This is a genomic window from Pragia fontium (assembly GCF_900638655.1).
Classification (GTDB): domain Bacteria; phylum Pseudomonadota; class Gammaproteobacteria; order Enterobacterales; family Enterobacteriaceae; genus Pragia; species Pragia fontium.
The window spans coordinates 576,714-807,399 of the sequence record NZ_LR134531.1; the positions used below are offsets into that span (position 1 = coordinate 576,714).

Below are 230,686 nucleotides of genomic sequence, written 5' to 3' on the forward strand. Positions count from 1 at the left end.
AGGCGAGATCCCCGCTTTCACGGGGATGACGATATTAATATTGCGATATGCCTTGATCGGTAGCCCTTTCCGTCATTCTGGTGAAAACCAGACCGCGTAACCGTAGGCGAAGCAAACATTCACATAGTGAATGGCCCGTAAGGTGAGCGAAGCGAATCATCTTGCCCTAAAACCTACCTCTCAATCCTCAACCCTCAACTCTCAACCCTCAACCCTCAACCCTCAACCCTCAAAATCACAAACGCAAAATACCTGTGCCAGTAACAAAAGTTCATGCGTTTATCGTTTGTCTATCTTTTATCTATTTTTCATATGTTTTTTAAATGAACTTATGTTCAAAAAATGCGCTGGTTATTTTAACTAAACCTATTTTTTGGTGTTTTTTTCAGCTAAACGATCATTTTATTTGAGTTTTATTTATGATCTCTCTCACATTATAAGCATTTTTAGATAGCCAAATGACGTTTAATCGCCATATTGTTCAATAGTTCAAATAAATATCTTATGTTCATTGTGCGTTCATTGTGATTGAAATATCTAACAAAAATAGCTGTTAAAGGAGTTCTGAATGTGTAACGAATGTTCTAATGACGCTCAAATGGCGGCAGGTATCCCAGAAGTCATGCGTGCCGTTGTTGCTTATGGGCCGGGTGACTATCGGTTTGAGACCGTGCCGGTACCAACCATTAGCTCCAAAGAGATTTTGGTCAAAGTTGAAGGGTGTGGAATTTGTGCCGGGGATACCAAAGCGTTTGGTGGTGCTCCGAGTTTTTGGGGCGATGATAAGCAGCCTTCTTACATCAAAGCACCGATGATTCCTGGGCATGAGTTTATCGGCCACGTCGTGGGCTTGGGTGCCGAGGTTGAAGGATTTAAATTAGGCGATCGTGTGACTTCCGAGCAGATCGTTCCTTGTTGGGAATGCCGTTTTTGTAAGCGTGGTCAGTATTGGATGTGTGAAAAGCACGATCTTTATGGCTTCCAAAGCAACGTTAACGGTGCAATGGCCGAATATCTGAAATTTACCAAAGAAGCCATTAACTATCACGTTCCTGACGATCTTCCGCTAGAAAAAGCCATTCTTATCGAGCCTTATGCCTGCTCTTTCCACGCAGTGCAGCGAGCGAATATCAAGTTAGGTGATGTGGTGGTATTGGCCGGTGCAGGTACGTTAGGGCTGGGAATGATCGGCGCTATTAAGAAATCCGGACCTGGCAAGCTGATTGTTTTAGATCTGTCCGACGAACGTCTGGCTCTAGCCAAGAAGTTTGGTGCCGATCTGGTGATGAACCCGGCGAAGGAAGATGTGATTTCCATTATCAAGGAAATGACCGATGGATATGGCTGCGATATTTACATTGAAGCTACGGGTGCACAGAAAGCGGTAGATCAGGGACTAACCCTGCTGCGTAAATTGGGTACATTTGTTGAGTTCTCGGTGTTTAAGGATCCGGTCACCGTCGACTGGAGCATTATTAGTGACCGTAAAGAGCTTGATGTTCTCGGTTCCCACCTTGGCCCTTATTGCTATCCATTGGTGATTGAAGGTATCGCCAACGGTGATTTACCGACTGAGGGTGTAGTGACCCATATTTTACCGCTGGAAAGATATGCCGAAGGCTTTGAACTGGTAGAAAAAGGTATTGGTTCACTCAAAGTCGTTCTCGATCCAAATATGAAGTAATCAGGAACCTGAATCATAAGGCGGGCGGGTTTTCTGTTGGGAAAATCTGCCTTACTTAGATTAAACAGGGTAGATGCTGATAAATAACCTTGATTAATAATTCCGATAAATTAGAGATAAAAACATATTAATCAATAGGTTATTTTATAACTATAGGTGATGCAACCATGTTAAACAGTTTGGTAAAAAGGATCGGGCTGCCTAAGAAAATTTTATTAGGTTATATCGGAGTATTGATATTTATGGCTGGCGAAGGCCTGGAACAGAGCTGGTTGTCAGACTTCATTATTCGTCGTGGCCTGACGGTAGAAGAGTCCGGCATCATGTTCAGCGTTTATGGTTTTGCCGTCGCCATTGCCGCTTGGCTTTCCGGTGTACTGGCCGAAATGTTTACCGCCAAGCGAGTCATGGCTGCTGGCGTGGTTATCTTCCTGATTGGTTCGGTCCTGTTTTTATCTATCGGGTTACCGAGCAATAATTTGGCGATTATGGTACCAACCTATGCATTACGCGGATTAGGTTATCCACTATTCTCCTACGGATTTTTAGTGTGGATTGCTTATGAGGCGCCGAAAGCCAAGTTAGGTTCAGCGGTCGGTATTTTTTGGTTCGTATTTACCGGTGGGTTGAGCGTTATCGGTGTTTATTACGCCAGTATTGCGTTGCCGCTGCTGGGTGAAATGCTGACTTTATGGAGTGGCATCATCTTTGTTATCGTCGGCGCAGTGATTGGCCTGATGTTAAGTAAAGATACCAAAGTGACCCATGCCCCATCTGATGAACCGCCTAAAACTTTCGCCTATTTGTTTAAAGGGGTTTCTATCGCCTTTGAAAACTACAAGATTGGACTGGGCGGTATTGTTCGTACCATTAACCTATCGTTCGCTTTTGGCCTGATTGTCTTTCTTCCTACCTATTTACAAGATGTTATTGGCTTTACCCGCGACCAATGGTTGTCCATATATGCCTTTATGTGGACGGTGAATATCATTTTTAACTTACTCTCTGGCGTTATTAGCGATCGGTGCGGCTGGACTAATACCGTGATGTGGTTTGGCTGCGTGGGAAGTGCCATATTCGTTCTGCTGATGTATTACATTCCAACCCATTTCGGGGTCGAAGGTTACGTTTATACCATGCTGGCCGCCGGTGGTTTGGGTGCCTGTTTCGCTGGTTTCGTTCCTCTATCGGCCATTATGCCTACTCTGGCACCGAACGATAAAGGCGCGGCGATGTCGGTACTAAATCTTGGTGCGGGGCTCTGTGCTTTTGTTGGGCCATTGATCGTCACCATTTTTATTACGCCAGTCGGCATTGAAGGGGTGATTTGGATCTTCTCCGGACTTTATATTGTGGCCGCTATTTTAATGAAATTTGTTACCTTGCCTGAGGAACACAGTGAGGAACTGGCTATAGAGCGTAATTAGCTGGATGGAATGCAAGCGAGTCAGGCTTATATCCTACCAATAAATGTACATCTGAGGATTTGTGGTTAAGGAGCTTAAAACATGAACAATGAGTTTAACGGATTCAATACCGATTTCTCCTTAAAAGGAAAGGTCGCTGCTATCACCGGTGGCGCGGCCGGTATTGGTCATGCGATTGCAGAGCTGTTTATCGCCAAAGGTGCCAAAGTGGTGTTGCTCGATCGCGCCGACGATGTTGCTGCCGTTGCCGGGAAACTGGATAGCCGTCACGCGGCAGGGTTTTATTGTGATGTCAGCAATGCCGAGTCGGTTAAGCAGGGCGTGGATCAGGCCATTAGGGCCTTTGGTCAATTAGATATTCTGGTTAACAGCGCCGGTATTGTCGCGCTGGATCCGGCGGAAGACACCACGGAACAAGATTGGGATAGAACCATTGCAGTTAATTTAAAAGGCGTATTTCTTACCAGCCAATGTGCCGGTCAGCACTTTATCCAGCAAGGGCACGGTAAGATCGTTAATTTGGCTTCACAGGCTGGCGTGGTGGCGTTACCTAACCATTTAGCCTATTGCACCAGTAAAGCTGGCGTTATCGGTATGACCAAAGTGCTGGCGCTAGAGTGGGGGCCAAAAGGTGTACAAATTAATGCTATTTCGCCGACCGTGGTATTAACCGAATTAGGGCGTAAAGCTTGGTCAGGTCAGGTCGCAGAAGAGATGAAACAGCTTATTCCGGCTCGTCGTTTCGCTTATCCGCCGGAGATTGCCGCCTGTGCATTGTTTTTAGCCAGTGATGCTGCCGATATGATCACCGGGGCTAATCTGGTGATTGATGGCGGATATACCATCCAATAATGATTAAATCGATAATATTTTGTTAATTAAGCAGTTAATTTTTGATTTATGGTTATCTTTCTGGAGTGTGTTATGAACCGAATTATTAACGATCCCGATCGCGTAGTTGAAGATGCGATTCAGGGCTATTTAGCCGCTTATCCTGAGTTTTTTGCCAAGACTGAACATGAGAAGGTGTTAAAGCACCCCGACGCACCCCGTAAAGGAAAAGTGGGCGTGGTCACCGGTGGTGGCTCCGGCCATGAACCGGCGTTTTTAGGTTATATCGGTAAAAATATGCTGGATGCGGTAGCGATTGGTGAAATATTTTCCTCTCCTGCTGCCGGGGCATTTTTAGAAGCCTTCAGAGCCGCTGACGGTGGTGCTGGCGTTGCCTGTCTTTATGGTAACTACGCCGGAGACAATATGAACGTCAAAATGGCGGCTAAAAAAGCGCAAGCGGCGGGAATTAATGTCAGAACGGTCGTGGCTAACGACGACGTTGCTTCTGCGCCTCCATCAGAGAGAGAGAAGCGTCGCGGTGTTGCCGGTGAAATCTTTATGTGGAAAGTGGGTGCCGCAGCGGCAGCGAAAGATTACGACCTTGACGGAGTGATCACCGTTGCTCAGAAAGCCATTGATAACTGCCGTTCCGTTGGGGTGGGGCTAACGTCTTGTACTATTCCGGCGGTGGGTAAACCTAACTTTCATATTGCCGACGGGATGATGGAAGTGGGAATTGGTCATCATGGTGAACCGGGAATTCGCGTTGAGCCACTGCAAAATGCCAGTCAGATCGCCAAAACCATGGTGGATTTGGTGGTGGGCGATGTCCCTTTTGTTAACGGTGATGAAGTGGCTGTGCTGATTTCCGGGCTCGGGGCCACACCAACGGTGGAGCTTTATATCTATTATGCTGAGGTAGTTAAGCTACTGGCAGCGCAGGGCATCAAGATTTATCGCCCCTATATTGGTAACTATTTCACCTCTCTGGATATGATGGGTGTCACCCTGACGTTGATGAAGCTGGATGATGAGCTGAAAACTTTAATTGATGTGCCGACTCACTCATTAGGTTTAACACAGGTGGAGTAAGGATAATGAAAGTATTAAGTGTTCAAGACGGAACGCCGATTGTTGAAGATTTGGTCAATACCATTGTGGCTAACCGAGAGTATCTGAGTGAAATCGACGGTGCGATTGGTGATGGTGACCACGGTATTAACATGGCTAAAGGTTTCAATCTTTGTGCTGAAAGCATCAAGGGTAAAAGTCTGACGGTTGCAGAAGCGCTTGATGTGCTATCCGATTCTCTGATGGAGGGCATCGGTGGCTCAATGGGGCCCCTTTACGGCAGTATTTTTATGGGCATGGCCGATAGCGTACGCGATAGCAGCCAGATCGACGCTAACGCTTTTGGTCAAATGCTCAGAGATGGCTTATCTTGTTTACAGGATGTCAGCACGGCAGGAGTGGGGGATAAGTGTTTGATGGATACCCTGATTCCAGCGGTTGAAGCCTATAGTCAGGCTCAGCAGCAGCGTAAATCTTTTGTTGAATCGCTTAATTTAATGAAAGCCGCTGCGGAGAGCGGTCGTGATTCTACCATTGATTTAGTGGCTAAGATTGGTCGGGCAAGTCGTTTAGGTGAGCGCTCCCGAGGCGTTTTGGATGCTGGTGCTACATCATGCTGCTTAATACTGAATCAATTGGCTGATTCAGTGGAACAACGTTTGGCATAAGTTAAAGTCCAGTCCGGTTTTGATACGCTTTCTTCTGTGTCAAAATCGGACTTTTGTCGTTTATGGCCTGCCTTGATGAGCTGTATTCTATTTCCTCTGTTTATTGTTTACCGCACTAATCTTATTCAGCCTGCTGATATCATAGATAATGATGGATTTCATTTTTTGCATCATGGCCTATCACCATTTCCTTATTAACAAAAATGATTTTTTATGAAATTTAATAAAGAATAAATAAAAAATACTAAGTAATTTTTATTTTTTAAGGGTGATTGAGAATAAATAAGGGTAATTGTAATTTTAAAGATAAGACAAGGAGTTTGTTTTTAATGTGGTAGTTATTTATTCCTTATCATTTTCATAGGCTTTAGAAATATAATTACTATATGAAATTTAATTTATATCACATTGGATAATATGTTAGTGGGTAGATGTTACCTAATGTTTTCTGAAATATTAGGGATGATCATGAATACATGGGTGTAAATTTTTTTCATGAATTCATGGTGTGCGTAAAGAATGGTTATCAATTGAAAATTAATGATAATTTTTTATTTTGCGTGTTGGCTTGCAGTTTTTAATTATTCCGTGGTGATAAGTTGTTGGGGCGGTGGTGTAAAGTATCGCTAATTAAAATAGTGGCGATTTTATATATTATCTGGCAGGCCGATGATTGGCTTTGAAATCGGTTTGAAACAGATTTTTAATATTTAATAATAAAGATTAGTTACCGCACAGTTTTATTCGAACTGGTAATAATACGAGTATCTTGTCCTATCCCTCTCAATCATAATCATTGGTTCGTCATTATATTTATTCGGTTTGTCATGAATGTAAAACAATGAAAACTCCCATCTCTGGATAAATATAAGCTGCTATTAATAATCGTAGTAGATAACGCCAATTTTTCAATTTATCGCCTGTGCGAATATAAGGATTTAGACAATGACAGATAACTCATCAGAAAAAAGTGTAATGGATGCCAACATCATTAAGCACGATAAATTGCAGTTACTAACGCTCGAGAGTTTGAATTCAGCCCCGATGTTGGTTGACGGTAATATTTCTGTCCCGGGAGAGGTGGATCGCTACCAGATTACGGTGGAAGAACCTCGTCGGTTAATCTTCGATAGCCTGACCAATCGCAGCGACATGATCTGGACGCTGACCGGGCCAAACGGTCTGATCGCCAGCAAGAAGTTTAATGCAACCGATGCAGGCTCTGGGTTCTCAGTATTCGATCTGATACCCGGTCAATATACTTTGACCGTTGATGGTGTCAATGATGCGGTGGGTGATTATACGTTACGTCTGATTGATACCATTAGTGCCGAAGACATAACGTTGGGTACTCAAGTGCAGGGAAACCTGAAGCAAATGAACCAATCGGTTGTTTATCGCTTTCAGGCACAGGCGGGAGATAGTTTCTATTTTTCTGGTTGGGTTATACCGTATAGTTTAATTAGGTGGGTCTTGATCGATCCCTATGGTCGTCAGGAAGGTGGGATATATAATACCGATAGCGATCGTGAGCGCTTTAGTGTGCAGTGTTCCGGTGAATATTTATTGGTTTTGGATGGTGAAATTGCTGCGAATAGGCCTACGGACTACCGTTTTACGCTTTTCTCCGTGACCGATTCTGTCCAACCATTGGCATTAAATGAGCAGGCGGTTGCCAGCATTGATCAGCCGGGTAAAACCGCCCATTTCACCTTTACGCTATCGCAACCGCGAGCCATTCTGTTTGACCGACTGTGTGATGATAATTTTTATTGGATGCTAACTGGCCCTGAAGGGACGGTGGTGGCGCGTACTGCTAATTTTGATGCCAAGAGTTATGCTAAGGGGAAGGGGTGCCTTTGGCTGGTTGCCGGTGACTATCGCTTATCTATCGACACCTCTATGTCGACGTTAGGAGAGTATGCTTTTTGCCTGCCCTGCTTGCAGGATGCAACGATGCTGCAAACCGATCGCTCGATCGAGGCAATATTGCAGCCAGCCAACAGCATGCAGATCTATCAGTTTGACGTTAAGGCAAACGATAAGATTTTTGTTCACGGTATCGAAGTATCCGATCAGTCAATTTCTTGGTGGCTATTGGATGAGAAGGGCTGGCAAAAGGACAGCGGTAATTTAATGACGTCAAAGCCGCCATTTACCACAATGACCGCTGGACGCTATTGGTTGGTTGTCGGTGGTGCAGATCATTATGCGATAGACAAGAGCATCAGTTATCAATTCTCTGTTAACCAAGTGGCAGAAAAGCAGGAAACGCTAACGCTGAACACCGAGATCAGCGGCGCGGTAACGCTGGCAGGTCAAGGCGTATCTTACGCCTTCTCTTTGGCTGCCGACGGTAGTCTGGCGTTTGATGCACTAACCAGTAACGATATGCTGTGGTCGTTGGTGGGGTCGCGTGGCGTGGAAGTGAGTAATCGGCGTTTTGACCGCAGTGATGCCGATGGGGCGTTTAGCGTTATCAATTTGGTGGCGGGGAACTATCAACTTATTGTTAAAGGTAACGGTAGCGTAACGGGTGACTACGGTTTCCGACTGTATGATTTGGCATCATCTGCCGTTGAGATGAGCATTGATACGCCGCTAACGGGGACATTGTCCCCCGGCAGCGGCAGCCTGGTTTACCAGTTGGATGCGAACGCCGGCGATAAGCTGAGCTTCCAAAGCGTTGAAGTGGCCGGTGGTAGCGCCATTTGGCGCATGATTGACCGCTTTGGCCAAGATGTATGCGGGGCGAATAATTTAGCGACCAATCGTTCAGAGTGGTCGCTGTCCGTAGTGGGTCACTATTATCTGTTGATAGAAGGAAAGCCGACCAATAAATCAGATATTAGCTTCACTATTCAACTGAACGCCACTGGTCATGAAACGCCAGTAGCATTGCCGGAAGGTGAAACGGTTACCTTTGATAAGGCGCTATCAGGTTCATTTACCAATGCGGCTGATACCAAAGTCTATCGCTTTAGGTTAGAGCGGCAGACGCAGCTGATAATGGATAGTCAAAATCGAGATGACTATTGGAATCGTAGCAGCGCCGTCTGGTCATTATCTGGGCCGCGAGGCGTTGAGGTTGATCAGCGTGATTGCTATATCAGTGATATCTATCGTTATGCAAACGGCAATTCTTATGATGGTGCCCTTATGCAGCTTCCTGCTGGCGACTATGCATTAACAGTAAAAGGCAGTCGTCACTCTTCACTTTATCACGACGGCGCTTATGCTTTTCGCCTGATTGATCTTGCTGCGCTGCCAGATTTAACGTTGGATCAACAGGTGTCTCTAACCCGCTCACCGGGGAATTCGGCGGTAGGTTATCGCTTTTCGGCCACTGCCGGTGACACTATGTTGCTTGATAATTCACAGGGCTCTTCTTACTGGCTGCTAGTCGATCCTTATGGACGTAAGGTGTCAGAAGGTTCCAGTGACGGTATCAGCAGTCGTAATTATCCCCTTACCGTTGATGGCCGCTATACGTTGCTGTCTGATGGTTCTAGCAATGACACTGCCGTTACTGAAGTGATATTCCGTCTGGCGCGTAAGCAGACGGTTGAACAAGCGCTGACGTTTAATGAGTCCTATAGCGGTACGCTGGCGGCCAATCATATCGAGGCGGTGTATACCTTTACCCTTGAACGGGCAGAAACGCTGGTATTTGATGCACTGAATACCGATAAAAATGATGCGGTCAATCTGCGATGGTCGCTGCGTGGGCCTTTGGGTAATCAGACAGGCTGGCGCAGCCTCAATACCCTCGATGCTTATACTTTCGGTGGTCAACTGCCTGCCGGCACCTACACCTTAGTATTGCGTAATACCAAAAATACCCCGGCTTCTTATCAATTCCGCTTGATGAACCGCGATGTTGCTAAGGTTCTCACCTTAGGCTCGCCGATTGTGGATACGCTAACGGCGGATGAAACCAAAATGTATCGGTTTAATGGTGAAGTCGGCGAGAATTATTTTTTTGAGGGAATGAATAATTATTACGACGGCAGTCAATGGATACTGCTTGATCCGGTCGGATTAAGCGTTTCTTCCGGTCAAGATTATAACAGTAAAAGCGATATTATTCTGAAGGCTAGCGGTGAATATCTACTGTTATTATCTCCCACTTCGCGCACTGAGCTATCAAACGTTAAATTTCAGCTTCATCGCAAAACGGAAACCACCGCAGCAGTTGTCCTGAATCAGCCTCTGAGTGGGCGTATTAATCATAGGGTAGAGACCGTTAAATACGGTTTTACGCTAACGGCGGCAACGCGTCTGGCAGTGAATACTTGGGGCAATAGTAATTTTTATTGGAGTTTATCCGGTCCACGCGGTCAGGAGGCCAGCAATAACAATTTCTACTCCGATACGCGTTTCTTCACGTTGCCAATGGGCAACTATGAATTTACCGTTGTTTCGAGCAATAAACAGACAGGGGAATTCCATTTTTGTTTGTTGGAACAGTCTCAGCTATCGACACTCGCCTTGTTGGAAGAAACTACTGTTGTTTTTGCTGCTCAGTCCTTGGCTGCTGTTCATCAATTGGTCAAGCTAACGGAAAAGACGACGTTGGTTTTTGATCTACCGGATAATCACGGGGCGGATATAGAGTGGGCTTTCTATAACGAACTGGGTAATCGCGTTGGCTACTCTTCGCTTAATTCAGGGTATAACCGTACGATCACGCTGGCCGCGGGGATGTATTGGTTAGTATTGAGCCCTAATCGAATGTATGAGGAGCCGCAAACTTTAAGGTTCACTTTAAAGGAGCAAAATGTTCAGCGCACCAGCATTGAATTAGATACGCAGGTGACGGGGGCATTAGCCTCACCGGTTCAAGAAAATATTTATACGTTTAAACTGGATGTTGGTAAGGCGTTAATCTTTGAGAATTTGGTAACCGATCGGAATTTATTCTGGTCGCTACAGGATGCCAATGGCTATAACCGAGGCTCAGGATCGTTTAGCGGATCGGTGCGGTTAAATACACTGGTGGCCGGAAACTATACGATGCGGGTATACACCCAAGTATCGCGAGATTTGGATACGGTGGCCTTTCGTCTGCGGGATGTCTTTAGCGCCCCATTGTCTGCGTTAGGGGAACATCAGCTTACGTTCTCTGCGCAGGTGCCGATACACATCATCGCCTTAGATCTGGTTGGTAAATCAACAGACTTCTTTATTTATCAGCGTATTAGCCTGTCGGAAAACATAGCGCTGTCGGGCTATTTATTGGACGATCAGGGACAGTGGAAGCAGGAGATCGCTAACCAAGAAAGCGCCAGTATGCTGCTGGTAAAGCCGGGGCGTTACTACTTAGTGTTGCAGGCCACGAATCTGCCAGTTGAGCCGGTTGAATTGCATTGCCGTACGCTAATAGCCCAAGATCAACATCATTCACTGCTTCTGGAGCAACCTGCGCAGGGATATTCGAACGCCAGAGTGCTATCTGATTTCTGGAATTTCACGCTGGATAGCGACCAGCATGTGCTCATTGATGGCACTGCAACCCACTACTTTGAGTGGCGGTTGCGCAATAGTTGGGGGGAGTTACTTAAAAACGGTAAATTAGGCTCACAGGTATCGTTAAAACTGACCGCAGGCAGTTATTGTTTGCAAGTTCAGGCAGGGTATAGCAGCAACAATGTTATTCCAGGCGATTACAGTCTGAGTTTGTCTGGTATTGCTGCGCTGTCTCGAGATGTGGCCGTTACCCATGAACTTAGCGCATCTCAGCCAGTTTGGGTTGGGCGTTTACCCATTCAGGCCGGTGAAGTGTGGCTGCTTCAATCTATGTTCTCCGGTGGCGCGGGGAAAATTACCGTGTATGATTCGCGGGAAAATGTTGTTGCCTCCGGCAATATGACGCCGTGGCTGATCCAGCTTGATGCGCCTCAGAAGTCAGGGGATTATCTGGTCAGAATTGAGAACACCGGTGACAGCGATCTGAGCTTTACCTTAACTGCTCTGTTGACGAACACCATTTTGCATTCGCCTATTCAGGACGATGAGCTTTTTAACCTATCCATTACCTCTGCAACCGACTATCACCACTATCCTATTTCGTTGACGACCAATAAAGATTTGGTTATCAGCATGCCCGATTCCAGTAGCGGCGTTTATTGGCGGCTTGTGCGTGTTGGAGATCACACCGCGCAGAGCTGGCAGCAGGGCAATCAGTATCAGCGTTTGGTAGCCGGAAATTGGCTACTGATGGTCAGGAGCGAACGGTCTGATGGCGCACCATTACGCCTTCAGGTGCAGGATGCCGCGCAAGCACGTGCGTTGACTCAGGAAAACCTGTCGGGACAGCTCGCCGACGGGCATGACGTCGCGGTTTATTCACTGGCGCTAACCAAAGGGCAACGGTTAAATATTGGCGTACAAACGGCCATTCCACAAACATTGTACTGGGCGCTCTATAACCCTCAACGGGAAATCGTGTTAGATGGGGATGGAGCAACCATTCATCAGATCAATGATTTTCAGCCCGGACGTTATACGCTGGTTATTTATGGACAGGGACAGCGCGGCTCGGCACTGGATTATGTTGTTTATAGCGAAGAACGTCAGCCGAAATCCCTGACGCTGGGAGTGGGCATGCAAGTTGCCATGCCAAAAGACAATGAGCAGGTAGAATATGTCTTTACCTTAGAGGAAAACGCTGAACTTATCTTTAGCGCGCTTCAAAGCCGGAGGTATATCAACTGGCTGATCGTTAATTCAAACGAGGATGTTGCTGTTGGCGGCACAGTTAGCGGTCATGGCGAGTGGTTTAATCTGGTGGCAGGACAGTATCGATTAGAACTGATATCACGCGGAGGACTCTCCAGAAGCGGAGAAGCAGAACCTGAAATATTAGACTTCCAACTGGCGACCTTCTCTCAATTACAAAAGTCGACCCTTCAGTATGATATTCCATTAACGCAAGAACTGTCGGTAGAGACCAGATCGGCGCTGCATATGTTAGCGGTACAAATCGGTGATGTGCTGACGTTAACCTCACAGGTTGTTAGTGGCGAAACATTTAACTGGTGTTTGTTCAACGAAAGGAAGGAGGCTGTCTGGAATGGTTCGACGGAAGACCAGGAGAGCCAGAGTGAGCTCTCTATTGACGAGAATGGTCAATATTACCTGCTAGTGGAGAAAACCGTTACCTCGCAACCATTAAGTTATCAACTGCAAATGGCTCTGGATGAACAGCGGAATATCCTGCCGGAAGGGGAAATACTGTCGTTAGGTGAGGTGAAAAACATCACCATACCGAACGAAGAAACAAAGGCATATCGCTTTACCCTTACGGAATCCACACACTTAGTGGTTGCGGGAAATACGTTAGATGATAGTTATCTCAACTGGGAATTAATCAACGTCGCAACGATATTTGGCAATAATGCTTTTTGGGCAAACTCAAGAGGCGAACGTTTATATCAGCTAGCCGTGGGGGATTATGCCTTAAATATCATTAACGACAGTGGATATGGTGATGTGCCGCTGACTTTCCGTCTGGAAGATAGGGAATATGCACCGCTAGTGACGGTAGGAAGTGACATTATTGCTTCAGCGGAACATGTCTTGTACCGAATCTATCTCAACGCCGGTGAGCGTTATTACTCTCAGGCTTCGCAAGGGACTTACTGGATCGTTTATAGCCCTGCTGGGGTAGAAATGGCATGGTTGTACGGTGGTGATGTGTCAGAGTTTGTGCCCCTCTCTACCGGTGATCATTGGATTGTTTTATATGACGAGTCTTATTCAGCAGAATCGGTATCACTGAGTATTTTTCCACAACAAGAGATTGAAACGGCCATTAATTTCGGCGATACGCTGACCGGCGGGGTGGAACTGGGAGAGAAACAGCGTTACACCTTTACGCTAATTCAGGAGCAATTACTACTCTTAGACTTTTTACAGTGGAGTTATGGGCAAACGTGGCGGCTATTGTGTAATGGCGTCGAAATAGTATCGAAGACATTGTATAACGGTGACGGTAATGAGCTGCTAAATCTGGAGGCTGGCGACTATCAACTGATTTTTGTACCTAACCGAGCAGGGGAAGCGGCGGAGTATCGCTTCAAACTTGTTGATGTTGCATTGGCTCCGGCATTGCCGCTGAAGACGCCATTCTCGATTAACGCGGCCTCCAGAGAAACCAGCCTGTTTAAGTTGGGTTTACGCGCTGGAGAGCTCTTTATCTATCTGGGGCTGAATACCAATGCATCCGGTAGCCTCAGCCTGATAAATTCAACGGGAAATCATGTGGATAGTATTCCATCCCTGCTTGAATCTTATGTATTTTTGTCATCCCAAACGGAAGATTATTATTTGCTGGTAGATGGGGAGTCTGACGAGGGCAACATCTCTTTAAATGCGCAGTGCCAGACAGTGGCGGTGGATACGCATAGCCAAAGTTTGACGATGGATACCCTCATCAAGAATACGCTGACGCCGGAAGAGACAGTGAGCATTTACCGTCTGGACAGCGTGACTAGCAAGAAATTCAGGTTTATTTCTCATCAGTCTGCTGATGCAGAATGGTATGTGCTGAAGGACAATGGCCAACTGCTAGCCCGTGGAAATATGGGGAGTAATAGCCAGCTTGTGGCGCAGAGCAAACTGGGTGAATCCTATTATCTGGTGGTGTGTAGTTTAGCGCTGGAAGAGACCGTTGAGTATAGCTTTACTGCCGATAGTCTTACCGCCGATAGGGGAATGCTCCAGCTTGATACCGCTTATAGCGGTGAGGTTCCTTCCTCCAGTAACATCACTTACAAACTTCAGCTATCAGAACCTACGCAGATTATTTTTGATGCCTTTGGTACGGTTGGAAGCCAGAACTATTACCTCAGTTGGACATTGCTGAGTGTAGAAGGTGAGATATTTAATCATTCGATGTTTTCTTCCTATAGTGAGGAAGCTGTACATCAATTAGCGGCTGGAAACTATCTGTTACGTATTAACAATGACTACAGAGATCTGGCACCTTATCAGTTTAAATTGGTCACGAATGCAGCAGCACAATCTTTTAATAAGAATGAGAACGTACAGGGAACGTTAAATCCAGGTAGCAGCGTTCATATCTATCAGTTCTCTGCGCAGGCAGGTGAACGCTACACCTTCTTTATGGCTCAAGGAGCAAGGGGCTATTGGAATCTATTTGATCCTCAGGGCAATCGGTTATTTAACCTGGGTTTTGGGCGCTCGCCAGATGAGCTTGTTTTGACCAACGGCGGCGACTATCTATTGATGTTCAGCGGTCAAAATAACTTTCACGAAGCTCAGCCTTATGAGTTTAGCGTATGGCAAACGGCAGACCTCGGAATACTACCGACCGACACACTGATTGAGCAGTCACTGGAGAGAGGCCAGTCAGTAAGCTGGCAGTTTAATCTTGATCAACAACAACTGGTGGTATTCGATAATCTGTCGACAGATGCCGGCGGTCAATGGCGTTTGGAGAATGCCAGCGGCGTGATTTCCGACTGGAGTATGACCGCAAATACAGATAGCAAGCGCCAACTGGCGGCGGGCAAATATCAAGTAACGTTGTTTAACAATACTCAGGCCGAACAACGCTATGCTTTCCGTCTGTTAACCTCGAAAAGCGCGACCCAAGTGACGGCGGGAACGCCGATGAATATTACGGTTTCTCCGACTAATGGGGCTCAACTTTATACTTTCGACGCTTTGGCGGGAGAACGTTACTACTTTGACGCCCTGCCAGCGATATCGGCCTTTATGGAGAAACATCCTGGCAATATGTCCGTTCCATACTGGTCGCTGCTGGATCCACAAGGAAAAACCATTTTCTCCGCGGTCTCAATGGGAGCGTTCCGTGTGTCTGGTGATACTAACCCTGAAACCAACAGTTGGCAGTATCGTGCCTATTTCACTGGTGTTGATCAGGAACCACCGGCGTTTAGTCTGACCGGTACTTATACACTGGTGATTGAAGGTCTCAATAATAACGCACTGCCACAGGTTGAAGTGGCGTTTAATCTGGTCAACGTGCCACTGCCATCAACGGTAGAGTTGGGACCGATCACCCTGCCGGATGGCCCTGATTTGGTGATTAATCGGGTTTCCCTTGAGCCTGAATCAGGTCTGCAAAGCGGTCAGGCGGTGGATATCAGTTGGGTGGTCGAGAATCGTGGCACATTGCCAACGGTCGGTCGCTGGAACGATAGCGTGACGGTGCGCAATCTGAATAATGGTCAACTGATCGCGGTGATTTCCGTCCCTTATGATAATGAACAAGAGGGGGATATTGCCGTTGGTGATAGCCGTACTCGCCATGTTGTGTTGCAACTGCCTGAAGGCATTTCCGCGGTTGGGCATCTGGATATTATCGTCATAGCGGATGCTGATAATTTGTTGCATGAGCATAATCCTCAGCTAACGTCAGAAGACAATAACGGCCGCAGAATTACCACTAAAGTTATATCGTCAGACTATCCCGATCTGGTAATTGAAGACTTTACGCTGGAACCGGACGGTGACTTCCAGCCGGGGCAGGATATTACCGTAAACTGGAACACAGTGAACCGCGGTGTTGTTAAGGTGGTCGCTCCATGGAGTGAACGTCTGGAGATTTATAACCGCTCCACCAATGAGGTGGTGTTAACGCAAACCCTGCGCGATGAGCAGGATTTAGCCGCCGATGAGAAACGAGAGCATCGCCTACAGTTGATCTGGCCAACGGGCGTATCAGCATCCGGGCACTTTATTGTCCGTATTATTATGGACAGTGAGCAGGAGGTTGATGAAGTTAATGCCGATGGTGACGGCGAAAGCAACAATATTCAGGAATTAACCTATGACGTAGGCCCGGATATGGTGGTGCGAGCGCTACAGGTGGCGACTCAAGACATTCATGCCGGGGATTTGATCACCATCAATTGGCAGGACTGGAACCTGGGAACCAGCGCCACCGGTATTGGTTTTACCGATCGGATTGTGGTGACTAATATCACCGAGAATAAGGCCTTACTGGATACGGTATTGGTTTACGATCCGTTGGCGCTGGTCGATGGTCAGATTCTGGGGGCAATACTGCCGGGTGAGTTCCGCCCACGCAGCTTTACCTTCCGTTTGCCGGATGGCATCAAAGGCCGTGGTGACATTAAGATTGCGGTGACGACCGATCAAAACTCAGCCGGTTTCGGCGTGTTGTTTGAAACCAATCTTACTGGCGATGCGGAAGACAACAACCGGGCCGAAATTCAGATTCACGCCAAGAAATCCAGCTATGCGGATTTACGTATTGATGAGGTAACTCTGCCTGATTCCGGTATTTCCGGTGAGAAGGTGACGCTCACGTGGACGGTGAGCAATCAGGGCGAGGCCGGGACGAAACATGACTGGACCGATCGGGTTGTTTTCAGTCGTGATGGAACCATCGGCAACGCGGACGATGTGGTGCTTGGTTCGGTGCGTTGTTCCGGGCCGCTGTTACCGGGTGAAAGCTATCAGCAGCAACTAACGGTACGTCTGCCAGCCATTGCAGCCGGTCATTACTATTTGGCGGTGAAGACCGATGTCGATATGGAAAGCGGCGAGCAGGATACCCACGGGGATAATGTCTCAGCGGCACAGCCTATCGAGCTCATTAAAGGGTACACCGACCTGAATGCCATCGCGGTAAACGGGCCGGAGAACGCGCTCAGTGATGAGGCGATTACCATCACTTGGCAAGTGCGCAACGAAGGTAATGCCACCACCAATATGGCGTTGTGGAACGATTGGGTGGTGCTGTCCCGTAGTGATAAGTTAAGTGATTCTCGCGATATTATTTGGTCCGGTACTGTGGTGCATTCAGGCTATTTGGGGCCGAACGAAACCTACACTGGGCAAACAACCCTAACCCTACCGCGTGACTTAACCGGCGATTTCTACTTCATTGTGAATGTGGATCATGTCCGTTCTGTCGATGAAGAGGGCAATACCGCCAATAATGTGCGCGTTAGCGAGACTAAACTACGGGTTGAGTTATCAAAAACCCCTGACCTCACCGTTAGCGAGGTGAAGGGGCCTTCAATTCTACGTCCGGGAGAGCAAGTAACCGTAACCTATACCGCGCATAATCAGGGGGATGGCGACACCAAGACCGCCTGGCGCGACCGGATTTATATTCAGCCTGGAAATGGCAGTTACCAGTACCAAGTCGCCACCATTCTGAACAGCAATATGCTGGCATCCGGCGCCAGCGCTGAACGCAGTATTAGCTTCCGCTTACCGAGCTGGTTCGATGAAGGAGAATATCGTTGGGTCGTGCTCACCGATAGTCAAGATAACATCTACGAACGCGGTGGCGAGGATAATAACTGGGGCACGTCAGAGGAAGCCGTGAAGGTTGCCTGGACCGATCTTTATATTGAGGCATTGCAGGCCGAATCAGTTATTCAGTCCGGTGAGACGTTGCACGTGGCCTGGACGGTGGGGAATCAGGGCGGCAATGTAGACGTTGGCTGGCACGATGCTCTGTATCTGGTCAAAGATGGCGTACAGCGAAAAGTCGCAGAAGTTGAACATCCGACTGGTATGAAAGCTGGGGAGAGCTATCAGGCAAGCGCCGACATCGATATTCCTCTCGCCTATAACGGTGAATATCAACTGTTATTAATGTGTGATGTGAACCGGCGAGTGACCGAGCGAGTACGGGATAACAACAATAAACGCGTTGAATTAACCATTAATCTGACGCCGCATGCGGATCTGGCGGTGAAGATTGATAGCGCATCCAGACAGCTGATTGCCGATCCGGCCACGCTTAACGTGGTCTGGACGGTGAACAATAAGGGAAATGCCGCTGCCGGTAGCGCCGGATGGGTTGACCGTGTGATCTTGTCGCAGGACGATACGTTAGGCAATTGGGACGACCGCGTGGTGGGGGAATACCGTCACGAAGGTGGTCTGGCCGTCGGTGAGTCATACCAGCGTAATGAAAATATCCTCTTACCGCCGGGCACAACCGCACGTTATAAGCTATTTGTGGTTACCGATGCCAAAAATGAAGTGTTTGAACACGACTTAAAAGCCAACAATGTAGCGCGTTGCGAACATGATATTGACGTGATGCCCATGCCTTATGCTGACTTGCAGGTAAGCTCAATGGCCTTTACCGGCACGCCGATTAGCGGCGGGGAGCTGCAACTGACTTGGCGAGTGGTCAATAAAGGTATTGGTATTACTAATATCGGCGCCTGGAATGACAGTTTGTGGTTAAGCCGTCAGGCGGATGGCAGTGGCGTGGTAGCCAGATTTACCGCCAGAGCGCACCTCGGTCAACTGGCGGTGAACGATGGCTATACGCAAACGGTGAATATCACCTTACCACAGGGGCTGGAAGGGGAATTCTTCCTGAATGTGCGTACCGGTGGTCCGTTTGAGTTTATTTTCACCCATAATAATACCGCGTCTATTGCGGTATCCGTTGTCTTGTCTCCAAGTGCCGATCTTAGCGTCAGTAAAGTGACGGCACCGGAGGAGGCGCAGGAAGGTTCACTGATAGACGTGGGCTGGCAAGTGCTTAATCAGGGACAGATCGCCGCTAAAGGCTTGTGGACCGATAAAGTGTGGTTGGAGCCGCTAAACACCGCTCAGAGTGCCATGCTATTGGGCGAATTTACTTACGATCGCCCTCTGGAGCCAGGTGTCCACTATACGCGCACTGAACCGTTGCGTCTGCCAGCCAAGCTGGAAGGTCTGTACCGTATTAAGGTTATTACTAACGCCAATCGAGCGGTATATGAGCACGGTAGCGCTCGTGATAATAACGAAGGCATTGCTGACGTTATTACCACTATCAGACTGAAAGCGCGCCCAGACTTACGCGTTACCGCCATTGAAGCTCCGCAAAAAGTGACGGCAGGTACCCGCGTCGGCATTAAATATACCATCAGTAATATGGGCTCGATGCCGGCTAATGGTCAGTGGACGGATAAGGTCTTCCTGTCATTGGACGGAACATTAAGCGCTAGCGACCAACTTGTGGGTCAGTTTGGTAATGCTTCGGCGCTGGAGCCAAGTAGGTCTTATTCTAATGAAACGGCGATGATCGATATTCCGATCCGTTTCCGCGGTGATGCCTATCTGATCGTGATGACCGATGGCAACAATAACGTTGATGAATACCCGAATGAAAATAACAATAACAAAGCAATACGCATCTATATCGAACCGATACCTTTCAGCGATCTGGTCACCAGTGATGTTGTAGCGCCGGATCAGGTGGTGCACGGCACGGTTATTGATGTGGGTTATCGAGTGAGTAATTTAGGCAGCGCTCCAACTCGTGGGCTATCAACGACACTGGATTCCTGGACGGATACCGTCTGGCTGGCGCGCGATAAACGGCGGCCGGGAGCGGGTAAAGGCGATGTGTTGTTAGGTAGCTTTAAACACGTTGGGCATTTGGCGGTCGGTGAAGATTATCTGAATCAGGTGCAGGTCACCGTTCCGAAAAATACCTATAGCGGTGAGTACTTTATTACCGTCTGGAGCGATAGTTACGATGTAATTCTGGAAGATACGTTAGCGGTGAATATCAACCCTGACGATCCTACTCAGTTTGACAATAATAACTACAAAGCCCGTCCAATGAAGGTGCTGGGTATCGTGAAAACGCTGTCCGATCTGTCGGTCACTCGCGTTGTTGCGCCGTCCGAACAGTTTTCGGGTGGCGATTATACCTTCAGCTATACCGTGGAAAACGGTGCAAATCCGCTCAGTGGCACGTGGAGTGATGTGGTTTATCTGAGTGATACACCGGATTTAAAAGATGCCAAGAAACGTTGGTTTTTGGGTTACTTTGCTCAATCTCGCGAGCTGGGAACCGGTGAATCCTACACCGTTACCGAAACGCTGCCATTAGCCCCATCGGTTGAGGGACGTTATTTAGTGGTGGTCTGTGACACGTTCAATCAGATTGGCGAAACGGACGAAACCAATAATAGCGGCGCTGCTATTTCAGTGGTCACTGCACAGCCATCGGATCTGCGGGTGACCAAGATTGTGGTTGAGCCAGAGAACTTCTCTGGGGAATTGACGCCAATAACCTGGACGGTAACCAACTTTGGCGCTGACGTCTGGTCCGGCACGCGGAACTGGTTGGATGCGGTTTATATTAGTACCGATCCGACCTATATCCCTAGCCGAGTAACGCTGTTGGGAACGTTAGCTCACGCTAATATTGAGGGGCTGGCAGCACAGGCCAGCTACACTGCGAGTGCCGAGTTTGCCTTGCCTGCCGGCGCGGATGGGCAGTATTATATCTATGTGGTGACCGACAGTGCCGCCTATGGCGATCGACGTGATTCAGCTGAACAGGCCAAAGGCGAGCTGTCGCAGGGGGATAATGCCAGCGCCTTGATCTACTATGCCGGTGATAAGAGTAATCTCGGTACGGTTTATGAAGGTTTAAGTAACAATAATAACCGCGCCAGCGCGACGTTGAACATTCATTACCGTGAACCGGATTTACAGATAGACCAGATTACGGTGTCTAATCCACAGCCTTCTTCCGGTGAGACCATCACCGCAACCTGGACCGTCACCAACCGCGGAACCCGTGCTACGCGAACCAAAGGATGGTTGGATGGTGTCTATTTGTCGCGCGATGCGGCGCTGGATGCCGGTGACTACCCGCTGGTGGATCGCGGTACTGAGTTTGAAGTTAAAACCAAAATCAAACAGGTTGGGCTAGCCGACTATTTACAGCCACAAGCGTCTTATACCCAATCCGCGACGTTTATGCTGCCGGAATCCATTGGCGGTGATTTCACGCTGTTTGTCAAAACCGATACTGCCTTTGGTTATAACCCGTATAACTCGGCACCGAGCACTATTCGTGACGGATTGGTAGGGCTGTCCATTATTACCGCCCAGACCGGCAGTGTGCAGGAGTTTCAGGATGAGGGGAATAACGTTGCCTCCATTCCGTTACCGATTACATTAGCCGTTCCACCGGACTTACAGGTTGAATCCGTTAGCATTCCGCAACGGGTTCTGGCTGGTCAGCTGGTTACTATTGATTACCGCGTGGTTAATCGTGGTGGTAGTACGCCGGTCAAACAGTCCGTTTGGTTCGATGCGGTTTATCTGTCCAAAGACCGTTTCCTTGACGTGAGAAAAGATCGCTATTTGGGATATCACGAACATCGGAACGGCTTGGCTCAGAATGCCAGCTATGACCAGACGGTGACTTTCAAAGTTCCTAACGATCTGGAAGGGCCGTGGTACGTCTTCGTGATTACCGATCCGGCCTATACCTTGGGAAGCGGTGAGTTTGGTCGGGTGCGAGAGTTTGGCAATGAGCAAAACAACGCGCTGGCGGCAACCCAGCCACTACTGATAGAAGTCGCGCCACCGGCAGATCTTCAGGTAACCGAAGTTACCATGCCATCTCGGGCAGAGATTGGCGATACGATCGACATTAACTTCCGGGTTATCAATGATTCGATTAATACCGCCTATGGTCGTTGGACGGATGCCTTCTACCTGTCGCAGGATACTGATTGGGATTTAAGCGATATTCAACTAGGTAAAGTGGCACATATTGGCGATCTCAATGCTAATCAGGCTTACAGCAACAGCCTTAGTGTGCGTTTACCTCCGCTAAAAGATGGGTTCTGGCGCATTATTGCCCGTCCGGATATTTATAATGAGGTTTACGAAGGGCCGATTATTTACACCGAAGAGGGGCTGATTGTCGCGCCGGGTGAGGCCAATAACTTCTTTGCTTCCAGCTCCACCCTACAGGTTATCGTACCGGAGTTGCCGCTGGATTATCCGTTGTCGAGTACCCTGAGCGCCGGTCAGGAACGGCTATACAAAGTGACCGTTCCGGCAGGTGAAACGCTGCGTGTTAGCCTCAGTGCCCAAGGGAAAAACGGCAGTAATGAAATCTATATCCGCTATGACGATACCCCGACCAGCTCGGCGTTTGACGCCGCTTATAGCGAGCCGCTGTCGGCGAATCAGCAAGCGTTAATTACAACCACGAAAGCCGGGGTTTATTACGTACTGGTGCGTTCTCGCCATGGTGAACCGGATATGCCGATCGTGTTATTGGCGGAACTCCTGCCGTTGACGGTCACCAAAGTCACGCCGGATCACGGTGGGATCGGTACTGAGCAGCATCGTTGGGTGACGCTGGATATCCACGGTGCCCGCTTCAGCGCCGGGGCGCTGGTGAAACTGTCTCGTCCTAATGTGTTTGAGGCTGAACCTGAGCGCTGGCAGGTGCTGGATGCTACCCATATTCGAGCGGTGTTTGATCTGCGTAAATTCCCAATGGGGCTTTACGATGTGGTGGTGATCAATCCAAACGGTGAGCGAGTCGTAGAAGCGCAGCGTTATTTAGTGGAGCGCGGTGTTGAAGTGGACGTCACCATCGGACTAGGCGGTGACTATACCTTGACGCCGGGCGCTAATGGCGTTTACAGCATTTCTCTGCAAAGCCTGACCAATCTGGATACCCCTTACGTTCGCTTTGAGTTTGGCATTCCTGAGCTGGGTTACAGCCAATATTTATTGCAGGACTTAGCGTTGCCGTATGCCGTTTTCGGTAGCAATGTGGCCGGTCAACCGGCAGGCATCACCTTGGATCAGGCCGGAAATACGCGGATCTATGGGGAGACGCCGACCGACGGTACGCTGCGTCATGACATTCCATGGGCCAGTTTGGACGGTACGCAGAATCTTGACGGTTATAATTTGGCTCCCGGCTATGCATTTGATGTGCAGGCAGGCGGTTTTGTCGGCATGAGCTTTAATGTGCAGACTTGGCCAGGGCTGAACGAATGGGTCAATTACGACTTTGAAGGGCTGCGCCATGCACTTTACATGCTGCACCCGGAATGGCGTGAACAGGGCGTGTTAGACCGCGGCGTACAGGATCTGGATAAACTGTCTAAAGGGCTGACGCAGAAATTCCTGTCTTCCGATCCGGAAGAACATCTGACTAAACTGGAAATGTTGGCGATACCTTTCCGCTTGAACATTGTTGCTGCGGCAACGCCGTTAACCCGGGAAGAGTTTATTGTCGACCAGATAGCTCATGCGAAGAAACTGCGCACGGCGATTCTCAATGACGAAGAGGCACCGGTTGCGCTATCAACGCTGGCGGCAGATGAAGCACAGTGGAACGCAGGATGGCTTGGTGCATTGGAGGCGGCAGGGTTATTGCGTCCGCTTGATGAAGCACCACCAATTCGTAACAATCCGCTGGTGGTGAGCCTGAATGCTACATTAGCCAGCGGCATTCTGTTAGCGAAAGGCAATGAAATTTATCGCACGCAGGCTGATATTCTTGGCTTCTTTAGTCAGGTTCAGATGTGGTATGGCGATACCGCCCGGTATGAGGGCGATCCTCAAGGGGCTATAGCAGAAATTGAATACTACGAAACGCGTACTGATGATGAAAGTAACAGCGTCTCGATACCTGTTCCTGCCATGGCCGATCGGGATAGCTTCAACCAGAACGCTAGCCAGAAAACCCACTTTATTAACTTCAATATTTTCGCCGGTAATCTGACCGAACTAGAGTATCTACGCCATATTGGCCGCTTGGATAGTCAGTTCCGCCCGGTGGATGCGCAGGCGCTGAACCTGTTGCAGTATCTGCAACTGAAAACGCTGCAGGATGGCGACACCACGATTGCTATCAGTGTGCAGCCACCTCAGGCGGTCATTGCCGAAGATGGTAACCGCTATGTGCCGTCTGACACAGCATTACCTTATACCCTTGCTTTCAGTAACACCGGTGAATCGTCGGTGGGTGAAATCCGTATTGTGACTCAACTGGACGATAACCTTGATTTGCGATCGTTCCGTCTGGGAGATATCAAAGTTGGTGATATTAATGTGCATATCCCAGCTGGTAGAGGCAATTTCCAGGGTGACTTTGACTTTACCGCCAATAAGGGGTTTGTCCTGCGGGTTAGTGCCGGTCTGGATCTGGATGGTCGTATTGCGACCTGGTTGTTGCAGGCGATAAGCCCGGATACCGGGGAAGTCTTACGTGATATGAACCGAGGCCTGTTGGCGCTGGTGGGTAGTGATGCCCAGCTAAGACAAGGATTGGTGAGCTACAGCATTGTTGCGGCAGTTGGCGCGGATACCGGAGCGGATATTACCACGTCTGCCCGCGTGATTTTCGATGAGATGCCACCGATTGAAAGTAGCGCTTCAATGCTGAAGTTAGATGCACAGGCACCGCAAACCGTGCTGGCCGTGACCGAGCTGGGCAATAATCAGCAGGGTCTGCCAACGTTTGATATCGGTTGGAAAGCCGAAGATGACGCCAGCGGTGTGCGTTCGGTAACTATTTATGTTGCCGAAGACGGCGGTGATTTCCAAATCTGGCTTGGACAGCAGGATCCTCAAATCACACAGGCGCAGTTTATTGGTGAAGCCGGTAAACGCTATGAGTTTTTGGCGGTCGCCACCGATATGGCCGGTAACCGCGAGAGGGTTAACGTGGCTCAGGCAGTATTGCCTGATGACGGCGCTCGTCAGCAGGCTATGGAGGAGCTTGGAGTACTGCCATCGTTGGAGCAAAGTGCAGAAATGCCGCTGGCAACGCCGGATCGCAGCTATCCGGCTAACCCGCTGTTTGAACAAGCGAATGATTATCTGCCGGGAACGGTGGTCAGCAGTCAGGTTGGCGATTTGCAAACCGTGCTGGCACCGTTCGCACTACGTAGTTTTGCCCAAGGCTTTAGCTATAGCGACGGCGATCTGGGTGCTCAAGGGCTGATTGAACTCACCGACGGTAGCTTGCTGTTAAGCGCCGGTATACGGCGTAATGAAATTTATCATTTCGGTCAAAAAGGGGGTCGCAATACCAAGCCACTATTTACCCTTGATGTGCCGGTTATTGATATGGCCATCGATCGGTTGGAACAGCTGTGGGTGATGACTGGTGCTGAACTGCTGCTGGTTGATATCAACAGCGGAGCGATTATTCAACGTATCACCGGGCCGGGGGATGAACCACTGACCCATGCGTTGGCGATTCATCCGCAGAGCGGTGAGATTTACCTGTCATCGGGTAACGGAGTTGAAATCTTTAATCCTGAAGATCAACGCTGGCGTCACTTTAGCAATCTACGGGTTGGCGATCTGGCCTTTGCGCCAGACGGTCGGCTGTGGGGCGTAAAATGGAGTGGTTCAGAGATTAGCAGCGCAGCTGCGAATGCAAGTACCGATATTGTGAGTTTCCCAATGAGCGGTCGTCATATGGGGCGTGCTGAGTTGGAATATCGCCTCAATGGGGTAATTGACAGTATCGCCTTTGGTGCTGAAAACAGTGAGCTGGCTGGTGTGATGTTAGCCTCCAGTAATCTGAAGCAACGTTCGACCCATCGTTATGATGATAAGACTCCGCATCAGGCATCGCTTTGGATGGTCGAACTGGCAAGTCGACGGGTATTACCGCTGGCAACCGGTGGAACTCGCGGTGAGTCGGTCATAGTGACCGCCGATGGGCGCATTCTGGTGGCGCAAACCGGTCATGTAGATGAGATAGCCCGGGCACGTCCACCGAAAGTGATTGCGGTTAGCGTTGCTGACGGAGCGCTGGTTCCTCTACCAATGCGCAGCATCAGCGTGGTATTCGATCAGCCGATGTGGCAAGGGCAAGATGATGAAGGTAGCGTGTTCAATGAACAGAACTACGTTCTGACTCAGGACTCTGATGATGAAACCTTGGTGATCAATCCAGATAAAGTGACCTGGGATGCCGAGACGCGTACGGCCTGGTTAACGGTTAGCGGATTACGAGCGGGGCAATGGCAGCTTGAGGTATGCCGCAACCTGTGCAGTGAGATTGGCATGATGATGGAGCATAGCTGGATTAGCAGCTTCACCGCGCTAAATGATATGAGCAGTCAGCTACAGCTGGCGTTCTCTAACACCCGTGGCGATCGGGCTACTGGCGCAGTCAGCTATGACGTTAGCGTCACCAATATTGGTACTGACGATCTGAATGGACCGTTGATGCTATTGCTGGATCCGGGGCGTTATTTTAGCGGTGGCGTACTTGACGCAGTTCTGGGAGATGGCGATCGTCATGGTTTGTGGGTGCTGGATCTTAGCTCAGCCATTGCCTTGTTGGGTGGTAAGTTAAGGGTTGGCGTAACGCTCAGCGATATTACCGTTACGGTGGTACCGGCAGAAAACTTCACCACTCGGGACGGTTTAACGGCGCTGGTGAAGGCGAATCTGGGACACGGCGTTTACGCCATGCCTCAGGATAACCAATTACCGAAGTTGAGCATTCCGGGGATTCAGCCTTATATGCCAGAAGCTTCTATATTGCCAAATGCACAGGTAGGGGTTTTCTGGAGTACTGAGATTGAAGCGATAGATGTTGATGGTTCTCTCTTCTGGTGGCAACTGGTTCATGCCCCGAGCGGCGTTACTCTTACACCATCTGAGAAAGTTGAAACTAAGGATGATGGCTATTACAACCGTGCGACGTTGAGTTGGACGCCTGATGAGAGCGCTGACCATGCGTGTGAAATTTTGGTGCGAGTACAGGACAGCCGTGGTGGCGCTACATATTGTACTTACCAACTTTCGGTAGATGGCGGTAACCATGCTCCTGTTATTGATGTAACACCGGAATATCGGTTAGCTGAAGGGCAATCATTGTCATTACCAATTTCAGTGAGCGATGAAGATGGTGATGTAGTAACTGTGATAGCACGCAATTTGCCTGCTGGAGCCGTATTTGATGCCGAGTCGCGGATATTGAGTTGGACACCTGACTATGAGCAGGCGGGTGTTTATGATGACATTATTTTTACCGTCAGCGATGGTAAATCTACCGTCAGTAAGCGCATTATCATCACCGTTACCCAAGCCTATCCTAATCCTCAGCTAATTATGTTGGGTGAACAACAGCTGCGTGAAGGCGAACGCTTTACCTTGCAACTGAACGGCAGCGTGCCCGGTGGTTTAGTTCAGCCTCGGGGGGCTTCGGTTAAGCTGGAATATATCACTACCTGGTTGCCAGGTGGTGCCTTGCTGAATGCCGATACCGGTTGGTTTGAATGGACACCGGGCTTTAATCAGCACGGCAGTTATAACGTACCGATTATTCTGAAGGCTGTTTGGACTGCTCTTGATGGCAGTGTGGAGTACAAGACGGTTGAGGAAGAATTGCATCTCAATGTGGCTAACGCCAACGGTGCGCCGATCTTTGAACCGATGTCGACCTGGCGCGTGCTGGAAGGGCAACCGTTGCGTATTAGCGTCTTTGCCTTCGACCCGGATAATCCGAATTATGAACCGCCTGCCCGAATTAACCCGGAAGCGGGGCTGGTTGGTGATGAGGTTACTGCACCAACGGTACAATATACGGTAGATGGCTTGCCGGAAGGCGCGGTGTTTGATGAAGACGCTATTGAGATTGTTTGGACACCGAGCTATTCACAGGCGGGCAGTTACCGTATTCAGGTCACTGCTACCGATGATGGTGACGGTACCGGTATACCGGCTACCAGTCATTTAACTGTCGCGATTGAAGTTGAAAACGCTAACCGTCCACCGCAACTTGCCGATATTAGCAACGCGTTTGTGAATAAAGGCGAGGTGTTGGAGGTGCCGATCTCGGCCACGGATGCCGACGGTAATCCGATTGAATTAACCTTCAGTGGCTTGCCATCTTTCGCTCAATATACGGCTAATCCACCGTCGGCTGATGGGGTAGCCGGTGGGGTGCTGCGTTTCATGCCGGGGGATGGCGATCGCGGCGATTATACGATTACCGTTACCGCCAGTGATAACGGTGACGGCAACGTTCATCAGATACTGACAGAGAGCAAGAGTTTTGTTCTGACGGTGGTGAGCTTGACTGAGGCACCAGTGCTGATAGCGCCAAAACAGGTGGTTGCGCTGGAGAATCAACCGCTGTCGATTGCGTTGCTGGCAACCGATGCCGATCAGGATGCACTAAATTGGCGTTGTGAAGGTTTACCAACGGGGGCGACGCTCACGCCAGCGGTGCAGTATGGTCATGCAACGCTACGCTGGACGCCGGGCAGCGGTACCAGCGGTAGCTATGATATGATGCTGGTGGTCACCGATAGTGGACTGCCGCCAGCAGATGCCGGTCATGCTATTCCAGAAAACCCAGTACCGAATGAGGTACGTCATACTCTGCGTATTGTGGTGCGTACCACTAATACGGCGCCAGAACTGTTGGGCATGGAAGTGGACGGCCAACCGTTGAACGATCCGGGTCAGGATGATGTGGTGAATATTGCTGCGGCGGAAGGACAGCCGCTGGATATCACCCTGTTTGGTCACGATCGGGACGGTGACGTGCTGACGTGGAGCATTGGTAACTTGCCGCGCGGTATGAAATTAACGCCGACGGAGAACGGCGATCGGGCCGTGCTGAGTTGGACGCCAGATATGCTGGCTGCGCAGGACAGCAACACCGGTACGCCGGGACATTGGGGGTTAACCGTAACCTGTAGCGATGGGGCTGCCAGCTTCACTCGCACATTGGACATTGCCGTTGCCAATGTTAATCAGCCACCGCGCATTTTGCCGGTACCGCTACAGTTGATTAATGAAGGGGAAACCCTGAGCTTTACCCTACGGGCGATAGATGCGGATCTGGATGCCTTAATGATGAATCTGGTGTATGACGAAAACACGCCTCAGGGAGTGTATTTCGATGGTTCCAGCGGTTATTTCGAATGGACGCCAGATTTTGACGTGGTTGATAACACGAACGGCATCGATCGTGCCTTTATCTTTACCTTCCGGGTTACCGATGGTGAAGCGGAGAGCTTCCAACGGGTTCAGGTTCGGGTGTTTGACGTTAACCGTGCACCAGTGGTGACCGTTAACAACTTTGCTCGCGTAGTCGGGGATACCTTTGAGTTGCCGGTAACGTTAGGCGGCAGTGAACAACGGGGTATTAACGCCATCGATCCGGATGGCGAGGAACAGACTCAGGCATTAAGCGTCAGTTTCCCTCATTTACCCGAGGGTGCACGATACGATCGGGCGCAGCAGCGCTTGGTTTGGACGCCGGGGCCGGGACAGATTGACGACCATGTGGTCACCGTTGAGGTTTCCGACGGTTACGATACGACGCGGCGCAATTTTGTGCTGCGTGTGGTGGCGGATGCGACGGAAAATGCACCGAGCATTTTGATTAATGCCACACCGGATACGCCAGTATTGCCGGGGCAGAAAGTGGTGATTACCGCTCGGGCTGAAGGTTGGAACGCTATTGATAGCCTCACGGTACAAATGCGTTACGGTGACAGTGACGAATGGCAGAATGTGGTGATAGACAGTGCCGGAAGACTCCATTTAACGCCGTCCGAAGCCGGAATTATGACGCTGCGGGTGACGGCAGTCGATTGTGATGGCTTTAGTAGTACCGCGACCCATATGTTGCGGGTACGCGATCCGCAGGACAATCAGGCACCAATTATTGCCTGGCACAACCTGTTAGAGCCGAACGGTGTACCGTTTACCTTGGATCAGCTAACGCCGTTAATGGTGAGAATAAGTGAACAACAGCTGATGGGATGGCGGCTACAAATCGCCATTGCCGGCAGCAATCAGTGGTATACCTTGGCGCAGCAAGAATACGTTGCTCATGATATCGATCAGATTTTGTCACTCGCCGAGTTGGATCCTCGTCAGTGGCGTAACGGGGTGTATCAGTTGCGCTTCACCGCTTGGGATCTGATGGATCGAACCAGCGAAATCGAGACGCTGATCATTATTGACAGTGCCAATAAATCGCTACGTACGATAACGCAAATCGATGCACTGGTAAGCCTTGGTGGGCACAGTGTCGCACTGGGACGTCAATGGGATAATGAAGCCGGTAAAGTTGGTGGCGACTTCGGTAACTGGGCGCTCCCTTGGTTGAATATTGGATTAAGCAGCGACCAGCTGGCGACGTTGCCTTCAGGGGCAACTGCGGCCTGGCGTGATGGTGCTCGGGTCTGGTTGGTTATTCCGGCGGATCTGGCGGATCCTGCCAGCGGTAGCCATCACCTCAGCTTTACTCTGAATGCGGTCAGTGAACGCATTAGCACTAAGCCGGGCGCGCCGATTGTTTGGGCTGCTCATTTTAGTACCGATCGCGGCTGGCAACTGGCGGCACATGGTCAAGCTGCCGATATCAATCAGCCGCTGATGTTAATGGGCGATGCCCTTTACGATCAGGTCTCTGGCCTGCCATGGGTACCGGTTTGCTATACGTTAACCGGGCCAGACGGTAGCCGTTATGAACTGGATCGTTTAGGCCGTATTACGCGCATCACTTTCAGCGATGGGGTTGATTGGCTGGTTTCCGATGCGGGTATTGCATTGGTCGGTGGCGATCTGCGCGATCGCATCGATATTCAACGTGATAGCGCCGGGCGTATTATCCGGATTATTCATCCGAATGCTCAGCGTGACATACAGACCACCATTTATCGTTATGACGACAGCGGACGTTTATTGCTGATACGTAAACTCAGTGACCAACAGCCGGGCATGCCAATGGTGTATCTGGCCGATGGTACACCGTTAACGGCATCATTAACCGCTAATTTAGGCGCGGTGATTAACTGGGTGAATGGCGGTAGTAACGTTTGGCAGGGCAGCCTGAATACCTCTCAGGACACTAACCTGGCATTTGTTATCCGCGATAGTGAAATCGCCAGTATGGTGCATAAGCCTGGCATCTCGGGGGCAGTTATTGTGGCGCTGGCGGCCGAACTGCCTGCGGGAGCAACGCTGAACGTTACCGATGCTGCCATCATTTCAACGTCTACCCATCAAGGGAAAACCACTTATCTGCTGCGTATCACGCAGGGCGGAGCCAAACTGATTAGCCTGCGCGGTAGCGGTGAGGCACAGATCCGCCTATCGATCGTTGGCGACCTGAATCAGGATGGTAAGGTCGATGCCACCGATAGTAGCCAATGGGAGGCGCTGCTGCTGGCGCAGAATCTGGCCGGGGATCTAAACGGTGACGGGGTGATTGATAATCGCGATCGTCAGCTGTTGTATGCCAATACCGGCTTTAGGGCTAATCAACCGCCGCAGAACGTTGCTGTTAAAGAGCCGGTTCTGACTCACGTTGATCTTGGCGTACGTACCCGACTGGATGATATTGCCGTCGATCAAGAAGGTGAAGCGGTATTCTGGCGCATTTTGGACGGTACTCACGGTAGTGCGGTTCTGGCACCGGATGGACAGACGCTGATCTTTACCCCGGAAGCAGGCTATGCCGGTCCGGCAACCATTCGAGTACTGGCGGATGACGGTTTTGCCGCCGGCGAGCCGATTGAGATTGCCTTTACCATCAGTGATGCGAAATTACAGCGCATCTACATTCCTCGCCAGCCGGTGCTAGGCGTAGGGGAAATCATACCGCTGAATATTACCGGTGACTTTACCGATCAGCAGAACGTTGAACTGTTTGGTGATTACATTACGGTCACTGTTGATGACGATACGCTGCTCAGCGTTGATTATCTGGGGATGCTGAAAGGTTTAGCTGAAGGGAATACCCTGTATAGCGTTGCAGCAGGTGGTGTTGTAGCGATGAATGCGTTACGTATTGAAAGCATTCCCGCTTGGCCGTTAGCGGTGACTAATGATGATAATGCGGAAATTGATGTCTATCCAAACGCTATCATTTTGGAACAAGGAGGGGGTGAGAGGCAGTTGAAAGTCAGGTCAATCTTTGATGATACTGAGATTCATCAGGTCAGTATGGGAACACGTTATGCGGTGTCCCATGCCGATATTGCGGAAATCACTGCCGATGGTTTGGTCAGAGCTAAGGTTTCCGGTACGGGTTGTATCTATATCGTCAACGGTGGGCAATTGCAGATGGTTGAATTGCGTGTTGTTGAGGCGCAGAGCGGTTCGGTAGCTGTTAACGCTAAAGACGGTGCGGTAATTAGCGACAGTGATGGCAACAGCGTATCAATTCCACCGGGAGCGTTAGATAAGGATGTTACGGCTTCGATCGCTAAGAGAGAGTTGGCCGATATAGATCTGCCGTTACCGCCAACGGGGGTGTTAAATTCGTTAGCGGCAATACAGATTGATATTGGTGATAGCGATCCGCTATTACCTATGCAGTTGGCGATGCCTGTTTCTGGTGTGAAGGCAGGAACGGAAGTACTGTTCTTACGTGAGGGAATGGGGCTGGATGAAAACGGTGAACTACAGCCTATGTGGGTGGTGGTTGATAATGGTTTTGTCGGTAACGATGGTGTGGCGCGTACTGCAAGCCCGCCATTCCCTGGTGCTAGAGCTAATGGTACCTATCTCTGTACTTCCGGTGGAATCGAGCTAAATGAGGAAACCGGTAGTTTTAAGATAGTCGGTAAGTTGGATATGTTTGAAATGCTAAGCGTGATCGGACTTAGCATTGGCGTAGGTATCTTCCAGGGGGTCAAGTCGGGCGTATTGTCAGCGCTGGCGCTTTCCTCATACTTCTGGCGGGCAAATACGATTAGCTTTGACGGGGCTTATATAAGAAGCGACGTTGAGGTTAAATTAGAAGGAAATCTCATCGAATTTACCCCCAAAATTACTGAAAAGGGTTTAGCTGTAGACGCGCCAATCATTGACTTTTTCTCTATGCCTGTCGATTTTGAGGGGAATACCAGCGTTAATATTTCTGGAAAAGCGGCGAGAAATGGTGCTGATGTTGCGGCGGTAAAATATCGGTTGTGGATTCAGCCTAAGGGTTTTGATAGGGCGAAACAATCTAAAGAGCCGTTGAGTCATGGAATGATTTTGCAGCAGTTAGCCGAAGTGCGAAGCGATGCTTTTGGCATGACAAAGGGTCAATTCCGTTTTACATATATTGAGTTGCCGCGGGGGATCGCTTTATCCCAGCATGAGTTTGTTGTTGAGCGTATTGCGGGAGGAATTGATGACAATGGAGTCTTCCGTTATCACCGAAATGGTATCGATAGCAATAAGGTGCGGCCTAATAGGGAGGGCTTGAATCGCTTGACGCTAGTGGTGACTAGTTCATCGATTAATCTCTATGAAGATCATGGTGGACCTAGTGAATCTGGTGTAAATGCTCTGTCGTTGACCAGAAGTATTCAAGTTGATGAATCAGATAGGCCGTTGAATGGTTTGCTAAATGGGGGCAAAACCACTCAGGTCGCACTGGCTGAAAATGACGAAATAGCTTATGTGGCAGGTCGTAACGGTAAGATCTATGTAGTGGATTTGATCGCGGGTAAAGTCATTGAGACTTTAAGGGTACAGGGTAGCAATGCCAACATCAGTGCCCTGACGATTGCCAACGATTGGTTATATGTAGCAGAAGGCGATCGTTACGGTTCTGATGCTTCAGGGCCAGCCCGCTTGATGCGTATCAACATAAAGTGGTCAGATTTACAGGGCTATGGTCGCCAGCAGCAAATTCAGGGTATACCGGCTTCTACTTTGGGTTATTTTGATCTCGCTGTCAGCTACGATCGCTATTTGGCGATTACTGCCCCATTGACCTTTAGGAGTCTTGGTCATTACTTCAATGCGGCTAAGGGGGATGTTCACGTAATTGACCTGAAATTAGTCAATTCGGAGACAGGTAAACTGTCGAGTAAAGGGATGCATAGCGTTGCATTCTCCCAGCTAGGAGCGGGTAAGGGTGTTCAATATATTGTCGCGGGTAGTGAACCTGGTGAGTTTTTACTGGGTAGTTCACTGGCTTACAACCATGGATTAAGTGCTATTCGCACGATGCTGGATGCCAAAGGCAATATATCTGGTCTGATTAATGTGCGGGAAGCTGAATTGGCGCCTCCTTCAGGATATTTGCAGGAAAAATACCAGCAGAATATTCAGCGTACCAGCGGTGTTGTTTATCTGCTGCGTGGCGGAGAAGAGTATGCACTGATTGCGGACTATAATTTTATTTACTATTCACCAGCCTTTATGGCAGGTAACTATGAGGAAGCTGCGACGAAACAGGCTGGTGGCAAGATTGGTATCGTTCAAGATCCGTTTGGTAAACGTGGTGGGCCAATTTATTTGGGGGCAACTACGGCAATTATGGGCGGTGCAATTGATAAGCTGACGCTATCAACGGACAGTTCCCAACTGATTGGTACCGTATGGCAAGAAGATCCTCCGGGCAGCCCTGTTTCATCTTTTTACCACTACATTCTGGTGTGGAATGTTGATGGTTTGATGCGGGCTGTACTGAACTCGAATAATGGACCGCTAAAACCGTTGGATCGGAGTTTTATTGCTGGAACTAACAATGGAACACCTGTAGACAATTCGCAACCAATGAAGGTTGATAAGCTTTCATCGGACGGCGAAGGTACAGTGTTTGGCGTTAATGCAGCCGTTCAAACCGGTTCGGTGCTGAAGTTGCTGAAGCCGGGGATTAGCCTTAATGGCATAGAAGAAACCTTGGCTAAGCCGAAACCTATATTTGAATGGAAGATTGGCGGTGGGATTAAGCTGGTAGAGTTAACATTCTATCTTAGCGTACAGGCTTCAGGTAAGGGATTATGGCCAGACGATCCGCTGCCTAAACCGCAGAAGTTCGATACGATTACCGGTAAAGTCAATGACTACATCAGTCAAAACTGGCAGGGGGACAGAAATATTCGGCGTATTTACTCGCTAAAGAACATCGATCTAAGATGTCTTCCAGACTACGTTACGTATGATGAAGAGAGTGAAGTCTATGCGTTAGACACGGGTAAATTGGGTGATTTTAAACGCCTTACTGCCGGTCAGCCCTATTACTGGGGGATTGAGGTTAAATCCAAGAATAATACCTACCGTGGATTTAAAGCTTTTAACGTTGATGTGGTTAAATCGCAGAATAATCGGTTCCCCGCTGTTATCGTAGCAACGCACGGGTTCCAACCACCGCTTTCTGTTGATCCAATGTATGCTGCCGATACCGCTTCATTAGATCTAGCGGTACAGATCGTAGCCAGAAACGGCGGCAGTATTATTAAGATGGATAAGCTGACTGGCGGCGTGATGAAGTGGGAACCGAAACACGATCTGCGTACTGGAAAAACCAAAGATAGGAATTTTGTGCCTCTTGCACATGCCTCGAAAATTGATACCACTAAGCCTTTAATTATACTGGCCGACTGGGCTGATGAATCAGGTATTAATGACTCTGGCTTTGCTGAAGCGGCAGCCAGCTCACTGTTTGCCTTTATGGTGAGTCTCAACAGTAGCTTTAAGATCTTTGATTCCCCACTGCACTTTATCGGTCATAGTCGAGGGACATCGGTTAACAGTGAAGTCATTCAGCGACTGGGATTCTATTTCTCAAGGGTGGAAAATATTCATATGACCACTTTGGATCCTCATGAGTTTAAGCAGGCTTCATTGGATCTACCGGTGTCTCAAGCTATTTCTAGCGTGCAGAAAACGCTCACGTATGCATCATATGGTTCTTATGCTTTGGCACTGGCGGTTCCGTGGGCTGCGGGTGTGGCAATAGGAACTAGCCGGTTCTTAGAACGTATGGCGAAGGGCGTAGGGGTACTGAACAATATCGTTAAGTATTTGGGATTTGGCACGATTAAATATGCGGAGTTTTACGATCCTGACGTCATGATATGGAATAACATTGGCTTTGCCGATAACTACTATCAGACGCTGGGTAAAGTAAAAGGAACAACGCTAACGCCAAACGGTCGCGCAATTTCAGGAACCGCTGTCGATCTCCATCTGGACGGCAGAGCTTGGTTCGAAACCGATACGGAACTGAAATTCTTCGGGTTGGGCATTGCATTACCGCACAGCCGGGTGCAGGGCTGGTATTTGGGAACGGCCGATTTCTCCATGACTAAAGGGGATAATTTGACGGCAGGCTATAGCAATATATTTTGGCGTAATGGCTATGACTGGCGCTATGAGTTGGAGTCAGACAGCGGTATGGATTGGCAATCCTATGTTTTCAACGGCGTTACTGACAAAAATAACCAACCGGGTAATCCTTGGTATAACGCTTGGGAATACGAGTCTACGTCAGCTGCTTCTCATCAGCAGGATCCGGCTAAGCTTCCGTCGTGGGAAGGTGTTGGTGTTGGCTGGGCTTGGTCAGTACTGGGCGGAGCGACCTCAGCCGACTGGAAAGAGCAAAAGAGAAAATCTTCTTCCGTATCGTTCGATCCGAAAAATACAAATAATACTGAGTATGGCGGCAACCATGGAGAGTTCGGTGATGTTCATATCGTTGTTCCATCAGTGTTTAACGGTGATTTCCAAGCTAGTTATGCACCGGTTTATGGACGTCTGCCGCTGCACTGGTTGATTGGCGTATGGACTGAAATACCAGGTTGGTCCATGCAGGGAGGAATCAGAAATCCATCTCAGGGATTGAATCTTATCCCTCGCTTTAGTCAGGCTCGATTTGCCCAACTGACTAATAGGCTGCTTGCGTTGAATTATCCGCAGATAGTGATAGATAAGGTGGAGGATTTCTTTGAAACAGTTACCGGTGATGTGATTGAACAACTGATACAGAAAGGGTTTGAGGAGCTGAAGAAAATCAAACCGGGTGAGTTTTTGCAAAAGGTTAAGGAAATATTGCAGGTAGTGGTGCTGTCGACTGCGATTTCTCCAGAGGGAGTGGCTAAGGAAGTTCTCGAAGTGATTGCCGGGATGGTGGGTGAAAAATTCACTGATAAATTCAAGATGCCGGATCCGCCGGAGCTGATTGCGCTGGCTCAGGAGTATATATTTGATTATTCCTATCGCATATCGAGCCGTGAGGATGCTCTACAGCATGACTGGATGTTCTTTGATGAGGATGCATCGACATTAATGTTTAGTGCTGCATTTGGCAGGAGAATGTTTAAACCTGGTGCGGGATATACCCCGACTAAAGGAGGATGGGGAGAGGACGTTAAGCTGTTGGTGACTTTTGAATCAATGGGTGGTGTATGTTTTGCTCCTATCGCTGTTGATATTGATGAAAAGGATAATGGTGATAGAAAAGCGCGTCAGGTAACCATTCCAGTTGGAATGCAGGGCAAAGCGGGACGCTTTAGCTTCTCTATTTCAGCTAAAAAACAGGGTGATTACTATGCCGATATAGACAATGTAGTGGTCGGTAACAGTAGTAAGGGGGGTTCTGAAGCTGACTGGTTGCAGGAGGAGGTGGTAATGACGCGATTACGCCACCTTCCGCTGTTTCAGCCAGATGCGCCGGTAGCTCAAGGGAAAACCGCCGTTATATCATCGCCGTATGGGATGAGCGCTAAGCGGAAACGGGTAGCCAATTTGGCGTTCGAAACAATGAGCATCAACCCAATACTCACCAACGCCGAATTTGCCGACGGCAGCGGCTGGAGCACCACCGGCACGGTTGGTTTTGTCAGCAATACAGCGACCCTAACGGAAGCGGCGACCAGCCAAACCCGTTTGAATCAGGCGTTTGTGCTGGGAGAAAATCAGCGTTATCTCTCTTTCAGACTGACGGATATTGTGTTGGATGATGTGGATAACGGACCGGACGATGCCTTTGAGGTGGCGGTGATCGATGCGGCAAGCGGAATATCGTTATTGCCGTCTATCGGCGTTAGCCATAGCAATGCACTCTTCAATCTACAGGCTGACGATCAACTGCGGTTGGCGGATGGGGTTACTAGTACCCTGAATGCTGACGGTAGCCGTAGCGTGCTCATCGACTTGAGCGACGTAGCGGTGGGAACGGCGATTAATCTGTCGTTTGATCTGATTGGTTTTGGCCGGGGTCATGCGGCAACCCATAGTCAGGTAACTATCAGCAGACTACGTCTGGGTGAGTCTGCTAACGCTCCGTTGTATGCCTATAACGATATAGCGACGTTGAAGCAGGATACTCAGCTAACCCTAAACGTGATGGATAATGACGATCTGGGTGGGCTAACGGGTGTGACAACCAAGCTGGTGAAGGGGCCGGAGCACGGCAGTCTGGTACACAACGCTGACGGCAGCTTTACCTATACGCCAAATAACGGTTGGTACGGTCAGGACAGCTTCACTTATCAGCTGAGTGCCGGTTCCGTACTTTCCAACGTAGCTACGGTTATTCTTACGGTGGACAGCGTTAGCGGTGAAGTGGAAATGCATGCCTATAACGATACCGCAACGTTGGATCAGGATAGCCAGATAACGCTCAACGTGATGGATAACGACGATCTGGGCGGGCTGACTGGTGTGGTGGTGAAGCTGATTAAGGAACCTGAGCACGGTAGTTTGGTGCAGAATACCGACGGCAGCTTTACCTATATGCCAAATGCGGGTTGGTATGGTGAGGATGGCTTCACTTATCAACTTAGCGCTGGCTCTACGCTGTCTAACGTTGCCAGTGTCGCGTTGACGGTCATTCAGAGTGCGATTAATCATCCGCCGGTGGCGCAGGATATTCAGGCCACCTTGGATGAGGATGGCCGCCTGACGCTTGATTTGCTGTCTAACGCCAGTGATATTGATGGCGATACGCTAACCCTGCGTATTCTTAGTCAGCCAGAGCACGGTCAATTGCAGCTTAATGCGGATAATACCGTGACCTATATTCCACTGGCTGACTGGAGTGGTGAAGATAGCTTTAGCTGGACGGTTAACGATGGTGAGTATGATGCGGCTCCGGCTACCGTACGTCTGACGGTGACGCCAGTAGCGGATGTGCCACAGTTGATTCTCAGCGATGGGCAATATACTCGGGAACTGTTCCGCACCGGTTGGGAAAGCGTATCTACCATCGGTAGTTTAGGAACATTGCTGCAGCGCAGTGAGCTGGAGGGATGGAAACTGGTTACCGGGCCGGATAATTATCGCGGTGGAAAAAATGGTTTCAAAATCTGGGGTAGCAATGACCGGATGAAGAATGCCAAAGGACAGCTTAAAGTGGTTAAATCTGCCGCTGGCAATGGCAGAAACTGGTTAGAGTTGACCAATGCAGCGGGAACCATGGCACAAACCCTGGGTATTGAACGCAATATGGTGACGCAGGCTGACGTAAACTATCAGTTAAGTTTAGATGTAGCCGGTTGTCTGGGCTTTAGTGCGGACTATACCCGTATCGGTATCTATGTTGATGGTATACGTATCGGTAGCAGTGAAAGCGTCAGTGATAACAATGGGCTGAATTGGCAACCGTTGAGCCTGTCGTTTGTCGGCAAGGGCGGTAAGCAAACGCTGCGTATTGTTACCGAAGCGACCCAGTTCTCCAGTGAAGGACGTGGCATGATGGTAGATAACATTGGATTAACCGAGGTGTTATCCACCAATCAGGGAATGCAGGACACGCCAATATCCTTGTCAGCCATAAGTGCGGCGCTGACGGATACTGACGGCTCCGAAACGTTGCGTATGACGGTGGAGGATTTACCTGAAGGTAGCGTCTTGAGCGATGGCGTTCATCATTTCACTGCGACTAACGTTCAACGAACCGCGGATATTACCGACTGGCAATTAGCTCACTTAACGTTTACGCCACCGGCATCGTTCAGTGGTCAAGTGGTGTTAAAGGTTGTGGCAACGGCAACGGAGCAGGCTAATCAGGATAGTGCCAGTACTTCTGCGGCGTTGACCATTGATGTTCGCTCCGCCAACGGTGGTTAGTGTGATGTAGAAGTTAGCCTAACCAACGGAATGTTGATTCCGTTGGTTTAGGTGGTTAATCAGAAAACGTCAGATACCGATAGGTACTGACGTTTTTTTATTTGGTTTTTCAGTGTTCCTCTTTGTCATTCTGGTGAAAACCAGAACGCGTAGCCGTAGGTGCTCAATAAAAAGGGCAAAAGATACAACTCACCGATTTTGTTTTATTTATTGACCGACCGTCAGTCAATTGCTAAGGTGTGAACATTCCATCATCAATTTAGGGACGATAAATGGCTGGTATCGCTAGAAAAACTGTAGTTCACCAAGGAGGGAGTTAATCGATGGGACATATCACACAACGAATCCGCTATTATCCTCTACGCTTTTTTGGTCTGGTTTTTTTATTCTCTTGGCTGCCATGGTCAGTGGCCGCTTACTTAAGCTATTTACCCGATATGCGGCAGTTGACGCTGGTTACTGCTCTGTTGGGGCTACTTGGCCCGGCTCTTGCTGCTTGGGTCATGCTGCGTACTTCCGGCAATAGCCTGCTACGACAGGACTATCGCAGCAGGCTATTTGCGCTAAAAGGAATAACCCCAAGCCGTTTGCTGATAATGCTGGGATTAATTCTGATTCCGTTACTGGCGGCAACTTGGCTGTCTGTACTGTCAGGGCATAGCGCAAGTCAGTTTGCTTTTTCTGCTGGATTTCTTCCTATGTTGCCGCTGGCGCTGATTGCCGCACTAATGGAAGAGTTGGGCTGGCGCAGCTACGGCGTTGACAGCTTGAGAAGCGTCTGGGGAATACTCCTACCAACCTCTCTGGCGTTCAGTGGATTATGGGCGCTCTGGCATCTACCGCTGTTTTTTATTCACGACACTTATCAGAATCAACTTTGGCAGGCGGGAGGAATTTATGTCGCTAATTTCTTCATTAGTATGCTTCCGGCCACCATCTTGGCTAATTGGTTTTATTACCGCTGTCAGCGCAGTATCCCAGCCGCTGTTCTGTTTCATTTTGCACTGGTGATGGCGGCGGAACTGATGCAGACCGAACCGTTAACCAAATGTCTCTGGACCATGATCTTATTGCTGGTTGCCGCTCTGTTGATTGCCATCGAACAAGACTTGTTCTTAAAAGCGCAGCCTGAAAATTGATGGACAAGGAGGTTGGTCATGTTGTTTCGGTGTATGACGCAGGATATTGCTTCTCGCCAATTTTTATCAAACGTAAATCAACTACGGCGACATTTGCCTCCTCCTTAGCATGATTGTACTGCGGTGGTTATTGCCGCAGAACCCCCTTTTTTTCCTTAGCTAATCAGTCCTCGATGGGGATTGACGGTAACTTTTTGATTAAATAACTCTGGAGTATTGATTATGACGAACGGTTTTTATGGCTCGACTCGTGGTTTGAGGTCATCCATTGGCGCAATTTCTTTAGCTGCCGTGTTTCTGCCAAGTGTTGTTTATGCTGATGCTTGGTCGCTCGGCGCTGGTGTTATGACCGAAAAATTAGCCTATCGGGAGTATAAAACTCAGGTTATGCCGATACCGATTGTGACTTATCAGGGGAAATATTTTTATATTAATGGGTTAGATACTGGAGTAAAGGTGATTAATACCGATACTCATCGCCTTAATATTAATATCCATTACTCGCCATTGAGCTTTAAGCCTGCTGATAGCGATCATTCGATGATGAAAAAGCTGGATAAACGACGTGCTTCAGCGATGGCCGGCGTTGGTTATCAGCATCATGCTGGCTGGGGAATCATTAGCGGCAGCGTAGCGACCGACATTCTGGGTAATAGCGATGGGGTGCTGGCGGATATTGGCTATCAGTATTCGTTTAAATTCGGCAAGTGGCAGCTGGTACCCGGTGTTGGGGTGCAATGGCAGAGTCGTTTATACAATGATTACTATTTTGGTGTCAGCCAGCGAGAATCGCAGCGCAGTGGCATGTCAAAGTATCGCGCTGAAAGTGCCAGTTCCGCTTATCAATCTTTTGCTGGCTATTATTCGGTCAATGATAACTGGCAGCTATTCTTGATGGGGCGTTATAACCACTTAAGCGATACCGTCAAAGATAGCCCGATGATTGATCGTTCTTATAGCGTGACCGCTGCTACAGGGGTTATCTATAAGTTTTGATAGGTAGACTGATATCCTTCCCAAAATTTGCACTAAGTAGAACATTTCCACTCCCTTGAAATCAGAAAACCTGGCGGATAATTTATTCGCCGGGGATTTCTTCGATACCCACTGTTTATTGCTTCATACCAGAATCGTGAGTGCTGTAACGGCTACTGTCAGAATAATGCTGATTTTTTCCTCCAAAATATATTAATAGATCGAGTAAATATGGTGGCTAAGTCTATTTTGTGATGATGATTAAATATATTAATCATTGGGGCTTTTATCTTGATTTGATTTTACTGGTAATAGTTTAGGTATTTTAATGAGTTGCATTTTGGGGTGATGTTAAATGATTGTGTGTTTTGTGTAAGTATGAATAATAAATATGAATATAATTCATCAAGTAAATAATATTAATAACATATGAGGTTTTAAAATGGGTTAATCTATATTTTATGATTAATTTGAATGAAAGTTTCTTGAATCGATCGTATTAAGATCTAATGTCTGGTTTATGATTTACTGATTGGCGTCTTCAGCTGTTAAGTCATTATTTTCTAGATTTAAATTTTTAATTTATTTTTCTATGGTTCTACTTTTAATTTATTAAAGGTAGATGCTACTATGCTTTAGATAGTGGCTTGCCATTCATTTGATGTTTTTTGTAACGTTGATTAATTATTGTTTTCATAATTATATTTAGCTTGATTAAACTCAGGTTAAATAAGTTTGTTTTGTGTCGAAAATTTAATGCTATTTAGATGTGGTAATTGTTGAGTAATGTGCGGCGTTCTAATTAACCAGTCGGGATTATATTGGTTATTTTTATTATGGAATAAAGTAAAGGGAATAAGTAATGAATAAGATTTATCGAATTATATGGAATAGTGCATTAGGCCAATGGGTTGTGACTTCAGAGCTAAGCCGCGGTAAAACAAAAACTAAAACTAATAAAAAAATAGCCGGTTTAGCTCTGGCATCTCTATTATCCACTGTGGCCCAACCAGTAATAGCTTGGTCAGGGGCAGCCTCTTGTGATGAATTTAACGTTTGTACTCTGAATAATCAGGAATGGGATTATGAGAAGGTCAACAATGGCGCAGGAGCTCTGACGATAGGTGACGGCAAGCAGTATACCGTTAATGGTCCATCAGCAATAAAAACAGAAGGAACTAACAGGCCTTCGATTACGAATACTACCATTAAGGATGCCTACGCTAATGGTTGGGCTTTCGGCGTAGGAGAGGCCAGAGATGTTGACCCAGGAACGTTAAATGGCCAATTGGAATTTGACGCATCAGCAAAAGAAACGGTTACGTTAACCAATGAAGCTGGGGTGGCGACTAACATTTCTATTTCCCCGGGTGCAGCATTGCTTAGCGTCGATAAGTCTGATGATGTGATAAATTCTATGCCAGCACCGGGTCCGATAACTTTTTTTTATGATGCCGGTTTTGTTAAGGTCACCGATGGTGTCGCTAATATTAAGGTTGCTGCCGAGCTGCTTAATCCGATTAGCCGTAATACCACTTTCGCTTTGGCAGATGGTACCGGTGCTAAATCCGCAAAAGTGGTATGGCAGAGTAGTAATAGCTATCGCCCACGAGTCATAGACAATAGTTTTCCTGTCAGCGGTGAGTCTGTTACCGGTGGTAAGGCATTGATGCATACTAACTATCTCGGCGAATTTACCGCCTATGATGGCTCGAAACAAAACGTGACCGATTTTGCTAGCTATAAGGTTTATCTTGATTGGTTGGCTAATGAAGTGAAGGCTGGGCGTATTACGTCTCAATCGGTTTATGATAAAGAACTATCAAAAGTTTATAGCACCAAACAATATTCTTATCGATACGATATTCCAAATTCAGGTGGCGGGATTGCCCCTGAACTGACTACTGAACGGTTAGGTGAGTCCTTATTGAAAGGGCAAGGGGAAAATGCCACTGTTGAGGTTGCCAAGGGAGCTGTGCTTACCCATTTGGCAGGGGGTTCTATGGCCGGCATTATAAAGCACGGTATGAATTCAACAGCACCAGGCTCACAAAGTGAATATGGTATCGTGGTAGTAACGGATTCTGCTTTAGGGATAAATAACGGCACCATCCGTTCACTCTCTGAAAGTAATATGACTTCTATACTGGTCAATAAAAAAGCCACCTTTATCAATAATAATTTGATTGAAGTGGGTACCTCTGATGCTGATGCCAAGAATACGCCACGGCACGCAATTGTGGTTTGGAAAGGCGGGGTATTTAAAAACGCCGGCACCATTAATTCTTATAGCCATAGCTCCGATTACCTCGTTCATGTTCGTGGCGCTGGCCGTTTTGAAAATACCGGCACTGTCAACTTAGCCGCTTATGAAAAAAAGAGCGGTGACAATAGGTATGAGAGCTTTCAAGGATTGGTTTTTGAAGATCTGGATAGTTCTTTCCTCAATGATGTTGATGGGGTGATTAACGTTGGTATTAATCCTGACAATAACGCTTATGTTGGGGTCGGAAAAGGTTCAAACGCCGTATTATTTACTACCCCGGTTAAAAATAACGTTACCTCGGAGAATAGAGGAACGGTTAACGTTGGGCAGAAAGTTCAGGGCAGTAACGTTTTTAGGGGGAATGTTGCCGGTGGTTCAATTAATTTCACCAATAGCGGTACCATTAATTTAAACGGTAACCGGGATAGTACCGGAAAAGAAGCGGTTGATGTATTGGCTAACGTTGCCATGTTTAGAAGCGGTGATTCCATCGACTCTGTCGCTGATATGTTTCATACCGGCACGATTAATGTACGGGGCTATGGCAATATCGCCCTTAAAGCGACTGAGAGTGGCAAACTGACTTCCTCCGGTACCATCAATGTTTATGGTAATAACACCACTCGGGGCTTTTTTAACTACGGCGCTTGGGCAGAAGGTAGAAATTCTCATATTAGCTTTACCGGCGGCAATATTAATCTGCGCGGAGATAATACCGTCGGGGTTTATGCCAGCAACGCTGGTAAAATTACCTTGAGCGGCAATAGTGCCGTGACTTTTGCCAATGGCACTAAGCAGATTGGTTACTATATCTACGGGGCGGGTTCGTCCATCACCAATACCAGTACTGGTCGTTTGGATGTTTCTACCGCTGACTCAACGTTAATGCGTATCGCTGGGGGTGCCAGCCTAATCGGGGTAGGCGGTGCGACGATGGCTGCCAGCGGGGATGGTTCGTCGATTATCGTTGGGACGGATGCGGGAACCACGGTAAACGCCGGCGGTTTGACGCTTGACGTCAGCGGTATGGATGCGACCGGGGTGAAAATTGAAGGCGGTGCGGTTGGTAACATCGATAATACCACCAAGATTAATTTAACCGGACGAGGTGCTGTTGCCGGTATTGCTGATGGTCAGGGGCATAAACTTGACGGTAGCGACAATGGGGCGATAGATAACACAACCAAATTGACGGCAGCGGCCGATCTCATTTCATCTCTTAATGGTGTCACCGGTTATATTGCCCGTAATCAGGCAAGCTTAATCAATTCCGGGAATATCCTCTTCACCGGTGATAATGCGACCGGTATTCGGGTGGCTGAAGGAGCCGTGGGCTCCAACAGTGGCAATATCACACTGAATGGTGCCGGTAGCGTAGGATTGATTGCTTCCGCCAATACGAAGAGAACAAAGCTGAGCTCTACCGGTAATATTACCTTAAACGGCAGCTGGAACGGCAGCGATGACACAACGCGTGCCGTTGGCGTATGGGCCGACGGTGAAAAGGTTGAGTTGACGATGGGGGATGGCCTGAAAGCGGCGTCCGTCAATATGAATGGGGCTGGCTCGGTAGGCGTAAGAGCCTCGGGCGGCAGTACCGTGACGCTAAAAGATAAAGTGGCGGTGAACTTTGATGCTAACCAGTCAGATCAAGTGGCATTTTGGGTATCAGGTTCGGGCTCTAAGATTAACACTGAGGCGGGCAGCGAATTAACGCAGGTTAATGGCGACGGCGCGACGCTGTTTTATGTTACCGATGGTGGTGCGTTTAGCGGCAGTCTGAATTTGTCGCTGTCCGGTAAAGAAGGCAGTGACAAAATAACCTCTGGTATCCGAGTTAATGGATTAGGATCTGAGGCAGTACTTGGGGCAAACAGTCAGATAACGGTAGGCACCAATGCCAATGGTGTATTAGCAGAGAATGCCGGTAAGGCGGTTATTGCTCGTGGAGCCGTATTCAATATTGTCGGTAAAAATGCGGTGGTGGGTAAGTCAACCGGAACCGGCAGTGTGGTTGAAAACAACGCTTCAGTAAGCGCCGGTGCTGGCAGCAGCGGCTCAATTGCCTTTCAGGCTCTGCAGGGTGGTACGGTAAATAATAAAGGTACTATCGATTTATCTAAGGGGAGTAACCATACCGCAATTAGTGTCGATAACGGCAATGTAGCCAATAGCGGAAATATCAGCGCCAACGGCACAGCAATTCATATTAAGGGTGAAAATAGTTCTATTAGTAACTCGGGTACGATTACCGCTGTAGATGGTAAAGCCACTATCCATGTTGATGCGGGGGCGGGGTTAGATCTGAATGATGAGTCCGGTACCGGCAAGATTGCCGCTAGCGGGACTGCCGACGGTATTTTACTGGATAAAGGGGCGGTATCACTTAAGGTTACCAATACCGAAATTGATATGAGTAATGTTATGTCCCGCGGTATTGGTATTAATAATGTGGGCGGGGTAAGTGGCATTACGCTAAATAACGCCCACATTAAAACGTCTGGCACCGGTATTGGTATTAAAACCGGCGCTTCGCTGGCGAAAACCAACTCCGGTACTATTGATGTGAAAGACGGTATCGGTATTTTATACCTTAATAAAGATAACAGCGCCGTCGCTGCTGATTTAGATTTTTCTGATTCAGCTGAGTTAACCATCAATGTATCAGGCAGTAATGGCGTTGGGATAAAAGCGACTCTTGATGGCAACAACCGGACGGTTAAAACCGGTGCCAGCGTTAATATACTGAATACAACGGGTGGCCCGGCGGTTGACGTGTCCGGTGCCAAATCAGTTAGCAACTCTGGCAATCTGATTTCAAAGTCGAAGGCACCTAAGGGTGGCGTACTGAATGTGCATGGTGCTGAAACCATCAATAACAGCGGTACTATTCAGGCCTCTTCCGCCGATATGGAAGCGATTGCCATGTCAAATACCGGTAATAAAACCTTTACTAACACTGGTGATATTACGGGTTCTATGGACTTTATTAGCGGTGATAATCAGATCAATCTGGCCGGTGGTAAGCTGATCGGTAGTATTAAAGCCGATGGCGGAGCCAATACCGTTACTGCGTCTGGTGGTTCGGTACAGTTAGGTCCCATAGTGTTAGCTGGCGATAAAGTTCAGACGGTAAAAGTGACGGATGGATCTACCGTTGGTGATGTGATTTTGGCGGGTAAGGCCAATCATCAGGTGTCGTTATCCGGTAAGTCGAAAGCGTTTGATATTACTCTGGGGGACGGTAGTAATACTCTGTTGATGGACAAGGCAGAAGTATCTAACGTGGTGATGGGCGACGGTGGCAATACCTTAGCCGCCACTGCAGGTAAGTTGGGTAATATTACGCTGGGTGAGGGCTATAACCAGATTAGCCTTACCGGTGCTTCAACTGCTGGAGAGATAACGCTGGGGCGTGGTGATAATCATATCGGTGTCGATGACTCGACCATTGGTAACCTGAGCGCCACCGACGGCAATAATACCCTAAGATTGAACAATGCAAAGTTAAGCGATATTACCCTGGGAAATGGTGCGAATAATATTACCCTGACCGGTAGTACTTACGGCAGCACCATGACGTTAGGGAATGGCAATAACACGCTAAGTTTGAGTAACAAAACCAGGTTGTTCGGTACTCTGTCAGTGGGTAAAGGTAAAAACAGCCTGACGCTGGCTGATAGTGCCAGTATCGTTGATTTTATCGGTGCCAATGGTGGGGAACACCAGGTCACGATTAAGGGTAAAGCGACTTTTGATAGCCTGAACGCCGGTATCGGTGGGGGCGATGATAGCCTGACCTTTGATGGTGTGAATTATACTCTGGCTAATACCTCTGCTATTCAGCATTTTGACCAGATAAATCTGAACAACGGGACCAACTTCACCACCTCTCAACAGATCCAAATGGGTGATACCAACACCTCAGCGGGTAAAATTGCCATTGATGGTACGTCATCTCTGGTATTTAATCCGACTGGAGCGTATACCCTGAATCATGCCTTGAGTGGAACTGGTTTATTGGACGTTCAATCTGGCACTTCCTTTGATTTTACCCGTACCAGCGGTAATCAATTTACCGGTACCGTGCAGATGAACAGTACCGATTTTGCGTTAAGTGGTTTTAATACTTCAGCCCTGACGAATGCCATTTTAGCGGTGATGGCGAATAACACCACCACGGTTGGAGAAGGTAATCAAATTATTGGTGGTCTGGTATTTAAAGGCGGAACCATGGACTTCGGCAGTCGCCTTCCACATAGCACTGTCTCTAAGGCTACGATTACGACAGGAATATTAGATACTCGCCAACGGGGTAAGATTAAAATTGTCCGTAGTCAGGTTGAGAATACTGCCGTTGCTGGTCCAGATCCATTACGTGGTTTACTGGATCAGCAAGGACGGACGTTGCTCAAGTTGGTCAGCGCTAGAGAGGTGGTTGGAGAAGCCGGTAATCTGGCGTTAACCGACGATGAAGGTAATGTGATAACCAATGTGTCCACTACTGCGGTGATGCAGGGTACCGACCATGCGGCCAATGCGCATTACAACTACCGTTTAACCACTAAAAACGATAATGGGCAAGCAGATGGCCTGTATGTTAGCTACGGCTTGTCGCAGCTTGATTTGTTAGCCCGTGGTGCCAGCCAACTGCTGATTGATACCGCATTGAGTAATGAAAAAGTGCTGTCAGCCAAAGTGACCGGTAGCGGAGATTTAGGTATCAAGGCCGGTAACGGTGATGATGCCTTAACCCTAAGCAATTTGGATAATAGCTATACCGGTGTGACCGATCTGCAAACCGGCACCCTGATCGTTGGGACTGATAATGCGCTGGGTAATACGTCACAGCTCAATCTGGCGGCGAACACTACTGCTAATCTTAACGGCAAAACTCAAACTATTGGTGAGCTGAATGGCGGAGCGCGTTCTACGCTGGCGTTGAACGGTGGTCATCTGACTGTGACCAAAGGTGGAACATCGTCTGGTGCGTTAACCGGTAGTGGAAACCTGACCGTGGCTGGTGGGTCATTGACCGTCAATAATGCCAATGCGAATCTAAGTGCCACTACGACAGTAGCAGCAAGCGCAGAAGCACTATTGAAGGATGTGTTAGCACTGGGCACGGGCAAGATTGTCGCGGATGGTGATGTTACGCTGGATAATACCACCGGCACGCTGGCGAATAGTGTATCCGGTAGTGGACAACTGAACAGTAATAACAGCAGTGATATTCAGTTAAGCGGTGATAACAGTGATTTCGGCGGTAAGCTGGCGATTGACGGTACTTCCCGCTTAACGGTGAGCGAGGCGCAACATCTGGGTAATGCCAGCGCGGTACAAAACGAAGGTGAGTTTATTGTGGATAATGCCGGGGCGATGACGCTGGCAGCCGCGGTGAGCGGAGCCGGCGAACTGGTGAAATCCAGCGCTGGAACCCTAACGTTAACGGGCAACAATAGCCATAGCGGTAATACTCGTATTAAAGATGGCATTGTGGCTATCTCCAAAGATAACCATTTGGGAGCGACCTCTAATCAAGTAGTTCTGGATGGCGGTAAATTGCAGGTAACGGAGGATCTGACCTCCGATCGTAATGTGACGTTAGCTCAGGCGGGCAGCGTCATCGTTGACGGTGATAAAACTGCCACTATGAACGGCTGGAATGACCAAGGGAATGCGGCAAATACGTTTACCAAAGAAGGTGTGGGTAAGCTGGTCTGGACCGGCGACAACAGCGCGAATACAGCGCAGCTGAATATTGCCGACGGTACTTTACAGGTTGAAAACCTAACCAATTTGGCCAGCGCTGAAGGCGTGGTGGACTTAGCGGCTAGCGGTACTTTATCTATCCTGAAGTCCGTGGCGGATGACCTTGATTTTACCCGTCAACTGGCCGGTAGCGGGAACATGAGCGTTGATTTAGGCGATAAAGATCGCACCTTGAGCCTGAATGCGACCAGCAATGGTGGCAATTTTACCGGTCAAGTGGTGATGAATAATGGCAAATTTGCGCTGGATAACGCCGCCAGTGCGACGATGGCCAATGCGAATCTGGTACTGGGCGGTAAGCGTAGCAGCGGTAAGGTGGGGAGTACTCAGCTTAACGGCAACAACACTCTGGGCAAATTGACCATGAACGGCGGACAGCTGAAAGTGGGTTACAGTACTGCCGACAATCGACCAACCGGGCATCTGACGGTGAAAGAGCTGGATGTAAGCGGTGGTGGCGATCTGGTGGTCACCACGCCGGGCAATCTGCCGAATCCATTACCAGCAACCGGTAGTTCGCTATTCGATCAAGATGATTATGTCTATGACCAGATTGTGACTGCCGACAAGGTCAACGGTGCTGGCAGCCAATTAGGGCTGACCGACGACGAAGGTAATACGCTGGAAGAAGATATTGTTATCCGCCTTGATCAGGATTCAACGCCGGCTGGTAATGCTCATTACAACTATCTGGCGGTGGTGAAAGATGACGGTATCCATATCGGCTACGGATTACGGCAGCTCGATGCTTTTGCCGGCCAGTCGGTGATGCTGGATAACAGCACCGCGGTGGATAACGCACTGGGGGCTAAATTGACCGGTGAGGGCGGCTTTACCATTAATGCGACCGGTACGGTACGCATCGGTAATGCGGCCAGTGATTACACCGGAGCGACGGACATTAAGCTCGGTAAGGTGGAGTTAATTACTGATAACGGCTTTGGTCAGACGTCCGCGTTAAATCTGCAAAGCGGTACTGAAGTCGACTTGAACGGTAATAAGCAGACCGTTGGTAGTTTGAATACCATGAGCGGTAGCCTGATTGATATCAATGGAGGCCAACTGACCGTCAGCCAAGGCGGACAAATGGATGGCAAATTTACCGGTCTGGGTTTATTAAGCCTGACGGGCGGTATCCTGAATCTGACGGAAAACAGCAGTTTGTTTATGGGCGCTACCACTATCGATAGTGGAGCAACCACGCGCCTGACCAAACCGCAGGGGTTGGGACAGGGCACCATTACGAATGAAGGGTTACTGCATCTGGACGGCGCGGTGGGCACTTTGCTCAATAACTTGAAAGGCAGCGGTAAGGTGCAGTTAAGCGGCAGTGCTAACATGACGCTGGGTGGCGATAACCGTGATTACGCGGGTAACTTCACCACTGAAAGCGGCAGCACGCTGGGTATTTACAGTGATACTCATCTGGGAACGGCTGAAGTAAATAATGAAGGTACGCTGGTGCTGGGCACGTTGAAGGATGATGCCATCTGGACGCTGGACAATATCGTTTCCGGCAGCGGAAAAATCATTAAGCGCGATGGTGGAACGGTACAGATTGACGGCAATCAGGTCAGTGCATCGTTAACTGAAATTGAAAATGGTCTTCTGGTGGTAGGTAGTAAAGCGATCAGTCAGGCGAATCGGACAACGTCGGCCAGCCTGACCAGTGATGTTTCTATCAAGAAAGGCGGTGCGCTGGGTGGTTACGGTAGCGTGATTGGTAACGTGGTGAATCAGGGTACCTTGCTGGTAGGTTCAATGGTGAATCGCGGTACTAAGGAACAAGGTACCTTTACCATTAACGGTAACTATACCGGCGATGATGGCTCGGTGATGTTTAATACCGACCTTGGCGGTGATAAGTCTACCACTGACCGTTTGGTGATTACCGGCGATACCGCAGGTAAGTCAGACGTTGTTGTGGGCAGCGCTCGCGGTGCCGGTGTGCAGACCACTTCTGACGGTATTAGATTGATTGAAGTGGGCGGGCGTTCCAATGGTCAGTTTAACCTGAATGGCCGTGCCGTAGCCGGGGCGTATGAATACTTCCTGTATAAAGGAGGCGTTGCTACACCGGATGATGGTCACTGGTATCTGCGTTCATCGTTGACTAGCACCTCGCCAGAACCGTCAGTTTATCGTCCGGAAGCGGCTGGCTATATGGCTAATATGGCAGCGGCGGGGCGTTTGTTCAGTCTACGCTTATCCGATCGTGATGGTCGGGCGGAAGATTCCAGCATGTGGCTGCGTCAGGCGGGTTCACGCACTAAGCACCGTGATAGCAGCGGTCAGCTAAAAACCGCTACCAGCAGCTATGTCATACAGGGCGGTGGTGAAGTACTAAGTACACAGTTCGGTCGCGATGACCGTCTGGGTCTGGGTATGATGCTGGCCTACGGTAGTGCGGATAGTAAGGTGCGTTCAAACTTAATCAGCACTCGGGCTAAGAGTTCGATTGATGGCTACAGCACCGGTCTTTACGCCACTTGGTATCAGAATGCAGCCACGTTGAACGGCGCTTATGTAGACAGTTGGGCTCAGTACAGCTGGCTGAATGCAGAAGTTAACGGTGATGAAGCCGATAGCGAACATTATGATATGGATGGCTTTAGTGCTTCGTTAGAAGCGGGTTATCGTTTACCGATATACCAGAGTACTAACGGTGAAGTGTTTATCACGCCACAAGCGCAGGTGAGCTGGAACGGTATTAAAGCTGACAAGCATCGTGATGCCAGCGGTTCAATGATTAGCTCTTCGGGAGAAGACAATATTCAAACCCGTCTGGGGGTTAAGATCTCTCGCGATGGCGTCAGTGATAAAGATAAAGGCACCGATAAACTGTTTACCGTTTATGCTGAAGCTAATTGGTTGTACAACAGCCAACAGGCTGGGGCAGTTCTGGACGGTGTTGAGGTTAAGCAGCAGTCAGGCAGCCGCAACGTCGGTGAGCTGAAGCTAGGTACTGAAGGCCAAGTGAATAAGAACTTGAGCCTGTGGACCAACGTGGGTCAGCAGGTCGGAGGTAATGGCTACAGCGATACTTCTGTGACGTTGGGGGTTAAGTTCCACTTCTGATTTTAACCGTTTAATAAAGCGTACAGTGTTTGGCACTGTGCGCTTTTTTTGTTATGAGGGAATGACGGCACAGAGTGATTGAATACCTTATCGTCATACGGATTCAAAACATCTTCGTCATTCCGGTGAAAACCGGAACGCGTAGCCGCAGGCGTAGCAAACATTCGCATAGCGAATGGCCTGAAGGGGAGCGCAGCGAATCATCTAATGTTTTCGCTTAACGACGACGCTTGGCTTAAGAACGAGGTCCCCGCTTTCGCAGGGATGACGGTATAAATGTGGGGATGACAATATAAATAGTAGTCAGAAATGCATGCTTATTTTTCTGGGGAGCCTTCAATACAGAGGGCGTTCGCCCTAATGCCCTTTGTTCGGCCACGTGCTTCAACGTTAATTTATTGATAGTGGACGAAACTTTCGCGCTCATTAAGTTTAACTGACCAATTTAGGCACTGAGGCCAGATTTTTCCGTGCAACTATAGATAATACAGAATAATCAACCTGTTTCATTTGTCGCTGTTGTTTTCTTTGCTTTTAATAAGTCACCTTACGTTTTTATTTGGTGGCAAATAATTCAGTGTAATTAAACAGAGAGTTATTATATTCATCATTTTTTGCTGATTGTTATAACCACTTAACGGATAGCGACAAAAGATCGCCAATGATTATTCGTTGTTATAATGTGAATATTGTTATCGGGATATATATAAATTTAAATATAAAGTTGTTAAAACTGTTATTTTTGCGGGAAGAATCGGCCTGATAGCATATCCATTGCCTTGGATATCAGGAAACCTCATGAATGAGTTTGTCCGTTGGATTTTTGAAGACCCACTGTTTATTGTTTTATATCAGAAGGCGCGGGATTATAAATCTAACGTTATGATGGGTTAACCAGAAAGTAGTATTATTTTGTTTTTTTAGTCGATGATTCTGATTTTTTTCGTAATACATGTAAATAAATTAGCTGGATACGGTTATTTAAACTGTTCATGGTGATTATAGTGTCGTTTTGCTGCTGGCTTATGTTTCTTTATTTTTCTTTATTTTTGGGTTTAAAATCTATATATGGTAAAAATTCAATATAAAAAACTATATAAAAGGAGTGTTGATATATACTTATTTTAGGTTCAATAACGAATTTCAATATTATATATATAGTGAAATGTATTGTTGATGCAGATATTTTAATTTTATTAATTAATCTGTGTCTTTTAATTAATTTTGAATAGTAATTTATAGGGTGTAATATATTTTAGCTAATTTCTTTACGTTTTTTGATTGGTTTCTTATGTGTCACCTCCTATGTGTTACGCATAGCTTATGTGCTTCTTACTACAATACTATTGTAAATAATGTGGAGTATTTAAATTAGTTAACCAGAGCTTTATTTGGTTATTTTTGTTAGGGAATAATGGCGAAGGGAATAGGTAATGAATAAAATTTATCGAATCATATGGAACAGTGCATTAGGCCAATGGGTGGTCACTTCAGAGCTAAGTCGCGGTAAAACGAAAACTAAAACCAATAAAAGAATAGCGGGTTTAGCTCTGGCATCTCTACTCTCTACTGTGGCTCAGCCAGCAATCGCTTGGTCAGGGGCAGCTTCCTGTGATGAATTTAACGTTTGTACCTTGGATAATCAGGTATGGGATTACGAGAAGTTCAACAATGGCGCAGGGGCATTAACCATCGATGACGGTGGTCACTATACGGTTAATGGTCCAACATCAATAAAAACAGCAGGAACTGACAGACCTGAGGTTACGAGTATTAGCATTAAAGATGCTTACGATAATGGCTGGGCTACAGGTGTGGGAGCGGCTTCAGGTATTGATCCTGAAACGTTAAATGGTTCTTTAGACTTTAAAGCATCAGAAAAAGAAATCGTTACCTTAACCAACGAGGCTGGGGTAACGACGAATATCTCTATTTCCCCCGGGGCTTCACTGCTTAACTCCAATGGTATTAACGACGTAATAAGTTCTGTTCCAATGCCTGGTCCGGCGACTTTTTTCTATGATGCGGGATTTGTTAAGGTCACCAATGGTATTGCTAATCTTAAGGTAGAGGCTGAATTACTTAATCCGGTTAGTCGTAATACCACAATGGCTTTGGCGGATGGTACCGGAGCCAGCGAGGCAAAAGTGGTATGGCAGAGCAGTAATAGCTATCGCCCGATGAACGTAACCAATATTTTTCCAGACAGTAGCGATCCCGTTATTGGCAGCAAAGGGTTGAGCCATACCACCTATCTTGGCGAATTTACCGCCTACGATGGTTCGACGAAAACAGTGACCGATTTTGACAGCTATAAAGTTTATCTGGATTGGCTAGCTGATGAAGTGAGAGCGGGGCGTCTTACTTCTCAACCGGTTTATGATAAAGAGCTATCAAGAGCTTATAAGACCACTAAATATGTTTATGATTATACTATTTCCAGTTCCGGTGGCGGGATTGCCCCAGAGCTGAGCACTGGACGATTAGGTGAAGCTTTACTGAAAGGTCAGGGGGCAAATGCTACCGTAGAGATCGCCAAAGATGCGGTTCTGACTCAGTTAAATGGCACATCGATGTCTGGCGTTATGAGTTTTGGCATAAACTCAACGTCACCTGGTTCGCAAAGCGAATATGGCATGGTTGTGGTCACGGACTCTGCGCTGGGCATTAATAACGGCATCATCCGTTCACTTTATAGCGGTGCTATAACTGCCATACTGGTCAATAAAAAAGCCACCTTTATCAATAATAATTTGATTGAATTGGGCAGCGAGGCTGAGGCCGATAATACGCCACGGCAGGCGATTGTTGTTTGGAAAGATGGGTTATTTAAAAACGTCGGCACGATTAATTCTTATAGTAGTAGCAAGAATATGAACTCCTATAGCCCGCTTATTAATGTGCGTGGCGGTGGGCGTTTTGAGAATACCGGCGTTATTAATTTTGCAGCCTATGAGAATAATACCAGCGACAGTAATTATGATAGTTTCCGTGGACTAGGTTTCAATGACGCCGATAGTTCCTTCCTCAATGATGTCGATGGTGTGATTAATGTTGGCATTAATCCTACCGATGGTTCTTTTGTTGGTATCGGCAATGGCTCCGATGCGGTGCTATTTTCTACTGCGGTTAAAAACAATGTCGCCTCAGAGAATAAAGGAACGGTTAACGTTGGTCAGAAGGCTCAAGGTACCAGCGTTTTCAGAGGTAATGCTGGCGGTGGTTACATTAATTTCACCAATAGCGGCACCATTAATCTGGATGGTAATCGGGATAGCGCAGGTAAAGAAGCCGCCAATGTATTAGCTAACGTTGGTATATCCAGAAGTGGTAATCCTGCTGGTTATGTCGCCGATATGTTTCATACCGGTACGATTAATGTGCGTGGGTATGGCAACATCGCCCTTAAAACGACTGGATATGGCAAAATATCTTCCTCCGGTACTATCAATGTTTATGGTAACGATACGTCTCAGGGCTTCGTTAACTATGGTGCTTGGTCAGAAGGTAAATCTACTTTAATTAGCTTCACCGGCGGCAATATTAACCTGTTGGGAGACAATACCGTTGGGGTATATGCCAGTGATTCCGGAACTATTTCCTTAAGCGGCGATAGTGCGGTTAACTTCAGTAATGGCACGCACCAGATTGGTTACTATATCTACGGCGCTGGCTCGTCAATTATTAATACCAGTACCGGCAATCAGGATGTTTCTACCGCTGAGTCAACGCTAATGCGTATCGCTGGTGGCGCCAGCCTAAGTGGCGTTGGCGGTGCGACGATGACCGCCAGCGGAGAAGGTTCAGCGATTATCGTTGGCACGGATGCAGGAACCACGGTAAGTGCCGGCGGCTTGACCCTAAATGTCAGCGGCCTTAACGCTACTGGGGTTAAAATCGAAGGTGGTGCGTTAGGCACTATCGATAATTCCACCGTCATTAACTTAAGCGGTCAAGGTGCCATTGCCGCTATTGCTGATGGTCAGGGGCATAAACTTGACGGTAGTAATAATGGTGCGATAGACAGCACGACCAGACTGGTTGCCGCGGCTAACCTCACTTCATCTCTTAATGGTGTCACCGGCTATATTGCCCGTAATCAGGCAAGTTTAGTCAATTCCGGAAATATCGAATTTACCGGTGATAATGTTACCGGTATTCGGGTGGCTGAAGGTGCCGTTGGTTCCAACAGCGGTAATATCACGCTGAACGGTGCCGGTAGCGTAGGCTTGGTCGCCTCAGCTAATACTGAACAAACCACGCTGAGCTCTACCGGTAATCTTATTCTAAACGGTAGTTGGAACGGCAGCGACGACGCAACACGTACCGTCGGTGTGTTAGCTGAAGGGGCGAAAGTAGCGGTCACCGTCGGTGATGGCATTAACGCAGCGTCAGTCAATATGAACGGATCCGGTTCGGTAGGGGTAAGAGCCTCGGGTGGTAGCACCGTGACGCTAAAAGATAAGGTCGAGGTGAATTTTGATACCAATCAGTCGGATCAGGTGGCGTTTTGGGTATCAGGCTCGGGCTCTAACATTATTACTGAAGCGGGCGGTGAATTAACGCAGGTTAACGGCGACGGAGCGACCCTGTTTTATGTTACCGACGGTGGTTCGTTTGCTGGCGATCTAAATTTGGCACTGTCTGGCAAAGTCGATAGTGACAAAATAACCTCCGGTGTTCGGGTTAGCGGAGTGGGATCGGAGGCAATACTTGGGGCAACCAGTCAGATCACAGTAGGCACTAATGCCACTGGGGTATTGGCAGAGAATGCCGGTAAGGCGGTTATTGCTCTGGGCGCGGTATTCAATGTTACCGGCAGCAATGCGGTAGTGGGTAAATCAACCGGAAGCGGCAGTATTGTTGAAAATAACGCTTCAGTGAGCTCCGGCGATGGCAGCAGCGACTCGATTGCCTTTCTGGCTCAGCATGGCGGTACGGTAAATAATCAGGGCACCATCGATTTATCCAAGGGAAGTCATCATACTGCCATTGACGTCAATAACGGTAATGTGACCAATACCGGCAATATCAGCGCCAACGGCACTGCGATTCATATCAAGGGTGAAAAGAGTTCCATCAGTAACTCTGGCACCATTACTGCGGTAGACGGCAAAGCCGCGATCCACGTTGATGCGGGCGCAGGTTTAGATCTGAGTGCGGTATCCGGGACCGGCACCATTGTCGCCAAAGGAACGGCGGACGGTATCCTGCTGGATACCGGAGCGGTATCACTTAACGTTGCCAATACGGTGATTGATATGAGTGATGCCACCTCCAGCGGTATCGGTATTCATAATATCGCCGGCATCAGTGGGATCAAGCTGGATAATACCCAAATTATGGTTGGTGGTAGTGGTATCGGGATCAAAACCGGTGCCTCACTGGCGAAAACTAACTCCGGCACCATTGATGTGACAGATGGTACCGGCATTTTATACCTCAATGAAGATAACAGCGCTGTAGCTGCTGATTTAGACTTTTCTGATTCAGCTGCGTTAACCGTCAATGTATCAGGCAGTGGTATCGGCGTGAAGGCTACCCTTGACGGTAAGAACCGGACGGTGAATACCGGCGCCAGCGTGAATATTCTCAATACCACTGGCGGATCGGCGATTGATGTGGAAGGGGCTAAATCGGTTACTAACTCGGGCAACCTGATTTCAAATTCGACGGTAGCTGATGGCAATGTACTGAATGTGCATGATGCTGAAACCATTAACAATAGCGGCACCATTAAAGCTTCTTCTGCCGATATTGCGGCGATAGCCATGTCAAATACCGGCAATAAAACCTTCACTAATACCGGCGACATTACCGGTTTCCTGGATTTTGCGACCGGTGATAATCTGATCAATCTGGCCGGCGGTACGCTGACCGGTAATATTAAAGCCAATGGCGGAGCCAATACTGTTACTGCATCCGGTGGTTCAGTGCAGACTGGCAACATTGAACTGTCTGGCGATAAGGTTCAGACGGTAAACGTGACGGATGCCTCCACCGTTGGTGATGTGATTCTGGTGGGTAAAGCTGCTCATCAGGTATCGTTGTCCGGTGAATCGAAAGCGGGTAATGTGACTCTGGGTGACGGAAATAATACCCTGTCGATGGACAATGCCCGAGTATCTGACGTGGTGATGGGCGATGGTGGCAACACCTTAACCGCCACAGCGGGTACGCTGGGGGATATTACGCTGGGTGAAGGCAATAACCAGATTAATCTGAATGGCGCTTCAACCGCGGGAACGCTCTCTCTGGGTCGTGGCGATAATCAGGTCAGTATTGATGGTTCGACCATTGGCACACTGACCGCCACCGACGGTAATAACACTCTCACGCTTAACGATGCGATATTAAGCGCTATTACGCTGGGTGATGGTGCAAATAGCCTCTCCTTAACCGGCAATACTACCGGTACAACCACAACGTTGGGAGATGGCAATAACACGCTAAGTTTGAGTGATAGTGCGACATTGAATGGTGCGCTATCTGTCGGTAAAGGTAAAAACAGCCTGACGTTGGCGGACAGTGCCCATATTGTCAGCTTTATTGGTGCCAATGACGGGGAACACCACGTTACCGTTAAAGGCGCTGCGACCTTCGGTACCCTGAATGCCGGTATCGGCGGGGCCGATGATAGCCTGACTTTTGATGGTGCGAATTATACTCTGGCGAATGCCTCGGTAATTCAGCATTTTGACCAGATTAATTTGGTCAATGGCGCCAGCTTCACCACATCCCAACAAATCCAAATGGGTGATACCAACACCACAACGGGTAAAATTGCTATTGATGATACGTCATCTCTGGTATTCAACCCGACGGCGGCTTATACCCTGAATCATGCCCTACTTGGAACAGGTTTAGTGGACGTACAGTCCGGTACTACTTTTGATTTTGCCAATACCAGTGGCAATCAATTTGCCGGTACCGTGCAGATGAACAGTACCGATTTCGCGTTAAGTGGTTTTAATACTTCAGCCCTGACAAACGCTATTTTAGCGGTGATGGCGAATAACACCACCACGGTTGGAGAAGGTAATCAAATCATCGGTGGTTTGGCGCTTAAGGGCGGCACCATGGACTTCGGTAGCCGTATTCCGCATAACACGGTTTCCAAGGCGACGATTACCGCAGATACGCTGGACGTCAGCCAAACTGGTCAGATAAAAATCGCCCGCAATCAGGTGGAAAATAGCAAGGTAACTGGCCCGGATCCGCAGCGCGGTTTATTGGATCAGCAGAGCAAAACATTAATGCAGCTGGTCAGTGCTACCACCGTGGTAGGTGAGGCCGGTAATATCGCGATCACCGATGAGGCCGGTAATGTGATTACCAATGTCTCCACCACTTCGGTAATGCAGGGTACTGACCATGCGGCTAATGCGCATTACGACTATCGCTTAACCACTAAAGACAATGATGGGCTGGCGAATGGTTTGTATGTCAGTTATGGCCTGTCTCAGCTTGATTTGTTAGCCAGAGGCGCTAACCAACTGCTGATTAATACCGGATTGAGTAACGAAAAAGTGCTGTCAGCTAAAGTCACTGGCAGCGGGGATTTGGGTATCAAGGCTGGTAACGGTGCGGATGCGCTAACCTTAAGTAATCTGGATAACAGCTATACCGGCGTGACCGATCTGCAAACCGGTACCCTGATAGTGGGAACCGATAACGCACTGGGTAACACATCACAGCTGAATCTGGCGGCGAACACTACCGCTAATCTTAACGGTAAATCCCAGACTATTGGTGCACTGAGTGGCACAGCGAATTCCACGCTAAATCTGAACGGTGGCCATTTGACTCTGACCAACGGCGGCAATTCATCTGGTGCATTAACCGGTAGCGGAAACGTGACGGTGGCGGGTGGAACCCTGACCGTTAATAACGCGAATGATAGCCTGAGCGCCACTACGACCATAGAAGCAAGCGCTGAAGCATTATTAAAAGATGTGCTGGCTTTGGGTAGCGGCAATATTATCGTTGAAGGTGATGCTTCGCTGGATAATACCACTGGCACGTTGGCGAATAATCTGTCCGGTCGTGGACAGCTCAATAGCCAGAATGGCAGTGATATTCTTTTAAGCGGCGATAACAGTCAATTTGGCGGTACGTTGGCGATTGACGGTACCTCCCGTTTAACGGTTAACGACAATCAACATTTGGGTAATACCAGTGCGGTACAGAACGCCGGTGAGTTTATTGTGGATAATACCGAAGCGGTCACGCTGGCGGCGATGGTTAGCGGCGTGGGCGAACTGGTTAAATCCGGCAGCGGAACCCTGACGTTAAGCGGTGATAATACTTACCGCGGTAATACCCAGATTAAAGATGGCATTGTCGCTATCTCCAAAGATACCCATTTGGGTGCATCCTCTAATCAAGTGGTTCTGGACGGCGGTAAATTACAGATAACGGCGGATATGACGTCCGATCGTGATGTGACGTTAGCTCAGGCAGGCAGCGTTATTGTGGACGGTGATAAAACCGTCACTATGAACGGCTGGAATGACCAAGGTAATGCGGCAAACTCGTTCACCAAAGAAGGTGCGGGTAAGCTAGTCTGGACCGGCGACAACAGTGCAAATACTGCGCAGCTAAACGTTGCCGACGGTACCCTACAGGTTGAAAATCTGAATAACTTAGCCAGTGCTGAAGGCGTAATCGATCTGGCCGCTAGCGGTACGTTATCGATTCTGAAATCAGTCGCTGCTGATCTTGATTTTACCCGTCAACTAACCGGTAGCGGTAGCATGACCGTTGATTTAGGGGATAAAGATCGCACCCTGAGCCTGAATGCGACCAGTAACGGTGGAAGCTTTACGGGTCAAGTAGTGATGAATAATGGCTACTTTGCGCTGGATAACGCTGCCAGTGCAACGATGGCGGATGCCACATTAGTGCTTGGCGGTCATCGCAGCACCGGTAAGGTGGGTAGTCTCCGGCTTAATGGCAATAATACTCTGGGTAATTTGGTCATGAACGGTGGGCATCTGGAGGTCGGTTACAGTAGTACTGACAAGCGACCAACCGGGCATTTGGCGGTGAACAATCTGGATGTGAGTGGCGGTGGTGAGCTGGTGGTCACTACACCAGAGCTGTTACCGAATCTGTTGCCACCAACCGGCACTTCGCTGTTTGATCAAGATGATTATGTGTATGACCAGATTGTGGCAGCCGACAAGGTCAACGGTGCTGGTAGTCAATTAGGACTAACCGATAGCGCAGGCAATACTCTGACGGATGACATTGTCATTGCTCTTAATCAGGGAGCGACTGCGGTGGGTAACGCCCATTACAACTATCTGGCCGTGGTGAAGGATGACGGTATCCATATTGGTTACGGATTACGTCAGATTGATGCTTTTGCCGGCCAGTCGGTGATGTTGGATAACAGCACTGCGGTGGATAACTCGCTAGGGGCTAAACTGACCGGTGAAGGCGGCTTTACCGTTAACGCGACTGGTACGGTACGTATTGGTAATGCAGCCAGTAATTACACCGGAGCGACCGATGTAAATAGCGGTAAGGTGGTATTAATTACCGATAATGGCTTTGGTCAGACCTCAGCGTTAAATCTACAAAGTGGCACTGGGATCGACTTGAACGGTAACAGCCAGACCGTCGGTAGCCTGAATGCCATGAGCAATAGCCTGATCGATATCAATGGCGGCCAATTGACCGTTAGCCAAGGCGGGCAAATGGATGGCAGCTTTACCGGACAGGGCTTATTGAGCCTGAAGGATGGCGTTCTGAACCTGACGGAAAACAGCGGTCTGTTTACGGGCGCTACTACCATCGACAGTGGAGCAACCGCGCGCCTGACCAAACCGCAGGGGCTGGGTCAGGGCATCATTACTAATGAAGGATTGCTGCACCTGGACGGCGCGAAGGGCACTTTGTTAAACGGTCTGAAAGGCAGTGGTAAGGTGCAGTTAAGCGGCGATGCCAATATGACGCTGGGGGGAGATAACCGTGACTATGCCGGTAATTTCACCACCGAAAGTGGCAGTACGCTGGGTGTCTACAGCGATAGCCACTTGGGAACGGCCGAAGTGAATAATGAAGGTACGCTGGTGCTGGGTACGCTGAAAGATGATGCCATCTGGACGCTGAACAATAGTATCTCCGGCAGCGGAAAAATCATTAAGCGCGATGGCGGAACGGTGCAGATTGATGGTAATCAGGTCAGCGCCTCGTTAACCGAAATTGAAGATGGTCTTCTGGTGGTGGGTAGCAAAGCGACTAGTGAAGTTAGTCGGGAAACGCCAGCCAGCCTGACCAGCGATGTGTCCATTAAGAAAAATGGTGCGTTAGGTGGCTACGGTAGCGTGATTGGTAACGTGGTGAATCAGGGTACCTTACTGGTAGGTTCAATGGTGAACCGCGGCGCTCAGGCGCAGGGTACCTTTACCATTAACGGTAACTATATCGGTGATAATGGCACCGTGGTGTTTAATACCGACCTTGATGGCGATAAGGCGACTACCGATCGTCTGGTGATTACCGGCGATACAGCAGGCAAATCTGACGTTGTGGTACGCAGTGCCCGCGGTGCTGGTGTGCAGACCGCTAACGGCATTAAATTGATTGAGGTAGGTGGTAGTTCCAATGGCCAGTTTACCCTGAATGGCCGAGCTGTGGCCGGGGCGTATGAATACTTCCTGTATAAGGGCGGTATTGCCACGCCGGATGATGGTCACTGGTATCTGCGTTCAGAATTGGATGGCAAGAAGTCAATACGTCGTCCGGAAGCGGCAGGTTACATGGCCAATATGGCGGCGGCAGGTCAGCTGTTTAGCCTACGCTTATCCGACCGTGATGGCCGGGCGGAAGACTCCAGCATGTGGCTGCGTCAAGTCGGTTCTCGCACTAAACATCGCGATAGCAGTGGTCAGCTAAAAACGGCTACCAATAGCTATGTGGTACAGGGTGGTGGTGAAGTGCTGAGTACACAGTTTGCTAATGATGACCGTCTGGGGCTGGGCGTGATGATGGCTTATGGTAAAGCAGATAGTAAGGTGCGTTCCGACTTAATCAGCGCTCAAGCCAAGAGTTCGATTGATGGCTATAGCACCGGTCTTTATGCCACTTGGTATCAGGATGCAGCGACACTGAACGGCGCTTATGTGGACAGCTGGGTGCAGTACAGCTGGCTGAATGCAGAAGTTAATGGCGATGAAGCGGCCAGCGAACGTTATGATATGGATGGCTTTAGTGCTTCATTAGAGGCTGGTTATCGTTTACCGGTGTATCAGAGTGCTAACGGCGAGGTGTTTATTACGCCGCAGGCTCAGGTGAACTGGAACGGTATTAAAGCTGATGATCACCGGGAAGCAGGTGGCTCGCTAATTAGCTCTTCAGGAGAAGACAATGTTCAAACCCGCTTGGGCGTGAAGATCTCTCGTGATGGCGTCAGCGATAAAGATAAAGGCACCGATAAGCTGTTTACCGTTTATGCCGAAGCTAACTGGTTGTACAACAGCCAGCAGGCTGGGGCAGTACTGGACGGGGTCGAAGTTAAGCAGCAGTCAGGTAGCCGTAACGTTGGTGAGCTGAAGCTGGGTACTGAAGGCCAAGTGAACAAGCACCTGAACTTGTGGACTAACGTAGGCCAGCAGGTTGGGGGCAATGGTTACAGTGATACTTCTGTGACGGTGGGGGTTAAGTACCGCTTCTGATATTAGTTGGTTGATAAAGCGTATGGTGTTTTGGCACTGTACGCTTTTTTTGTTTGTTGGGGGGAATAAGGTTTTTTAGGGAGAGAAACTATGGCGTTGATAGATATATAGAATTGATTATTGATGTCGAATATTTGTGCAATGCTTTATCAATTCGTCATCCCAGTGAAAACTGGAACGCGTAGCCACAGGCGCAGCAAAGCCTTCAGAATTCTGTAATGAGCGCGTTATGTTGCAGTGTGGTGTGATGAGGTAGCGGACATCACGTACATACAAAACGCCCGATGAAGTACATCAGGCGTTTTAAAGTCGAAAACGGTCAACCTATATCAGGATTAAGTTTGCCCACTATTTTATTGATAATGAGTAATGTCTGAAGCCATATCAGTAACAATCTTTTTCAGATCTTCCACGGTGAGTTTCTGGGAGTCGTTATTCAATTGCTTACCAAAGCCTTTACGTACAACTTCAAATACAGGTTTTCCAGTTGCTGCATTGATGAACTGACCTTCAAAAAACAATTGGGTATCTTGACTTCGATTTCCGGTTACGGCCATAGTTCCGGCAATAACCAACGCAACAGGAATAACTTCATAGAATTGCAGACCTTCGTTAGCAGTAGTTACGCCAGTAATTGCACCTCGGAATATTAAAGTATTCGCTCCTTTAGGACTGTTAACCAGCGTAAATCTCTGACCTAAAGCAGACTTGATGTTCTGGTTAGTATAACTAAGCACTTTATTTAAGGTATCCTGACTGATTTGTGCTGTTGGTTTAGGTGTCGGATAGAATTTTATGGGCTCATAATAGAGGTTAGTAAATTGTTTGCTATTGACAGAAGGATCGACCCAGCGCAATACGGTTTGGCCTGAAGGACTATTCACTTTCTGCAAGTGAGTATAATCAGACAAGAAACCAGATAATTCTGTATTGTTAGCAACCTTAGAAGTACAGCCACCTAATAAAAGGCTACCAATTACGATACCTGCAGAAATCTGTTTTGTTGTTAACATTCTATGAATCCTCTACATGAAATTTTTTTAAAATAGAAATTGTTATAGTCAGTAACACTAAATGCTATTGGTTTTACTACACACCATGATTAGCTAATTTAAAACATCAGCAGAATATTAAGATTTATCCTATTTGTGGCTCTGTCTTCCAATAACAAATGTCAGTGAGATGCAGAAAAAGTAATGTTGAGATTTTCTCTAGAATATAAAATATAGAAGATAAAAATAAACTAGCAGATAGATTTTTATACTTTCTTTAAAATTTATATTCCGATTCACAGAGCACCAGAAGTGGGTCGTTCGGGTACTGGATAGGATAGTGGTAAACCGAGGGTATCTACTAAAAATGTGGATGAATCGCGGCCGAAACGGATATCACTGGTTCTAGCATCATGCATGGTCTTCAGCCCATTGCATGATGCTAGAATTTATCAATCTGGGAAAGCTGACGTAAAACGCGTTTCTCGAACGGTTTAACCAGACTTACCGGACAGAAATACTGGATTTTCACCTGTTCATCATACTAAATGAAGCGAGGGAGATCACAGATCGCTGGCTGAATACAACAGTGAGTGATTTCATTAATCCCTGAATAACCTGACGCTGGAAATCTCAAAAAGTACTTGGAACTAAAATGTGTGTACTCACAACCCAAGACATCCTAAAATTTCAGAAGCCCATTATCTATTATGAACCAAAGATGTTATGAACTAGAGATTGGTAAGTGGTAGTTAAAATTAATCTATTGCGAAATAAGAAATTTTTTAAGTTGAATTACAATTCTGGTAAATAGTGTCTGTCTCTACTATCGAACTGCTATTTGTTTATTTGAACAATGATGTTCCTTAATTATTTTTCGCTATGTGTACTAACTGAGCCAAATCAAGTTTGGTGTGGTGATGTGACCTATATCTGGACGGGAAAACATTGGACATATTTGGCCGTTATATTGGGTCTGTTTTCACGTAAAGCTGTGGGTTGGGTAATGTCATTCTCTTCAGACTCCGCACTGACAGGAAAAGCCCTGACAATAGCCTGGGAAGCGTGAGGTAAACCTACAGGATTATCATATCACTCGGACCAAGGTAGCCACTATACCAGTAGAGAGTTCAGGCAGTTACTCTAACGATATCAGATAAAATAGAGCAGGAGCCGTCGGGGTAATTGTTAGTTTTGATAGAGTGTGACTGAATTTTGAATAAAAAAATAGACGTCGATTGACGTCTATTTCTCTAAATATGGTGCCCGGACTCGGAATCGAACCAAGGACACGGGGATTTTCAATCCCCTGCTCTACCGACTGAGCTATCCGGGCAGTGGAGCGACATTAAACCGGATTACGCGGTGAAGGTCAAATACTTTAATTCAGTAAGGCTATAAAAGCTGATTAGTTGCTTTTTTTTCAAACAATTCCGCGCAATATATCTAAAAAAATGGCCAAATTTGCCGGCGGATAGAATCTTAATGCGGCGTTAGGCTCAGGTTGCTAATATTAATTCCGTCGCGCTATCTATACTGGCCGCTCGAATGATAACGTCAGGTTAACTTATCCTTTGTATGCCCTGTGTACGGCATCGCGTTGGTTTTAGCCGACAGGTTAATGCTGACGTTTTATTGTTTTATAACTTAATAATAGTGAGCCCATAATAATGGATGCCATTTTGCAAATGTTACACCTGATTGGTCTGGGGCTGGTATTGCTGATTCCTTTGACTAACCCGCTGACATCTGTCGCTCTGTTTCTTAGCCTTAGCGGAGATATGAGCCGGGAAGAGCGGAACAGTCAGGCGATGATGTCCTCGTTTTATGTCTTTTTGATTCTGATTATTTCATTCTTCTGTGGTGAAGTAGTCATGAAGTTATTCGGCATTTCTATTCCCGGTTTGCGTATCGCCGGCGGTCTGATTGTGGCTTATCTTGGTTTTAGAATGCTGTTTCCGCCGCCGAGTGCTCATAAAATTCTGGAACACAAAGAGGGCGAGGGCGCTAAGGTAATCAAACCCGCCACCCAGAATATCGCCTTTGTGCCTATTGCCATGCCGAGTACTGCGGGGCCGGGAACTATCGCTATGGTGATTTCCGCGGCATCAACCTGGCATCAGGTGTTGGACTACAGTGAATGGGTTGTTTATGGCTCGGTGATTGCCACCAGCCTGATATTGGCACTGATATTGTGGATCAGCCTACGTAGCTCCGGAATGATTATGCAGCGCGTTGGCCGAAGCGGTATTGAAGCTATTTCTCGGGTGATGGGCTTTTTACTGGTGTGTATGGGTATCCAATTTATTATTAACGGGGTATTTGAATTGATTAAGACTTACCCCGGTGCTTAATCGTATATCTTCGCTGTTTTGATGCTATTCCTCTAATGATTATCTGTACGCAGAGATAAAAAACTTCAGATATTCAACCACCGTGCTGAGCTTATCAGCACGGTGGTTTTATTGAAAACCCCACCTATGAACGATACTATAAGCCCGATTTTTGCTATCCGGCGATGTGAACGGCAGAGAATAAACTGCGATAAATACGGGAAGATGTCATGGATAAGTGTTCGAAATGTGGAAATATGTCGGTTAATGATAACGGCGAATGCGTGGTATGTGATGAGTCAGCTTCGGTAAATCCTTATGCGGTTTCTGACGTTATTACCGGTACCGCTCAGAGTACGCCAGCCGCGGCAACCAATGAATATTCGAAAATTTTTGTTGGCAGTAAGTATTATTCTTTCTTCCCGCAGGGGCAGGATATTCCTAAAGGCTGGAACTGGGCGGCGTTCTTTCTGGGCGTGTTCTGGTTTATTTATCGCAAAATGTACGGATACGCGGCGATTTACTTGGGACTTGGCTTTTTGCTGACGGTGATTGAATCACTAATGGGAGTATCTGAAGCCATGATGAACGTAACCAGCATCGCTTTGGGGATTGGTGCCGGTATGCTGGCAAATAAGCTCTATAAACAGCATATGGATAAGAAAATTGCCGAAACCCTGGCTGTGGCCAAAGGCGATGATATCGTTCCGGCATTAGCCGCTAAAGGCGGAACCAATCTGGCTGGAGCACTGATTGCGTTTGGTATATTGTTTGTGATTATTATGGTTTCAATGTCGGCGATGGTTGGTTATTGATAGTTGAAATAATCTGCTGATGGTTAGTTAAGTTTAATGACAGCGAAAGTTTCGTCCACTATCAGTACAGAGAATGAATCAACGTGGGTGCACGTGGCCGAGCAGAGGCGCTAAGGCGAGCGCCTCTGCACTCCGCGCCTTCGCCCCTGAATCCAGGCCGCCTTCGGCGACTGCCCTCCTCCTTCGTTCGGGTTAACGCACCGGCGCTGATTCGTTCCAGACGAAGCAGCGCCTCGCCCATCATCCCTGATGGGCGTGCTCCCTCACTCAGTTGTCGGCTGAATTCCAGCGCTCAATAAAAGGGCAACAAATAAAACTAACGTTTGGCACTTTCTTAACCAATTGCCATTGCATGATTTATCTCAGGTTCTTCAACCCCCTCGATAATCAAACCAGAAAGAAAATACCGGTCAAAATTAAGAACAACGGGATTAAAATACCGAATGACCACTTCATATAGCCAAAGAAGCTCGGCATCTTAATGCCGCTTTGGGTGGCGATGCTCTTCACCATAAAGTTTGGTGCATTACCAATATAGGTCAGCGCGCCCATAAACACGGAACCCATAGAGATAGCCAGTAAAGTCTGTTGAAGTGGGCCCATCAGCGTCGCTGCATCACCGGCAGCTAGGTTAAAGAACACCAGATAGGTTGGTGCATTGTCTAAGAAGCCAGATAGCGCGCCAGACAGCCAGAAATACATGGCGTTAATCGGTGCCCCTTGCGAGTCAGACACCATCGCGACTAAGCCCGCCATATGGCCTTCCTGACCGGCACGCAGTATTGCCAATACCGGGCCTATGGTAATAAAGATACCGGCAAATAATTTACCCACTTCCAGAATCGGCTCCCAGTTAAACTGGTTGGCAGAGCGAATCTGCTTCGCGGTAAACAGCATAGAGAGACCGGCGATGACCAACAGTAGAACATCGCGGCTAATATCCTGTAGCCCCATATGAACGCCGAGTAGAGTGATCTCGATACCGGGTTTCCAGAAGCCGGAGAGTAATACGCTGCCAACGATGGCTAATAGCAGAATAAAATTAAATTTACCGTATAGACGTAATTTTGAGTCAGGTGTTGGATCCCGTGGTTCAAGTTCATCTTCACGTTTGTAGTAATAGCTATCGACCAGATAGAACAGCACCAGTAATACCGCCGTACAGATAAATACCGGTAATAGCATATGCTGAGCAGTCCAGAAGAAGTCTACTCCCTTCAAAAAGCCGATAAACAGCGGTGGATCGCCGAGAGGTGTCAGGCCGCCGCCAATATTGGCCACCAGAAAGATAAAGAAAATAATGACGTGAACCCGATGTTTGCGATTATCGTTGGCGCGAATTAGCGGACGGATTAACAGCATCGCAGCGCCGGTGGTTCCCATCAGTGAGGCTAATACCGCGCCAATAGCCAACAGGGCGGTATTCAGCTTGGGTGAACCGTGCAGGTTACCTTTGACCAAAATGCCGCCTGAAACAGTAAATAGCGACAGTAATAGAATAATAAATGGGATGTATTCCGCCAGCATGGCATGGGAAACCAAACCTACGCTGAGATCCATACCAAAGGTCATGGTAAATGGAATCAGAAACAGTACCGACCAGAGTGCGGTAATTTTGCCAAAGTGATGATGCCAAATGGTTGGGATAATTAACGGGCAAAGAGCGATAGAGAGCAAAATGCCGACAAACGGAATTCCCCAAGCCAGACTAAGCGTTGAACCATCAATATCTGCGGCGAACCCAACAACCGGGGTTAAGAGGCCAAAGAAGAGACATAATAATTTTAATAATGACTGATGAGACATCAGGTTACTCCAATAGCGGATGGGGTAAGTAGACACGTTGCGGTATTTGAGCAAAAACTTAGCCTGCCTGTCAAAGAGAGTGCGGGGGTTAATCTGGTTCATTGGAGAATATACTGCGTTTGAAGTGAAGAACCATGACACATATGACTTATTTTGGCGAACGCTCTGTGAGTTTTTTGGTGATTTTAATTGATAGTAGAGACTTAACCTTGTATCTGGCGTGCCATATTCAGGCTATTTCAATGTTTTATCATGGCTCCAGAACAAGCCGGGAGCCATATTTTAGTTGTTCGGTCAGAGCCAAATGATCGTCTTTACAGGGTGCTATGGCTGCCCACTGGACGATATGAACCATCTTCCAGCATCATTAAGGTTAAATCAGCGCGCTGACTGTTGGCCAAAACTCGTTTTACATTCAAACTGTCGGAGTTTTCAAAGAAGTTTTCTGCATCAGCATGGCGCAATCCGCCCTTCATTTTGCGATTAATCAGGCGCTGCTTCAGGTTTTCAATCGGACTACCGATAAAAATGCTGTAATCACAATAATGTATTAGCTCTTGCCATCCCGGTTCTTTGAGTAATAGCCAATTACCTTCTACCACTACAATGGGAGCGGTGACCTGAATAGCATTTTGAATGGGGTCGTGCAGGTTACGATCGTAACTAGGCCAGCAGGGTTCCGGCTGATTTAACTGTTGTAAATAGTCCTTCAGCAGCCCCAGATCGTAAGTGTCCGGAGCGCCTTTTCTGGCGCGTAGATTATGTTCATCCAGATAGCTGTTATAGTGGTGAAAGCCATCCATGGGCAGTCCCTGAAGGTTCTGCAACTCGATATGCTGATGGGATAAGGTTTGCCAGAAGCAGGTCAGGGTTGATTTACCAATACCGGGAGGCGCAGTCAGAAAGACAATCAAGCGCCGTTTTTTTTGCTGTTGTAATGCGGTTAATTTGCGCAGTAGCGGCAGGTGTAGTTCGCGTATATCTTGGTCTGGAAATGAGGCGATATAGCTGAGTCCATTAACATTCAATTCCACATTCATCGACAAGCTCCTTGAATAACGCTATCAACCTGAGCGAATAGCATTATTTTTGTCATTGAATTTTTGTCATTAAAACATGATTAATCCTGACTGTTTTGCTGGTTATCTTGCTGCTTGCGTAGCGCGGCAGCTTTGTCACGCTGGCGCTTTTGCCAGAAGATAACGATGCCAACGGCGACTGCAATGCCGATAATTTGAGGTAAGCTGATGCCACCCATAGCGATATTCCTTAATTGTTGGGTTTCAGGCCACCGTTTGTCAGTGGCCTGAAGATTAGTGTTAGCGTCGGTAATTCTTCTGTGCGGTATTCACTTTATACAGATAGTTACGCGATTCTGCCGACGGATGTTTAGTGGTCAAGGTTTGGTACACATCCCCCGGCGACATACGGTTAATCACATCCGGCGCTTTATTACGATCGCTGGAGAACACCTTTAATACGCTGCCCGCACCGCCGTTATAGGCGGTAATAACCGCATAACGACGTGAGGTTGGATTAGTAATGGCGCCCAAATAGTTGTTCTGCAAAATAGCCAGATAAGCGGTACCGGTGTCGATATTGCTTTCTGGGTCGAACAGATAATTACGGCTTGGGTTGCCTGATTTACCCTGCATTTTAAAGACGTCTTGACCAGCGGTATGCTGTACTACCTGCATCAGACCCAGCGCATCTGAACGGCTGACGGCGTATGGGTTAAAGCTGGATTCGGTTTGCATAATCGCCAAAATCAGTGATTCTTCCACTTTGTATTTTTGCGATGCTTTACGTACATAAGACAGATACTTATGCGCACGCTTATCCAAGTGGTTTGGCACCAGTGGGATATTCACCGACCAGATCACCCGGAGGCCAACGGTGCGTTTTTGCAGTTTGGTCTGTAACAGATAATCGGCAAAGTGGGAGGCACGCCATTGCCAGCGAATGGTATTCCCGTCCTGATCTAACACCTGACCGTACAGAAACGGTTCTTTACTGATTTGGATGTCGTTTACGTCAGAGTAGAGGTCGGTAGTTTGTGGATCTTCACCCATCAACAGGGTGGCAATAATCGTTTGGCGCAGACTCCCAACAGGATCTTCCGGAGACAGCGTTTCCACGGTAATCGTACCGGCATCAAAGTTGATATGGCTGCGAGTGCGGTACTGATCGGTGTATTTCACATAGTCTTTTGGACCGGCGATCAGGACTTCACTCATGCCCCAGATATTCTCTACGTTGTGGGCAAACTGCCCCATCAGAATATCGAAGGCATTGGTATCTTTAATATATTGGTCGGTGTTAACCTTGGGTTTCTTACCACCGCAGGAAAACAGTAAAGGCGTTACCAGCAGTAACGCACAGATTTTTTTAAAGTTAATGATCATTTTTCTGATGGTGCACTATTTAAAAATAAAGATTATTGGCTAGGTGGCGTATATCCATCAATTTGGACGTCTTTGCCTTCGAACAGAAAATTGGTCATCTCTTGTTCAAGGAGCTTGCGATGCTCCGGATCCATCATATTCAATTTTTTCTCATTGATAAGCATAGTCTGTTTTGTCATCCACTGTGACCATGCTTCTTTAGATATTTCATTGAAAATGCGTTTGCCTAGGTCACCGGGATAAAGCTGGAAGTCTTGCCCTTCGGCTTCTTTTTGCAGGTAACGACAGAAAATGGTTCTGCTCATGCTTAATCCTCGTGTTCATTTCTAAGCTGATTGAGTAATCGTTCAACGGGCGTTGCCAAACCAACGGAGGGTGGCTGCGCCAGGTTATACCAGAGGCCGTTGGGTTGATCCAAACAGCGCTTATCCGGGATAGTGTCGAGTAACATCGGGATAATATCCAGATGGAAGTGGCTAAACGTATGACGAAAAGCGATTTGCTGCTTTAAATTTTTAGCCGACATGCCGCGCTGTTCCAGCCATTGCGACATGGTAGCCTCATCACTGAATTGTGGAAAACAGTAAAGGCCGCCCCAGAGTCCGACATCCGGTCGTTGTTCCAGCCAGACTTTATCATTGTTCTTGAGTAACAGGAACCACGCGTTTCTTTCTGGGATTTGCTGTTTCGGTTTTTTACCCGGATAAGCTGACCAGCTTTGGTTGGCATAGGCAATACAGCCGTTGTTTAACGGGCAGAGCTCGCATTTCGGCTTGGAACGAGTACAGACCATTGCGCCTAAGTCCATCATCGCCTGATTAAACTGGGCAACGCCTTGGGCTGGTGTGACTTCGCTACTGAGATCCCACAGGCGTTTTTCAACCTCTTTTTTACCCGGCCAGCCTTCAACGGCATAATAGCGAGCAATGACCCGTTTTACGTTACCGTCAAGAATAGGGTAGTGCTGATTAAGGGATAGCGAGAGGATAGCACCGGCGGTAGAACGCCCAATACCCGGTAGGTCGAAAACCGTGTCGAAATCTGTGGGGAAAATACCGCCATGTTCTTGAGCGATTTTTTTTGCAGCTTTATGCAGGTTACGTGCTCTGGCGTAATAGCCTAGTCCTGTCCAGAGATGTAACACCTCATCGGTTGGCGCAGCGGCCAGCGAATTGATATCGGGAAATTTAGCAATAAAACGCTGAAAATAGGGAATAACGGTAGCAACTTGAGTTTGTTGCAACATCACCTCGGATAACCAGACATGATACGGCGTTTTTTCAATTTGCCAGGGAAGGGTTTTTCGACCGTATTGTTGGTACCAGTTCAAAACTGCCTGTGCAAATGGTTTCGCTTGCATCATATAAGTGTGATGTTTCCCGGATAGAAAATAATATGGGGGTGATTCCAGCACAGACGACCGCCAGAGTAAACCGTAACTTGAGATAATGATTTATCTTTACCTGATTAGAGTAATAAATAGTGAGCTTAGAGTGATTGCTCATCAGGGATTGTTTAAGGATTTGTCCAATATAAGGTATTATGCCGGTTTGAATTTGTATACCCGTCATACTTCACGTTGCAGGGGACTCTTGGCCGTCTGACTGCTACTTGAATTATTTGGGCTATATAGTGCGTAATTAACTGCGATCGACATAAAACAGAATTTCTATGATTAATGATGTGATTTCTCCCGAGTTTGATGAGAATGGGCGTGCATTACGCCGCGTTCGGAGCTTTGTTCGCCGTCAAGGGCGGTTAACCAAAGGGCAGCAGTTTGCTCTGGATAACTACTGGCCGGTAATGGGGGTTGAATTTCAACCAGAACCGTTGGATTTATCGGCATTATTTGGTCGTAGCGCTCCAATTACGTTGGAAATTGGCTTCGGTATGGGGATGTCGTTGGTCAAAATGGCTGAGGATAATCCGACTCAGGATTTTCTGGGGATTGAAGTGCATAGCCCCGGTGTTGGTGCTTGTCTGTCATCGGCTCACGAAGCTGATGTGGCGAATTTACGGGTGATGTGTCACGATGCGGTGGAAGTGTTGGACAAGATGATCCCCGATGCTTCTCTGGATATGGTTCAGCTATTTTTCCCCGATCCATGGCATAAAGCGCGCCATCATAAGCGCCGTATCCTGCAAACTCCGTTCGCGATGGAGATTCTGAAAAAATTGAAAGTGGGTGGCGTTTTCCATATGGCCACCGACTGGGAAAATTATGCCGAGCATATGTTAGAGGTGATGAACGCGATTTCCGCGTATCGTAACCTGTCTGTTGATGGTACTTATGTGCCGCGTCCTGATTCTCGTCCGCTCACCAAGTTTGAGCTGCGCGGTCAACGTTTGGGGCATGGTGTTTGGGATTTGATGTTTGAGAGGATTGAATAATGGCACACCAACGTAGTCGTCGTTTACGTAAAAAAATGCGGATTGATGAGTTTCAGGAAATTGGATTTTTAGTTAATTGGGCGTTTCCTGAAGGAACGCCGGTTGAGAAAATTGATGAAACGATCGATCGCTTTATCGATGAAGTCTTTGAGACTCATGGGCTGTCCTTTGAAGGCGGTGGTTACCTACAGTGGGATGGTTTGGTTTGCCTACAAAAAATAGGTAAATGTACTGAAGAACATCGCGGTATTGTGAGTAACTGGCTGGAAGATAAAGGCATGCTGAATGTAAAAGTCAGCGAGCTGATGGATATTAATTATTACGACGAATAATTTTTGATCTTGACCTTTAAACTTAGCGTACGAATGTTGCCTCAGTTTAGACGAAGATAGCATGAGCAGCATGGATGCTGTGAAAGGCCTAGCGCCGTCTGGAACGGCGCTAGGCCGGTACGTTAAGCCTTCGTCTGGACTGAGGTTGCCGGCGCGTAGCGCCGGTCAACAGTCGTCAGCGCAAGGCGGGGGTTGTAAAGGGTGTTCGCCGTTAACACCCCTTACTCGCCGCTACACAGGTGTTGATTTAGTCTCAATATTGTTAGCGGACGAAATCTACAATTAAGCTAATTTAATCACCAATCAGTTCTTTTCATTGTCTGCAATTCATATTGAACGCCCACCTGACATTACTGTCTATACTCAGGTGCGTTCAGCGAAGGCGAAGGCCGAAGACGGTCAATAGAACCATTTCGCGTCAATTATTGAGGAATAGTTATGTTACGAAAAACCGGCGCAGCGTTGTTGCTGTTGATGGCTTGTCAGGCTCAAGCGGCTTATCAGTGTAATGTTAAACCGCAGGATGACGTTTTTATTAATCAGCAAACGGTTAAAGTTGTCGGCGCCAGCGGAGAATTGGTGATCGCTAAAAATGGTGATGTTACCCGTAATGGCAAAGCGTTAGCGCTTTCTGATGCCGCGCGTAACCAGGCCGTGACTTATCAACAAAGTTTACGCGGTGATTTGCCTTATATTAATGATGGTGTTCGCTCCCGTTTGAAGACGGCTCAGGGCGCGCTTGACGGTATTATTGTTAAACAGCTGGGTACGGAAAGTAATGTCCGTAAGCGTTTGGTTACGCTGTCTTCCGATCTGACCAAAGAAATGGAAAAAGTGCTGGAGCCGCGCGCCGAAGGCATCGCGTTCCATCATCAGGCCGTTGCTCAGGTGGAAACTAATGGCCGTACTATTCTGCAAAATACATTAGGTGGCGTGCTTCAGGACAGTATTAATGAACTGGGCATACAACAGGTGGCTAAAGCAGGAAAATCCAGTAATCCATTACAGGCAGTTTTAGGCAGTTTAGGCGGCTTACAGCAGCAGATTCAGGACGAATGGAAGAAGCAGGAAAAAGATTTTGACCAGTTTGGTAAAGAAGCCTGTGGTCGAGTCGTTAAACTGGAACAGCAGCGTGTTGATTTATTAAGAGTATTACCTCAGTAAGTTTGTCGGGATGACGGTATTAATATGGTGATATGTTTTTATCGGTCGCCTTTCCGTCATTCCGGTGAAAACCGGAATCTAGCTTAATCGCAGCGCTTGGCTTTAGGGTGAGATGATTCGTTTCACTCACCCTTCGAGCTATTTACTATGTGAATGTTTGCTTCGCCTATGGTTACGCGTTCCAGCTTTTGCACGGATGACAGTAACATTAGGCTACAAAAATAACTCCAACAGCGAGTTCAGAAATAATTTCCCTTTCTCGGTAATTTGCCACTCTTCAGCGGTTTCTGTCAGGTAACCTTGTTCCAGCGCGCTATCGATCTTGTCGCGGATAAGGCTTTCATCTAAACCCGTGAAGTTAACAAAATCAGCCCTGGGTGTGGCTTCAAGCAGGCGGAAGCGGTTCATAAAGAACTCAAAAGGGCGCTCATCTGTTTCAACGTTATGTTGCTTATCTAAATAATTACCGGTCATGTAACCGCGCGGATGTCGGGTTTTAACCGTTCTTAGAATGCGTCCGTCAGTAAAGCTTAACTTGCCGTGGGCACCGCAACCGATCCCCAGATAATCGCCGAAACGCCAGTAGTTCAGGTTATGTTGACATTGATAACCCGGCTTAGCGTAGGCCGAAGTTTCATACTGTTGATATCCTGCGGCACTCAGTAACTGGTGACCATGCTGGTAGATATCCCATAAAGCATCATCATCCGGCAGTACCGGCGGGCGAGAGCCAAACAGGGTATTGGGCTCAATGGTGAGTTGATACCATGAAAGATGAGGCGGGTTTAGTTCAATGGCCTGACGCAGATCGTCAAGAGCCTGCTCCAGCGTCTGATCCGGTAAACCATGCATTAGATCGAGATTAAAACTGCGTAATCCCAACTCTTGCGCTAACCGAGCGGCGCGTTTAGCTTCCTGCGGGCCGTGTATACGCCCCAGACGCTCAAGCTTAGCCTGATTGAAGCTCTGTACCCCAATTGAGATGCGGTTAACCCCGGCCTGCTGATAAGCGTTAAAGCGATCGGCTTCAACGGTGCCCGGATTGGCTTCCATGGTGATTTCTGCCTGCGCATCTACCGGTAGTCGCTCGCGTACACCGTCCAGCAGTTTCTGCATTGCTTCAGCGCTGAGCAAACTTGGTGTGCCACCGCCGATAAAAATGGTACTGATGGAGCGACCACTGGTGAGTTGGATATCGTTATCCAAATCGTTCAGCAAATGATTTACATAATCACTATCCGGTACTTCACCCTTCAATGCGTGAGAATTAAAGTCACAGTACGGGCATTTCTGCACGCACCAAGGGATGTGGATATAGAGGCTTAACGGTGGCAGCTTAAGCATTGCGTAGCGTATCCAGTAACATACTCAGAGCCTGACCTCGGTGGGATATTTTGCTTTTATGCTCACGGCTTAATTCTGCGGCAGTGCATTCCAACTCTGGCAGGTAGAATACCGGGTCATAACCGAACCCGCCGTCGCCGCTTGGCTCAAACAGGACCTCTCCAGGCCAACTGGCGTGAAAGACCAGTGGGATTGGGTCGTTAGCGTGGCGCATATAAACCAGTACGCAGTGGAACTGGGCTTGGCGTTGGTCAGCCGGGACATCTTTTAACGTTTCCAGCAGTTTTTCCAGATTAGCTTTATCGCTGGCATCTAAGCCGGCATAGCGGGCAGAGTAAATACCGGGAGCGCCGCCTAAGGCATCTACCGCAATGCCCGAATCATCAGCAATAGCCGGTAAGCCGGTAACCTGAGCGGCGTGGCGGGCTTTGATAATGGCATTTTCTATAAAGGTTAATCCGGTTTCTTCGGCGGAATCAACGCCAAGATCGGTCTGGGCAATCACCTCAAAACCAAAATCGCCTAAAAGATTTGCCAGTTCGCGAACTTTACCGGGATTACCGGTTGCCAGAACGAGTTTCTGCATAGTGGAGTCCACCTTTATTGAGACCTTTATCGAGAGTTGAGCTGAGGATGATACTAAATGCTCAGACTTACTGCTGATGCATTCACTTTTAATGCCGCATAGCATAACTCAAACATAGGCTGGCTGATGAGTGAAAATGGTATAAAGTGACTTTTTTATTGCACAGGTATGGGGGACAATCAATATGATGGCTTAATTGAGTTATTTCATCATATTGATTTATATTAAAAATAATACTATTGGTATATTTTTCCAAACTCTAACGTGTTGTTCCAAATGTGTTATAATCTGACGGTATAATGGTCATATTAGTGATTGAAAATATAAATGAAAAACAACAAGCGACTGTTGAAATTATTTAAATGGTTGACGGCTATTTTCATCGTCGCTGTAGTTATTTTAGCGGCTTGGTGGGGATGGGTTCGCAGTCATTCAGATAGCTTGTGGAAAATCATCAGCCAGCAGTGCATTCCTCAGCAGCAAATGAAGCAATCTCAGGTTTCTTCTTGTATGGATGTGATCCTGACGCCGGATGTCGCCAAAGGATACGTTATTTTCAAGGATCGAAATGGCCCTTTGCATTTTTTGTTAATTCCGGCCACTAAAGTTAGCGGTATTGAAGATAAACGTTTACTGCAACCTGATACGACTGACTATTTCAGTAAGGCTTGGGATTCTCGGGACTACCTTGCTCGACAAGCGGGTCAACCGATACCGCGTAATATGGTGGCTTTGACGATTAATTCGGCCTATGGGCGTAGTCAGGAACAGCTCCATATTCATATCTCTTGCATTAAACCAGAGATTAAAGCGCTGTTGGATAACCAAATGGATAAGTTCAGCGAAAAGTGGACCAAGGTGGAGTATGGCATTAACAATCATGATTATATCGCCCGTACGTTAACGGAACTTCAATTCCGGCAGATGAGCCTGTTTCAACGGTTGGCTGCTGAGGTACCCGATGCGGCAGAGAATATGGCTAAATACGGTATTGCGCTGGTGCCCTTTACCAATAAAGCCAATACGTCGATGTATTTAATGCTGGCAAACCGGCTGGATATATTGGGGCTGAATCTAGGTTATACCGGAGATATTCAGGACTATCATTGTGATTTACTGAAGACATCACAGATATTTTAATTTAATCGGTGAAACGGTCTGGGTAATCACCTTATTTTAGGCTGGATACTCGTTCTGGAGCCGATGCGCTCTGTCGCTGAAGTGAATACCTAACAAAACTCGGTAGTGATATGTCTTCCGTATCGATGAGCATGTACTTAAATGCTGATGTGAAGATCGCTGCTACTCGTGGGAAGACGGCAGTAAATTCTGTATTTCTGGTGGGATTTGTTGGGGATGATTGATTTTCACCTGCTTATGCCTACCGAGCTCACCTTTCTCAATATCCACCATGCCTTTAGCGACCCGGAACTGCTTAGCCAGAAACTTGATAAGATGGGCGTTAGCCTGACCGTCAACCGGTGGAGCGGTGATGGCGACTTTTAACTCTTCACCGTGTAAACCAACAATTTGATCGCGGCTGGCCTTAGGCTGAATATAAAGCCGGAGCACAATGGCATCCGGCTGTTGTTCAACTGCGCTCATTATAAGATCAGCGCCAGAATATCGGACTTCAGATAGTTTAATCCGTACAGGACCATAATCAGGATCATCGGTGACAGATCGATACCACCCATTGACGGCAGTAAGCGGCGAATTGGATATAACAAGGGTTCGGTTAACTGAATGAGTAACTGATCCACCGGATTACGTCCCTGGCTGATCCAGCTCATCAACGCACGAATAATAATCACCCAGAATACCAATTTTCCTGCCATGGTTAGTAATTCCAGCAGTGACAGCGGCAAATAAACCGGGAAGAACAATAACACTTGATTGAGTATCCATAAGCCAAGTACATACTTCAGCAGGATCAGGATATAGGCGATCAGGACTGAAGCGGTATCAATAGGGCCAATGGATGGAATCACTCGGCGTAGTGGACCCACTATCGGTTGGGTGATTTTCACAACAAACTGTGAGAATGGGTTATAAAAATCGGCTTTTGCCCATTGCATCCAGACTCGTAGCAGCAGTACTGACACATAAAGATCGAGCACAGTCACAATAAGATAAGATAAAAAACTCATATTTAACCCTTTGGCTATGTCTGATTGAGTCACTCAACCAGCTCTGAATCTGATAAATGGTACAGCGCTATATTTGGTGGCTAGCATATAGTAATTCAAGGAAAAATGGCAATGAACCCGCGAATTCATTGCCTGAGCGCATATTAAAGGGATTTTTCCATTTCAACGGCGCGTTTGCTGGCAGCCTGCATCGCGGAGGCGACGATTTCAGGCAGGCCATTTTCGTTGAATACCCGTAATGCTTCTGCGGTTGTCCCTCCTTTGGAAGTCACCTGCTGACGTAGCGTAGCAATATCTAACTGGGGATTGTTGACTACCATTTGCGCTGCTCCTAAGGCGGTTTGTTGAACTAACAACCGCGCTTGCTCAGAGGTAAAGCCCAGACGCTCTGCTTCTTGTTGCATGGATTCCATAAACAGGAAGAAGTAGGCTGGCGCACTGCCGGCGGCGGCGATAATGTTGTTTATGCCGCTTTCCTGTTCCACCCAGCAGATTTCCCCCACGGATTGCATCAGTTGTTCTGTGAACTGACGATCCGGCATGGAAACCTGAGCCGGTGCGTACAGGCCACTCATTCCTAAACCGATCAGGGAAGGTGTATTAGGCATGATGCGGATAAGATCGACTTTACCGAGGAGTTGATAGAAGCGTTCTACGCTGATGCCGGCGGCGATGGACAAAATAAGCTTGCCATTTAGATCCACCTGTTGATGAATTTGCTCACAGACTTCCGCCATCATTTGCGGCTTTACCGCTAATACCACTACATCGGCCTGACGAACGCTGGCGATATTGTCGTTACTGCAGTTGATGCCGTATTGGTTATGCAGCGGGCCATCCTGCTTCATGGAAGGGGATGTCGCGGTAATCAACTGAGCAGGATAACCGTTGTTGACTAAACCGGAGATAATCGCTTTGGCCATATTGCCAGCACCAATAAACGCAATGTTACGATGTTGCATGATAAGTCTCTCTTTATTCGTTTTCACACGGATAACCAATGAATCATTCCCGCGAATTAAGCGTAATCACGTGCACCGAAAATAGCGGTGCCAATGCGCACCATGGTGCTACCGGCTCGAATGGCATTAGCCATATCATCGGTCATGCCCATCGATAAGGTATCTATTTGTGGGTGCTCGGACTTCAACTGGTTAAATGCTTGGGTCATTTGCTGAAATACCGCCAATTGATGCGCAGGATCCGGTTCAGGTGCCGGAATAGTCATTAATCCTCTAAATACCAGATTAGGTAACTGGCTAATTTGCTGTGCCAGTTGAGAAAGTTCTGTTAGCGAAATGCCGGACTTGCTTTGTTCATCGCTGATATTAATTTGAATCAGCACGTTTAATGGCGGCATATCAGCCGGTCGCTGTTCGTTTAACCGATGAGCGATTTTTTCCCGATCCAGAGTATGCATCCAATGGAAGTGTTCGGCGACTAAACGGCTTTTATTTGATTGTAAAGGGCCGATAAAGTGCCATTCCAACTGGTTGGCAAAAGGTGTGGTATTGAAATGCGCAATTTTATCGACGCCTTCCTGTACATAGTTTTCGCCAAATTGTCGTTGTCCGGCGTCAATCGCTTCCTGAATCGCCGCTACAGGTTTGGTTTTGCTAACTGCAAGTAGCTGAACTTCTTCTGGAGAACGATCGCATTGTTGTGCTGCGACGGCAATTTTCTGCCTAACCGCGGCAAGATTCTGTTGGATAGTCGTCATAAGTCTATTCAGGGAACCCGTTTATGAATCTATGTGAATTAATTGCCTATAGTGTAAAGCAAAATGCCTCCGATCTGCATCTTTCCGCCGGGCATTTAGCCGTATTGAGAGTAAATGGTGATTTACAACATTGTGGCGCTAGTTTGTTGCCGAATGAATCGTTGTCAGAGCAGCTTTTGGCGATGTTGAATGACGAACAGCGGCAGATATTCCAACAAGATGGTCAACTGGATTGCGCTATGGTGGTGAATGGCACGCGTTTAAGGGCGAATATTTTCAGCCAGCGGTCTGGGATATCCGCCGCCTTGCGTTTTATCCGTTCGGAAATTCCAAGACCTGAAGCGCTACGAATACCCCCGGCGTTAATTGAGCTGTTGAGCCGTCGTCATGGTTTGATTATTGTGGCCGGGGCGACGGGAAGTGGGAAATCGACGTCGCTGGCGGCATTAATTGCTGAGATCAATCACCACCAATCTCGCCATATTATTACGTTGGAGGATCCCATTGAGTTTATTCACCATAGTGTGCAAAGCCTGATTCAACAGCGAGAGATAGGGATTCACGTTAATTCATTCTCTCTGGGGCTGCATGCGGCGTTGCGTCAGGATCCAGATATTATCTTGCTCGGTGAACTGCGTGATGCCGAAGTCATACGGTTGGCGTTAACGGCGACGGAAACCGGGCATCTGGTATTTGCCACGTTGCATACCGGCTCAGCAATACAGTCCGTTGAGCGAATCCTGGATGTATTTCCGGCGGAAGAGAAACAGTTTGTTGCCAGCCAACTGGCCGCCAGCTTGCGCGCGGTTGTTTGCCAGCAGCTTCTTCCTTGCCGTCAGGGAGGGCGAGTTGCCGCATTCGAAGTTCTGATAAATACGCCAGCGGTCAGCAATATGATTCGCGAGGGAAAAGGTCACCAACTACAAACGTTATTGCAGACCGGAATGGCTACAGGTATGCAAACTATGGAACAAAATCGAGCTAAGTTGGTATCTGAAGGCGTTATTGAGGGGTAGCTGACTTTATTCCAGAAACGGTTTTGTTATTATGCTGAAATGTGCTGAACTATTTATTGTTTTATGGGTAGGCGCCATTCATAGCAAGGTAATAAAAAGGAATATTAAGCAGTGAAAGCATTACGTTGGGTTGTAGCATTAATTCTGTTGGCGGGCATTGGCGGTGGTGGGTATTGGTATTATAACAATACATTACCGACCTATGGTTCTGAAGGCACGTTTGAAATTACCGTTGGTTTACTGGAGCCAAAAACAAATCAGCCAATGGCGAATACACCTTTTTATCTAGTGGTCATTAAAGAGGGTGAAGTCGATCCGGCGTTTCAAAAACCGCTGTTTGGCAAGACCGATGCCCAGGGGCGTGCGGCAAAAATTGTTAGCAGAACCCAGTTAAACGCCAACGATTATGTGTTGGTAGAGAAGGTCGGGCAAGGGGAGTACGGTAAGTACTTTGCTTTACTGGGGGCAGGAAACTCAATTCCTTTGCCAAATACCGATTACGTGATTACCGGCTGCGGCGAGATACCTGAATATAAAGGCACCTCTAATCGTCAGGGATATACCGTGTATTATTCTGCGACTCAGGCCTGTAACATTAAGTTGAGCATTGATTGGGGTGGTACGCTGGATAACCTATTGAAGTAATAGGGAGTTAGCCTAACTGCTGTTCAAACCAGCTTTCTAAAATAATGACGGCGGAAGCGGCATCTACGCTTCCTTTGTTTAAGGCTCTGAAGCCTCCGCGATCGAAGAGATCGGCTTTCGCTTCCACGGTACTTAGCCGTTCATCATGTAAGGCTATTTGTACGCCGAAACGCCCGTGAATGCGGTTGGCAAATTTTCTGGCCTGTGCGGTAACGGGTTGCTCGGTGCCATCCATATTTAACGGCAGTCCTACCACAACTAAATCCGGCAGCCACTCTTTCAGCAGTTTTTCAATTTGCTGCCAGTCAGGAACGCCCTCTTTAGCTTTGAATGAGGTAAGCGGTCTGGCGGTGCCAGTGATCTCCTGACCAATTGCTACGCCAATACTTTTAGTGCCAAAATCAAATCCTAAAACCGTGCGATTAGCCATTATGCATGACCTACATGTCGAGCAATGGTGTGGATATTGACGCCCAGCTTGCCTGCTGCGGCCTGCCAGCGTTGCTCGATAGGGGTGTGAAACAGGATATTGCTATCGGCTTCCACCGTCAGCCAGCTATTTTGCAGTAATTCTCGCTCTAGCTGGCCAGCTTCCCAACCTGAATAGCCCAAGGCGACTAATGCCTCCGGTGGTTGAGAGGCGGTTCCCAACGTTTCCAGCACGTCTTTAGAAGAGGTGATCATGACATCATCAGAAATTTGAATGCTGGATGAGAATTTTTGCATCGGGGTATGAAGAATAAACCCTCGGTCATCGGCCAGCGGCCCACCATCCAGTACCGGACTGTTGAGATGAAGATTCGAGGTTCTTGGTATCGGATCGATGTCTAACTTGGCCAGAATTTCCTGTACTATCAGATGCCCCAGAGGTTTGTTAATTACCAGCCCCATGGCACCATTTTTATTGTGTTCACAAATATACACCACAGAATGGCTGAAGTTGGGATCTTCCAGAGTAGGCATAGCAATAAGAAAATGATGCTGTAAGTTCATCGTGTTAAACCACCGACTAAATAAAAAAAAGGGATGAACACAGCCATCCTGTGAGAATTATAACAAATTTAGAGGTTCGATGTTGCTCAGAATGAATGATTTTGGCGCTAAAAATCGACTCTGGATCTCGAAATTCAGAAACCAGAGTGATATTTAGCGAATTTATTGATTCGATATGACTATTTCTTCAGACGTTGCTCAATAGCGTCCATTAACATACCAGTAATAGAAACGTCAGGGAATGCGGCTTCAATCTCTTTGATACAGGTTGGGCTGGTGACGTTAATCTCGGTTAATTTATCGCCGATGATATCCAGACCAACAAACACTAAACCTTTCTCTTTCAGGATTGGCGCGACACTGCGGGCGATTTTCCAGTCGCTTTCACTTAATGGTCTAGCTTCGCCTCGTCCACCTGCGGCTAGATTGCCACGAGTTTCGCCCTGCTTGGGAATACGGGCCAGACAGTAGGGAACAGGTTCTCCATCAACCACCAGAACGCGTTTATCTCCATCGGTGATTTGAGGAACAAAGTTTTGCGCCATGCAGTAACGAGTACCGAGTTCCGTCAGGGTTTCAATAATGACTGACAGGTTAGGATCGTTTGGTTTGACGCGGAAGATCGAGGAACCACCCATACCGTCCAGCGGTTTCAGAATGATATCGCCGTGTTCAGCATAGAATTTACGGATATGCTCCGCACTGCGGGAAACCAGCGTCGATGGCGTAAGTTCTGGGAACCAAGCGGTAAACAGTTTTTCATTACAGTCGCGCAGGCTTTGAGGTTTATTAACGATCAGCGAACCTTTTACTTCGGCTCGCTCCAGAATATAGGTGGCGTAAATATATTCGGTGTCGAACGGCGGGTCTTTACGCATCAGAATGACATCAAGATCGTGTAGGGCAATATCTTGTTCACACTGAAAATCAAACCAATGCTCTTTATCATATTGAACCGACAGCTTACGCGTACGGGCTCGAGCTTCACCGGTATGCAGATAAAGGTCGTTCATTTCCATATAATGAAGCTCCCAGCCACGCTTTTGCGCTTCTTGTAGCATGGCGAAGCTGGAGTCTTTTTTGATGTTGATGGATGAAATAGGGTCCATCACAATGCCGAGCTTGATCATGTATATCTCCTTTATCCCAGATCGCCGAAACGAATCTGTAGTGCGGCAATCGCGGTTAATGCAGCAGTTTCTGTCCGCAGAACCCGAGGGCCGAGTAGAATATCTGTAAAATGGTGGCGTGCAGTCATATCAATCTCTTCTTGTGATAGCCCGCCTTCAGGGCCAATAAGCAGGCGGATATCCTTCACCGGAAGCGATAAGGTATTAATACTTTGGCTGGCGCGAGGATGCAGGTTTAATTTAATACCCTGTTCTGGTTCCGCACACCAGGCTTCAAGATTCATCACCGGGCGAATTTGCGGAATGCGGTTGCGCCCGCATTGCTCACAGGCAGCAATGGCTATTTTTTGCCACTGTTGAACCTTTTTCTCCAGTCTTTCTTTGTCCAGCTTAACGCCACAACGTTCTGAAATGAGAGGAGTGATCGTATTAACCCCCAGTTCAATCGATTTCTGGATAGTAAACTCCATCTTTTCGCCGCGGGAAATAACCTGCCCAAGGTGAAAGTTGAGTGGTGATTCCAGATCTTCTAACCGTTGCTCGGTGACTTTAACGCGTACCTGCTTTTTATCGGTTTGAGTAATTTCAGCATCGAAGACAAAGTTGCTGCCGTCAAATAAACAGATTTGTTGGCCGGTTTGCATGCGGAGTACTCGACCGACGTGATTCGCCGCGTCGTCGCTTAGGGCAAGGTCGCTGGTTATTGTTAGCGGTTCGGGGTGATAGATGCGGGGAATTCGCATAGTTTTAATCTATTTCCGGTATATCCCTATGATAAATAAAACTAATCCAACCAATTTATCAAAGGAATCATAAAATTATTAACTGAATTGAATAAGCTTAATATTGTAACCCAGACAGTTCAACCTTGCTTGGCTTTCAATATTAATAAATGGTTATGGTTAGAGGAAAGAAAACAGGGAACCATCAGAGTGTCTCCCTGTCTTTAGGTGCTTATTAGCCGGGATAACGATCGCCGACGTTGGCTTTGCTATACCATGCGATCAGTTGTTGAGTACCGGGTTGACCTTCTGCGGGAGCCCATGACATAAAGTCTTGTTCAGCAATTGGCTGATAGCCTCCCTGTTTAACTTCAAAAATCACGCCCTGATGATCTAATGAAAGCACTGAATGCCAGGTATTGGCTGGCATTTCCAATACCGCACACTCTTCACCCAAAACCACTCTACGAATAACGGTTCCTTCATCGTCATAGTTCAGCACAATAAATCTTCCGCGTAACGGCAGCAATAGCTCAAAAGTATGGGGATGACGATGCGGGCGAATATAGGTACCGGGTTCCATTGCAATAGCCAGACGTTGAACGGGATCGTTTAACTCCGGGTGAAAATTGACGTTGGCCCGTAAGCGAGCAGCATGGGCGGCGGTATCACTTAACTGCAATAAATTATCAGTGGTTATTTGTTTCATTGTTTCAGCGGCACCAGAAAAATAGATGGTTCAATTTACACCATATTTAGGTTAGAAGGCCAGATCCCGGCTTTATTCTCGTCATTTTGCTCTAAAGCCAAACGTTGTTAGTAGGTTAAATCGAGATGATTCGCTACGCACTTTCTTCGGGCCATTCATCATGTGAATGTTTACTACGGCTACGCGTATCGGTTTTCACCAGAATGACGATAGAGAATAACAGGCAACGCTCCATTAAGGTCTGGCAGCCATACTCACCTCGTCATCCTGACGAAAGTCAGGATCTCGTCCTTAGGCTAAATATTGTTATTAGCCTTGAGTATTTGTCCGCATTTTTTACAACGGTATTCGCTCTCTTTACGCAATATTTTATTGTGCCGGCGAACGGTCAATAAGTGGGTCTGACAGAGACAGGAGTAGGGAAAGGTATTGCCCTGAACCGAGCGTACGTTGAAATTGTGGGTTCGGTTGGCGGGTACGCCAAGCACTTTTTCCATCATCCACTGCCATTCACTACCGTGAGGAGAAACGCGACCAAATTGGCGATAGACCAGTAAGTGTGCCAGTTCATGAGGAATGACTTCATCAATAAATTGCTGGCCGTTTTCCACCAGTAGAATAGTGTTTAGCCTAATTTCCCAAAGTGTCAGATGAGCCGTACCGGCACTGGTTCCGCGTTGGCGGTAAGTGATTTTAGGCTCAGGATATTGGCTATCTAAGTGGGCGTTGGCCTGTGCCAGATAGTGGCGTAGGCAGCGCATAACGGCTTGTTGGCTGGCAATAGGAATGCGAAGTGTGGTCATGGCGATAGCATAGCGATGCGCTACGCATTGGGCAATAAAAAATGGCGTGAGGGTAAGGTTACCTTCACGCCATCATACCGGCTACTATATTACTTTATGCCAGCGGCATCGCGCAGCAGCGCGGCTTTATCTGTTGCTTCCCATGGGAACTGCTCGCGACCAAAGTGACCGTAAGCTGCCGTTTGCTGATAGATTGGTTTAATCAGATCCAGCATTTTAATTAATCCATAAGGACGCAGATCGAAGAACTCACGCACTAACTGGATTAAACGCTCTTGGGAGACTTTCTCGGTACCAAAGGTTTCCAGCATGATAGAGGTGGGTTCTGCTACGCCGATAGCGTAGGAAACCTGAAGTTCACAGCGATCGGCCAGACCCGCGGCAACGATATTTTTCGCCACATAACGTGCCGCATAGGCCGCTGAGCGGTCAACTTTAGAGGGATCTTTACCGGAGAAAGCACCGCCGCCGTGGCGCGCTGCACCACCGTAGGTATCTACGATAATCTTACGGCCAGTTAAACCACAGTCACCCATTGGTCCACCGATAACAAAGCGGCCAGTTGGATTGATAAAATATTTGGTGTTGGATGATAACCATTCTGCCGGTAAAACGGGCTTAATGATGTTTTCCATCACGGCTTCTTGCAGCTCTTTCTGACCAATGTTTTCAGCGTGTTGGGTGGACAGAACTACTGCGTCGATGCCGCTAATTTTGCCATTGTCATACATGAATGTGACCTGGCTTTTGGCATCTGGACGTAGCCAAGGCAAGGTACCATCTTTACGTACCTGAGCCTGACGTTCCATCAGACGGTGCGCATAGGTAATCGGTGCCGGCATTAGCACTTCAGTTTCATTGGTGGCATAGCCAAACATAATGCCTTGGTCGCCTGCGCCTTGTTCCAGTGGATCGGTACGGTCGACGCCCTGATTAATATCCAGAGATTGTTTACCAATCGCGCTTAACACGGCGCAAGAGTTAGCATCAAAACCCATATCTGAATGGGTATAGCCAATATTACATACGGTACGACGAGTTAACTCTTCGATATCAACCCAAGCTGAGGTGGTAATTTCACCGCCAACTAAAACCATGCCGGTTTTGATGTAGGTTTCACAAGCAACGCGCGCTTTAGGATCCTGCTCGAGGATTGCATCAAGCACGGCATCAGATATCTGATCGGCAATTTTATCAGGATGCCCTTCAGATACGGATTCGGAAGTAAACAGGTGTTGAGCCATTTATTCTTTTACCTCTAAGACTGTTTAAATGCGATGCGATGTTTTCTCTTTGTCGGTGGCGCTGAATCAGAGCGTCTAAATTACTCGATAAAAGGAGAACGCGTATGCAGATAAAGGATTTACAAATATGTTGGTTAATCAGTATAGACGGATTAACATCTGGATGGCTATTCTAAGGATTTGCTATCGCGATTACCAGTTGTTTTTTGGCTGTAGTGAATTAACTTTTTGTTATGAAATGAATTTATATTATTTCGCTAAACTTTGTTAAATCTGCCACTGCCTGCTCACACCGTTAAGATAAAAATATCGATGCATTTATCTCACTAAACCGGGTGATCTCTAACGCCTTGATAGCATCAAGTAGCAACGGCTAACCGTTTAATTATCATTAGCTTTGTAATAACGACATTTTTTTCACCGATAACTGGGGTTTTGTCAGGCTGTCTGATAGGGCAGATACTCAGTTGACGCTAAATTCATATTATCTTTTTTATTAATTGATTTTTAATGATTTTTTATCTCGCTTATTGACAGCTATCTGACTGACATATCTGTAAACAAAAATTTTGCCGTCCTGAGGCGGATCGGGCTATTAACAATATGAAATGGCAATATTATCGTCTATCCTTAGGCGGTCGTATCGTCAGGGGAGTTACCCACCAGTGCTGTCCTGAGAAATATGAAATAATCGGGTGATTTTCACCGTTCAGTTACTCAGAGCGTTTTGTCCTGCGCTCCAGGTTCTAAGAGGCTTATGTTGTTATGACAAACGGTTCCGCAAGCAAAATGATGCGTACTTATAACGTCGCTCACTGGGGGGGTGGCTACTATGGTGTGAATCATTCAGGCCATATTACTGTTTGTCCAGATCCTGATATGCCCGAAGCACGGGTGGATCTGGCTAATTTGGTGCAGGAAATGAAGGAAAAGGGACAGCGTTTGCCGTCTTTGTTCTGTTTCCCACAAATACTTCAGCACCGTTTGCGTTCTATTAATGCCGCGTTTAAGCGCGCTCGTGAATCGTTTGGTTATGAAGGCAACTACTTTCTGGTTTACCCGATTAAAGTGAATCAGCAGCGCAGAGTTATCGAGTCGCTGGTGAATTCTGGTGAGCCTCTAGGTCTGGAAGCTGGTTCAAAGGCCGAGTTAATGGCGGTGTTGGGCCATGCCGGTTTTACCCGTTCGGTGATTGTTTGTAACGGTTATAAAGACCGGGAATATATCCGTCTGGCGTTGATGGGTGAAAAGCTAGGCCATAAGGTTTATCTGGTCATTGAAAAAATGTCTGAGATTAATATGGTGCTGGAAGAAGCAAAACGTCTGGATGTGGTTCCACGTCTCGGTGTACGTGCTCGTTTGGCATCTCAAGGCTCTGGTAAATGGCAGGCCAGCGGTGGTGATAAGTCTAAATTTGGTCTGTCAGCATCACAGGTTTTGACGCTGGTGGATATGCTGCGTAAAGAAGATTGCCTAAGCAGCCTGCAACTACTGCATTTCCATTTAGGATCTCAGCTTTCGAATATTCGTGATATCGCAACCGGCGTGCGTGAGTCGGCGCGCTTCTACGTTGAACTGCATAAATTAGGTGTGAATATTCAATGCTTTGACGTGGGTGGTGGACTTGGGGTGGACTATGAAGGTACCCGTTCCCAATCGGACTGTTCAGTTAATTACGGTTTGAATGAGTATGCCAATAATGTGATTTGGGGAATTGGTGAAGCCTGTAATGAACATGGCTTACCGCATCCAACGGTGATTACCGAGTCAGGCCGGGCGGTAACTGCTCATCATACGGTATTAGTGTCTAACGTTATTGGGATTGAGCGTAACGAGTTTGATGCGCCGCAGCCGCCGGATGAAAATGCGCCGCGTGCTTTGTGCAGTTTATGGGATACCTGGTTGGAAATGCATGAGCCGGATAACCGCCGTTCTTTGCGTGAATGGCTGCATGATAGCCAACTGGATCTGAACGATGTTCATACTCAGTATGCTCATGGCATGTTGGATCTCACTTATCGCGCTTATGCTGAACAACTGTATCTGGCGATTTGCCATCAGATTCAGTTACAGCTTGATCCTAGTAATCGGGCTCACCGTCCAATTATTGATGAGCTGGATGAACGTATGGCGGATAAGCTGTACGTTAACTTCTCACTATTTCAGTCAATGCCTGATGCATGGGGTATCGATCAGCTGTTCCCGGTTTTACCATTGAGTGGTTTGGATAAAGATCCTGAGCGTCGTGCGGTACTTCTGGATATCACTTGCGACTCTGATGGGGCTATTGATCATTATATTGATGGTGACGGTATGGCGACCACCATGCCAATGCCACCGTATGATGCCGATAATCCACCGTTATTGGGCTTCTTTATGGTAGGTGCCTATCAGGAAATTTTGGGCAATATGCACAACCTGTTTGGTGATACAGCATCAGTAGACGTATTTGTTTTCGCTGATGGGACCGTTGAAGTTGAACAATCAGAGGAAGGCAACACCGTTGCTGAGATGCTGGAATATGTTCAGCTCGATCCAAAAACCCTGATGACTCGTTATCAAGAGCAGATTAAGAACGCTAATCTGAGTCCGGATCTTGAAGCGCAGTTCCTGCAGGAGTTTGAAGCTGGCCTATATGGCTATACTTATCTGGAAGATGAGTAACTCAGTCGTTAATGGGTGGATGCTAACAGGTATCCACCCAGTTAGTTTTTATCAGCAGAGGGTCTAGCCCTGCAAATAGGTACGTATCCCATCCAGAAACATCTGAGTTGATATCATCACCAGTATTAATCCCATCAACCTCTCCAGTGCATTAACACCTTTTTCACCCAGAATTCGCAAGAATAAATCTGACATCATCAGGATAATGGCCGACAGTGCCCAGGCAATAAGCAAAGCAATGGCCAGGTAACCCAGTCGATTAGGGTATTGATGGGACATCAGCATGAGCGATGCCAGTATTGAAGGGCCAGCAACCAACGGGATTGCCATCGGTACCAGAAAAGGTTCTTCACCTACAGGTAACCCGGATACAGAACTGCTTTCGGCAGAGGGAAAAATCATTTTAATGGCGATCAGGAAAAGTATGATCCCCCCTGAAATGGAGACGGTTTCGGTGCGTAGATTAAGAAAGCCGAGTATCTGTTCGCCGGTAAATAAGAAGATCATCATGATGACCAGCGCAATGATCATTTCTCTGATAACGATAATGCGACGGCGTTTAGCATCAAGATGCTTCAGAATCGACATAAAAATCGGCAGATTCCCTAATGGATCCAGAATTAAGAAAAACAGTACAATTACCGATGTCATTTCTACCATGTGAAAGCCCAATTCAGGTGTGATCTTAGTTATATACTACTAGCAAATAGGTTGTTATATCTTAATATTACGTACCGAATATTATTAGTTAATATAGCCGGGTGAGTCTAATTAACTGATAAATATATTTATTTTAAGTAAAAGGGCGAGGGTCGTTTCTCAAGGATTTTTCTTGAAGATGAATAGAATCCAGACCATAATTCAGCTTGGTATCATTAATCCATTTTCTAAAAAATCCCTTTCTCGTCGGGTGCATGATTCTGACGCGGAGGGATTTTTTTATCGGTAATTCGTTTGCTTTCTGTTGTTATGTTACATCACGGCATGAAGTAAGCACTGACATTCTGAGGAATACGATGAATAGCACGCTGGGTAATAAGGCTGATAATTCACTGGTCTCCAATGCTTTTGGTTTTTTACGTTTTCCGCTGAACTTCCAGCCGTATGAAAGTGATGCTGAGTGGGTTATCACCGGTGTTCCTTTTGATATGGCGACTTCAGGCCGTTCCGGTGCGCGCCATGGGCCGGCAGCGATTCGTCAGGTCTCCACCAATCTGGCTTGGGAATCCAGCCGCTGGCCGTGGTCGTTTAAGCTGAAAAATAAGCTGAAAGTGGTTGACTGCGGCGATGTGGTTTTCAACTTTGGTGACGCTCAGGATATGAGCGAGCAGCTTCAGGCGCATGCCGAACGCCTTCTGTCAGCCGGTAAGCGTATGCTTACTTTTGGTGGCGATCACTTTGTTACTCTGCCTTTGCTACGAGCTCATGCCAAACAGTTCGGCAAAATGGCGCTGGTGCATTTTGATGCCCATACGGATACCTACTCCAATGGCAGTAAGTTTGACCACGGTACCATGTTCTATCATGCGCCAAATGAAGGCTTAATTGATCCAAACCACTCGGTGCAAATAGGTATTCGTACTGAGCATGATGCAGATAATGGATTTACCGTTTTGGATGCGGCTCAGGTTAACGAGCGTGGTGTGGATGAAGTGGTTGCCCAGATTAAACAGATCGTAGGGGATTTACCGGTTTATCTGACGTTTGATATTGACTGCCTTGATCCGGCTTTTGCTCCGGGTACCGGCACGCCAGTATGCGGTGGACTGACTTCCGATCGCGCTTTGAAAATTCTGCGTGGACTACAATCGCTGAATATTGTTGGTATGGATGTGGTGGAAGTTGCGCCATCTTACGATCATGCTGAGATTACCGCGTTGGCGGCTGCAACGGTTGCGTTGGATATGCTGTATATACAGGCAGCAAAAAAGTAGTGCCAAAACTGTAATTGAAAAAGCCGGCTGAGAGCATTCTCAACCGGCTTTTTTATTGAGCTGTTATTTTGGTGTGCGGGTTTGCAGCATAACCCAGTCTGCATAGGCATCGATAAAGCTTTGCAGGAAACCTTTGGTTCTCTCGGTGAGTGCTCCGCTTTCTTCAAAAATTGTTCCAGCATTGCTGATATAAGCTTCTGGCTGCTGCATACAAGGGATATTCAAAAACACCAGTGACTGACGTAGGTGGTGATTGGCACCAAAGCCGCCAATAGCGCCAGGGGAAGCACTAACTACCGCACCAGGCTTACCCGACCAGGCACTTTGACCATACGGGCGGGAGCCGACATCAAGGGCATTTTTTAAGGCCGCCGGTACTGAACGATTATATTCCGGGGTAACAAACAGCACAGCATCCGCCGCTTTGATTTTATTTCTGAATGCCGTGTATTGAGCCGGAGCAGGGGTGACGTCAATATCTTCGCTATAGAGTGGTAAATCGCCGATCTCGACAATTTCAAGTTTGATAGAAGAGGGAGCCAGTTTAGCCAAAGCCAGAGCGATCTTCTTGTTGATAGATTCTTTGCGCAAGCTGCCGACTAAAACAGCTACATGTTTCACTTGACTCATAAGACTACTCCTTTACATATCATTGATGGTTTATTCGATATTATGTCAGCCTGAATAACGTTATAGGCAATACAGTGAGCCTGTATCATGGCAGGATATAGATAAAAGATAGTTGATAATCATGATGTTGGCAAAATATAACGCAACGTCGAATGCTTTTATTGATTAGCAGTTACCGTAATGATGTTACTCAGTTGTGGCAGGCTAGCATATATATGTTGGCGATTTTGTGGCTGATATCGAGGTTATGAGATTTGGTCAGGAAAGCAGAAACAAAAAATCCGGAGGAATATAATTGCTCCGGATTTAAGGCTTGTCAGATAATGCACCGATCGCCTTGGCGTTCAATGCATTAATCTTTCAGGTCTTATTTACCGCCGTCAGCAGAGATACGTGCTCTGATTGCATCAGCACGCTCTTTAGAACCTGGGTGAGAACTCATTAAGCTAGCGTCACCACCGCCTAGTTTATCAAACGCTGTTGCCAGAGCTTTAGTGTTCAGTTTTCTAGCTTTCAGGTAGTCGTAAGAATAACCATCAGCTTCAGATTCTTGTGATTGAGAGAATTGAGCATTAACGATTTGGTGGGCAAAACCAGAGATCTGGTCAGCACTGATAAGTTCAGTTACTTTACCGGCATGCTTGTTCAGTAAATCAGTTGCAAATCCAGCAGCTTTGTTTGATGCGATCGCAACCTGGAATCTTTTCTTGGTATGGCCTAATTCAACGTGACCAATTTCGTGACCGATTACACCAGTTACTTCGTCATCAGTCATTAAATCCATCAGACCGCTATAAACACGGATACAGCCGTTAGCCATTGCCCATGCGTTTACGTCTTCAGTTAGGTATACCTTATAGTTTAATGGTTGACCATTAACATTATTGCCTAATTTCTTGGCAATTTTGTTCAGGCGCTTGGTGTATTTGCTGTTTTTGCCAGCAATTTTGGATTCTGAGTCCATTTGTGCACAAGATTGGTCAGAAAGGGCCTTTACTTCACCATCACTAATTGTAACAGAGGAAACTAAAGCATCGCCAAGACTACCGTTTTGACAACCAGCTAACATGGTTGCTGATGCTAAAGTCAATGCCATTAAAGTAGAACGTAATTTCATAAAACTATCTTCCTATGATTATATGATTTTTAAGCCTTCGAGACTGGTCCTATCCAGCTAGCGGATAATACCAATAAAGAGTGGGCATGTCATGAGTAAATGAGACGAGAATATGTAATAAATCATAAATATCTTTTTATTGTTAATTATGATTTATTTCACACGACTAGATCGGGGTTGCCGTTTTCGTGCTGGCTTGAGAAGATAAGCCAGTTTTTCCCTATTTTGAGCCAGACCCTCGTATTCCAATCCTAAAATGGAGTTAATAATGCCTTCTCATAAAGAACTCGCTAACGCTATCCGCGCCCTGAGTATGGATGCGGTGCAAAAGGCCAATTCCGGCCATCCCGGTGCCCCGATGGGCATGGCGGATATCGCCGAAGTGCTGTGGCGCGGTTTCCTGAACCATAATCCAACTAACCCTAACTGGGTGAATCGCGACCGCTTTGTACTTTCCAACGGCCATGGCTCGATGCTGATTTATAGCCTGCTGCACCTGACCGGTTATGACCTGTCTATTGATGACCTGAAGCAGTTCCGTCAGCTCCATTCGCGCACCCCGGGCCATCCGGAATACGGCTATGCACCGGGCGTAGAAACCACTACCGGCCCGCTGGGTCAGGGTATCTGTAATGCGGTGGGTATGGCGATTGCTGAACGTACCTTAGCGGCGCAGTTTAACCGTCCAAATCATGAGATTGTCGACCATTACACTTATACCTTTATGGGTGATGGCTGCATGATGGAAGGGGTTTCCCATGAAGCTTGCTCACTGGCAGCGACCCTGAAGCTGGGCAAACTGATTGCGTTTTATGATGACAACGGTATCTCTATCGACGGACACGTTGAGGGCTGGTTTACCGATGATACGGCGATGCGTTTTGAAGCCTATGGCTGGCACGTTATTCGCGGTATTGATGGCCATGATGCAGACGCTATCCGTCAGGCGGTTGAGCAAGCACAAAAAGAAACCGGCAAGCCTTCTCTTTTAATGTGTAAAACCGTGATTGGTTTCGGTTCACCGAATAAGGCCGGTACTCACGATAGCCATGGTGCACCGTTAGGAGCCGCTGAAGTAGCCGCTACCCGTGAAGCATTGGGCTGGAAATATGAGCCGTTTGTTATTCCTCAAGATATCTATGCCGACTGGGATGCGAAAGCCGCCGGTCAGGCCAAAGAACAGCAGTGGGATAAGCAGTTTGCCGCCTATCAGGCCGCCCATCCAGCTTTAGCCGCTGAGTTTAAACGTCGTGTGAATCATGAACTACCGGCGAACTGGGCCAGCGAAGCGCAGACGTTTATTGAACAGCTTCAGGCTAACCCAGCCAACATTGCCAGCCGTAAAGCCTCACAGAATGCCCTGGAAGCCTTTGGTAAAGTGTTACCGGAATTCCTTGGTGGCTCTGCCGACCTGGCACCCAGCAACCTGACCATGTGGTCGGGCTCGAAGTCAATTGTTGACGACCTGGCGGGTAACTATATCCATTACGGCGTACGTGAGTTTGGTATGTCGGCCATCATGAACGGGATTGCGCTACACGGCGGATTTATTCCTTACGGCGCCACCTTCCTGATGTTTATGGAATATGCCCGTAACGCGGTACGCATGGCGGCGCTGATGAAAATTCGCAGCGTGTTTGTCTATACCCACGACTCCATTGGTCTGGGTGAAGATGGTCCAACGCACCAGCCGGTAGAGCAAATGGCCAGTTTGCGTCTGACGCCAAATATGAGCACATGGCGTCCGTGTGACCAGGTTGAATCGGCAGTGGCGTGGAAATATGCCATTGAGCATTTAACTGGCCCAAGTGCGCTTATCTTCTCTCGTCAGAATCTGGTTCAACAGCCGCGCACCGCGGAGCAATTGGCGAACGTGGCGCGGGGCGGCTATATCCTGAAGGATTGCGCTGGAGTGCCTGAGCTGATTCTGATTGCCACTGGCTCTGAAGTGAGTCTGGCGGTTGATGCGGCGGCGAAACTGACGGCAGAAGGTCGTCAGGTGCGCGTGGTTTCCATGCCATCAACCGAAGTGTTTGACCGTCAGGATGAGAACTACCGTGAGTCGGTGCTGCCATCAGCGGTAAGCGCTCGCGTGGCCGTGGAAGCGGGTATTGCCGATTTCTGGTTCAAGTATGTGGGCTTAAATGGCCGTATCGTAGGCATGCACAGCTTTGGTGAATCTGCACCGGCAGACCAGCTGTTTGCTGAGTTTGGCTTTACGGTGGATAACGTGCTGACGCATGCGCGTGCGTTGTTGAAGTAAGATTGTTTTAACGTGTAGCTAGCCCCGATAGTTATATCGGGGCTGAAACTGCTGACAAAGTCATTTAATTTGAATTCAACGAGCGTCGGGCCTAGGCTTCTTAGGGGCGCTTCGGCTGGCAAGCCAGCTACGACCCCAACAGAACCCTCTCCCTCCGATTGCGTGTATTCGGACTTTGTTATCAATCAAAAGCCCTGATATCAATATCGGGGCTTTTTGTTTCATTGGTCGTTGCAAGCTTTAAACTCCTCTCTAATATTAATGGCAATTTTTCTTTCCTCTTTCTGTTTTCACCTTGATAGATTTTTTGGGCTACTGAAACATTATTCTGTGGTAATCGCGGCGAGATTTTCGTAATCTGTAGCTACTTGCTGAAGCGTTTCAGTTTGGGCGCGAAACAACAAGGATTTGCGAGTAGAACCTTGCGATAGCCGTTGATACGGACAATTCGCTAGGGATATCACAGACAAGCGGCGATATCACGAATAGAATAGGTCAGTTAATCTTAGTTATACTTTTCGTGTTATCATTCGCAACATCGTTTGTCCGGTATGTTAAATATTTTTAGCCATGATGTTAGTTTAGAGTTTAGCCATCTGCTGATATCATGTGCGGTAAGTAATTTTTATTAAATAACAGCGCTATTTGATCGAGTTTAGCCGGGGCCGGGTGAGTGCTGATGGGGCGACTGGACGCTGGTAACTTTAAGAGAATTAACAAGAGGATTCACAATGACTGTAATTAAGATGACTGATTTGGATTTGGCGGGTAAACGTGTACTGATTCGCGCTGACCTTAACGTGCCGGTGAAAGATGGCAAAGTAACGTCTGATGCCCGTATTCGTGCATCACTGCCGACTATCGAATTAGCGCTGAAGCAGGGTGCTCGCGTTATGGTGACTTCTCACCTGGGTCGTCCGACTGAAGGTGAATATAATGAAGAGTTTTCTTTATTACCAGTGGTTAACTACTTAAAAGCAGCCATCAAAGCGCCAGTGCGTTTAGCGAAAGATTATTTAGACGGTGTTGATGTCGCAGAAGGTGAGTTAGTTGTTTTGGAAAACGTTCGCTTCAATAAAGGCGAGAAAAAAGACGAAGAAACGTTATCCAAAAAATATGCCGCCCTGTGTGATGTTTTCGTGATGGATGCGTTCGGTACTGCTCACCGTGCTCAGGCTTCAACCCATGGCGTTGGTAAATATGCGCCGGTTGCCTGTGCAGGTCCACTGCTTTCTGGTGAACTGGAAGCGTTGGGTAAAGCATTAGGTAACCCGGCTCGTCCGATGGTGGCTATCGTTGGTGGTTCTAAAGTATCAACTAAACTGACGGTTTTAGGTTCTCTATCTAATATTGCTGACCAGTTAGTGGTTGGTGGTGGTATCGCCAATACCTTTATTGCAGCTCAAGGCCACAATGTAGGTAAGTCCCTGTATGAAGCGGATCTGATTCCTGAAGCGAAAAAGCTGATGGAAAACTGCCATATTCCTGTTCCTACCGATGTTCGTGTTGCAACGGAGTTTTCTGAAACTGCAGCGGCTACCATGAAGTCTGTTGCTGATATTAAAGATAATGAGCAGGTTCTTGATCTGGGTGATGCTTCTGCCGAAGAGTTGGCGGCTATTTTGAGAAATGCCAAAACTATTCTATGGAATGGCCCGGTAGGTGTATTTGAATTCCCTAACTTCCGTAAAGGTACTGAAATCATTGCTCAGGCTATCGCTGAGAGTGACGCTTTCTCTATCGCCGGTGGTGGTGATACGCTGGCAGCAATCGACCTGTTCGGTATCGCAGATAAAATTTCTTATATCTCAACGGGCGGAGGTGCTTTCCTTGAGTTTGTTGAAGGCAAAAAACTTCCGGCTGTTGTGATGCTAGAAGAACGTGCAAAAGGTTAATCCAATATGACGGGAGGCAAATGCCTCCCGTTTCTTCTATTATTTATCGGATAAGGTGTTTTTTATCCATCAATAACCAATGAAAAATAGGACGAGTAGCATGTCTAAAATTTTTGATTTCGTAAAACCGGGTGTGATCACTGGTGATGATGTTCAGAAAGTCTTCAAAATTGCTAAAGAGAATAATTTCGCATTACCTGCAGTAAACTGCGTAGGTACTGATTCTATCAACGCGGTTATTGAAGCAGCGGCGAAAGTTCGCGCTCCGGTTATCATTCAGTTTTCCAATGGTGGTGCTCAGTTTATCGCCGGTAAGGGCATGAAACTGGAAGGTCAGGGTAATGCTATTGTGGGTTCCATTTCTGGTGCTAAACATGTGCACCTGGTGGCCGAGCATTATGGTGTGCCGGTTATTCTGCATACTGACCACTGTGCGAAAAAACTTTTACCATGGTTAGATGGCTTGTTAGATGCCGGTGAAAAACACTTTGCTGAAACCGGTAAACCGCTGTTCTCTTCTCATATGATTGATCTGTCAGAAGAGTCGCTGGAAGAAAATATCGAGATCTGTAGCAAATACCTGAAGCGTATGGCTAAAATTGGCATGACGCTAGAAATCGAACTGGGCTGCACCGGTGGTGAAGAAGATGGCGTAGATAACAGCCATCTGGATAACTCTGCGCTATATACTCAGCCAGAAGACGTTGATTACGCTTATGAAAAATTAAGCGCGATTAGTCCACGTTTCACCATTGCCGCTTCTTTCGGTAACGTTCACGGCGTTTATAAGCCGGGTAACGTGCAACTGACGCCAAAAATTCTGCACAACTCACAAGAATACGTTTCCAAGAAACATAACCTGCCGCACAACAGTCTGGATTTCGTCTTCCACGGTGGTTCAGGTTCTAGTGCCGAAGAAATTAAAGAAGCTGTTAGCTATGGCGTAGTTAAAATGAATATCGATACCGACACCCAATGGGCAACATGGGAAGGTGTTCTGGAATACTACAAGAAAAATGAAGGCTATCTGCAAGGCCAATTGGGTAACCCTGAAGGTGCAGATAAACCAAACAAGAAATACTATGATCCACGCGCATGGTTACGTGCTGGTCAGGTCACCATGATTGCTCGTTTAGAGAAAGCATTTAAAGAACTGAACTGCATCAACGTACTGTAATCGTATTCGATTACTAACCGATAGTACTTAAAACCCCGGCAGGAAACTGCCGGGGTTTTGTTTTAGTACTTAAAGGGACTAACAATAATCAGAAACTGTCCTGTTGCAGGTAGCTCCAGGCATATTGTGCATAGAACTCCGCCCCTTTAGCCATCGCATCTTCATCAATGTTAAAGCAACCATGGTGATGTGCCCAGTCAGTGCCTTTATCAGCATTGCCGGAACCGACCAGAGCAAAACAGCCGGGAATATTTTCAATATAGAAGCTGAAGTCTTCACCGCCTGTGGTTGGCTTTTCGGTAAACAACGTGTCATCGCCAAATGCGCTACGTACGACGGATTGCGCCAATAGAGCACTGCGTTCTTCGTTGATCACCGGTAATGTACCGTAAATATATTCTACTTTGGCGGTTGCGCCATATATGGCGGCAGTGTGTTCAGCATAACGTTCCAGTGCCGCTTTAAGGCGTTCACGAGTCGCGAGATTAAAGCAGCGAACGGTACCGTCTAATACGGCATTTTCGGCAATAACGTTGAAACGGGTACCAACTTCCATTTTTCCAATGGTTACTACCGCAGGCTCCAGCGGAGAGGTTTCACGGGAAACGATAGCCTGTAGGTTCATGACGAAAGAGGAAGCGACAACCGCAGCATCAACGCAGGCTTCCGGCATGGAGCCATGCCCGCCGCGGCCTTTAAAGGTCACTTTTAATAGATCGGCAGAAGCAAAGGTAGAGCCAACATTACAGGAAATTTTTCCAGAAGGAGAGGTAGACCAAATATGCATACCAAACACATTATCTACCCCCTCAAGCGCGCCTTGCTTAATCATTTCGATGGCGCCCTGAGCAATTTCTTCTGCGGGTTGAAAAATCAGACGAACATTACCGCGCAACTGTTCTCTGTTTTCATATAGCGCTTTGGCTGCGGTAAGTAACATTGCTGTATGCGCATCGTGACCACAAGCATGCATTTTACCCGGTGTTTGAGATTTATAGCTCAGGCTATCATTGAGTTCTAATACCGGCAGGGCATCGATATCAGCGCGCAAAGCCACGGTTTTACCCGGCTTGCCACCTTTAATATCGGCAATAATGCCGGTTGGCTTAGTCAGGCGGAAGGGAATGCCAATGGCTTCCAGCGCTTCAGCGATTTTTTGGGTTGTACGAACCTCTTCCCACGGTAACTCTGGGTGAGCGTGTAAATCACGGCGGAACGCGATCATTTGATCCAAATGTTGTTTAATGGATGCCGCGATATTTGAATTAGTCATGCTGAGTTGCCTCTGTTATCTCTTTTACCGTATGAAAAATGACGTCTACGCCCTTTTGGATTTGTTCATAATCTGTCCACTCGTCCGGATGATGGCTTAATCCATTGCGGCTGGGAACAAAAACTAAACCGACGTCGGTGATGCCAGCAAAAATCATGGCATCATGTCCGGCTCCACTCACCATTGTACGGCTACTTAGTCCCAATTGATTGCTGTGTTTTTGTAAACGTTGATGCAGTTCAGGATTAAGTGGTGTCGGCGATACATAGAGCGGTTGCTCGACCTGAACAGTAATGCCTTCACCACTATTTTGCTGAATACAGTCTTTGGTCAAGGTAATGACCTGATTCAGTTTTTCTTCGCTTTTTGAACGGATATCCACGGTGAAAACGACCTTGTTAGGGATCACATTTGCACCGTTAGGGAAGACCTGAAGTTTACCGACGGTTGCGACAGTCGCTTCGCCAGCCTGACGAGCAAAATCACCGACTTGGCTGACAACTCGGCTGGCAACGACCAGCGCATCCTGACGGTTATCCATTGGTGTGGTGCCGGCATGTCCAGCTTTACCGCTGATAGTAACTACTAACTGGGTTATGCCGACAATGACATCGACTAATCCGATATCTGTACCATGCTGTTCTAACACTGGCCCCTGTTCAATATGCAGCTCAATAAAGGCTTTTAGAGAGTCGGGTGAGCGAATAACGCTGCTAACGTCATCGGCATTAAATCCAACGTCAGCCATACGAGCTGCGGCAGAAATACCTTGAGCGTCGCGTAACACATGGAGTTCATCCGCACTGACTTTACCTGCAATCGCGCAGGAGGCCAGCAGCCCTCGGTCAAAGCTGGCACCTTCTTCTTCCACTAATGCGACAACTTCTAACGGGTAATGCGGAGTCAGTTTATGCTCATGGAATAAGGTGGCAATTTCCAGACCCATAACCACCCCCGCAGGGCCGTCAAAGGCGCCACCATTGGGAACTGAATCAAAATGGGAGCCAATCATAACCGAAGGAAGCGTTGCGTCTTGGCCAACCAGTTTGCCAAAAATATTACCAATGGCATCTTCTCTGACGGTTAAACCGACGGCCAGCATTTGCGCTTTAATATACTCGCGCGCTTGTTGTCCCTGTTCGCTATAGCTCATTCGGGTTGTCCCCTGACCCGGCGTGGCGGTAAATGTCGCTATTTGCTCTAGGTGGCGCTGAATTCTGTCTGTATTCGCGTATGTCATATCTTATCCTGCGATTGGCGCAATGTATCCGACCATGATGCCTGCCAGTACCACGGAAACCATGGTGACGGAAATAAAACCACCAACCAGCATCGGCCCTAACATATGGTTAGTGAGAAGCTGACGTTCTTTCTCGTCTTTGGTTAATGCATTAATCGCTTCATTGGTAATGATGTAATCAGCAGGGAAACCGTACAAAGCAGTTAACGAAATGGCAAAGGCCATTTCCATGCTAACCCCCAGAATTTTGCCGACCACCCAAGACACCAGGAACATACCAACAATGGCTACGCCAATTAATACCACCATGGGGAACAGCAGTCGTAATAGCATCTCTGGTGTGGCTCTGTTTAAGGTATCGAAAATAAACAGCATCAATACCATAACCGCGAAGCCAAAGCCGTTGGCTTTTTGCAGTGAATGTCTTTCCAGAAAACCGAAGGACGCTGCGATAACCCCAAATAGCAGACACAATACAAATGGACTGATGCTGACGTAAGGTGCGGTTATTGATGAAGCCAGATAAGCCAGATAGGAGATAAAAGCGAGTCGTACAAACTTAAAGTAACTGGTGTTGTAGTGAGACGGAATCTTACTGAACATGCTTGGCATTTTCTCATCCGAGACCACGGTGGTTGGTTCGTGTTTATCACTAGCGGCAGTGTTCTGAGCCGTATCATGCCATTCACCAGAACGGTATTTTGTGAGTACTCGCTTTCCTTCTCGTTGCAGCATTATTGCTGTTAATGGATAGCCAGCAAATCCTTGCATAACGTAGATCAGAATGGCAAATACCGATAGATCGACTAACCCGGCGTCTGCCGCACCCTTTGACATAATAATGGCTGAAACAATACCGCCAACCAGTGGGGGAATGGTGACAATGGCCGTGTTAAGGTCAAACAATATGATACAGGTAGCGAATACTGCGCTGGCAATACCGGCAATACCCGCCAGAGAAATCAGGATGGTTTTCCATTGTCTGGCAAGTTCACGCAAGGAAAGTAGGGTGCCCATATTGGTAATGAGCAAATACATCATCATCACGGCGACGGGGGTAGTGATACCCGCCAGACTGACAATATCTTTAGGGAAGAAGGTCCAATAGCCGACCAGAAATAATACGGCACAAACGAAAACTGATGGAATCCATGCTTTAGTTCTGACCGAGACGGCATCGCCGATATATAAGATTAATACAATTAATAAAAGAGCTAACATCTGTGACATGGGGAACTTCCATTGTTATCTTTTTAAGATTATCGATTATTTTGGTATTTAACTCTGATTTCTGCCATGAATTCGGTGAATGGCTCTATCTTTAAGCTAAAGAGTGATTATTAAATAGAAGGTTAAACTACTTTGAATTGTTTGCCGTTGTCAATGACGATTGTATTAATGGTTAAGCTAACCGTTGGATAAATAAGCAAAACTTGATGAATTATTATCGGCTTAACCACATTTGTTAAATTCAGCGGTGTTCGGTTTGATTGTTTATAATTTATTCAGTTACCAAAGCGTGTTGAGAATATATTTTTAAATCCAACATGATTATCTATAATATCCATCTTTGTTAAGATAATGCGTCATCTATCATTAGTCATTTGGTTTTTTGTTTTATTAACGCGTGTTAAATAGGGGAACATTTTTATGAATGATATCGACATTGGCGGCCAACTTAGTCACTTTGATAACTGGCTATCGGCAAATAGGAATTTATTGATCGATTCTGCCATTAATATCGCTATTGCATTTGTCATTCTTATTATTGGGTTAATCATTGCCCGTGTGATAGCCAAAGTTATTATGAAGTTGATGAACTCGCGCGGTATTGATTCAACCGTTAGTCAGTTTGTTTCAGCTTTGATTCGCTATGGCATCATCACATTTACCATTATTGCTGCCTTGGGGCATGTCGGTGTTCAAACCGCTTCAATCATTGCGGTGTTAGGTGCTGCGGGTTTGGCCGTAGGTCTGGCCTTACAGGGATCGTTGTCCAACTTTGCCGCTGGCGTTATTTTGGTCACCTTCCGCCCGTTTCGGGTTGGTGAGTTTATTACTTTCGGCGCTACCAGCGGTACGATTCAAAGTATCCATATTTTCTCCACCACGCTAAATACAGCTGATGGCAAAATGGTGGTGGTACCAAACAGCAAAGTTATTGCTAATGAGATTATCAATTTTTCTCGCGATCCTAATCGCCGGGTTGAGATTATGGTCGGTGTAGGATACGAAGCTGATATTGATTTAGTGAAGAAGGTGTTGGGGGAAGTTATTGAACGAGATCCTCGTATTCTGAAAGATCTTGGGATAACGATTCGTTTAAATGAAATGGCGGCATCTTCCCTGAATTTTGTGGTTCGCGCATGGGTTAAAAATGCGGATTTTGCTAATGTTTATTTTGATTTAATGGAAGATTTTAAACGTGTGCTGGATGCCAATAAGATTAATATTCCTTATCCACAGATGGACGTTCATTTATATAAAACTGCTGAGGCAGTTAAAGACGTTAATTAAGGGATATCCAATCACTAATATCAGTCAGGGGAGAGCTATAAGTTTCTTCCTGACTGAATTTCACTCCACTATTAGCTACGCCTAATGGGCAATAAGAATTATCCATTTCTCTCCATTAACATCACAAGTTAGTCTATCGCTCTATTGAGTTTATTGATTAACAGACGTGAGGAATAATGTGCTGCTAACCTACTTTCAAGGCGTCATGTTGGGTATGGCGATGATCCTGCCTATTGGGCCACAAAATGCGTTAGTTTTATCTCAGGGAATGCGCCGTCAGTTTCCAGTGATGGTGGCATCACTTTGTGCGATAAGTGATGCCATTTTGATTTCTTTTGGCGTATTTGGTGGTGGTGCATTGCTATCTCAGTCGCCGATTTTATTACAAGTGGTAACGTGGGGCGGTGTACTGTTTCTGGCTTGGTATGGTTGGGGCGCATTTCGTGAGGCATTTAAGACTGGGGAGAATGTCTTTAGCCTGGATGCTCAAACATCCAATACTCGCTATCGAATTATGCTCACGGTTTTAGCGGTGACTTGGCTCAATCCACATGTTTATCTGGATACGGTCGTGGTGTTAGGTAGTCTTGGCGAACAATTTGGCGATTTACGATTGTGGTTTGTTATTGGCTGCGTTACCGCCTCTATTGTCTGGTTTTTTTCACTGGCGTTATTGTCAGCTTGGCTGGCGCCGTGGTTGCAGAAAAGTAACGCCCAGCGGGCGATTAATCTGGTGGTTGGCATTGTGATGTGGGTGATTGCTTTTCAGTTAGCCAGACATGCTTTATCAAGCCTATTCGGATAGTGGTAAAATTCAGGTTTAGTCAGCTAAACGTTAGAATGTTGTAAATGTAGTTGCCATCCTGACCTATAATTCTATGATTGGGGCAATCAAAGCATGAATGATTCATGTGTGCCATGAGGTTATTTTCCGAGGAGATTGTATGAAGTTAAAAACGTTAGCGATGGCGGCCATGGTTGCGATGTTACCGATGACGATGCAGGCGGCAGAATTACCTGATGGCCCGCATATTGTCACTTCAGGTACCGGAACCATAGAAGTTAAACCTGATATGGCTACGCTATTAATTGAAGTGAAAGTGTCTGCGAAAGATGCGGCTACGGCTAAGAAACAGAATGATGAACGCGTCGCTAAATATATGGATTTTTTAGAAAAAAATGGTATTGCTAAAGCGGATATTGATGCGGCTAATCTGCAAACTCGGTTGGAATACAATTATCCTAACAGTAGTGCCAGTAGCAAAGTCGTTAAAGATTATGCTGCAGTGCGTCAGGTCAAAGTGACGGTACGCGATTTGGATAAATTGAATACCCTGTTAGACGGTGCTTTAGCCGCTGAGCTAAATGAAATCCGTGATGTGAGCCTAGGCGTGGCTAAAGACGAAAGCTACCGTGCCGAAGTACGTAAAAAAGCGGTTGATAATGCCATTGCTCAGGCCAACAGCTTGGCTAAAGACTTCGGCGTTAAGCTGGGGCCGGTATTTAGCATCCGCTACCGCGCACCGAATAATGCTCCGGTACCGATGATGATGCGTGCTTATAAAGCTGCTGACTCTGCATCAGCATCCAGCGCAGATCAAACTTATCAACAGCAAACCATCAGCTTTGACGATCAGGTTGATGTGGTGTTCGATATTCAGCGCTAATGCTGATTAAATCTGTCTTAATACCTGACGCCCATAGCTAAGCAGGGCGTCAGTAACCCCTCTCATAATTTTGCTTTCCGGTGAGAAACGATGCCAGTAAAGCATTCTTCGTTGACATAAGCCTGGGGTTAAATCCATTAATTCGCCGTTAGCCAGTTCCCTTTCTATCTGCAAATGAGGAATCATACAGCAGGTGGTGCCCTGTTTTGCCAGTTGTACAAAGGCTTCAGAGGAACTCACAATATGGCAAGGAACGCTGCCCGGCGGTAGGTCGAAGTTTTGTTGTAAAAAAGCCTGATGCATATCATCCAAATGGTCGAATGCCACCGCAGGGGCTTTTAGTAAGGCAGAACGAGTGACACCGTTAGGGAAATAGCGTTCAGCAAAGTCTGGCGAGGCCACAAAGATATAATCCAGTGCACCAAGCTGATCGACGAGACAGCGGGGTAGAGCCTGTGGCTGAATACTCACTGCACCCACCACTTCACCCAGACGCAAGCGCTCCTGGGTTCGAGTTTCATCTTCAACCTGTAGGTTTAAACGAATTGGTGAGTCTGACAGCACCGGTTTCAGTGCCGGCAATAGCCAAGTCGCCAAGCTGTCGGCGTTAACAGCAAGGGAGAGTTGCAATGGTGACTCGGAGCTTCCTTCATCGTTAAGCCACTCGTCTTCCAGCAATTCAACTTGATGCAACAGAGCTAATAGTTTCTGTCCTTGTTCCGTCGGTCGGGGAGGAACGGTACGAATCAGTAATGGCTGCCCGTAAAGATATTCCAACTGTTTAATCCGTTGAGATACGGCTGATTGCGTAATGCAGAGTTTTTGCGCCGCGCGTTCAAAGCCGCGTTCGCGAATCACTGCATCCAGCGCTTGAAGCACGCGATAATCTGGGCGTTTCATTCCTAAGTATTCTCCATTCAATCAGACCGACACTTACACTATGCCATATTTTTCTACTTGTCGTCTGCTTCTGACAGGTTTCACTGTATTGCTACCTGGGTTACTCTATAATCATCACACTTTTTACTGGCTAGGTAGAGATCACCATGACGCAAGATGAACTGAAAAAGGCAGTAGGTTGGGCGGCATTAAAATATGTCCGTCCCGGAACAATTGTTGGTGTAGGTACGGGGTCAACGGCTGCACATTTTATCGATGCTTTAGGCTCGATAAAAGATCAAATCGAAGGAGCGGTGTCCAGCTCTAATGACTCAACCGAGAGGTTAAAAAAACTGGGTATTCCGGTTTTTGACTGTAATGATGTGGATTCTCTCGATATTTACGTTGATGGTGCCGATGAAATCAATGGTCATATGCAGATGATCAAAGGTGGTGGTGCGGCGCTAACCCGCGAGAAGATTATTGCTGCTATCTCTCGCAAGTTTATTTGTATTGCTGATAGCTCAAAACAGGTTGATATTCTGGGCGCTTTTCCGTTACCGGTTGAGGTAATTCCGATGGCGCGTTCCTATGTGGCCAGAGAATTGGTGAAATTAGGCGGACAGCCGGAATATCGTCAGGGTGTGGTCACCGATAACGGTAACGTGATTTTAGACGTGCATAATCTTAAAATTATGGATGCGGTAGCGCTGGAAAATAAAATTAATAATATTGCCGGTGTGGTTACCGTTGGGCTGTTTGCTAATCGTGGTGCTGATATCGCATTGATTGGTACCCCTGAAGGCGTGAAAGTGATCGAATAGCTGTAGCGCTTAATGATGGCTCCCGGATTTTTAATGTCTTATAAAGTCCGGGAGATGACAAAATTAATTACATATAATTAAAAAAGCCTAATTTAGTGATATATATCACATTTGAAGATTATGTGATGTAAAGTCGCTGTTAACTCCGGTCTGAGTCAGAATAAACCACCTAAATTAAATCATTCTTATATGCCTTCTGCTAATAGAGGGAGAGTTGATTGTATTGCTGTAACTTCTATTTTTGATATGTTGGTTAAACAGGGCTTAGAAAATAATCATAAGGCAAGGTTCAACAGATGGTAAAAGTATCGTTAGAAAAAGAGAAGATTAAGTTTCTTCTGGTTGAAGGCGTTCACCAGAGTACGGTTGATAACCTGCGCGCGGCGGGATATACCAATATTGAATACCATAAAGGTGCATTAAGTGATGATGAGCTGAAAGTGGCTATTCGTGATGCGCATTTTGTGGGTATTCGTTCCCGTACTCACCTGTCGGCCGATGTGCTGGCAGCAGCGGAAAAGCTGGTGGCAATTGGTTGTTTTTGTATCGGTACTAATCAGGTTGACCTGCATGCGGCAGCGAAACGCGGTATTCCTGTGTTTAACGCACCGTTCTCCAACACGCGTTCCGTTGCAGAAATGGTTTTAGGTGAGACTTTACTGTTACTGCGTCGTATTCCCGAGTCGAATGCTAAAGCGCATCGCGGTGAGTGGAGTAAGCTGGCGGTTGGCTGTTATGAAGCGCGTGGTAAAATTCTGGGGATTATCGGTTATGGACATATCGGTACTCAATTGGGAATTTTAGCCGAATCTATTGGTATGAGAGTGATGTTCTACGATATTGAGAACAAACTGCCATTAGGTAATGCTCAGCAGGTTCATCATTTATCCGATCTGTTGAATATGAGTGATGTGGTTACGCTACACGTGCCGGAAACGGCCAGCACTAAAAATATGATGGGTCATAAAGAGCTATCATTGATGAAACCGGGTTCAGTGTTGATTAACGCTTCTCGTGGCACGGTGGTTGATATTCCGGCATTGTGTGAAGTACTGGAAAGCAAGCATTTGTCTGGTGCTGCGATTGATGTGTTCCCTACTGAACCAGCCACTAACCAAGATCCGTTTGTATCACCATTATGCGCATTCGATAATGTGCTAATCACCCCGCATATTGGTGGCTCAACTCAGGAAGCTCAGGCAAATATCGGTACTGAAGTGGCCGGTAAGTTGGCGAAGTATTCTGATAATGGTTCTACGCTGTCTGCGGTTAACTTCCCGGAAGTTTCTTTACCAGCGCCGAGTGAGAACGTAAGTCGGTTACTGCATATTCATGAAAACCGTCCGGGCGTACTGAACCAGATCAACCATATCTTTGCGGAAGAGGGCATTAACATCGCCGCTCAATTTCTGCAAACCAACAATGATATTGGCTATGTGGTTATTGATATCGAGACCGATCGTGCTGATGAAGCGTTAGATCATATGAAATCGATTCAGGGTACGATCCGCGCCAGACTTTTATTCTGATGCTGTTTTTTTGTAATTTAGGTGGTCCAAGAGCTTAATGTTTGTCAGTTAAGTTTAATGACAGCGAAAGTTTCGCCCACTATCAGTACAGAGAATAAATCAATGAGGGAACACGCCCATCATCCTTGATGGGCGTGTTCCCTCACTCAGTTGTCGGCTGAATTCCAGCGCTCATTAGAAAGGGCGAGAGATAAAAATTACCCATGGTTGGTACTAAACCTGACCTTCACTACCATGAGCCTTCATATTCATCATTAACTCGTCAAAAAAACGTTCGAAGGCCTGAAAGCCATCGCTGATGGCGTTAGTGGCATCGTTCATTTCTTGATTTGAGTATTCTATTGTATCAATGAGCTCTTCTTCACTTCCAATGGAGTGACCTGTCTCGTGGCTGAAATGAATATTTCCACAGAATTCAAGAGGAAACGCTGAGTCTTTGGTGATTTGAGATAATGTGTCAAAGGTGACGTTTCCCGTTGCTTCCATTATTTCGATCACCACTAACCTTATTTTAGCGGGTTTATCCGTGAGTAACTTGATGAGCTGATAAGTTAATAAGCGGCTGTTTTTAATATTTTCTGACCACAGGAATTCCAGATTATCTGTCAATGAGCCCTGTTTATTCAATCCAGTGCTTTGTAGATCGTTTAAAAACCATGGCCAATGATTAGCATCTTCCCGTGCGTGTTGATTAACAGCATGCTCCAGATCGTTAGATGGATTTTGAAAGGGTAAGATAAACTTGTTTATATCGCTGAAGCTCATAACAAAGTGGGCGATATTAGGAAGAAATGACAGCCTTTGGGATAGCGGTACGGTCTTGTCTGTTAAGAATGTAAGAAATTCATGACGGGCAAATTTCTGTTTGTTTTGTTCTATGAGCGTGGAAAGTTTAGTCATGATTTCACCCTACTCGATTTAATTTTTGCCAAAAACCGTGGTGAGTATAGGTGTGGATGAAAATCTTGCCAGTAAGGGGGGGAGCCGAAATGACGATAAATGTATCTGGTGTCAACGTGATGTTTAAGCTTTTCTTGGGAGAAATAGCAGATTGAATCTTTTTATAGGAGGCGGAAATCACTAGTTTTTTCAATAAAAACAACGCTTGTCTTAGTTAATTCTTAGTGCTAGTCTTGCCAGCTTACAATTAATACCCACCTATATTTTAATTAAGCTACTGATATGTCAATTGATTCACATTTATCTGGAACGATAAATAAGCCTGATGGACTAATAAAAAATAATAAAAGTAAAACAATTATTTCCATCTTGATGGTATTGATTTTTTCAGTTCTGTTTGATTCTGCTTTTGGTTATTCAGTTAAACCAGGCTATGTGCTCGCCCTATTTTTTTGCTTATTGTGGGGTGCTCGTTATCCGATAGTGTTTCAGCTATTGGTAGTGGTTTTCGCTGCTATATCTGCAATGTACTATCCGATTGCGATTATGTACGGCTCGCCAAATATCAATATATTTATATCGGTATTTAATACCAATATAAATGAGAGTGCTGACTTTCTTAACAATATACCGATTCTCTATATTATTCCGAGCATAGTATTAATTGTTATTGCTGCTTTAGCTCTGAAGACCCGAAAGTATCTACCCAATATAAAATCAGTAGCGCTAATCGCACCTTTTTTATTGATTGTGTTATTTAATCCTTTGAAGGTGTATTCAACGACTAATAGTATTACGTCTGAAAGTGTCCGCTTTACTCTGTTCCGCTTTGCTAATGAACTGTATCAGTCCTATAAAATCGTTGTGGCGTCCGAATTAAAAATGAAGCAGTTGATGGCACAACCATCCACTTGGGCACCTTCTTTACCTGCGAATGATTATGACACCTACATTATTGTGATTGGTGAGAGCGTTCGCCGAGATTTCATGCACGCTTATGGTTTTAGTATTGCCAATACGCCTTTTAGCAGTACGGCGAATGGTTTGTTTTTTCAAAATTATATTTCAGCCGCTGGCTCAACTCAGGCGTCGGTATCTGGGTCGTTGGTTAGGCGACATAATGGTGAATTGCAGCATAACAACAATATTATTAATCTGGCGAAAAAACAGGGATTATCTGTTTACTGGATATCAAATCAAGGTAGTTTGGGTAATGATGACTTTGGTGTATCACAAATAGGAAAACAGGCGGACAGCGTGACCTTCCTTAAAAAGGGGGAATACGATGCTCAATCTTTTTCTGATCGGGATTTATTACCTCATTTTCAACAGGCTATAGTAGAGAAACCATCGGCTAAAAAACTGATTATTTTACATTTGATGGGCTCTCATTCAGATTTTTGTAGCAGAGTTGATCATCAGTACGATGAGTTTTTTATCAGCAAGAAGCTTTCTTGCTACGTCCAAAGCATAAAGAATACCGATAATCTCCTGGCAGAATTAGCGCAGACGGCAAGCAGTAATCATAAAAAATGGACCATGATCTATTTCTCCGATCATGGGCTATCGGCGATGCATCAGGAACAGGGAAAGGTGGTGAATTTCCAGCATGGCGACCGTTCAAAACAGAATTTTCAGGTACCGTTCTTTATTACTGCGTATGATGCTAAACAGCGAAAAGAGATCCATGACTATCGAAGTGGGTTAGATTTCTTGTCCCTTTATGCCCAATGGACCGGTTCTGAGGAGCCTCTTTTGTCGGATAAGTGTGATTTGCTGTCTGATATGAACTGCCATAAGAAAATTCAGGTGATCAATTTCGAGGATAAATTAGTCGATTATGATTCGTTGGCAGATCTGCCGTTTACTTTATAGTGGCTACCATTGCCAGCAGTGAGAAGGCGTGACTATTTCCGGTAATGGGATATCCCAGTCTTCAGCGGGTAAACTATCAACCAACTGGCAATCATGGGCAATGCCAATCGGGTAGCTGCGGCTTTGTTGCCAGTTTTTCAACGTTCGGTCATAGTAACCGCCCCCCATTCCCAGACGATTTCCGTTAACATCAAAAGCAACCAGTGGTGTGATAAGCACGTCCAATTCGCTAACCGGTAAAACCGAGCGCACATTCAGACGGGGCTCCTGAATACCAAAGGGATGGGTGATCATCGGTGTATCTGGCGTATAACGCAGAAATAATAAATGTCCACGACTGAACGGATGCAATACCGGTAGATAAACCGATTTTCCTTGCTGCCAGAATGTTTCAATTAATGGGCGCGTGTTAATTTCACCATCAAATGAGAGAAACAGCGAAATGTGTTGTGCAGCCTGAATTTTTGGATGGGCGCATAAACGTTGATGAATCTGCGTTGCAGCAAGGCTTTGTTCCTGAGGTGTCAGGTTATTACGTAACAGGCGAATTCGTTTTCTGAGGATGTGACGCTGAGAGGTCTCAAATGTCATGCCGGATATGCTTATGTCAGTAATGGTAAAACAGAAGGGAGATCTCCGAGATGCCGTCGCGGGCTGTAACCCTTGAACCCTTGGTTCAAGGTGAACGCAGATTTACTATCATCAGGCTTCCCGGACGAACCGGGCATGCACACAGATTGTAAGAATCCACATTCTGTTGGTTTGAAATATCGGCTCAGGGGACTGGCCCGATAACGCGCACCTCAGAGAATTTTTTTAGAAACCGTATTGTTACGTTTTCTGTTATTCTTACTTAGCTGAACTTATCAACTAATGTTGCTACAACTATACATCAATTTTCAAAGATTATATGAAATTTATTCGAACGTTGCACCTTGACGCTGCGAGATTTTACTCTGTTCGACTAAAGCTTGTTCAATCGTGTCTTGCAGCATACGAATGCGCTGTTCCATATTTTTGGCGTATTCGTCGGTTTTATTTTTTTCCTGCGCCAGTTCATAACAAATGTTAAGGGCAGCGATAAACACTAATTGTTCTGTATTAGTGACTCTAGTCCGAACTTTCAAATCCTGCAACCGTTCACTCAGTTCTGCCGCCGCTTTATTCAGGGCTTCCTGTTGTTCTGGCGGACAGTTTACCCGCAGAGATCTGCCGAAAATTTGTATATCTACCGGTTGTGCTGACATGTCACCTTCCTGCCGAGTTTTGACGGCATTTTCAAATCTAACCAATAGCGCCTAGTATACCAAACTATCTGCCGGATTGTGCATCAGTACTGAATTTGTACGTAGTTTACAGGAGACCAGGAGCGTTGAAACCGTTTAAGATTTATGCCTTTTATGGCATCAGATCCGTTCTTGATGGTAGCATAGCATGAACTTATCTTATCAACGATGGTGAATCATTCATGACGACCGAGAATACGCTCCCTTCTTATCAATCACTCAATACCGCTTTGACGCAACAAAATATTGGCATGACAGCATCGGAAATGCACGGCTTGATTAGCGGTTTGGTGTGTGGTGGCAGTAATGATAATAGTTGGACAGTGCTGGTCCATGATTTAACCAATGAAGGTATTGCCTTCGGCTATCCGCTGGGCGATATGGTGAAACAAATTTATCAGGCCGCCAAAGAAGAGCTGGAAGATGATGGATTTGGTTTTGCTTTGCTATTACCGGATGATGAAACTCTGGTGTTTGAGCGTATTGATGCTTTGTCTGGCTGGGTAAACCATTTCCTGTTAGGACTGGGCATGATGCAGCCTAAGTTAGCCCAGGTAACAGGGGAAGTTGGCGAAGCCATTGACGATCTGCGAAATATTGCTCAGCTTGGTTATGAAGAAGATGAAGATCAGGAAGAGTTGGAGCATTCTTTAGAAGAGATCAGTGAATACGTGCGAATGGCGGCAATACTTTGTCATAGCGAATTTGCACGATTGAATACCACTGTACCGGAAAATGTGAAGCCAACACTGCACTAATTTGGGCCGATATTCTTGCAGCGATAGGTACATGCAGATGGAAACGTCATACAACGAGCAAGTACTTCTCACTGAACTAATCTGAATGTGGAAGGATAAAGATTATGATCGCTTTAGCGGAGTTTCAGCGGCGCCGTCGGGCATTACTGGCCAAGATGGTACCGGGGAGTGCAGCCATTATTTTTGCGGCGCCGGAAAGAACGCGCAGTGCTGATTCAGAGTATCCGTTCCGTCAAAACAGTGATTTTTGGTATCTGACCGGTTTTAATGAGCCAGAAGCCGCGCTGATTCTGATTAAAAGCGATAAAACTCATAGTCATAGCGTGCTGTTTAATCGAGTGCGTGATTTAACCGCTGAAGTTTGGTTTGGTCGTCGTTTGGGACAGGAAGCGGCACCGCAGAAGCTGGGTGTTGATCGGGCTTTGCCATATGACGATATTCAGGAACAGCTTCACTTGTTATTTAACGGCCTTGATGTGGTGTATCACGCTCAGGGAGAATACGGTTACGCTGATGATATCGTTTATTCTGCTCTGGACACTTTACGTAAAGGCAGTCGTCAGAATTTACGTGCTCCGGCTACGCTCACCGATTGGCGACCATGGCTGCACGAGATGCGCTTGTTTAAATCGCCGGAAGAGATCGCGGTAATGCGCAAAGCCGGGGAGATTTCGGCTAAAGCCCACACCCGTGCGATGGAGCGTTGTCAGCCAGGCATGTTTGAGTATCATCTCGAGGCTGAAATCCAACATGAATTTACCCGCCACGGCGCACGCTATCCGGCCTATAACACCATTGTAGGCGGCGGCGAGAATGGCTGCATTCTGCACTACACAGAAAATGAATCTCAACTAAAAGATGGCGATCTGGTCTTGATCGATGCGGGATGTGAATATTTCGGCTATGCCGGTGATATTACCCGGACTTTCCCGGTTAACGGGAAGTTCAGTCCGGCTCAACGGGCAGTGTATGACATTGTTTTGGCATCTCAGTATAAAGCGATATCGTTGTTAACCGCTGGCAACAGTATCCGTAGCGCTAACGAGCAAGTGATTCGAGTTATGTTGCAGGGCTTGGTGAATATTGGTGTATTAGACGGCGAAGTGGAAAAATTGATGGTGGATAAGGCTCATCAATCTTTCTATATGCATGGTTTAAGCCACTGGTTGGGGCTGGATGTACATGATGTCGGCAGCTATGGTTCATCAACGCGCGATCGCTTATTGGCGCCGGGAATGGTGCTGACCGTAGAGCCTGGCCTGTATATCGCTCCAGATGCTGATGTACCACCAGAGTTCCGCGGTATTGGTATTCGAATTGAAGACGACATTCTGATTACTGAGCAAGGCAGTGAAATTTTGACCGCTGGCGTAGTGAAAGAGGCGGATGATATTGAGGCGCTGATGGCGGGAGCTGGCAAATGCAATCCGTAATTATCGTCGGTGGCGGAATGACCGGAGCCACGCTGGCCTTAGCCCTTTCCGCCTTAAGCGGCGGCCGAGTTAAAGTTGATTTGGTGGAAGCGGTGGTGCCTGAAGCCACTGAACATCCCGGTTTTGATGCCAGGGCTATTGCTTTGGCTCAAGGAACTTGCCAACAACTGACGCGTATGAGTATTTGGCCTGCATTAGCGGACTGTGCCACGGCGATTAAAACCGTTCTGGTCAGTGAGCGCGGGCATAGCGGCATGGTTACGCTGAAAGCAGCGGATTACGGATTACCTGCGGTAGGGCAGGTGGTTGAACTGCATGATGTAGGTAGCCGACTGTTCTCTTTACTGAGAAAAGCGCCAAATATCACACTGCATTGTCCGGCTAAGGTGGTACAGGTTTCGCGTGATATCGAGAAGGCACAAGTGACGCTGGATAACGGTGAATCCCTGTCGGCCTCGTTGTTGGTGGCTGCCGACGGCTCTTTTTCGTCAGTTGCGACCTCATTAGGCATGTCCTGGCATGAGGATGATTACCAGCAAGTTGCCGTCATCGCGAATGTGACAACCGAACTACCCCATGAAGGTCGAGCCTTTGAACGCTTTACCCCTCAGGGCCCGCTGGCATTGCTGCCGATGTCTAAAGGTCGGATGTCTCTAGTTTGGTGTATGTCACAAGATCGTCAAGCAGAAGCAATGGCGTGGGATGAACAGACATTCATTCAGCAACTGCAGCAGGTTTTCGGTTGGCGTCTGGGGGCTATTCTGACGGCAGGAAAACGTTCCAGTTATCCGCTACGTTTACGCACTGCTCGCCAGTCGATTAGCCACCGTTTAGCCTTGGTGGGAAACGCTGCTCAAACCGTACATCCTATTGCCGGGCAAGGGTTTAATTTGGGATTACGAGATGTTATTTCGCTGGCTGAGACACTATCTCAGGCGGCACAACAGAATGAAGATTTAGGCAGCTATGGTGTATTACACCGCTATAGCCAGCGCCGGGAGCCAGATCGTCAGGCAACCATTGGCCTGACAGATGGGTTAATCCACCTGTTTGCTAACGGTTACGGTCCGCTGATTGTGGCCAGAAATCTTGGATTAATTGCCATGGACAACTGTGAGTTACTCCGGTTACCGCTGGCGCATAGAACCCTGGGCTGGGTTAAACGATAGGACAAGCGCTCATGCATGCTTATGATGTTGTTATCGCCGGTGGCGGTATGGTCGGACTGTCACTGGCCTGCGGTTTGCAGGGGACAGGTTTGCGCATTGCGGTTGTTGAGAATCATCAACCGGATGAAACTCTACCACCAGAACCCGCTTTGCGGGTCTCGGCGATTAATGCGGCCAGTGAACGCTTTCTGGATTATCTCGGCGTTTGGAAAGGGGTTACCTCTCTGCGAACCAGCCCTTATTCTGCGATGGATGTATGGGATCGCGATAGCTTCGGGCAGATTGCTTTTCGTGCCGATGATTATGGTTATGATCGTCTGGGACATATTGTTGAGAATGCTGTGATTCAGAAAGCGTTATGGGATAAGGCAAGCAGTTGTGCGGATATTTCCCTGTTGGCACCGGCCCGATTAAAGCAGGTTGTCAGAGGCGAAAATGACGCTTTTATCACTTTGGAAGATGGCCGGATGTTAAGTGGTCGTTTGGTGGTGGGGGCCGACGGCGCTCATTCATGGTTACGTCATCATGCGGATATTCCTCTGACATTTCGTGATTATGGTCATCATGCACTGGTTGCCACTATCCAAACTGATGAGCCTCATCAGCACTGTGCCCGACAGGTTTTCCACGGTGATGGAATATTAGCCTTTTTACCACTTTGGCAAGACAATCTTTGTTCTATCGTCTGGTCATTACCGCCGGAAAAAGCAGAGCAGATGAAGCTGTTGGATGAGGCGCAGTTTAACCACCAATTGGCGATTGCCTTTGATAATCGACTGGGTCGTTGTCAGGTAGTGAGCGAGCGGGACGTGTTCCCATTAACTGCCCGCTATGCCCGCAGTTTTGCCGCCCATCGCTTGGCGTTGGTTGGTGATGCGGCACACACGATTCATCCTCTGGCCGGTCAGGGCGTGAATTTAGGCTTTATGGATGCTGCTTGCCTGATTGCTGAAATTAAGCGCCTACAGAAACAGGGTAAGGATATCGGTAATTATCTCTATTTACGTCGCTATGAGCGTAGCCGGAAGCAGAGTGCGGCAATAATGCTGGCTGCAATGCAAGGATTCAGGGAGATATTTGCTGGAGAAAACCCAGCAAAGAAATTACTGCGGGATATCGGATTGAAGCTGGCGGATAGTTTACCGGGGGTTAAACCCCACTTGGTTCATGAAGCCATGGGATTACGCGATTTACCTGAGTGGTTGAAAGAGTCTGAGTAGATTAGTCGGTGGTGAGTTTCTGTTTTGATAAAATGGATTTTTTGTCATTCTGGTGAAAAATACCTTCGTCATTCCGGTGAAAACTGGAATCTATGTTTTAGCTTAATGATGGCGCTTGGCTTAAGGACGAGATGATTCGCTTCGCTCACCCTTCGGGCCATTCACTATGTGAATGTTTGCTTCGCCTACGGCTACGCGTTCCAGCTTTCGCAGGGATGACGGCATAAGCCCATTGAAAACATCTCCGTCATGCTGGTGAAAACCAGAACGCGTAGCCGCAGCAAACATTTGCATACCTCAACTTCAAGATACAAGGGTGAACGTAGTGAATAATCCAGGTTTTCTATGAAAAATTCTAATCTATAACCCGGTAACCCATTAGTTATTCTAATCTGAAATACATGATAATATTTTGTAAATCAACAAATTAAATTAAACACCAAACTTTTCTCCATTATTCGTTAACTTAGCCAATACTGATTTCTGTGCAGAAAAACGCAGTTTAACCATCAAAACTACTGCATGATAGAAATTGTTTACATGTCGCGATAATAATTAACAATTTCGTTAACTTATGATTACATGGAGTCAGATGCCTAATCTGGCACCCGATTTAACTATTACGGGATTACCCTGAAGTATTTAAAGAGGACATAATGGCCAAACAAACCCCTCTGTACGATAGACATATTGCCTGCGGTGCTCGCATGGTCGATTTCCACGGTTGGATGATGCCGCTTAATTACGGTTCACAAATTGATGAACATAATGCGGTACGTCACCATGCCGGTATGTTTGATGTTTCCCATATGACAATTGTCGATCTGCATGGCGCACGTACGCGTGAATTTCTACGCTATTTGTTAGCAAACGATGTTGCTCGACTAACCGAACCAGGCAAGGCGTTATATTCGGCTATGCTAAATGCTTCGGCCGGTGTGATTGATGACTTGATCGTCTATTTCCTACTGGAAGACTATTTCCGCTTAATTGTTAACTCCGCTACGCGAGAGAAAGATCTGGCGTGGATCTCTGAACATGCGCGTCCTTTTGCCGTTGAGTTGCACGTTCGTGATGATTTAGGGCTGATTGCCGTTCAGGGGCCGGAGGCCAAACAGAAAGTGGCAACGTTACTATCCGATGCTCAGCGTCAGGCCGTCAGCGGTATGAAACCTTTCTTTGGTGTGCAGGCCGAAAACCTGTTTATTGCCACCACCGGTTATACCGGAGAAGAGGGGTATGAGCTGATGATGCCGGCAGAACAGTTGGATGATTACTGGCAGAAACTGATGGCCGTTGGCGTGAAACCTTGCGGTTTGGGGGCGAGGGATACGCTACGTCTTGAAGCCGGTATGAATCTGTATGGGCAGGAGATGGATGAGGGGGTCTCTCCACTGGCCGCCAATATGGGATGGACGATTGCCTGGGAACCTGTCGACCGTGATTTTATTGGTCGTGACAAGCTGGAAGTACAGCGCAAGCAGGGGACGGATAAACTGGTTGGTCTGGTGATGATGGAAAAAGGTGTATTGCGTCATGAACTACCGGTTATGTTTAGCGATGCAGCAGGAAATGAATATCAAGGTGTGATCACCAGCGGCTCATTTTCACCGACCTTAGGCTACAGTATTGCGTTGGCAAGAGTCCCTGCTGAAGTTGGTGACGTCGCGGTGGTTCCTATTCGTAATCGTGAAATGCCGGTACGGGTAGTGAAGCCAGGCTTTGTGCGCCATGGTAAGTCGGTGCTGTAAACCCGGTAGTCAGAGCATGTAATGAATTAGCGTCAGCGTTAAGTCTGTAACGTTGGAACAATAGATAAGCGATAAGAATGGAGAATAATATGAGTAATGTACCTGCTGATTTGAAATATGCGACTTCGCATGAATGGGTTCGTGAAGAACAAGATGGCATCTATAGCGTAGGGATTACCAACCATGCCCAGCACTTATTGGGCGATATGGTATTCGTTGAGCTGCCTGAGGTTGGGAGTGTGGTGGCCGTCGGGCAAGAGTGTGCCGTGGCGGAATCGGTAAAAGCCGCCTCCGATATTTACTCCCCGATCAGCGGCGAAATTATTGCGGTTAACGATGAACTCAGTGATTCTCCTGAACTGGTTAACGGTTCTCCTTATGATGAAGGATGGTTATTCCGTATTAAGGCCAGCGATGTCAGCGAATTAAAAAGTTTGCTGGATGCTGAGGGATACCAAGCAACACTAGAAGATTAAAACATAAGAACGCCCTGCACCCGATAAGCAGGGCGTTTTGCTTTTTATCCTTTGCATCGGTATTTCACTCACTTTCAGGTGCCGCATGAGGCGAATCAGGCTGAACAACCCTAAAATATTATAAATTCAGGAATGTGATCTGATGAATCAAACAATCAAACAACTCGAATATGGTGAATCTTTTATCGATCGCCATATTGGTCCTTCTATTGAAGAACGCCAGAAGATGTTAGAGGTGGTTGGCGCGAAAAGCCTGGATGAATTGACCCGGCTGATTGTTCCTGCTGATATTCAACTACCCCATCCACCAGCGACGGGGGATGCGCAGACCGAACATCAGGCGTTGGCTGAATTAAAAGCCATAGCTGGGCAGAATCAGCGTTATAAATCCTATATCGGTATGGGCTACAGTGCGGTGCTGATGCCACCGGTTATTCAACGTAATCTGTTGGAAAATCCGGGTTGGTACACGGCTTACACGCCTTATCAACCTGAAGTTTCTCAAGGCCGTCTGGAAGCATTGCTTAATTTCCAGCAAATGACCCAGGATTTGACCGGTCTCGATCTGGCTTCGGCATCTTTGTTGGATGAAGCAACGGCGGCGGCAGAAGCGATGGCGATGGCCAAACGCGCCAGCAAGCTAAAACAGGCGAATAGCTTTTTTGTTGCCGATGATGTGCACCCGCAAACCATTGATGTAGTAAAAACCCGGGCAGAAACATTTGGCTTTAACGTCATTATTGGCCGGACAGATCAGGCAGCTAACCATGCCGATCTGTTTGGTATCTTAGTACAATTAACGGGCACCACAGGGCAATTGCACGACCACAGCCAATTGCTTAATCAGCTTAAACAGCGCGGTGTGATTACCTGTATGGCGGCGGATATTATGTCGCTGGTATTGCTGGAGTCACCGGCCAGCATGGGGGCAGATGTGGTGTTTGGTTCTTCCCAGCGCTTTGGGGTACCAATGGGCTATGGTGGGCCGCATGCGGCTTTCTTCGCCTGTAAAGATGAGTTTAAACGCTCAATGCCCGGACGGATTATTGGCGTATCCAAGGACGCAGCGGGCAATACCGCACTGCGCATGGCAATGCAAACTCGCGAACAGCATATTCGTCGTGAGAAAGCGAACTCCAATATTTGTACCTCACAAGTGCTGCTGGCCAACATCGCTGGTTTCTATGCGGTTTATCACGGTCCGGTTGGTCTAAAGCGCATTGCTCAGCGGATCCATCGTTTAACCGATATTTTGGCCGCTGGCTTACAGCAGGCGGGGCTGAAACTGCGTCATGATAGTTGGTTTGATACTTTATGTATTGAAGTGGCGGATAAAGCTTTGGTACTAACCCGAGCCTTAAGCTTTGGCGTTAACCTGCGCAGTGATTTAGATGGCGCGGTAGGTATAAGTCTTGATGAAACCACCACCGTGGAAGATATACAAACGCTGTTTGATATTCTGATTGGTGATTCAAAGGCCATCGATATTGATAAGCTGGATAGTCAGTGTATCGCGCACAGCAGTAGTATCCCGCCATCGTTATTGCGTAAAACGCCTATTTTGACTCATCCGGTGTTTAACCGTTATCACAGCGAAACTGAAATGATGCGTTATATGCATCGTTTGGAGCGTAAAGACTTAGCGCTAAATCAGGCGATGATTCCGCTGGGTTCTTGCACCATGAAGTTGAATGCGGCAGCGGAAATGATTCCGATTACCTGGCCGGAATTTGCAGAACTTCACCCGTTCTGTCCGCCGGAGCAGGCCGCAGGCTATCAGATTCTGATTGCCCAACTGTCCCAGTGGTTGGCGCAGATTACCGGTTACGATGCGGTCTGTATGCAGCCCAACTCTGGCGCTCAGGGGGAATATGCCGGGTTGCTGACCATCCGTCGCTATCATGAAAGCCGTGGACAGGGGAGTCGGCATATTTGTTTAATTCCGAGTTCCGCCCATGGTACTAACCCTGCTTCAGCCCAGATGGCGGGTATGACAGTGGTGGTGGTTGCCTGCGATAAGCAGGGCAATATTGATTTAAGCGATTTACGCACCAAAGCTGAACAACACAGCGATGAACTGTCGTGCATTATGGTGACTTACCCATCAACCCACGGGGTATATGAGGAAACCATTCGTGAGGTGTGCAAGATTGTGCATCAGTTTGGCGGTCAGGTGTATCTTGATGGTGCCAATATGAATGCTCAGGTGGGCATTACCACTCCGGGCTATATTGGTGCTGATGTATCTCACCTTAACTTACATAAAACTTTCAGTATTCCTCACGGTGGTGGTGGCCCGGGTATGGGGCCGATTGGGGTGAAAAAGCATCTGGCGCCGTTTGTTCCGGGGCACAGCGTCGTTCATCTCGAAGGCGTGACCACATCATTGGGTGCAGTATCCGCTGCTCCGTTTGGCAGCGCATCGATTCTGCCTATCAGTTGGATGTACATTCATATGATGGGGGCGGAAGGTCTGAAAATGGCCAGTCAAGTGGCGATTTTAAACGCCAACTATATTGCCCGTCGCTTAAAAGATGCCTACCCAATACTTTATTCTGGACAAGATGGGCTGGTGGCACATGAATGCATTCTGGATATTCGCCCATTGAAAGAGGAATGCGGTATTACGGAGATGGATATCGCCAAGCGCTTGATTGATTATGGCTTCCATGCGCCAACCATGTCTTTCCCAGTTGCCGGTACGCTCATGGTGGAGCCGACCGAATCGGAAAGTAAGGCTGAACTGGATCGCTTTATTGAGGCGATGTTGGCTATCCGTCATGAGATTCGTCGGGTTCAGGCGGGTGAATGGCCACTGGATGATAACCCGCTGGTTAATGCGCCACATATTCAAGGCGAACTGGTACATCAATGGGAGCACCCTTATAGTCGCGATTTGGCGGTATTCCCGTCACAAGCGGTGTTTCAGAATAAATACTGGCCGACGGTAAAACGTCTGGATGATGTGTATGGGGATAGAAATCTGTTCTGTTCTTGTGTGCCAATGGCTGAGTATGAGTAGCTTATCCCGGTGAGAGCCGGGATATTGAATAGGCGTGAAGAGCGATGGTTCTTCACGTCTATCAACAGGTTCTTTAACTGAGTTGAGAGTGTCTGCTGATTTGTGGCTTTTCTATGGTGTGCATTCCATCATAATCACTATTCCTGTGCGTAAATCCAGCGAAAGACGCTTGTTTTTAATCATTCAGCGGAATAACCATATCCAACCGTTGAGAGTTAATGTTATATTTCCCGCGATATGGGACGTTAACTTCTCTTCTTGTTTATTCTACGGTCTTTGATGTCATATTTTCCTGTTATGCAGAGGTTCGTTCCCCCTGTATTTCATCGATATGAGTTACCGTAAAAACGAAAAGCTGTGGTACGTACCCGTATATAAAAATGACGTGCAATAACGCACGCACCAACAATATTGCAAGCAAACACATAACATAACCAAGAGATCGAAAAAATGGAGATACTGGAAAAATTGGTCGATCAGGTGAACAGCCTGCTCTGGGACCACGTATTAATCTTCCTGCTATGCGGAACTGGAATTTACTTCACTATCCGTTTGGGCTTTATTCAAATCAGACATTTTGGCTCAGGCTTAAAAGCACTGTTTGGCGGTATGTCGCTACGTGGTGATAAAGCTGATAAAAGCGGCATGAGCTCTTTTCAGGCGGTCGCTACCGCAATTGCCGGGCAAGTCGGCACCGGTAATCTGGCAGGACCCGCTACGGCGATTCTTGCTGGTGGCCCGGGCGCTATCTTTTGGATGTGGGTTTCCTCTTTTCTGGGGATGTCGACCATTTATGCTGAAGCCATTTTGGCGCAGAAATTCAAAACTAAAGACCGTAACGGTCAGGTTGTGGGTGGCCCAGCGTACTATATTGAACAGGGTTTAAAGTGTAAGTGGTTAGCCTGCGTTTTTGCGGTGCTGATTATTTTTGCTTTAGGCTTTATTGGCAACATGGTGCAGTCCAATGCGATCGCTTCCGCGTTTAACAGTTCTTTAGGCGTGCCTAATTGGATCGTTGGTGCGGTAATGGCTGTGGTTGCCGGTATTGTGATTATCGGTGGTATTCGCAGTATTGCTTCATTCAGTGAAAAAGTTGTTCCGGTCATGGCCATTTGTTATTTAATTGGCGCATTTACCATTCTGGTCTTTAACTTCGAATATGTGTTACCTGCCTTTAAGGCTATTTTTATTGCCGCATTTAATCCGCAGGCCGTGGTCGGTGGTGGTGTGGGAATAGGTATTCAGCAGGCGATGCGCTTTGGTATTGCCAGAGGGTTGTTTGCTAACGAAGCCGGAATGGGGTCAACGCCTCATGCTCATGCGGTTGCCCGCGTCGCCAGACCTGAGCAGCAGGGCTTTATTGCCATGATGGGTGTGTTTGTGGTGTGTGTGATTGTTACCGTTACTGCACTGGTGATTATCACTTCAGGCATGAAAGAGTGGGATGCAACGGGTCGTGTGACTGAGTCATTTTTAGGGATTTTCCACGGACAGGGAATTACCGTGACTCAACAGGCCTATACCTATGTATTCGGTCATTTTGGTAGCCTGTTTATTTCGGCTTCACTGTTCTTCTTTGCGTTCACCACCATTATTGGCTGGTACTATTATGCCGAGACGAACGTGCGTTATCTGTTTAACTCCACGTCAGCGGTACGTATTTATCAGTTTATTGTTATCTGTTTTATCTTTGCTGCTTCACTATTTAAAGTTGAGCTGGTGTGGAAGATGGCCGATATGTTCAATGGTTTGATGGTGTTACCGAACCTGGCAGCGCTGCTGTTACTTTCTCCGATAGTAATTAAGCTGGGGAAAATGGCCGGTTACGGTAGCGGTATTCCCGATGCGGAGTTAGACGCTAAGCGCTGATTATCTTGGTTGAAATTTCGATACTTAAACCCCGGTTAATCCGGGGTTTATTGTTTTTGTTGGTAAGTTCTTTTAATCAGATGTAGTGAATATTATTTAAGTGTTCAGCTTGAGAACCATGGGTACTTAACTATCGTGGGCGACAGGCCTACTTTTCCTATGCGCCCTCCGGCTGGCAAGCCAGCTACGACCCAAACGGAAAACTCTCCTGTCGTTTGGGTGTAGTGAAGGGATTTCTGATTGAGAATATTAGGATTTTTTATCAATTTGAATCTTGGTTTATTTGGGATTTATTGTTTCTACTGACTCTCTTTTTATTAGCATTCACTTTTCTGAATGGCTAAATGTTTCTACATTTACATAAAAAATTCAGCTTACATGTGTACACTGAAATGATTCTCATATAATCTGAAAGTGGGTTATGGATACCGAAACTATGGGCTATGTTTATAGCGCAAATAAAAGGTCAAGTGCATGTCAGCATCATTAAAACAGGGCTACTCAGTAGCGGAAGAAATTGCTAACAGTATCAGCCACGGCATTGGATTTATTCTGGGGATTGTCGGGCTGGTCTTATTGCTCACTCAGGCTATCGATAAGGATGCCGGTTCGCTGGAAATCACCAGCTACAGCCTGTACGGCGGCAGTATTATTGTGCTGTTCCTGGCTTCTACGCTGTACCATGCGATCCCTAATCCGCATGCCAAACGGCGGCTTAAGGTCTTTGACCACTGCGCTATTTATCTGCTGATTGCTGGTACCTATACGCCTTTCTTATTGGTGGGTTTGGGTTCTCCTCTGGCGCAAGGTTTGATGGTGGTTATCTGGAGCTTGGCGCTAATCGGCGTGGTATTTAAACTGGCATTTACTCATCGTTTTAAAGTCGTTTCGCTGGTGACCTATCTGGGAATGGGCTGGCTATCGCTAGTGGTGATTTACCAGATGGCAGTAAAGCTGTCGGTTGGTGCCGTTGGGCTTTTGGCTGCCGGTGGGGTGATTTACAGCTTAGGGGTGATTTTCTACGTTAATAAACGCATTCCATACAATCATGCGATTTGGCATGGTTTTGTGCTGGGCGGCAGCGTTTGTCATTTTCTGGCGATTTATCTTTATATTGCCTGATTGAGTATCTATTTGCTTCCCGCATAGGCTGCGGGAAGCGGTGACCGATATCGAGAATTAAGCTTTGCCTTCTTCTTCCAGCGAATAAGGTAAAGGTTGAATCGCTAGCTTACTGGTAACATCATCTTTAACCCGCAGTACGGTATCTGCCTCGAGATCGTTATTCAATACTGCTTGAACCCAGATAGAGCTATCCGCTAGTTTAACCGACGCCAATACAGTGCCGGTTCGACGCCAGTTTTCACCCAATTGTAATTCCAACTCACCGCCAGTCTCTGGTAAATCCAGCGCATTACCTGCCAGCCAATACATAGCACGCTTATTCGCTCCGCGATATTTCGCTCTGGCGATCATTTCCTGTCCGGTATAGCAGCCTTTAGCAAAGCTGATGGCATTGAGCGCCTGTAGGTTAGTAGCCTGAGGGATAAACTGATCGCTGTTAACGCTGTCAATGATGGGAATACCCGCTTCAATATCTAAAGCCAGCCACTGACGGCTGTCATTCAGGGCGGCTTTACCCAGCAGATGGGTATAAAGAGTATTGGCCTGTTCTTGGTTGGTGACAATCAGAAACCGCTCTGTAGGAGAGGCAAAATGTAAAATACTGGTTTCCTGATGCTGAACCACGGAGGTTGTTGCATCCGGTAAGGTTGGATAAAACGAAGACAGTGTGGTTCTGGCATCGCTACCCGCAAGGCCTAACAGAACGGCTTCATTTTTTCTTTCAATGGTGACCTTAGAGAATACGGCGTATTTTTTGAGTTCGGTTAACTGTGTATCACATAGGCTGGTGCGTTGTAGGTAGGCTAAATCATCACCATACTGAAATAGGCGGATATCACTCCACATTTTGCCTTTGGCATCGCAGTGCGCGGTTAACTGATGTTGTTCCGGTGTTAAGGCGTACACATCGCAGCTGACCTGCCCCTGTAAATACTTACGATTATCTTCTCCACTCAGGCTAACCAGCGCCCAGTCTTCTAACGAGATTAACGTCAGCGACAAATCTGATGATGGGCTTGCTAACTGAGAGGGTAGTGGTGATTTATAAGCCATAAGTACTCCAATACGAATAGGACAAATACACGGATGAGCGACGGTAAAAGACGATTAATGGATCTACCGAAACCGCTTATATTACACAGTTTACTGAACAATCGCCGGGTACAGTATACGAATTATGTGTTTCATCCAGAAAGTTTTCCTTCCCGCATTGGTTTGATTGCATATTTTCAGCGATATCTCCCAATTTCAGTTCGATTAAAATCTGATTTTAACCAGTAATATCGATCCTGATGGCAAATTTACGCTAAGTTTTATCTGTAGCCTTTCCCAAAGTCGGAGCAAATTGCTACTCTACACAACCATGTAACCTGATATGAGTAAGTTTGTATGGATATCAATAATAAAACCCGAATCCACTGGTCATGTCGTCGTGGAATGCGTGAACTGGATATTGCCATCATGCCGTTTTTTGAAAATGATTATGATGGGCTATCTGATGGCGATAAACAGACGTTTGTTCGTTTGCTAGCGTTTGAAGATCCCCAGCTGTTTCGTTGGCTGATGAATCAGGCTACGCCAGAAGATGCTGAACTGGAACGTATGATCAAAATGATTCAAAAGAAAAATGCAGAACGTCGTTCTCTGGCATAGTGATATCCGGGTTTCCTGGAAAACACAGTGTGTCTCACTCTTGATACACGGGGCTTTAGTGTTGCTGGTGCTGCTATCTCCGTGGAATGACGGATATTGGCCACTTTGGCTCTCTTTAGTGACGTTGGTGATTTTTGATTGTTTACGCAGCCAGCGACATATTCAACGCATGCAGGGAGAGATGCTGTTGTTGAATAATGGTGTGATCCAATGGCAGCGAAATGAATGGAAAATCAAAGGTAAGCCCATCATGTTTAGCTGGGGCATATCGTTAAAGCTGGTTTCCATTACCGGTAAGCATCGCCGTCGTCGAGTTTGGCTGGCGATAGATAGTATGGATACGGAGTCTTGGCGTAGCCTGCGTTTTCAGCTATTGCAGTTTGACAAGTATGAAGATAAATAAACGAGAGTATTGAGTGTCTGATAGGGTGGATATAGGGTAATGTCATGTCATTAATCTGGTTAGTCGAAGATGAAGCGAGTATTGCCGATACGCTGATCTACACTCTGGAGACCGATGGGTTTGAAGTTAGATGGTTCGAACGCGGCGAGCCGGTTTTAGCGGCGCTAAATCAGAGTCGTCCGGCGTTGGCTATTCTGGATGTGGGGTTACCCGATATCAATGGATTTGAACTATGCCGTCGTATGTTAGCGCAGGCGGCTGACTTACCATTAATGTTTCTCACAGCCCGCAGTGAAGAGCTGGATCGCATCGTTGGACTGGAAATAGGGGCGGATGACTACATCGCCAAACCGTTCTCACCGCGAGAAGTGAGCGCTCGGGTACGCACTATTTTACGTCGTCTGGAAAAGCAGCAACGTTTAATGCCAAGCTACGGTGCTTTTGGTCTGGACGAAGAGGGGGCGACGATCACCTTTTATGGTCAGGTTCTGCTATTAACTCGCTATGAGTTTTTATTGTTAAGAACGCTGCTTAAATCCCCGCGTAGGGTGTTTTCTCGTCAACAACTGATGGATTTGGTTTGGCAGGATGCAGAAGAGAGTCTGGATCGTACCGTTGATACCCACATTAAAACTCTGCGAGCCAAATTGCGCACCATATCTGATGAAATCAACCCGATCCAGACACATCGCGGATTAGGATATAGCCTGAGCCCCGGCGAATGAGGATTGGTCTTCGCTTACTGCTAGGCTTCTTTATGATTGTGGCCGTTGCGGGTTACTTCGTGATGAATATTTTTGTTCAGGAAGTTAAACCTGGGGTTCGGCGTGCTACTGAAGGAATGATGGTAGATACTGCCAATCTTCTGGCTCAGATCGCCGAACAGGATATTCGCAATCGTAATCTGAATCAGGGACATATTGCTCAGGCGTTTTCGGATATTAATCGTGCACCTATCGGTGCAAAGATTGATCACATCGTTAAGAACCGTATGGAATACCGAGTCTATATCACTGACAGTAAAGGTAAGGTGATTTTTGACTCCACCGGAGAGGGGCTGGGGCAGGATTATTCTCGCTGGAACGATGTTTATTTGACGCTACGTGGTAAATACGGCGCCCGTAGTACCCGCCTTGATCCCGAGGATGAAAGCAGCTCTGTTATGTATGTGGCAGCGCCGATCAAAACGACCGATGGTCAAATCATTGGCTCACTGACCGTTTCAAAACCCAACCAGACAATGCAGCCGGTTATCCGCCGTAGCGAACGACGTATGGAGATTGCCGGTATTATTCTGCTGGGTATTGCGCTGCTGATTGGTGCGGTGTTTGTCTGGTGGATTAACCGGTCGATTTCTAGATTGGTGCGCTATGCCAGTGAAGTCGCGGAGGGTAATGCCCCAACGCTGCCGAAAATGGATGGCCCGGAGCTGAGTAGTCTGGCACATGCGCTGGAAAGCATGCGTATCAAGCTGGAGGGGAAAGACTATATCGAAAAATATGTTCATACCCTGACGCATGAATTAAAGAGTCCCTTAGCCGCGATCCGCGGAGCAGCAGAAATTTTGCAAGAAATGCCACCGCAGCCGGTAGCACAGCGTTTTATCAATAACATTAAACAGCAAAATGAACGTTTGCAGCTTCTGGTGGATAGAATGCTGCAACAGGCGCAGGTGGAAAGCCGTATTCGTCAGGAAAAGGCATCGGTCGATTTGGCGGAGTTACTCAACGGCGTGATAGACGCCAAAGAGGCACAGTTTGCCCACCGTCGAATTACCGTTAGCCGCAACATTGATGCTCCGGTTACGGTACGTGGCGATAAATTACTGTTGGAACAGGCATTCAGTAATTTACTGGAGAATGCGTTAGATTTTACCCCGGAACAGGGAAAAATAGTCATCACCGGTGAGTTTGTTGAAAATCATTATCGAGTGATTGTCATTGATAATGGCCCGGGAATGCCGGTCTATGCTCTGGATAAGGTGTTTGATCGTTTCTATTCTCTACCGCGACCGGATAAAGAGAAAAGCACCGGCCTGGGGCTGAGCTTTGTTCGGGAAGTGGCGATTATTCATCAGGGAACCATTCATTTGGTGAACGGTGAGGAGGGCGGAGCTAAAGCCATTTTTATCCTGCCAATGAAGGATAAATAGCCATATCACTTTGGTGATGAATCCTCGTTCTCTTCACACTGCCTTCACATAACAACATCATCTGCTCACTCAGCCCATTTATGCTGTTGCCATAATATGGAATAGGAGTGACTGGAGATGTTTAGATCTACGCTATTTTGGAAGGTATTAATATTGTTGGGACTGACCCTGATGATGTTGATTCCTATCGGTATGGTATTGGGCTTAATTGATGGGCGTAATCAATACCAGCAGAGTGTGATTGAACGTATTGAAGATGGTACCAGCGGTGAGCAGATCATTGTTGGCCCCATTATTGTGGTGCCCTTTGTTCGTTCATCAATGGAAACGGACAGCGATGGGAAAAACAGAATCCAGTATCATGAAGGGAAAAGTTATATCCTTCCCGATAACCTGAAAATTAACGGTCAGGTTAATGTGGAGCCGCGCAAGGTCGGTATCTATCAGGCGCAGGTTTATCAAAGCGATTTGCACTTCACTGGCTCTTTTCCTAAGGTCGTTGATAACGATACGGCTTCAGTCACCTACGGTAAACCTTACTTGGTTTTATCACTGGCTGATTCTCGAGGCATTACTAAGGTGCCGGAAATCATGCTGAATCAGCATGCGGAAGTTTTTAAACCGGGAACCAACTATCCAGACTTGCCTCAGGGAATGCACGTTGAGCTGTCGGATGCGATGCTCAATGCAGATAAGTCCCTCTCTTTTGATTTTAAGCTGTCACTTCAGGGAATGGGGCATTTAGCGGTGATGCCGGTCGGTGCTTCTTCTGAACTTAACCTGAGTGGTAATTGGCCTCATCCTAATTTCTTGGGACAATTTTTGCCGAAAAAACGCGTCGTTACTGAGGACGGTTTTACTGCGAGCTGGCAGAGCAGTTGGATTGCCAATAATATTAATAACAACTTTAGTCGTTATGATATGCGTGATCTGAGAACAAAAGGTTATTCAACAGAAGCTTATACTTATGACCGGATTTCATCGATTCCAACCTTTAGTACCAGCTTTATTGAACCGGTCAATCATTACCAACTGAATACTCGCACCGTTAAGTATGCCATTTTGTTTATTAGCCTGACGTTTGTGGCTTTCTTCTTGTTTGAAATGCTTAAGTCATTATCGATTCACCCAATGCAATATTTGTTAGTTGCGGCTGCGTTGATGGTGTTTTATGTCATTTTACTGGCGTTATCTGAGCGTATTGGCTTTGCTTGGGCATACTGTATTGCCGCATTGAGCTGCAGTAGTCTGATTGGTTTCTATTTGAGTGCGGTATTGAAAGGGGCAATACGTGGTATTAGCTTTGCCGTGGGGCTATTGGTGCTGTACGGCGTGCTCTATGTCTTGTTACAGTCCGAGGATAATGCGCTGTTATTAGGAGCAATCTTACTGTTTATCGTGTTAACCGTTGTGATGACATTGACTCGTCGTTTGGACTGGTACAAGGTGGCTGCGCCATCATCGCCATCATCGCCATCATCGCCATCATCGCCATCATCGAATAACGGTAAAAATTCTGATAGTGCGGCATTGAGTGAAGTGGAAGCCATGCCAGAGAATAGTGTGGAGCAAAATATTTCTGAGGCCATCAGGAATAGCGATGAAGATAGTCAGGAGCGACGCAAATACCGATTATGGAAATAATCGATTTAACTTAATGGTTTGTTTCTTCCGATAAAATACCCTGGTATTTTTGCCTGATGCCATTCTGTTAAGAAAATATGAGGCAGTGAGTTTTATTTTATGCTCTTTCTATTGAGCGCTGGAATTCAGCCGACAACTAAGTGAGGGAGCACGCCCATCAAGGATGATGGGCGAGGCGCTGCTTCTCCGGGAGAGAATCAGCGCCGGTGCGTTAACCCGAACGAAGGCGGAGGGAAGTCGCCGTAGGCGATCTGGATTCGGGGGCGAAGGCGCGGGAGTGCAGAGGGCGTTCGCCCTAACGCCTTCTGCTCGGCCACGAGCACCAGCGTTAATTTATTCTCTGTATTGATAGTGGACGAAATTTACGCTGTCATTAAGTTTAATTAACCAACACCACAATATTCTTACCAGGCACTTTGATTTTTCTAACCATATTGTTTCAGGTATTTTTCCAGTTCCTGTGGGTAAGGAGAACAATCACCTCCGCGCTGGCTAACAACGTAGGATGCGATTGCATTACCCAGAGTAACGGCTTGATCTAGCGACCAGCCTGAAGCCAGACCGGCGATAACGCCTCCGGCATGACTATCACCGGCACCGATGCTGTCTACCACCGTTGTTTTAAACGGCGTAATCCAGCCGTGGCTGCCCATATCGTGATAATACGCGCCGTCTTTGTCCACCCGTATGATTAGCGGACATTGATAACGCTTCATCCAGTCTTGAGCCAGTACTTCAACATTCAGTGTTCGAGTGATGCCTGACAAATGGATATCGATCAGCTCTGCTTCTTGCCGATTGAGTGAAATAGTGGGTTTTAGTGCGAGTAGACGAATGAGGTGCTGTTCTGATATATCAGTAAGACGTGGGCCAAAATCGATAAATAATCCAATAGTTTTGGGCAGCGATTCCAGCCACGAAATCAGGATTTCGCCACAGGGTGCGGATAGCTGATAGCCTGAAAGATAAACTAACGTATCAGGCGGCAGATTAAGATTATCCAACGCGTGTCGATCCCACAGGTTTTCTACGCCGCTAACGGACAAAAAAGTACGTTCACCGTCCGGTTCTACCAAAGCCAGACACCAACTGTTATCGCCGCGATCGGTTTCAATGGCGGAGGTAATCCCTTTTTCTTTCAGTCGGCTACGAATGATATCCGCCCACATCCCCTGACCTACAGGTAACGCATTAAGGGTATTAATACCTAATCGGTTAAGGGTAATGGCAATATTGAGCGCACAACCGCCAATATTGATGCTTTGTTGGCGGAGTTCAATATCACTACCGCGATAGGGTAGAGTGTCAGTATCAGCAATCACATCAATCACTGCTGCGCCAATCAGGCAAATAGGGCGCTGGTTGGTCAGAGAGATGAGTCGGTTGTTCAGTTCAGCGGCTTGCATAAGCGGCTTCTCTTTGGCTGCGGAATTGAGTAAATGCCTGACTATAGCGAGTAAAATCAAGCTGGTTGACGTGATCCAACTGTTGTTTTAAAGCTGGGTCAATGCTGTCGATTCCATGTAGTGCGCCACAAATAGCGGTCGCCATAGCACCGATGGTATCGGTGTCTCCTCCCAGATTAGCGCACAGAATAGCGCAGCGGTTAGGGTCAGTTTGAGCCAGTTCAACCATGGCAATAGCGGCAGGAACGGATTCTATGGTGCTGGTACCGGCTCCAATCAGTTGATAAACCAGCTCCATACCTTGCTCAATATCTTGTGCATTTTTGGCCGTCTCCAAAGCCAGCTCAATTCTGGCTGCCATGGATGCGCTAAAGGTGGTGATCCGCTTTTCCTGTGCCGCTTTAGCGATGGCCGGCAGCATATCGCAAATTTGCTGCCAACTGGCACCGTCAATGGCTTTAGAAATCGCCCAGGCGATAGCTACGGCACCCGCGATGGCGACATCGGACTTATGGGTCGGGCTGGAAGCGAGGGCAATCTGGTCGATAAAGTCGTCCAGTGAATCGGTCGGCAATAGGCATCCCAGTGGGGAAACGCGCATTGCGGCACCATTGGTCACGCCATTGTTTTCCAGTTCGGCAATCGACTTACCTTGTTTGATGGCATTAAGGGCAATTTTTGAGGTTGGGCCCAAGACGTTTTTATTAAAGGCATCAAAGTTTTCAGCCCATTGCATAATATTGCGCCCGATGATGATGGGGTCAACATGACCCTGACATTCAATGATGGCATCGGCAAGCGCCAGTGCCATTGAGGTGTCATCAGTAAACTCGGCAGCATTGAAGTAACAGGCTGCGTTGTTTTCTGCCGGCCCCGGCAAAAAACCATCGATCCAGCCAAAGTGCGATTTGACCCGAGAACGCGGCCACAGCTCAGATGGCATTCCCATTGCATCACCTAAAGCCTGACCATAGAAGGCACCTAATATACGATTCTCTTTTTTCATCACCGATCCTTACTTATTGCTCAATGGCTGCTTAGTCTTATCATTCAATTCGCACTCTGGGTGTAGCTACACCATTATGCGGCGGCGGTTTCTTTATCGTTTTGTGGTATGTCTATCGCCTTAATTTCACCTGGGGATTCCTTGAAAAACAGGATAAACAGCACGGTAATGATAGCGATCATGATGGCGCCAAATCCCCACATCCCAGCCCAGTTGAAGGTCTGACCGTTGACGGGTTCAGCGTAGGCAAACATTTTTTCCATCATTTGACCGCCAAGGCTATAGCCCAAGAGGCTACCAAAGCCTTGGCAACACAGGGTAATCAGGCCTTGTGCGGCAGTGCGCATATGTACGGGCGCCTTTTTATCAACATAGATATAGGCGGTGACATAGTAGAAATCATAGCTAACGCCGTGCAGCAGAATACCGAGGAACAGCAAACCGTAAGTGAAGATATGATCGGCACCACCATAGACAAAGAAAGCGTATCGGATTGCAGCAGTAATTAAGCCCAGTATTAATACTTTTTTGATGCCGAAACGCTTAGTAAAGAAAGGCAGAGCCAGCATAAAGAAAATTTCTGAGAACTGGCCTAACGTCATCCAGCCGGTGGCATTTTTCATGCCGACTTCCGTGAGGAAACCGTTGGCAAAGGTATAGTAAAATGCCAATGGCATAGCAAACAAAAATGAACAGAAGAAAAATACCTGAAAATTACGATCTTTCAGCAAGATAATTGCATCCAGACCCAGCATCACTTTAAGGCTCATTTTACCGGTGCTTTTTGGTGGAGTGTTCGGCAATGTCAGCGCAAATATCCCCAGCAGGACTGAACTGCCTGCGGTGATCAGCAGTGGAATATTGCTGGAAGAGATATCACCGACCCCTAGCATACTGGGGAGGAATCCACACACTAAGCCTGAAGCGATCCAACCGATGGTTCCCATGACGCGAATACGTGGAAACAGCCGCTCAACATCCGGCACATTAGAGAAGGCAATACTATTGGTTAGTGCGATGGTTGGCATATAGGTTAACGAATAGGCCAATAATAATGGGAAGAATGTGCTGAACTGGGTTTGCTGTGCGGCTAGCCACATTAACAGAGCGCCGACAAACATCAGCAGCGCTAAGACTTTTTGCGCGGCAAAGAAACGGTCGGTGAGAGAACCGACTAAAATCGGTGAAAGAATAGCAGCGATGGCGGTACAGGCATAAGACCAGCCGATTTCAGAGGGAGTAAACCCACTTGCACTGAGGAAAAGCCATAAAGGAACAAACCAGGCGCCCCAGATAAACCATTCGATAAACATCATGAATGAGAGTTTTGCTATTGTTTTATTCATGTTTAGTCCTTTCATGACAGCTGATACAACCGGGCTAACCATACCGATTATCAATACCTTTTAAATACCTTTGTGTGAATTATTTGAGCTAGTTAACATTGTGCCTTGGCTGAATGGATTCATATAGGGTTTTATATTCAGTATTGGGATTACATCAATATTGGGCGTAATTTAACCAAAAATCGATCCCGAATAGGATCAGTGGAAGATATTCACTGAGTAAAACGTAACACGCTTGTAGCCCTTGATATCGTTAAAAAAAGGTTGTTTGTGGTATCTAATACTGTTTAATTGCGGTTTGATCAACTTTATATCCGTTATAGGCTGATTTATTGAGATAATCGTTTTTTGTTACAACTTGATCCTTTCAATTTTATCGCGCATCATTGAGGATCTACATCGAAATCTGATTATTTTATGAACTAGTCTGGAGTTATATGTCTTCACTTGTTTTAAAAATAATAGGTTCGGCGATTCTCTTTTTGAGTGTGTGTTCTTCTACCAGTTGGGCGTCAACTGGGTCAAAGAACCATCAAGAGTATTCTCTCAATGATAAGCTAAACAGCCTACCTGATTTGCGAAAATACCCTTCTGGCACTCAACGGAAAAAAGCGTTTCTCAATGCCGTTGTACCTATTATTGATCAACAAAACAGCCAAATTCGCCAAGAGCGTGAGTGGCTATTAAAGAAACGTGCTTCGAAGAATTGGAGCGCGCAGGATGTGGTACGAGTACAGCAAATTTGTAACCGCTATCGGGTAAAATGTGCCGCTAATCCACAACAAATAAAGTGGAATGAGCTGCTGAAACGCGTAGATACCCTACCAACCCACTTAGTCGTTGCTCAGGCAGCAACTGAGTCTGGATGGGGAACATCGAAATTAGCGCAGACCAATAACAATCTGTTTGGTATGCGCTGCGGAAGCAAAGCCTGTAATAGTAAAGGCGGTGTAGTTAAAGGCTATTCAGCCTATCGCTCAGTGAATGATTCTGTCAGCGCTTACCTGCTGAATATGAACACTCACTCGGCGTATCGGACGTTACGGGATTCCCGTGCCTCGATAAGAAACCAAGGTGATACGGTTACCGCCGATCATCTGGTTAATAAGCTGGATCGCTATTCTGAGCGCGGTACTTCATATAATAAGTATCTGCAGAAGATGTTGGATCATAATGAAGATCTGATTCATCAAGTACAGACCGCTTCGCTGAATGCACAGGGTGAGTCATCCTAATTGACCTTCTATCCTAACCCGAATAGTGCCGTTGCCTGCAATTTAAGGGTGATGACACGCAATATTGCTGTGGTTTGGAAGCTGGCTCAGAGTACGCAGTTAAGTTAACTCACTGACTAAAAAAACCGTTACCTGATTTTATCGGTAACGGTTTTTTATTATCTCTCTCTTTTTATTGACCATCAGTCAGTCTATTGTTAGCTTAGCTGAAAATAGACGGTCAGGAGGAGCAAGTAGTGGTTAGAATTGTAAAAAAACCGGATGTGCGTCGGGCAGAGATACTCAAAACCGCCGGTATATTATTTCAGTCCCAGGGGTATGAAGTGACTTCGGTAGATGAAATTGTTCGTACCGCTGGCATCGCTAAGGGGACATTCTATTACTATTTTAAATCCAAACAGGACATTTTGGATGCATTAGCCTGTCAGCTTGTGAGTGTGATGGCGGAATCTGCTCAGAAGATTGTTGATAACTCGGCATTAGGGGCAATCGAAAAGTTTTGTGCTGTAATTAGCGATATGAACCGAGTTCAGGCACAAGATCAGATGTTGGTTGATGATTTGCATCATGTTGAAAACAGGGCATTGCACGATCGTAATAACATTGAAATTATACGCGTGCTTGGTCCGTTAATGGCACAGGTGATTGAGCAGGGATGTCAGGAAGGGGTTTTTCAAGTAGATGAGCCTTTGGGAACGGTGCAGTTTATTTTGGCTGGCTCGTTGTTTCTTTTTGGGCATGGCATCTTTAACTGGACATCCGAGGAAGAAGCGACACGTATACAGGCAATGTTGCTGTTAATTGAACGCGCCGTTGGTGCCCGATCTGGAGCGCTGACTGAAGCATTATCTTCTGTTTTACAACATCGAAATTAGTACATTTCTGATGATAACTGCGTTCTTCTATATAAGAACGCAATACTTTTGCATTTAAATTCTATTTGATATCATTTATGCGATTTACAGAATGGATTTTTGGACTGTTCATTCTATAAATTTAACCCTATACATTAGGCAGGAATAATATAAAGTCATGGTGTTATATTATGATTGAGTTTTAGTCATTCTTATAAGGTTATTATTAAATCTCAGCAATGATTTTATTGAGCTAACATTATTGATTTTTGATTTTTGTTAGAGTTGTCAGTTTTCCAACTATTTATATGATTAAATTATCAATAATTTCAATGTATTAACCAACGCATTTGATTTCTAAGTGATTTCATTAACCAATTGATTTTATTTGATAATTTTAAAAGCATGGCACTTTCCCCCTTTTTTTCTTCCCCGCCTTACTTCTGAAGGTGTTAGCGATCTAAATTTATTTTATATTGAATTTTAACGATCTAAAATCTTAAAAATATCACTGATTTATGTTTTTATACTGTTACTTGGGGTTTTATACAGTGCAAATGTGTGGTTTTTGTGTTTTCGGTATGTTAGCCTTTTAAAAAATGGATAAGTTTTTAAAAGGAATTGTATCCCGCCATGAAAACAACGCTATCAGCTCTAGCCATATTTACAGCTTTGGTCTTTAGTCAATCCGTATTTGCTGACAGTTTTTGTGGTGATCGGAACAGAAACTATATCAGCAACAAAACTTTTGAAGGTGATTTAACCGGTAACGAATGTCTGGAGATTGGTGCTGGAAATATAGGTGATCCAAGTGAGTATGTGGGGGCCGGCATCAATATGAATCTGCTAAATGGCAGTTTATTGAGTGTGTTAGGTTACTTTAAAGACTCAACAGTAAATAGTGGCGCAACCGTTTGGATAACCAAAAAACCTAGAGTTTATTCACATGACTATGACCCTGGTTTCCCGAGCATTGGTACCAATATTGATATTAAATCCGGTGGGAAAATTTATGTGTTTGACGGTGGAACATTAAAGGATTCTCTGCTGAATGGTGGCACTGTTTATGTTTCTAATGCTGGTGATGTCAACGACCCGGGTATTGCGATTAATAATACGGTGAATTCTGGCGGTAATCTGTATGCCTATTCAGGTGGTAAATCTGAAGGGACAACCGTTAACAACGGCGGTAAGGAATACATTCAGGATAATGGGACGGCAAAGAATTCCATCGTTAATGATGGCGGATATCAATATGTCAGAAATAGTGGTTCTGCTACGGGGAGCACCATTAATCAGGGTGGATCTCAGCATGTTTATAATCAAGGGATAGCCAATAATACCGTGATTAATCGCGGGGGAGTTCAGCATTTATTATTGGGTGGTATCGCCACGGGTAGCATCATTAATCAGGGTAATCAGTTTGTCTACAATGATGCTGTAGCTAAAGATACCATTATCAATCAAGGTGGAATCCAGTATGTTTTTGATAAGGGGACCGTTAACAATACGGTTATTAATAGCGGTGGAATTCAATATCTGTATCTTAATAGTTCCGTATCAACGGCTGGTGTAGCAAATAATACTAAAGTTTATGGTACCGGAGCCCAGAATATTCAGCAGGGTGGAAAAGCGATAGGGGTTGAGCTGTACGACAATGCGGTACAGAGAATCTATGCTGACTCTTCTGCGACTGACGTTACCATCAATAATAATGCTAAATCTTGGTTAGACGTTGGCGGAGCTATGCTTGGCACCACTCAGCTTAACGATCAAGGTCAGCTACAAATGGTCGTGGCGGGGGGAACCAGTACAACTTATGCTGAGAATATTATTCTGAGTGGTAAAAATACGTCGGTAGCTGTTATTGCTAAGGTTGCCGATACAGATTTTGCGCATATTGAAACGCTAAGCGGTAACGGTATCGTTGGTTTTAAAACGATTAATGATGCTAATGGTGACAAAATATATTCCCATCTAAAACTGGGGAACCTGTCCGGAAGTCTGCATTTTTTGTTTAATACTTCCATTGAAGATGGACGAGGCGATTACTTATTTATTCGTCAGGGAAGCGGCCAGCATTTGGTTAGCGTGGCAGATTCCGGCGCTGAAATTACCGATCCGAATCAGAAAAGATTAGATCTGATCACCGATGAAAGTCGTGGTGCAGGTTTTAGTCTGGCCAGTATGAGCGGAGCCAATATCAAGGCGCTTGATGGTGGTACTTATATGTACACGCTGAACCAGCGTAGCGAAGATACCGGTGAAATATGGTATTTGAGTGCTATTGATAGCAGTACTTCTAAGCCCGATCCAAATCCCAAACCATTACCGGTTCCCGATCCGGAAGATATAACGCCCCCGGTAATCACTCAGCCAACAACAACACCAAGTACTGACGCGGTTCTTTCAATGTCGGTCGCTTCTCAATTGATTTTTAATAATGAGATGCAGAACCTACGTTCAAGAAAAGGTGTTTTGCAACAAGATGAAAGCAATGCTGGTAGTTGGGTGCGTATGACGGGTAGTAAGAATAATATTGCGACTGACCATACTCATTTCAAGCTGGAACAGTCCGGTATAGAAATTGGTGCAGATAAAGCTGTGAACCTTGAAAATGGTAAAGCTTTCATTGGTGGATTTACCAGCTATGGTAACGCGGATATTAAACATGCTCGTGGCGGTACCAGTAAGGTCGATAGCTATAGCGTAGGCGCTTATGCCACCTATTTTGATACCCGCGGTCTTTACGTTGACGGGGTGTTAAAATACAACCACTTTAGTAACGAGCTAAAGGCGATTTCTACCAATGGTTCAAGTATCAAGAGTGACTATGGTCAGAATGCTTTGGGTGCATCAGTGGAAGTTGGCTATAACACTTCCGTTATTTACGATATGTGGGTTGAGCCGTACGCCAAACTGTCTTATGTACAGGTAGAAGGTAAAGATATTTCCTTGAGCAATGGTATGAAAGCCAATATTGGCGATCAGAACTCTCTGATGACTGAACTGGGCTTGAATCTGGGTAAGACTTTCCTTGTAGGAGAAACGAGCGCCGTCACGCCATATATTAAAGCGGCATGGGTTCATGAATATATTGATAACAACAGCACGGTTATCAACGATCGCAATAAGTTCACCACGAATTTGTCTGGAGATATGGGCAAAGTTGGCGTAGGTATTGATGCCAAAGTCTCTAAACAAGTTAATCTGTTTGCCGAAGTGGATTATGCCAAAGGTAATAAGATTGAAGCCCCTATTCAGGGTAATTTAGGGCTGCGTTTTAATTTTTAATTATTGATAGTGGACGAAACTTTCGCTGCCATTAAACTTAATTGACCGACATCATCAACATGAATGTCGGTTTTTTATGGGTGACACTCTCAAAATGGGGAATGATTGATTGTTTATTGAGGTGGATTTTCTGTTTTCCCCAAGATGAAGATTTCTTCTTACCTGAGTTTTTGGGTTAAAGGTGAGATGGTTAAACCGATTTCCGCCAAAATAACGCTGACGGAAATCATAAAAATAGAGACAGGATTTTAAGTTAACCGTGAAGCTTCGAGTATTGACTGGCTCAGTAGAGTAATGAGTGCCGTTTTATTATTAGCGGTTAATCTAAGGTGAGGTGTATCCCAGTTATTGTCTTTAATAATGTAGATAACGAATTCACCTTGCTCATCAAATGCGGGATACCAGCCAACATCAACGATATTGCCGTTGGAAAATTCTATCTGTAACAGGTCTTCATCAAGGGAATCAATCAACGAGGATAGAGGAAGGTCCAGATCCAGAGAAGCAATCTGATTATAGATGCTGACTGATTTTTTAACCAAAACAGTGCTACCACACACAACGATTTCTTTAGTCATGAGTTCATCTCAATATTTTTAATTATTAGTAGGTTATTGTCTTTTTAACGCTTTGGAGACGTCCTATTGTAGCGTGATATTGGCACTTTATTCATGATATCTATATAACAATGTATATCGCATATTATTTTCATAATAACTAGCTGATATATATACCAGTTTTAAAATAACTGACTGAAAAATAGAAGGTTGATAATAGCGTTCTTACCCAATTTTTCTGATTTAGGTAATAAAAGTGCCTTATTTTGACGATAACTGTTACCTGTTTGCCCTGTTGATCAGCGGTTGAGTCGGGGGATTGGAGGGATAAGGTTATCGTCTAACGTACTGACAAAAGTTATAGGTTGATACTCGGGTATTATGAATCATGCTTAAACTTACATTATATGGTTAATTGTTTCATTGGATGCTTTATTATGCAGTGTATTAATCTGTTTTTTGTTGTTAGGGTTACAGTATGTCGAGTTAACTGCTATAACATAGCTAAGTAACCATTGGTCACAGTAGGCTCAGTAGTACTAACCACAATTCAATGGATTGAATGATTCCACCGACAGATTAATTCTGAACGTTGTATGCATTTTAGACCCAATATTGCTGGCTTTTGGGCAGTCTACCTATTAGTTACTTTCATAACCTATGATTTATTTTTTAGGCAAGATTTTTAGAAAACAATAATTTAATAGCGAGTTCAGAGTAAATGACAGTATCCTCCCCAACAAGTACGGGCCAACCTAAAGCGCGCCCGTTAAACAAAAATGACTATAAAACGCTGGGGTTATCGTCTCTTGGCGGTACATTAGAGTTTTATGATTTTGTTATTTTCGTATTCTTCACTGGAACATTAACCCATTTATTTTTCCCTGGTGACAATGAGTTTATTGCCCAGATGAAAACGTTAGGTATTTTTGCCGCAGGCTATTTGGCAAGACCTCTCGGTGGGATAATTATGGCGCACTATGGCGATAAAATTGGCCGTAAACGCATGTTTACCCTGAGCATCTTTCTGATGGCTTTGCCAACGTTGGTGATTGGTTTGTTACCCACCTACGAAACGATTGGTGTGATGGCGCCAGTTTTATTGTTATTGATGCGTATTTTACAGGGTGCCGCGATTGGTGGTGAAATGCCGGGTGCATGGGTGTTTATTGCTGAGCATACGCCTGAGCAGCGCTATGGCCTCGGTGTTGGAACCTTAACCTCTGGTATTACCGGTGGAATTTTGTTGGGATCGATTATCGCTATTGTGGTACAGCGTAGTTATAGCACCGCAGAGATTAACGATTTTGCATGGCGTATTCCATTTGTTTTGGGCGGGGTATTTGGTTTTATCTCTGTTTATCTGCGTAAATTTTTGCAAGAGACGCCTATTTTTAAAGAGATGGCAGCAAAACATACGCTGGCCAAAGAATTGCCGGTTAAAACAGTTATTCGCAGTCATAAACTAGCCTGTGTGATTACCGCTATTTTAACCTGGTCGCTATCGACGGCTATTGTGGTGACTATCCTGATGACGCCTTCTGTGGTTGTGGAGAAAATGTATCAGGTTGATCGTACGATTTCTCTGGAAGCTAACTGCGTTGCGACGTTAATGCTAACGTTAGGGTGTATTTTCTGGGGATGGATCAGCGATAAATTGGGTACCCGTGCCTGTATGACGGCATCATGGGGAGGATTAGCCATCACCGCCTACTATTTCTATAGTGCACTGCACCCAGAAATTAGCGGTGGTGAGCTGATGTTCAACTATGGTCTGATGGGATTCTTTGTTGGGGCGATTGCCACAACCCCGATTGTTGCTACCCGAGCTTTCCCTCCGGCTATTCGTTTCTCTGGTCTATCATTTGCCTATAATCTGGCTTATGCGGTGTTTGGTGGTCTGACGCCAATGATTACCGGTGCCTGGTTACAACAGAGTTCTATGGCTCCGGCTTACTATGTTGCAGGCGTTTCGCTGCTGGCTATTGTTGTGTCATTCTTGCCGTTGGCTTATAAAGGCTGGACGGAGAAAAAGAAGGAAGAAATTCCTGAGACGGCATCGGTTAGCGCTGAATAAAGTAAAGTCGTCGAAATAGTCTCGAAACCACCTTATTTAAGGTGGTTTTTTTATGGCTGCACGAAGAGATGAACTAAAAATATAGCTTTACAGTAACTTAACAATCTTAGCAATAAGAGCCTCTTCATATCTCATTTCTGTCAAGTTTGTTTCCTGTTGAAATATCTTGTCATTTTTATATAGCGCCAAGTTACAAAATAATAGTTTTCAATTTCACTTAGTTGAATAAACTAAGTTCAAACCTGTTTTCCCTGAGCCCATATATTGAAATACTATTTAAAATCCAATGATCATAATGAATAACCTGCAAATTAAGTTTGTTAATCCGTCTCGTTTTCTTTGGGCAATGATGATGTGTATTTTCATGCTGCTCTTATCCTCATATGCCCATGCTGCGCGCCCACATCAAACCAGTAAAAAAGCGCCTGTTGCGGTTCATTCTGTCGCGAAAAGCAGTAGCAAACGCAAACGGGCACCGGTGAAAAAAAACGCTCATCAGTCGGCCTCCAGCCAGACCCATCACCATCAGAGTCGCAGCGTTAAAAAAGTGCCGATTGGTCGTAATCCGTTCCGACAGTCAGATTTGCCAGATTTACAGATTACTGATGGGATGCATCCTCGTATTACTCCGATCCAGAAAACTAAACTAAAGATAGCGAAAACCAAAGTTGTGTCTAACTTGATGAAGCAGTTGGGCAAACCTTATCGCTATGGTGGGACTTCCCCACGTACCGGTTTTGACTGTAGCGGGTTGGTTAATTACGCTTATCGCGATCAGTTAAAGTCAACGTTACCACGCACTGCCGACAATATGTTCCATATGTCATCGTCTCAGAGTAGAGAGATCGATAAAGAAGAACTGAATACGGGAGATTTAGTTTTTTTTAGCACCCATAGCCGCGGGCATAGCCATGCTGACCACGTTGGTGTTTATCTTGGTGACGGTGAGTTTATTCAGGCTCCGCGTACCGGAAAAGATATTCAAATCAGTCGGCTGGATGATGATTATTGGCAGAATCATTATATCGGTGCCCGTCGGGTATTGTTGCCTCATGCGGTAAGATAAGAAGATCTGAAATATATTCAATCAAGGTACTCATTAAATAGATAATGCAGGGTATTACTTCTGTGGTTATTATATCTATGATCAGTAAATTTCAATGAGTTGGTGTCTTCAACCATCATAATGATAACTGATTAATAAGAATTTTTTCCAGTGCTTTATTCTTGGTTATGTATTGATTTCCATATCAATTTATCAGTGAATGTTGAGTTAATTATGCAGAGATAAAATTTTTTAATACGTGATTAATCTAGATTAATTAAAACGTTAAGTATTAAGCTATTTTTTTAGAATTGATTAATTGTTTATAACATTATGTTTTTAATCTATTTATTTATTTTCAACACTGTTTGAAATATTTTGTTTTATTATTTTTCTTGATTTTTGCCTTATGATTTTGAGATGATTACATTTAATGTAAAACTGTGTTTATATATTTCATCTTGATTAATTTGGATTGGCTTGCATTTAAAGTCAACTAACGATTATTGACTGTATTTATTGATGTTTTTATTCTTTTTTAAATTTTTTTTGGTCTAATGAAGATGTTTTTAATGGGATGTAATGTTTTAATGTTAAAGGATTAATTTATGTTTTCGCGTTCTTCTGTTTTTCGTTTTAATTCATTCCACAGAGTGTTCTTTCTCTCTTTGCTTTTTTCTCCCACCCTAGGCGCTCAAGATTATATCTTTGATTCTATAGGTTTTTTGTCAGGTGAGAATGATCCTGGTAGTTATGCAACTCATGTTAGCCTCGATGGGAATGTGGTTCTTGGTGCGACCAATAGTAATCGATTTATTTGGTCTCCAGGCAAACAGAAAATTATTGTGCAGGGTGCCGGATTTTCAAATATTGGTCTGACAGGGTTAAGTGCTGATGGTGCTGTCGTTGTTGGTGCGGGTACGAATACTCATGGTCGACGTGAGGCATTTCGTTGGACTGCGGAACAAGGGTTACACTCTTTGGGCTTTTTGGCTGCACCGACAGCTGATAGCTATAGTAGTGTAACCACTGTGAGTAAGGATGGTCTGGTTATTATTGGTGACAGCTCCAATGCTAATACTAATGCCAATAATTACGAACGGGAGGCCTTCCGTTGGACGGAAAGCGGAGGCATGCAAGGGCTGGGTATTCTTGGCGCTAGTCAACATGGATTCAGCAATTCTAATGCGTTGGGTGTTAGCTATAACGGTGATGTTGTGGTTGGCTATTCAACCAGCGCCAGTAGTCCTGATATTCTTCAGGAAGCGTTTATCTGGACGGCCTCGGAGGGTATGCAAGGCCTTGGTTTTATTGATGGCGGTGGTAAAGAACCTCAAAGTATGGCTGTTTATCTAAGTGATAATGGGTCAGTGATAGCGGGTAACAGTACCAATGCCAGCAGTAATATGGAGGTTTTTTACTGGACTAAAGAGAAAGGAATGCAGGGCCTGGGCTTTATTGATGGTGGGGGCTTAGTGCCGAAAAGTCTGGTTAGTGGTATGAGTGCTGATGGTTCAGTGATTACTGGTATCAGTACCACGGCTAACAGTATTAATGATAGTTCTTACCAACAGGCTTTCCGCTGGACGGCAGAGACAGGCCTGGTGGGTCTTGGCTATCTGGGGATTGGCACCATCGAACCAGCAAGTATAACTCGGGGTATCAGCGCTGATGGTTCCACAATCATTGGTGCCAGTACTACCGCTGATGATGGTATGGCGTTATTTGTATGGCGCAATGAAACAGGTATGTTTAATTTGCTCGATGCTCTGGCAGATGATGGTATTGATCTTAGTGACTGGCAGATGGCTGATATATCAGGCGTCTCCGGTAATGGGGAAGTGATTTCTGGTACCGGATCTAATCCAGAAGGTATGATGGAGGGGTGGTTAATTCGTCTACCTAAACCGGAAGTGACGCCAGAACCGCCAGGCCCTGAAGATCCCGAGCCCGAAGATAAGCCACAACCACCGATTCCACCGATTACGCCTCCGGTTGGTTTCCTATCTCTCAATGAACTTAATCGCTCAATGTCAGATATGGCCTATGTACCGATGTCCGGTTTATCCGTTGCGCAGGGCGCTTTGCAGGATCAGCGATTTATCTCGACAGAGCAGTGTGCATCAGAAGGTATAAGTGACAAACGCTATTGTACGTTTATTACCGGTGCCGGGGAGTTCTGGCGTGGTGATGGCACTCAGGGGCGTGGTTCTGTGGGTGTAGCGGTTGCATTATCGCCCTCGCTAAGCTTGGGCGTGAGCGCTTATCTGGGTAATCAACATTATGATCTGCGTTTAGACGGCAAGAATAAGATGGACAGCTACGGTGGGGCGATGTTCCTGAATTATTCTGAGGGGAAACAAGGCCTGCGTGCTTTTGGTGCGGTGACCGCCAGTCATCTGGATTACGATTTACGTCGTCACTATCGCAATGGCTCTTACAATATTAGCCGTTCTTCTGGTGAAAGTTCGGGACACGCTATTGGCGGCATGGTAAGGCTTGGCTGGGCGTTTAGCCCACAAGACAGAATATCGGCCATCCCTTTTGCGGAATTGAGCTGGGCTAAGGCGACGATGAAGGGCTATCGTGAACATAGCGGCACCTTCCCCATTGATTTTGATGACCGCAAAGCCAATGAAACGGATATGCGTTTGGGCAGTGAGCTGCGCTATGACCTGACGGATGCAATAAACGTTAACGGTGGTGTCGCATGGGTTCATCGGCTGTCGGGAAAGGTTGATCGAGTATCCGGCACGGTAATTGGCTGGTCAGAAACCAGTGTTTCTGCGGCGAAGCTGCCTACAGACTGGAGCGAAGTCTCACTGGGCGCTAGCTATAAGTTAACGCCGGATATGAATTTGTCAGCCTCGACGACCTCAACTATAGGACGTAGCTACCAACCGGATACCAGCGTCAGAGCAGGTTTTTCCGTGAATTTTTAATCCGAGATAAGAAGTCTAAAACCGGAATGTTTACGTGAGTAGCCATTCCGGTTTTTTTAACCATTTTTTATGGTTTCGCTGGGTATATAAGACGCCCGTCTTTCTGCTTGAACCTGCTAATTTAATTATTCTATTTATAAATTAAAGGTATAAATAATTTTTATATTCAGAATAACTGGTTAATATAATCAATATTATTAAGTTATTTTTTTTTGTTATTTTGATAACGCTTTCGGTTTTTTTATCTTTGTGTTTTTCAAGGTTTTTTTATATGATTTTGTTTTCGTTAATTGATATGATGAATGGGTATTTTTTATTTTAAATAAATTTTTTATTTAAGGGATTAAATTATGCCTTCATCCTTGGCTATTTTCCGCATTACTCCATTAAACAGCTTAATTTACCTGTCTTTATTTTTATCCCCAACGCTAAGTGCGCTGGATTATTCTTTTGACCGTATTGGTTTTTTACCCGGTGAAGAAAATACCTCGAGTATGATATCGCATCTCAGTCGTGATGGCAGTACGGTTATTGGTGCTGCGGTAAACGGTGGATTTGTCTGGTCTACCGGTAATTCAATGATTGATGTACCAGGGTCGGTATTTACAAATGTCTACTTATCCGGGGTTAGTGCCAATGGCGCAGTGGTTGTCGGTAGTGGGAGCCACAACGCCAGCTATGAAGCATTTCGTTGGACCGCTGAAAAAGGGGCACAGTCTCTCGGGTTTCTGACGCCAGTTGGTGATAACAACTATAGCGGTGCAGCCGCCGTTAGTCAGGATGGTCAGGTGGTTGTTGGTTCCAGCAGGAATGTTAGTAATGAAATGGAAGCCTTTCGCTGGACGGAAGACGGTGGTATGCAGGGGTTGGGCTTTCTGGGGGCTAATCACTCGGGAAGTCGTTTATCTGCTGGGCTGGTGACTAACTACAGTGGGAATACGGTGGCCGGGCATTCAACCAATGCAACCAGACCTAATATTTTTAGAGAAGCTTTTATTTGGACTGAGTCTGAGGGCATGCAAGGCCTTGGTTTTATTGGTGATGGTGGTACTGCTCCACAAAGTGCAGCCAGATATTTGAGTGATGATGGTCTTGTGGTAGCGGGAGAGAGCTCTAATGCCAACGATCACACAGAAGCGTTCCGTTGGACCAAAGAGCATGGTATGCAGGGGTTGGGTTTTATTGGTGATGGCGGCACCACACCTAGCAGCTCTGTCGCCGGTATGAGTAGTGATGGCTCAGTGATAGTGGGGGCGAGTACGACGCCGATAATCAGTACGGATGGCATATATTATCAACAGGCTTTTCGCTGGACAGAAGAAACCGGCATGGTTGGACTTGGCTATCTGGGCATCGGCAACATTGGGCCGATCAGTATGGCGCGAGGTATTAGTGCCGATGGTTCTACTATTATTGGAGCCAGTACCACCGCACAGGATAAAATTGACCTATTTGTATGGCGTAGTGATACCGGAATGTTCAGCCTGGTGGATTTTATGTTTGCCCAAGGTATAGACCTGAGAGATTGGGTGATGGCCGATGCCTCTGGTGTATCGGGTAATGGCGAGATCATTTCTGGTGCTGGATATAATCCAGATATGGCAATCGAAGGTTGGCTAATCCGGCTTCCTAAACCTTCCGTTACACCTGATCCTCCGACAGATCCTGAGAAAACCGATCCGGAGGATAAGCCAAAACCACCTGTGACACCACCGGTAGGTTTTATCTCGGTTAGCGAACTTAATCGCTCGATGTCAGATATGGCCTATGTGCCGATGTCGGGTTTATCCGTTGCCCAAGGCGCTTTGCAGGATCAGCGCTTTATTTCGACAGAGCAGTGTGCATCCGAAGGCGTAAGGGACAAACGCTATTGTACCTTTATTACCGGTGCCGGGGAGTTCTGGCGTGGAGATGGTACCCAAGGTCGTGGTTCCGTTGGCGTGGCGGTTGCATTATCACCTTCTCTAAGTCTGGGCGTGAGCGCTTATTTGGGTAATCAACATTATGATCTGCGTTTGGACGGCAAGAATAAGATGGACAGCTACGGTGGGGCGCTGTTCCTGAATTATTCTGAAGGTAAACAAGGCCTACGTGCTTTTGGTGCAGTGACCGCCAGCCACCTGGATTACGATTTGCGTCGTCACTATCGCAATGGTTCTTACAATATTAGCCGTTCTTCCGGTGAGAGTTCGGGGCACGCTGTTGGTGGTATGGTACGTCTTGGCTGGGCATTCAACCCGCAGGAAAGCGTCTCGGTGATCCCTTTTGCCGAACTGAGCTGGGCTAAGGCCACGATGAAAGGTTATCGCGAACAGGGCGGCACCTTCCCCATTGATTTTGATGGTCGTAAAGCCAATGAAACGGATATGCGTTTGGGTAGTGAGCTGCGCTATAACCTGACGGATGCAGTAAACGTTAACGGTGGCGTCGCATGGGTACATCGCTTATCGGGGGAGCTAGATAGAGTATCCGGCACGGTGGTAGGTTGGTCAGAAACCAGCGTTTCTGCAGCCAAACTGCCAACCGACTGGAGTGAAGTCTCGCTGGGGGCCAGTTATAAGTTAACGCCAGATATGAATGTATCCGCTTCGACCACCTCAACCATAGGGCGCAGTTACCAACCGGATACCAGCGTCAGAGCGGGGCTCTCCGTAAGTTTTTAATTGATAGTTTCAGATTAAACCCGGTATCTTTCTCTTTGTTAAAGATATCGGGTTTTTGCCTTCTTGAGTGGGAATCATGTCGCTGTCGGTTTGGTACAATTATTTTAATCAGATAAACGATAGGATTTGTCGGTTCTTACTAACCGGAGATAAATCAATGTCTGATGTTTTAAAAGCTGCTTTTATTTTTGTTTCCCCGACTGCTAATTGCCAAATTGATTGGGCTTGGGTAAAAACTGATGATGTCCATGTGAAAACCATTGCGGTAAAAAATTATCAGCAAGCGTGTGAGCTGATTGATGATCTATGTCAGGAGGGCATTAAAGCGATAGAGCTCTGTGCTGGATTTGGTCATTTAGGTGTTGCACATATGGTCGAGGCTGCGAAAGGCCGAGTGGAGATGGGTGTTGTACGTTTCGATCCTCATCCAGGATTAGGATTTGTCAGCGGCGATCGCCTGTTCAATCAATCTACGATAACTGAGAAAAATCGGTTATAAACTGAAGACATGTTACAACAGATAAGATTACCATGCCGTGTGCTATCGCCTTGGATAGCACACTATTGGCACTGGCATTTACCTTCCAATACTTTATTACCTGAACTCTTTCCCGGTACGGGTGGGGAATTGTTGTTTAATTTAGGCGTATCATTACGTCTGGATATTCTTCCTCTGGATAGCGATATCATTAGCAATACTTATCTGATAGGGACTGGGCATCTATTTTTACTTAGTCCGCGTCGGGCAAGACTGCGCATATCACCACAACTAACCCAATCAACAGTAAAATTTATTTCTGCTCGCTTACGCTGTGGGACGAGTTTCCCCTTGCTGGGCATATCTCTGGCTGAATTAAGAGAAATGCCGCTATCTTTGAATGACCTGATATTAAAACATCCTATTCCTGATTTGTGGCACTTACCTTTTATTGCCCAAGTAAACCATCTGGAACAGTGGCTGATTAAGATGTTGGACAAACATATTACGGATGTTCCAGATATGGCATTGGCTGCTAACCGGCTTTATTACGGAGATAGTTTATCAACGGTTCGTCAGGAGCTTGCCCTGAGTGAGCGAACCATGGAACGGCATATTAAACACTTTATTGGCGTCGATGCTCGCTATTTTTGTCGTACGGCAAAATTTCAGCACACGCTACGGCAGATATTAGCCGGACAAACTATGCTGGATGGCGCACTCAATCATGGTTATACCGATCAGTCCCATTTTATTAAAACGTGTCGGTTTTTCACTGGGTTAGCGCCTGGGGAATTATTGACTAAGCAATACCGACGATTGAACTATTATCAACTGACGGATTGTTATTCTGAGAGTAAATAGGACTGAATAGGCTGTCTACATCATTATTAATAAGTGTGTAAATACTTTGATTTATAGGTTGAATTTTTGATTTAAGTATTTAAGTTTTAATCGAAATTGAGTGAGTTAAGTAGATGAAATCATGGTTTGTATCACTTATGATAAAGTTAACCAACCTATTTTTACTATATAAAAATGATGATATAAATGATTTTATTTTGTTAAATTTAGATTGCAGTCAAGTTGATTGCAATGAGATAAAGCCCATGCTAAAGATGTGGAATATTAATTTTTAATAATTAATGACAGAGAATTACGCATAAGCCGTATGGGGCTTTTCATTAAAATCATCAAAAATAAAATTAATAATTTAAGGTATTCATTGATATTATTTTCTGATATTTGTCTGTTTTGAAGTTTAAAATTCTATTTTATTGCCTGTGTGAATAATTTTAAAAAATAACCCAATCTTATGAATATATTTTAAATAAGGCTTTATTGCTTGTTTTTTAATGAGTTAAGATTTCGTCAGGCGTTTACAGCTTATTTTGGCTATGATAAATTTACAATATAAGTGCTGAACTGTGTTTTTCGTGATTATCTAATTTAAATGAAAATTTATAAACGTTATGAATTTGTCATATTACGTCTGGTTTTCTGTTGTTTCGAATTAAATAAAGAGGGTTTTCGCTCTTGATTATTATCGAAGCAAATGGAAGTAAGAAAATGTAAGTTAAATTAAATTCATATAACAAATAAGCATAGTTAGCAAAAATGTTTTTTTATCAAACTGAGCAGTATATCTGGTGAGCACCAACGTTGTTCAACGAGAAAGGCGGGAAGCGTAGCCACTTATCAATGACTCAGATTGAATTCAGTATGTCAGTAGAGGATTTGTGATGAGATTTTTAAAGCCGGAATGTCCATTTTGTAATAAAAATGGTGAAGTAATTAAGCACGGAGCAGGTAATGCAGGCTTACAGCGTTATCTGTGTAAAGGCTGCAGTAAAACGTTTCAGACCCGTTATTACTATCGTGCCAGCTATCAAAGTATTGATGGTCAAATTCACCAGTTAGTGCAATCTGGCAAGAGTTTGAAAGAAATCAGTGAACACTTGAGAATTAGTGCTGCGACCGTGAATCGACGAGCTAAAAAATTGTGCTGCTGATATGGACGGGTTAATGGGTAAAGCTTGGCGCGATGTTTCAATTATGATGAATAACAAGATAATGCGATAGTCACAAGCTGAGAGCTTGGTTTTACCTTATTTTCCTCCCTTATCAAGATAGGAAAGTCATTTATATTTATAGTTCACATTTACAGCTCATATCTGTTTATTACCCAATCATTATTGTTCTTTGTTAAAACATCACCTGAATTATTTAACTGCAAATAATTTCAATGTTTTTTATTCTTTATAATTATAGTTAATTTTTATTATTAGCAAGCTACTTATAAGTGATGTTTATTTATTATTACTCGGATAACGATAAACAGGTGTTGAGGTTATGGATGCGCATTAAAAATGAAAGTAATTCATTTTATAGGTATCGATCGTAAAATCTAACCTTACGCTTTTATATTGACTATAAATATCTATTTGTATTTCTATTCATATATAAAATATGGGGAAATATTGATACTGCAATGTTGAAAGATGGAATTTTGATGTGAAAAAAATAGGACAGATAGTTAAAAAATCTATATTAATTATAGTTTTTGATTTTTTAGATCGTTTACATAAGTGGCTCAGATATGATAAATTAAAGTCATAATTAGTGACTTAGCGCACATTAAATTTAATTGTTAAGTAATAAAAACGTATGTGATTATTATCATTTTTCACATATTAGACGTGTTATTTTAAAAATGTTTTTTTAAATAATTATAGTTAGCAACGTTTTCGTTGAAATATTTTTTTGAAACTAGAATAAGGGGTTTTTCTTCCCCCCCTTATTTTATGGGGTAAAAATAGGAAGAGAAAATGCAATGTATCTATCAAAAAATGGAGTTTTTATGAAACTGAAGAGCGTGTTTTTATCTGCCGCTATTGTTGCCGCATTAGGTGCTACATCGGTGCAAGCCGCTTCTAACGGCACCATTAATTTCACCGGTCACATTATTGATAAAACCTGTGATGTCAAAATCGATGGTAAGGCGAGTCCGGGCGCCGTAAATATTGACGCTGTAGATAAAACTGAGCTGTCAACTGCAGGAGCAAAGGCTAAACGTACGGGTTTTAACATTGAACTGTCTAACTGTTCTGGCTCTGCTTCTGTGACTAAAGCTGCTGCCTTCTTTGAAAACGGTCCAACGGTTGATCCAGTTACTTACCGTTTGTTAAATACTTCAGCGGATCCAAAGCCAGCCACTAATGTCCAACTGCAGCTGGTTGATGCCGTGTCGGGTGACCCAATTCAAATAGGTAGTCCAAACCAAAAGGACAGTTCAACCACTTATGATCTGACTTCTGGCTCTGCCACATTGTCTTATGCGGTTGAATATTATGCTACAGGAGCTGCAACACCAGGCCCGGTTACCAGTTCAGTTAACTTCACCATTAACTATATCTAATTGGTGAATTGTTAACATCATACGGTGAATGTTATCAGAGGGTGGCATTAGCTACCCTCTGCATCAGGAAAACAGACCTAATGAAAAGTAATAGAATATATCGTCAACTTGTGGCGTTGGCTTTAGCCTTGACGCTAACTGCGCCGGCCATGGCAGGTATCGTTATCACCGGTACGCGGGTCATTTATCCGGCAAGTGAGCGCGAAGTGATGGTGAAAATTGAGAATAAAGGAAATACCCCGGTATTGGTGCAAAGCTGGGTTGATGATGGTGATGAGAATACAACACCGGAAAATACCAAGGCGCCGTTTACTGTTACCCCGCCAGTTAACCGAGTGAATGCTGGAAAAGGCCAGACTTTGCGCCTGATGTTTACCGGAGCCGATCTACCCAAAGATAAAGAGTCGGTATTTTGGCTTAGCGTGTTGGAAGTACCACCACGCAGTAAAGACGGACAAAATCAATTACAGATGGCGTTTCGTTCGCGCATTAAGATTTTTTATCGCCCACAGACTCTGCCGGGAGATGCCAATGTGGCTGGCAAATTTGTCACTTGGCGCAAGACAAAAGGCGGGCTAGAAGCCAAAAACCCAACGCCTTATCATGTATCTTTAGTTAATATCGCTTCTGATAAAGAAGGCAAAAACATTGTGGCTGAAGGCGGCATGATCTCACCGGGCGAGACGCAGTTTTTCCCAATGAAAAAAAGTCTGAGCACTATTTACCCCTCTTATATCAATGATTATGGCGGTATTTCACCCACACTACAGCAGGTAGCGCCATAACTGGAAATAAGACGAAATATCAGGGAAGGCTCTCTTCCCGATAAAAATGCCCTATTGGTATATTATCTTGAGTGAAAGGAATTCACATGTCAGTTTTTAACCGCTCACTTTCTCCATTGACCGCAGCTCTTCTGTTTTCATTGCCCGCTTGGGCAATGGCAGATGATGATGATATTGAATTTAACCCCCATTTTATGAGTCTTGGCAGCCAGCAGCGCATCGATTTAAAGCGCTATAACCAAGACTTGGTACCAACCGGTAGTTACCGTGCGGAACTGATTGTTAACGGTCGGCGTATTGGGCGTGATGAAGTTATCATTAAAGACCGGATGGTTGACGGTAAAACGGTTTCAAAAATCGATATCTGTATTAAGCGCAGTACGTTGACGGCGTTAGATATCAATATTGAAAAGTTGAGTGATGCGGCACGGAAGCAGATTGCTGATAGTAAGCAGGATGACTGTTTGGCGTTAAATCATTTGTTGCCAGAAAATAGCGTGGCGTTTGACTCTAATGATTTAACGCTAAATCTGGATTTACCACAAATTTATCTGATTACTCGCCCGCGAGGTTACGTTAATCCGGAACAGTGGGATCAGGGGATCACTGCGGCAACGCTGGGCTATAACCTGAATGCCAGCCGTACTAGTCATAATAATCAAAACTACGATAATTTATACAGTAATTTGAATGCTGGCTTTAACCTGAAGGGCTGGTATTTGCGCCATAACGGCGTATATACCAAGGCCGGTAATAGTAACAGCCAGTACAATAATCTTAACACCTATGTGCAGCGCGATATTCCGACAATACAAGGGCGTCTGCTGGTGGGGGATGCCAATACCAAAGGGGAATTGTTCGACACGCTGTCGTTTCGCGGGGCGCAAATTGCCAATGAAGATCAGATGTTGCCCAATGCGTTACGCGGTTATGCACCTGTGGTGCGCGGTAGCGCCAGAACAGCAGCGAAGGTCGTGATTCGCCAGAGCGGCAATGTGATTTATGAGAAAAGCGTAGCTCCGGGACCATTTGAGATAAACGACCTGTATCCAACCGGTTACGGCGGCAATCTGGATGTCACCATTGAAGAAGCCGATGGAACATCACAAAATTTTCAGATGCCCTACGCTTCAACCAGTAATTTGCTGCGTCCAGGGAGTCAACATTACAGCCTGACCTATGGCAAGTTACGTAATAATACTCTAAGAAGTGAACCGCTGCTGGTTGAGGGGACTTACAGCCGTGGTATTAGAAATGGACTGACGTTGTACAGCGGTGTTCAGGGTAATAAAGACTATCAAGCGCTTCAGGGGGGCGCATCCATTGGTACGCCTATTGGTGCATTTTCTTTGGATGTGACTCATGCCAAAACCGAGCTGGGTGAGGTTCAGGGTGTCGATCAGGGCTCGTCATCGGGCGAGAGCTATCAGGTTAAATACAGCCAGAATATTGAGACTACCGGTAGTAATCTCTCGGTGGCGGCTTACCGTTTCTCGACCGACGGTTATATGGATTTTATCACCGGCATGTCTACTCGCGAGATAGTTCAGGATGGTTACGATCGACGCGCTATTCGTCGGGCAAAAAATCGTTTTACCCTTACTGCTGCCCAGAGCTTACCGGAAGGTTATGGCCAGTTTTATGCCAGCGCCTGGCAACAGGCTTACTGGAATGATGATAAGAGCGATCGTCAATATCAGTTTGGTTATAATCATCGCTATAAAAGCCTGAGCTATGGCCTGAGCTTGACTCGCAATCAGGATGCTTTTGGTCACTTCCAGAATACCTACATGCTAAACATTATGGTGCCGTTGAATAATCTGTTTGGGTTTAACCAAATGGGGATCACCGTTAACCGTGGTCCGGGTAATTCCATGAATGAGCAGATCTTTGCCGGGGGGACGGCTGGTAAAGATCGTCAATACAGCTATAACTTCACTGCCGCTCATAACCGTCAAGGTGGGCAAGGAAAAGCGAGCAGCAACAGTCTGGTGGTTAACGGTTCGGCTCGCACGCCCTATACCACCGTTAGTGGATTGGCGGGAACCAGTAAAGAATATGACACCTATTCAGCCGGTTTAAGCGGCGGGATGGTTGCCCACAGTGGCGGACTGACTTTAACTTCCTACAGCGGGGATACTTATGCGTTGGTAGAGGCCAAAGGGGCGAAAGGTGCCAGTATGGTGAGCTATCCGGGTATCAAGGTAGACAGCTTTGGTTACGCTGTGGTGCCTTATTTAACTGCTTACCAGATGAATGAGGTAGAAATCAGTCCTAAGGGATTGTCTAACAATGTTGAATTGAATCTGACCAGTCAGAAAGTTGCTCCTTACAGCGGTGCGGTGGTGAAAGTCATTTATGACACAACGGTGGGTTATCCGGCATTAATCAACGCGCCTCAGGCTAACGGCAAACCGTTGCCGTTTGGTGCCGATGTGTATGACAGCAATGAGCAACGTATTGGTGTGGTCGGTCAGGGCGGACGCCTGTTTGCCCGAGTGCCAACCATTGAAGGTAAGCTGAAAGTGGTATGGGGCGCTGCGGTGGATCAACAGTGCACTCTAAGCTATCTGCTGCCGAAGAATGCCGATCTGGAAAAGGATAATGTAATCAAGTTTAACTCGGTGTGTCATGAGTAAGCCGCAGTTTGTCTTGTAGCCAACGAATGGGCCAATGACGTTTACTTGCCCCTATTTCTAAGTTGTTATTTCAGTTAACGAATGGATTAGCTATTTCAATGGAACAGAGATTAAATTTTTTACAGCAATATCAACGCGGCGCCAGCTTATTCTGTCAACTGATAGTGAGTTTACTGGTGGTTCTTTCTTTTCAGGCACAGGCAACTTTGTGCGGGCCGTGGGCTCCTGACGATAGTGATAGTGTCATTGTACCACTTATTGGTTCTGGCACCATCACGGCGGGCAATGACTTACCCATCGGTGCGACACTGTATAGGCTATACTATAAGCCAAAACTTATCCGACGCGGTTGGCTTTGTAAGCCCGAAGATGGCGTGCCTAATGCTATGCAGTATACGGGATATATTAAAGCTGAAGCCATTACGATGCCATTTGGGCCACCAATCAATGTGCAAATCAGTGGTGATGGGACTCATTCAGTTTTTCCAACTAATGTTCCTGGTATTGGTTATATCTTGAGCCCTGGTAGTAACACAATAGGAAATGGGATATATCCGTATCTAGACGAAATTAATAATAATCTATAGTCGGGTTCTGGAGGGTATAGTGTTGATGTATCAAATATAGTGATACGATTGGTTAAGACTGGTCCTATTCCTTCATCTGCACAGGTTTTAGCGTCTTCTTTCCCCACCATTCAGTTTTCAGAAGGTGGTATCTTACCCACTAAGTATGAGCATATTTTTCTGACGATAGGTTTTTCGGGCACGCTAAATGTGGTTAACGGTACCTGTCTGGTTGAACAACCTGATGTTAGCGTTAGTTTAGGTACGCATGATTTTAGCAACTTTACCAAAGTTGGCTCTGCAACTAAATGGCAAGACTTTAAGATAACCTTGAAAGACTGCTCGCCTTTTTATGGCTCTTATCCTAATCCTTCGGATTTAGGGTATTCAGCGGTTGATGGCATTATCAGTAATAAAGCACCTATTCCGAATCAGATAAAGCTTGCTTTGACGGCAGTGTATGGCTCTGACGAGCGGAGAAAAGTTGCTTATCTGGACGGTGAAGAGGGTTCCGCGGTTGGGATTGGTGTTCAAATAACGCGGCAAGATATTTCAGCCGCTTACCCTCTTACGGGAACAAGTTGGCCGGTTCCAATACAGCTTAGTCAGGTTGATGGTGCCAGTTATGATGTGCTGTTAAAAGCGCGCTATTACCAGTATCAGGAAACTATTCAGGCAGGCAAAGCCAATACTTCGGTCATGTATACCATTAGTTATCATTAGCCCTATATAAGAGCGTTACTCTTTATCTCCAATGGTATTGCTTAATCCCCTGAGGTTATAGCTTCAGGGGGTACCCCGTTAGATCATTGAACCGTTTATTCCACAGTAGTCATAGCTACTGTATCTGGAACATTAAGACGAATTGGCTACCTGACGTTGACTTTCTACTTTGTATAATGAGCTAGCATGACATCAAGGTGAGTGGCTAGCAAAAGTGCGGGATGGCAATAGAATCAGTTCAACGTTGATATAGACAGGCTTAATGCCAACCAGAATGCGTTAATCGGCCGCATCGTGCTTAACTTAATCTGTTATATCAACGTTTGATATATAGAGCAGAATTCAATCTGACTCTCCTCAGCATCAATGTTCAGATGGTAGCTACAGTTAAAAGTGTGAGTATTTCCATCTGATATGATTAAAGCACTATTAAAACCGACCAGTATTAAATTGGAAAACGGTAATCGCAGATTTCTGCTGAAACATCCGTATATTGAGTTTGTCAGATAAATATAGGGTCAGTTTTATCATGGAGCTTGATAAAATCTATATTATAGACAAGCTCAGTCGCTGGAATATTTCCAGTAATCCTCGTTCGATTTTAATTTAATGCAATACAGAGTACTTATTTATTACATGGCAACCCGATTACTTTCGTTGTAAGGGAAAGTGGTATAGATATACTTGGTTTGGAATGTTTTATTACAGTGCATGCAGCGATAGCGTCTGGCACCTGTTTTTCCTGTTCCATGGTTACGGATGTGTGTGTTTTTTTCACAATACTTACATTTTGGTAATTCGGTTGGTTTTAATTGTTTCCACATACTATTTACCTTCTTGAATTTATTTTTGGCTTAAAGAATAACGATCAACATGATTTTATATTGAGTTAATTTATGGCTTCTTCTTATGTAGTTTCTTATATCCTTATAATCGGGGTTTGCTAATTAATATGACTATCGTTATCACGTATTTCTTATTGCATAAGAATGTTTGATTATGTGGTCATCATATAGCGGGAGATAATTACCTTTTATCTCTTACCGTATGCAACAAATCATACCGAATAATTTTATCGTTGTTTATGTTCAATTATTAAAAACGCAACAATAGTTTTTTGTTTTCAAAATTAAATCAATATAGATAATTGGCATATTTTTTCATTATAAATAGATTTAAACTCTGAATAATTAGGTGGTAAACGCCAAATATGATGCTTTTATGCTGTTTGTTAAAGTTTAAAAGAATGTGTTTGGCACTTCCTGTCTATCAGCATACATAAGTGGTGGTGATATAAGGATTTTTTTGTATTATAGTCGTTGTTATTAATTGGTTGGTTGGTTTAAAAGTTTGTTAAATTTTACTTTTTGGATTTAAATTCTATTGTATTGTTTTTTAACCCAGATATTTCATAATGTTACACATCCAACAAACAATAAAAATAATGGCTGTGTTTACAACATATTATGGTAGCTGATAACGATAACAATTTAGGAGACATCCCATAAGCAGGCATAATGATGAGGGTATGATTATCATTTGTTAATAGTAAGCAAATCATGGCATTTATAAAGCAGATTTCTCAGTTATGCTAAAATGGATTAGTATGAGTCAATAAACGTGTGGTAAAGGTATTTTTAGATGTATTATCAAATAGATGACATAGTGGGATTTAATCCGGAAGATGGAACCTTGTGGTCACTCTTGGAGCCTGGGGAGTTAGTGACGATACCAAGACTGGCATCTATGCTGCTAGAACTATTAATCATCAATAATCAAAAATCTTTATCACGTGATTTTTTTATGAACGAGCTTTGGGAGAGTAAAGGCTTAGTAGCATCAGGAAATAATCTTAATAACTACATTTCTATCATAAGGCGAACGCTTAGCACATTGGGCATTGATGATATTATTAAGACGATACCAAAACACGGCTTTAGCTTTGAAGCTAAGCATATTCAGCGCTTTGATGAGGAACATCGTAGCGTTGACGAAGAAATTAAGGTTGAAGAGGCACCCATCCCGCTTAATCCTAAAGTGCCTGCCAACAAAAAGAAAATTGCCATCGTTCTTCTGATTGTTATTGCCGTGATTTCTCTTGCTGTCTACTGGAAGCAGAAGAAAGAGCATGAATTTAGCAAAACCGTTCGTTTAGGAAAAATTGAAAACTGTAATATTATGGTGGTATGGAACGGTCAGTCTAATGACTATGGTTTAGACACGGTGCAGAACAGCTTAAATAAATTAGCGGCTAGTCATTTTATCGATTGTAAAAGAAAATCGACCCTTTATTACTATAAAGCGAATCCGGCCAAAACGCCCAGAGTGATCGAAAAAAGAATGATGATAGCTCAGTGCCCTGAGGTTTTAGATAATAATGTAGTATGCAAAAGCTATCTTTTTAATGAGACAAATTATGGGTAAGATTAAATTATTTTTTATTTCTATTATTGCGATTTTATTTGTATGTATCGCTATGTTCTATTTTTTTAGACCAACCTCTCTTGATTTAAACGAATTTGAGTGTAAAGCAGAAATAAATATTGATGAGGTAAGCGACGAGATTATTTATAAAAATTTAAAAATATCTTTATTATTTAAAGATAGCCAGCATGGAATATTTAATATTTATGGCTATGTTGATAGCCCATCGAAAAAGCCCACAAAAGTTGCCAGAATAGTTAATTTTAACTATGTGAGTACCGGTAACCGCATTCAAATAGAGCAGGGGCGTATTGATAAATATAACAACGATACGGCTTCAGACGATCTTCTTCCGGAGTTTTTAAGTAATCGAACGGCTGTTTTTCGTATCGAACAACTGAATGTCGTTGATTATATTATCTATGATGACGTATCGCCGGTTTTTGTATGTAGCAGAACTTATTAGTTATTATCTTAATCATAACCTCTGATAACAGAGGCTATGATGATATTGAGTGCAGAATTAGAAGCTAAAACGATAGCCGCCATTCACCTGATGCTGGTTAAACTTATTGCCGGTAGCGCTATCAACGTCCAGATAGAAAGTGTGTGCTTTACTTAGCTGTGCACTGACGCCAACGCCGTTATTCCACCAGTTACCTTTGAAGGTATGCTGTTCCTGAGAACCGTTTAATCGATAATCCACATTGCCATCAAACTCGCGAACCAAGCCGGTCTTCAGATAAACGTTAACTTGATTATCTCCAGCGTTGAGCTCATAGCCAAATAAGGTACTGACTCGGCCCAGCATTGACTCATAGCTGCCTAGGTCAACGCGCAATCCGTTAGACGCAGTAATGTTTGTTGCGGCCTGATGGCCATAGGTAAACTGAACTTGAGGTTCAATATAAAGACCGTTATTTGTCTCACTCAGATTAAACTTATGGCCGCCCTCTAATGAAAGGCTTAAACCGTCTGAACTGCCGTTACCGCTGACTCGCTCATTCTGACTGTCTTTAACGTTAAAACTGTTTTTCAAGCGAGCATATTTGGCGGTAGCATTCAGATAGGCGCCATTATGACGAATATAACTCGCGTAAAGACCGGCGTTGCTGGATTTGGTACTGCCGTCACCAGAACGATAATTCGGGCTACCTTGAGTTTGCCCCATAAATAGGCCAACAAAGATCGGTGATTCAATAGCGAGTCGTTTATCAACGCCGATCTGCATGCCCTGATAAGTCATGTCAAACTGACTGAGCTTGCCGCCAGCAAATGAATCGAACTTACCGGCAAAACCGCGTAGCCACATATTCCCGTGCTCGCTATTCTGACGCAGATCTCCCATGCGTTGCAGTAAGGTTTGGTTCTCCGCATAACTCATCAGATAGCCAACGTTGAGAAAATTAGCGCTAGCGTCTGCGGTGGTCGTGATTTCTGGTTCTGGATGAGTAGTGCCAGTGCCCGGATCTGTTTCTGGACCTGTCTCTGGACCTATTTCCGGATCGGTGCCCGGATCGGTTTCAATGACTGCACCGAAGAGCTCCCAGTTATTACCGGTTTTTCTCAGATCGTATTGGTATCCACCTAATTCAACCTTACTATTCATGGCAAATTGGCCATTACCATCAGAGGTTTCAACCAGCGTTAACGTTTCGGTACCGTTGGTTGCAGCAGAGCCATTATTTAACACGGTTAACGTATGACTGCCTGAGGTTGTACCGATAATTTTGAGTAAATCCCCTTGATTGCTACCGGTGCCATCACCAACAAGGTTGGTACGCATCACAAACGATCCTGAGCCACTTAAATCTTCAACCATCAGTAGGCCATAGGGGGTGTTACTGGTTTGATAAGCGACGGTACCGCTGCCGCTTAAGGTATCAATATAGGAGTTCCCTGTCATATTCCAACTAGCACCAGATGCCATATTAACCTTGATTTTAGCCACAGGATGATCTGACGGTCTAGGGATGATGCTGTGGTTATCTATGGTACTGGTCACGGTCGAACCGGATAATAAATTTAAGTTAATGACGCCTGTATTATACCCTGAGATATTGCCAACGATGGTGCTTTTGCCATTAATATTAATGGTGCCGGCGGTAGCGTGAATTGCATTATATGTACCACCATCGGTATTTTTTGAGACAATACGGCTGTCGCCATTAATGGTAAGATTTAAGCCATGCATTGATGCGCGAATGGTTGGTCCATTCTCCGTCACAACGTCCAGTCCTTGATTAAATAAAATAGAAGCGCCTGAATTCGGGGTGGCATTTTCCATTTGCTCTGCAAGTATACCTACGCCGCCAGTTTCCTTTATATGAATCGCGACCTTACCGTTAAAGGTTAACTCTCCCCCTTTTCCAGTCGTATCATTGTCATTTAGAACGACTATCCCAAAGTTACGGGATCCCAATGCATTAATGGTGACATCATCTTCAAACTTGGCAGAAGAACTACCAGCATTACTGCTGTATGCCATAATGCCAACAAAGGTGTCCAGTGAACTGCTGGTATTATTAATCGTAACCTTATTGTTAAATATGGCATGTCCTTGGTTATCAAGGTGAATAGCTGCGCCATATTTATCGTTAAATATGACACGTCCTTGGTTATCAAGGCCATCTTTAATATTAATGTCCAGATCGCTATTCGATGTTAAATGGCTATTAACAACTCTAATTCCGTATGAGGAATCGTGATTTTTAGCCGCATATGAAGTAATGATGAGTTTATTTGGGCTATTAATCGATAAATTATTTTTGGAGGCCAGAAGGGCGGTTGCTGAAGAGGTAGTTATTGTTGGAACAGTAATTGTAGTCAATATATTGATTTCATCTAGCTCTGAGCTGACGCCCGATGAAGGAAAATCTTTGTCGCCCAGTATTGTTATGGCCATGCTATGTAAAGGGGTTAAAATACCCATGCCAAGAATAAGGCTAAGATGAGTTTTATTATACTTCATGATACGTCCCTGTTTCAGTAACTTTAAGTTTTCTGATTAATTCAATTTGTTGCTTGGTAGTGATTTAAATCAAATCCAATTGACTCATTGGTCTGCATATTATTACAACGCATCGAATACATGCAAGTCTTATCACTGATTCGGTAAGAAATTTGCTGGCAATTTGACCTTAATAAAGGTGTGTCTTTTTTGAATTGATATTAATTATATTTTATAACTTAATATGTTGTAAGTAGTGGGTAACGCTTATTGGTTTCAGACTGATGCTGAACTGAATGTAGATAATATTATTTAATTACACCTTGCTACTCTCGATGAAAAAATATATTAATGCGTTAGTTTTTGGTCGAAATGACCAGTTACTATTACAGGCCGTAAAGATAGGTTAAGAAATTCTGGGTACGGTAAACCAGCTAAAATGGGATGGGATTGCTGATGAGCATAAAACGACTGGGAATAGCGCTATTATTGTGTTTGTTTACCTTATCCGGTTGCGTTTGCGTTTGGGTTTCTGATGGCAATCAGTGATTGATAAATGGCTAATAAGTATTGTTGGGTTCAGCATGATACTGAACCCAATTAAATGATGTAGCCTCTTGTTTGATTAACGATTATTGTTCCTTGCTTGACATGTATGCAGGCGTTAATTTTTGGCCGATTTGCAATGCTTCAGCTACGTTCCTGGCGCAGTTATAGAGATTGTCACCTGCACTATAGAGGGCATCATCCAGCTTGCTTAACCGTGGCAGGATGCTGAATATGGCATCCAGGCCGTGTTGGTGAACAACTTCTGCCCCTTCAGATAATATACCGGCAAAACCAATCACTGGTATGTTATAACGCTGGGCTAACTTAGCGATGCCAATTGGCGCTTTACCGCCAGTGGTTTGCCCATCGATACAGCCTTCACCGGTAATCACCAACTGACAATTGTTCAGTTCTTTTTCCAGACCGATAGCTTCAATCACAATATCAATACCGGAACGTAAACGACCTTTAAGGAACACCTTGGCGGCTACGCCCATTCCTCCGGCTGCCCCACCGCCGTGAATATAGTGGGATTCGATATTGAGCTCGTGCTTAATCACATCAGCATAGTTGGTTAAAGCGCGATCTAACCGTTCGACCATTTCCGGCGTTGCGCCTTTTTGTGGACCGAATACCTGAGCAGCGCCAAATTCACCAATAAGCGGATTATTGACATCACAGGCAATATCAATTTTGCACTCGTGGATTCGGGGATCTAATTCACTGATATCAATATGTGCTAAACGCTCTAGTCCATGGCCGCCAAAAGGAACATCTTTCAAATGGCTATCCATAAATCTGACGCCCAGCGCCTGTAGCATACCGATGCCGCCATCAACGGTAGCACTTCCGCCAATCCCCAAAATCAGATGTCTGATGCCTTTATCCAATGCTGAGGTAATTAACTCTCCGGTGCCATAGCTGGTGGCTTCCATTGGGTTACGTTGAGCAGTGGGAACCAGCATTAATCCACTGGCGGCAGCCATCTCAATAATGGCACATTGACCGTCTCCGGTGATGCCATAAAAACTGTCTATTTGTTCACCAATAGGTCCGGTAACGATTAAATGTTCAATATGTCCCTGCGTTGCAGCAACTAATGAATCAACCGTTCCTTCGCCGCCATCGGCAATGGGCAGTTTAATAAATTCAGCATGAGGAAATACCGTTTTAAATCCTGACTCAATAGCCGTGGCGACCTCTTGAGATGTCAGGCTTTCTTTAAATGAATCAGGGGCAATAACTATTTTCATATTTTCTGGATTCCTTATCAGGAATAAATAAACGCAATAGTTCGGACATCTGAATTAATACGAATATTAATTCAGATGTTGCCTATCAATTCTTAAATTTGTATAAAATTTCCAGCAGTAGCCGATAGATACATTCATTATCTATGATTAAAAATATATAACTATTCGACTTTCTTTACTGAGTTTTCTATTTGTTAACTAATTTAGCTGGAACGGTGTAAGTTAATATTGCGCCACAAATCATCATTAAAGCTAAGATACACATAGCTAATAGATTGTCGCCGCTGATACTTTTAAAGTAGCCAATAATATAGGGAGAGATAAACCCGCCAATATTAGCAAAAGAGTTAATCAGGGCAATACAGGTTGCTGCACATCCACCGGTAAATATCGCGTTAGGTAAACTCCAAAATAGCGGTGAAGGTACCAGACTCGCTGCAACGGCGACACATAAAGCGATCATGACGGCGGTTTTATCGTCCTGGAACAGACCAATACAGATAAGCGCAACGGCAGCAATCAGGAAGGGAACTATCATATGCCATCGTCTTTCTCGGTATTTATCTGAACTACGAGCCGCCCATAGCATGGCGACCACCGCCAGCATATAAGGGAACATGGTCATCACCCCAACATCGAATACTGACTCAACGCCGGTGTCTTTAATGATGGTTGGTACCCAGAATGCCAGCCCGCCTTGCCCCATAACGGTACAAAAACAAATTAGAGACATTTTGCTAAAGTTCCAGGACTTCAGCATCTCTTTGGTTGTCCACTCTTTACCGCTGTTACATGAGGTACTTTGTTGACGCTTGGCTTCTTTCATATCCTCGTCAATTAAGTCTTTTTCTCTTTTGGTCAACCATTTGGCTTTGCTATAGGTATTATCAAGGAACAGGAAGATCACCAGAGCGGTAATCAATGCCCGAGGCCCACTGATAAAGAATAACCATTTCCAGCCGGACAGATTCATTAACCCGTCCATACTTTCAATAATCCATCCGCACAGTGGACCGCCGATAATATTACTGATAGGAATGCCACAAACGAACAGTGCCGTCATTTTGGCTCTGCGGCTGGATGGGAACCAATAGGTTAGATAGAGAATAACACCAGGATAGAATCCGGCTTCCGCAATCCCCAGTAGAAATCTGGCGATATAGAATTGCGTCGGCGTGGTAATAAACATGGTTAACATTGAAATAGTGCCCCAAACAATCATCAGAAAGGCGATGATCCGTCTGGCGCCATAGCGGCTGAGTAAAATATTACTGGGCACTCCGGCGATGATATAGCCGATAAAAAACACACCGGCACCTAAGCCATATACCGTTTCAGCCATGCCGACATTGCTACCTAATAAATCAGGCATCATCTGGAACTTGGCAAATGAGATTCCTACGCGGTCGAGATATCCGACAATATAGCTAATCAGTAGGATTGGCATGATCCGCCAGGCTATTTTTGAATAAATTGCATCTTTTTCAACATGAAGGGTTGATGGGATTGATTCAGCCTCCAGGGGCTTATTTATTTCCATTTGACAACTCCTTACTACAAGTAATTAGCTGTAGCTAATTTTAATGAGATTAAATATTAAAGTCGTAATGTGATACGACTTTAATATTAATTATAAAAATCATGCGGGATGATTGATTTTATAATTGGCCATGAGTTCTAATGAATTAACCATTGCTGAATGGTCCAGATGTCCGCGACCATTAGCCACGCACGAATTAAATAATTCCTGACATGTGGCAGTATTCGGCAGGCTGATGCCTAATATACTGGCACCCTGTAAGGCTAGTTTTAGATCTTTCTGATGCAGTGCTATTTTGAATCCTGGTTCAAAGTTGCGTTTAATGATCCTTTCACCATGCACTTCTAATATTCTGGAAGAGGCGAAACCACCCATAAGGGCATTTTTCACTTTTTCCGGGTTAGCGCCGGCTTTGGCGGCGAATAACAGGGCTTCGGATACCGCTTCAATGGTGAGTGCCACAATGATCTGATTAGCTACTTTACAGGTTTGTCCGTCACCATTATCACCAACCAGGGTGATATTTTTACCCATTAGTTCAAGCAGCGGTTTAACTTGATTAAATACTTCTGGTTTACCGCCGACCATGATGGTCAGGGATGCCTGTTGAGCACCGATTTCACCGCCGGATACCGGAGCATCCAGATATTCACCACCAAGCTGACGAACCTTTTCTGCAAATTTTTTGGTTTCGATAGGTGAGATGGAACTCATATCGACAATGATTTTATTGTGTAGGTCAGTTTCGCTACAGCCATTCTCGGCGAACAAAACTTCTTCAACGTGCGGCGTATCCGGCACCATAATAAAAATGATATCACTGGCTGCGGCAACCTCGCGGGCAGTAGCACAGACCTTGGCACCCGCGCTTAACAGCGTAGATGGAACATCACCGATGGTATTGACGTGTAGCTGATGGCCACCCGCAAGAATATGACCAGCCATTGGCGTACCCATAATCCCTAGCCCGATAAATCCGATTTTCATGTTATTACCTCGTGCGAACGTTAATTTTTAAGTTAAATAATTTTTCTAGCCACATAAAAATGAATTAATAAGTATCCTTATCCCAGAGAGATAATTAATGATTAATATGTGGCTAGTTTTTAATGCTATTTAGAGCTGATATTTTTTAAGCCATTTCAGCCCAGTTTCCGTTGACTGCTTGGGTTTATATTCGCAGCCTATCCATCCTTTATAACCGAGCTCAGCAATGCGTGAGAATAAATACTCATAGTTAATCTCACCGCTGCCAGGTTCATTTCTTCCTGGGTTATCGGCAATTTGGATATGGCCTATTTTATTTAAATGTTTTGCGACGGTTTCAGCTAATTCACCTTCAGTTCTTTGCATATGATAAATATCGTATTGAACATAAAGGTTATTAGAGTTAACTGATTTGATTAAATCCAGCGCTTGCTCGGTTCCCTGCAAATAAAAGCCGGGAATGTCATAGTTATTAATCGGTTCAATTAATAGCTGGATATTCTCTTTTTTTAACTCATTAGCGGCAAAACTCAGGTTATCAATCACCGTTTGATCGACCAATTGCTTATTGGCGTCCTGCGGCGTTTTACCAATAAGGCAGTTGATTTTATCGTTACCAAGTAGTTTGGCGTACTCAATAGCGGCGCCAACACCATCCTGAAATTCTGAGACTCGGTTAGGTAAGCAGGCAATTCCTCGTTCTCCCTGTTCCCAATTTCCCGCAGGTAAATTATGCAAAATATGGGTCAGGTTATGATCATCTAACTGATCCCGCAGCTGCTGTTTGGAATAGGCGTATGGAAACATATATTCCACCGCTTTAAATCCATTTTTGGCAGCGTGGGCAAAGCGATCCATAAATTCATATTCGGTAAACAGCATTGATAAGTTAGCTGAAAATTTAAGCATGATAAGATCCCTTTTATTGATATTTCATAAAACAGGTTTCGGTTGGTGCATCTTCCATCCGGTCAGTAACTGGCTCAAACTCATTAACATTGTCGATCTCGCCACCCATCGAAATATTGGTGACTCGCTCAAGAATAATTTCAACCACTACCGGAACACTGAACTGCTTCATTAACGCCTGAGCTTTGACTAATGCAGGCTGGATATCGTCCGGGTTAAATACTCTGATGGCCTTACAGCCCAATCCTTCGACGACTTTAACGTGATCGACGCCATACCCGTTTACTTCACTGCTGTTAATATTGTCGAATGACAGCTGTACGCAGTAATCCATATCGAACGCGCGCTGAGCCTGACGGATCAGTCCTAAATAGGCGTTGTTCACTAAAATATGGATATAAGGCAGTTTGAATTGCGCACCGACGGCCAGCTCTTCAATCATAAACTGGAAGTCATAGTCACCCGAGATAGCAACGACTTTACGTGCTGGGTCAGCGACACACACACCCAAGGCCGATGGGATTGTCCAACCTAAAGGACCGGCCTGACCACAGTTAATCCAATGGCGAGGTTTAAAGACGTGTAGCATTTGCGCCGCGGCAATTTGTGATAAACCAATGGTGGTGACGTAGCAGACATCGCGACCAAAAGCTTTATTCATCTCTTCATAAACCCGCTGCGGTTTCACCGGCACATCATCAAAGTGAGTTTTGCGTAACATCGTGCGTTTACGCTGATTACACTCTTCAACCCATGCGGAGCGGTCAGGGATGCGGTTTTCTGCTTTCATTTTTTTGGCTACGCTAACCAGTAGCTCAAGTGCGGCTTTAGCATCGGAAACGATGCCCAGATCGGGGCAGAGTACTCGACCAATTTGGGTTGGTTCGATATCGATATGGATAATTTTGCGGTTAGCAACATACTTATCAACCGAGCCGGTATGTCTGTTTGCCCAGCGGTTACCAATACCAAAGACTAAATCTGATGCCAGTAAGGTCGCATTACCATAACGATGTGATGTTTGTAGCCCAACCATACCTGCCATTAACGGATGATCGTCAGGGATTGTGCCCCAACCCATCAGGGTAGGAATAACCGGAACCTGACAGATTTCAGCAAATTCTTGTAATAATGCTGAAGCATCCGCATTGATAACCCCACCGCCCGAGACGATAAGCGGCTTTTCTGCTGACATCAGCATATCAATGGCTTTAACGATTTGCTGTTGGCTTGCCGTTGGTTTATAAACGGAAATCGGCTCATAGCTGTCCGGATCAAACTCAATTTCAGCGACCTGAACATCATAAGGTAAATCGATCAGTACCGGGCCCGGGCGTCCTGAACGCATGGTGTGAAATGCTTGCTGTAGTACGCGGGGAACCAGTGCCGGTTCCAATACGGTAACGGCCATTTTGGTTACCGGTTTAGCAATGGACTCGATATCAACCGCCTGGAAGTCTTCTTTATGTAAGCGGGCACGAGGAGCCTGTCCGGTGATGCACAGAATTGGAATCGAGTCGGCAATGGCCGAGTAGAGTCCGGTAATCATATCGGTGCCAGCCGGGCCAGATGTACCCAAACACATGCCGATATTACCTGGATTAGCGCGAGTATAGCCTTCGGCCATATGGGACGCACCTTCTACGTGCCGGGCCAAATAATGCTGAATTTTCCCGTGTTTATTCATTGCCGAGTAAAACGGGTTAATCGCGGCTCCTGGAACGCCAAAAGCGACGGTAATTCCTTCTTTTTCCAGTACGTGCATTGCTGCTTCTACTGCGCTCATCTTTGCCATTTTTAACCACCTTATTCACTGAGTGTTTTAAACTTTACTAATTACTTTGTTGGAATTATTTTCCAACTTGTAAAAATCTTAAAAAAAACCGCTATGACTGGCGGACAGTATAAAATTACATTTAATTCAGTGACATACTACTAAGCTACCTACGGCGGTGACTGCGTCAAACCGGTTGATAACCTAATGCGGTACTAATATTTTGTGCCGTGGTATGTACTAACTTACCTAACTCTTCAAACCTTTCCTGTACTACTCTGGTACTCGGTCCTGATATGGATACTGATGCGACAACATCATGATTCTGATTAAAAATTGCGGAAGCAATGCAGTTTAACCCTATTGCATGTTCTTCGTTATCAATGCTAAATCCACGTTGTTTGGACTGTGCTAAATCCTGTATCAGTTGGTTAAAACTATTTAACGTATTGTCAGTAAAGACTTTTAATCCATTACTCACAATGACTTCCAGAATTTCTTCTTCAGGAAGCGAATAAATTAGCGCTTTCCCTGCGCCGGAAGCATGTAGCGGTAAGCGGCTGCCTATTGGTGCACACATTCTAATCATCGACTGACATTCACATTGGCTAATAAGAACCGCCTCATTAGAATTACAGATAGCCAGATTAGCCGTTTCACCAGATAGCGCCATCAGCCTCCTCATAAAGGGTCTGGCCACTGAAACTACATCACTATTGCGCGAATAGGATGAGCCGACAGTAAATAATCCTAACCCAATATGCCACCATCCAAGCTGAGCATCCTGATAAATAAATCCCGCATTCTCAAGGGTCTTGAGCAGTCGGAAAGAGGTCGATAGAGGAAGATCTAACTTTTCTGATAATACGGTCACAGATGCACTCCCTCCCGATTCAGCCAAGTATTGCAGTATGGCAATGCCTCGTTCTAATGCTTGAGTCCCTTTTTGTGGGGCTGCGTTAGCCTGAGCGGGGCGTCCTCTTCGTCCTGTTGCGTTCATGACTTAACTCTCCGGTAACCGACTATTCATGGAATAGCCTTTTCATGCTGGATGATTCATTGATACGACAATAGTATTCAATTTTCACCTGACTGTCGTTAGTTCCCGGAATAAACTGATATTAAAGTTCGAGTTCGTACACATTTGGCAACTTTTTGACTACGCAGTTATTTTCCCCTGCGCGGTCAACGGTAAAAAACTCGGTCTCTTTTTGATAGGCAAAAAGAGGGTGGTGCCACACGCCACAATGGTAGTTAACTCCCTGAGTACCATCGGTAATAAAGGCGCGTAGTGTATTGGTGTCAATATCTTCTCCTGGCTGTGCCACGATAATGACAAACTTCTCTCCCCTAAGCGGCATAAATGCCTGAGTCCCCAATGGGTGTTTTTCCAGTAATGAAACTTTAATGGGCATTGGGCTAGGTTTAGCCTTATTAATGCTCATTAACACCCGGTCTTGCTCGAAGAACTCAACTTTGGCTAAGTCATGAAACCGTTCAGTCATACCTTCATTAATAAAAAATGAACTGGCTCCCTCTATTTGTATCACGTCACCATAAGGTTTAAACGCTTCACGCGTAAGAACCTCTACTTCTAACTTCATGATATACCTCATTAATTATATGAAAATGTGCTGTTATCCGGTTTAACTGGATGGTCGAAGCCTTATATTTCATTTCTGTTGCTTAATTACTGTACCAAGCTTTTTTTTTTAAACCAGATATAAATTGGAAATATTTTCCAAAATAAGATGTGCAGCACACAATTCAATCATGTGATGTATTTAATTCTTTATTTATCAATGTATTGTGTTTTTGAATCGCAGGGGGATTGGGTGCTGAAGGAGCATTTATTCAATTTATCATGTTGTTATTTGTCGCGTAGCGGTGCCATTAATTGATGTTTTTAGCACCTTAATTCACCATGCATTGTCACTCTGCTTCTTTATCGTTAGGCATATCATCGGGGGAGATCACGATTTTTGCCCAGCGATACATACAGGTTGCGTAACAGCCACTAGAATTAAAATCACAATATACTCGATGATTGCAATATCACAGGAGTTCAGATGATGACACTTCAGGTAGGAAAACTCGCTTTAAAGCAGTCTGGACCACTCCCGCTGTATGCCAAAGTCAAAGAGATGGTGGCGGATAAAATTCTCTGCGGTGAGTGGCGTCCCAACGATCGTGTACCTTCTGAAACAGAGCTAGTTCAATTATTGGGTTTTAGTCGCATGACGATTAATCGGGCTCTGCGTGAGCTGACTGCCGAAGGATTACTCATCAGAATGCAGGGAGTCGGCACCTTTGTGGCCGAACCTAAAAGGCAATCTTCTCTGTTTGAAATCCAGAATATTGCGGATGAAATTCTTGCCAGACATCATCAACATCGTAGTGATGTGATGTTGCATCAGGCTACGGTAGCCGACAGAGAGCAGGCTATGGCATTAAATATCTTGCCCGGTAGTGAAATTTTCCACTCGACGATTATCCATTATGAAAATGAGGTGCCCATTCAGATCGAGGATCGCTATGTGAATCCAGCAATCGCACCGGATTATCTAAAACAGGATTTCACTCAGTTGACGCCGAATATTTATCTCAATTTGGTGGCGCCATTGACCGAAGGGGAGCATATCGTTGAGGCGGTATCCGCAACTGCTCAACAAAGTAAATGGTTACAGTTGGCTCCCCATGAGCCCTGTCTGCTGATTTGTCGTCGTACTTGGTCAAAGCAGCATCATGTTAGTTATGCCAGGCTCTTATATCCCGGTTCACGTCATCGCCTAAAAGGGCACTTTATGTCATAAGTGATGCCGTTGGTGATGCCATGAATGGCTGACAGGTGCTAGGGTGATTTTCAAGGACGATGGCTAGTCTGTCTCAGGCTCAATCTATTGGGATTACCCACGAGGCTTTTTGGTATTAAGCAGTAAATTAAGAATGTCCAAGCCAATACTTTATTTATTTCTCCTGAAAAATTAGCCGATGAGCATCTGCTCATTGGTTCTATTGCCGAGCTCATACTGCCTTATGGTTGTGTTCTGATACACAACATGAGCGATTCTTTCCTCTGTTCTTCTCGCTAGTCAGGCTAATGGCTAAGTGATCAATGAATGACAAAACCACCATGTCTAGCGCTTACTTTTTCCTTTGACTTGAAATGTTAAATTTATGTTTATTTTATTTGTGATTTGTGCCGCAAATTCAATTAATTTTTTAGGCTGTTTTTAATAGAAATCGTGGTAATAAGTCACCGCGCTTGCTGTGTGATTTCACTTAATATCATGTAAATCAATAGCTATTTAATTTTTTTCATCAGGGTGCGTCATGCTTTGCCGGTAAATGGCCAGATAAGCGTTTATTGAATATGCATGTATATACAACTATATGTTAATCAATGGTTGCATTGCTTGACACCTTGCTTGTTATATCGGGTTTTACTGCTGGTTTTTATCCGTAACTAAGGGACATCGTTACGACTGTCAATGGCGTAATAGAACCGTACTCATTTATGGAATAGCGGCCTTTTAGCAAACTCATTGAAAAGCCGTCTGAGTTCAAACGAGTACATAGTCTTACTTGTATCAGCGGAGCATTGAGAACGATATGGCGAAAGAAACACAGCAAACAGAACGTTACCAGCCACTGAGTGGCGTGCGGGTACTGGACTTGAGTCGGGTCTTGGCCGGGCCTTATTGTACAGCGATGTTGGCCGACCTTGGTGCGGAAGTGATTAAAGTTGAGGCGCCAAAGCACGGTGATGACAGCCGACATTTAGGGCCTTTTCTCTCCGGTGAAAGCGTTTACTACGGACTGATTAATCGTGGTAAGCGCAGCATTGAACTGGATTTCAAATCTCCGCAACACCAACAGCATTTTTATCAGCTGGTCGCCGATGTCGACGTGGTGGTAGAAAATTTCCGTCCCAGCGTGACACAGCGGTTGGGGATCGATTTCGATACCTTGAAGCAATATAACCCTCGATTGATTTATGCCAGCATTTCCGGCTTTGGTCAGCATAGCCCTCTGGCGAAGCATCCAGCCTACGACATTATTGCTCAGGCGATGTCTGGATTAATGAGCGTTACCGGTTTTCCGGCAACTGGCCCCACCCGTAGCGGTGAGTCATTAGGCGATGTTTGTGCCGGGATCTATGCTGCCTGGGCCATTAGTAGCGCATTATTTGCCCGGGAACGTCATCATCCTGATGCCCAATATATTGATGTGGCAATGTTAGATGTGCTGGTCAGTATGCAGGTCACGGGGTTATCTAATCTGTTTGCCCACGGTAGTGCACCGGGCCAGATTGGTAATCGCCATCCTGTTTCAACCCCCTTTGATACTTACCGTGCTGCCGATGGTTTGGTGGTGATTGCCGTAGCCAGTCAGCGCCTGTTCCTGCGTTTGTGTGAATGTATGGGGCAGCCTGAATTGGCGAATGACGTCCGCTTTATTGATGACGCCAGCCGAACTCAACATGAGCAGTTGTTAAAGCAGAAAATAGAACACTGGACGGCAGCATTCAACGTCGCCGAGTTATGCGATCTGTTATTAGAAGCCGGGGTTCCTGCCTCGCCAATCAATAATCTGGCGCAGGTAACGGAGAGTGAGCATGCTCAAGCTCGTCAGTTACTGGTGCAGCCGGCGGATCAAGGTAAACCTCTGGTTGTACAGCCGGTATTCTTTAACGGCCATAAACCCCACGTTACGACCCGAGCACCGCAATTAGGGGAAGCAAATAGCCTATACGGTGTTCCGGCTCACTCTTTACTAACAGGAGCAACTCATGAGCTTTGAAATTAATGAAACAGAACGCGCCATTGTTGATGCGGTTGAGAGCGTATCGCAGGATATTTTGAAGGCTCAGGCGCAACATTATGATGAGAATGAAATCTTCTGTCAGGAGAGTTTAACGGCGCTGGGTGAAATGGGCTGTATGGGCATTAATTTACCGGAAGCCTATGGCGGGTTTGGCGTCAGTAGCGTGGCGATGAGTCAGGCGGTTGAAGCGATTGCCGCGTCTTGTGCCTCCACCGCATCTGCGTTGACCGCCCATTTTTTAGCTACTGATTCCATCTTGATTGGTGGAACCGAAGAGCAAAAAAACAGTTGGTTGCCTCGCGCCGCCAGCGGTGAGCTATTAGGGGCTTTTGCCTTAACTGAACCGGCGGCGGGCTCTAACCCCGCGGATATGCGCACGGTGGCGAAACGTGAAACCGACGGTTGGCATATTCAGGGCAACAAACACTACATTACCAACGCCCGCGAAGCCGATTTTATTGTGCTGTATGCCAAAACAGCGCCTTCAGAAGGCCATAACGGCATCAGCGCTTTTATTATCCCTAAGGGGACGTCCGGTATTACGTTTTCCAGTCCGGAAAAAACCATGGGGCTACGGGGAAGTACCATCTATGAACTGGCATTAGATTGCTGGTTACCAGACTCAGCGTTATTGGGTAAAGAGGGGCATGGATTTGCAACGGCCATGGAAGTTTTGGATCGAGGTCGCGTTGAGGTCGCCGCCATGTCTCTTGGCATTGCTCGTGCCGCCATGGAAAGCAGTTTGCAATGGGTACAAGATCGGCAAATTGGTTCAAAGCTGTTAATGGCCTATCAAGGAACCCAGTGGTGCCTGGCGGATATGCATACTCGTTTACAGGCCGCGCGCATGTTGACCTGGCAAGCCGCTGAAAAACGCGATAGTGGCCAACGCTTTAGCCTTGATTCAGCGACGGCAAAACTGTTTGCCGCAGAGTGTGCCGGGTTTGTTACCGATGCAGCATTACAGCTACACGGTGGTTATGGCTACATTCGTGATCTACCTTTAGAGCGTTATGTACGCGATGCACGCATTCTACGTATCTTCGAGGGAACGTCTGAAGTACAAAAAATCATTATTTCCCGTAGCTTATTGAACAGCCGATGAGCGGCGTCATTCACTACGTCATCATTAGATGACGGACGGTGAGTGTGCTCAACGCTTTCCTGAGCTGGGTAATACAATAAGAAAAGGCAACATCACCCGAGTCTGTTAGATAACGAGAGGAAGCATATATCATGGCCATTGTTGAGAATTCACAACAAGAGACAATACTCCCATCTCAGGGAGCCCCATTGATTGAGTCACGTTCCATTGACTATATTCCTGAAGCTGAGCGACACGGCAGTCTATTCAGTCAGTTTACCCTATGGTTTGGCGCTAACTTGCAGATTACCGCGATTGTTACCGGTGCATTGGCGGTGGTACTCGGCGGTGATGTGTTCTGGTCTTTGATTGGGTTATTGATCGGCCAGATTTTAGGCGGATGTGTGATGGCCTTGCATGCGGTACAGGGACCGAAGCTCGGCTTACCGCAAATGATCTCAAGTCGCGTGCAGTTTGGTGTTTACGGCGCAGTACTGCCGATTATTTTAGTCTGTATTATGTATGTTGGTTTCTCCGCCGGTGGTACCGTGCTGGCGGGACAGGCCATTGCTCAACTGGTCAACGTCAGTAATTGGTTTGGCGTGCTGATTTTTGGTGCGGTAATTATTGGCATCACCATTTGCGGTTATCGGGTGATTCATATTTTAGGTAAAGTCGCCAGCGTAGTCGGGATAGTGGTTTTCTTTTATCTGTTTTTTAAAATCCTGTATGGATATGACATACAAGCGCTACTCAGCAATCGTCACTTTACACTGGCTAACTTCTTATTAGCGATGTCTTTATCGGCCTCTTGGCAAATTGCTTTTGGCCCTTATGTTGCGGACTACTCACGTTACCTGCCGAGTAAGACTTCCACCGTTAAAGCTTTTCTGGCGGTAGGGTTAGGTACGGTGATAGGCACCCAGGCTTCAATGGTGCTGGGCGTATTTGCTGCGGCATTGGCCGGCGATCGGTTTTCTGGTCATGAGGTGACGTACATCGTGAGTCTTGGTAGTACCGGATTAATTGCGGGATTGCTCTATTTTGGCATTTTCTTTGGCAAAGTAACGATTACTGCACTGAATGCTTACGGTAGCTTTATGTCTCTGGCCACGATTGTTAGCGGATTTCGCGGTAAACCAAGCGTATCACCTAAGCTACGCCTGTTTTTTATTATCATGATGGTGGGATTTTCTACCCTGTTAGCGTTGCTAGGACAGCATTCATTTCTCAAGATTTTTACCGCTTTCCTCCTGTTCCTGCTGGCATTTTTCACGCCATGGAGCGCCATTAACCTGGTGGATTACTATCTGGTGACCAAAGGTCGCTATGACTTACCGGCTCTGTCAGATCCAAACGGTCGTTATGGTCGCTGGAATATGCCCGGCATTATTACCTACCTGTTGGGGCTGCTCATTCAATTACCGTTTATTGCCACCAGTTTTTATACCGGTGCGCTGGTGGATGACCTTGGTGGTACGGATATTTCCTGGATTGTCGGTTTAGTGGTCACCGGTGTGATTTATTACTTCGTCACCAAGATCTGGCCTCCATCGGTAGCACCGGCACTGATATTGCCTGACAACCGTTAGCCGTATTGATGTTATCGAGCTCTATTTTTCATCGTTCTTTGACGACAGTAAAAATGAAGGGGTATTAAATGAAAATATTAGTCGGCGTAAAACGGGTTATTGACCATAACGTTAAAATACGTATTAAAGCGGATGGTTCAGGCGTTGAACTCGCCAATGTCAAAATGTCCATTAATCCATTTGATGAAATCGCACTGGAAGAGGCGGTACGTCTGAAAGAAGCCGGGGTAGCGACTGAAGTTATCGCCGTATCGATCGGCGATAAACTCACTCAGGAAACATTGCGTAGTGCACTCGCGCTTGGGGCGGATCGCGCTATCTTGATCGACAATGTGAATGGGATACCCCTTGAGCCGTTAGATATCGCTAAACTGCTGAAAATCGTCAGTGAGCAAGTTCAACCTCAACTGATTTTATTAGGTAAACAAGCGATTGATAATGACGCTAATCAGACCGGTCAAATGCTGGCGGCACTATTAAAATGTGGTCAGGCAACCTTTGCCTCGAAACTCAATATAACGGATAGCCAACATATTGAAGTAACTCGAGAAATTGACGGTGGGCTGGAGACGCTGGCTCTGACATTACCTGCCGTAGTCACCGCTGACTTACGCTTAAATCAGCCTCGTTATCCCAGCCTGCCGAATATTATGAAAGCCAAGAATAAGCCATTGGATGTCCTCCCTCTGGATTCGCTGAATTTTGCGCCAATTAATCAGCTAACAACTTTGAAAGTATCAGAACCAGTGAAACGTCATGCGCAATGTGAGTGGTTAGAAAATGCGGGACAGCTGGTTTCTGTTTTAAAAGAACATAAAGCGATTTAACTCAAGAGGGCACTGAAAATGAGCAATTCCATGATTTTAGTGATCGCTGAACATGACCATAAAACATTAAAAAGCAGTACATTGAATGCAGTTACCGCTGCGCAACAAATAGCAGCAGCGGAAAGCGCTAATATACAGCTGTTAGTGGTGGGTTATCAGTGTCAGGCTGCGGCAGAAATGGGCCGTAGCATTGCCGGTGTGAGTCAGGTATTGGTTTGTGATGCAGCACACTACGCCAGTCAATTGGCGGAAGAGGTCACCGAAGCCATTGTGCCATTGGCTACTGGCTTTAGTCATATTATTTTCCCGGCCACCAGCTATGGCAAAAATATTGCGCCACGGCTGGCGGCGACGCTGGATGTGGCGCAGATATCTGATATTACCCAAGTTTGCGATGCACAAACCTTTGTCCGCCCAATTTATGCCGGCAATGCATTGGAAACGGTACAGAACAATGGGCATCAGTTAGTGATTAGCGTTCGTTGCTCCGCTTTCTCTCCGGCGAAATATAGTGAACAGAATGCGCCAATAAAAAGCGTCAATGGCGCTGCCGTTTTTGGGGTATCACAGCACATTAGTCAATCATTAACGCCGTTTTCCCGTCCTGAGCTGACCACCTCAAAAATCGTTATTTCCGGTGGACGCGGCTTGAGCTCCAAAGAGAATTTCCAATTGATTGAGAAAATTGCCGATCAATTAGGGGCGGCGATTGGTGCCTCAAGAGCCGCCGTCGATGCGGGTTATGTACCGAATGATTATCAGGTGGGACAAACTGGAAAAATCATTGCGCCTGATTTGTATATTGCCGTGGGGATTTCAGGGGCGATTCAGCACATCGCCGGAATGAAAGAAAGCAAACTGATTGTGGCGATAAATAAAGACAAAGATGCACCGATTTTCCAAATTGCGGATTACGGTATTGTCGGCGATCTATTCCAGATTTTACCCGAATTAGAAAAAGCACTGGTTTAGCACCGGTGTGGCTTTAACGGCAGCAGATCATTCTTTGTCAGGAGGAAATATGAACTTGAGTCAACAGCCCCTTGCTAATGAGCCTGAACGAGAATCAATGGAGTTTGATGTGTTAATCGTTGGCGGAGGGCCGTCTGGATTAGCTGCGGCCATTCATTTAAAACAACTGGCCGCACAACATCAACATTCTCTTTCAGTCTGTCTGATTGATAAAGGTGCCAGTATTGGCGCACATATTTTATCGGGTGCCGTTATCGATCCTATTGCTCTGAATGAACTATTACCCGACTGGCAGCAGACGCTGGCCGTTCCTCTAACGCCAGTGACGGAAGATCGTTTTCTCTTTTTAAACGACCGACGAGCAACCCGCATTCCGCAAAAACTATTGCCTGACTGCTTTACCAATCACGGCAATCTTATTGGCAGTTTAGGGCTGATTTGTGCTGGTTTGGCTGAACAGGCCGAACAGTTGGGAGTGGAGATTTACCCCGGTTTTACCGGCAGTGATGTTTTATATAATGATGAAGGGGCAGTGATTGGCGTAGTCACCGGTGATCAAGGGGTCGATAAATCCGGTCAGCCAACCGCCCAGTATCAGCCGGGAATCAATTTACTGGCTAAAACCACCTTGTTTGCTGAAGGGTGCCGTGGCCAATTAGGCAAAATGCTGATTGAGAAGTTTGCCTTAGATAGCCAAAGTGCCCCTCAGACCTATGGTCTGGGGCTAAAAGAAGTTTGGCAAATTCCCGCTGAACAACATCAGCCAGGATTAGTGATCCACTGTGCCGGCTGGCCTTTGGGCCATGATACCTACGGTGGCGGTTTCCTTTATCACTATGGCGATAATCTGGTTTCTGTTGGCTTAGTCGTCGGACTGAATTATGCCAATCCTTATCTGTCGCCGTTTGAAGAGTTTCAACGCTTGAAAACTCACCCAGCGATTAGCGCCTTTTTACAGAATGGACAAAGGTTGAGTTACGGTGCCAGAACAATGGTTGCCGGTGGACTCTCCTCATTGCCATTGCTGAGTTTTAAAGGCGGTGCTTTGTTAGGGGACAATGCCGGGTTTCTTAATGCGGCACGAATTAAAGGCAGCCATTGCGCTATAAAAAGTGGCATGTTAGCCGCGCAAGCGACCTTTCAGGCGTTATTGGAAGCTCATCAGCAAAACCAAGATTCAGTCGATGAAACGACGCTATCGACGCTTTACCAGCAGGGCTTTCAGGAAAGCTGGTTGTATAAAGAACTGTACCAAACGCGAAATTTCAAACCTTATATGAAAAAAGGGCTCTATTGGGGTTCTATGTTGTTTGGCACCGAACAATTGCTGTTTAAAGGCCGTGTTCCCTGGACGCTGAAACTGACTGAACGCGATCACCAAGCCTTACAGTTGGCGGTGAATGCTAAACGGATACATTATCCTAAACCCGATGGTGTGCTGACTTTTGATCGTTTGTCATCGGTCTTTTTGTCGAATACCCATCATCAGGAAGACCAGCCTTGTCACCTAAAGCTAACGGATAACAGAATTCCCATCGCCGTCAATTTAGCCGATTATGCCGCACCGGAAACCCGCTATTGTCCTGCGGGGGTATATGAGATTGTTGAAGATCAACAACAGCCCTATTTACAGATTAATGCGCAAAACTGCCTGCACTGTAAAGCCTGTGATATTAAAGATCCGACCCAGAATATTACCTGGGCCGCGCCACAGGGCGGGGAAGGGCCTATTTATCAGGGGATGTGAGTATTGTTGTACCCTTGTGTGTGGGTGGAGAACTGAGATTTTAGGTATAAAAAAGACGTCAATTGACGTCTTTTTTACATTCTATGGTACCGAGAACGGTTGGCCGATTTTCCTGCGGCAGGCATAGCCAAATAAACATGCGGCAGTATTCGGAATAGACATTAAAAAAACAATTCAGTATTTAAATGATGTTTAGTGTGCATTATTTTGAGGCGTGATAATTCATTTTTTAATATTTAACCTATCAACACGCCTTTGAATTTAAAAAATATCAGGAAATAAATATTATTTAATAATTAATATTTAATGGCGTTAACTAATAATGGAACTAACTAATTGGTGAATTGATGGTTATTAATGGTCCATCAGTAAATACATATATTTCTTTATTTTAGATCTTTAATTTTGATTTTTATCTTTTTGTCGATCGATTAATTTGATTTATTGCTGTTTTAAGATTAATGATTCTGTTATTTGTGTTATCTCGATCTATTATATTGGGTGTTTTGTTTTTGGTGATATTATATTCCGAATCCTCGTGAATGTGAGCCGCCTGTTTTATTAGGTGAATAGTACCGCGCTGAATCATTACTTATCTTGAAAATATTAATCCAACAGATTAGTTGGCTAACAAATATAAATAACCAATATGAAAAGGAATTAAATTGGCATGAATAAAATTTATCGTATTATTTGGAATAGCACGTTGGGAGCGTGGGTGGTGACCTCTGAATTAGGGCGCGGAAAAATAAAAAGTGCGACCTCGAAAACATTAACGGCATTAGCACTCACCACCCTGTTAGCTACATCGGCTACCGCCAGCCAGTGTAATTCCGCCTCATTGCTCTGTGATTTAGATTCAGCGTGGTCATTTGCTACCAATAATCGTGGCGCTGGTTCGGTGACGATTTCGGATGGTCAGACTTATCGCGTTAATGGGCCTAAGTCTTATCGTTCTGCGCCTGGGAGCTATATCACTTTTAGGACTGTCAACGAATTGATTAATGCAGGCTACATTAATGCTGCCTTGTTGCCTGACGATGACACCTATGTTGAACTGGGAGTAAAGAGCCAAAGCGTCACCGTGATTGACCCCATCACTAACGCCAGTAACGTGGTTTCCGTCTATAACTCCGGTAACCTTCAGGAGTTTGAGAGTGGTCATTCTATTGGTGGTTATGGCGTCGCTCGCACCGGGCCGTTAAGTATCTATTATCAGACCCGACTGGTGACTGTGAACTCTGGCACGGCGGATATTTATGCTGATGGGCTGACTATCAGTAGCGCCCATCGGGATAGTCAGTTGGTGTATGCAGACAGTACAGTGACTAATCAGGCGGCGACCGCCAATTGGCACTCAAAAAATACGATAAATTTACCTTCCGAGCCTGACTATGCCAGTGCGTCAACTCAAACCGCGACAGCGAAAAAAACCACTTATGCCGGTAGCTTTACTGCTTTTAACGGAGGGGCTACCACCGTTACGTCGTTAAGCGAACTACAGCGTTATAACCAATGGTTGATTGGTAAAATGCAGTCCGGTGAGTTGGCCCCGTCCCGCTATGATAGCGAGTTGGCGAAAGCTTATACCACCGCATCCAGCTACTACCAGATTAATCGAGTCCCCGTCGGGGTTGACCCTATTTTAACTCAGCCGGCCGGGGTGACCACGGTATTTATGGCTAATGGTGATAAGGCCACGGTACGTTTGGCGGCAACCGGGCGGATCAGCGGCGATATTCGTGGTGCGGGTTCTGAAAATGCGGGGGTCTTTCGACTCACCAACGGCGCGACGGGAATTAACGACGGTGAAATAGATACCTCTACATACACAGCAACGGTGCTTTCAGGTTCTCATTTTATTAATAATGGTTCGTTAACGACAGGTTTAGCTAACGGCGTACCAGGATATGGTGTACGAATATTAGGTCTGAATAGTGTCTTTACTAATAACGGAACATTAAATATACGACCTCAATTCTGGTCAAGTACTTCCTCTGGGAATAGTACAGCCTGGGGGGTAACAGTCATTCACTATGCCAGCGCTATTAATCATGGCACCATGAATATCGGGATAACTGAAGGTAATAAGGGGCGAGAGACCGTTGGCAGCGTGTATGGGGTAAGGATTGAGCCTAAGGGTAATTTTACCAACAGTGCCAGCGGTGTCATCAATATCGGTCGGGCGGTGGACGGCAGTGAGGTGTATGTCAAACCTGGATCTTCTGCCATTCGGATTAATACCGGTATCAGCGGCAAGGTGGAGAATCAGGGGCACATTGTCTTAGGCACCAAGGTTGAAGGCTCTGCGGGCATCCATGCCTTGGTAGCCGGTACGCATGACGTGACCAACAGTGGGACCATTACCCTGTTGAGCAACGGTGATAACGGCGCTTTTACCCCGCGAGAGAACATCGGTATCTATGCTCAGAATAATGCCCGGGGCATCAACAACACCGGCCTGATTGATATTCAGGGCATCAATGGCATTGGGATTAAAACCCTCTCTGGGGGGCAGGTATCGTCCAGCGGTCAGATTAACGTGACCGGCGGTGCCGACCCCTCAACCGGCTTGCGCAACTATGGCGTCTGGTCGCAGGGATTAAATTCCCTGATTGATATTTCCGGCAGCGTTAATCTCAAAGGGAATGGCGCCATTGGTGTGCATGCCAGAGATAAGGGCGCCATCAGTTTATCGGGTCAGGGTAAAGTCAACTTCTCTGACGGTGAGAATCAGATTGGTTTCTACATTTACGGTACCGGCTCGAAAATCAATAACACCAGTACCGGTACTCAGGACGTCACCACCAACAACTCCACCCTGATGCGCCTTGAGGGTGGTGCGGCCTTTACCGGTGCCTCGGGGGCCACCTCGACCATGTCAGCTTCTGGCGATAATGCCCAAGTTATTGTGGCGACCGGCAGCGGGACTACCGTCGATTCCGGGGGCATGACTGTCAAGGTTAACGGTAAAAATGCCACCGGATTTTTAATCGAAGGGGGGGCGACCGGCACTATCAGCAACACGGCCAACATTAACCTGTCCGGCGAAGGGGCGATAGCCGGTATTGCGGATGGACAAGGGTATGACCTGACCGGTGCCAAGAAGAGCATAACGGAGGCGGAGAAAAAGGCCACTTCGCTGACGGCTGGTGCCAATCTCCATTCTGCGTTAGACGGCGTTGTCGGCTACATTGCGCGTAATTTAGCCACCTTAACTAACTCGGGCAATATTACCTTTAGCGGCGACAACACCACGGGTATTCAGGTTGAAGAAGGGGCCGTGGGCGCCAATAGCGGGAATATCACGTTAGCGGGTCAAGGCGGGGTCGGTCTGAAGGCCTCGGCGCGTACTCTGGAGACCAAACTGAGTTCAACCGGTAACCTGACCTTAAACGGCAGTTGGGATGGAGTAAATGATGCTACTCGAACCACTGGCGTATTGGCCGATGGTCATCAGGTGTCTGTCACTATCGGTGATGGCATCAATACGGCGGCGATGAATCTAAAGGGAGCCGGTAGCGTAGGGGTTCAGGCGACCGGGGGCAGCACCGTGACGCTGGATGATAAGGTGGCGGTGAATTTTGACAGCAATAACACCGATCAGGTGGCTTTCTGGGTCGACGGCAGCGGCTCTCAAATTATCACTCAGGCTGGCGGCACGGAGACGCAGGTCAATGGCGATGGCGCGACCATGTTCTATGTGACGAACGGGGCGACCATGGATGGGGTGCTGAATCTAAACCTGTCGGGCAAAGCAGGCAGTCATAAAATCACTTCAGGTATTCGGGTTAAGGGCGCAGGGTCAGAGGCCAAACTGGCGTCGGGCAGTCAGTTGACTATCGGCACCAACGCCACCGGTGTGCTGGCTGAAAATGCCGGTAAAGCGGTCATTGCTGCCGGGGCGGCTTTTCATCTCAGCGGTGATCAGGCGATTGTGGGTAAAGCGACTGGCCAGGGTAGCCGGGTGGAAAATAACGCCACCGTGACGTCGGTGACGGACAGCCGCGGTTCAACTGCGTTCTTAGCGGAAAACGGCGGGGTAATAGACAATAACGGAAATATTAATTTATCCGTCGGCAGCGAGCATACGGCAATAGACTTAAATAACGGTCACGTGGTGAATCGCGGCAATATTCAGGCCAACGGGACGGCCATTCATATTCAAGGTCGTGACAGTACGATAGTCAATGCCGGCACCATTGAAGCGGTTGACGGTAAAGCAGCAATTCATATCGATGCGGGGGCGGGGTTGAACCTCAGTGCGGTTTCCGGCGGCACGGGCACCATTAAGGCTGACCGTACGGCAGACGGTATTTTGCTGAGCGAAGGCGCGTTAAGCCTGAACGTAGCCAATAGCCTGATTGATATGAGCGGGATTAACGCCAGCGGTATTGGTATTCATAACGTGGCGGGCATTCAGGGCATTACACTGGATAACACCCGGATTAAGTTGGGTGGAACCGGTATTGGTATCAAAACCGGCGCGTCGTTGGCGAAAACCAATTCAGGCGCGATTGATGTGACCGACGGCATCGGTATTCTGTATTTAAATGAAAACGGCAGCGCGGTGGCCTCGGATATCGACTTATCTGATTCGGCTAACTTAGTGATGAATGTCGCGGGCCAGGGCGTGGGGATGAAGGCGACGTTGGATGGTCAGCAACGTTCCGTGAACACGGCTATCGGCGTGAATGTGACCAGTGCGACTGGCGGTTCTGCGATAGACGTCAGCGGAGCGAAAAGCGTGGAGAACTCAGGGCAGTTAATCTCTGATTCCACGGTAGCCAACGGCAATGTCCTGAATGTGCATAATGCGGACACCATTAGCAATAGCGGCACCATTCTGGCTTCCTCGGCCGAGATGACCGCCATTGCCATGTCTCATAGCGGCAATAAAACCTTAACTAACACCGGCAAGATACGGGGTCTGTTGGATTTTGCCCTCGGTGATAACCAGATAAATCTGACCGGCGGTCAACTGACCGGCAATATCAAGGCGCACGGTGGGGCGAATACCCTGACGGCATCGGCGGGCACAGTACAGCACGGTGAGATTAGTCTGACCGGGGATAAGGCTCAGACGGTGACGGTGAAAGGGGCGTCCACGGTGGGCCACGTGACCTTAGGTGACGGCAATAATATGCTGACGGTTGACGACTCAACCACTGGTCATATCACCACCGGCGACGGTCACAGCGAGCTGACCTTCCGTGGTGAAGCGGTGGCAGGGAACATTGCGTTGGGTACCGGCAATAATCATCTCATACTGTCCGACAAGGCTCACATTGACAATATGACGGCGAGTGCGGGTGGTAATAATTTTGTGGTGATTAAAGACGTCGCCACGTTTGACAAACTGGATGCGGGGAAGGGGGGCGAGGATGACCAGCTGACTTTTGACGGTGCTAAGTATGCGCTGGACAATACCGCGGATATCCAACATTTTGACCAGCTGAACTTGATACGTGGTGCGAGATTTATTACAGGACACGCGATCCAGATGGGGGAGACCGCAACCAGCGTGGGGCATATTGCCATTGATGGCCGTTCGTCACTGGTCTTGACGCCGGCAGGTGCCTATACCCTGAATCATGCGCTGAGCGGCAGTGGTCTGGTGGAGGTGACCTCGGGGACGAGGTTTGATTTTGGCAACGATGTGGGCCATCAGTTCACCGGCCGCGTTCATATGAACAGTACGGACTTTGCGTTGTCCAGGTTGAACACCACCGCACTGACTCAGGCCATGCTGTCGGTGATGGACAAGAACACCACGATCGTGGGAACCGGCAATCAGGTGATTGGCGGCCTGTCCTTTAATGGCGGTACGGTTGATTTTGGCGTCAGTATTCCCAGCGATACGGTGTCGGCTAACCGTATTCAGGTCGAGACGTTAAATGCCCGCGGCAAGGGTAAGGTGCAGGTGAAGCACCCGCTTATCGACAATGGCATACCGCCAGTGGTACCGCCTGCCGAGGGGCAGACGCGGGGACTATTAGACCAGCAAACCGAGACTTTGGTGCAGTTAGTGACCGCAGCCAGCGTAGTGGGTGGGGCCGGCAATTTGGTGCTCATCGATGAAAATGGTGAGGTGATTAGTCATGCCACCGGCACCACGATATATCAGGACGGCATTCAGGCGGCGAAGGGGCATTACAACTACCGCTTAACCACCACGGATAATGAGGGGCAGGCCAATGGTCTGTACGTTGGTTACGGTCTGACCCAGTTGGATTTATTGAGTAGCGGTGCTGATAAACTGGTGATTAATACCGATCACAGTACCGAGAAACAGCTGTCCGCTAAAGTGACCGGTAGCGGCGACTTGGGTATTCAGGCCGGTAACGGCGCAGATGCGTTGACGTTGAGTAACTTAGACAATAGTTACACCGGTGTGACTGACCTGAAAAGCGGTACGGTCAAACTGGGGACGGATAACGGCTTCGGGGCGACCTCTAAACTGTCTTTAGCGAATACAACGACTGCGGATATCAACGGCAAGACGCAGACCATCGGGGCACTGGACGGGCAAGCGGGCTCAACCCTGAACCTGAACGGCGGTGATTTAACACTGACCGACGGCGGCATGGCGTCCGGTACCTTAACCGGCGAGGGTGACTTAACCGTATCCGGGGGGACGCTGACAGTCACGGTGGCCAACGCCAACCTGAGTGCGACTACCACGGTGAAGGCCGGAGCGCAGGCGCTACTCGATGATGTGCTGGCACTGGGTACTGGTCAGGTGCTGGCCGACGGAAAGGTCACGCTGAACGCGGTGAACGGCACCTTTGCCAATGAGCTTTCCGGTAGCGGACAACTGAACAGCCATAACGGCAGTGAAGTGACGCTGAGCGGGAATAACCGTGACTTTGCCGGTGTGATGGACATTGATGCCACCTCGACCTTAACCGTGAATGAGACTCAAAATCTGGGGGCGACCACGGAGGTGAAGAACGCCAATCAGGTTATCGTTAATAATAGTGCCGCCATGACACTGGCGGCTATCGTCAGTGGAACGGGGGAGCTGATTAAACAAAACAGTGGCACCTTAACGCTCAGTGGCAGCAATCGTTATACCGGCCAGACGGATATTCAGGGCGGGACAGTGGCGATATCGTCCGATGCCAATCTGGGTAGCACCGACAACCTGACCCGATTGAACGGCGGCGATTTACAGATCACCGCCGACTTAACCTCCACGCGTGATGTGACGCTGGTTCAAGATGGCCGCGTGATCGTGGACAGCGGCGTGACGGCGAGTATGGGCGGCTGGGATGACCAAAGTAGTGGTCTTTCTACCCTCAGCAAAGCCGGTGACGGCACCCTGATCTGGACCGGTGACAACAGCGCCAATACGGCCAACGTTAGCGTGACTGGTGGGACGTTACAGGTGGCGAGTATAGATAACCTGGCCAGCGCTAACGGTGAGGTGCATCTGGGGGCGAACGGGAGGCTGTCTATCCTGCAATCCGTGGATACGGCGGCGGATGTGGACTTCAGCCGTCAGCTGAGCGGTAGCGGTGAACTGTGGGTGAGTCTGGCTGACAAGGCGCAGGCATTGACCTTGAATGCCTCTTCTGCCGGTGGTGATTTTACCGGTCAACTGACTCTGGATAACGGGCACTTTACGCTGAATACCGAGGCGAGTCAGACTCTGGCGCAGTCCACCTTACAGCTGAACGGCGGGGCGGGTAAGCTGGGCAGTGCCCGACTGGTGGGTGAGCAAATCCTTGGCGGACTGACCATGAACGGCGGTCAGTTAGAAGTGGCGTTCAGCAGCCTGAATCACCGCCCGGAAGGGGTGCTGACGGTGAAGACACTGGATGTGACCGGCGGCGGTAACCTTGCCATCCTCACCCCCGCTAACTTACCGAACCCTATTCCGGTTACCGGGGATTCGTTGTTTGATCAGGATGATGAGGTGATTGATGTGGTGGTGAATGCCACTGACCGCGTTAACGGCGTTGGCACGCAGATTGAACTGACCGACATTAATGGGGCTCTGGTGGCGCCGGATACCACTATTGGTCTGGTGAATAATGGGACAACGGTTGGCAATGCCCACTATAACTACTTTGGCTCGGTGAAAGAGGACGGCCTGTATCTGGGCTACGGTTTAACACAGATAGACGCGTTTGCGGATCAGTCGGTGATATTGACCAATGCCTATGCGCTGGATAATAGCTTAGGGGCCAAGTTGACCGGCGATGGCGGCTTTACCATCAATGCCAACGGCACCGCCAGAATCGGTAATGCCAGCAGTGATTATACCGGGACGACTCATCTGAACAGCGGTAACGTTGAACTGATCACGAACAACGGTCTGGGTCAAACTCGTTTACTGAATATGCAAAGCGGAACTGGACTGGACTTGAATGGTAATCGCCAAACTCTGGGCTCACTGGCGGCGATGGTCGACAGTGTGATAAACCTGGACGGTGGTGAATTAACGATCACCGATGGCGGACAGAGTGACGGCACCTTCACCGGACAGGGAGACCTTATCCTGACGGGCAGTACCTTAAGCTTGAACCAGAACAGTAGCCAGTTTACCGGAATGACCACCATTGACAGTGGGGCGACGGCGCGATTGACTCAACCGCAGGGCTTAGGTCAGGGCACCATTCATCTTCAAGGCACGCTGAACTTAGATAGCGCTAAAGGTACGTTGTTGAATAGCCTGAACGGTGATGGTGAAACGTTACTCACTAATGCCGCAGATATGTATTTGGGTGGCAATAACACCAACTACAGCGGTACCTTTATGACCCAAGCTGGCACCACCTTAACCGCGACAGAGAAAAACCAGTTAGGCACCGCCACCATTCATAACAGCGGCACCTTTGCTATCGATACCGCTGGTTTGTGGACGCTGGACAGTACCGTGAACGGCAGCGGTACCGTGGTGAAAAAAGGCAGCGGTACGCTGCAACTGGAGGCGAATAACGTTACCGCCGGTTTGACCCGTATTGAGAACGGCCTGCTGTTAATTGGCGGTGAACAAAGCGCGGCCACAACTGCAAATCTAAACAGTCATGTCACGATTGAAAAAGAGGGTGCGTTGGGTGGCTACGGTAGCGTGACCGGGAATGTGACTAACCGCGGTAATCTGATTATGGGTCACGCCTTAACGGGCGGGGGGCATGGTGAGTTTACGATTAACGGTGACTATATCGGTACCGATAACAGCACAATTATCTTTAATACCACACTGGATGATGATGCATCCGCCACCGATATGTTGCGCATTACCGGCAACACGGCAGGAACGAGTCATATCATGGTGAGAAGTGCCCGCGGTGAAGGGGCTCAAACGTCCGATGGAATTAAGCTGATTGATGTCGCGGGGACTTCTAACGCGCAGTTTACCTTAAGTGGGCGTGCGGTGGCCGGAGCCTATGACTACTTCTTGTATCAGGGTGCGATTAGCACACCGGACGATGGAAACTGGTATCTGCGCTCATCATTAAGTTCGCTTAATCCAGACCCTTCTATCTATCGCCCGGAAGCCGGGGGTTATATGGCGAATATGGCCGCGGCGAGTCATCTGTTTAGCCTGCGGTTAGCGGATCGTGAAGGTCGGGCAGAAAACTCCAGCCTGTGGTTACGTCAGGTGGGTTCACGCAATAAACATCGCGACAGCACCGGCCAGTTACAGACTGCGACAAACAGCTATGTGGTGCAGGGCGGGGGTGAAGTGTGGAGTACGCAGTTTACTGACGCAGACCAATTCGGTTTAGGTGTGATGATGGCGTACGGTAAAGCGGACGGCAAGACGCACAGCAAGAAAACCGGTTACAAAGCTAACAGTACTCTTGACGGTTACAGCACCGGCCTCTACGGCACTTGGTATCAGGATGCGAAGACCCTGAACGGGGCTTATGTTGACAGTTGGCTGCAGTACAGCTGGTTGGATGCAGAAGTGAACGGTCAGAGTATGGCAAAAGAGTCCTACAAGATGGATGGCTTCAGTGCTTCGTTGGAAGCGGGTTATCGTTTATCGGTATATCAGGGTCTGAACAGCGAGGTGTTTATTACGCCACAAGGTCAGATTAGCTGGAACGGGATTAAAGCCGATGACCATATTGAAGCGGGCGGCACCAAAGTGGCGTCGTCGGGTCATGATAATGTGCAAACTCGCCTGGGCCTGAAAGTCTCCCGTGACGGTGTGAGTGACGGGGACAAAGGCACTGACAAACTGTTTACGGTCTATGCGGAAGCGAACTGGCTGCACAATAGCCAACAAGCAGGGGCGGTATTAGACGGTGTTGAAGTGAAACAGTCCGGCAGCCGCCATGTGGGTGAGTTGAAACTGGGTGCTGAAGGTCAAGTGAACCAGAATCTTAGCCTGTGGAGTAACGTCGCGCAGCAGTTGGGTGATAACGGTTATAGCGATACCTCCGTGACGCTGGGGGTAAAAGTTCATTTTTAATTAGGGTTATAATAAGAATAAGGGGTGTGGCCTGAATGGCTACGCCCCTTTTTTTTAGGTTTTAATGGGGTGGGGGAAGAGGGGGAAGATTAATGTGAGTGAGTTAAGGGGGATTAGGGGGATGGAATTGGGAGTTTAGACATAAAAAAGACGTTTAATGGTACTGAGGCCGGACTCGATATTGTTATTAATTCATTGATATTTATATTTATTAAATTTATAAAAATATTAAAGACCCCTTTTTTGACCCCTGTGAAGCTAATTGTATATGAGCATTAACATATTGAATTAAATATATTTTAATGAATTTACATCAAAACACAATTTAGCATACGAATGTATGTTTTTCGTGATTTTTAAAACTTATCCACCGAGTTTTTGCAACTTGCCGCTCTGAACTTTCCAAGCTGACTTTACTAAGTCGGTCTTAGGTTTAAATCGAGACATATGTCTAATCCCGACAACTGGTACATGTAAATCTCCAATTTTTGCGAGAAAGCTATAAGTTGTATAGTAAGGGGATGATTGCTCTTCATGAAAAGTGTCTTTTAGCCCAAAGGCATCAAGAAGTATTTTAGCGGCAGAAAGTGAGCTAAGGCCATTGCTGTAAGCAACTATGAGCTCTGGCTGGGATAGTGGAATTGTTACTTCAGAGAAAAATTTCATTGAGTTGTCAATGAGGCCCTTTAAGTCACCTAAAATTTTTCCTTCGGCAGCTCTTTTTATTTCATAAGCATTTTGGGAACAGAGTAACAGAGCATTTGTGTAGATAGTGCTTTCGACATCAAAGCCTAAACATTCTGTTAAGGATTTTAATCTATTAGCAAGAGTTTTAGGACCACAAGCACCATTTAACTCATTTTGAATATTTTATAATTGAGGTTCATGGCAGGAGTCTTGTATTGCCTTAGTATTTTTTGCTGGCGGGGGAACGAACGTATAATACATTAATTTTCATTTCTATAATTTATTTATTATAGGTGAATGCACCGTTAAGAGCCTTAAAATACAATACGTTGTTAGAGTCAGCCTTGTAAAGTTAATTCTATATAAGAACTATTTATAATATAGCCATTGGCTTAAATGCACACAATGTTTTAATGCTATTTATAAGTATAGCTAATATCGTTAATATGGTTTTTAGAAAACTATAGTTATTAAGATAATAATAAATGTATATGTTAATGATGTTTATATTAAAAATGATTTTATTATAATCTTAATCCATAATTTTTAGTAGCATATGGCGTTGATGGGAGGTATATCTTTAGCGTCAGTATCGTTAGGCTTATCCACAATTTTCTTGTTATACTACACCATAATTTTATATTTCATTTGATTTGGTAGGTATTTATAGTATGAAATACAATGTGTTAGATACTTTTGCAGGCGCTGGTGGTTTTAGCCTAGGATTTGAGCTGGCTGGAGCTCAAGTTATCGGTGCCATTGAAATAGATAGCTGGGCGTGTGATACATTTAGAGCTAACCATCCTAATAGTTTAGTTTTACAAAAAGATATAACTACTTTAGATGATGAATATATATTAAATTTATTTGGTGAAAGAAAACCTGATATTATATTGGGTGGACCGCCATGTCAGGGGTTTTCTATTTGTAATAAAAATAGTGGGGATCCTAAAGATCCACGCAATTCGCTTTTTGAGCAATTTATTCGGATAGGGAAAATATTTAAACCAAAAATAATGATAATGGAAAATGTGCCTAATTTAATAAAGGCTAAAACAAGTAATAATGAATTAGTTATTGATATTATTGAAGCTGAACTTAGAAGTTTGGGGTATTTTGTATATTCTAAAATACTAAATGCAACAGATTATGGAGTTCCTCAAATACGTAAAAGATTATTTGTTATAGCTTCTGACGTTGAGCTCGCAGAGCCATTTCCGAAAGCAACACATACTAATAATAATGAATGTTTATTATTAGATAGGTGCCCAACTTTATGGGATGCAATTTCTGACTTACCAGCTATAGAAGCAAGGGAAGGTTCTGAGGAGATGGAGTATTCAATTTCCCCTCAAAATGAATATCAAAAAATGCTTCGCAATGGTGCAAATAAAGTTTTTAATCATAAATCAATGATGCATTCGAAACGTCTTGTTGAGCGCTTTGCTTCAATGAAATGGGGAGACTCAACTTCTGATGTTCCTGATCATTTGAAACCATTGAAAAGAAATAGTAATGAAATCTCAGATAAAATTTACGATCAAAATAATCGTAGAATGCATCCAGATCTCCAGTGCCATACAATACCCGCTTCATTTTATGCCAATTTTGTACATCCCTATAAAAATAGAAATTTCACTGCGCGTGAGGGAGCAAGAATCCAATCTTTTCCTGACTCATATATTTTTAAGGGAAAACCTACAGTTGTAAGCCATAAATTATTACAAAGAGAAGGTCGTTTTGATGATAAGTATTTATGTCAATACAATCAGATTGGTAATGCTGTTCCTCCTCTAATGGCAAAGGCAGTTGCTGAAAATATATTCTTACAGATAAGGAAATAATATGTACGTTCACGGCGATAATTTATATCAAAAAGAAAACCATCCTTCAAAATATAATGATAGTACTTCTCGTGCTTATCTAAGTGAGATACGTGTAGCTTATGACAAATGGCGTAAAGATAATGAAGACCTTAAAGGCCCTTTACTTGATACAAATGTAGAAGATACATCTGCCATAATTGACAGTAGGGTCAAACTTCTTAATGAATATAAAGATTTTTTAGATCAACAACATTATGCTGAAAAGTTTGATTCTCGTTCTAATCTACATTCATCAGTGTTAGAAGAGTTTATGTATTATTTATTTAGAGATTTAGTTTTTGGCATATCTGAGAATGCGTTAATTGGTAAATCTCATTCTTTTAAAGATATTTTTTTTCGAGCCCCTTCTTTTAAAGATATGGTTGATACTCCCCATGTATTAGTTGAGAGAAAAGATCATGATTTTGCTATAGGTGCATCTGTATATACTACTATGTGCTGTAAAGGAAATAAGGTTTGTGAAACATTTGACTGGGACATACCTGCAATAGCCATCGAGTGTAAAACATATTTAGATAAAACGATGCTTCAAGATGTTTCGACAGCAGCAGAACAAATAAAATATAAAAATCCAAATGCAGTATATATTGTTGTTTCAGAATGGTTAAAGTTAACTGATGCTGTTAATTTAAAAAAATATAAAATTGATCAAATTTATATTTTAAGAAAGCAGAAAAATACAGATAGAGAATTCAGATATAGAGAGGATTATGTGAAAAATCCGATATATAGTGATGTAGTATTACATTGTTTTAATTATGTTAAAGAGTTTTTAACTGAAGACTGGGAAGGCGGAATTACTCATGGTCTTAATAATGGATTTCTAATTTAAGGTACTTAAATTAGTACGGTTATAATTAAAGGCACATATAAAGGCACATAAAAAATTTGTTGTATATGTGCCTTTTAAGTTTATTTATTTAATATCTCTATTTATTTTTTCTTTAATAAAATCAGCGACCTTGTCAATTTCAGGGAATAATTTTGCTTCTGTTATTGATAACTGTTCTAATTCTCTTAATATTTTTTCCTTTCCATTTATTTTAACTTTAATTGTAATTTTATTTCCTCTGTCTTTATAATAATATTCTTCAGGTATACTGGCTGGGTTCAATTTTGTTTCATTTATGCCGAACAAGAAAAATGCACCACTTTGCCTTATCAACCTATTATTATCCAATTTTGGTTTTACACAGATAACTGATTCCATATGAGATAAATTTATTTCTTTTTTAAAATATGGTTTCTCTTCATATATTTCATGCATCAATTTATTATAGGATTTATCATTCAATAATGCACTTTCGTCAATGGTGTTTTTGACTTTTTTTATAAGATTTTTAAGTGTGCTAATTTTTATGTCTGGAGGTCTTTTAGCTATATTTGCTATAACGGAAACTGTATCACTATTATAGAATTTTATTGACGAATTTGGAATCTGATATATTATTACTTCTCCTGTTTCACCGCCTTTCCCTTTATTTTCTCTACACGCCATATAAAGAGCAATTAATGGGTTTTCGGTTATATCGAGTAATCTTGTTGGTATATTATAGTGTTGCATCTTTACCAAATACTCAAAAGCAGAATTGCATTGATAAAAATCTGAAGGGCATGACATTATTATTTCTCTAAAAATATCATGTTCTTTTCCTATGTATGGGAATATATCTTTATTTATATGGTGAGCTCGATATATTGATGGGATTTCTAAGTAGTTATAACTTGAATGACCTCTAAAAAAAAGAGTATGGTCATCTTTTATTTTTAAGTTATCGAGTATCCTTAATGCCCCACTGAGAGAAGCAATATAATTACTTGAGCTGTGATTATTCATATGTTCCTAATTAATAAAGATACAATTGCTATAACATGCTATAGAACATTAAGATATACAAGGTTTTATACCATGGTTTTTGACACCATTCACATGACACCAATATTTTAGGGTTCAAAAACGAGGGTTTTAATGTTTTGAATCCAATGTTATTATGAACCCACGTTTTTTGACCTATAAAGGATTCATTATGAGAATTTTTGGATATGGTCGTGTCAGTACTTTAGAACAAGATGTAAAAAACCAAAGATTGGCCTTAGTTAATATGGGGCAGACAATTGAAGATAAGCGTTGGTTTGCTGAAACTGTCAGTGGTGGTACTCCTGCATTACAGCGTAAAGAATTTTCACGTCTAATTGAGCGTATGGAAGATGGTGACCGCTTAGTCGTTTTAAAGCTTGATAGATTAGGTCGAGATGTATTAGACGTTCTGAAGACGATACAGACGCTTTCTGATAAGGGTATTCAAGTTGTTTGTATGGATCTCGGTGGTGTAGACCTGACATCTTCAGCAGGTAAATTACAATTAACTGTATTGGCCGCTGTAGCTGAATTTGAGCGACAACGATTACGTGAGCGTACTATGGAAGGTTTAGTGAGAGCTGCCAGCGAAGGACGTAAAGGTGGTAGACCTATGGTTGCTGATAAGGCATCTATTCAAAAACTGAAAGATGAGGGATTAAGCCAGAGCAAAATTGCTGGTAAATTGTGCATATCTTTGAGTACAGTTAAGCGAAACTGGAATTAGTATCTGAGGGAATAATCGTGCTTAGTGATTTTAATTTTGTGAAGTTAGTCATTAAAGAGTTTTTAGAACAGAAGCATATCTTGCAAAGATTAGAATTTATTAAACGCGAAAGAATCAATGATTGGGAGAAGTGGTTGCAAATAGAGCTTTTTCATTTTATGAAAAATCATCACGAGATTGGCAAGGTTGAGAGAGAAAAATTATATAAATGTGATAGACGTAAAAATTACGTTAAAAAAAGTATGTATGTAGATCTAATTTTTAGAAAGAAGAGAGCAAGGTTAGATTCTTATATCCAAGTTGAACTTAAATGTGATGTCTCATTCTCTAAGTTATTCTATGGTATTGAGTCTGATATCAAAAAAGTAATGAGTATGCGTCTTTCTAATGATGATGGACGTTCATTCTGGTGTATCGGTTTTTATACTAAAGTCGCTGAAGAAGAGAACAATTTTATTGTAAATAAAATTTCTGATTATGGTTATAACTTTCATGGCTTCACAAAAAACAATGCTGTTGGGTATATCATTGTTTAAAAAGACAACAATTAGATGGTAAGGATAATGATATGTCACCACTTGAGCTGTTTACTAATATAATTCATCTATATTTTCAGTCGAGAAAAGTTCATTTTTCATCACCTAATAATATTGAACGTGGCCGCAGTAAGTCTATATCCAGTGACTTAGAAGAGCTAATAGCAAAATTTTTATCCTTAAATAGTAGTAATAATCAAAATCGTTATTTCATAGATCAACCAGTAAGTATCGAAGAATGTAAAGGAAATATTTATCCCGATATATTGATTCAAGCTCCGGATGGCAAAGTGGAACACATAATTGATGTGAAAGCAGATCTTGGTTGGCTGAGAGGAGAGGGATTTCTTGAATATTGCTTGAAGTGGCAACGTAAAATAGATGAAATTAAATCGAGAAAATTTTGTTTTAAATCAGGCATAGATAAATCTGAAAAGGAAGGTTTTTTTTCTGATAAATTAAAAATGTATATTGTTATTATTTCAGGAGAAAATGGGGGATCTCGTACTGTTGAAGAGTGTTTAAAGTTTCAGAATGAATTTAATAATATAAATGTATATATCTTTTCAGACAAATTTCACGCAAATGCTTATAATTTAAGCATTGATGAAATTATTAAAAAAATAAATATTCGTGAAGATGATATTAAGTTTCTTTTAGGTGAATTACATTAGGAGTCGTGTTATACATAGAGGGGTTTTTGTGTGAACATCAATAAACTCCTATTGCGACTAATACATTTAAGTCTATTGATTTCTATTTCTCTTCTTTTTTTCTTTATCGGGAAAAGCATATGTAGCAAATATCCCAAATGATATATACCCAATTACGGCTGAACCAAATGGGAAAAAACCCGAGTTATCATATCGACCTGATATGACAGGAATGCGCTCACCTCCACCTAAAATAGATGCTATTATCGGATGATTGGCTTCTAAATAAATAGCAAACTTATAACTAAGATATGCACCTAAAATGGAAAAACTAAAAATTAAAATTTTTTTCATTATCTTAAATCCTTATGAGAGATATGAATATTTTATTATTGCTAAATTTTTATATTCTCTTTAATATGCAAAACAGTCTCCTTCATTTTTTCTTTGGAATTTATACATCCCTCTTGATAGTTAAAGAATCTCGTTACGACAACTTTAGTAGTTGAGTTCTTAATATTAGAGATATAAATATCATTATTAATTGAAATTATTTTATCAAAATCACAATCAAAAAATTTAAAAAAATTATCCTTATTTGAAATTCCTGTACAAACAATCATTTTTGTATTTGATTCTTTAGCTATTTTTCTAAAAAACTCACCTCGATTTTTTACACACCAATCAACATATTCTTCGAATGAGTTTAAGTTTGTTACTGACTTAAATTTTTCATCCCAAGTAACAGAGGATCTGTTTTTAAAACCGATAGGAAAAGCATTCATTTTAAAACCAACGCCATCTTTAGAAAGAAGCTTTCTTCGAGAGACGAATTCATCATTGAATATATCTTCATCCCAGTTGTAGTAGGCGTTATAGAACCACGCCAGCTTTTGATTGTATTGGGCTTTGATACTACCCATAAACACTTTATCTTCCCATGAAGAACATTCATGAAATCTCAGATCTTCAGCGTTGATTCCATCAAATTGATAACCCCACTCTAAACCACATATCCAGACATCAGAAAGAACGTTACCGCCATCACAACCGAAGTAAGAACATGCTAACGCTTTGAATCCATCCGTAACCATAGTGTGTATCATCCATTTCAAAAAATATATTTGCATACTACCTAATATTTAAAATCATTCCACAAAATATTTATATCATTGCAATACACATCAAAATCCAGTTGAATTAAATGATGATAGATATTGTTAACTAAAGTCTCGTCATCGCCTTGATAGTTATTGACTGTTTCTATTTCAATAATAGAGTAACCATCATATTTACTGATAGTATATCTTGATAATTTATTATTCAGCTTATCTGTTGATATTTTAATTTGCACATTAACTTTATTCATAATCTCTCCTGTTGTTGAATGAGAGTGATTTAAAAAATCACTCTGCAATGTTATTCAAGTTTATTTAGGATGACTTTTTCTTGCGATAACTTAATCAACTCAACAGTTCTTTCAAAGAAATATTTAACAACTACTAAAAATAAAGTAATTCCATTAAATAAAAAACATATGGCGTTCAAATTATTAGTCGCATCTGGATTTACGGTGGATACCTTTAACGTAAATATGAATGAGTAACTAAGGTTTATAGCCATTGTCAATATGACTATTTTATGATTTTGATTTATAGATGATACTAAGTTTATAAACAGAGAAAGTAAAAGTATCAAGCATGATACATCATAAACTCTATCACTTGAATTTAACAACATAGCTATAGCAAATATTGATATTACTAAACCTGCTATCGCTAACCACCTAAATAAAGAGTTACTGTTAATCATAATATTTTCCAATCATTTTATTATAAAGTGACTATTTTATGCATGGTCACCTAATACATTTATTCTTTATCTATTTCTTTTCACAAGAAAAATGATGTCTTTCACTGCCTAAAGTTTCCATCATTTTATTCATTGCGGCCTCACAACTTTCTTGAGTTTGGAACTCAATATGATCTACAGCGATTTCTTTGCTACCAAATAAAACCATAATTAAAATAAAAGTGTTCATTAACTTTTCCTTAATAATTTAAATTGATTATTTATGATCTACAATTCGTTCATTAGTATATATTTTGTCTTTGCCAAAAATGCCTCCCTTCTTAACTGATTTCCATGTGTAGTAAAGAATATATTCATGGTCTGCATTTTCTCGTGGTAACGCTTTTATTTGGCATTGTACTGCATCAGAAGGTACCCCATTAAGCTCCTTACGATTAAATTGATTGATATTATTAAATCCAAATGGGATACCGATACCAACTTCATATGACTTTCTATGTGTACCTTGTTGCTCATGGTGCTCTATAATATTTTCAGCACCTTCTTTACATAATAAAAAATCAGATTTCTTTTTATCATCGACGAGAACAATAGTACCAATATCCTGATAGCTGTTGCTTTGCTTACGTTTTAAATAAAATAAATGATAAGCAACTTTGTGATAGTCAATTTCAAACATTTCAAGACAAGCAATATTATCTGCTATTTCATTTCGTCCATACATCCTATCCTGACTAACCTTATCTGATATTTGCTGAGGAAAAGGAAACATCAACATATCGTTCATATATTTAAAACCGGTGACTAATTTAGGTCTATCTGTTAGCTGCATAGTTCTTTCATCAGTGATCCTTCCTGATGATGAAATTTTAGATTTTGTGTTTTCATATTGCTGGTTATTACTACAATACGAATTAACCTGCGTCTTCTCATATATTGGAAGTCTTGCATAGCCATAAGGTGATGCAATTATTACAGTCAATAAAATGATCTGCTTTAGCTGAGAACTGACCATAATTATTCCTTGTATTCACTGAAGTTTTTCATGACAAATTCATTAGAATGAAAGTAGAAGAAGATGATTTTAAATTCGTTGTGAACATCTAAGCTTTGTGGTTTAGGAAGTTTTGCAGTGGTAATGGCTTTAAATGCAGCACTACAGAGTTTGCCATCCCCTTGGAACATTCTGAGACTTTTACCTTCATAATGGCGTTGACCATTTTTATCAAAGTGAAGCCGAATTTCACACTGCTTACCTTTAAACTCCTCAGACTTAACAAAATGACTCATAACCGAATCATGTATTGCAGTACGGTATGCTGCCATTTCTTCAGGGGATGCTTTTGGTTGCCTTTCTTTTTCTTGCTGTGGTGCGTTTGGTTGAGTTTGATTGAAGCCTTCGATGCTTTCCGTTGAAAAGCCTGAAGTATCGCTGTAAGCCATTGGAGCGCTGATAATGAGTGCTATGAGTAACAAGGGGATTTTCATTTTAATGTCCTTATCAGAAAGTTTTATGTGGATTAGCCAGTGATTAAAACTTCTGTCTTAAGAACATGTAACAACTACCAATGTTTAATGTTTCACGTCTAATTTTGTTCTCTTCTTTCTCTGAAGGTGAAGCATCCATAGCTCGATTGATATTTTCTTCGGTATCTTCCATTTGTTCATCGACCAGCGCCTTAGCAACACCGGCACCAACTTTGGCCGCACTGTTTACGTCACTATAAAAATCTTTATCGAAGATACAGGCACTATTTTTCTCAATGACCTTTGAGCCGTATGGTGCATTTAGGTTTTTCTGAGTTTTGATACTGAATGCCGCAGCACTCACTGAAAATGATGTAATGGTTAATATGGCAAGTAACAGGGGGGAGAGTTTTTTCATGATGGCACCTTTTGTGTGTTGATTTCTTCCGAGGATGATGGATAACGACTGGGCCAGATTTCCTCAGGCTTTAGTTCAAGGAAATCAGCAATTATTTTTTCTGCTTTAGGCCACTTTTTATAAAGGACATTGTGTAACGTTCTTGAATGTAACCCGTTGGTTCGGCTTAGTTCTGCGAAGGTCGAGCCTTTCTTTCTTACTTTGGCGATGATGTCTGCTGGATGTAGGTCTTCCATCATTTCAAGGTATTCAGTTTTAATTTCATCCAAAATCTGAGATCCTCTCTTTCTTATGATTAGTCATAATGATTCATCATAATGACCACTTGATGTCATTATTGATCATAATAATGATCAATTTCAATGGTGGTTGGTTTTAATTTTGAATTTTTCGTAGTGGGTTAGTAATTTGTTTTTATAATCAGGTGGATAAGCAAGAATGAAGACTAAAGATAATGAATTTGATATGGATGGCTTTTCAAACCGATTGAAAGTAGCAATAGGGGATACAAGTCTCAGAGCTTTTGCTAAAAAGTCAGGTTTGGGTTATTCAACGCTCAATTCTTATATCTCTGGTGTATCACAACCCTCTATTTCACAGCTTTTAAAGCTGGTACAGGCTACAGGTAAAGAAATTGAATGGCTTGTCGGAATTGATAACGAAAAACGTCCAGAATTGCTTATAGAGGGTTTAATTGCTATTAACCGCTACGATGGTTCTAACGCTCTCTACTTCAGTCATGAATGGCTAAAAAATAAAGGGATTAATGAGACTGATAATTTAGCTGTAATCGCTATGCCTGATGATGGTATGTTCCCAACTATCAAAAAAGACGAGCTTATTCTTATTGAGAAAATTGATTCGGTTGGTTCTGATGGTGTATATGCGTTTAAACGCAATGAGAAGCTCTATGTGAAGCGAATTCAGGATAGGGTAGGTAAGTTCTCTTTAATTAATGATAACGTCTCATATCCTCCTGTAGAGCTCAAAAACATTAATGATGTTGAGGTTATTGGAAAAGTGGTTCTTGTTTAATGAAAGGCCAAAAAAAATAATATACATTAAAAAAAAGCCCTGACTTGATATCAGGACTTTCACATAATTAACTACTTTGTTTCAACTATACAATTTAATGTGCTGCCAACAATGCATTCATATGCTTCTTTCATGATATAATGCATTTCTTGTTCAAATTCTTTAGCAACAATGAAACTATCATGAATAGGAATTACAGGTATACCTTTTTCAGTGAAGTAACTTATTACTAATTCTGCAATATTACTATCATAATTTTGGAGTAATAATCCGGCTCCTGAATGGAATTTCGCCGCTATTTCTGGATTTATTTCTTTCAATGCACTAATAACATTACGTAGGCTTAGGTTATCGGGTAATAAATCAAAATCATAGGCAATCTTAGCTTCTTTGAACTCAGTTTCTAAAGCACCAAGGGCTTGGTATGGGTTCGAAGCATTAAGAAGAATGAGTAATCCAATCTTTGATAGATTTCTTAATTGTTGCCTTATCTCAGGTGTATCGGGCAATTCAAAGTTATCAGGAGAAATTGCATAAGGGTCGAAACCATCAGGCAATTCAATTCCTAAGACAGCATAAATTATCCTTGGGTGTAGAGATTTAAAATCAACTTCAATAGTTTCTTGTCCATTAAGGAGCAAATTACAACGGGATAAAGAAGACATACATTGTACATTTCCTTGGACCTCATAGAATCTACCACCATGAAAGAAATCACCATTATAGATTCGATGAAATTGAAGAATATATTCATATCCATTAATTGGTTCTACAACTGAAGTGGAAAGCAATAGTTTATTATAGGCATTTATCTTACTAATGCTTTCGCTAATATCTTTGTTTTTTTATAGGGTAGAACATTCTTATATTTATCTCGGAGTAAAATACAATTACTTAGAGGTAAGATCCGAAGATTTACCAAGTATGGAGTTAAATAAGAAATCATAGGTTCAAGAAGAGTTACATAACTTTTTCCAACTTCAGTATAAGATCGCTTACAACGTGCAATTCTTATAAAATTTAAATCTTCTAACATTTCCCAGAATAAATTAGAATAACGATAACTTCCTCTAAATTTAGATTTATGTCCGTTTACAAAGAGGTCAGTATACTTATTACGATTCATAGATAAGATACCAACGGTAGACTTACAATGAATTAGGTAAAGCGAATTAGCCAGAAATGAATTTATGGAGTAGGATAATAGCTTATCATCAAATTTACGTTTCTGGATAAAAGAGTAATGAGATTTAAATAGGTCTGAGAACTCGTTTGTTAAAGACTTTAGATAAGGAACTTTATTATTTACTAATACATATCTCTGCATGGTTGTTACCACCTGAATAGGAGGTGGTAATAGCGGTTAATATATAGATATAACTGTCCATTATAATACAAGATAACCTGTTTTTAATGTCTTGAATATAGATATAATGCATGTTAGCACCTCATTTTTTTGTTTTTTTATTTCTCTTATAACACTCCAGTTTATTAGAGCGAGTTTTTTGTTTTTTTAGCATTCATTATTTTTCTTTATTATGCTGTAACCAACCTTATGTCACAGGTTGAATGATTAACAATGATTTTATGATTACTTAAATTCTATTATCTTTTATTTATGATATTTTCCATCCACGCGATAATCTCGCGGTGAAGCCAACGCGAACTGCTTGTACCGGGCTTATACTGCTTAGGAAATGTCCCTACTTGGATCCTTGCGTAGATAGTGCTTTTTGCCATGCCTGTCATTTCCATTACTTCTTTTAATTTCAAAAATTTCATTCTTTTTACTCTATATATAATCCTTTGATTTAGTTATATGCACTTCATAGATGGAAGCTTGATATCAATACATGGCTAATAAAATAGCCTTGTTGCTTTTCTCTATATGTGAAGTTTCACAGAACAATACCTATGCTTAGATTTCTAAGCTATAAGTATAGATATTCTGTGCATTGATGGGTTTAATCGGATGGACGGTGGAAGAAAAGTAGAAATACTACGTTTTATCTTTAGTTCATGACTCCTTATTTTAAACACTAAGCATCAAATTGATAAATTTTTTTATCAAACATATAAAAACACTATAGCACAAATTATTATAATTGTCAACTCAGGGTAATAAGCAAACTTAATTGAATCATATAATATATATTAGGCTTGTTTCTAAAAAAATTTATTTTATAGATGGATATTTCCCATCATTGATTCGAACATACTCATCCGGAGTCGCTGGGGTTGTAACTATATAGTCAAGGTAATCTGCCCACCATTGAAGAATATTTCTTCTCTGTTTCAAAAACTGAGCTTTATGAGAATAAGCTGCTTTTACGGTGTTTCTTTCTTTATGACTCATTTGTAATTCTAATGCTTCAGGAGACCATAGTTCCGATTCTAAAAGAGCTGAATAGGCCATTGTTCGAAACCCATGTCCGCAAACTTCAGTTTTAGTATCATAGCCCATAGATCTTAGTGCTTTATTTATTGTATTTTCACTCATCGGTTTTTGCGGTGAATGGGCTCCGATAAAGATAAATTCATATTCTTCACTTATTTTTCTAATTTCTCTTAGTATAGAAATTGCTTGATTACTGAGGGGCACTAAATGTGAATCATCTCTCATTTTTGTTCCTCTGTGTGAGAACTTGACTCCTTCAATAGGCTTTCTTTTTGCTGGTATAGTCCAAAGTTTTTTTTCAAAATTAATTTCACTCCAACGAGCAAAACGAAGTTCGCTTGAACGAATATAGATTAGCAAGGTTAATTTCACGGCTAATTTTGTAAGTTTTCGTCCCCCAAATTCATCTATTCGGTGGAGTAGTTCCGGTACCTTTTCTAATGGAAGGGCGGGTCTATGTACTGTGTTACTTGTGGGAATTGCTCCAGCCATATCTTGAGCTGGATTGTAATCAATGATGCCGCTTTGAACGGCATACCGCATAATGCAGTTAATATACTGACCTAATCGAGAGGCCACATCAAAGGTTCCCCTATCAATAACTTTTTTGATTGGGTTTAGTAAGTCTTTTGTTTTTAGGTCTGTAATATTGCGTTTACCTATTTTTGGAAATAACTCAGTTTCCATCCTTTTTAAAACTCTTGCCGCATGGTTTGCAGACCATTTTTTTTGAGTTGAGTGCCATCTTCTTGCGATAACTTCGAAAGAATTATCTATATTTTGTGCTTCTTTTTTATCTTGACGAACGGCATTAGGATTAATATCTCTTGCCAAGAGGGCTATATCAGCATCACGCATTTTTCTTGCATCAGCTAAAGAGATTTGGGGATATCGACTATAGGAGGCTCGAGTTTCTTTTCCTTGAAAAGAATACTTTCGATACCAATGTTTTGAACCGTTAGGATTTACTTGGATATAGAGGCCATGACCATCAGCCCTCTTATATAATTTTTCTTTAGGCTTGAAATTGCGAAGTTGAGTATCGTTTAGCGGCATGTAGAACACTCCATGATCATATTATCCTGACCCCTAATATGACCCCCAAAAAGAATGGTTGTCAATAGACGTAGTCGGACGCTAATGGAATGTACCTATGATTTTTACTCTACTTTTCATTATGTTATAGACTTATTGAGACATCTATAGACATTAAATGGTGCCTGAGGCCGGACTCGAACCGGCACACCCGAAGGCGGTTGATTTTGAATCAACTGCGTCTACCGATTTCGCCACTCAGGCACAGAGTAGAATGCGGAAAACGTTGGCATTATACCTGCCCAAGAACACCGCGCAAGCGTTATCCCTTAAAAATCACCTGATTGGTGGGAAAATAATCACTAAAAGGGTGGCCTTGCGGCCACCGCTGACTACGGTACGACTTTGGTAACATCGGCACATGCATTGCTGGTAACAAACAAAGTAGCTTCAGTTACTACGGTACAGCTTACGACAACATCAACAAACACGGTGTATTGCTGGTACGCCGGTCTGTTTACTACTCTGGCTCAGCATCGGTACTGGGCCAGTACAACATCGATATAAGAAGGCGTTATTGGTATTTAAAAAATTATAGTGCTGCACTTAGGCGTTTTTTCATTTCATCGACAAAGTTTTTCGCCAATGGGCGAACCACTCCCGGGCGTAGCGGTTGACACCAAACCGGTTCTGGAAAGTGGCTGTCGTCTTCATTTCGAGGAATGATATGCCAGTGTAGATGAGGGAGGCCGGTACCCAGACTGGCGAGATTGATCTTTTTCGGTGCCATCAGTTTACGGATATTGTGTTCTACTTCAGCAACGACTTGCATGATACGGTGACGTTGCTGCTCATCTAGATCGCTTAATTCAGCCAGATGCTGATTCCACACTACGCGGCACCAGCCGGTAAAGTCGGTTTGCTCTACCAACAGTACCCGACACTGTTCGTCGCGCCACAGTACAAACTCATTTTCAGGATGACAATAACTGCAAGAAGAGGTTGTCATAATTAGCTCCACGCTAAATTTAGGTCATACAAACCCCGGCTGATAAGAGGAAAATATCGGCCTGGATATCCGGTTTACTGCTGTTTAATCGCCGTGAAAAGTTCACATTGCCCGTATTGGTGGGCGTTGAGCGATAGTTTATTCGTTTCGTTTAATCACTGAATCTCTAATGACTAACGTTGGGGTAAATAAAAACTCTTCAGCATTTGTCTGCGGCGCATTTAAACGGGTAATTAGCCGTTCCACCATGGTATTGGCCATATCGGCCAGCGGTGGGGCAACGGATGTTAGCGCCGGATGAATGAGCCCCGACAGTGAAATATTATCGATACCTACGACCGAGATATCTTCAGGAACCCGCACGCCTAAGCTACGCAAACCAGCAATCAAACCAATCGCCAACACATCATTGATGGCAACGATGCCGTTAGGTCGTTTCTCCAACCGACTGATGGTTTGCGCCAGATGGTGGCCTAGCTCGGCCATCTCCGTATCGCCATAGGCGGTCAGCGCTTTGCCCTCAATAACCTGACTATGATCTTTCAGGCCATTTTCGGCGGCTGTTGCCAGAAAGCCTTCAATCTTATGGGAGCGACTGACGGTGCGACTGGCCTCAGTGACGAAGGCAATTTCCCGGCAGCCCTGATCGATCAGATACTGGGCTGCAATACGCCCCGCCTGTCGGTTATCCATGGATACGCTGTCATACAGCATGTCGTTGGTTGCCGATCCGCTAACCGAGCTACCATCATAATTGACCATGGTCAGACCGCGTTGAGCCGCTTCGGCAAAGTGGGATTTTTCAATCGAGCTGGATACCACAATCACCCCGCGTACGCCGTGGGACATCAAATCGTTCAGAAAAGCCTGTTCTTCATCTTCCTGACGATAAGTATTTCCCAGTAGAACACGGTAGCCATGATTGTTTTTGGCGGCCAGATCGACTTCTCGCGCCAGCGCAGCAAAACTAGGGTTAACAATGGAGGGAACCAGCAGACCAATCATTTTAGCCTGCCCGGTTTTCAATTGCTGGGCAGCACGATTGGGGTGATAGTTCAGTTCAACCATGGCGGCTTCGATACGCAGCAGGGTCTCTTTACGCATCTGATCGGTTCGCCCATTAAGAACGTTGGAGACTGAACTGACCGATACGCCTGCGCTACGTGCTACATCCCGAATATTTGCCATGATATTTCCCACTACCGATCCATTTTGATCAATGATTCTAAAGGTTTTTTATTTGTAAGTATCTTATATTTCCGACCGTTCCGTTTTATAACTCAACGGTCGGGACAATGTGATGGCTATGGTGCCATCTGGCCGCCGTTTACGTCGACAATTTGGCCGGTGATATAGCCGCTGAAGGCGTGCGTTGCTAAAAACAGATAGGTTGGTGCCACTTCTTCACTGGTTCCAAAACGCCCCATCGGGATTGAATTACGCATAGTAGCAAGTACTTCTTCACTCTTACCGTGATGGAAGGCGGTATCAATGCTGCCGGGAGAAACGATATTGAAACGAATATTGTCTTTAGTAAACTCTTTAACCCAGTTACGGTGAATGTTATGAACCCAGGCTTTAGCGCTGCCGTAGATGCCTGCGCCAATTCCGGCACCGTCGCGCCCGGCAATAGAACCGGTACTGAGTACCGTGCTAGTGATACCGCTGGTTTTAGCGGCTTCCCGCAGGTGTGGAATGGCGAATTTGGTGGTCATCAGTAGCGAGCGCACATTGAGATCCATCACTTTGTCATAAAACTCATCGTCGATATTTTCCAGATTGCTGCGACCACCGAGGCCACCAGCGTTGTTAATCAATACATCCATACCACCAAAGCGATGAACGAAATCATTGACCAGTTTTTCACAGTTGGCGGATTGAGTGAGATCGGCAGGGAAAATGGCATACTCACCCGGTAGTTTATCCAGCTCGGTTAATGTTGTTTGGCTTAGAACGGTGGACAGCCCGTTGATACCAACTTGAGCGCCATATTGTAAAAACAGTTTTGCGGTGGCCAATCCGATACCGGCGGTAGAGCCAGTGATCAGAACGCGTTTGCCGTTTAATTCATTTAACATGGGTAAACCTCTATTTTTTATTAACGTATTGAAAACATTTCTATTTGTTGATAACGCGGTATATTCCAGAACTAGTAGCCCATTATTCTTGGTAACCAAACGGTTATGATTGGCAGTAGCGCCACCACGATAATGCCGACCAATACCACCGCCAGATATTTTGCCATTGGCTTAATCACGTTCTTCATCTCTACACCGCAGATGGCGCAGGTGGTATAAAGCCCGAGGCCAATTGGTGGTGAGAACAAGCCAAAGCCCATGGCCAGAATCATCACGATGCCGAAGTGCAGCGGATCAAAGCCCAATTGGATAGCGATGGGCACTAAAATCGGGGCGAAAATAATCAACGCTGGCGCACCTTCCAGCACGGCACCAAAGATAATCAGAATCACGATAGTCAGTATCAGGAACAGCCATGCGCCGTAGCTGAAACCAATCGAGACCAGCAGTTCAGCGATCATTTGTGGGATCATCTGAATCGTTAGCACATAGGAGAGGCTGGTGGCACAGGCCACGATAAACAGCAGCACGCCAGACATGGCGGCAATATCCACAAACAGCTTAACCGTAGCCTTTAGCGTCAACTCACCAAAGGCTAATCGACCAACGACCAGCGCATAGACCACGGCAAAGGCGGAGATTTCGGTTGAAGTGGCAATACCTGCTACCACACCGCGACCGATCATCAGGATCATAATCAGGCCAACGGCTGCGCCTAACAGCAGCTGTTTACGTGGTCGCAGGATGGGGTAGGCTGCTGAGATATCAATCCGATGGCCAAAGATATTGGCAGCGATCAGTAACAGCACCAGTAGACAGGCGGCAGGAACCAGACCGGCGATAAACAGGGCACCGATAGAAATATTGGCGACAAAGCCCAGCACAATCAGGTTGACGCAGGGAGGAATGGTTTCAGCCATGACGGCGGAAGCGGCAAATACGCCAGCGGCTTCCTCTCCATCCTGCTTAGCGCGTCGCACTGCCGGCATGAGTACACCGCCGACGGCGGCAACATCGGCCAGTTTCGACCCAGAGATCCCGGAGAAGAAGGCCATGGCCAGCACGGTCGTCATATTCAGACCACCGCGGAATTTGCCCATGCCGCGTACAATCAACTCTACCAGACGGGTCGACATCCCATTGACTTCCATCGCTGCTCCAGCCAACAAGAAAAAGGGGATAGCCAGTAAAACAAAGTGGTCAACGCCAGCGGCAACCTGCTGGGAAAAGAACACAAATGGTAAAGAGGGATCGCAAATAAAGAACACCATGGCTGACATACCCAGAGTGAAGGCAATAGGCACCCCGGCCAAAATACCGACCACAAAGCAGAACAGCATTAGAATAGCGGCAGCGGAAGACGGATCGTTCATTAGCGATAACTTGATGTAGCCTGCCACGGCCAAACCGGCGATAACCAGTGCGCTGATCAGTACCACTCGTGCTCTTTCACGGAAAGCGTGTTCCAATGCCGCAACCAGCATCACTGCGGAACCTATAAATACTGGTGCAACATAGATCACCTGTGGCAGACCGGTTTCAGTGGTTTGTAGCAGTGATGCTTCCACCAGACTAAAGCTCGATACGACTAAGCCAACGGAGACCAGAACCAGTATCCAGCGACTGGCATGCACCACGTAAGGGCGCGCATAGTCGGGCAGGAAGCGTAAAAACAGATCGACGCCAATATGGCCACCGCGTCCGGTGGAGGTGGCCACGCCAAAGAACACCAGAGCAATCATCAGGGCGCGAGCCACTTCTTCCGCCCAATGCAGCGGTGAGTGCAGCGCATAGCGCCAGATAACCGAAGTAAATACCACGACGACGTTGATAAACAGCACCAGAGCACCAGCGCCGGCGGTGATTTTTGTCAGACATCGACTGAGTTTGCTTAACACGATAATATCTTTGGATGGCATTTGAGGTTTGCTCTCCATCGCATCATGTGTCCCGTGCTGACCGATGTCTTTTTCGATAATCGAGGATTCGGACATAATGTACCTCTTGTTGGCGAAATAACGGCGCAGGCATGCCCGAAGCGATAGATATACGGTACATCTATGCCTGACCGTTGTTTCTTACATGACGGTGTTTGGTTAATTACTTATTTTCGGCAGCGGTAATATCATCAACGATGGCCTTAGTATCCGGATATTTAGCCATATAGTCCTTCCAGACCGATTGAACCTGTTGGCGGAAGTAATCTCGGTCGGTAGCCTTAAACACCACGCCCTTGGACTCGAGTTCCTTAATGGCTTTCTGCTCCATAGACTGTGACTGCTTTCTCTCGTAATCCGTGGCTTCTGCCGCGGCAGCCAGAACATCGGCGCGTAGCTCGGTCGGGATCCTTTCAAAAGAGGATTTATTCATGGCAATCATCACCGGGTTGTAGATGTGCTGGGTCAGAGTGGCATTTTTGGCAATTTCATAATATTTGCTGGCAAATACCGTGGCGGCATCGTGTTCTACACCATCAATGACGCCCATTTGCAGGCCGGAGTAAACCTCACCACCGGGCATAGGAATCGCTACGGCTCCCATATGATTTAGGGTCGCGATGAAATTTGGTACCGGTAACACTCTAATTTTTAGATTTTTCAGGTCGTTCGGAGTATTGACTTCTTTTTTGGTATAAACGTTGCGAGCACCCAAGCTGTAGCCATAACCGAGAACCATAACGTTGGCTTTATCCATCATCATATCGGACAGGGTTTTCCCTGGTTTTCCGTCCAACGCTCGGCCAACATGGTCATAGTCTTTAAACAGATAGCCTAAATCCAACACACCGACTTCCGGTACCAGTGTGGCCCAAATTGAGGTGCCAGAAATCATCATATTAATGGCACCAATGCGTACTTGTTGAGTGGCATCCGCCTCTTTACCGAGCATTCCATTAGGAAAATAGTTGAGTTTGATTTTGCCCTTGAGTTTGTCGTTAGCATCAATATTGTTTTGAAAACGCTGGTACCAGACATAGTGGGCTGAGTTTTCATCCGCCGGTAATGAGGAATAGACGCGTAAAGAAAGGGTCGGCGCAGCATGGGCAATATGGGTAACAGCGACGCCAGCAGACAGGGTTAACCCCAAGCAGGTACAGGTTATGATTTGGGGTAAAGAGCGATGAATTTTATGGTTCATGATAATTTACCTTTAGTCTTTATTTTATTGATTTATAAGTTTTATTTCTCTCTAAAGGTTTGTAGGGTCAGAGAGAGTGGTGCTGATTCTTTAATATTTTTGTGGTGATAAAAATTCTTCTGTAACGTTTTAGTGAACCGTTACAGAAACATATAAGGAGACAGTCAATAATTCAACTGTTATTCGGAAAATTGATTGTTTTTTGACTGAACTGTGAGGTGAATCGAGAAAACGGCCGGAGGAAGATTTCAATAACAGCTGAAAGAAAACCCCCGAGGATTATCCTTCGGGGGCTCTTTAATTTAACCAAACTGATGTCGGTTAAATCACATTTAACTGTCCCATCATGCCTAGCGTTTCATGTTCCAGAATATGGCAATGGTACATGCGTAGTCCTTTATGGTGTTGAGCTATTTTGATACGCACCCGCTCATAAGGTTTGAGGTTAATGGTATCTTTATGGCCGATGTATTCCGGTTGGTGAACTTGTCCATTGAGCTGATGGTTGATGATGGTAAATTGCGTTCCATGGATGTGGAAGTTGTGATCCATATGGGAGTTATTAAAGATTTCCCATTCTTCTACTTCACCTAATTTACTGGTGAGATCGATCCGATTCATATCATGCTTTTTACCATTAATCAGGAAATTCATACCTTTACCCATTTCCATGGTCTCGGTATATTCCAACTTCTTCACTGCGGTTGGTTGACCGAGGAGCGGTAATGCTCTCAACTGTTCTGGCAGGGTAGGCAGGCTATCCTGAGTCATCACAATAGAGGCCAGATCACGGGTTACCTCTTCCGGTACGTTGCCCATTTTGCCTCGATTGTAGGCCAGAGCCTTCAGGTTTTGTTGGGTCGATTTACGTGGAACGATAAGAATTTCTGCACGCTCTCCCGGGCTCAGTAGCAGTGACTTCACCTGATGTGGCTTCAGCAGCAGGCCGCCGTCGGTACCGATGACGTAGATATCGGCATCATTCAGGGCTAAATCCAGATAACGGCCGGAGCAGGCATTCCAGATACGTGCCCGAGTGGCTTGGTTCAGGGTAATTTGTGGTTTGGATGCACCGTTAATCAGCACAAATTGGCCTTCGCGGCCGTTCATCCAGTCCATCATTGAGTTATCTGCAATTTGACCATCGCTTGATAGTTTTAGATCGGACATCAACCAGTTTTGCACCGGAATGTGCGCCAGCGGATCCTGTTTAGGTTTGACGATAAATACGCCGGCCAGCCCACGAAATGCCTGTTCTGCCACGGTGTTATGACCGTGAGGATGGTACCAATATGTCCCAGCACAGCCTTCAGGTAAGGTGAACTTATAAGTGTGGGATGCGCCAGGGGCGATTTCATCCTGTGGATTACCGTCCTGATCGGGAGGAACCGGCAAACCGTGCCAGTGTATGGTTGTTGCCTGAGGGAGCTCATTCTTGAGGGTAATTTCAACGGTGTCCCCTTCAAATACTTCAATCGCCGGGCCGGGAATTTGATCGTTATAGGCCCAGAATTCAGTATTGAGTTCCGGCGTAAGCTGTAATTTGACCGGTTTTGCCGTCAGGGTCGCGCTAAAATAATTAGACTGACTGCTGGTGTTAATCAGTTTCTTTAGATCGGGCAGTGGCAGGTTCTGAGGCAGAGCCGACTCAGGAAGCAGGCCACCACCGTGCATTTCGCCCATCTTCATATTACCCATATTATGGCCTGACATATTCATATTACCCATGTCGTGACCAGCCATATTGCCCCCCATATTGTGGGTTTGGGCGATGACTCGGGTAGCGGCAAGGGTACCAACGGCGGCGGCCAGTTTTGTTAAGAAAATTCTACGGTTCATTATTTAATCCTCTCATCATATCCGCGTTATAAAGCGGATATGCATAACGCTCTCTGCTGAGCATTACGGTGCTGAAATCATCGAGCTATTATTGGCACAGCCAAATTTTGGTTGTGCTCCAGCTCAGTCATTTTTCACTGCTGCTAAATTGATTTTAGACTAGATGATTTCTGGGAGGATGGGGTTCGGGCTGAGGTGACAGTGACAGCCAACGGTTAAACAGGGTGTTATAGGATTCATGACCAACGGACTTGGCCACCGATAGGGTGATTGAGGGAATAACGGAAAAACACAGCATACATACGCAGTGAGAAGTACTCATACAGTGCTCAGCGGCGGTGTCTGGCTGTTGGGTTACTGAATGATGTTCTTCTGATGCTGCGGAAACTGAAACCGGCGCTGAACATGCATCATGATTTGCTGACATCGCGAAACCGGGCGCGCTAATCAGCACCGCCAGTATCAGAAGTAGTCTTTGCAGCAAACGTAAATTCATGATGATTGTGTGAAACTGTCCTTACTTCGTGAGTCGGTTATTCAGGCATGTTAACTGTGGAATAACTAAGTTTCAATCGAGTTTAACATTCTTTAATAATCTGCAGATTATTAAAATTATGGCAGCCCTGAAGGCTGCCATATACCGAATGCCAATGTTTAACGCTTCTGCTTAAGCAGGAATAGACTAATCATCAGGAACAGCAGGCTTGGCAAGAGTGCACCAATCATTGGCGGTACGTTATAAACCAAGCTGAGTGGCCCAAATATTTGGTCGAGCACATAAAAGATAAAGCCAAAACTGATGCCAGTAACCACTCGGATTCCCATCGGAACGCTGCGTAACGGGCCAAAAATAAACGACAGGGCCATTAGCATCATCACGGCAACAGAGATAGGGGAGAAAATCTTATTCCAGAAAATCAGCCAATAGCGGTTGGCTTCCTGACCACTCTGTTTCAGGTAACGACTATATTCATACAGACCCGAGGCCGAAAGGGATTCCGGGTTCATGGCAACAACGCCGAGTTTGTCCGGGCTTAAGCTGGTTTTCCACTCTTCATTCAGAGTTTGGCTACCAACAATTTTGTTGGGCTGGGTCAGGTCGGACTGATCGACCTGAGAGAGTATCCAGGTCTTATTGTCTTTATCGTAGATAGCGGAACCCGCATAGCGCACGGTCAGTAACCTACGTTGTTTATCAAATTGATAAATGCTGACGCCGGACAGCTCGTCTTCTTTAACCACGCTCTGAATATAAATGAATTCGTTATTGTCTTTCGCCCATATGCCATCGCGAGTGGATAACAGAGAACTGCCATACATCATTTGCGCCCGCATATTACGAGCGGCCTGTTCACCGGCTGGTGCGACCCATTCACCAATGGCCATAGTCAGCAGCACCAGTGGAATGGCGGTTTTCATCACCGCGGAAGCCACCTGCATACGAGTAAAGCCGGAAGCTTCCATGACCACTAACTCGCTGCGAGTCGCCAGTGCACCTAAACCAAGCAGGGCACCCAGCAAGGCGGCCATGGGAAAGAAGGTTTCAATGTCTTTGGGCACGCTGAGTAAGGTATATAAACCGGCTCCCAAAGCGTCGTAATCCCCGCGACCGGTTTTTCTCAGCTGTTCGACAAATTTAATAATCCCGGACAGGCTAACCAGTAAGAACAGGGTGCTCATAATGGTATTGAAAATAGTACGGCCAATATAACGGTCTAATACGCTAAACATAATTAAGCCGCTCCTCTCAGCCGCGCGCGTATACGGCGTGACGGAATGCTATCCCACAGGTTTAATAGAATGCCAATCGCCAGATAGGAGAGATTCACTACCCATACCCACATCATAGGATCAATTTTTCCTCTGCTGGCGTTTGATCTAATCGAACTTTGCAGTAAGAAATAGATCAGGTATAGCAGCATCGCTGGCAGCATACTGACTACGCGTCCTTGACGCGGATTCACTTCGCTTAGCGGCACCACCAAAAAAGCCATTAACGGAACAGAAATAATCAGCGTCAGGCGCCAGTTCAGCTCGGCTTTAGCCTGATGGCTGTCGGTTGTCATTAAGGAAGTAAAGCTGGCCTGATCGACATCGGTATCGTCGAGAGCCGCTTCCTGATGGCCGATAACCGCCTGATACTGGTTAAAATCAGTAACGCGGAAATCCCGTAGCATGGCGGTACCTTCGTAGCGGGTACCGGTATCCAAAAAGATACGCTGGGCACCGTTAGGATCTTCAACGATATGCCCTTTATCTGCGACGACCACAGAAGGGCGTTGATTGCCGGAGGTACGCAACTGAGCCAAAAATACGTTGGTAAACTTATTGCCTTCGACGTTACCTACAAATAGCACGGCATTACCGTCTTTAGACGGCTGGAACTGGCCTTCGACCAGTGCACCAAGGCTTGGATTAGCTTTAGCTTCAGCCAGAATTTTCTCTTGGTTAGCGGCAGATATTGGCCCCAACCAGATTGAGTTCACGCCAGCCACAATACCGGTAAACAGGGAGAGCATTAGCGCTGAAATCAGCAGCACATTTTTACTCAACCCACAGGCATACATGACGGTGATTTCGCTTTCTGCATACAGCTTGCTAAAGGTCATCAAAATGGCTAAAAACAGGCTAAGGGGTAGTATTAACTGGGCCATCTCGGGAATACCGAGACCAAGCAAAGAGAACACTAAATTTGTCGGGATGTCTCCCTCAACGGCCATCGACAAAATGCGAACCAGCTTCTGACAGAAAAAGATCAGTAGCAGGATAAACAGGATTGCGATTTGACTTTTGAAGGTCTCGCGGATCAGATATCTAATGATTATCAAGTTAATTACGCCTGTGAAAACTTGTTTTTTTACAGGAAAGCCGATACTTTCATCGTTAATTCGCCATTTTTACTAACATCTACCATAATGGCAGCCAATATTTGCTAATAATAGTATTAATGAGTAGAAATATTAACACTATTTGTGTTGCGCTAATAAAAATCGCAAGGGGCGTTATGGAATGCTCTATTTTATCCATAATTTGCCTACCTTGTCTCTTTAAGATTCAGGAGAGTGCATGGAGTTCAGTGTAAAAAGTGGTAGCCCGGAAAAACAACGTAGCGCCTGTATCGTCGTCGGTGTTTTTGAACCTCGTCGTCTGTCACCCATTGCTGAACAGCTGGATAAGATCAGCGATGGCTATATTAGTGCGCTTCTGCGTCGCGGCGAACTAGAGGGTAAAGTTGGTCAAACTTTGTTGTTACACCATGTACCAAACATACTGTCAGAAAGAATTTTACTTATTGGCTGTGGTAAAGAGCGTGAGCTTGATGAGCGCCAATATAAGCAAGTGGTGCAGAAAACCATCAATACGTTGAACGATACCGGTTCCATGGAAGCGGTCTGTTTTCTGACGGAGCTGCACGTTAAAGGGCGTAATACCTATTGGAATGTGCGTCAGGCAGTTGAAACCACTAAAGAAGCGCTTTATACGTTTGATCAGTTAAAGAGCAATAAAGTTGAGCCCCGTCGCCCATTGCGCAAAATGGTGCTGAGCGTGCCAACCCGCCGTGAGTTAACCTGCGGTGAGCGTGCCATTCAGCACGGTTTGGCCATTTCTGCCGGTATTAAAGCGGCGAAAGACTTGGGTAACATGCCGCCAAATATCTGTAATGCCGCGTATTTGTCTTCTCAGGCACGTCAACTGGCGGATGCTTTCAGTGAAAATATTGTTACCCGAGTGATCGGTGAACAGCAGATGAAAGAGCTGGGAATGAATGCTTATCTTGCCGTAGGGCAAGGTTCTCAGAATGAATCGCTGATGTCGGTGATCGAGTATAAAGGTAATCCGGTTGCGGATGCCAAACCGATTGTCTTAGTGGGCAAAGGGTTAACCTTTGATTCTGGTGGTATCTCTATCAAGCCAGCTGAAGGCATGGATGAGATGAAATACGATATGTGTGGCGCCGCTTCGGTTTATGGTGTGATGCGCGCCGCAGCGGAACTGAAACTGCCGTTAAACATTATTGGTGTGATGGCCGGCTGTGAAAATATGCCGGGTGGTCGGGCTTATCGCCCGGGAGATGTATTAACCACCATGTCAGGCCAAACGGTAGAAGTGCTGAATACCGATGCGGAAGGGCGTCTGGTGCTGTGTGACGTATTAACCTATGTCGAACGTTTTGAGCCCGACGTGGTTATCGATGTCGCCACCCTGACCGGAGCCTGTATTATTGCCTTGGGTCATCAAATCACCGGCTTGATGTCGAATCATAATCCGCTGGCGACTGAGCTGGTGGGGGCATCTGAGCAGGCTGGCGATCGGGCATGGCGTTTACCGCTGGGTGACGAGTACCAAGAACAGCTAGAATCGAATTTTGCCGATATGGCTAACATTGGTGGTCGTCCAGCTGGTGCCATTACTGCTGGCTGCTTCCTGTCACGGTTTACCCGTAAATACAGCTGGGCGCATCTGGATATCGCCGGTACCGCATGGCGTTCAGGTAAAGCTAAAGGCGCGACCGGTCGTCCAGTGGCGCTACTGACTCAGTTCCTGCTTAATCGTGCGGGTCAAAGCTACGAAGAGTAATCGCCTGAGCGTGATAAGGTATCATCCTTATTTCTGCCGCTCGGGCAACATGCTATGATAACGTCACTTTATGTGATGAGTCAGGGGCACGCATTGCGTGCCCCTAGCCATTAAATCGAAACGCTATCCGACGGTTATGATGAAGAACGCGACATTTTATCTGCTTGACCACAATAACACGTCCGACGGGCTGTCTTTCTGTGAGGCTCTGGCCTGTACCGTTGCCGCTGAACGTTGGCGTGCGGGTAAACGGGTGTTGATTGCCTGCGATACTCAGCAGCAGGCGGAGCAGTTGGATGAAGCTTTATGGCAACGGGATACCGAACAGTTTGTTCCCCATAATTTGGCCGGAGAAGGGCCGAAGTATGGCGCTCCGGTTGAACTCTGCTGGCCCGGTAAGCGCAGTAATGCACCGAGGGATCTGTTGATTAATCTACAGGTTCAGTTTCCGGATTTTGCCACTGCTTTCTATGAAGTGATAGACTTTGTGCCACACGAAGATACGCTGAAGCAGCTGGCGCGTGAACGCTATAAAATTTACCGCAGCGTCGGTTTTAATCTGTCTACGGCAACGCCGCCAACCATTTGAATGATATAAAAAGACCATGGAAAAAACATACAACCCGCAAGAGATTGAACAGTCCCTTTATCAGCATTGGGAAGAGAGCGGCTACTTTAAGCCGCATGGCGATACCAGCAAAGAGAGCTATTGTATCGTTATTCCTCCTCCTAATGTGACCGGTAGCCTGCATATGGGCCACGCATTCCAACAAACCATTATGGATGCGATGATTCGTTATCAGCGTATGCAGGGTAAAAATACCCTGTGGCAAGCAGGTACCGACCATGCGGGAATCGCCACTCAAATGGTGGTTGAGCGAAAAATTGCGGCGGAAGAGAATAAAACTCGCCATGACTATGGTCGCGAAGCCTTTATTGACAAAATTTGGCAGTGGAAAGCGGAGTCCGGCGGCACCATTACCCGTCAGATGCGTCGCCTTGGCGCTTCTGTAGATTGGGATCGCGAACGTTTTACCATGGATGAAAGTTTATCCAATGCGGTAAAAGAGGTTTTCGTTCGTCTGCATAAAGAAAACCTGATTTACCGTGGTAAGCGTTTGGTTAACTGGGATCCAAAATTACGTACCGCTATTTCCGATCTGGAAGTGGAAAACCGTGAAACCAAAGGGTCGATGTGGCATCTGTGTTATCCGTTAGCGGACGGCGTTAAGACTGCCGAAGGTAAAGACTATCTGGTAGTCGCCACCACGCGTCCGGAAACGGTGCTGGGCGATACCGGTGTTGCGGTTAACCCGGAAGATCCACGCTATAAAGATCTGATTGGCAAATATGTGGTGTTACCGCTGGTGAATCGCCGTATTCCGATTGTTGGCGATGAACATGCCGATATGGAAAAAGGCACTGGTTGCGTAAAAATCACTCCAGCTCATGACTTTAATGACTATGAAGTTGGTCGCCGCCATAGCTTACCAATGATCAATATTTTGACCTTTGACGGTGATATCCGCCAGAGCGCAGAAATTTTTGATACCAACGGTAAGCCAAGTGAAGACTACGCGGATGAATTACCCGCTGATCTGCGCGGTCTCGAGCGTTTTGCTGCTCGTAAGGCAGTGGTTGCTGCTTTCGATGCTCAGGGTTTGCTGGAAGAAATTAAACCTCACGATTTAACGGTGCCTTACGGCGATCGCGGTGGTGTGGTGATTGAACCGATGTTGACCGATCAGTGGTATGTGCGTACTGCACCGCTGGCTAAAGTGGCTATTGAAGCGGTTGAGAACGGCGATATTCAGTTCGTTCCTAAACAGTATGAGAATATGTACTTCTCCTGGATGCGTGATATTCAGGATTGGTGTATTTCCCGTCAGCTATGGTGGGGACACCGTATTCCAGCTTGGTATGACGCTGAAGGTAATGTTTACGTTGCCCGTAATGAAGAAGAAGTGCGTAAAGAGAACAATATCCCGGCAGATGTGGTGCTGACTCAGGATGAAGACGTATTGGATACTTGGTTCTCCTCTGGCCTGTGGACGTTCTCCACTTTAGGCTGGCCGGAAAATACCGAAGAACTGCGTACTTTCCATCCGACCAACGTATTGGTGAGTGGCTTCGATATTATCTTCTTCTGGATTGCCCGCATGATCATGTTGACCATGCACTTTATTAAAGATGAAGATGGCAAACCGCAAGTGCCGTTTAAGAATGTGTATGTGACCGGTCTGATTCGCGATGACGAAGGCCAGAAGATGTCTAAATCTAAGGGTAATGTTATCGATCCGCTGGATATGATCGATGGTATTTCTTTGGATGGCCTGCTGGAAAAACGTACCGGTAATATGATGCAGCCGCAGCTGGCTGAGAAGATTCGTAAGCGTACCGAGAAGCAATTCCCGGGGGGTATTGAAGCTCACGGTACCGATGCATTGCGTTTCACCCTGACGGCGCTGGCTTCCACCGGTCGCGATATCAACTGGGATATGAAGCGTCTTGAAGGTTATCGTAACTTCTGTAACAAGCTGTGGAACGCCAGCCGCTTTGTACTGATGAATACCGAAGATCAGGATTGTGGTCAGAACGGCGGTGAAATGGTTCTTTCACTGGCGGATCGTTGGATTCTGGCGGAGTTTAACCAGACAGTAAAAGCCTATCGCGAAGCGCTGGACGGTTATCGTTTCGATATGGCGGCGAACATTCTGTATGAATTCACCTGGAACCAGTTCTGTGACTGGTATCTGGAGCTGGCTAAGCCTGTGATGAATTCAGGTTCAGAAACGGAACTGCGTGGTACCCGTCATACGCTGGTGCACGTTCTGGAATCACTGTTGCGTTTGGCTCATCCGATTATTCCATTTATTACCGAAACCATTTGGCAGCGGATTAAACTGCTGAAGAACATTACTGCCGATACCATTATGCTGCAACCGATGCCGGAATATGAGGCTGCGTTGGCGGATGAAGCTGCACTAGCAGATCTGGAATGGATTAAGCAGGCGATTGTTGCGGTACGTAATATTCGTGCTGAAATGAATATCGCACCGAGCAAGCAGTTGGAAGTCTTGCTGCGTGATGCTACTCCGGCAGCACTGCGCCGTGTAGAGGAAAACGAAACCTTCATTAAAACGTTGGCGCGTTTATCTTCAATCACTATTTTACCTGCTGGTGATAAAGGCCCGGTTTCAGTAACCAAACTGGTTGAAGGTTCTGAGCTATTAATCCCGATGGCCGGTCTGGTGGATAAAGCCGCCGAGCTGGAACGCTTATCGAAAGAAGTGGCGCGTATTGAAGATGAAATTGCGCGTATCGAGAGCAAACTGGCGAACGAAGGCTTTGTTTCTCGAGCACCGGAAGCGGTAGTGGCAAAAGAGCGTGAAAGACTAACTAGCTATGCCGAAGATAAAGCGAAGCTGTTAGAGCAGAAAGCGACGATTGCTGCATTGTAGTTTTGGTTTTACTTAAGTTGAGAAGGCCGCCGTTAGGCGGCCTTCTTATTTCTAATCGATTAAGTGCTTGGGTTAATAAAACTAAATAACCCAATAAGCCAATTGAACTACGCCCAGTGCGGCTAGTCCCGCAGCCACATCATCCATCATCACGCCAAAACCGCCGGAGCAGTGTTTATCCAGCCAACCGATAGGGCCGGGCTTAAGGATATCGAAGAAGCGGAAGGCAACAAAAGCGGCGACCATCCACCATAAACCTTGAGGCAGGGCGATACAGGCGATCCACATACCGACAAACTCGTCCCAGACCAGAGCGCCATGATCTTCAACGCCGATAGCATTACCGGCGACCTGACAGGCCCAAACGCCAATCACGAAAGCGAAAACCAGAAACGCCAGATAGGCTGGCATCGAGAGTAGCTGTAGCAGGTAAAACAACGGGATTGCCGCCAGTGAACCGACAGTACCCGGAGCCTTGGGTGAAAGGCCTGAGCCGAAGCCCGTGGCAATCCAATGCAGCGGGTTAGTGAGTGACAGACGATGTAGTTCGGGTTTAATCATTATAGGCAATTCAGCAGTTTTATTGATTGGTGGCGGCCCGTTTGATTTGGGCCGCATCTGTTTTAGTTAACCGGGGAATAACTCAGAGCATTTCCAGCGGTTTTTTTCGGCTTGGTGGTGGAAAAGCGGTATCGAGCGTCACATAGTCTTCATGTTGCAGCTCAATGCTTAAGCTACCAATGTTCTCAACCATATGTTCAATGGTTGAGGCTTTGGGAATGGTAATGATGTTATGGTCGCGCAGTACCCAAGCCAGTGCAATTTGGGCAGCGGTAGCTTGATGACGCTTTGCCACTTCCGTTAATGCCGGATGTTCCAGCAAACGGGCCTGTTCTATGGGGGAGTAGGCCATGATTGGCATACTGTTGCTGCGGCACCACGGTAGCAGGTCATATTCAATGCCGCGGCGCGACAGGTTGTACAGAACCTGATTAACGGCAACCTGCTCATTTTCTGCCACGGTCATTAACTCATTCAGGTCATCAACATCAAAGTTGCTAACGCCCCATTGACCAATTTTCCCCTGCTCCACTAAGTCTTCCATGGCATTGGCGGTTTCTTCCAAAGGAATATGACCGCGCCAGTGCAGCAAATAGAGGTCGATATAGTCAGTGCCCAGACGTTTTAAACTGGCTTCACAGGCGGCGATAGTGCCGGTGGCACTGGCATTACCGGGAAGCACTTTACTGACCAGAAACACGTCATCGCGGCGACCTTTAATGGCCGCACCAACCACTTTTTCCGCTCCTCCGTCAGCATACATTTCGGCGGTATCAATTAGCGTCAGGCCGCGATCGATACCGTGCTGTAGAGTTTGTATTTCGCGTTGAATATCGGAGCTGCGCTCCCCCATAAACCAGGTGCCTTGCCCGAAAACTGGGGTGTCATCCCCGCTGGGTAAAGCGATATAACGCATATGTTGTCTGGCCATGCAATCAACCTCCCGTTAATAAAAACTAATGGCGAGTTCCGTTATCTTCTTCATCAATCGGATGTTCATCATCGTCTTCATCATCATCGCTGCCGTTAGGGTCTTCATAGTAGGTACCCCAACCGTCGTAGTTAATGTCGAAGCGGTCTGCCAGCTTAATCAGCTGCTCGACCTGCTTATCGATGATCTCCGCATTCAGTGAAACCTCACTGATTACATCACAACACAGAACGATTAAACTGTCTTCGACTTCCAGCTCTTCCGGGTCGGTGACTTCATAACCCATTCTGAACGCTTCTATTGCTGCTTTTTCCAGCGCTGAGAAATCTTCTGCTGAAAAGTGATGCTCAATTGCATACAACGCATCAGGATCGCTCCCGTCTTCCAGCAGCTCTTCAATAATCAGTCGAGTTTCTTCGCGTTGCTCTTCCAACAAGGCATTCAGTTCGTCATTAGACATAATATTTTCTCACCTATGATAGTTAGTTAGCGTTATTCTCACACAGTGCAACCGGTAGCTCCACAGGAAAGGCAAAGTTTTCTTCACTGTTGGGTTGATTGTGAATATTAATTCATATAAATTGATTTTTAATTCAAATTTGTTTATCAAACACCACTCGAGTTTAGGGAGACTGCGTTATGTCCCAATTTTATCAGCGTCATTTGCTGCGGTTACTTGATTTTAGTCCAAATGAGATCTGTGCATTACTTTCACTATCATCCAAATTAAAAAAAGATAAGAAAAATGGAGCTGAGAAGCAAAAGCTAGTTGGTAAGAATATTGCACTGATTTTTGAAAAGGATTCGACCCGTACGCGCTGTGCGTTTGAGGTAGCGGCTTTCGATCAGGGAGCGAGAGTAACTTATCTTGGCCCGAGCGGCAGTCAGATCGGGCATAAAGAATCGATTAAAGATAGCGCCAGAGTGTTGGGGCGCATGTACGATGCCATTCAATACCGTGGTTTTGGTCAGCAAATTGTCGAGACATTGGCACAATATTCCGGGGTGCCGGTATGGAATGGGCTGACCAATGAGTTTCACCCAACCCAGATTTTGGCTGATTTATTAACCATGCAGGAACATTTACCGAATAAGGCACTGTCGGATATGAAGCTGGCCTATTTGGGGGATGCCCGTAACAATATGGGCAACTCGTTATTGGAAGGTGCCGCCCTGATGGGTATAGATTTACGTTTAGTGGCCCCTAAAGCCTGCTGGCCGGAAGCTTCTTTGGTGGCTGAGTGCCAAAAGATTGCTGATACCACCGGTGCGAAACTGACCTTGACGGAAGATATCGCCCAAGGCGTTGAGCAAGTTGACTATTTATATACCGATGTTTGGGTGTCGATGGGGGAGCCTAAAGAGGTGTGGCAAGAGCGTATTGCGTTGCTGAAAGCCTATCAGGTGAATCAACAGATGATTGAACTGACCCATAATCCGCAAGTGAAGTTTTTACACTGTTTACCGGCGTTTCATGACGATAAAACCACCATGGGTAAACAAATGGCTGAGCAGTATGGATTGCACGGTGGCATGGAAGTGACTGATGAGGTGTTTGAATCAGAGCACAGCATCGTATTCGATCAGGCAGAAAATCGCATGCATACCATTAAGGCTGTGATGGTTGCTTCGCTGGCTAAGTCTTAACAAGTAGGCCCCATTGCTTTATCCGTTACGATGGACAAAGAGCGTGGGGCGACGTTAAGGTGGGTGTTTTACAGCGCACTCACCAGCATTTTGATGACGGCTTTGCGTACCAGCGCTGGTTTGCCCACGGCACATAATGGCTTATGAACTTCATTGGGATAGAACACCACAAAGTCACCCTCTTTTAAAATGATCTGTTTTTCTTGTTCACTTTCTCCAGCGGGTAAGAAAGCAATGTCTTTATCCGCCAGCCAGTTATCGGTGGGTTTGCCAGCCGGTAGGTTGCTAAATCCCATGCTTTCTTCGCCTTGCAGAACGATTTGAATATCCAGATAGCGTTGATGATATTCCGCTCGGCGGTTTTCAGCCGCTTCAGTGCTGTCATTGAAAATCAGAACGAAAACGTTATTGCCATCAATATCATGTTTGCCTAACGGCGTGTCAGGATGAATATTTTTCTTAATATATTCGATGGCGTCTTTTAGTTTGGCGGGCAGGTAAGGAACCAACTCCAGGTGGTGAATGTTTCCGGTAATCATAGGGACTCCTTTATGAAAATGAAAAGCTGTTTCATATTCTATAATGGCGGTTCAATAAATACATCGAGTTTTATCATGTACATCGCGACATTGGTCACGTTAGCTTGATATACAGCTGCATGGATCTCATTGGATTGACGTTGTTTGTCATTTTATGGTGCATCTTAGCGTAAGCGCCTTATAATAAGCGGCGTGATTGATTCGAAATACTTAAAAACAACATTGAAAAATAACAGGTAAAAATCAGGAGAATCCATGTCCCATATTATTCATACAGATAACGCACCAGCAGCCATTGGCCCATACGTACAGGGCGTTGATCTGGGCAGTATGGTTATTACTTCCGGTCAGATTCCGGTTGATCCTAAAACAGGTGATGTTGCTGATGATGTTGCCGCTCAGGCGCGTCAATCTTTAGAAAACGTAAAAGCCATTGTTGAAGCTGCTGGCCTGAAAGTGTCAGATATTGTGAAAACCACGGTATTCGTTAAAGATTTGAATGACTTTGGTACGGTTAATGCAACTTACGAAGCTTTCTTTACTGAACATAAAGCGCCATTCCCGGCTCGTTCATGTGTTGAAGTTGCTCGCTTACCGAAAGATGTCAAAATAGAAATCGAAGCGATTGCGGTTCGTCGGTA

At 45.6% G+C, this 230,686-nt stretch carries 149 protein-coding genes, 2 tRNA genes, 1 other RNA gene and 2 pseudogenes (1 of these 154 running past the window's edge); 81 read left to right on the forward strand and 73 right to left on the reverse strand.

What is annotated here, in order from left to right; genetic code table 11:
• The first annotated feature begins 568 nt into the window (after positions 1-568).
• The 10 genes from EL341_RS02490 (at position 569) to EL341_RS02535 (ending at position 65,206) form a co-directional block, all read left to right on the forward strand.
• A complete protein-coding gene (locus EL341_RS02490) occupies positions 569-1,684 on the forward strand; it encodes an MDR/zinc-dependent alcohol dehydrogenase-like family protein (protein WP_126466926.1) in 1,116 nt (371 codons plus the stop codon).
• Positions 1,685-1,851: 167 nt separating this feature from the next.
• A complete protein-coding gene (locus EL341_RS02495) occupies positions 1,852-3,111 on the forward strand; it encodes an MFS transporter (protein WP_126466928.1) in 1,260 nt (419 codons plus the stop codon).
• A gap of 81 nt (positions 3,112-3,192) precedes the next feature.
• Positions 3,193-3,963 (forward strand): SDR family oxidoreductase, encoded by a 771-nt coding sequence (locus EL341_RS02500; protein ID WP_114986186.1) that lies wholly within the window; start codon positions 3,193-3,195, stop codon positions 3,961-3,963.
• A 72-nt stretch (positions 3,964-4,035) separates the two neighbouring features.
• Complete coding sequence (locus EL341_RS02505) at positions 4,036-5,037, forward strand: dihydroxyacetone kinase subunit DhaK (protein ID WP_047779906.1); 1,002 nt, start codon at positions 4,036-4,038, stop codon at positions 5,035-5,037.
• Between the two features lie 5 nt (positions 5,038-5,042).
• Positions 5,043-5,684 (forward strand): dihydroxyacetone kinase subunit DhaL, encoded by a 642-nt coding sequence (gene dhaL / locus EL341_RS02510; RefSeq protein WP_047779907.1) that lies wholly within the window; start codon positions 5,043-5,045, stop codon positions 5,682-5,684.
• A 945-nt stretch (positions 5,685-6,629) separates the two neighbouring features.
• A complete protein-coding gene (locus EL341_RS02515) occupies positions 6,630-40,292 on the forward strand; it encodes a CARDB domain-containing protein (RefSeq protein ID WP_126466931.1) in 33,663 nt (11,220 codons plus the stop codon).
• A 323-nt stretch (positions 40,293-40,615) separates the two neighbouring features.
• The gene (locus EL341_RS02520) at positions 40,616-41,431 is read left to right on the forward strand and encodes a CPBP family intramembrane glutamic endopeptidase (RefSeq protein WP_126466933.1); all 816 of its coding nucleotides are present in this window, start codon (positions 40,616-40,618) and stop codon (positions 41,429-41,431) included.
• A 222-nt stretch (positions 41,432-41,653) separates the two neighbouring features.
• On the forward strand, positions 41,654-42,427 hold the full coding sequence (locus tag EL341_RS02525) for a MipA/OmpV family protein (RefSeq protein WP_074820369.1): 774 nt from the start codon (positions 41,654-41,656) through the stop codon (positions 42,425-42,427).
• Positions 42,428-43,268: 841 nt separating this feature from the next.
• The gene (locus tag EL341_RS02530; protein ID WP_126466936.1) at positions 43,269-53,522 is read left to right on the forward strand and encodes an autotransporter outer membrane beta-barrel domain-containing protein; all 10,254 of its coding nucleotides are present in this window, start codon (positions 43,269-43,271) and stop codon (positions 53,520-53,522) included.
• A 1,433-nt stretch (positions 53,523-54,955) separates the two neighbouring features.
• On the forward strand, positions 54,956-65,206 hold the full coding sequence (locus EL341_RS02535; protein ID WP_074820366.1) for an autotransporter outer membrane beta-barrel domain-containing protein: 10,251 nt from the start codon (positions 54,956-54,958) through the stop codon (positions 65,204-65,206).
• A 353-nt stretch (positions 65,207-65,559) separates the two neighbouring features.
• Here the strand turns inward: EL341_RS02535 and EL341_RS02540 are convergent, their stop codons facing one another.
• The gene (locus tag EL341_RS02540) at positions 65,560-66,219 is read right to left on the reverse strand and encodes a DUF3313 domain-containing protein (protein WP_074820364.1); all 660 of its coding nucleotides are present in this window, start codon (positions 66,217-66,219) and stop codon (positions 65,560-65,562) included.
• A 295-nt stretch (positions 66,220-66,514) separates the two neighbouring features.
• Here EL341_RS02540 and EL341_RS17695 point away from each other — a divergent pair.
• A pseudogene (locus EL341_RS17695) lies at positions 66,515-66,852 on the forward strand (integrase core domain-containing protein); the annotation flags it as partial.
• Between the two features lie 235 nt (positions 66,853-67,087).
• Positions 67,088-67,342 (forward strand): annotated as a pseudogene (locus tag EL341_RS02550) (DDE-type integrase/transposase/recombinase); the annotation flags it as partial.
• A gap of 116 nt (positions 67,343-67,458) precedes the next feature.
• On the opposite strand, the gene EL341_RS02555 reads toward EL341_RS02550, so the two are convergent.
• Positions 67,459-67,534, reverse strand: a tRNA-Phe gene (locus tag EL341_RS02555).
• Positions 67,535-67,877: 343 nt separating this feature from the next.
• On the opposite strand from EL341_RS02555, the gene EL341_RS02560 reads away from it, so the two are divergent.
• Complete coding sequence (locus EL341_RS02560) at positions 67,878-68,552, forward strand: MarC family NAAT transporter (RefSeq protein ID WP_373876080.1); 675 nt, start codon at positions 67,878-67,880, stop codon at positions 68,550-68,552.
• Between the two features lie 209 nt (positions 68,553-68,761).
• Positions 68,762-69,346: a DUF2628 domain-containing protein gene (locus EL341_RS02565; RefSeq protein ID WP_083399614.1), complete on the forward strand. Its 585-nt coding sequence runs from the start codon at positions 68,762-68,764 to the stop codon at positions 69,344-69,346.
• 387 nt (positions 69,347-69,733) lie between these two features.
• Here the strand turns inward: EL341_RS02565 and EL341_RS02570 are convergent, their stop codons facing one another.
• The 6 genes from EL341_RS02570 to mutY all read right to left on the reverse strand — a co-directional run bounded on the left by EL341_RS02570 (position 69,734) and on the right by mutY (position 74,920).
• Positions 69,734-71,152 carry a sodium:proton antiporter gene (locus tag EL341_RS02570; protein WP_047779914.1) on the reverse strand — a complete coding sequence of 473 codons (1,419 nt, stop codon included), beginning with the start codon at positions 71,150-71,152 and terminating at the stop codon, positions 69,734-69,736.
• A gap of 314 nt (positions 71,153-71,466) precedes the next feature.
• Complete coding sequence (locus EL341_RS02575) at positions 71,467-72,192, reverse strand: nucleoside/nucleotide kinase family protein (protein WP_126466938.1); 726 nt, start codon at positions 72,190-72,192, stop codon at positions 71,467-71,469.
• An 80-nt stretch (positions 72,193-72,272) separates the two neighbouring features.
• On the reverse strand, positions 72,273-72,410 hold the full coding sequence (locus tag EL341_RS17555; RefSeq protein ID WP_158487412.1) for a hypothetical protein: 138 nt from the start codon (positions 72,408-72,410) through the stop codon (positions 72,273-72,275).
• 61 nt (positions 72,411-72,471) lie between these two features.
• Positions 72,472-73,557, reverse strand: coding sequence for a membrane-bound lytic murein transglycosylase MltC (gene mltC, locus EL341_RS02580; protein WP_047779916.1), 1,086 nt, complete (start codon positions 73,555-73,557; stop codon positions 72,472-72,474).
• 32 nt (positions 73,558-73,589) lie between these two features.
• Entirely contained in the window at positions 73,590-73,862 is a 273-nt protein-coding gene (locus EL341_RS02585) for an oxidative damage protection protein (RefSeq protein WP_047779917.1), read from the reverse strand.
• 2 nt (positions 73,863-73,864) lie between these two features.
• On the reverse strand, positions 73,865-74,920 hold the full coding sequence (gene mutY, locus EL341_RS02590; protein WP_164720432.1) for an A/G-specific adenine glycosylase: 1,056 nt from the start codon (positions 74,918-74,920) through the stop codon (positions 73,865-73,867).
• A 308-nt stretch (positions 74,921-75,228) separates the two neighbouring features.
• Between mutY and trmB the strand changes: the two genes are divergently transcribed.
• The 3 genes from trmB (at position 75,229) to EL341_RS02605 (ending at position 77,444) form a co-directional block, all read left to right on the forward strand.
• Positions 75,229-75,948 carry a tRNA (guanosine(46)-N7)-methyltransferase TrmB gene (gene trmB, locus EL341_RS02595; protein WP_047779919.1) on the forward strand — a complete coding sequence of 240 codons (720 nt, stop codon included), beginning with the start codon at positions 75,229-75,231 and terminating at the stop codon, positions 75,946-75,948.
• Positions 75,948-76,280 (forward strand): YggL family protein, encoded by a 333-nt coding sequence (locus EL341_RS02600; protein WP_047779920.1) that lies wholly within the window; start codon positions 75,948-75,950, stop codon positions 76,278-76,280. The genes trmB and EL341_RS02600 overlap by 1 nt, the downstream gene beginning before the upstream one ends.
• Positions 76,281-76,718: 438 nt before the next feature.
• Positions 76,719-77,444, forward strand: a complete 726-nt coding sequence (locus tag EL341_RS02605) for a DUF2884 family protein (RefSeq protein ID WP_047779921.1) — start codon at positions 76,719-76,721, stop codon at positions 77,442-77,444.
• Positions 77,445-77,657: 213 nt separating this feature from the next.
• Here EL341_RS02605 and hemW read toward each other — a convergent pair whose 3' ends face one another.
• Both hemW and EL341_RS02615 read right to left on the reverse strand, forming a co-directional pair.
• Positions 77,658-78,788: a radical SAM family heme chaperone HemW gene (gene hemW / locus EL341_RS02610; RefSeq protein ID WP_114986196.1), complete on the reverse strand. Its 1,131-nt coding sequence runs from the start codon at positions 78,786-78,788 to the stop codon at positions 77,658-77,660.
• Complete coding sequence (locus tag EL341_RS02615) at positions 78,781-79,374, reverse strand: XTP/dITP diphosphatase (RefSeq protein WP_047779923.1); 594 nt, start codon at positions 79,372-79,374, stop codon at positions 78,781-78,783. Before EL341_RS02615 ends, hemW begins: the two co-directional genes overlap by 8 nt.
• Before the next feature lie 327 nt (positions 79,375-79,701).
• Between EL341_RS02615 and EL341_RS02620 the strand changes: the two genes are divergently transcribed.
• Positions 79,702-80,514 carry a CDP-diacylglycerol diphosphatase gene (locus tag EL341_RS02620; protein WP_074820348.1) on the forward strand — a complete coding sequence of 271 codons (813 nt, stop codon included), beginning with the start codon at positions 79,702-79,704 and terminating at the stop codon, positions 80,512-80,514.
• 162 nt (positions 80,515-80,676) lie between these two features.
• Here EL341_RS02620 and yggU read toward each other — a convergent pair whose 3' ends face one another.
• The 4 genes from yggU to EL341_RS02640 form a co-directional block, all read right to left on the reverse strand.
• A complete protein-coding gene (gene yggU / locus EL341_RS02625) occupies positions 80,677-80,979 on the reverse strand; it encodes a DUF167 family protein YggU (RefSeq protein WP_047779925.1) in 303 nt (100 codons plus the stop codon).
• Complete coding sequence (locus EL341_RS02630) at positions 80,979-81,524, reverse strand: YggT family protein (protein WP_074820345.1); 546 nt, start codon at positions 81,522-81,524, stop codon at positions 80,979-80,981. The genes yggU and EL341_RS02630 overlap by 1 nt, the downstream gene beginning before the upstream one ends.
• A gap of 143 nt (positions 81,525-81,667) precedes the next feature.
• Entirely contained in the window at positions 81,668-82,486 is an 819-nt protein-coding gene (proC, locus tag EL341_RS02635; RefSeq protein ID WP_047779927.1) for a pyrroline-5-carboxylate reductase, read from the reverse strand.
• Positions 82,487-82,542: 56 nt separating this feature from the next.
• A complete protein-coding gene (locus EL341_RS02640) occupies positions 82,543-83,244 on the reverse strand; it encodes a YggS family pyridoxal phosphate-dependent enzyme (RefSeq protein WP_126466941.1) in 702 nt (233 codons plus the stop codon).
• A 23-nt stretch (positions 83,245-83,267) separates the two neighbouring features.
• On the opposite strand from EL341_RS02640, the gene EL341_RS02645 reads away from it, so the two are divergent.
• On the forward strand, positions 83,268-84,260 hold the full coding sequence (locus EL341_RS02645; protein ID WP_074820341.1) for a type IV pilus twitching motility protein PilT: 993 nt from the start codon (positions 83,268-83,270) through the stop codon (positions 84,258-84,260).
• A 111-nt stretch (positions 84,261-84,371) separates the two neighbouring features.
• Entirely contained in the window at positions 84,372-84,905 is a 534-nt protein-coding gene (locus EL341_RS02650; RefSeq protein WP_074820339.1) for a hypothetical protein, read from the forward strand.
• Between the two features lie 7 nt (positions 84,906-84,912).
• Here the strand turns inward: EL341_RS02650 and ruvX are convergent, their stop codons facing one another.
• From ruvX to metK, 7 genes are all read right to left on the reverse strand, one after another.
• Positions 84,913-85,335, reverse strand: a complete 423-nt coding sequence (ruvX, locus tag EL341_RS02655) for a Holliday junction resolvase RuvX (RefSeq protein WP_047779931.1) — start codon at positions 85,333-85,335, stop codon at positions 84,913-84,915.
• Positions 85,335-85,898, reverse strand: coding sequence for a YqgE/AlgH family protein (locus tag EL341_RS02660; RefSeq protein WP_047779932.1), 564 nt, complete (start codon positions 85,896-85,898; stop codon positions 85,335-85,337). Before EL341_RS02660 ends, ruvX begins: the two co-directional genes overlap by 1 nt.
• Positions 85,899-86,077: 179 nt before the next feature.
• Complete coding sequence (gene gshB, locus EL341_RS02665; protein WP_074820337.1) at positions 86,078-87,028, reverse strand: glutathione synthase; 951 nt, start codon at positions 87,026-87,028, stop codon at positions 86,078-86,080.
• 11 nt (positions 87,029-87,039) lie between these two features.
• Positions 87,040-87,771, reverse strand: coding sequence for a 16S rRNA (uracil(1498)-N(3))-methyltransferase (gene rsmE / locus EL341_RS02670; protein WP_047779934.1), 732 nt, complete (start codon positions 87,769-87,771; stop codon positions 87,040-87,042).
• 214 nt (positions 87,772-87,985) lie between these two features.
• On the reverse strand, positions 87,986-88,459 hold the full coding sequence (locus tag EL341_RS02675; RefSeq protein WP_074820335.1) for a WbuC family cupin fold metalloprotein: 474 nt from the start codon (positions 88,457-88,459) through the stop codon (positions 87,986-87,988).
• 296 nt (positions 88,460-88,755) lie between these two features.
• Positions 88,756-89,262 carry a SprT family zinc-dependent metalloprotease gene (locus EL341_RS02680; protein ID WP_074820333.1) on the reverse strand — a complete coding sequence of 169 codons (507 nt, stop codon included), beginning with the start codon at positions 89,260-89,262 and terminating at the stop codon, positions 88,756-88,758.
• 89 nt (positions 89,263-89,351) lie between these two features.
• Positions 89,352-90,506 carry a methionine adenosyltransferase gene (metK, locus tag EL341_RS02685; protein WP_047779937.1) on the reverse strand — a complete coding sequence of 385 codons (1,155 nt, stop codon included), beginning with the start codon at positions 90,504-90,506 and terminating at the stop codon, positions 89,352-89,354.
• Between the two features lie 765 nt (positions 90,507-91,271).
• Here metK and speA point away from each other — a divergent pair.
• Entirely contained in the window at positions 91,272-93,170 is a 1,899-nt protein-coding gene (gene speA / locus EL341_RS02690; protein WP_047779938.1) for a biosynthetic arginine decarboxylase, read from the forward strand.
• Between the two features lie 63 nt (positions 93,171-93,233).
• Here the strand turns inward: speA and EL341_RS02695 are convergent, their stop codons facing one another.
• Positions 93,234-93,830, reverse strand: coding sequence for a YhgN family NAAT transporter (locus tag EL341_RS02695; protein ID WP_047779939.1), 597 nt, complete (start codon positions 93,828-93,830; stop codon positions 93,234-93,236).
• Positions 93,831-94,186: 356 nt separating this feature from the next.
• Here EL341_RS02695 and speB point away from each other — a divergent pair, with 356 nt between their 5' ends.
• On the forward strand, positions 94,187-95,104 hold the full coding sequence (speB, locus tag EL341_RS02700; RefSeq protein WP_074820332.1) for an agmatinase: 918 nt from the start codon (positions 94,187-94,189) through the stop codon (positions 95,102-95,104).
• Between the two features lie 63 nt (positions 95,105-95,167).
• Here the strand turns inward: speB and EL341_RS02705 are convergent, their stop codons facing one another.
• Together EL341_RS02705 and EL341_RS02710 are read right to left on the reverse strand one after the other, a co-directional pair.
• Positions 95,168-95,734, reverse strand: coding sequence for an NADPH-dependent FMN reductase (locus tag EL341_RS02705; RefSeq protein WP_047779941.1), 567 nt, complete (start codon positions 95,732-95,734; stop codon positions 95,168-95,170).
• A 367-nt stretch (positions 95,735-96,101) separates the two neighbouring features.
• On the reverse strand, positions 96,102-96,851 hold the full coding sequence (locus EL341_RS02710) for a M48 family metalloprotease (protein WP_074820330.1): 750 nt from the start codon (positions 96,849-96,851) through the stop codon (positions 96,102-96,104).
• A 268-nt stretch (positions 96,852-97,119) separates the two neighbouring features.
• On the opposite strand from EL341_RS02710, the gene tkt reads away from it, so the two are divergent.
• From tkt to fbaA, 3 genes are all read left to right on the forward strand, one after another.
• The gene (tkt, locus tag EL341_RS02715; protein WP_047779943.1) at positions 97,120-99,114 is read left to right on the forward strand and encodes a transketolase; all 1,995 of its coding nucleotides are present in this window, start codon (positions 97,120-97,122) and stop codon (positions 99,112-99,114) included.
• A 731-nt stretch (positions 99,115-99,845) separates the two neighbouring features.
• A complete protein-coding gene (pgk, locus tag EL341_RS02720; RefSeq protein WP_047779944.1) occupies positions 99,846-101,009 on the forward strand; it encodes a phosphoglycerate kinase in 1,164 nt (387 codons plus the stop codon).
• A 100-nt stretch (positions 101,010-101,109) separates the two neighbouring features.
• Positions 101,110-102,186 carry a class II fructose-bisphosphate aldolase gene (gene fbaA / locus EL341_RS02725; protein ID WP_047779945.1) on the forward strand — a complete coding sequence of 359 codons (1,077 nt, stop codon included), beginning with the start codon at positions 101,110-101,112 and terminating at the stop codon, positions 102,184-102,186.
• 88 nt (positions 102,187-102,274) lie between these two features.
• Here fbaA and EL341_RS02730 read toward each other — a convergent pair whose 3' ends face one another.
• Genes EL341_RS02730 through EL341_RS02740 form a run of 3 tightly spaced genes read right to left on the reverse strand, consistent with a single transcriptional unit; the run spans position 102,275 to position 105,929 of the window.
• Entirely contained in the window at positions 102,275-103,459 is a 1,185-nt protein-coding gene (locus EL341_RS02730; RefSeq protein ID WP_126466943.1) for a M20 family metallopeptidase, read from the reverse strand.
• Complete coding sequence (locus EL341_RS02735) at positions 103,452-104,699, reverse strand: Zn-dependent hydrolase (RefSeq protein WP_126466946.1); 1,248 nt, start codon at positions 104,697-104,699, stop codon at positions 103,452-103,454. Before EL341_RS02735 ends, EL341_RS02730 begins: the two co-directional genes overlap by 8 nt.
• A 3-nt stretch (positions 104,700-104,702) precedes the next feature.
• A complete protein-coding gene (locus EL341_RS02740; RefSeq protein ID WP_047779948.1) occupies positions 104,703-105,929 on the reverse strand; it encodes a hypothetical protein in 1,227 nt (408 codons plus the stop codon).
• A gap of 420 nt (positions 105,930-106,349) precedes the next feature.
• Between EL341_RS02740 and mscS the strand changes: the two genes are divergently transcribed.
• From mscS to EL341_RS02755, 3 genes are all read left to right on the forward strand, one after another.
• The gene (mscS, locus tag EL341_RS02745; protein ID WP_114986203.1) at positions 106,350-107,216 is read left to right on the forward strand and encodes a small-conductance mechanosensitive channel MscS; all 867 of its coding nucleotides are present in this window, start codon (positions 106,350-106,352) and stop codon (positions 107,214-107,216) included.
• A 178-nt stretch (positions 107,217-107,394) separates the two neighbouring features.
• On the forward strand, positions 107,395-108,021 hold the full coding sequence (argO, locus tag EL341_RS02750; RefSeq protein ID WP_074820327.1) for an arginine exporter ArgO: 627 nt from the start codon (positions 107,395-107,397) through the stop codon (positions 108,019-108,021).
• A 139-nt stretch (positions 108,022-108,160) separates the two neighbouring features.
• Positions 108,161-108,883 carry an oxidative stress defense protein gene (locus tag EL341_RS02755; RefSeq protein ID WP_047779950.1) on the forward strand — a complete coding sequence of 241 codons (723 nt, stop codon included), beginning with the start codon at positions 108,161-108,163 and terminating at the stop codon, positions 108,881-108,883.
• 6 nt (positions 108,884-108,889) lie between these two features.
• On the opposite strand, the gene EL341_RS02760 is transcribed toward EL341_RS02755, so the two are convergent.
• The gene (locus EL341_RS02760; protein ID WP_047779951.1) at positions 108,890-109,783 is read right to left on the reverse strand and encodes a LysR family transcriptional regulator ArgP; all 894 of its coding nucleotides are present in this window, start codon (positions 109,781-109,783) and stop codon (positions 108,890-108,892) included.
• Positions 109,784-109,929: 146 nt separating this feature from the next.
• Here EL341_RS02760 and rpiA point away from each other — a divergent pair, with 146 nt between their 5' ends.
• Entirely contained in the window at positions 109,930-110,586 is a 657-nt protein-coding gene (gene rpiA / locus EL341_RS02765; protein WP_074820325.1) for a ribose-5-phosphate isomerase RpiA, read from the forward strand.
• 296 nt (positions 110,587-110,882) lie between these two features.
• Entirely contained in the window at positions 110,883-112,115 is a 1,233-nt protein-coding gene (gene serA, locus EL341_RS02770; protein ID WP_074820322.1) for a phosphoglycerate dehydrogenase, read from the forward strand.
• Between the two features lie 213 nt (positions 112,116-112,328).
• Here serA and EL341_RS02775 read toward each other — a convergent pair whose 3' ends face one another.
• Entirely contained in the window at positions 112,329-113,015 is a 687-nt protein-coding gene (locus EL341_RS02775) for a hypothetical protein (RefSeq protein WP_126466948.1), read from the reverse strand.
• A gap of 282 nt (positions 113,016-113,297) precedes the next feature.
• On the opposite strand from EL341_RS02775, the gene EL341_RS02780 reads away from it, so the two are divergent.
• Positions 113,298-114,890, forward strand: a complete 1,593-nt coding sequence (locus EL341_RS02780) for a phosphoethanolamine transferase (protein WP_126466951.1) — start codon at positions 113,298-113,300, stop codon at positions 114,888-114,890.
• A 3-nt stretch (positions 114,891-114,893) separates the two neighbouring features.
• Here EL341_RS02780 and EL341_RS02785 read toward each other — a convergent pair whose 3' ends face one another.
• The 3 genes from EL341_RS02785 to zapA all read right to left on the reverse strand — a co-directional run bounded on the left by EL341_RS02785 (position 114,894) and on the right by zapA (position 116,137).
• Positions 114,894-115,481, reverse strand: a complete 588-nt coding sequence (locus EL341_RS02785) for a 5-formyltetrahydrofolate cyclo-ligase (protein WP_126466954.1) — start codon at positions 115,479-115,481, stop codon at positions 114,894-114,896.
• Positions 115,482-115,519: 38 nt separating this feature from the next.
• Positions 115,520-115,703: non-coding RNA, 6S RNA (ssrS, locus tag EL341_RS02790), on the reverse strand.
• Positions 115,704-115,807: 104 nt separating this feature from the next.
• The gene (gene zapA / locus EL341_RS02795) at positions 115,808-116,137 is read right to left on the reverse strand and encodes a cell division protein ZapA (protein ID WP_047779957.1); all 330 of its coding nucleotides are present in this window, start codon (positions 116,135-116,137) and stop codon (positions 115,808-115,810) included.
• Positions 116,138-116,358: 221 nt separating this feature from the next.
• On the opposite strand from zapA, the gene EL341_RS02800 reads away from it, so the two are divergent.
• The 9 genes from EL341_RS02800 to trhA all read left to right on the forward strand — a co-directional run bounded on the left by EL341_RS02800 (position 116,359) and on the right by trhA (position 128,996).
• On the forward strand, positions 116,359-116,934 hold the full coding sequence (locus EL341_RS02800; RefSeq protein ID WP_047779958.1) for a YecA/YgfB family protein: 576 nt from the start codon (positions 116,359-116,361) through the stop codon (positions 116,932-116,934).
• A 104-nt stretch (positions 116,935-117,038) separates the two neighbouring features.
• Positions 117,039-118,367 carry a Xaa-Pro aminopeptidase gene (gene pepP / locus EL341_RS02805; RefSeq protein WP_047779959.1) on the forward strand — a complete coding sequence of 443 codons (1,329 nt, stop codon included), beginning with the start codon at positions 117,039-117,041 and terminating at the stop codon, positions 118,365-118,367.
• Positions 118,355-119,536 carry a 2-octaprenyl-6-methoxyphenyl hydroxylase gene (gene ubiH / locus EL341_RS02810; RefSeq protein ID WP_074820310.1) on the forward strand — a complete coding sequence of 394 codons (1,182 nt, stop codon included), beginning with the start codon at positions 118,355-118,357 and terminating at the stop codon, positions 119,534-119,536. Before pepP ends, ubiH begins: the two co-directional genes overlap by 13 nt.
• A gap of 11 nt (positions 119,537-119,547) precedes the next feature.
• Positions 119,548-120,756, forward strand: coding sequence for an FAD-dependent 2-octaprenylphenol hydroxylase (ubiI, locus tag EL341_RS02815; RefSeq protein ID WP_047779961.1), 1,209 nt, complete (start codon positions 119,548-119,550; stop codon positions 120,754-120,756).
• Positions 120,757-121,412: 656 nt separating this feature from the next.
• Positions 121,413-122,507 carry a glycine cleavage system aminomethyltransferase GcvT gene (gene gcvT, locus EL341_RS02820; protein ID WP_126466956.1) on the forward strand — a complete coding sequence of 365 codons (1,095 nt, stop codon included), beginning with the start codon at positions 121,413-121,415 and terminating at the stop codon, positions 122,505-122,507.
• An 89-nt stretch (positions 122,508-122,596) separates the two neighbouring features.
• Positions 122,597-122,983, forward strand: a complete 387-nt coding sequence (gcvH, locus tag EL341_RS02825) for a glycine cleavage system protein GcvH (protein ID WP_047779963.1) — start codon at positions 122,597-122,599, stop codon at positions 122,981-122,983.
• Between the two features lie 142 nt (positions 122,984-123,125).
• Positions 123,126-126,005 carry an aminomethyl-transferring glycine dehydrogenase gene (gene gcvP / locus EL341_RS02830; protein ID WP_126466958.1) on the forward strand — a complete coding sequence of 960 codons (2,880 nt, stop codon included), beginning with the start codon at positions 123,126-123,128 and terminating at the stop codon, positions 126,003-126,005.
• A 450-nt stretch (positions 126,006-126,455) separates the two neighbouring features.
• Positions 126,456-127,874 carry an alanine/glycine:cation symporter family protein gene (locus tag EL341_RS02835; RefSeq protein ID WP_047779965.1) on the forward strand — a complete coding sequence of 473 codons (1,419 nt, stop codon included), beginning with the start codon at positions 126,456-126,458 and terminating at the stop codon, positions 127,872-127,874.
• A gap of 474 nt (positions 127,875-128,348) precedes the next feature.
• Complete coding sequence (gene trhA / locus EL341_RS02840; protein WP_047779966.1) at positions 128,349-128,996, forward strand: PAQR family membrane homeostasis protein TrhA; 648 nt, start codon at positions 128,349-128,351, stop codon at positions 128,994-128,996.
• 57 nt (positions 128,997-129,053) lie between these two features.
• Here the strand turns inward: trhA and ygfZ are convergent, their stop codons facing one another.
• Positions 129,054-130,052: a tRNA-modifying protein YgfZ gene (ygfZ, locus tag EL341_RS02845; protein ID WP_126466960.1), complete on the reverse strand. Its 999-nt coding sequence runs from the start codon at positions 130,050-130,052 to the stop codon at positions 129,054-129,056.
• 336 nt (positions 130,053-130,388) lie between these two features.
• Here ygfZ and sdhE point away from each other — a divergent pair, with 336 nt between their 5' ends.
• The 5 genes from sdhE to creD all read left to right on the forward strand — a co-directional run bounded on the left by sdhE (position 130,389) and on the right by creD (position 134,851).
• Positions 130,389-130,652 (forward strand): FAD assembly factor SdhE, encoded by a 264-nt coding sequence (sdhE, locus tag EL341_RS02850; RefSeq protein ID WP_047779968.1) that lies wholly within the window; start codon positions 130,389-130,391, stop codon positions 130,650-130,652.
• Positions 130,627-131,055 (forward strand): protein YgfX, encoded by a 429-nt coding sequence (locus EL341_RS02855; protein WP_047779969.1) that lies wholly within the window; start codon positions 130,627-130,629, stop codon positions 131,053-131,055. The genes sdhE and EL341_RS02855 overlap by 26 nt, the downstream gene beginning before the upstream one ends.
• Positions 131,056-131,099: 44 nt before the next feature.
• Positions 131,100-131,780: a two-component system response regulator CreB gene (gene creB / locus EL341_RS02860; RefSeq protein ID WP_047779970.1), complete on the forward strand. Its 681-nt coding sequence runs from the start codon at positions 131,100-131,102 to the stop codon at positions 131,778-131,780.
• Complete coding sequence (gene creC / locus EL341_RS02865; RefSeq protein ID WP_047779971.1) at positions 131,777-133,207, forward strand: two-component system sensor histidine kinase CreC; 1,431 nt, start codon at positions 131,777-131,779, stop codon at positions 133,205-133,207. The genes creB and creC overlap by 4 nt, the downstream gene beginning before the upstream one ends.
• Before the next feature lie 117 nt (positions 133,208-133,324).
• Positions 133,325-134,851 (forward strand): cell envelope integrity protein CreD, encoded by a 1,527-nt coding sequence (gene creD, locus EL341_RS02870; protein WP_047779972.1) that lies wholly within the window; start codon positions 133,325-133,327, stop codon positions 134,849-134,851.
• 425 nt (positions 134,852-135,276) lie between these two features.
• Here the strand turns inward: creD and EL341_RS02875 are convergent, their stop codons facing one another.
• The 3 genes from EL341_RS02875 to EL341_RS02885 all read right to left on the reverse strand — a co-directional run bounded on the left by EL341_RS02875 (position 135,277) and on the right by EL341_RS02885 (position 138,609).
• Entirely contained in the window at positions 135,277-136,257 is a 981-nt protein-coding gene (locus EL341_RS02875; RefSeq protein ID WP_126466962.1) for a PfkB family carbohydrate kinase, read from the reverse strand.
• Positions 136,244-137,263: an ADP-ribosylglycohydrolase family protein gene (locus EL341_RS02880; protein WP_126466964.1), complete on the reverse strand. Its 1,020-nt coding sequence runs from the start codon at positions 137,261-137,263 to the stop codon at positions 136,244-136,246. The genes EL341_RS02875 and EL341_RS02880 overlap by 14 nt, the downstream gene beginning before the upstream one ends.
• 74 nt (positions 137,264-137,337) lie before the next feature.
• On the reverse strand, positions 137,338-138,609 hold the full coding sequence (locus EL341_RS02885; protein WP_126466966.1) for a nucleoside permease: 1,272 nt from the start codon (positions 138,607-138,609) through the stop codon (positions 137,338-137,340).
• A 437-nt stretch (positions 138,610-139,046) separates the two neighbouring features.
• Between EL341_RS02885 and EL341_RS02890 the strand changes: the two genes are divergently transcribed.
• From EL341_RS02890 to bafA, 3 genes are all read left to right on the forward strand, one after another.
• Positions 139,047-139,844 carry a protein bax gene (locus tag EL341_RS02890; RefSeq protein ID WP_047779975.1) on the forward strand — a complete coding sequence of 266 codons (798 nt, stop codon included), beginning with the start codon at positions 139,047-139,049 and terminating at the stop codon, positions 139,842-139,844.
• A 236-nt stretch (positions 139,845-140,080) separates the two neighbouring features.
• Positions 140,081-140,719: a TetR/AcrR family transcriptional regulator gene (locus EL341_RS02895; protein WP_074820299.1), complete on the forward strand. Its 639-nt coding sequence runs from the start codon at positions 140,081-140,083 to the stop codon at positions 140,717-140,719.
• A gap of 612 nt (positions 140,720-141,331) precedes the next feature.
• Positions 141,332-143,992: a BafA family autotransporter gene (bafA, locus tag EL341_RS02900; RefSeq protein ID WP_126466968.1), complete on the forward strand. Its 2,661-nt coding sequence runs from the start codon at positions 141,332-141,334 to the stop codon at positions 143,990-143,992.
• A 248-nt stretch (positions 143,993-144,240) separates the two neighbouring features.
• On the opposite strand, the gene EL341_RS02905 is transcribed toward bafA, so the two are convergent.
• Complete coding sequence (locus tag EL341_RS02905; protein WP_053007485.1) at positions 144,241-144,570, reverse strand: hypothetical protein; 330 nt, start codon at positions 144,568-144,570, stop codon at positions 144,241-144,243.
• 700 nt (positions 144,571-145,270) lie between these two features.
• On the opposite strand from EL341_RS02905, the gene EL341_RS02910 reads away from it, so the two are divergent.
• The 12 genes from EL341_RS02910 (at position 145,271) to EL341_RS02965 (ending at position 161,885) form a co-directional block, all read left to right on the forward strand.
• A complete protein-coding gene (locus tag EL341_RS02910; RefSeq protein WP_047779978.1) occupies positions 145,271-146,626 on the forward strand; it encodes an MFS transporter in 1,356 nt (451 codons plus the stop codon).
• Positions 146,627-146,921: 295 nt separating this feature from the next.
• Entirely contained in the window at positions 146,922-147,692 is a 771-nt protein-coding gene (locus tag EL341_RS02915; protein ID WP_232036584.1) for a C40 family peptidase, read from the forward strand.
• 587 nt (positions 147,693-148,279) lie between these two features.
• Entirely contained in the window at positions 148,280-150,613 is a 2,334-nt protein-coding gene (locus EL341_RS02920) for an autotransporter domain-containing protein (protein ID WP_074820294.1), read from the forward strand.
• A 350-nt stretch (positions 150,614-150,963) separates the two neighbouring features.
• On the forward strand, positions 150,964-153,276 hold the full coding sequence (locus EL341_RS02925) for an autotransporter domain-containing protein (protein ID WP_126466970.1): 2,313 nt from the start codon (positions 150,964-150,966) through the stop codon (positions 153,274-153,276).
• Between the two features lie 157 nt (positions 153,277-153,433).
• Entirely contained in the window at positions 153,434-153,775 is a 342-nt protein-coding gene (locus EL341_RS02930) for a DUF6506 family protein (protein WP_126466972.1), read from the forward strand.
• Positions 153,776-153,784: 9 nt separating this feature from the next.
• Complete coding sequence (locus EL341_RS02935; RefSeq protein ID WP_074820290.1) at positions 153,785-154,618, forward strand: AraC family transcriptional regulator; 834 nt, start codon at positions 153,785-153,787, stop codon at positions 154,616-154,618.
• Between the two features lie 878 nt (positions 154,619-155,496).
• Entirely contained in the window at positions 155,497-155,766 is a 270-nt protein-coding gene (locus EL341_RS02940; RefSeq protein WP_047779981.1) for a transposase-like zinc-binding domain-containing protein, read from the forward strand.
• Positions 155,767-156,614: 848 nt separating this feature from the next.
• Positions 156,615-157,172: a fimbrial protein gene (locus tag EL341_RS02945; protein ID WP_083399611.1), complete on the forward strand. Its 558-nt coding sequence runs from the start codon at positions 156,615-156,617 to the stop codon at positions 157,170-157,172.
• An 80-nt stretch (positions 157,173-157,252) separates the two neighbouring features.
• Positions 157,253-157,957 carry a fimbrial biogenesis chaperone gene (locus tag EL341_RS02950; protein ID WP_074820289.1) on the forward strand — a complete coding sequence of 235 codons (705 nt, stop codon included), beginning with the start codon at positions 157,253-157,255 and terminating at the stop codon, positions 157,955-157,957.
• Between the two features lie 86 nt (positions 157,958-158,043).
• The gene (locus tag EL341_RS02955) at positions 158,044-160,596 is read left to right on the forward strand and encodes a fimbria/pilus outer membrane usher protein (protein ID WP_164720433.1); all 2,553 of its coding nucleotides are present in this window, start codon (positions 158,044-158,046) and stop codon (positions 160,594-160,596) included.
• A 98-nt stretch (positions 160,597-160,694) separates the two neighbouring features.
• The gene (locus EL341_RS02960; RefSeq protein ID WP_126466976.1) at positions 160,695-161,183 is read left to right on the forward strand and encodes a hypothetical protein; all 489 of its coding nucleotides are present in this window, start codon (positions 160,695-160,697) and stop codon (positions 161,181-161,183) included.
• A gap of 48 nt (positions 161,184-161,231) precedes the next feature.
• The gene (locus EL341_RS02965; protein ID WP_164720434.1) at positions 161,232-161,885 is read left to right on the forward strand and encodes a fimbrial protein; all 654 of its coding nucleotides are present in this window, start codon (positions 161,232-161,234) and stop codon (positions 161,883-161,885) included.
• Between the two features lie 632 nt (positions 161,886-162,517).
• Here the strand turns inward: EL341_RS02965 and EL341_RS02970 are convergent.
• A complete protein-coding gene (locus EL341_RS02970; RefSeq protein ID WP_126466981.1) occupies positions 162,518-162,709 on the reverse strand; it encodes a hypothetical protein in 192 nt (63 codons plus the stop codon).
• Between the two features lie 817 nt (positions 162,710-163,526).
• Here EL341_RS02970 and EL341_RS02975 point away from each other — a divergent pair.
• Together EL341_RS02975 and EL341_RS02980 are read left to right on the forward strand one after the other, a co-directional pair.
• Positions 163,527-164,309 (forward strand): winged helix-turn-helix domain-containing protein, encoded by a 783-nt coding sequence (locus EL341_RS02975; RefSeq protein WP_126466983.1) that lies wholly within the window; start codon positions 163,527-163,529, stop codon positions 164,307-164,309.
• On the forward strand, positions 164,302-164,775 hold the full coding sequence (locus EL341_RS02980) for a hypothetical protein (protein WP_047779985.1): 474 nt from the start codon (positions 164,302-164,304) through the stop codon (positions 164,773-164,775). The genes EL341_RS02975 and EL341_RS02980 overlap by 8 nt, the downstream gene beginning before the upstream one ends.
• A gap of 57 nt (positions 164,776-164,832) precedes the next feature.
• On the opposite strand, the gene EL341_RS02985 is transcribed toward EL341_RS02980, so the two are convergent.
• From EL341_RS02985 to EL341_RS03020, 8 genes are all read right to left on the reverse strand, one after another.
• Positions 164,833-167,280, reverse strand: a complete 2,448-nt coding sequence (locus EL341_RS02985) for an autotransporter outer membrane beta-barrel domain-containing protein (protein ID WP_074820286.1) — start codon at positions 167,278-167,280, stop codon at positions 164,833-164,835.
• Positions 167,281-167,891: 611 nt separating this feature from the next.
• Positions 167,892-169,061, reverse strand: a complete 1,170-nt coding sequence (locus EL341_RS02990) for a glycerate kinase (protein ID WP_074820284.1) — start codon at positions 169,059-169,061, stop codon at positions 167,892-167,894.
• Positions 169,062-169,248: 187 nt separating this feature from the next.
• Positions 169,249-170,601: an MFS transporter gene (locus EL341_RS02995; protein WP_047779988.1), complete on the reverse strand. Its 1,353-nt coding sequence runs from the start codon at positions 170,599-170,601 to the stop codon at positions 169,249-169,251.
• A gap of 99 nt (positions 170,602-170,700) precedes the next feature.
• Positions 170,701-171,588, reverse strand: a complete 888-nt coding sequence (glxR, locus tag EL341_RS03000) for a 2-hydroxy-3-oxopropionate reductase (RefSeq protein WP_047779989.1) — start codon at positions 171,586-171,588, stop codon at positions 170,701-170,703.
• A gap of 129 nt (positions 171,589-171,717) precedes the next feature.
• Positions 171,718-172,497, reverse strand: coding sequence for a hydroxypyruvate isomerase (gene hyi, locus EL341_RS03005; protein WP_047779990.1), 780 nt, complete (start codon positions 172,495-172,497; stop codon positions 171,718-171,720).
• A 13-nt stretch (positions 172,498-172,510) separates the two neighbouring features.
• On the reverse strand, positions 172,511-174,292 hold the full coding sequence (gene gcl, locus EL341_RS03010; RefSeq protein ID WP_047779991.1) for a glyoxylate carboligase: 1,782 nt from the start codon (positions 174,290-174,292) through the stop codon (positions 172,511-172,513).
• Positions 174,293-174,458: 166 nt separating this feature from the next.
• Positions 174,459-175,271 carry an IclR family transcriptional regulator domain-containing protein gene (locus tag EL341_RS03015; RefSeq protein WP_047779992.1) on the reverse strand — a complete coding sequence of 271 codons (813 nt, stop codon included), beginning with the start codon at positions 175,269-175,271 and terminating at the stop codon, positions 174,459-174,461.
• 121 nt (positions 175,272-175,392) lie between these two features.
• A complete protein-coding gene (locus tag EL341_RS03020; protein ID WP_047779993.1) occupies positions 175,393-175,875 on the reverse strand; it encodes an ureidoglycolate lyase in 483 nt (160 codons plus the stop codon).
• A 468-nt stretch (positions 175,876-176,343) separates the two neighbouring features.
• On the opposite strand from EL341_RS03020, the gene hutC reads away from it, so the two are divergent.
• The 8 genes from hutC (at position 176,344) to EL341_RS17730 (ending at position 195,752) form a co-directional block, all read left to right on the forward strand.
• The gene (gene hutC, locus EL341_RS03025) at positions 176,344-177,084 is read left to right on the forward strand and encodes a histidine utilization repressor (protein WP_047782483.1); all 741 of its coding nucleotides are present in this window, start codon (positions 176,344-176,346) and stop codon (positions 177,082-177,084) included.
• A 799-nt stretch (positions 177,085-177,883) separates the two neighbouring features.
• Entirely contained in the window at positions 177,884-179,074 is a 1,191-nt protein-coding gene (locus tag EL341_RS03030; protein ID WP_047779994.1) for a CaiB/BaiF CoA transferase family protein, read from the forward strand.
• The gene (locus tag EL341_RS03035; protein WP_074820280.1) at positions 179,064-180,203 is read left to right on the forward strand and encodes an acyl-CoA dehydrogenase family protein; all 1,140 of its coding nucleotides are present in this window, start codon (positions 179,064-179,066) and stop codon (positions 180,201-180,203) included. Before EL341_RS03030 ends, EL341_RS03035 begins: the two co-directional genes overlap by 11 nt.
• A gap of 131 nt (positions 180,204-180,334) precedes the next feature.
• Positions 180,335-181,774, forward strand: coding sequence for a purine-cytosine permease family protein (locus EL341_RS03040; protein WP_074820278.1), 1,440 nt, complete (start codon positions 180,335-180,337; stop codon positions 181,772-181,774).
• 68 nt (positions 181,775-181,842) lie between these two features.
• Positions 181,843-182,601 (forward strand): electron transfer flavoprotein subunit beta/FixA family protein, encoded by a 759-nt coding sequence (locus EL341_RS03045; RefSeq protein WP_047779997.1) that lies wholly within the window; start codon positions 181,843-181,845, stop codon positions 182,599-182,601.
• Positions 182,602-182,619: 18 nt separating this feature from the next.
• On the forward strand, positions 182,620-183,573 hold the full coding sequence (locus tag EL341_RS03050; protein ID WP_047779998.1) for an electron transfer flavoprotein subunit alpha/FixB family protein: 954 nt from the start codon (positions 182,620-182,622) through the stop codon (positions 183,571-183,573).
• Positions 183,574-183,622: 49 nt separating this feature from the next.
• Positions 183,623-185,320, forward strand: a complete 1,698-nt coding sequence (locus EL341_RS03055) for an electron transfer flavoprotein-ubiquinone oxidoreductase (protein ID WP_232036585.1) — start codon at positions 183,623-183,625, stop codon at positions 185,318-185,320.
• Between the two features lie 670 nt (positions 185,321-185,990).
• Positions 185,991-195,752, forward strand: coding sequence for an autotransporter outer membrane beta-barrel domain-containing protein (locus tag EL341_RS17730; protein WP_126466985.1), 9,762 nt, complete (start codon positions 185,991-185,993; stop codon positions 195,750-195,752).
• Between the two features lie 363 nt (positions 195,753-196,115).
• On the opposite strand, the gene EL341_RS03065 is transcribed toward EL341_RS17730, so the two are convergent.
• Positions 196,116-196,418, reverse strand: a complete 303-nt coding sequence (locus EL341_RS03065; protein ID WP_126466987.1) for a hypothetical protein — start codon at positions 196,416-196,418, stop codon at positions 196,116-196,118.
• A 692-nt stretch (positions 196,419-197,110) separates the two neighbouring features.
• On the opposite strand from EL341_RS03065, the gene EL341_RS03070 reads away from it, so the two are divergent.
• Together EL341_RS03070 and EL341_RS03075 are read left to right on the forward strand one after the other, a co-directional pair.
• Positions 197,111-198,283: a DNA cytosine methyltransferase gene (locus EL341_RS03070; RefSeq protein WP_126466989.1), complete on the forward strand. Its 1,173-nt coding sequence runs from the start codon at positions 197,111-197,113 to the stop codon at positions 198,281-198,283.
• 1 nt (position 198,284) lies between these two features.
• On the forward strand, positions 198,285-199,157 hold the full coding sequence (locus tag EL341_RS03075) for a Bpu10I family restriction endonuclease (protein WP_126466991.1): 873 nt from the start codon (positions 198,285-198,287) through the stop codon (positions 199,155-199,157).
• A gap of 84 nt (positions 199,158-199,241) precedes the next feature.
• Here EL341_RS03075 and EL341_RS03080 read toward each other — a convergent pair whose 3' ends face one another.
• On the reverse strand, positions 199,242-200,162 hold the full coding sequence (locus EL341_RS03080; RefSeq protein WP_126466993.1) for an FRG domain-containing protein: 921 nt from the start codon (positions 200,160-200,162) through the stop codon (positions 199,242-199,244).
• Positions 200,163-200,352: 190 nt separating this feature from the next.
• Between EL341_RS03080 and EL341_RS03085 the strand changes: the two genes are divergently transcribed.
• Genes EL341_RS03085 through EL341_RS03095 form a run of 3 tightly spaced genes read left to right on the forward strand, consistent with a single transcriptional unit; the run spans position 200,353 to position 202,120 of the window.
• Positions 200,353-200,910 (forward strand): recombinase family protein, encoded by a 558-nt coding sequence (locus EL341_RS03085; RefSeq protein WP_126466995.1) that lies wholly within the window; start codon positions 200,353-200,355, stop codon positions 200,908-200,910.
• A 17-nt stretch (positions 200,911-200,927) separates the two neighbouring features.
• Complete coding sequence (locus EL341_RS03090) at positions 200,928-201,446, forward strand: hypothetical protein (protein ID WP_126466997.1); 519 nt, start codon at positions 200,928-200,930, stop codon at positions 201,444-201,446.
• 32 nt (positions 201,447-201,478) lie between these two features.
• Positions 201,479-202,120 (forward strand): hypothetical protein, encoded by a 642-nt coding sequence (locus EL341_RS03095; RefSeq protein ID WP_126466999.1) that lies wholly within the window; start codon positions 201,479-201,481, stop codon positions 202,118-202,120.
• 72 nt (positions 202,121-202,192) lie between these two features.
• On the opposite strand, the gene EL341_RS03100 is transcribed toward EL341_RS03095, so the two are convergent.
• From EL341_RS03100 to EL341_RS03130, 8 genes are all read right to left on the reverse strand, one after another.
• Complete coding sequence (locus tag EL341_RS03100) at positions 202,193-202,453, reverse strand: hypothetical protein (RefSeq protein WP_126467001.1); 261 nt, start codon at positions 202,451-202,453, stop codon at positions 202,193-202,195.
• 41 nt (positions 202,454-202,494) lie between these two features.
• On the reverse strand, positions 202,495-203,193 hold the full coding sequence (locus tag EL341_RS03105) for a hypothetical protein (RefSeq protein WP_126467003.1): 699 nt from the start codon (positions 203,191-203,193) through the stop codon (positions 202,495-202,497).
• 41 nt (positions 203,194-203,234) lie between these two features.
• On the reverse strand, positions 203,235-203,468 hold the full coding sequence (locus tag EL341_RS03110) for a hypothetical protein (protein WP_126467004.1): 234 nt from the start codon (positions 203,466-203,468) through the stop codon (positions 203,235-203,237).
• A 513-nt stretch (positions 203,469-203,981) separates the two neighbouring features.
• Positions 203,982-204,140: a hypothetical protein gene (locus EL341_RS17560; protein ID WP_164720435.1), complete on the reverse strand. Its 159-nt coding sequence runs from the start codon at positions 204,138-204,140 to the stop codon at positions 203,982-203,984.
• Between the two features lie 27 nt (positions 204,141-204,167).
• Positions 204,168-204,926 carry a hypothetical protein gene (locus EL341_RS03115; protein WP_126467006.1) on the reverse strand — a complete coding sequence of 253 codons (759 nt, stop codon included), beginning with the start codon at positions 204,924-204,926 and terminating at the stop codon, positions 204,168-204,170.
• A 2-nt stretch (positions 204,927-204,928) separates the two neighbouring features.
• Entirely contained in the window at positions 204,929-205,399 is a 471-nt protein-coding gene (locus EL341_RS03120; RefSeq protein ID WP_126467008.1) for a cell envelope integrity TolA C-terminal domain-containing protein, read from the reverse strand.
• Positions 205,400-205,442: 43 nt separating this feature from the next.
• Positions 205,443-205,796, reverse strand: coding sequence for a hypothetical protein (locus EL341_RS03125; protein ID WP_126467010.1), 354 nt, complete (start codon positions 205,794-205,796; stop codon positions 205,443-205,445).
• The gene (locus EL341_RS03130) at positions 205,793-206,035 is read right to left on the reverse strand and encodes a helix-turn-helix domain-containing protein (protein ID WP_126468234.1); all 243 of its coding nucleotides are present in this window, start codon (positions 206,033-206,035) and stop codon (positions 205,793-205,795) included. Before EL341_RS03130 ends, EL341_RS03125 begins: the two co-directional genes overlap by 4 nt.
• Before the next feature lie 199 nt (positions 206,036-206,234).
• Between EL341_RS03130 and EL341_RS03135 the strand changes: the two genes are divergently transcribed.
• Positions 206,235-206,831 carry a LexA family transcriptional regulator gene (locus EL341_RS03135; RefSeq protein WP_126467011.1) on the forward strand — a complete coding sequence of 199 codons (597 nt, stop codon included), beginning with the start codon at positions 206,235-206,237 and terminating at the stop codon, positions 206,829-206,831.
• A gap of 71 nt (positions 206,832-206,902) precedes the next feature.
• On the opposite strand, the gene EL341_RS03140 is transcribed toward EL341_RS03135, so the two are convergent.
• The 13 genes from EL341_RS03140 to lptF form a co-directional block, all read right to left on the reverse strand.
• Positions 206,903-207,496, reverse strand: a complete 594-nt coding sequence (locus EL341_RS03140) for a hypothetical protein (protein ID WP_126467013.1) — start codon at positions 207,494-207,496, stop codon at positions 206,903-206,905.
• Positions 207,497-208,436: 940 nt separating this feature from the next.
• On the reverse strand, positions 208,437-208,613 hold the full coding sequence (locus EL341_RS03145; RefSeq protein WP_126467015.1) for a helix-turn-helix transcriptional regulator: 177 nt from the start codon (positions 208,611-208,613) through the stop codon (positions 208,437-208,439).
• A gap of 394 nt (positions 208,614-209,007) precedes the next feature.
• The gene (locus EL341_RS03150) at positions 209,008-210,285 is read right to left on the reverse strand and encodes a tyrosine-type recombinase/integrase (RefSeq protein ID WP_126467017.1); all 1,278 of its coding nucleotides are present in this window, start codon (positions 210,283-210,285) and stop codon (positions 209,008-209,010) included.
• Between the two features lie 158 nt (positions 210,286-210,443).
• A tRNA-Leu gene (locus EL341_RS03155) sits at positions 210,444-210,528 on the reverse strand.
• Between the two features lie 328 nt (positions 210,529-210,856).
• A complete protein-coding gene (locus EL341_RS03160) occupies positions 210,857-211,273 on the reverse strand; it encodes an HIT family protein (RefSeq protein ID WP_047780008.1) in 417 nt (138 codons plus the stop codon).
• Between the two features lie 138 nt (positions 211,274-211,411).
• Positions 211,412-212,461 carry a LacI family DNA-binding transcriptional regulator gene (locus EL341_RS03165; RefSeq protein ID WP_074820610.1) on the reverse strand — a complete coding sequence of 350 codons (1,050 nt, stop codon included), beginning with the start codon at positions 212,459-212,461 and terminating at the stop codon, positions 211,412-211,414.
• A gap of 116 nt (positions 212,462-212,577) precedes the next feature.
• Complete coding sequence (locus EL341_RS03170) at positions 212,578-213,351, reverse strand: SDR family NAD(P)-dependent oxidoreductase (RefSeq protein ID WP_074820254.1); 774 nt, start codon at positions 213,349-213,351, stop codon at positions 212,578-212,580.
• A 71-nt stretch (positions 213,352-213,422) separates the two neighbouring features.
• A complete protein-coding gene (locus EL341_RS03175) occupies positions 213,423-215,345 on the reverse strand; it encodes a TRAP transporter large permease (RefSeq protein WP_232036586.1) in 1,923 nt (640 codons plus the stop codon).
• Positions 215,346-215,451: 106 nt separating this feature from the next.
• A complete protein-coding gene (locus EL341_RS03180; RefSeq protein ID WP_114986232.1) occupies positions 215,452-216,489 on the reverse strand; it encodes a TRAP transporter substrate-binding protein in 1,038 nt (345 codons plus the stop codon).
• 321 nt (positions 216,490-216,810) lie between these two features.
• Positions 216,811-218,328: a multicopper oxidase family protein gene (locus tag EL341_RS03185; protein WP_074820252.1), complete on the reverse strand. Its 1,518-nt coding sequence runs from the start codon at positions 218,326-218,328 to the stop codon at positions 216,811-216,813.
• 154 nt (positions 218,329-218,482) lie between these two features.
• Entirely contained in the window at positions 218,483-218,755 is a 273-nt protein-coding gene (locus EL341_RS03190; protein ID WP_126467019.1) for a hypothetical protein, read from the reverse strand.
• Between the two features lie 227 nt (positions 218,756-218,982).
• A complete protein-coding gene (lptG, locus tag EL341_RS03195; RefSeq protein WP_126467021.1) occupies positions 218,983-220,059 on the reverse strand; it encodes an LPS export ABC transporter permease LptG in 1,077 nt (358 codons plus the stop codon).
• A gap of 2 nt (positions 220,060-220,061) precedes the next feature.
• Positions 220,062-221,156 (reverse strand): LPS export ABC transporter permease LptF, encoded by a 1,095-nt coding sequence (gene lptF, locus EL341_RS03200; protein ID WP_047780013.1) that lies wholly within the window; start codon positions 221,154-221,156, stop codon positions 220,062-220,064.
• Between the two features lie 238 nt (positions 221,157-221,394).
• Between lptF and pepA the strand changes: the two genes are divergently transcribed.
• The 3 genes from pepA to EL341_RS03215 all read left to right on the forward strand — a co-directional run bounded on the left by pepA (position 221,395) and on the right by EL341_RS03215 (position 226,367).
• A complete protein-coding gene (pepA, locus tag EL341_RS03205) occupies positions 221,395-222,906 on the forward strand; it encodes a leucyl aminopeptidase (protein ID WP_047780014.1) in 1,512 nt (503 codons plus the stop codon).
• 139 nt (positions 222,907-223,045) lie between these two features.
• Positions 223,046-223,495: a DNA polymerase III subunit chi gene (locus tag EL341_RS03210; protein WP_074820607.1), complete on the forward strand. Its 450-nt coding sequence runs from the start codon at positions 223,046-223,048 to the stop codon at positions 223,493-223,495.
• A gap of 16 nt (positions 223,496-223,511) precedes the next feature.
• Positions 223,512-226,367, forward strand: a complete 2,856-nt coding sequence (locus EL341_RS03215) for a valine--tRNA ligase (RefSeq protein WP_126467023.1) — start codon at positions 223,512-223,514, stop codon at positions 226,365-226,367.
• 81 nt (positions 226,368-226,448) lie between these two features.
• On the opposite strand, the gene EL341_RS03220 is transcribed toward EL341_RS03215, so the two are convergent.
• From EL341_RS03220 to rraB, 3 genes are all read right to left on the reverse strand, one after another.
• Complete coding sequence (locus EL341_RS03220) at positions 226,449-226,928, reverse strand: phosphatidylglycerophosphatase A family protein (protein ID WP_074820604.1); 480 nt, start codon at positions 226,926-226,928, stop codon at positions 226,449-226,451.
• 82 nt (positions 226,929-227,010) lie between these two features.
• Positions 227,011-227,859, reverse strand: a complete 849-nt coding sequence (locus EL341_RS03225; RefSeq protein WP_126467025.1) for an aldo/keto reductase — start codon at positions 227,857-227,859, stop codon at positions 227,011-227,013.
• A gap of 25 nt (positions 227,860-227,884) precedes the next feature.
• Positions 227,885-228,319, reverse strand: a complete 435-nt coding sequence (gene rraB / locus EL341_RS03230) for a ribonuclease E inhibitor RraB (protein ID WP_047780017.1) — start codon at positions 228,317-228,319, stop codon at positions 227,885-227,887.
• Between the two features lie 179 nt (positions 228,320-228,498).
• On the opposite strand from rraB, the gene argF reads away from it, so the two are divergent.
• The gene (gene argF, locus EL341_RS03235) at positions 228,499-229,506 is read left to right on the forward strand and encodes an ornithine carbamoyltransferase (RefSeq protein ID WP_126467027.1); all 1,008 of its coding nucleotides are present in this window, start codon (positions 228,499-228,501) and stop codon (positions 229,504-229,506) included.
• A gap of 68 nt (positions 229,507-229,574) precedes the next feature.
• Here the strand turns inward: argF and EL341_RS03240 are convergent, their stop codons facing one another.
• On the reverse strand, positions 229,575-230,045 hold the full coding sequence (locus EL341_RS03240) for a YhcH/YjgK/YiaL family protein (protein ID WP_047780019.1): 471 nt from the start codon (positions 230,043-230,045) through the stop codon (positions 229,575-229,577).
• Between the two features lie 255 nt (positions 230,046-230,300).
• On the opposite strand from EL341_RS03240, the gene ridA reads away from it, so the two are divergent.
• Positions 230,301-230,686, forward strand: the 5' portion of a protein-coding gene (gene ridA, locus EL341_RS03245) for a 2-iminobutanoate/2-iminopropanoate deaminase (protein ID WP_047780020.1). Its footprint extends 1 nt past the window's final position; the window shows 386 of its 387 coding nt (coding positions 1-386); the start codon lies at positions 230,301-230,303; only part of the stop codon is in view: it crosses the right edge, with 2 bases visible at positions 230,685-230,686.

Coding starts and splice junctions, on each gene's coding strand:
- EL341_RS02575 (WP_126466938.1), bottom strand. CDS start 72,192: ATGAATGTGGAATTGAATGTTAATGGACTCAGCTATATCGCCTCATTT.
- trhA (WP_047779966.1), top strand. CDS start 128,349: ATGTCAGCATCATTAAAACAGGGCTACTCAGTAGCGGAAGAAATTGCT.
- EL341_RS03095 (WP_126466999.1), top strand. CDS start 201,479: ATGTCACCACTTGAGCTGTTTACTAATATAATTCATCTATATTTTCAG.
- EL341_RS02640 (WP_126466941.1), bottom strand. CDS start 83,244: ATGACGACTATCCAACAGAATCTTGCCGCGGTTAGGCAGAAAATTGCC.
- EL341_RS03145 (WP_126467015.1), bottom strand. CDS start 208,613: ATGAAATTTTTGAAATTAAAAGAAGTAATGGAAATGACAGGCATGGCA.
- speB (WP_074820332.1), top strand. CDS start 94,187: ATGAATAGCACGCTGGGTAATAAGGCTGATAATTCACTGGTCTCCAAT.
- EL341_RS02855 (WP_047779969.1), top strand. CDS start 130,627: ATGCAGAACGTCGTTCTCTGGCATAGTGATATCCGGGTTTCCTGGAAA.
- EL341_RS03045 (WP_047779997.1), top strand. CDS start 181,843: ATGAAAATATTAGTCGGCGTAAAACGGGTTATTGACCATAACGTTAAA.
- EL341_RS03085 (WP_126466995.1), top strand. CDS start 200,353: ATGAGAATTTTTGGATATGGTCGTGTCAGTACTTTAGAACAAGATGTA.
- dhaL (WP_047779907.1), top strand. CDS start 5,043: ATGAAAGTATTAAGTGTTCAAGACGGAACGCCGATTGTTGAAGATTTG.
- pgk (WP_047779944.1), top strand. CDS start 99,846: ATGACTGTAATTAAGATGACTGATTTGGATTTGGCGGGTAAACGTGTA.
- EL341_RS03065 (WP_126466987.1), bottom strand. CDS start 196,418: ATGAAATTTTTCTCTGAAGTAACAATTCCACTATCCCAGCCAGAGCTC.
- EL341_RS02520 (WP_126466933.1), top strand. CDS start 40,616: ATGGGACATATCACACAACGAATCCGCTATTATCCTCTACGCTTTTTT.
- EL341_RS03030 (WP_047779994.1), top strand. CDS start 177,884: ATGGCGAAAGAAACACAGCAAACAGAACGTTACCAGCCACTGAGTGGC.
- EL341_RS02585 (WP_047779917.1), bottom strand. CDS start 73,862: ATGAGCAGAACCATTTTCTGTCGTTACCTGCAAAAAGAAGCCGAAGGG.
- EL341_RS02940 (WP_047779981.1), top strand. CDS start 155,497: ATGAGATTTTTAAAGCCGGAATGTCCATTTTGTAATAAAAATGGTGAA.
- EL341_RS03210 (WP_074820607.1), top strand. CDS start 223,046: ATGAAGAACGCGACATTTTATCTGCTTGACCACAATAACACGTCCGAC.
- EL341_RS17560 (WP_164720435.1), bottom strand. CDS start 204,140: ATGAACACTTTTATTTTAATTATGGTTTTATTTGGTAGCAAAGAAATC.
- EL341_RS03120 (WP_126467008.1), bottom strand. CDS start 205,399: ATGAAAATCCCCTTGTTACTCATAGCACTCATTATCAGCGCTCCAATG.
- EL341_RS02615 (WP_047779923.1), bottom strand. CDS start 79,374: ATGCAGAAACTCGTTCTGGCAACCGGTAATCCCGGTAAAGTTCGCGAA.
- EL341_RS02905 (WP_053007485.1), bottom strand. CDS start 144,570: ATGACTAAAGAAATCGTTGTGTGTGGTAGCACTGTTTTGGTTAAAAAA.
- EL341_RS02930 (WP_126466972.1), top strand. CDS start 153,434: ATGTCTGATGTTTTAAAAGCTGCTTTTATTTTTGTTTCCCCGACTGCT.
- EL341_RS02645 (WP_074820341.1), top strand. CDS start 83,268: ATGAATCTATGTGAATTAATTGCCTATAGTGTAAAGCAAAATGCCTCC.
- EL341_RS02705 (WP_047779941.1), bottom strand. CDS start 95,734: ATGAGTCAAGTGAAACATGTAGCTGTTTTAGTCGGCAGCTTGCGCAAA.
- EL341_RS02975 (WP_126466983.1), top strand. CDS start 163,527: ATGTATTATCAAATAGATGACATAGTGGGATTTAATCCGGAAGATGGA.
- EL341_RS02675 (WP_074820335.1), bottom strand. CDS start 88,459: ATGAAACAAATAACCACTGATAATTTATTGCAGTTAAGTGATACCGCC.
- gshB (WP_074820337.1), bottom strand. CDS start 87,028: ATGATCAAGCTCGGCATTGTGATGGACCCTATTTCATCCATCAACATC.
- EL341_RS02980 (WP_047779985.1), top strand. CDS start 164,302: ATGGGTAAGATTAAATTATTTTTTATTTCTATTATTGCGATTTTATTT.
- EL341_RS02950 (WP_074820289.1), top strand. CDS start 157,253: ATGAAAAGTAATAGAATATATCGTCAACTTGTGGCGTTGGCTTTAGCC.
- EL341_RS03175 (WP_232036586.1), bottom strand. CDS start 215,345: ATGTCCGAATCCTCGATTATCGAAAAAGACATCGGTCAGCACGGGACA.
- gcvT (WP_126466956.1), top strand. CDS start 121,413: ATGGCCAAACAAACCCCTCTGTACGATAGACATATTGCCTGCGGTGCT.
- EL341_RS02540 (WP_074820364.1), bottom strand. CDS start 66,219: ATGTTAACAACAAAACAGATTTCTGCAGGTATCGTAATTGGTAGCCTT.
- EL341_RS02535 (WP_074820366.1), top strand. CDS start 54,956: ATGAATAAAATTTATCGAATCATATGGAACAGTGCATTAGGCCAATGG.
- tkt (WP_047779943.1), top strand. CDS start 97,120: ATGCCTTCTCATAAAGAACTCGCTAACGCTATCCGCGCCCTGAGTATG.
- zapA (WP_047779957.1), bottom strand. CDS start 116,137: ATGTCAGCACAACCGGTAGATATACAAATTTTCGGCAGATCTCTGCGG.
- EL341_RS02785 (WP_126466954.1), bottom strand. CDS start 115,481: ATGACATTTGAGACCTCTCAGCGTCACATCCTCAGAAAACGAATTCGC.
- EL341_RS03220 (WP_074820604.1), bottom strand. CDS start 226,928: ATGATTAAACCCGAACTACATCGTCTGTCACTCACTAACCCGCTGCAT.
- ubiH (WP_074820310.1), top strand. CDS start 118,355: ATGCAATCCGTAATTATCGTCGGTGGCGGAATGACCGGAGCCACGCTG.
- EL341_RS02565 (WP_083399614.1), top strand. CDS start 68,762: ATGGATAAGTGTTCGAAATGTGGAAATATGTCGGTTAATGATAACGGC.
- EL341_RS02885 (WP_126466966.1), bottom strand. CDS start 138,609: ATGAATAAAACAATAGCAAAACTCTCATTCATGATGTTTATCGAATGG.
- EL341_RS03100 (WP_126467001.1), bottom strand. CDS start 202,453: ATGAAAAAAATTTTAATTTTTAGTTTTTCCATTTTAGGTGCATATCTT.
- EL341_RS02500 (WP_114986186.1), top strand. CDS start 3,193: ATGAACAATGAGTTTAACGGATTCAATACCGATTTCTCCTTAAAAGGA.
- EL341_RS03070 (WP_126466989.1), top strand. CDS start 197,111: ATGAAATACAATGTGTTAGATACTTTTGCAGGCGCTGGTGGTTTTAGC.
- EL341_RS02660 (WP_047779932.1), bottom strand. CDS start 85,898: ATGAACTTACAGCATCATTTTCTTATTGCTATGCCTACTCTGGAAGAT.
- rsmE (WP_047779934.1), bottom strand. CDS start 87,771: ATGCGAATTCCCCGCATCTATCACCCCGAACCGCTAACAATAACCAGC.
- EL341_RS02800 (WP_047779958.1), top strand. CDS start 116,359: ATGACGACCGAGAATACGCTCCCTTCTTATCAATCACTCAATACCGCT.
- EL341_RS03170 (WP_074820254.1), bottom strand. CDS start 213,351: ATGTTAAATGAATTAAACGGCAAACGCGTTCTGATCACTGGCTCTACC.
- EL341_RS02755 (WP_047779950.1), top strand. CDS start 108,161: ATGAAGTTAAAAACGTTAGCGATGGCGGCCATGGTTGCGATGTTACCG.
- hemW (WP_114986196.1), bottom strand. CDS start 78,788: ATGCTTAAGCTGCCACCGTTAAGCCTCTATATCCACATCCCTTGGTGC.
- EL341_RS02920 (WP_074820294.1), top strand. CDS start 148,280: ATGTTTTCGCGTTCTTCTGTTTTTCGTTTTAATTCATTCCACAGAGTG.
- EL341_RS03110 (WP_126467004.1), bottom strand. CDS start 203,468: ATGAATAAAGTTAATGTGCAAATTAAAATATCAACAGATAAGCTGAAT.
- EL341_RS02835 (WP_047779965.1), top strand. CDS start 126,456: ATGGAGATACTGGAAAAATTGGTCGATCAGGTGAACAGCCTGCTCTGG.
- EL341_RS03140 (WP_126467013.1), bottom strand. CDS start 207,496: ATGTCTTCTTTATCCCGTTGTAATTTGCTCCTTAATGGACAAGAAACT.
- EL341_RS02780 (WP_126466951.1), top strand. CDS start 113,298: ATGTCAATTGATTCACATTTATCTGGAACGATAAATAAGCCTGATGGA.
- EL341_RS02620 (WP_074820348.1), top strand. CDS start 79,702: ATGAAAAACAACAAGCGACTGTTGAAATTATTTAAATGGTTGACGGCT.
- pepA (WP_047780014.1), top strand. CDS start 221,395: ATGGAGTTCAGTGTAAAAAGTGGTAGCCCGGAAAAACAACGTAGCGCC.
- EL341_RS03040 (WP_074820278.1), top strand. CDS start 180,335: ATGGCCATTGTTGAGAATTCACAACAAGAGACAATACTCCCATCTCAG.
- EL341_RS03180 (WP_114986232.1), bottom strand. CDS start 216,489: ATGAACCATAAAATTCATCGCTCTTTACCCCAAATCATAACCTGTACC.
- yggU (WP_047779925.1), bottom strand. CDS start 80,979: ATGAGCGCAGTTGAACAACAGCCGGATGCCATTGTGCTCCGGCTTTAT.
- creC (WP_047779971.1), top strand. CDS start 131,777: ATGAGGATTGGTCTTCGCTTACTGCTAGGCTTCTTTATGATTGTGGCC.
- EL341_RS02875 (WP_126466962.1), bottom strand. CDS start 136,257: ATGCAAGCCGCTGAACTGAACAACCGACTCATCTCTCTGACCAACCAG.
- EL341_RS02735 (WP_126466946.1), bottom strand. CDS start 104,699: ATGACATACGCGAATACAGACAGAATTCAGCGCCACCTAGAGCAAATA.
- mutY (WP_164720432.1), bottom strand. CDS start 74,920: ATGATGCAAGCGAAACCATTTGCACAGGCAGTTTTGAACTGGTACCAA.
- EL341_RS03035 (WP_074820280.1), top strand. CDS start 179,064: ATGAGCTTTGAAATTAATGAAACAGAACGCGCCATTGTTGATGCGGTT.
- EL341_RS02775 (WP_126466948.1), bottom strand. CDS start 113,015: ATGACTAAACTTTCCACGCTCATAGAACAAAACAAACAGAAATTTGCC.
- EL341_RS02570 (WP_047779914.1), bottom strand. CDS start 71,152: ATGTCTCATCAGTCATTATTAAAATTATTATGTCTCTTCTTTGGCCTC.
- EL341_RS02530 (WP_126466936.1), top strand. CDS start 43,269: ATGAATAAGATTTATCGAATTATATGGAATAGTGCATTAGGCCAATGG.
- metK (WP_047779937.1), bottom strand. CDS start 90,506: ATGGCTCAACACCTGTTTACTTCCGAATCCGTATCTGAAGGGCATCCT.
- EL341_RS02515 (WP_126466931.1), top strand. CDS start 6,630: ATGACAGATAACTCATCAGAAAAAAGTGTAATGGATGCCAACATCATT.
- EL341_RS03215 (WP_126467023.1), top strand. CDS start 223,512: ATGGAAAAAACATACAACCCGCAAGAGATTGAACAGTCCCTTTATCAG.
- gcl (WP_047779991.1), bottom strand. CDS start 174,292: ATGGCAAAGATGAGCGCAGTAGAAGCAGCAATGCACGTACTGGAAAAA.
- creB (WP_047779970.1), top strand. CDS start 131,100: ATGTCATTAATCTGGTTAGTCGAAGATGAAGCGAGTATTGCCGATACG.
- EL341_RS03015 (WP_047779992.1), bottom strand. CDS start 175,271: ATGAACGCAACAGGACGAAGAGGACGCCCCGCTCAGGCTAACGCAGCC.
- EL341_RS17730 (WP_126466985.1), top strand. CDS start 185,991: ATGAATAAAATTTATCGTATTATTTGGAATAGCACGTTGGGAGCGTGG.
- EL341_RS02630 (WP_074820345.1), bottom strand. CDS start 81,524: ATGAGTTTTTTATCTTATCTTATTGTGACTGTGCTCGATCTTTATGTG.
- EL341_RS03165 (WP_074820610.1), bottom strand. CDS start 212,461: ATGGCAAATATTCGGGATGTAGCACGTAGCGCAGGCGTATCGGTCAGT.
- EL341_RS02605 (WP_047779921.1), top strand. CDS start 76,719: ATGTTACGAAAAACCGGCGCAGCGTTGTTGCTGTTGATGGCTTGTCAG.
- EL341_RS02890 (WP_047779975.1), top strand. CDS start 139,047: ATGTCTTCACTTGTTTTAAAAATAATAGGTTCGGCGATTCTCTTTTTG.
- EL341_RS02730 (WP_126466943.1), bottom strand. CDS start 103,459: ATGACTAATTCAAATATCGCGGCATCCATTAAACAACATTTGGATCAA.
- ygfZ (WP_126466960.1), bottom strand. CDS start 130,052: ATGGCTTATAAATCACCACTACCCTCTCAGTTAGCAAGCCCATCATCA.
- hyi (WP_047779990.1), bottom strand. CDS start 172,497: ATGCTTAAATTTTCAGCTAACTTATCAATGCTGTTTACCGAATATGAA.
- EL341_RS02495 (WP_126466928.1), top strand. CDS start 1,852: ATGTTAAACAGTTTGGTAAAAAGGATCGGGCTGCCTAAGAAAATTTTA.
- EL341_RS02490 (WP_126466926.1), top strand. CDS start 569: ATGTGTAACGAATGTTCTAATGACGCTCAAATGGCGGCAGGTATCCCA.
- rraB (WP_047780017.1), bottom strand. CDS start 228,319: ATGTCTAATGACGAACTGAATGCCTTGTTGGAAGAGCAACGCGAAGAA.
- EL341_RS02525 (WP_074820369.1), top strand. CDS start 41,654: ATGACGAACGGTTTTTATGGCTCGACTCGTGGTTTGAGGTCATCCATT.
- EL341_RS03115 (WP_126467006.1), bottom strand. CDS start 204,926: ATGGTCAGTTCTCAGCTAAAGCAGATCATTTTATTGACTGTAATAATT.
- EL341_RS03050 (WP_047779998.1), top strand. CDS start 182,620: ATGAGCAATTCCATGATTTTAGTGATCGCTGAACATGACCATAAAACA.
- trmB (WP_047779919.1), top strand. CDS start 75,229: ATGATTAATGATGTGATTTCTCCCGAGTTTGATGAGAATGGGCGTGCA.
- EL341_RS02925 (WP_126466970.1), top strand. CDS start 150,964: ATGCCTTCATCCTTGGCTATTTTCCGCATTACTCCATTAAACAGCTTA.
- proC (WP_047779927.1), bottom strand. CDS start 82,486: ATGCAACATCGTAACATTGCGTTTATTGGTGCTGGCAATATGGCCAAA.
- lptG (WP_126467021.1), bottom strand. CDS start 220,059: ATGTTTAGCGTATTAGACCGTTATATTGGCCGTACTATTTTCAATACC.
- speA (WP_047779938.1), top strand. CDS start 91,272: ATGACAAACGGTTCCGCAAGCAAAATGATGCGTACTTATAACGTCGCT.
- EL341_RS03225 (WP_126467025.1), bottom strand. CDS start 227,859: ATGGCCAGACAACATATGCGTTATATCGCTTTACCCAGCGGGGATGAC.
- argF (WP_126467027.1), top strand. CDS start 228,499: ATGTCCCAATTTTATCAGCGTCATTTGCTGCGGTTACTTGATTTTAGT.
- EL341_RS03055 (WP_232036585.1), top strand. CDS start 183,623: ATGAACTTGAGTCAACAGCCCCTTGCTAATGAGCCTGAACGAGAATCA.
- EL341_RS03240 (WP_047780019.1), bottom strand. CDS start 230,045: ATGATTACCGGAAACATTCACCACCTGGAGTTGGTTCCTTACCTGCCC.
- EL341_RS02910 (WP_047779978.1), top strand. CDS start 145,271: ATGACAGTATCCTCCCCAACAAGTACGGGCCAACCTAAAGCGCGCCCG.
- serA (WP_074820322.1), top strand. CDS start 110,883: ATGGTAAAAGTATCGTTAGAAAAAGAGAAGATTAAGTTTCTTCTGGTT.
- EL341_RS02915 (WP_232036584.1), top strand. CDS start 146,922: ATGAATAACCTGCAAATTAAGTTTGTTAATCCGTCTCGTTTTCTTTGG.
- gcvP (WP_126466958.1), top strand. CDS start 123,126: ATGAATCAAACAATCAAACAACTCGAATATGGTGAATCTTTTATCGAT.
- gcvH (WP_047779963.1), top strand. CDS start 122,597: ATGAGTAATGTACCTGCTGATTTGAAATATGCGACTTCGCATGAATGG.
- EL341_RS02505 (WP_047779906.1), top strand. CDS start 4,036: ATGAACCGAATTATTAACGATCCCGATCGCGTAGTTGAAGATGCGATT.
- EL341_RS02680 (WP_074820333.1), bottom strand. CDS start 89,262: ATGACCACACTTCGCATTCCTATTGCCAGCCAACAAGCCGTTATGCGC.
- EL341_RS03105 (WP_126467003.1), bottom strand. CDS start 203,193: ATGGTTACGGATGGATTCAAAGCGTTAGCATGTTCTTACTTCGGTTGT.
- mltC (WP_047779916.1), bottom strand. CDS start 73,557: ATGATCATTAACTTTAAAAAAATCTGTGCGTTACTGCTGGTAACGCCT.
- EL341_RS02995 (WP_047779988.1), bottom strand. CDS start 170,601: ATGGAAATAAATAAGCCCCTGGAGGCTGAATCAATCCCATCAACCCTT.
- pepP (WP_047779959.1), top strand. CDS start 117,039: ATGATCGCTTTAGCGGAGTTTCAGCGGCGCCGTCGGGCATTACTGGCC.
- bafA (WP_126466968.1), top strand. CDS start 141,332: ATGAAAACAACGCTATCAGCTCTAGCCATATTTACAGCTTTGGTCTTT.
- glxR (WP_047779989.1), bottom strand. CDS start 171,588: ATGAAAATCGGATTTATCGGGCTAGGGATTATGGGTACGCCAATGGCT.
- EL341_RS02955 (WP_164720433.1), top strand. CDS start 158,044: ATGTCAGTTTTTAACCGCTCACTTTCTCCATTGACCGCAGCTCTTCTG.
- EL341_RS02695 (WP_047779939.1), bottom strand. CDS start 93,830: ATGGTAGAAATGACATCGGTAATTGTACTGTTTTTCTTAATTCTGGAT.
- EL341_RS02990 (WP_074820284.1), bottom strand. CDS start 169,061: ATGAAAATAGTTATTGCCCCTGATTCATTTAAAGAAAGCCTGACATCT.
- fbaA (WP_047779945.1), top strand. CDS start 101,110: ATGTCTAAAATTTTTGATTTCGTAAAACCGGGTGTGATCACTGGTGAT.
- EL341_RS03185 (WP_074820252.1), bottom strand. CDS start 218,328: ATGAACCGTAGAATTTTCTTAACAAAACTGGCCGCCGCCGTTGGTACC.
- creD (WP_047779972.1), top strand. CDS start 133,325: ATGTTTAGATCTACGCTATTTTGGAAGGTATTAATATTGTTGGGACTG.
- EL341_RS03020 (WP_047779993.1), bottom strand. CDS start 175,875: ATGAAGTTAGAAGTAGAGGTTCTTACGCGTGAAGCGTTTAAACCTTAT.
- EL341_RS02945 (WP_083399611.1), top strand. CDS start 156,615: ATGAAACTGAAGAGCGTGTTTTTATCTGCCGCTATTGTTGCCGCATTA.
- EL341_RS02600 (WP_047779920.1), top strand. CDS start 75,948: ATGGCACACCAACGTAGTCGTCGTTTACGTAAAAAAATGCGGATTGAT.
- EL341_RS02970 (WP_126466981.1), bottom strand. CDS start 162,709: ATGTGGAAACAATTAAAACCAACCGAATTACCAAAATGTAAGTATTGT.
- EL341_RS03150 (WP_126467017.1), bottom strand. CDS start 210,285: ATGCCGCTAAACGATACTCAACTTCGCAATTTCAAGCCTAAAGAAAAA.
- EL341_RS02985 (WP_074820286.1), bottom strand. CDS start 167,280: ATGAAGTATAATAAAACTCATCTTAGCCTTATTCTTGGCATGGGTATT.
- EL341_RS02935 (WP_074820290.1), top strand. CDS start 153,785: ATGTTACAACAGATAAGATTACCATGCCGTGTGCTATCGCCTTGGATA.
- EL341_RS02960 (WP_126466976.1), top strand. CDS start 160,695: ATGGAACAGAGATTAAATTTTTTACAGCAATATCAACGCGGCGCCAGC.
- EL341_RS17555 (WP_158487412.1), bottom strand. CDS start 72,410: ATGGGTGGCATCAGCTTACCTCAAATTATCGGCATTGCAGTCGCCGTT.
- EL341_RS03080 (WP_126466993.1), bottom strand. CDS start 200,162: ATGAATAATCACAGCTCAAGTAATTATATTGCTTCTCTCAGTGGGGCA.
- EL341_RS03190 (WP_126467019.1), bottom strand. CDS start 218,755: ATGTCAGCAAATCATGATGCATGTTCAGCGCCGGTTTCAGTTTCCGCA.
- EL341_RS03130 (WP_126468234.1), bottom strand. CDS start 206,035: ATGATGGAAGACCTACATCCAGCAGACATCATCGCCAAAGTAAGAAAG.
- hutC (WP_047782483.1), top strand. CDS start 176,344: ATGACACTTCAGGTAGGAAAACTCGCTTTAAAGCAGTCTGGACCACTC.
- EL341_RS02880 (WP_126466964.1), bottom strand. CDS start 137,263: ATGAAAAAAGAGAATCGTATATTAGGTGCCTTCTATGGTCAGGCTTTA.
- sdhE (WP_047779968.1), top strand. CDS start 130,389: ATGGATATCAATAATAAAACCCGAATCCACTGGTCATGTCGTCGTGGA.
- rpiA (WP_074820325.1), top strand. CDS start 109,930: ATGACGCAAGATGAACTGAAAAAGGCAGTAGGTTGGGCGGCATTAAAA.
- EL341_RS02760 (WP_047779951.1), bottom strand. CDS start 109,783: ATGAAACGCCCAGATTATCGCGTGCTTCAAGCGCTGGATGCAGTGATT.
- ruvX (WP_047779931.1), bottom strand. CDS start 85,335: ATGGCTAATCGCACGGTTTTAGGATTTGATTTTGGCACTAAAAGTATT.
- mscS (WP_114986203.1), top strand. CDS start 106,350: ATGAATGATATCGACATTGGCGGCCAACTTAGTCACTTTGATAACTGG.
- ubiI (WP_047779961.1), top strand. CDS start 119,548: ATGCATGCTTATGATGTTGTTATCGCCGGTGGCGGTATGGTCGGACTG.
- EL341_RS03135 (WP_126467011.1), top strand. CDS start 206,235: ATGAAGACTAAAGATAATGAATTTGATATGGATGGCTTTTCAAACCGA.
- EL341_RS03125 (WP_126467010.1), bottom strand. CDS start 205,796: ATGAAAAAACTCTCCCCCCTGTTACTTGCCATATTAACCATTACATCA.
- EL341_RS03160 (WP_047780008.1), bottom strand. CDS start 211,273: ATGACAACCTCTTCTTGCAGTTATTGTCATCCTGAAAATGAGTTTGTA.
- EL341_RS02740 (WP_047779948.1), bottom strand. CDS start 105,929: ATGTCACAGATGTTAGCTCTTTTATTAATTGTATTAATCTTATATATC.
- EL341_RS02710 (WP_074820330.1), bottom strand. CDS start 96,851: ATGAAATTACGTTCTACTTTAATGGCATTGACTTTAGCATCAGCAACC.
- EL341_RS03075 (WP_126466991.1), top strand. CDS start 198,285: ATGTACGTTCACGGCGATAATTTATATCAAAAAGAAAACCATCCTTCA.